The sequence below is a fragment of the Tomitella fengzijianii genome, from assembly GCF_007559025.1.
Classification (GTDB): Bacteria; Actinomycetota; Actinomycetes; order Mycobacteriales; family Mycobacteriaceae; genus Tomitella; species Tomitella fengzijianii.
The window spans coordinates 1,487,109-1,717,794 of sequence record NZ_CP041765.1; the positions used below are offsets into that span (position 1 = coordinate 1,487,109).

Annotated in this window: 200 protein-coding genes, 1 tRNA gene, 4 pseudogenes and 1 riboswitch (1 of these 206 running past the window's edge); of the genes and pseudogenes, 122 read left to right on the forward strand and 83 right to left on the reverse strand. The window is 70.5% G+C overall.

All coding sequences use genetic code 11. From position 1 onward, the window contains the following. The first annotated feature begins 179 nt into the window (after positions 1–179). Positions 180–253, forward strand: a tRNA-Leu gene (locus FO059_RS06820). Positions 254–298: 45 nt separating this feature from the next. Here the strand turns inward: FO059_RS06820 and FO059_RS06825 are convergent. Beyond that, positions 299–1,009 (reverse strand): SOS response-associated peptidase, encoded by a 711-nt coding sequence (locus tag FO059_RS06825; RefSeq protein WP_143907446.1) that lies wholly within the window; start codon positions 1,007–1,009, stop codon positions 299–301. Between the two features lie 273 nt (positions 1,010–1,282). Between FO059_RS06825 and FO059_RS06830 the strand changes: the two genes are divergently transcribed. Then, positions 1,283–2,179, forward strand: a complete 897-nt coding sequence (locus tag FO059_RS06830) for a Bax inhibitor-1/YccA family protein (RefSeq protein ID WP_143907448.1) — start codon at positions 1,283–1,285, stop codon at positions 2,177–2,179. A 438-nt stretch (positions 2,180–2,617) separates the two neighbouring features. On the opposite strand, the gene FO059_RS06835 is transcribed toward FO059_RS06830, so the two are convergent. Next, positions 2,618–3,835, reverse strand: a complete 1,218-nt coding sequence (locus FO059_RS06835) for an acetyl-CoA C-acetyltransferase (RefSeq protein WP_143907450.1) — start codon at positions 3,833–3,835, stop codon at positions 2,618–2,620. 153 nt (positions 3,836–3,988) lie between these two features. Continuing rightward, positions 3,989–4,957 carry an SGNH/GDSL hydrolase family protein gene (locus tag FO059_RS06840; protein WP_372497946.1) on the reverse strand — a complete coding sequence of 323 codons (969 nt, stop codon included), beginning with the start codon at positions 4,955–4,957 and terminating at the stop codon, positions 3,989–3,991. A 200-nt stretch (positions 4,958–5,157) separates the two neighbouring features. Here FO059_RS06840 and FO059_RS06845 point away from each other — a divergent pair, with 200 nt between their 5' ends. After that, positions 5,158–7,776 (forward strand): helix-turn-helix transcriptional regulator, encoded by a 2,619-nt coding sequence (locus FO059_RS06845; protein WP_143907452.1) that lies wholly within the window; start codon positions 5,158–5,160, stop codon positions 7,774–7,776. A 39-nt stretch (positions 7,777–7,815) separates the two neighbouring features. Here the strand turns inward: FO059_RS06845 and FO059_RS06850 are convergent, their stop codons facing one another. Beyond that, entirely contained in the window at positions 7,816–8,274 is a 459-nt protein-coding gene (locus tag FO059_RS06850; protein ID WP_143907454.1) for an Ig-like domain repeat protein, read from the reverse strand. A gap of 252 nt (positions 8,275–8,526) precedes the next feature. Between FO059_RS06850 and FO059_RS06855 the strand changes: the two genes are divergently transcribed. Together FO059_RS06855 and FO059_RS06860 are read left to right on the forward strand one after the other, a co-directional pair. Then, positions 8,527–9,909, forward strand: coding sequence for a cystathionine beta-synthase (locus FO059_RS06855; RefSeq protein WP_143907456.1), 1,383 nt, complete (start codon positions 8,527–8,529; stop codon positions 9,907–9,909). 67 nt (positions 9,910–9,976) lie between these two features. Continuing rightward, positions 9,977–11,155, forward strand: a complete 1,179-nt coding sequence (locus tag FO059_RS06860; protein ID WP_143907458.1) for a cystathionine gamma-synthase — start codon at positions 9,977–9,979, stop codon at positions 11,153–11,155. A 45-nt stretch (positions 11,156–11,200) separates the two neighbouring features. On the opposite strand, the gene FO059_RS06865 is transcribed toward FO059_RS06860, so the two are convergent. Continuing rightward, a complete protein-coding gene (locus FO059_RS06865; protein ID WP_143907460.1) occupies positions 11,201–13,060 on the reverse strand; it encodes a hypothetical protein in 1,860 nt (619 codons plus the stop codon). A 307-nt stretch (positions 13,061–13,367) separates the two neighbouring features. Here FO059_RS06865 and FO059_RS06870 point away from each other — a divergent pair, with 307 nt between their 5' ends. Next, entirely contained in the window at positions 13,368–14,903 is a 1,536-nt protein-coding gene (locus FO059_RS06870; protein WP_143907462.1) for a flavin-containing monooxygenase, read from the forward strand. Here FO059_RS06870 and FO059_RS06875 read toward each other — a convergent pair. After that, complete coding sequence (locus tag FO059_RS06875; RefSeq protein WP_143907464.1) at positions 14,900–15,418, reverse strand: GbsR/MarR family transcriptional regulator; 519 nt, start codon at positions 15,416–15,418, stop codon at positions 14,900–14,902. The two genes, FO059_RS06870 and FO059_RS06875, sit on opposite strands and share 4 nt — an antisense overlap. Before the next feature lie 127 nt (positions 15,419–15,545). Between FO059_RS06875 and FO059_RS06880 the strand changes: the two genes are divergently transcribed. Genes FO059_RS06880 through FO059_RS06890 form a run of 3 tightly spaced genes read left to right on the forward strand, consistent with a single transcriptional unit; the run spans position 15,546 to position 19,582 of the window. Further along, positions 15,546–16,514 (forward strand): ABC transporter ATP-binding protein, encoded by a 969-nt coding sequence (locus FO059_RS06880; RefSeq protein WP_143907465.1) that lies wholly within the window; start codon positions 15,546–15,548, stop codon positions 16,512–16,514. Next, positions 16,511–18,172, forward strand: coding sequence for an ABC transporter permease (locus tag FO059_RS06885; RefSeq protein ID WP_143907467.1), 1,662 nt, complete (start codon positions 16,511–16,513; stop codon positions 18,170–18,172). The genes FO059_RS06880 and FO059_RS06885 overlap by 4 nt, the downstream gene beginning before the upstream one ends. Positions 18,173–18,232: 60 nt before the next feature. Further along, positions 18,233–19,582 carry an outer membrane protein assembly factor BamB family protein gene (locus tag FO059_RS06890; protein ID WP_143907469.1) on the forward strand — a complete coding sequence of 450 codons (1,350 nt, stop codon included), beginning with the start codon at positions 18,233–18,235 and terminating at the stop codon, positions 19,580–19,582. Here FO059_RS06890 and FO059_RS06895 read toward each other — a convergent pair. Both FO059_RS06895 and FO059_RS06900 read right to left on the reverse strand, forming a co-directional pair. Then, positions 19,540–20,880, reverse strand: a complete 1,341-nt coding sequence (locus tag FO059_RS06895) for an MFS transporter (protein ID WP_143907471.1) — start codon at positions 20,878–20,880, stop codon at positions 19,540–19,542. The two genes, FO059_RS06890 and FO059_RS06895, sit on opposite strands and share 43 nt — an antisense overlap. Next, on the reverse strand, positions 20,877–21,578 hold the full coding sequence (locus FO059_RS06900; RefSeq protein ID WP_143907473.1) for a GntR family transcriptional regulator: 702 nt from the start codon (positions 21,576–21,578) through the stop codon (positions 20,877–20,879). The genes FO059_RS06895 and FO059_RS06900 overlap by 4 nt, the downstream gene beginning before the upstream one ends. 200 nt (positions 21,579–21,778) lie before the next feature. Here FO059_RS06900 and FO059_RS06905 point away from each other — a divergent pair, with 200 nt between their 5' ends. Then, a complete protein-coding gene (locus FO059_RS06905) occupies positions 21,779–23,464 on the forward strand; it encodes an AMP-binding protein (protein WP_143907475.1) in 1,686 nt (561 codons plus the stop codon). Between the two features lie 13 nt (positions 23,465–23,477). Here the strand turns inward: FO059_RS06905 and FO059_RS06910 are convergent, their stop codons facing one another. From FO059_RS06910 to FO059_RS06930, 5 genes are all read right to left on the reverse strand, one after another. Continuing rightward, entirely contained in the window at positions 23,478–23,912 is a 435-nt protein-coding gene (locus tag FO059_RS06910) for a type II toxin-antitoxin system VapC family toxin (RefSeq protein ID WP_143907477.1), read from the reverse strand. Positions 23,913–23,914: 2 nt separating this feature from the next. Then, positions 23,915–24,154, reverse strand: a complete 240-nt coding sequence (locus tag FO059_RS06915) for a type II toxin-antitoxin system VapB family antitoxin (protein ID WP_143907479.1) — start codon at positions 24,152–24,154, stop codon at positions 23,915–23,917. Positions 24,155–24,243: 89 nt separating this feature from the next. After that, complete coding sequence (locus FO059_RS06920) at positions 24,244–26,127, reverse strand: coiled-coil domain-containing protein (protein ID WP_143907481.1); 1,884 nt, start codon at positions 26,125–26,127, stop codon at positions 24,244–24,246. Positions 26,128–26,129: 2 nt separating this feature from the next. Then, positions 26,130–29,528 (reverse strand): DUF499 domain-containing protein, encoded by a 3,399-nt coding sequence (locus FO059_RS06925; protein WP_143907483.1) that lies wholly within the window; start codon positions 29,526–29,528, stop codon positions 26,130–26,132. 136 nt (positions 29,529–29,664) lie between these two features. Beyond that, positions 29,665–30,051 (reverse strand): ArsI/CadI family heavy metal resistance metalloenzyme, encoded by a 387-nt coding sequence (locus tag FO059_RS06930; RefSeq protein WP_143907485.1) that lies wholly within the window; start codon positions 30,049–30,051, stop codon positions 29,665–29,667. A gap of 79 nt (positions 30,052–30,130) precedes the next feature. Here FO059_RS06930 and FO059_RS06935 point away from each other — a divergent pair, with 79 nt between their 5' ends. From FO059_RS06935 to erm, 3 genes are all read left to right on the forward strand, one after another. After that, positions 30,131–30,499, forward strand: a complete 369-nt coding sequence (locus tag FO059_RS06935; protein WP_143907487.1) for an ArsR/SmtB family transcription factor — start codon at positions 30,131–30,133, stop codon at positions 30,497–30,499. An 8-nt stretch (positions 30,500–30,507) separates the two neighbouring features. Next, complete coding sequence (arsB, locus tag FO059_RS06940) at positions 30,508–31,608, forward strand: ACR3 family arsenite efflux transporter (protein WP_268892853.1); 1,101 nt, start codon at positions 30,508–30,510, stop codon at positions 31,606–31,608. 400 nt (positions 31,609–32,008) lie between these two features. Beyond that, positions 32,009–32,791, forward strand: coding sequence for a 23S ribosomal RNA methyltransferase Erm (gene erm / locus FO059_RS06945; protein ID WP_143907491.1), 783 nt, complete (start codon positions 32,009–32,011; stop codon positions 32,789–32,791). 26 nt (positions 32,792–32,817) lie between these two features. On the opposite strand, the gene FO059_RS06950 is transcribed toward erm, so the two are convergent. Together FO059_RS06950 and FO059_RS06955 are read right to left on the reverse strand one after the other, a co-directional pair. Continuing rightward, positions 32,818–33,156 carry a hypothetical protein gene (locus tag FO059_RS06950; protein WP_143907493.1) on the reverse strand — a complete coding sequence of 113 codons (339 nt, stop codon included), beginning with the start codon at positions 33,154–33,156 and terminating at the stop codon, positions 32,818–32,820. A 496-nt stretch (positions 33,157–33,652) separates the two neighbouring features. Next, the gene (locus FO059_RS06955; protein ID WP_143907495.1) at positions 33,653–36,439 is read right to left on the reverse strand and encodes a DUF1156 domain-containing protein; all 2,787 of its coding nucleotides are present in this window, start codon (positions 36,437–36,439) and stop codon (positions 33,653–33,655) included. A gap of 145 nt (positions 36,440–36,584) precedes the next feature. Between FO059_RS06955 and FO059_RS06960 the strand changes: the two genes are divergently transcribed. The 3 genes from FO059_RS06960 (at position 36,585) to FO059_RS06970 (ending at position 38,560) form a co-directional block, all read left to right on the forward strand. Then, complete coding sequence (locus tag FO059_RS06960) at positions 36,585–37,754, forward strand: hypothetical protein (RefSeq protein ID WP_143907497.1); 1,170 nt, start codon at positions 36,585–36,587, stop codon at positions 37,752–37,754. A gap of 257 nt (positions 37,755–38,011) precedes the next feature. Further along, a complete protein-coding gene (locus tag FO059_RS06965) occupies positions 38,012–38,308 on the forward strand; it encodes a hypothetical protein (RefSeq protein WP_143907499.1) in 297 nt (98 codons plus the stop codon). A 30-nt stretch (positions 38,309–38,338) separates the two neighbouring features. Further along, the gene (locus FO059_RS06970; RefSeq protein ID WP_143907502.1) at positions 38,339–38,560 is read left to right on the forward strand and encodes an antitoxin Xre/MbcA/ParS toxin-binding domain-containing protein; all 222 of its coding nucleotides are present in this window, start codon (positions 38,339–38,341) and stop codon (positions 38,558–38,560) included. A gap of 149 nt (positions 38,561–38,709) precedes the next feature. Here FO059_RS06970 and FO059_RS06975 read toward each other — a convergent pair whose 3' ends face one another. After that, entirely contained in the window at positions 38,710–39,537 is an 828-nt protein-coding gene (locus FO059_RS06975; RefSeq protein ID WP_143907504.1) for a mycofactocin-coupled SDR family oxidoreductase, read from the reverse strand. A gap of 125 nt (positions 39,538–39,662) precedes the next feature. On the opposite strand from FO059_RS06975, the gene FO059_RS06980 reads away from it, so the two are divergent. Next, a complete protein-coding gene (locus tag FO059_RS06980) occupies positions 39,663–40,295 on the forward strand; it encodes an acyl-CoA-like ligand-binding transcription factor (RefSeq protein WP_233266804.1) in 633 nt (210 codons plus the stop codon). Positions 40,296–40,475: 180 nt separating this feature from the next. Here the strand turns inward: FO059_RS06980 and FO059_RS06985 are convergent, their stop codons facing one another. Beyond that, the gene (locus FO059_RS06985) at positions 40,476–40,769 is read right to left on the reverse strand and encodes a YrhK family protein (RefSeq protein WP_143907506.1); all 294 of its coding nucleotides are present in this window, start codon (positions 40,767–40,769) and stop codon (positions 40,476–40,478) included. 169 nt (positions 40,770–40,938) lie between these two features. Continuing rightward, a complete protein-coding gene (locus tag FO059_RS06990) occupies positions 40,939–44,379 on the reverse strand; it encodes a helicase-related protein (protein ID WP_233266803.1) in 3,441 nt (1,146 codons plus the stop codon). Between the two features lie 159 nt (positions 44,380–44,538). Here FO059_RS06990 and FO059_RS06995 point away from each other — a divergent pair, with 159 nt between their 5' ends. Beyond that, complete coding sequence (locus FO059_RS06995) at positions 44,539–44,940, forward strand: helix-turn-helix transcriptional regulator (RefSeq protein ID WP_143907508.1); 402 nt, start codon at positions 44,539–44,541, stop codon at positions 44,938–44,940. Positions 44,941–44,964: 24 nt separating this feature from the next. Further along, positions 44,965–45,135 (forward strand): hypothetical protein, encoded by a 171-nt coding sequence (locus FO059_RS18330; RefSeq protein ID WP_158726542.1) that lies wholly within the window; start codon positions 44,965–44,967, stop codon positions 45,133–45,135. Here FO059_RS18330 and FO059_RS07000 read toward each other — a convergent pair. Continuing rightward, positions 45,111–45,314, reverse strand: coding sequence for a hypothetical protein (locus tag FO059_RS07000; RefSeq protein WP_143907510.1), 204 nt, complete (start codon positions 45,312–45,314; stop codon positions 45,111–45,113). The genes FO059_RS18330 and FO059_RS07000 overlap by 25 nt on opposite strands. 277 nt (positions 45,315–45,591) lie before the next feature. On the opposite strand from FO059_RS07000, the gene FO059_RS07005 reads away from it, so the two are divergent. After that, entirely contained in the window at positions 45,592–46,062 is a 471-nt protein-coding gene (locus FO059_RS07005; RefSeq protein WP_143907512.1) for a cupin domain-containing protein, read from the forward strand. Positions 46,063–46,172: 110 nt separating this feature from the next. Here the strand turns inward: FO059_RS07005 and greA are convergent, their stop codons facing one another. Next, on the reverse strand, positions 46,173–46,667 hold the full coding sequence (greA, locus tag FO059_RS07010; RefSeq protein ID WP_143907514.1) for a transcription elongation factor GreA: 495 nt from the start codon (positions 46,665–46,667) through the stop codon (positions 46,173–46,175). A gap of 341 nt (positions 46,668–47,008) precedes the next feature. Further along, the gene (locus tag FO059_RS07015; protein ID WP_143907516.1) at positions 47,009–47,548 is read right to left on the reverse strand and encodes a DUF4307 domain-containing protein; all 540 of its coding nucleotides are present in this window, start codon (positions 47,546–47,548) and stop codon (positions 47,009–47,011) included. Positions 47,549–47,819: 271 nt separating this feature from the next. Here FO059_RS07015 and mca point away from each other — a divergent pair, with 271 nt between their 5' ends. From mca to FO059_RS07030, 3 genes are read left to right on the forward strand one after another with little or no spacing between them, the layout of a single operon-like run. Continuing rightward, positions 47,820–48,698, forward strand: a complete 879-nt coding sequence (mca, locus tag FO059_RS07020; protein ID WP_143910524.1) for a mycothiol conjugate amidase Mca — start codon at positions 47,820–47,822, stop codon at positions 48,696–48,698. Beyond that, on the forward strand, positions 48,695–49,048 hold the full coding sequence (locus FO059_RS07025; protein WP_143907518.1) for a hypothetical protein: 354 nt from the start codon (positions 48,695–48,697) through the stop codon (positions 49,046–49,048). The genes mca and FO059_RS07025 overlap by 4 nt, the downstream gene beginning before the upstream one ends. Before the next feature lie 56 nt (positions 49,049–49,104). Continuing rightward, complete coding sequence (locus FO059_RS07030; RefSeq protein WP_143907520.1) at positions 49,105–51,288, forward strand: thioredoxin domain-containing protein; 2,184 nt, start codon at positions 49,105–49,107, stop codon at positions 51,286–51,288. On the opposite strand, the gene FO059_RS07035 is transcribed toward FO059_RS07030, so the two are convergent. Further along, the gene (locus FO059_RS07035) at positions 51,273–52,403 is read right to left on the reverse strand and encodes a 3-deoxy-7-phosphoheptulonate synthase (protein ID WP_143907522.1); all 1,131 of its coding nucleotides are present in this window, start codon (positions 52,401–52,403) and stop codon (positions 51,273–51,275) included. The two genes, FO059_RS07030 and FO059_RS07035, sit on opposite strands and share 16 nt — an antisense overlap. A 390-nt stretch (positions 52,404–52,793) precedes the next feature. Here FO059_RS07035 and FO059_RS07040 point away from each other — a divergent pair, with 390 nt between their 5' ends. Next, complete coding sequence (locus FO059_RS07040) at positions 52,794–53,561, forward strand: isoprenyl transferase (protein WP_143907524.1); 768 nt, start codon at positions 52,794–52,796, stop codon at positions 53,559–53,561. Between the two features lie 28 nt (positions 53,562–53,589). On the opposite strand, the gene FO059_RS07045 is transcribed toward FO059_RS07040, so the two are convergent. From FO059_RS07045 to FO059_RS07055, 3 genes are read right to left on the reverse strand one after another with little or no spacing between them, the layout of a single operon-like run. After that, positions 53,590–54,648, reverse strand: coding sequence for an NAD(P)-dependent alcohol dehydrogenase (locus tag FO059_RS07045; RefSeq protein ID WP_143910525.1), 1,059 nt, complete (start codon positions 54,646–54,648; stop codon positions 53,590–53,592). Positions 54,649–54,707: 59 nt separating this feature from the next. Beyond that, entirely contained in the window at positions 54,708–55,901 is a 1,194-nt protein-coding gene (locus FO059_RS07050) for a serine hydrolase domain-containing protein (protein ID WP_372497934.1), read from the reverse strand. Further along, positions 55,898–57,265, reverse strand: coding sequence for a flavin-containing monooxygenase (locus tag FO059_RS07055; protein ID WP_199257030.1), 1,368 nt, complete (start codon positions 57,263–57,265; stop codon positions 55,898–55,900). Before FO059_RS07055 ends, FO059_RS07050 begins: the two co-directional genes overlap by 4 nt. Positions 57,266–57,530: 265 nt before the next feature. On the opposite strand from FO059_RS07055, the gene FO059_RS07060 reads away from it, so the two are divergent. Further along, positions 57,531–58,178, forward strand: coding sequence for a TetR/AcrR family transcriptional regulator (locus FO059_RS07060; protein ID WP_233266802.1), 648 nt, complete (start codon positions 57,531–57,533; stop codon positions 58,176–58,178). A gap of 3 nt (positions 58,179–58,181) precedes the next feature. Here the strand turns inward: FO059_RS07060 and coaA are convergent, their stop codons facing one another. Continuing rightward, on the reverse strand, positions 58,182–59,114 hold the full coding sequence (gene coaA / locus FO059_RS07065) for a type I pantothenate kinase (protein WP_143907527.1): 933 nt from the start codon (positions 59,112–59,114) through the stop codon (positions 58,182–58,184). Positions 59,115–59,310: 196 nt separating this feature from the next. On the opposite strand from coaA, the gene FO059_RS07070 reads away from it, so the two are divergent. Further along, positions 59,311–60,522, forward strand: a complete 1,212-nt coding sequence (locus FO059_RS07070) for a DUF885 domain-containing protein (RefSeq protein WP_143907529.1) — start codon at positions 59,311–59,313, stop codon at positions 60,520–60,522. A 65-nt stretch (positions 60,523–60,587) separates the two neighbouring features. Then, positions 60,588–61,910, forward strand: a complete 1,323-nt coding sequence (glyA, locus tag FO059_RS07075) for a serine hydroxymethyltransferase (RefSeq protein ID WP_143907531.1) — start codon at positions 60,588–60,590, stop codon at positions 61,908–61,910. A gap of 119 nt (positions 61,911–62,029) precedes the next feature. Here glyA and FO059_RS07080 read toward each other — a convergent pair whose 3' ends face one another. After that, the gene (locus FO059_RS07080; protein ID WP_143907533.1) at positions 62,030–62,737 is read right to left on the reverse strand and encodes a TetR/AcrR family transcriptional regulator; all 708 of its coding nucleotides are present in this window, start codon (positions 62,735–62,737) and stop codon (positions 62,030–62,032) included. Between the two features lie 157 nt (positions 62,738–62,894). On the opposite strand from FO059_RS07080, the gene FO059_RS07085 reads away from it, so the two are divergent. Beyond that, positions 62,895–63,839 (forward strand): NAD-dependent epimerase/dehydratase family protein, encoded by a 945-nt coding sequence (locus FO059_RS07085; RefSeq protein ID WP_143907535.1) that lies wholly within the window; start codon positions 62,895–62,897, stop codon positions 63,837–63,839. Positions 63,840–63,908: 69 nt separating this feature from the next. Here the strand turns inward: FO059_RS07085 and FO059_RS07090 are convergent, their stop codons facing one another. Then, a complete protein-coding gene (locus FO059_RS07090) occupies positions 63,909–67,202 on the reverse strand; it encodes a DEAD/DEAH box helicase (protein WP_143907537.1) in 3,294 nt (1,097 codons plus the stop codon). 290 nt (positions 67,203–67,492) lie between these two features. Between FO059_RS07090 and FO059_RS07095 the strand changes: the two genes are divergently transcribed. Further along, entirely contained in the window at positions 67,493–68,803 is a 1,311-nt protein-coding gene (locus FO059_RS07095; RefSeq protein WP_143907539.1) for a PhoH family protein, read from the forward strand. Positions 68,804–68,911: 108 nt separating this feature from the next. Here FO059_RS07095 and FO059_RS07100 read toward each other — a convergent pair whose 3' ends face one another. Further along, the gene (locus tag FO059_RS07100; protein WP_143907541.1) at positions 68,912–70,861 is read right to left on the reverse strand and encodes a cutinase family protein; all 1,950 of its coding nucleotides are present in this window, start codon (positions 70,859–70,861) and stop codon (positions 68,912–68,914) included. Between the two features lie 837 nt (positions 70,862–71,698). On the opposite strand from FO059_RS07100, the gene FO059_RS07105 reads away from it, so the two are divergent. Together FO059_RS07105 and FO059_RS07110 are read left to right on the forward strand one after the other, a co-directional pair. Further along, positions 71,699–71,935, forward strand: a complete 237-nt coding sequence (locus FO059_RS07105) for a type II toxin-antitoxin system Phd/YefM family antitoxin (protein ID WP_143907543.1) — start codon at positions 71,699–71,701, stop codon at positions 71,933–71,935. Then, complete coding sequence (locus FO059_RS07110; RefSeq protein ID WP_143907545.1) at positions 71,932–72,330, forward strand: type II toxin-antitoxin system VapC family toxin; 399 nt, start codon at positions 71,932–71,934, stop codon at positions 72,328–72,330. The genes FO059_RS07105 and FO059_RS07110 overlap by 4 nt, the downstream gene beginning before the upstream one ends. 39 nt (positions 72,331–72,369) lie before the next feature. Here FO059_RS07110 and FO059_RS07115 read toward each other — a convergent pair whose 3' ends face one another. From FO059_RS07115 to FO059_RS07135, 5 genes are all read right to left on the reverse strand, one after another. After that, positions 72,370–73,128 (reverse strand): 3'(2'),5'-bisphosphate nucleotidase CysQ, encoded by a 759-nt coding sequence (locus FO059_RS07115; RefSeq protein ID WP_143907547.1) that lies wholly within the window; start codon positions 73,126–73,128, stop codon positions 72,370–72,372. 108 nt (positions 73,129–73,236) lie between these two features. Further along, positions 73,237–74,910, reverse strand: coding sequence for a hypothetical protein (locus FO059_RS07120; RefSeq protein WP_233266819.1), 1,674 nt, complete (start codon positions 74,908–74,910; stop codon positions 73,237–73,239). 168 nt (positions 74,911–75,078) lie between these two features. Beyond that, positions 75,079–76,797, reverse strand: a complete 1,719-nt coding sequence (locus tag FO059_RS07125; protein ID WP_143907554.1) for a serine hydrolase domain-containing protein — start codon at positions 76,795–76,797, stop codon at positions 75,079–75,081. Beyond that, entirely contained in the window at positions 76,773–77,810 is a 1,038-nt protein-coding gene (locus FO059_RS07130; protein WP_143907556.1) for a carbon-nitrogen hydrolase family protein, read from the reverse strand. The genes FO059_RS07125 and FO059_RS07130 overlap by 25 nt, the downstream gene beginning before the upstream one ends. Next, entirely contained in the window at positions 77,807–79,228 is a 1,422-nt protein-coding gene (locus FO059_RS07135; protein ID WP_143907558.1) for a class II fumarate hydratase, read from the reverse strand. The genes FO059_RS07130 and FO059_RS07135 overlap by 4 nt, the downstream gene beginning before the upstream one ends. Before the next feature lie 127 nt (positions 79,229–79,355). On the opposite strand from FO059_RS07135, the gene FO059_RS07140 reads away from it, so the two are divergent. After that, positions 79,356–80,114 carry an LppP/LprE family lipoprotein gene (locus tag FO059_RS07140; protein ID WP_143907560.1) on the forward strand — a complete coding sequence of 253 codons (759 nt, stop codon included), beginning with the start codon at positions 79,356–79,358 and terminating at the stop codon, positions 80,112–80,114. Here FO059_RS07140 and FO059_RS07145 read toward each other — a convergent pair. Then, complete coding sequence (locus tag FO059_RS07145; protein ID WP_199257029.1) at positions 80,104–80,745, reverse strand: TetR family transcriptional regulator; 642 nt, start codon at positions 80,743–80,745, stop codon at positions 80,104–80,106. The genes FO059_RS07140 and FO059_RS07145 overlap by 11 nt on opposite strands. A gap of 52 nt (positions 80,746–80,797) precedes the next feature. On the opposite strand from FO059_RS07145, the gene FO059_RS07150 reads away from it, so the two are divergent. Both FO059_RS07150 and FO059_RS07155 read left to right on the forward strand, forming a co-directional pair. Beyond that, positions 80,798–82,015 (forward strand): cytochrome P450, encoded by a 1,218-nt coding sequence (locus FO059_RS07150; RefSeq protein WP_143907562.1) that lies wholly within the window; start codon positions 80,798–80,800, stop codon positions 82,013–82,015. Positions 82,016–82,142: 127 nt separating this feature from the next. After that, positions 82,143–82,664, forward strand: coding sequence for a hypothetical protein (locus FO059_RS07155; RefSeq protein ID WP_143907564.1), 522 nt, complete (start codon positions 82,143–82,145; stop codon positions 82,662–82,664). A gap of 88 nt (positions 82,665–82,752) precedes the next feature. Here FO059_RS07155 and glpX read toward each other — a convergent pair whose 3' ends face one another. Further along, positions 82,753–83,766: a class II fructose-bisphosphatase gene (gene glpX / locus FO059_RS07160; RefSeq protein WP_143907566.1), complete on the reverse strand. Its 1,014-nt coding sequence runs from the start codon at positions 83,764–83,766 to the stop codon at positions 82,753–82,755. A 104-nt stretch (positions 83,767–83,870) separates the two neighbouring features. Here glpX and FO059_RS07165 point away from each other — a divergent pair, with 104 nt between their 5' ends. Further along, positions 83,871–84,443, forward strand: a complete 573-nt coding sequence (locus tag FO059_RS07165; RefSeq protein WP_158726540.1) for a DUF4245 domain-containing protein — start codon at positions 83,871–83,873, stop codon at positions 84,441–84,443. A gap of 138 nt (positions 84,444–84,581) precedes the next feature. On the opposite strand, the gene FO059_RS07170 is transcribed toward FO059_RS07165, so the two are convergent. From FO059_RS07170 to FO059_RS07180, 3 genes are all read right to left on the reverse strand, one after another. Continuing rightward, positions 84,582–84,821, reverse strand: a complete 240-nt coding sequence (locus FO059_RS07170) for an exodeoxyribonuclease VII small subunit (RefSeq protein WP_143907570.1) — start codon at positions 84,819–84,821, stop codon at positions 84,582–84,584. A gap of 78 nt (positions 84,822–84,899) precedes the next feature. Next, a complete protein-coding gene (gene xseA, locus FO059_RS07175) occupies positions 84,900–86,156 on the reverse strand; it encodes an exodeoxyribonuclease VII large subunit (protein WP_233266818.1) in 1,257 nt (418 codons plus the stop codon). A 26-nt stretch (positions 86,157–86,182) separates the two neighbouring features. Then, on the reverse strand, positions 86,183–86,809 hold the full coding sequence (locus FO059_RS07180) for a lipid droplet-associated protein (RefSeq protein ID WP_143907574.1): 627 nt from the start codon (positions 86,807–86,809) through the stop codon (positions 86,183–86,185). A 77-nt stretch (positions 86,810–86,886) separates the two neighbouring features. Here FO059_RS07180 and FO059_RS07185 point away from each other — a divergent pair, with 77 nt between their 5' ends. Further along, positions 86,887–87,897: a 4-hydroxy-3-methylbut-2-enyl diphosphate reductase gene (locus FO059_RS07185; protein ID WP_143907576.1), complete on the forward strand. Its 1,011-nt coding sequence runs from the start codon at positions 86,887–86,889 to the stop codon at positions 87,895–87,897. Positions 87,898–88,006: 109 nt separating this feature from the next. Here the strand turns inward: FO059_RS07185 and FO059_RS07190 are convergent, their stop codons facing one another. Continuing rightward, entirely contained in the window at positions 88,007–89,038 is a 1,032-nt protein-coding gene (locus FO059_RS07190; RefSeq protein WP_143907578.1) for a DUF6542 domain-containing protein, read from the reverse strand. Between the two features lie 17 nt (positions 89,039–89,055). After that, the gene (locus FO059_RS07195) at positions 89,056–90,249 is read right to left on the reverse strand and encodes a DNA recombination protein RmuC (RefSeq protein WP_143910531.1); all 1,194 of its coding nucleotides are present in this window, start codon (positions 90,247–90,249) and stop codon (positions 89,056–89,058) included. A gap of 118 nt (positions 90,250–90,367) precedes the next feature. Between FO059_RS07195 and FO059_RS07200 the strand changes: the two genes are divergently transcribed. Both FO059_RS07200 and FO059_RS07205 read left to right on the forward strand, forming a co-directional pair. Beyond that, positions 90,368–91,522: an exonuclease SbcCD subunit D gene (locus FO059_RS07200; protein ID WP_143907580.1), complete on the forward strand. Its 1,155-nt coding sequence runs from the start codon at positions 90,368–90,370 to the stop codon at positions 91,520–91,522. Beyond that, positions 91,519–94,614 (forward strand): AAA family ATPase, encoded by a 3,096-nt coding sequence (locus tag FO059_RS07205; protein ID WP_143907582.1) that lies wholly within the window; start codon positions 91,519–91,521, stop codon positions 94,612–94,614. Before FO059_RS07200 ends, FO059_RS07205 begins: the two co-directional genes overlap by 4 nt. Positions 94,615–94,643: 29 nt before the next feature. Here FO059_RS07205 and FO059_RS07210 read toward each other — a convergent pair whose 3' ends face one another. After that, positions 94,644–95,882: an AI-2E family transporter gene (locus FO059_RS07210; protein WP_143907584.1), complete on the reverse strand. Its 1,239-nt coding sequence runs from the start codon at positions 95,880–95,882 to the stop codon at positions 94,644–94,646. A gap of 239 nt (positions 95,883–96,121) precedes the next feature. Between FO059_RS07210 and FO059_RS07215 the strand changes: the two are divergent. The 10 genes and pseudogenes from FO059_RS07215 to FO059_RS18705 form a co-directional block, all read left to right on the forward strand. After that, positions 96,122–97,534, forward strand: a pseudogene (locus FO059_RS07215) (chloride channel protein); the annotation flags it as partial. A 57-nt stretch (positions 97,535–97,591) separates the two neighbouring features. Then, the gene (locus tag FO059_RS18690) at positions 97,592–98,239 is read left to right on the forward strand and encodes a CBS domain-containing protein (RefSeq protein ID WP_235671142.1); all 648 of its coding nucleotides are present in this window, start codon (positions 97,592–97,594) and stop codon (positions 98,237–98,239) included. Between the two features lie 12 nt (positions 98,240–98,251). Continuing rightward, complete coding sequence (gene ychF, locus FO059_RS07220) at positions 98,252–99,331, forward strand: redox-regulated ATPase YchF (RefSeq protein ID WP_143907588.1); 1,080 nt, start codon at positions 98,252–98,254, stop codon at positions 99,329–99,331. A gap of 46 nt (positions 99,332–99,377) precedes the next feature. Beyond that, positions 99,378–99,746 (forward strand): Cd(II)/Pb(II)-sensing metalloregulatory transcriptional regulator CmtR, encoded by a 369-nt coding sequence (gene cmtR, locus FO059_RS07225; RefSeq protein ID WP_143907590.1) that lies wholly within the window; start codon positions 99,378–99,380, stop codon positions 99,744–99,746. Then, entirely contained in the window at positions 99,743–101,713 is a 1,971-nt protein-coding gene (locus tag FO059_RS07230; RefSeq protein WP_143910532.1) for a heavy metal translocating P-type ATPase, read from the forward strand. Before cmtR ends, FO059_RS07230 begins: the two co-directional genes overlap by 4 nt. A gap of 2 nt (positions 101,714–101,715) precedes the next feature. Continuing rightward, a complete protein-coding gene (locus FO059_RS18695) occupies positions 101,716–102,345 on the forward strand; it encodes a hypothetical protein (RefSeq protein ID WP_235671118.1) in 630 nt (209 codons plus the stop codon). A gap of 89 nt (positions 102,346–102,434) precedes the next feature. Beyond that, entirely contained in the window at positions 102,435–103,529 is a 1,095-nt protein-coding gene (arsB, locus tag FO059_RS07240) for an ACR3 family arsenite efflux transporter (RefSeq protein ID WP_143907592.1), read from the forward strand. Next, complete coding sequence (locus tag FO059_RS07245) at positions 103,526–104,527, forward strand: metalloregulator ArsR/SmtB family transcription factor (protein WP_143907594.1); 1,002 nt, start codon at positions 103,526–103,528, stop codon at positions 104,525–104,527. The genes arsB (FO059_RS07240) and FO059_RS07245 overlap by 4 nt, the downstream gene beginning before the upstream one ends. A 15-nt stretch (positions 104,528–104,542) precedes the next feature. After that, a pseudogene (locus FO059_RS18700) lies at positions 104,543–104,965 on the forward strand (arsenate reductase ArsC); the annotation flags it as partial. A gap of 45 nt (positions 104,966–105,010) precedes the next feature. After that, positions 105,011–105,409: pseudogene (locus FO059_RS18705) on the forward strand (arsenate-mycothiol transferase ArsC); the annotation flags it as partial. A gap of 7 nt (positions 105,410–105,416) precedes the next feature. On the opposite strand, the gene FO059_RS07255 reads toward FO059_RS18705, so the two are convergent. The 3 genes from FO059_RS07255 to FO059_RS07265 are packed head-to-tail and all read right to left on the reverse strand — an operon-like array spanning position 105,417 to position 109,028. Then, positions 105,417–106,646 (reverse strand): MFS transporter, encoded by a 1,230-nt coding sequence (locus FO059_RS07255; protein WP_235671119.1) that lies wholly within the window; start codon positions 106,644–106,646, stop codon positions 105,417–105,419. After that, complete coding sequence (locus tag FO059_RS07260; RefSeq protein WP_143907598.1) at positions 106,639–107,703, reverse strand: flavin-containing monooxygenase; 1,065 nt, start codon at positions 107,701–107,703, stop codon at positions 106,639–106,641. Before FO059_RS07260 ends, FO059_RS07255 begins: the two co-directional genes overlap by 8 nt. Next, positions 107,700–109,028, reverse strand: a complete 1,329-nt coding sequence (locus FO059_RS07265; RefSeq protein ID WP_143907600.1) for an NAD(P)-binding domain-containing protein — start codon at positions 109,026–109,028, stop codon at positions 107,700–107,702. Before FO059_RS07265 ends, FO059_RS07260 begins: the two co-directional genes overlap by 4 nt. Positions 109,029–109,102: 74 nt before the next feature. Between FO059_RS07265 and FO059_RS07270 the strand changes: the two genes are divergently transcribed. Together FO059_RS07270 and FO059_RS07275 are read left to right on the forward strand one after the other, a co-directional pair. Next, positions 109,103–109,447, forward strand: coding sequence for an ArsR/SmtB family transcription factor (locus FO059_RS07270; protein ID WP_143907602.1), 345 nt, complete (start codon positions 109,103–109,105; stop codon positions 109,445–109,447). Between the two features lie 23 nt (positions 109,448–109,470). After that, entirely contained in the window at positions 109,471–109,968 is a 498-nt protein-coding gene (locus FO059_RS07275; RefSeq protein ID WP_143907604.1) for a GNAT family N-acetyltransferase, read from the forward strand. A 259-nt stretch (positions 109,969–110,227) separates the two neighbouring features. Here the strand turns inward: FO059_RS07275 and FO059_RS07280 are convergent, their stop codons facing one another. Beyond that, positions 110,228–111,190, reverse strand: coding sequence for an arsenic resistance protein (locus tag FO059_RS07280; RefSeq protein WP_210416609.1), 963 nt, complete (start codon positions 111,188–111,190; stop codon positions 110,228–110,230). A 122-nt stretch (positions 111,191–111,312) separates the two neighbouring features. Between FO059_RS07280 and FO059_RS07285 the strand changes: the two genes are divergently transcribed. The 6 genes from FO059_RS07285 (at position 111,313) to FO059_RS07310 (ending at position 116,171) form a co-directional block, all read left to right on the forward strand. Further along, entirely contained in the window at positions 111,313–111,735 is a 423-nt protein-coding gene (locus tag FO059_RS07285; RefSeq protein WP_143907608.1) for a MerR family transcriptional regulator, read from the forward strand. Between the two features lie 145 nt (positions 111,736–111,880). Continuing rightward, positions 111,881–112,162, forward strand: coding sequence for a type II toxin-antitoxin system RelE/ParE family toxin (locus FO059_RS07290; protein ID WP_143907610.1), 282 nt, complete (start codon positions 111,881–111,883; stop codon positions 112,160–112,162). After that, complete coding sequence (locus FO059_RS07295) at positions 112,137–112,457, forward strand: HigA family addiction module antitoxin (RefSeq protein WP_143907612.1); 321 nt, start codon at positions 112,137–112,139, stop codon at positions 112,455–112,457. Before FO059_RS07290 ends, FO059_RS07295 begins: the two co-directional genes overlap by 26 nt. Next, positions 112,454–112,975 (forward strand): AAA family ATPase, encoded by a 522-nt coding sequence (locus FO059_RS07300; RefSeq protein ID WP_143907613.1) that lies wholly within the window; start codon positions 112,454–112,456, stop codon positions 112,973–112,975. The genes FO059_RS07295 and FO059_RS07300 overlap by 4 nt, the downstream gene beginning before the upstream one ends. 203 nt (positions 112,976–113,178) lie before the next feature. Next, positions 113,179–114,345, forward strand: a complete 1,167-nt coding sequence (locus tag FO059_RS07305) for a hypothetical protein (RefSeq protein WP_143907615.1) — start codon at positions 113,179–113,181, stop codon at positions 114,343–114,345. Between the two features lie 590 nt (positions 114,346–114,935). Next, positions 114,936–116,171, forward strand: coding sequence for an ISL3 family transposase (locus FO059_RS07310; RefSeq protein ID WP_143907616.1), 1,236 nt, complete (start codon positions 114,936–114,938; stop codon positions 116,169–116,171). A 149-nt stretch (positions 116,172–116,320) separates the two neighbouring features. Here the strand turns inward: FO059_RS07310 and relB are convergent, their stop codons facing one another. Continuing rightward, the gene (gene relB, locus FO059_RS07320; protein ID WP_143907618.1) at positions 116,321–116,533 is read right to left on the reverse strand and encodes a type II toxin-antitoxin system RelB family antitoxin; all 213 of its coding nucleotides are present in this window, start codon (positions 116,531–116,533) and stop codon (positions 116,321–116,323) included. A 198-nt stretch (positions 116,534–116,731) separates the two neighbouring features. Between relB and FO059_RS07325 the strand changes: the two genes are divergently transcribed. The 3 genes from FO059_RS07325 to FO059_RS07335 all read left to right on the forward strand — a co-directional run bounded on the left by FO059_RS07325 (position 116,732) and on the right by FO059_RS07335 (position 118,041). Further along, the gene (locus tag FO059_RS07325; protein WP_268968813.1) at positions 116,732–117,175 is read left to right on the forward strand and encodes a type II toxin-antitoxin system VapC family toxin; all 444 of its coding nucleotides are present in this window, start codon (positions 116,732–116,734) and stop codon (positions 117,173–117,175) included. Positions 117,176–117,292: 117 nt separating this feature from the next. Next, entirely contained in the window at positions 117,293–117,493 is a 201-nt protein-coding gene (locus FO059_RS07330) for a hypothetical protein (protein WP_143907622.1), read from the forward strand. Between the two features lie 41 nt (positions 117,494–117,534). Beyond that, positions 117,535–118,041 carry a GNAT family N-acetyltransferase gene (locus FO059_RS07335; protein WP_210416610.1) on the forward strand — a complete coding sequence of 169 codons (507 nt, stop codon included), beginning with the start codon at positions 117,535–117,537 and terminating at the stop codon, positions 118,039–118,041. A gap of 396 nt (positions 118,042–118,437) precedes the next feature. On the opposite strand, the gene FO059_RS07340 is transcribed toward FO059_RS07335, so the two are convergent. Then, entirely contained in the window at positions 118,438–119,019 is a 582-nt protein-coding gene (locus FO059_RS07340) for a dihydrofolate reductase family protein (protein WP_210416611.1), read from the reverse strand. A gap of 307 nt (positions 119,020–119,326) precedes the next feature. Between FO059_RS07340 and FO059_RS07345 the strand changes: the two genes are divergently transcribed. Continuing rightward, entirely contained in the window at positions 119,327–119,935 is a 609-nt protein-coding gene (locus tag FO059_RS07345) for a class I SAM-dependent DNA methyltransferase (protein WP_235671121.1), read from the forward strand. Here FO059_RS07345 and FO059_RS07350 read toward each other — a convergent pair. Continuing rightward, positions 119,913–121,208: an MFS transporter gene (locus tag FO059_RS07350; protein WP_143907624.1), complete on the reverse strand. Its 1,296-nt coding sequence runs from the start codon at positions 121,206–121,208 to the stop codon at positions 119,913–119,915. The two genes, FO059_RS07345 and FO059_RS07350, sit on opposite strands and share 23 nt — an antisense overlap. Positions 121,209–121,304: 96 nt before the next feature. Beyond that, the gene (locus tag FO059_RS07355; protein ID WP_143907627.1) at positions 121,305–121,649 is read right to left on the reverse strand and encodes a VOC family protein; all 345 of its coding nucleotides are present in this window, start codon (positions 121,647–121,649) and stop codon (positions 121,305–121,307) included. An 87-nt stretch (positions 121,650–121,736) separates the two neighbouring features. On the opposite strand from FO059_RS07355, the gene FO059_RS07360 reads away from it, so the two are divergent. Together FO059_RS07360 and FO059_RS07365 are read left to right on the forward strand one after the other, a co-directional pair. After that, positions 121,737–122,273, forward strand: coding sequence for an acetyltransferase (locus FO059_RS07360; RefSeq protein WP_372497939.1), 537 nt, complete (start codon positions 121,737–121,739; stop codon positions 122,271–122,273). Between the two features lie 56 nt (positions 122,274–122,329). After that, positions 122,330–122,893, forward strand: coding sequence for a dihydrofolate reductase family protein (locus FO059_RS07365; RefSeq protein WP_143907631.1), 564 nt, complete (start codon positions 122,330–122,332; stop codon positions 122,891–122,893). Between the two features lie 27 nt (positions 122,894–122,920). On the opposite strand, the gene FO059_RS07370 is transcribed toward FO059_RS07365, so the two are convergent. The 4 genes from FO059_RS07370 to FO059_RS07385 form a co-directional block, all read right to left on the reverse strand. Further along, positions 122,921–123,307 (reverse strand): hypothetical protein, encoded by a 387-nt coding sequence (locus FO059_RS07370; RefSeq protein ID WP_143907634.1) that lies wholly within the window; start codon positions 123,305–123,307, stop codon positions 122,921–122,923. Positions 123,308–123,350: 43 nt separating this feature from the next. Continuing rightward, positions 123,351–123,761, reverse strand: a complete 411-nt coding sequence (locus FO059_RS07375; protein WP_143907636.1) for an NUDIX hydrolase — start codon at positions 123,759–123,761, stop codon at positions 123,351–123,353. 114 nt (positions 123,762–123,875) lie between these two features. Further along, entirely contained in the window at positions 123,876–124,292 is a 417-nt protein-coding gene (locus FO059_RS07380) for a VOC family protein (protein WP_143907638.1), read from the reverse strand. Positions 124,293–124,384: 92 nt separating this feature from the next. Beyond that, positions 124,385–125,377, reverse strand: a complete 993-nt coding sequence (locus FO059_RS07385) for a pseudouridine synthase (protein WP_143907640.1) — start codon at positions 125,375–125,377, stop codon at positions 124,385–124,387. Positions 125,378–125,468: 91 nt separating this feature from the next. Here FO059_RS07385 and FO059_RS07390 point away from each other — a divergent pair, with 91 nt between their 5' ends. After that, a complete protein-coding gene (locus FO059_RS07390) occupies positions 125,469–125,768 on the forward strand; it encodes a thiamine-binding protein (protein WP_143907642.1) in 300 nt (99 codons plus the stop codon). Between the two features lie 110 nt (positions 125,769–125,878). After that, a complete protein-coding gene (locus FO059_RS07395; RefSeq protein ID WP_143907645.1) occupies positions 125,879–127,024 on the forward strand; it encodes an IS30 family transposase in 1,146 nt (381 codons plus the stop codon). Here FO059_RS07395 and FO059_RS07400 read toward each other — a convergent pair. From FO059_RS07400 to FO059_RS07410, 3 genes are all read right to left on the reverse strand, one after another. Continuing rightward, entirely contained in the window at positions 126,992–128,026 is a 1,035-nt protein-coding gene (locus FO059_RS07400; RefSeq protein WP_143905932.1) for an IS30 family transposase, read from the reverse strand. The genes FO059_RS07395 and FO059_RS07400 overlap by 33 nt on opposite strands. Positions 128,027–128,259: 233 nt before the next feature. Then, positions 128,260–128,994, reverse strand: a complete 735-nt coding sequence (locus FO059_RS07405) for a PIG-L deacetylase family protein (RefSeq protein WP_143907647.1) — start codon at positions 128,992–128,994, stop codon at positions 128,260–128,262. 39 nt (positions 128,995–129,033) lie between these two features. Beyond that, entirely contained in the window at positions 129,034–129,627 is a 594-nt protein-coding gene (locus FO059_RS07410; protein ID WP_143907649.1) for a histone deacetylase, read from the reverse strand. 109 nt (positions 129,628–129,736) lie between these two features. Between FO059_RS07410 and FO059_RS07415 the strand changes: the two genes are divergently transcribed. The 21 genes from FO059_RS07415 to FO059_RS07515 all read left to right on the forward strand — a co-directional run bounded on the left by FO059_RS07415 (position 129,737) and on the right by FO059_RS07515 (position 156,255). Continuing rightward, entirely contained in the window at positions 129,737–131,734 is a 1,998-nt protein-coding gene (locus FO059_RS07415) for an ATP-binding cassette domain-containing protein (RefSeq protein ID WP_143907651.1), read from the forward strand. Positions 131,735–131,821: 87 nt separating this feature from the next. Beyond that, positions 131,822–133,174: a glutaminase gene (locus FO059_RS07420; protein ID WP_143907653.1), complete on the forward strand. Its 1,353-nt coding sequence runs from the start codon at positions 131,822–131,824 to the stop codon at positions 133,172–133,174. Between the two features lie 174 nt (positions 133,175–133,348). After that, positions 133,349–133,735 carry a hypothetical protein gene (locus tag FO059_RS07425; protein ID WP_143910537.1) on the forward strand — a complete coding sequence of 129 codons (387 nt, stop codon included), beginning with the start codon at positions 133,349–133,351 and terminating at the stop codon, positions 133,733–133,735. A 236-nt stretch (positions 133,736–133,971) separates the two neighbouring features. After that, positions 133,972–134,349, forward strand: coding sequence for an NADH-quinone oxidoreductase subunit A (locus tag FO059_RS07430; RefSeq protein WP_143907655.1), 378 nt, complete (start codon positions 133,972–133,974; stop codon positions 134,347–134,349). Between the two features lie 79 nt (positions 134,350–134,428). Further along, positions 134,429–134,983: a NuoB/complex I 20 kDa subunit family protein gene (locus FO059_RS07435; protein ID WP_143907657.1), complete on the forward strand. Its 555-nt coding sequence runs from the start codon at positions 134,429–134,431 to the stop codon at positions 134,981–134,983. After that, a complete protein-coding gene (locus tag FO059_RS07440; protein WP_143907659.1) occupies positions 134,980–135,675 on the forward strand; it encodes an NADH-quinone oxidoreductase subunit C in 696 nt (231 codons plus the stop codon). The genes FO059_RS07435 and FO059_RS07440 overlap by 4 nt, the downstream gene beginning before the upstream one ends. Next, positions 135,675–136,985, forward strand: a complete 1,311-nt coding sequence (gene nuoD / locus FO059_RS07445) for an NADH dehydrogenase (quinone) subunit D (protein ID WP_143907661.1) — start codon at positions 135,675–135,677, stop codon at positions 136,983–136,985. The genes FO059_RS07440 and nuoD overlap by 1 nt, the downstream gene beginning before the upstream one ends. Next, the gene (gene nuoF, locus FO059_RS07450; RefSeq protein ID WP_143907663.1) at positions 136,982–139,171 is read left to right on the forward strand and encodes an NADH-quinone oxidoreductase subunit NuoF; all 2,190 of its coding nucleotides are present in this window, start codon (positions 136,982–136,984) and stop codon (positions 139,169–139,171) included. The genes nuoD and nuoF overlap by 4 nt, the downstream gene beginning before the upstream one ends. Continuing rightward, positions 139,168–141,630, forward strand: a complete 2,463-nt coding sequence (locus FO059_RS07455) for an NADH-quinone oxidoreductase subunit G (RefSeq protein ID WP_143907665.1) — start codon at positions 139,168–139,170, stop codon at positions 141,628–141,630. The genes nuoF and FO059_RS07455 overlap by 4 nt, the downstream gene beginning before the upstream one ends. Further along, positions 141,630–142,994, forward strand: a complete 1,365-nt coding sequence (nuoH, locus tag FO059_RS07460) for an NADH-quinone oxidoreductase subunit NuoH (protein ID WP_143907667.1) — start codon at positions 141,630–141,632, stop codon at positions 142,992–142,994. Before FO059_RS07455 ends, nuoH begins: the two co-directional genes overlap by 1 nt. Then, positions 142,987–143,517, forward strand: coding sequence for an NADH-quinone oxidoreductase subunit NuoI (nuoI, locus tag FO059_RS07465; RefSeq protein ID WP_143907669.1), 531 nt, complete (start codon positions 142,987–142,989; stop codon positions 143,515–143,517). Before nuoH ends, nuoI begins: the two co-directional genes overlap by 8 nt. Positions 143,518–143,534: 17 nt before the next feature. Continuing rightward, positions 143,535–144,449 carry an NADH-quinone oxidoreductase subunit J gene (locus FO059_RS07470; protein ID WP_143910538.1) on the forward strand — a complete coding sequence of 305 codons (915 nt, stop codon included), beginning with the start codon at positions 143,535–143,537 and terminating at the stop codon, positions 144,447–144,449. Beyond that, positions 144,446–144,745, forward strand: coding sequence for an NADH-quinone oxidoreductase subunit NuoK (nuoK, locus tag FO059_RS07475; RefSeq protein ID WP_143907671.1), 300 nt, complete (start codon positions 144,446–144,448; stop codon positions 144,743–144,745). Before FO059_RS07470 ends, nuoK begins: the two co-directional genes overlap by 4 nt. Positions 144,746–144,800: 55 nt before the next feature. Next, positions 144,801–146,759 (forward strand): NADH-quinone oxidoreductase subunit L, encoded by a 1,959-nt coding sequence (gene nuoL / locus FO059_RS07480; RefSeq protein WP_143910539.1) that lies wholly within the window; start codon positions 144,801–144,803, stop codon positions 146,757–146,759. Continuing rightward, a complete protein-coding gene (locus tag FO059_RS07485; RefSeq protein WP_143907673.1) occupies positions 146,756–148,378 on the forward strand; it encodes an NADH-quinone oxidoreductase subunit M in 1,623 nt (540 codons plus the stop codon). The genes nuoL and FO059_RS07485 overlap by 4 nt, the downstream gene beginning before the upstream one ends. 11 nt (positions 148,379–148,389) lie before the next feature. Then, positions 148,390–150,012: an NADH-quinone oxidoreductase subunit NuoN gene (gene nuoN, locus FO059_RS07490; RefSeq protein WP_143910540.1), complete on the forward strand. Its 1,623-nt coding sequence runs from the start codon at positions 148,390–148,392 to the stop codon at positions 150,010–150,012. Between the two features lie 233 nt (positions 150,013–150,245). After that, positions 150,246–151,541 carry a hypothetical protein gene (locus FO059_RS07495; RefSeq protein WP_282451573.1) on the forward strand — a complete coding sequence of 432 codons (1,296 nt, stop codon included), beginning with the start codon at positions 150,246–150,248 and terminating at the stop codon, positions 151,539–151,541. Next, positions 151,538–152,944: a lipase family protein gene (locus FO059_RS07500; protein WP_143907674.1), complete on the forward strand. Its 1,407-nt coding sequence runs from the start codon at positions 151,538–151,540 to the stop codon at positions 152,942–152,944. The genes FO059_RS07495 and FO059_RS07500 overlap by 4 nt, the downstream gene beginning before the upstream one ends. A gap of 46 nt (positions 152,945–152,990) precedes the next feature. After that, a complete protein-coding gene (locus tag FO059_RS07505; RefSeq protein WP_210416612.1) occupies positions 152,991–154,313 on the forward strand; it encodes an NAD(P)/FAD-dependent oxidoreductase in 1,323 nt (440 codons plus the stop codon). Between the two features lie 527 nt (positions 154,314–154,840). Next, a complete protein-coding gene (locus FO059_RS07510) occupies positions 154,841–155,836 on the forward strand; it encodes an MFS transporter (protein WP_143907678.1) in 996 nt (331 codons plus the stop codon). Next, on the forward strand, positions 155,833–156,255 hold the full coding sequence (locus FO059_RS07515) for a GNAT family N-acetyltransferase (protein ID WP_143907680.1): 423 nt from the start codon (positions 155,833–155,835) through the stop codon (positions 156,253–156,255). Before FO059_RS07510 ends, FO059_RS07515 begins: the two co-directional genes overlap by 4 nt. A gap of 249 nt (positions 156,256–156,504) precedes the next feature. Here FO059_RS07515 and FO059_RS07520 read toward each other — a convergent pair whose 3' ends face one another. Continuing rightward, a complete protein-coding gene (locus FO059_RS07520) occupies positions 156,505–158,202 on the reverse strand; it encodes a fumarate hydratase (RefSeq protein ID WP_143907682.1) in 1,698 nt (565 codons plus the stop codon). Positions 158,203–158,497: 295 nt separating this feature from the next. Between FO059_RS07520 and FO059_RS07525 the strand changes: the two genes are divergently transcribed. Continuing rightward, positions 158,498–159,211, forward strand: coding sequence for a CPBP family intramembrane glutamic endopeptidase (locus FO059_RS07525; RefSeq protein ID WP_235671124.1), 714 nt, complete (start codon positions 158,498–158,500; stop codon positions 159,209–159,211). Between the two features lie 25 nt (positions 159,212–159,236). Here the strand turns inward: FO059_RS07525 and FO059_RS07530 are convergent, their stop codons facing one another. From FO059_RS07530 to FO059_RS07555, 6 genes are all read right to left on the reverse strand, one after another. Then, positions 159,237–160,622 (reverse strand): lipase family protein, encoded by a 1,386-nt coding sequence (locus FO059_RS07530; protein WP_143907684.1) that lies wholly within the window; start codon positions 160,620–160,622, stop codon positions 159,237–159,239. A 92-nt stretch (positions 160,623–160,714) separates the two neighbouring features. Further along, complete coding sequence (locus FO059_RS07535; protein WP_235671125.1) at positions 160,715–163,387, reverse strand: multicopper oxidase domain-containing protein; 2,673 nt, start codon at positions 163,385–163,387, stop codon at positions 160,715–160,717. Between the two features lie 111 nt (positions 163,388–163,498). Next, on the reverse strand, positions 163,499–164,944 hold the full coding sequence (locus tag FO059_RS07540) for an MFS transporter (protein ID WP_143907686.1): 1,446 nt from the start codon (positions 164,942–164,944) through the stop codon (positions 163,499–163,501). A 102-nt stretch (positions 164,945–165,046) separates the two neighbouring features. Beyond that, positions 165,047–166,318 carry a fatty acid desaturase family protein gene (locus FO059_RS07545; RefSeq protein WP_143907688.1) on the reverse strand — a complete coding sequence of 424 codons (1,272 nt, stop codon included), beginning with the start codon at positions 166,316–166,318 and terminating at the stop codon, positions 165,047–165,049. Between the two features lie 83 nt (positions 166,319–166,401). Continuing rightward, positions 166,402–167,412, reverse strand: coding sequence for a GmrSD restriction endonuclease domain-containing protein (locus tag FO059_RS07550; protein ID WP_235671126.1), 1,011 nt, complete (start codon positions 167,410–167,412; stop codon positions 166,402–166,404). A gap of 104 nt (positions 167,413–167,516) precedes the next feature. Beyond that, a complete protein-coding gene (locus tag FO059_RS07555; RefSeq protein WP_143907691.1) occupies positions 167,517–168,302 on the reverse strand; it encodes an Rv1157c family protein in 786 nt (261 codons plus the stop codon). 503 nt (positions 168,303–168,805) lie between these two features. Here FO059_RS07555 and FO059_RS07560 point away from each other — a divergent pair. After that, positions 168,806–170,074 (forward strand): mannosyltransferase, encoded by a 1,269-nt coding sequence (locus FO059_RS07560; protein WP_235671127.1) that lies wholly within the window; start codon positions 168,806–168,808, stop codon positions 170,072–170,074. Here the strand turns inward: FO059_RS07560 and FO059_RS07565 are convergent. Beyond that, on the reverse strand, positions 170,052–170,345 hold the full coding sequence (locus FO059_RS07565; RefSeq protein ID WP_143907693.1) for a 4a-hydroxytetrahydrobiopterin dehydratase: 294 nt from the start codon (positions 170,343–170,345) through the stop codon (positions 170,052–170,054). The genes FO059_RS07560 and FO059_RS07565 overlap by 23 nt on opposite strands. Positions 170,346–170,415: 70 nt before the next feature. After that, positions 170,416–170,526, forward strand: a riboswitch (TPP riboswitch). On the opposite strand from FO059_RS07565, the gene FO059_RS07570 reads away from it, so the two are divergent. The 8 genes from FO059_RS07570 to FO059_RS07600 all read left to right on the forward strand — a co-directional run bounded on the left by FO059_RS07570 (position 170,515) and on the right by FO059_RS07600 (position 180,875). Then, complete coding sequence (locus FO059_RS07570) at positions 170,515–171,645, forward strand: thiamine ABC transporter substrate-binding protein (RefSeq protein WP_143907695.1); 1,131 nt, start codon at positions 170,515–170,517, stop codon at positions 171,643–171,645. It overlaps the preceding riboswitch by 12 nt. Further along, positions 171,642–173,327 (forward strand): ABC transporter permease, encoded by a 1,686-nt coding sequence (locus tag FO059_RS07575; RefSeq protein ID WP_308339576.1) that lies wholly within the window; start codon positions 171,642–171,644, stop codon positions 173,325–173,327. The genes FO059_RS07570 and FO059_RS07575 overlap by 4 nt, the downstream gene beginning before the upstream one ends. Beyond that, complete coding sequence (locus FO059_RS19005) at positions 173,311–174,894, forward strand: ATP-binding cassette domain-containing protein (protein ID WP_143907697.1); 1,584 nt, start codon at positions 173,311–173,313, stop codon at positions 174,892–174,894. The genes FO059_RS07575 and FO059_RS19005 overlap by 17 nt, the downstream gene beginning before the upstream one ends. Before the next feature lie 288 nt (positions 174,895–175,182). Then, positions 175,183–177,084 (forward strand): translational GTPase TypA, encoded by a 1,902-nt coding sequence (typA, locus tag FO059_RS07585; RefSeq protein ID WP_143907699.1) that lies wholly within the window; start codon positions 175,183–175,185, stop codon positions 177,082–177,084. A 149-nt stretch (positions 177,085–177,233) separates the two neighbouring features. Beyond that, complete coding sequence (locus FO059_RS07590) at positions 177,234–179,129, forward strand: ABC transporter family substrate-binding protein (protein WP_210416613.1); 1,896 nt, start codon at positions 177,234–177,236, stop codon at positions 179,127–179,129. A 73-nt stretch (positions 179,130–179,202) separates the two neighbouring features. Further along, complete coding sequence (gene mshB / locus FO059_RS07595; protein WP_235671128.1) at positions 179,203–180,102, forward strand: N-acetyl-1-D-myo-inositol-2-amino-2-deoxy-alpha-D-glucopyranoside deacetylase; 900 nt, start codon at positions 179,203–179,205, stop codon at positions 180,100–180,102. 183 nt (positions 180,103–180,285) lie between these two features. After that, positions 180,286–180,450, forward strand: a complete 165-nt coding sequence (locus FO059_RS18335) for a hypothetical protein (RefSeq protein WP_168226591.1) — start codon at positions 180,286–180,288, stop codon at positions 180,448–180,450. After that, a complete protein-coding gene (locus FO059_RS07600; protein ID WP_143907701.1) occupies positions 180,447–180,875 on the forward strand; it encodes a hypothetical protein in 429 nt (142 codons plus the stop codon). Before FO059_RS18335 ends, FO059_RS07600 begins: the two co-directional genes overlap by 4 nt. Before the next feature lie 48 nt (positions 180,876–180,923). Here the strand turns inward: FO059_RS07600 and FO059_RS18340 are convergent, their stop codons facing one another. Next, on the reverse strand, positions 180,924–181,079 hold the full coding sequence (locus tag FO059_RS18340; protein ID WP_168226592.1) for a hypothetical protein: 156 nt from the start codon (positions 181,077–181,079) through the stop codon (positions 180,924–180,926). Between the two features lie 101 nt (positions 181,080–181,180). On the opposite strand from FO059_RS18340, the gene FO059_RS07605 reads away from it, so the two are divergent. The 4 genes from FO059_RS07605 to FO059_RS07620 all read left to right on the forward strand — a co-directional run bounded on the left by FO059_RS07605 (position 181,181) and on the right by FO059_RS07620 (position 186,090). Next, positions 181,181–183,814 (forward strand): bifunctional FO biosynthesis protein CofGH, encoded by a 2,634-nt coding sequence (locus FO059_RS07605; protein ID WP_143910549.1) that lies wholly within the window; start codon positions 181,181–181,183, stop codon positions 183,812–183,814. Positions 183,815–183,904: 90 nt separating this feature from the next. Beyond that, positions 183,905–184,228 (forward strand): ferredoxin, encoded by a 324-nt coding sequence (fdxA, locus tag FO059_RS07610; protein ID WP_143907703.1) that lies wholly within the window; start codon positions 183,905–183,907, stop codon positions 184,226–184,228. A gap of 118 nt (positions 184,229–184,346) precedes the next feature. Further along, on the forward strand, positions 184,347–185,462 hold the full coding sequence (dapC, locus tag FO059_RS07615) for a succinyldiaminopimelate transaminase (protein ID WP_235671130.1): 1,116 nt from the start codon (positions 184,347–184,349) through the stop codon (positions 185,460–185,462). A gap of 10 nt (positions 185,463–185,472) precedes the next feature. Beyond that, a complete protein-coding gene (locus FO059_RS07620) occupies positions 185,473–186,090 on the forward strand; it encodes a suppressor of fused domain protein (RefSeq protein WP_143907705.1) in 618 nt (205 codons plus the stop codon). Positions 186,091–186,093: 3 nt separating this feature from the next. On the opposite strand, the gene FO059_RS07625 is transcribed toward FO059_RS07620, so the two are convergent. Continuing rightward, a complete protein-coding gene (locus tag FO059_RS07625) occupies positions 186,094–187,053 on the reverse strand; it encodes a cyclase family protein (protein ID WP_143907707.1) in 960 nt (319 codons plus the stop codon). A 324-nt stretch (positions 187,054–187,377) separates the two neighbouring features. Here FO059_RS07625 and FO059_RS07630 point away from each other — a divergent pair, with 324 nt between their 5' ends. Both FO059_RS07630 and FO059_RS07635 read left to right on the forward strand, forming a co-directional pair. Next, positions 187,378–188,787 (forward strand): acyl-CoA synthetase, encoded by a 1,410-nt coding sequence (locus FO059_RS07630; RefSeq protein WP_248475075.1) that lies wholly within the window; start codon positions 187,378–187,380, stop codon positions 188,785–188,787. Between the two features lie 75 nt (positions 188,788–188,862). Beyond that, positions 188,863–189,297, forward strand: coding sequence for a PPOX class F420-dependent oxidoreductase (locus FO059_RS07635; protein WP_143907709.1), 435 nt, complete (start codon positions 188,863–188,865; stop codon positions 189,295–189,297). Positions 189,298–189,678: 381 nt separating this feature from the next. Here the strand turns inward: FO059_RS07635 and FO059_RS07640 are convergent, their stop codons facing one another. Beyond that, positions 189,679–190,155: a hypothetical protein gene (locus FO059_RS07640; protein WP_143907711.1), complete on the reverse strand. Its 477-nt coding sequence runs from the start codon at positions 190,153–190,155 to the stop codon at positions 189,679–189,681. 236 nt (positions 190,156–190,391) lie between these two features. Here FO059_RS07640 and FO059_RS07645 point away from each other — a divergent pair, with 236 nt between their 5' ends. Continuing rightward, entirely contained in the window at positions 190,392–191,600 is a 1,209-nt protein-coding gene (locus tag FO059_RS07645) for a VanZ family protein (protein WP_168226593.1), read from the forward strand. Positions 191,601–191,619: 19 nt separating this feature from the next. Here the strand turns inward: FO059_RS07645 and FO059_RS07650 are convergent, their stop codons facing one another. From FO059_RS07650 to dapD, 3 genes are all read right to left on the reverse strand, one after another. Beyond that, complete coding sequence (locus FO059_RS07650; protein ID WP_143907715.1) at positions 191,620–192,090, reverse strand: nitroreductase family deazaflavin-dependent oxidoreductase; 471 nt, start codon at positions 192,088–192,090, stop codon at positions 191,620–191,622. 104 nt (positions 192,091–192,194) lie between these two features. Beyond that, the gene (locus FO059_RS07655) at positions 192,195–193,751 is read right to left on the reverse strand and encodes an amino acid permease (protein WP_143907717.1); all 1,557 of its coding nucleotides are present in this window, start codon (positions 193,749–193,751) and stop codon (positions 192,195–192,197) included. A 22-nt stretch (positions 193,752–193,773) separates the two neighbouring features. Next, positions 193,774–194,784, reverse strand: a complete 1,011-nt coding sequence (gene dapD, locus FO059_RS07660; protein ID WP_210416620.1) for a 2,3,4,5-tetrahydropyridine-2,6-dicarboxylate N-succinyltransferase — start codon at positions 194,782–194,784, stop codon at positions 193,774–193,776. Positions 194,785–194,867: 83 nt separating this feature from the next. Between dapD and dapE the strand changes: the two genes are divergently transcribed. The 8 genes and pseudogenes from dapE (at position 194,868) to FO059_RS07700 (ending at position 201,140) form a co-directional block, all read left to right on the forward strand. Continuing rightward, positions 194,868–196,049 (forward strand): succinyl-diaminopimelate desuccinylase, encoded by a 1,182-nt coding sequence (dapE, locus tag FO059_RS07665; protein WP_143907721.1) that lies wholly within the window; start codon positions 194,868–194,870, stop codon positions 196,047–196,049. A gap of 27 nt (positions 196,050–196,076) precedes the next feature. After that, positions 196,077–196,886: an LOG family protein gene (locus FO059_RS07670; RefSeq protein ID WP_143907723.1), complete on the forward strand. Its 810-nt coding sequence runs from the start codon at positions 196,077–196,079 to the stop codon at positions 196,884–196,886. Then, positions 196,883–197,452 (forward strand): annotated as a pseudogene (locus FO059_RS07675) (LOG family protein); the annotation flags it as partial. The gene FO059_RS07670 and the pseudogene FO059_RS07675, both read left to right, overlap by 4 nt. Before the next feature lie 185 nt (positions 197,453–197,637). After that, positions 197,638–198,450, forward strand: coding sequence for a dihydropteroate synthase (gene folP, locus FO059_RS07680; protein ID WP_143910552.1), 813 nt, complete (start codon positions 197,638–197,640; stop codon positions 198,448–198,450). Beyond that, complete coding sequence (locus FO059_RS07685; protein WP_143907727.1) at positions 198,447–199,403, forward strand: glucosyl-3-phosphoglycerate synthase; 957 nt, start codon at positions 198,447–198,449, stop codon at positions 199,401–199,403. The genes folP and FO059_RS07685 overlap by 4 nt, the downstream gene beginning before the upstream one ends. After that, positions 199,397–199,822, forward strand: coding sequence for a DivIVA domain-containing protein (locus tag FO059_RS07690; protein ID WP_143907729.1), 426 nt, complete (start codon positions 199,397–199,399; stop codon positions 199,820–199,822). Before FO059_RS07685 ends, FO059_RS07690 begins: the two co-directional genes overlap by 7 nt. Before the next feature lie 85 nt (positions 199,823–199,907). After that, positions 199,908–200,075, forward strand: coding sequence for a DUF3117 domain-containing protein (locus FO059_RS07695; protein WP_143907731.1), 168 nt, complete (start codon positions 199,908–199,910; stop codon positions 200,073–200,075). Positions 200,076–200,210: 135 nt separating this feature from the next. Beyond that, positions 200,211–201,140, forward strand: coding sequence for a methyltransferase domain-containing protein (locus FO059_RS07700; protein ID WP_143907733.1), 930 nt, complete (start codon positions 200,211–200,213; stop codon positions 201,138–201,140). Positions 201,141–201,215: 75 nt separating this feature from the next. Here the strand turns inward: FO059_RS07700 and FO059_RS07705 are convergent, their stop codons facing one another. Then, a complete protein-coding gene (locus FO059_RS07705) occupies positions 201,216–201,884 on the reverse strand; it encodes an O-methyltransferase (protein WP_372497921.1) in 669 nt (222 codons plus the stop codon). A gap of 297 nt (positions 201,885–202,181) precedes the next feature. Between FO059_RS07705 and sigE the strand changes: the two genes are divergently transcribed. From sigE to tatB, 4 genes are all read left to right on the forward strand, one after another. Continuing rightward, on the forward strand, positions 202,182–202,829 hold the full coding sequence (gene sigE, locus FO059_RS07710) for an RNA polymerase sigma factor SigE (protein WP_143907735.1): 648 nt from the start codon (positions 202,182–202,184) through the stop codon (positions 202,827–202,829). A gap of 71 nt (positions 202,830–202,900) precedes the next feature. Next, complete coding sequence (locus FO059_RS07715; protein ID WP_143907737.1) at positions 202,901–203,257, forward strand: anti-sigma factor; 357 nt, start codon at positions 202,901–202,903, stop codon at positions 203,255–203,257. Between the two features lie 135 nt (positions 203,258–203,392). Continuing rightward, on the forward strand, positions 203,393–204,985 hold the full coding sequence (locus tag FO059_RS07720) for a S1C family serine protease (protein WP_308339574.1): 1,593 nt from the start codon (positions 203,393–203,395) through the stop codon (positions 204,983–204,985). Positions 204,986–205,084: 99 nt separating this feature from the next. Continuing rightward, positions 205,085–205,585 carry a Sec-independent protein translocase protein TatB gene (gene tatB / locus FO059_RS07725; RefSeq protein ID WP_143907739.1) on the forward strand — a complete coding sequence of 167 codons (501 nt, stop codon included), beginning with the start codon at positions 205,085–205,087 and terminating at the stop codon, positions 205,583–205,585. Positions 205,586–205,661: 76 nt separating this feature from the next. On the opposite strand, the gene FO059_RS07730 is transcribed toward tatB, so the two are convergent. From FO059_RS07730 to FO059_RS07745, 4 genes are all read right to left on the reverse strand, one after another. After that, on the reverse strand, positions 205,662–206,795 hold the full coding sequence (locus FO059_RS07730) for an Mrp/NBP35 family ATP-binding protein (protein ID WP_143907741.1): 1,134 nt from the start codon (positions 206,793–206,795) through the stop codon (positions 205,662–205,664). Positions 206,796–206,981: 186 nt separating this feature from the next. Beyond that, a complete protein-coding gene (locus FO059_RS07735; protein ID WP_235671132.1) occupies positions 206,982–208,157 on the reverse strand; it encodes a lytic transglycosylase domain-containing protein in 1,176 nt (391 codons plus the stop codon). Positions 208,158–208,386: 229 nt separating this feature from the next. Beyond that, positions 208,387–208,986 (reverse strand): DUF1003 domain-containing protein, encoded by a 600-nt coding sequence (locus FO059_RS07740; RefSeq protein WP_143907745.1) that lies wholly within the window; start codon positions 208,984–208,986, stop codon positions 208,387–208,389. After that, positions 208,979–210,364 carry a magnesium transporter MgtE N-terminal domain-containing protein gene (locus FO059_RS07745; RefSeq protein ID WP_143907747.1) on the reverse strand — a complete coding sequence of 462 codons (1,386 nt, stop codon included), beginning with the start codon at positions 210,362–210,364 and terminating at the stop codon, positions 208,979–208,981. The genes FO059_RS07740 and FO059_RS07745 overlap by 8 nt, the downstream gene beginning before the upstream one ends. Positions 210,365–210,436: 72 nt before the next feature. Here FO059_RS07745 and FO059_RS07750 point away from each other — a divergent pair, with 72 nt between their 5' ends. Continuing rightward, positions 210,437–210,940 (forward strand): general stress protein, encoded by a 504-nt coding sequence (locus tag FO059_RS07750; protein ID WP_143907749.1) that lies wholly within the window; start codon positions 210,437–210,439, stop codon positions 210,938–210,940. 43 nt (positions 210,941–210,983) lie between these two features. Then, the gene (locus tag FO059_RS07755) at positions 210,984–211,418 is read left to right on the forward strand and encodes a hypothetical protein (RefSeq protein WP_233267039.1); all 435 of its coding nucleotides are present in this window, start codon (positions 210,984–210,986) and stop codon (positions 211,416–211,418) included. A gap of 251 nt (positions 211,419–211,669) precedes the next feature. Here the strand turns inward: FO059_RS07755 and FO059_RS07760 are convergent, their stop codons facing one another. Together FO059_RS07760 and FO059_RS07765 are read right to left on the reverse strand one after the other, a co-directional pair. Beyond that, positions 211,670–213,106, reverse strand: coding sequence for an HNH endonuclease signature motif containing protein (locus FO059_RS07760; protein ID WP_143907751.1), 1,437 nt, complete (start codon positions 213,104–213,106; stop codon positions 211,670–211,672). Positions 213,107–213,325: 219 nt separating this feature from the next. After that, entirely contained in the window at positions 213,326–214,696 is a 1,371-nt protein-coding gene (locus FO059_RS07765; protein WP_143910556.1) for a dipeptidase, read from the reverse strand. 121 nt (positions 214,697–214,817) lie between these two features. On the opposite strand from FO059_RS07765, the gene FO059_RS07770 reads away from it, so the two are divergent. From FO059_RS07770 to FO059_RS07790, 5 genes are all read left to right on the forward strand, one after another. Further along, positions 214,818–215,429 (forward strand): suppressor of fused domain protein, encoded by a 612-nt coding sequence (locus FO059_RS07770; protein WP_372497918.1) that lies wholly within the window; start codon positions 214,818–214,820, stop codon positions 215,427–215,429. A 92-nt stretch (positions 215,430–215,521) separates the two neighbouring features. Then, positions 215,522–216,448, forward strand: coding sequence for a PHP domain-containing protein (locus FO059_RS07775; RefSeq protein ID WP_143907755.1), 927 nt, complete (start codon positions 215,522–215,524; stop codon positions 216,446–216,448). After that, positions 216,449–216,940, forward strand: a complete 492-nt coding sequence (locus FO059_RS18720; protein ID WP_233267040.1) for a hypothetical protein — start codon at positions 216,449–216,451, stop codon at positions 216,938–216,940. 89 nt (positions 216,941–217,029) lie between these two features. Beyond that, complete coding sequence (locus FO059_RS07785) at positions 217,030–218,286, forward strand: NAD(P)-dependent malic enzyme (RefSeq protein ID WP_168226594.1); 1,257 nt, start codon at positions 217,030–217,032, stop codon at positions 218,284–218,286. Beyond that, positions 218,283–219,251 carry a glycine betaine ABC transporter substrate-binding protein gene (locus tag FO059_RS07790; RefSeq protein ID WP_143907757.1) on the forward strand — a complete coding sequence of 323 codons (969 nt, stop codon included), beginning with the start codon at positions 218,283–218,285 and terminating at the stop codon, positions 219,249–219,251. The genes FO059_RS07785 and FO059_RS07790 overlap by 4 nt, the downstream gene beginning before the upstream one ends. A 16-nt stretch (positions 219,252–219,267) precedes the next feature. Here the strand turns inward: FO059_RS07790 and FO059_RS07795 are convergent, their stop codons facing one another. The 3 genes from FO059_RS07795 to FO059_RS07805 are packed head-to-tail and all read right to left on the reverse strand — an operon-like array spanning position 219,268 to position 222,637. Beyond that, complete coding sequence (locus FO059_RS07795) at positions 219,268–220,203, reverse strand: alpha/beta hydrolase (protein ID WP_143907759.1); 936 nt, start codon at positions 220,201–220,203, stop codon at positions 219,268–219,270. Positions 220,204–220,232: 29 nt separating this feature from the next. After that, complete coding sequence (locus tag FO059_RS07800; protein WP_143907761.1) at positions 220,233–221,090, reverse strand: SDR family NAD(P)-dependent oxidoreductase; 858 nt, start codon at positions 221,088–221,090, stop codon at positions 220,233–220,235. Continuing rightward, a complete protein-coding gene (locus FO059_RS07805) occupies positions 221,087–222,637 on the reverse strand; it encodes a flavin-containing monooxygenase (RefSeq protein ID WP_143907763.1) in 1,551 nt (516 codons plus the stop codon). Before FO059_RS07805 ends, FO059_RS07800 begins: the two co-directional genes overlap by 4 nt. A gap of 71 nt (positions 222,638–222,708) precedes the next feature. Between FO059_RS07805 and FO059_RS07810 the strand changes: the two genes are divergently transcribed. Beyond that, on the forward strand, positions 222,709–223,335 hold the full coding sequence (locus tag FO059_RS07810) for a TetR/AcrR family transcriptional regulator (RefSeq protein ID WP_143907765.1): 627 nt from the start codon (positions 222,709–222,711) through the stop codon (positions 223,333–223,335). 113 nt (positions 223,336–223,448) lie between these two features. On the opposite strand, the gene FO059_RS07815 is transcribed toward FO059_RS07810, so the two are convergent. Beyond that, entirely contained in the window at positions 223,449–227,246 is a 3,798-nt protein-coding gene (locus FO059_RS07815; protein ID WP_143907767.1) for a multifunctional oxoglutarate decarboxylase/oxoglutarate dehydrogenase thiamine pyrophosphate-binding subunit/dihydrolipoyllysine-residue succinyltransferase subunit, read from the reverse strand. Between the two features lie 163 nt (positions 227,247–227,409). Then, positions 227,410–230,686, reverse strand: partial view of an ABC transporter ATP-binding protein gene (locus FO059_RS07820; protein ID WP_143907769.1) — the 3' portion only. The gene runs 410 nt beyond the window's last position; 3,277 of the gene's 3,687 nt are visible here — the last part of the coding sequence; its start codon lies beyond the right edge, outside the window — the gene reads right to left on this strand; the stop codon is at positions 227,410–227,412.

The window sequence follows — 230,686 nt, forward strand, 5'->3', positions numbered from 1 at the left end:
CACGATGGGTTGTGCGGTCCCGGCCGCTTCCCTCGACCGGGACCGACCCAATGATAGAACATGCATTCGGATGAGCGCTATAGCGGCCGACGTCGGGCTGTATGGATCGAGACCGCATCGGCGCGCGATAGTGTGCAGATGCCAAGGCCTCGGGGACGATCGATGTCCGCTGCGGCCGCGCCCCCATAGCCCAATTGGCAGAGGCAGCCGACTTAAAATCGGCACAGTGTCGGTTCGAGTCCGACTGGGGGCACCGAGATCGTCCTGGAAGCCGGCTCCAGGACGGTTCGGCGTCGCGTCACACCGGTGAGAGCAGGTCCGGGCTGTTGTTGCGGGGGCTGTTCACTGCGGTGGAGACCTCGTAGGCGTCGAGGCGCGGGTCGGGCACCGAGCGGATCAGCGCCTCGACGTCCTCACGCACGTCCAGCCCGCGATCGAGCCACGGCCCGTGGAACTCCGGCGGCAGCACCAGCGGGCACCGGTCGTGGATGCGGCCCAGCTCGTCGGTGGCCGGCCGGGTGAGGATCGTCGCCGTCCACAGCCAGCGGTCCGGGTCGTCGTCCGACTTGTCCGGGTCGCGCCACATCTCGTAGAGCCCCGCCATCGCCAGCGCACCGTCGCCGGGGTGCAGGAAGTGCGGCACTTTTCTCCCGTCGCGCTTCTCCCACTCGTAGTAGCCGTCGGCGGGTATGACCGCACGACGCGAGCGCGCCGCCGACCGGAACGACGGCTTGGTCGTGACGGTCTCCGAACGCGCATTGATGAGCTTGTTGCCGATGGAGCGGTCCTTGGCCCACGAGGGCACCAGCCCCCAGCGTGCGGTGCGAACCTGCCGGACCGGCTCGCCCTCCTCGTCGGCGGGCGGCCGCTCGAGGACCATCCGCATTGGCTGGGTGGGCGCGACGTTGTACGAGGCGGGCAGCTCCTCGCCCACGACCTCCGCCTCGTCCACGTCGAACATCGACCGCATCTCCCGGTCCGTGATCGTGGTGGCGAACCGTCCGCACATCGTGCCCTCCCGCGGTTTTCGATCTTGACGGTCACCTCAATTGAACAGCACATCGGCGCCTGCGGGGGATTCACCACCGCGCAACCGCCTGCGGCGCGGGCGAGCGCGAGAGTGCGGGTTGATCCGGACGTCCGGGTAGGTAGGCTCACACCACACCTGCCCGACATCCGGGAACTGTCCGCAGACCGCGCTCGTTGAGCAGGTGAGAGGCCGGAAATCCCCGGCACGGCGCCGCGTGCAGCGCGGTGAACCACCACAGGAGGGACCAACGCGGTGCGTCAAAGCAGCAACCCCGTGTTCAAGGACCTGAACAAGGAGTACGGCCGCTACGCCACGTTCGGAGGCAACGCGGCCGGCGGTGCGCCCCAGGTAGGCCGCGCGGCAACGGGCCAGTACCCGCAGGGGCAGCACCCGCAGGCCGGTCAGTACCCGGGCCAGCCCGCCCCCGAGCAGTACCGTGCGGAGCCCAGCGGCCGCGCGATGACCATCGACGACATCGTCACCAAGACCGCGATGACCCTGGGCGTGCTCACCATCGCGGCGGTCATCTCGTTCGTGCTGGTCAATGGCAACGAATCGCTCGCGATGCCGCTCACGTTCGGCGGCATGATCGTGGGCCTGGGCTTGTCGCTGTTCGCGATCTTCACCCGTCGCACGGACAAGCCGGCATTGGTGCTGGCCTATGCGGCGGCCGAGGGCGTGTTCCTCGGCGCGATCTCCTATCTGTTCGCCAACATCGCCATCGGTGAGGGCGGCCCGCCCGGGAACACGATCATCGTCCAGGCGGTCGTCGGCACGTTCGGCGTCTTTTTCGGCATGCTCGTCGTCTACAAGACCGGCGCCATCCGCGTCACGCCCAAGTTCACCAAGATGATCGTGGGCGCACTGTTCGGCGTCCTCGCGCTGATGGTCGTCAACCTCATCGCGAGCTTCTTCATCGACGGCGGCCTGGGCCTGCGCGACGGCGGCCCCATCGCCATCATCTTCAGCCTGGTGTGCATCGGGCTGGCGGCCATGAGCTTCCTCATCGACTTCGACGAGGCCGACAAGCTCATCCGCATGGGCGCGCCGGAGAAGACCGCCTGGTCGGTGTCCTTCGGGCTCACGGTCACGCTGGTGTGGCTGTATCTGGAGATCCTGCGTCTGCTCAGCTACTTCAGCAGCGACTAGTACCCGCGCCGGCCGCGTCGGGTCCCGGTGGGGCCGGATGCGTGAGCCGAGTGCGTGCAAGCATGGGCCCCGCCCGCGGATACCGCGGGCGGGGCCTTTGCTGCGTCGGGGCGGTCACGGGATACGTCCGCGCAAGTCCGCGCGCCGCGCGCCGGTTCTCGCGCCGCGCGCGCATCGTCCTCTCGCGCGCCTGCTCCCCGGCGTGTCGCGGCAACCGGCGCGCGGCCCGGCAACAAGCGCGCGGCATGTGGCGCGGCCCGGCAACAAGCGCGCGGCATGTGGCGCGGCCCGGCAACAGGCGCGCAGCGCGCAAACAGCCGCGCCGAACCCTCCGCCGGGCCACGAAAAGGCGGGCGCCGCGCGACAGGTGATCCCATCGCGCGGCGCCCGCCCATCGAGCTCCGATGCCCGGCAGCACATGGCCGCCCGGGCCGGCAATCAGCTGAGGCGCTCGAGCACCATGGCCATGCCCTGGCCGCCGCCGACGCACATCGTCTCGACGCCGAACGTCTTGTCCTGCTCGCGCAGGTTGTTCAGCAGCGTGTTCGTGATGCGGGCGCCGGTCATGCCGAACGGGTGGCCCAGCGCGATCGCGCCGCCGGAGATGTTGAGCTTGTCCTCGTCGATGCCGAGCTCACGCTGCGAGCCGATCACCTGCACCGCGAAGGCCTCGTTGATCTCGAACAGGTCGATGTCGGAGACGGACATGCCCGTGGTCTTGAGAACCTTGCGGGTCGCCTCGATGGGGCCCAGGCCCATGATCTCCGGCGACAGGCCGGTGGCTGCGGTGCCCACGACGCGGGCGAGCGGGGTGAGGCCCAGCGCCTTGGCCTTGGTGTCGGACATGATCACCAGCGCCGACGCGCCGTCGTTGAGCGGGCAGGCGTTGCCGGCGGTGACGGTGCCGTCGGGGCGGAACACCGGCTTGAGCTGGGAGACCTTCTCGTAGCTGGTGCCGGGGCGCGGGCCGTCGTCGGTGGAGACCACGGTGCCGTCGGGCAGGGTCACCGGGGTGATCTCACGCGCGAAGAAGCCGCGGTTGATGGCCTCCTCGGCGCGGTTCTGGCTGCGCACGCCCCAGCGGTCCTGGTCCTCGCGGGAGATGCCGGTCAGCGACGCGACGTTCTCGGCGGTCTGGCCCATGGAGACGTAGATGTCGGGCAGCTGGCCCTGCTCGCGGGGATCCGACCATGCGATGCCGCCCTCGGCGAGCTTCGCGGTGCGGGCTTCGGCGTCGGCGAACAGCGGGTTGTGGGTGTTCGGCCAGCCGTCGGCGTTGCCGGTGGCGAAGCTGGAGACCGACTCGACGCCGGCCGAGATGAACACGTCGCCCTCTCCCGCGCGGATCGCGTGCATGGCCATGCGGGTGGTCTGCAGCGACGAGGAGCAGTAGCGGTTGACGGTGACGCCGGGCAGGTGGTCGAACCCGAGCTCGGTGGCCACCACGCGGGCGATGTTGAAGCCCGACTGGCCGCCGGGCTGGCCGCAGCCCATGTGCAGGTCTTCGATGTCGGCGGGATCCAGCTCGGGGATCTTGTCCAGGGCGGCGCGCACCATCTGGGTGGCGAGGTCGTCCGGGCGCACGTCCTTGAGTGAACCCTTGCCGGCGCGGCCGATGGGCGAACGGGTCGCGGAGACGATGACAGCCTCAGGCATGAGGACTCCTTTGCAGGTGACGGACCCCGATCAGACCGGGGCCGGTGTGTGATCGACGCCTAGGTGCCGTCGAGGTGCAACCGCGTAGCCGGCCGGCGGCGACGCGACTCGGCTCCTACATTACGTGGCCGGAAATCGGAGCTCATTCCGCGCTCATAACGCCGCGGTGCGGCGCCCGAGACGGTCGAGGCCGCGGCGGATCCGGGCCACCGGCCGCCGCGATTCGACGGCCGCGGACACGGTGGGCAACTCCGCGAGCGGTCCGCCGTGCCATTCGCCCAGCTCCGAGCACAGCGCCGGCAGGAGCTGCTCGGCGGCGAGCGTGTAGCCGGCGGCGGACGGGTGGAATCGGTCCGGGGACAACAGCTTCTCGGGCGTCGCCAGGAACTCGGGGGCGAGCAGGTCGGCCAGCGGCACCGGCCGGCCCCCGGCGGTGCGGGTGGCGGAGGCCTGCAGGTGCGCCAGCCGCAGCCCCCATCGGCGGGTGACGGCACGCAATGGCTGGGGGATGGCGGTGATCACCCCCAGGTCGGGGCAGGTGCCGACGACCACGGCCGCTCCGCTGTCATGCAGACGCTGCACCGCATCGCCGAGCCGCGCGGCCGCCTTGTAGGGGGCCTGCGCCGTGGTGACGTCGTTCGCTCCGACCAGGATCACCGCGGCGTCCGGCGGCGGGCCGGCGATGAACATGGCGTCGACCTGGCTGGCGAGCCCCCGCGAGGTGGCGCCGACGATGGCCTTCGTGCTCAGTCGTACGCGCTTGCCGGTCTCGTCCGCGAGCCCGCGGGCGAGCAGCACCCCCGGAACCTCGTCCGGCACCGTGCACCCCAGGCCGGCGGCCGTGGAGTCGCCGAAGATCATCAGGCTCAGATCGGACGGGCCGAAGCGCTCCGGAGGCTGGAGTTCCCCGTCGGTGTCGGCCGGCGGGTAGACGCCGTCGGCGCGCGGCGGGCGCCCCCGGGGGCGCCCGATCACGGTGCGCGCCTCCTGCGCCTGGCCTTGCAGGTAGTTGTAGCTCACCCAGGTGGCGGCTCCGACGCCGGCGCCGGAGCCGAGGGCCGCGGCCCCGACCTTGGCGCCGGTGATGAGCGTGCCGTGACGCCGTGCGGCGGGCGTCGGGATCCGCGCGGCCACGACGGCCGGCCCGGCGAGGCGCAGGTGCGGCAGGGGGATGTCGATGGGGACCACCTCCCTCGGACTGCGCGGCGTTCCGGAACGACGGCTTCAAATCTATCCTGCGCCTCGGCGGCGCGGCGCTGTACGCGGGCGCCGCGCGTCGCCGGGGGATGGAATCCGCCGGGACAGGGCAGTACTATTTCAAGATGGATAGCGCGTGGCCGCTGACGGGCCGCGGGGCGGAGATGCGCCGGATCGCGCGGACGGTCCGTGGCGGCAATGGCGGCGCGGTTCTGGTGGGTGAGGTCGGCGCGGGCAAGACGCGGCTGGCCGCCGAAGCCCTGGACCGCGCCGAGCGCGACGGCCTGCGCACCTGCCGGCTCGTCGCATCGCCGGCGTCCAGGGCCGTGCCGCTCGGAGTGCTCGACCAGATCGCGGGGGACGCCGGCGGCGACCCGACGCAGCGCATGCACCGGATCTTCGACTGGCTCGCGCGGCCCGGCGCGCCGCCCGCCGTCGTCGGGATCGACGACGCGCACGACCTCGACGAGGCATCGGCCTTCGTGGTGCAGCAGATCGTGGCCCGCCGCGTCGCCCCCGTGCTCATCACGGTGCGCACCGGCGCGCGCACACCGAACTCGATCACCTCGCTCTGGGCCGACGACCGTCTGCGGCGCATCGACGTCACCCCACTGTCGTTCGAGCAGACGCGCGCATTGCTGGAGGTGGTGCTGCACGCTCCGCTGGAGGCCGGCAGCGCGCGGCGACTGCACACGTTGACCCGCGGGAACGTGCTCTACCTGCGTCAGCTCCTGGACGACGAGGTGGCGTGCGGCCGGATGGTGAAGTACGCGGGCGTGTGGGTGTGGAGCGGCGCGCCGACGTTCACGCCCAGGCTGTACGACCTGATCGCGGCGAAGATGGGCCGTGTCCCCGACGACGTCGCCGACGTGGTGGACCTGCTCGCGGTGGGCGGCCCGCTGCCCGTCTCGGCGCTGGCGCGCATCGCGACGCCCGAGGCCGTCGAGTCGGCGGAGGAGTCGGGGCTCGTCGCCGTCGACGGCGGGGCGCATCCCGCGGCGCGGCTGGCGCACCCGCTGTTCGGCGAGGTGCGCCGTGCCCACTGCGGCACGCTCCGGATGCGGAGGATGAGCGGTGTGGTGGCGCGCGAGCTCGCGGCCAAGGGGCGGCGGGACGCGCGCACGGTGGTGCGGCGCGCCGAGCTGATGCTGGCCTCGGACGGCGAGGCGTCGCCGGGGCTGCTCGCGGTGGCGGCCCGCTGCGCCATGCATCTGGGCGATTTCGAGCTGGCCGACAGGATGCTCGCGGAGGTCGAGGCCCGCGACGCGGAGGTCGACGTCCTATTGCCTCGCATCGCCTGCCTGGTGGCGCTCGGCCGAGCCGAGGAGGCGGTCGCCGTGTGCGAACGGTTCGAGCGCTCCGGCGGCGCGGGGGACCGGCAGGCGGTGGTGCGCACCATCCACGCGTCGATCCTGGTGTGGATCCTCGCCCGGCCCGACCGGGCGCGACGGGTGCTCGACGACGCGCGGGCGCTGTGTCGGCGGACCGGGCGGATCGCGGAGCATCACGCGGTCTCTGCGGCGCTGCTCGCCGTGCTGGGCCACCCGCGCGAGGCCGCAGCGGAGGCGGCGACGGCGATGGCGGCGCCCCGGCTGGCGCGGATCCACGCGCAGATCGCGGCCAGCGCGCAGGTCAGCGCACTCGGCAGCCTTGGGCTGGGCGACGGGGCCGTGCGCGCGGCACGGAGCCTGGGCGATGCCCGGCCGCGGACCGGTGAGGCCGCGGGGCTCCGGTGCAGCCTGGGCGTGAACCTCGCGATCGCGCTGCGGCTCGCCGGCGAGCTCGGTGCGGTCCCGGAGATCGCGGGGGAGTTCTTCCCCCACGACGCCGCGCGGCCGTTGCGCGGGTGGCGGTTCGCCGCGGAGACGGCGCTGCGCGGGGTGATCCGGCTCGACGCCGGCGCGGTGGCCGACGCGGTGCGGCTGCTGCGGGAGGCGGTGGCCCAGACTGCGGTGTCGGCGGAGTGCACGACGATGCACCGCTACTGCTCGATGCTCCTCGCCGAAGCGCTGGGCAGATCGGGAGCGGCCGGCGACGGCCGGGTGGCGCTGCAGCGCATCGACGCGGCGCGCCCGGCGGGCTTCGTGTGGGCGGACAGCCAGCTGTCGGTCGCCCGGGCGTGGGTGTTCGCCGCGGAGGGCGCGGCGACCGAGGCCGTGGCGGCCGCGCGCGCTGCCGCGGCGCGCGCGGCGGACCGCGGCCAGATCGCGGACCAGGTGTTCTGCCTGCAGGCCGCGGTGCAGTTCGGCGACGCGACGGCGGCCGCGGACCTCGCACCGGTGGCGGGCCGGGTCCACGGACCGCGCGCGGCCGCGGCGCTCTCGCATGCGACCGCTTTGGCGGGCTCCGACGGCGACGCACTGCTGTCGGCGTCCGCCGCGTACGAGGCGTACGGCGACGTGATCGCCGCGGCCGACGCGGCGGCGCAGGCGGCGGTCGTGTTCCGTGCGCAGGGCAGGCGCGGCTCCGCCCTGACGGCGCGGGCCGTGGCCGACCGTGTGACGGCCGACTGCCCCGGGGCGGACACGCCCGCGCTGCGGGCGATGGCGGCGCCGTCGGGGCTCACCCCGCGGCAGCGGGAGATCGCGGGGCTCGTGGCGCGGGGTCTGAGCAACCGCGAGGTGGCCGACCGCCTGCACCTGTCGGTGCGCACCGTGGAGGGCCACCTGTACCGGGCCTGCCTTGCCGCGGACGTGGACAGCAGGGACGGGCTCGCGGCGGTTCTGGGCGGCGCCGCCGAGTGATCGGCGGCCCCGCCCGACCGGGCGCTCACTTGCGCGCCGTCACGGCAACACGAGGCAGACGCTCCCCAGGTTGATGCCGTTGCCCACTTCGACCGTCTGCGAGGCGCTCTGGAAGCCGTCGTCGGCCACGAGAACGTGCGTGCCGGCGCTGGCGGGCGTCCAGGAGATCGTGATCGGACCGAGGGAACCCGGCGCCCATGCGGACCCGATGTAGACGCCGTTGTCGTAGAAGTCCACCTCGTTGCCGTGTTCGGCCTGGGCGGTCACGTCGTACGCGCAGCCGGTCCCGTACGGTCCGGCGCCGAGGCTGCCGAAACCCATACCGGGGGCGACGGAGAGCGATTGGACGTGCGCCGACGCATTGGGCGCGGCGAGCACCAGCGCCGTCGCCGTGGCGCCGAGGGCCGTGATGCCGACCTGCAGCCCGCGCCGGACGCGGTGTGTAGGCGGGGCGCCGTGGGCGCGGGTGCTGGTGCGGGTCTTCCGGGGCGAGTTCATGATCATCGGCTCCTCGTTGCGCTGGATGCTGGCACAGCCATCGTCGGACCGGCCCGACGGCAGGGAGCGAGTAGTCGACTACCCGAATCCTCCGGGGTCGCCCTCCGGCTACTCGTGCGTAGCGTCGTGCGGCGGCCGTGCCCCTGCGGGCGGGGGCGCGCCGGACGCGCCGCGGACCTGCCGCCCGACCGGTCCGGGCACGGCCGGGGGAGCGGCATCACGGCGCGCGGCGCGATCTGGGACCATGGGGGCATGCGCATTGCTGATCACGTGGTCGATCTCATCGGCGACACCCCGCTGGTCCGTCTCAACAAGGTGACCGAGGGGACGCCGGGCATCGTCGCCGCGAAGGTGGAGTACTTCAACCCCGGTGCCAGCTCCAAGGACCGGATCGCGGTGAAGATGATCGACGAGGCGGAGAAGGCGGGGCTGCTGAAGCCCGGCGGCACCATCGTCGAGCCCACCTCAGGAAACACCGGCGTGGGCCTGGCTCTGGTGGCGCAGCAGCGCGGCTACCGGTGCGTCTTCGTCTGCCCGGACAAGGTCAGCGAGGACAAGCGTGACGTGCTCAAGGCGTACGGCGCCGAGGTCGTGGTGTGCCCCACGTCGGTCCCGCCGGAGCACCCGGACAGCTACTACAACGTCTCCGACCGGCTGGCCGAGGAGATCCCCGGCGGGTGGAAGCCGGACCAGTACTCGAACATGGCCGGGCCGGCCAGCCACTACGAGACCACCGGCCCGGAGATCTGGCGTGACACCGACGGCAAGGTCACGCACTTCGTCGCCGGCGTCGGCACCGGCGGCACCATCACCGGAACCGGCCGGTACCTCAAAGAGGTCTCCGACGGCGCGGTGAAGGTCGTCGGGGTGGACCCGGAGGGGTCGGTCTACTCGGGCGGATCCGGGCGCCCCTACCTGGTGGAGGGCGTGGGCGAGGACTTCTGGCCCAAGGCGTACGACCCGGCGATCCCGGACGAGATCATCGCGGTGTCCGACGCGGACTCGTTCGAGATGACGCGCCGCCTGGCCCGCGAGGAGGGCCTGCTGGTCGGCGGCAGCTGCGGCATGGTGATCGTCGCGGCGCTCGAGGTGGCCGAGCGCGAGGGGCCCGACGCCGTCATCGTCGCCCTGCTTCCCGACGGGGGCCGCGGCTATCTGTCGAAGATCTTCAACGACAAGTGGATGGCCTCCTACGGTTTCCTGCGCACCCCGCTCGACGGCAAGGAGAAGCAGTCCACCGTGGGCGATGTGCTCCGCGGCAAGTCCGGCGAGCTGCCCGACCTGGTGCACACGCACCCCTCGGAGACCGTGCGCGACGCCGTCGAGATCCTGCGCGAGTACGGGGTCTCGCAGATGCCCGTCGTAGGTGCCGAGCCGCCGATCATGGCCGGCGAGGTGGCGGGCAGCGTGTCGGAGCGCGAACTGCTCAGCGCCGTGTTCGAGGGCCGCGCCCAGCTCGCCGACTCGGTGGCCAAGCACATGGAGCAGGCGCTTCCGCTGATCGGCTCGGGCGAGCCGGTGGACGCGGCCACCAAGGCGCTCGGCGAGACGGACGCGCTCATGGTGATCGAGGGCGGAAAGCCGGTGGGCGTCATCACCCGCCACGACGTGCTCGGATTCATCAGCAAGGCGTGAGGGGCGCCGGCCCCGGGCCCGCCGCCCGGAATGGGAGGCGGCGGTCCCGATCGGTAGTGTGTGCCGCATGAGCGAGCAGCGCAGCCAGGCCGATGCAGCATCGTGGCAGGGGTTCTCCACCCGGGCCATCCACGCGGGTTACGAGCCGGATCCGCAGACCGGCGCGGTGAACGTCCCCATTTACGCCTCGTCCACTTTCGCGCAGGACGGCGTGGGCGGGATGCGCGACGGTTTCGAGTACGCGCGCACCGGCAATCCCACCCGTCGGCCGCTGGAAGCGAACCTCGCCGCCATCGAGGCGGGCGCCTTCGGCCGGGCGTTCGGCTCGGGCATGGCCGCGACGGACACGATGATCCGGGCGGCGCTGCGCCCGGGCGATCACCTCGTCATCCCCAACGACGCCTACGGCGGCACGTTCCGGCTGATCGACAAGGTCTTCACGCAGTGGGGGATCGAGTACACCCCCGCGGCGGTCAACGACGTCGACGCCATCCGCGCGGCCATGCGCCCCAATACCAAGCTGGTGTGGCTGGAGACGCCCACGAACCCGCTGCTCAACGTGGGCGACATCGCCGCACTCGCGCAGGTGGCGCACGAGGGTGGGGCGAAGCTGGTGGTGGACAACACCTTCGCGTCGCCGTACCTGCAGAACCCGCTGACGCTGGGGGCCGACGTCGTCCTGCACTCCACCACCAAGTACATCGGCGGCCACTCGGACGTGGTCGGCGGCGCGCTGGTGACCGACGACGAGGAGCTCGACGCGGCGTTCGCGTTCCTGCAGAACGGCGCCGGTGCGGTGCCCGGACCGTTCGACGCGTTCCTCACGCTGCGCGGTATCAAGACGCTCGAGGTGCGGATGGAGCGGCACTGCGACAACGCGGAAAAGCTCGTCCAGTTCTTCACAGGGCATCCGGCCGTGGAGAAGGTCCTCTACCCGGGGCTCGCCGAGCACCCCGGGCACCAGGTGGCCGCCACGCAGATGCGGCGTTTCGGCGGAATGGTCTCCGTGCAGCTGGCGGGCGGTAAGCAGGCGGCGCTCGACTTCTGCTCGCGCACCGAGATCTTCACGCTGGCCGAGTCGCTGGGCGGCGTCGAGTCGCTCATCGAGCACCCTGGCGCGATGACCCACGCCTCCACGGCCGGGTCGCTGCTGGAGGTGCCGGAGAACCTGGTGCGCCTGTCCGTGGGCATCGAGGACGGCGGCGACCTGCTCGGCGACGTCGAGCAGGCGCTCGAAGGGCTCTGACCTTCCCGGCCGGCCCAGGCATGGGCCGGTCGGCTGGTGGACCGGTCAGTTGGTCGACTGGTTCGGCAGATGCGCGCCGATGTAGCCGACGTAGATGTCGCCGGAGCTCCCGGTGTCGTCGTAGTAATGCAGGCGCGGGCTGACGGTGCTCCCGCCTCCGACGCGGAAATGCCCGCCCATGAACACCGCGCCGTCGGGGTGCACGGACTCCGGCACCGGCAGCACACGCGGTTCCCGGAACGCCGCTGCGCGCGTTGTCGTGTCGCTTTCCACTGCGGCATGGTCGTGGACGGAGAATCCGCGACAGCCTGGCGGCGTGTGCGTGAGGTAGTTGTGCACTCCCGGCGGCCCGCAGTCGGAGCTGCGTGCCTCCGCGTAGTCGGATAGCGCGAGCAGCGCCTTCCACGTTTTGTGCACGTATCCGCGTGAGTTCGACTGCCGGTCCAGGCGCAGTGCGGGCTGCGGGTCGCCGGTGAACTGCACGCGCGGGACCTCTGCGAGGCGGTCCAGGAGTTCGGCGAAGGTGTCCGGCGCGTGGTCGTGTCCACGCTGAGGCCGGTGCGCCTGCGCGGGCCGGGTGTCCTGAGCAGGGGAGTTCCGCCGGATCGGTGCAGGATCGGGTGCTGCCGGATCCTGCTCTGTGCGCAAGGAATCGATGGTGCGGTGCGCGGCGGCGAGCTCGTGGCGCAGCCGCCGGATCTCGCCGCGATCGCGGCGGTGCTCGCGTGTCCGGCGGTTGCCGCGCCGGGCCACGACGCGCAGGTTCTCCAGCGAGTCCGTGTCGATGGTGCGATCCCCGAGCACGTCCTCGAGGATGTCGCCGAGAAGCGACCCGAGCGGTCCGAGCGGTCCGCCGGGCTGTGCGCCGGCCGGGGCGTGCGGGGTCTTTTCGGCGGGCGCCACGTGGGCGCCGGGTTTCGGAGGGGCGGGGGTGGCGGGTTCGGGCGCGGGCTGCGCCTCCCGGCAGCGGTCGGTGAGCCTGCCCAGACGCGCGTCGGCCTCCTCGACGGCGGTGGGCAGGGGATTGGCTCGGGCGTAGTGGAGTGCGAGGTGCCACAGTTCGCGGCGCAAGCCGTATTCGTCGGACACCATCCTGTCCGCGCCGATGACGCTGTGGCGCGCCGGGAACCCGCCCTCGACGGCCTCCGGCGCGGCATGGCCTTCAGACGCAAGGGATTCGGGCGGGGGGAACACCGCACCAGTGCCAGGTCCGACCCGCAGCGCGTCCGGCACCGCCTGATTGAACTGCGCGGTGGCCGGCGCGTCGAGGACCCGTGCGACGAGGAGGGCCTCCGCGTCGGCCGCGAGTGCCGCGACCAGGTCGGCGAGCTTGCGCACCGGGAACCCGTGATCGGTGCCGACGACCAGCAGGGGCCGCGTACGGCCGGGATCGCACAGCAATCCGATGAGGTCCGGGACGTCCGGCGTCTGCACGATGGGGGCGCCCTGCGTCAGCGGGTGCGCACCGTCGCGGGCGCCGAGCGCCGAGGCCAGCGCGGCCGCGATGCGGGGCGTGCGGGTGGGCGGCGCCTCTGTCTCCTCGCGCACCAGCACCCAGCCGCGGCGGCCGAAGCGGTCGACGTCGAGGGTGATCGTCGTCGTACGGGGGCCGCTGTCGGTGTTGCCGGTACGCGGCCCGCCGCCGGGGGCGGGGCCGGGCTTGCGGTCGGCTTGCCGGTCGCCGCCGCGGCAAGCGAGCGTAAACCGCCTGCTGCGGCGGCCGGTGCCGCGATCGACGCGTGCAACATGCACAGCGTGCGTGGATGCGTCGAGGGTGATGCGTTCGCCCGGCGCCGGAACGCGGTCTCCCCAGCCGAGCTCCGTGAACCAGGCGCCGATGGTCCGGTCGACGACGGCGAGGGCGCCGGGGACGTCGAAGCGGAAGAAGATCGGGCACTGGTGCACGGGTCAGCTCCTCGGTTCTCGGACGTCGCGGTTTTCGGTCGTCACAGATTCTCTGCCGACACGCATTGTCACACGAGGCCGCTGCCCGCGAGCCCGGGTGCGGACCTCCGTGGTCCGATTGTGATCGGTGGCGGAGCGACTCGTGCGCAGGTGAAGCAGGTGAAAGTCCACGGGGGTGACGGGGGCGGAGCTCTGTGACACACTTAACGGTGAACGCGAGGTTACAGTTAAAACACCGCGCGCCGGCCGCGGCTCCCGCACGCAGGCGGCACGGCGGCGGGGTGCCGAAGGCGAGGGGAGCGGCCTGATGACGGATGCGGACACGCCGGGAAGGGCCGATCGGCCGCAATACGAGGCCGTGATCGTCGGCGCCGGCTTCGGGGGCATGGGCGCGGCCATCGCGCTGCAGCGCCTCGGGATCGACGACGTGCTCATCCTCGAGCGCGAGGACGACCTGGGCGGCACCTGGCACGTCAACCACTACCCGGGCCTGGCGGTGGACATCGCCTCGGTCACGTACTCGTTCTCGTTCGAGCCCAATCCGTACTGGTCGCGCCTGTTCGCCCCCGGGGCCGAGCTGAAGAAGTACGCCGAGCACGTGGCCGACAAGTACCACCTGCGCAGTCAGATGCGCTTCGGGCAGGTCGTCGAGGGCGCGCGATGGGACGAGGACGGGCGCTGCTGGTCGGTGGCGATCCGCGGTGGCCAGGCCGTCACCGCGCGTTACCTGCTCACCGCCACCGGGTTCCTCTCGCAGCCGCAAATGCCCGCCATCGACGGCATCGAGGAGTTCGCCGGGACAGTGCTGCACACCACCGCGTGGGACGACGACGTGGATCTGCGCGGCCGGCGCGTCGGGATCATCGGGACCGGCGCCACCGCCGTGCAGCTCGTCCCCGAGCTCGCCGACACCGCATCCGCACTCACCGTCTACCAGCGCACGCCCATCTGGGTGGTGCCCAAGGTCGATTTCCCCATCCCGCGCCCCGTGCAGCGCCTGTTCGCGCGCGTGCCGCTGACGCAGAAGGCGGCGCGGCTGGCCAACACCGCGCTGCTCGAGGCGATGATGGTCAGCGCGGTGCTGCACTACCGGCAGAGCCGCTTCCTCAACGCCGGAGCGGCGCTGCTGGCCAAGGGGCACCTGCGCCGTCAGGTGCGCGACAGCGATCTGCGCCGCAAACTCACCCCCGCCTACGACTTCGGCTGCAAGAGGCCGACGTTCTCCAACCACTACTTCCGTGCGTTTACCCGTCCGAACGTGGAGTTGGAGACCGAGTCGATCGCGCGCATCGACGCAGACGGCATCGTCACCGCGGACGGGCGCCGCACCGACATCGACACCCTCGTGCTGGCCACAGGGTTCAACCTGTGGGACGTGAACTTCCCCGCCATCGAGGTGATCGGCCGCGGCGGCAGGAACCTGGGCGCATGGTGGCGGGACAACCGGTTCCAGGCATACGAGGGCGTGTCGGTGCCGCGTTTCCCGAACTTCCTCACGCTCTCGAGCCCCTACTCGTACAGCGGCCTGTCGTACTTCACCACCATCGAGGCGCAGATGAAGCACCTCACCCGCCTGTTCCGAGGCATGCGCGACGCTGGGGCCGACACGTTCGAGGTCACCGAGCGGGCCAACGCCGAGTTCCTGGACCAGGTCACCCGGCTGCTCGGCGATTCGGTGTTCTACCGCGGCTCCTGCGACGGGTCGCGCAGTTACTACTTCAACCAGCATGGGGAGGCGGCGATCCTGCGGCCCACCTCGACGGCCAACGCACTGTGGGAGGCGGGGCGGTTCCCGTTGCAGGACTACGCGTTCCGCGCGTCGCCGGTGCCCGCCGCGTCCTAGCCCGTCCCGTCCCGGCCGGCCCCGTCCCGACCTTCGCGGCGGCGCCGCCGGAGCTCCTGCCACCGATCGAGCATCCCCGGCAGCTCGCCCTCGAGGAACTCGAAGAACTCCAGCGCCTCCGCCATGCGCCGCCCGGCCGGCGAGTCGGCACCGAGCGCGGCGACGCCGTCGCGCAGATCGTTGCGCCACGACCGCAGCGCGCGAATGTCCTGCACCATGAGGTTGACGAACGAGTCCGATTCGGCGATGTAGAGGTCCTGCCGGGTGCCGGCGACCGTGCTGCGCGTGATGAAGCCGACCTGCGCCAGCCAGCGGACCGCGCCGGAGACCGCGCCCGCACTCACGCCCAACGTGTCTTTGAGCTGCGCCGCCGTCAGACCCCGTGACGGCGCCGCCATGAGAGTGGCGAAGACCCGCGAGGCCATCCGCGGCAGCCCGGACGCGGCCATCGACGATGCGAAGCGCTCGACGAACTCGGCGACGGCCGGCTCCGCGGCGGTTCCTCCGTCCAGCATGGGTGGCTCCAGGGTCGGGCAGTCGGATCTGGTCGTCGGGGAGGGGATCTCGCGGCCCCACCGGCCTCCAGTATTTCATAGCATTCTTAGTGTTCACTAAATACTGAATTATATGTACGCTGAGGGCATGGACGCGGTGATCGAGGTCCGGGAGCTCCGCAAGACGTTCGGAGCGGTGCGGGCCCTGGACGGGCTGGAACTGCGGGTACGGCCGGGGGAGGTGCACGGATTCCTCGGGCCCAACGGCGCCGGGAAGTCCACCACCATCCGGGTGCTGCTGGGACTGCTGCGTGCGGACCCGGGCGGCACCGTCCGGCTGCTCGGCGGCGACCCGTGGGCGGACGCCACCGCGCTGCACCGGCGGCTGGCCTACGTGCCCGGGGATGTGGCCCTGTGGCCCAACCTCAGCGGCGGCGAGGTCATCGACCTGCTCGGGCGGCTGCGCGGCGGTGTGGACCCGGGGCGGCGGGCGGAGCTGCTGGCGCGGTTCGACCTGGACCCGCGCAAGAAGGCCCGCACCTACTCCAAGGGCAACCGGCAGAAGGTGGCGCTGGTCGCCGCGCTGGCTGCGGACGTGGAGTTGCTCATTCTCGACGAGCCCACATCCGGCCTGGACCCCCTGATGGAGGAGGTGTTCCAGGACTGCATCCGCGAGGCGCGCGCGGCCGGGCGCACCGTGCTGCTGTCCAGCCACATCCTCGCCGAGGTGGAATCTCTGTGCGACACGGTGAGCATCATCCGGGCCGGCCGCACCGTGGAGAGCGGCACGTTGGCGGACCTGCGGCACCTCACCCGCACCACGGTGACGGTGGAGACCGCGCGTCCGCTCGGCGCGCTGGCCGGCCATCCGGCGGTGGTGGGCCTGAAGACCGACGGGCTGCGCGCCGCGTTCGAGGTCGAGTCGGATCGGCTCGACGTGGTGATGCGCACCGTCGCCGAGGCCGGTATCCGCTCGCTGGTCAGCCACCCGCCCACGCTGGAGGAACTGTTCCTGCGGCATTACAACGATCAAGCCGACGATCGAGCCGACGATCAGGCGGACGGCCGGTCGGCGGGAACCGGCCGGGCAGCGGCCGGCAGCGCGGTGCGGTCATGAGCACCGCACCCGCCGCCCGCATGCCGCGCGCTCCCGGCGGGATGCGGGCCGCCCGCCCTGCCGGGGGAGCCGCGGCCGCCGCCGTGACCGGCACCGCCGCGTTGGTGCGGCTGCACCTGCGGCGCGACCGCCTCCGCCTGGGGGTGTGGATCGCGGGGCTCATCGCGGTGACGGGTGCGTCGGCCAATGCGGTCCAGGGCGTCTACGGGGACGCCGCCGAGCGTGCCACCTACGCGGCGACGATGGATTCCAGCCCGGCCACCATCGCGATGGGCGGCCCGCCCGTGGCGCTGGAAACGGCGGGCGGCATCACTGTGTTCGAGACCAACTCGATATCGCTCGTCGGCGTCGCGCTCATGGTCGTGTTTCTGACTGTGCGCTACACGCGCGGCGAGGAGGAGACCGGCCGTACGGAACTGCTGCGGGCCGGGGTGCTGGGGCCGCGGGCGCCGCTGACGGCGGCAGGTCTGCTGGCCGCGGCGGCGTCGGTGCTGGTGGGCGCGGGTATCGCGGCGGTGTTCCTGGCGCTGGGACTTCCGGCGGCAGGCTCGGTGCTGTTCGGCGCGGAGGTGGCTGTCACCGGCATCGCGTTCACCGCGGTGTCGCTGGTGTGCGCGCAGGTGCTCTCGCACGCCCGCGCCGCGACGGGGCTGGGCGCGGCGCTGGTCGGGGCGGCGTTCGCCGTGCGCGCGGTCGGCGACGTCGGCGGTGGCACGCTGTCGTGGTTCTCGCCCATCGGCTGGGCGCAGGCCGCCCACCCGTTCGGCGGCGACCGCTGGTGGCCCCTCGCCCTTCCGCTGATCCTCGCGGTGGCGGCGGCGGGCACGGCGTGGCGACTGGACGGCATCCGCGACGTCGGCGGATCCCTCGTAGCACCGCGCCTGGGCCCGGCGGCCGCACCGCACAGCCTGGCGAGCGCACCTGCGTGGGCCTTCCGGATTCAACGCGCGGCCATCGCCGGCTGGGCCGCCGGCATGGTGCTCGCGGGCGCGGCGCTCGGTTCGGTGGGCAGCCAGGTCGCGGACATGGTGCGCGGCAACGAGCAGATGGAGAAGGTGTTCGGCGGGGCAGGCGGGATCGTCGACCAGTACTTCGCCATGGTGGCGCTGCTGCTGGGGCTGCTCACGGCGGGCTTCGCCGCGTCGACGGTCCTGCGGCTGCGCGGCGAGGAGACGTCCGGGCGGGCGGAGCTGCTCGTGGTCGCGGGGGTGTCGCGGCGACGCTGGATCGGCGGCTGGCTCGCCGTGACGGCCGCCGCCGCGGTGGTCCTGGCGGTGTGCGGCGCGGCCGGCGCCGCAGTGGCCGACGCGCTGGCCACCGGCGACGCGTCGCAGCTGGCCCGGATCTTCGGCGCGATGCTCGTGCCGCTCGCCGCCGTCGCGGTGGTCGGCGGTCTCGCCGCCGCGCTCGTGGGCCTCGCACCGCGGGTGCAGCACGTTACGTGGGTGGTGGTGGCCTGGGCGTACATCGCCGGCTGGTTCGGCGACCTGCTGGGGCTGCCGGGCTGGGCTGTCGATCTGTCGCCGTTCTCGTGGGCCGCGCAGGCCCCCGCCGAGACTATGGGATGGAGCGCGTGGCTGGTCACCCTCGCCGTCGGCGCCGCGTTGGCGTGGGGCGGCGTCGAAGGGCTGCGCCGACGGGACCTGCAGGCGCAGTGACGAACCGGCGATTCTCTCCGGTTGTGGGCCGGGGAGCCCGATCCGCTAAGCTCGCGTCCCATGCGTCTGATCCGCCCCGCGGCGAGTCTCGTGACGGCCGCCGCCATCGCCGTCACCCTGTCCCACGCCCCGGCCTCGGCGGCCGGGCAGGGTGAGTGGACCCAGTACCGTTACGCGCCCACCAAGAACGCGAACGTGCAAGCGGGGCAGGCGGTCTTCACCGGGGCGATTCCCACGGCCGGTGAGGTGCGCGCGACGCCGGTGGTGGCCGACGGAACGATCTTCGTCGGCAGCCATGGCTCCGGGGAACTGCAGGCGTTCGACCTCGCCACCGGTGAGCTGCGCTGGCAGTCGCAGGCCCCCAACTGGGTGCATTCGGAGATGATCCACTCCGGAGGGCGGGTGTTCGTGGGCTTCGGCAATCGGTTCGCCGGCGAGGACGGAAACCGCGGCACCGGCGAGAGCGGCGTGCTCGCCCTGGACGCGGACACGGGGGAGACCCTGTGGCGCTTCGACACCCCCGGCGAGGTCATGCCCACGCCGGTGCTGGTGGGCGGCGCGCTGTATGCGGTGACGGGGGACAAGCACCTGTACAAGCTCGACCCGGCAACCGGTACCGAGGGGAAGAAGGTGCCGCTGGGGCACGTGGTCAGCATGTCCTCGCCCGCTGAGGAATCCGGGATCCTCTACTTCGGCAGCGGGACGCCGGAGCCGTACACGTTCTTCGCCTACGACACCGCGGCAGACGATTTCGCCTGGACGCGGCACTTCGGCGAGTTCAACCGCGGCCTCGACGACGTGCCGCCCGCCGTGGCCGAGGGCATCGTCGTCACCACCGCCAACACCGCGCTGCCGCCGGACGTCTTCGGTACCCCGATGGAGGAGCACACCATCGTCGCGATGGACGCCGCCACCGGCGAGGTCCTGTGGCGCGACCGGCTCGGTGCGGGCCCGGCGCCGGTGAACAACCGCTCCGGGGCGCCGATGATCCACGACGGCAAGGTCTTCGTGGGCAGCCCCACCACCGGCACCTCCTACGCTTACGACCTGCACTCCGGCCAGCGGCTGTGGAACAAGTACACCGGGCCGGTCAAGGCGGCCCCGGCGGCGAGCGGCGGCACGGTCTTCTTCACCACGACCGCCGGCGAGGTCCTCGCGATGGACGCCGGTACCGGCGAGCTCACCGGTCGGCTCAGCCTCGACGGGGTCCTCGCGCCGGCCGGTCCCGTGATCGTCGACGACACCTACCTGGTGATCCCCAGCCAGAGCCGCGAGGTGGTGATCACGCGGATCGACCAGATCCCGCCGGCCTCCTGGGGTGCGACGGGAAGCCTGGGGTCGGCCGGGTCGCTCGACAACATCGGCGGCTACCTGGGGTCCGCGGAGGGGCTGGTCGGCTCCTCGTCGTGACCCCGCCCGCGTGGAGGTGGCGCGGCCGCCTGTCCGTCCACTGCGAACGTGCGGCCCTCGGGGATGTGCTTGCGCGACGAGACCGTCAGCGCCGCCCAGCTCACCGCGGCCAGGGCGGTGAGCACCAGGAAGATCATGCCCAGCGGGACCGGGCCCGCCACCGCAGAGATCAGCGCCGGGGTGAGGAAACCAACGTAGGCGGCGGCGTAGAAGACGCCGGTGAGCCCCGCCAGGTCTTTGTCGCCCGCGATGCACTGCACCTCGATGAGCCCGGAGACCAGGCCGATGCCGATGCCGGCGCCGACCACCACGTTGGATGCGAGGCCAACGGTCACCGACTGCAGGTCGATCGCCAGCCACACCAGCCCGATGCCGGCGGCCATGATCGCCAGGGCTGCCGACAGCCCGCGGGCCGACGACATCGAGTGCACGCGCTTGGCGACGGGCTGGATCGCCGAGGACACCCCGAGGGCGATGACGGTGGCCGCGGTGGCGAACACCAGGCCCTGGTCGCCAGTGGCGTCGCGCAGCTTCGTCGGCAGATAGCCGTAGGCGATGGCGGCCGAGCCGAAGATCCACGGCGCCGCCACCAGCACCACGCGCAGGAACCGCGGATGCCGCGCGCTGTCGATGCGCAGTCGGCGCCGCAGCGACGACGAGGTGTCGGGCGCGTGGGTCTCGGGGGTGCGCAGCACGACGACGGCGAACGGGACCGCGACGACGATGTGCACCAGGAACGGCAGGACGTCGGGGAGCGGCCCCCACTGGGCCAGCACCCCTGCAACCAGCGCCCCGCCCGCGGAGCCCAGCGTGAACGCCAGCGAGGCGCGGCGGGCACCTGCGGTGAGTCCCGCGCGCGGGTCGTGCGGGGCCTGCGAGAGCTCCTTGATCCAGCTGTTGCCCACCGCCATGGCGATGCCGATGGTGAACCCGGAGAACAGTCGTCCCGCGGCGATGAACCCGGGGCCGTAATGGCCCAGCGCCAGCAGTGCGCTGCCGAGCACCGCGGTGCCCACCCCGGCGAGCATGAGCGGCCTGCGCCCGTGCCGGTCGGACAGCGGCCCGGCCACCAGCAGAGCGGGCGCGAGGCCCAGGACGTAGACGCCGAGCAACAGGTTCACCAGGAACGACGAATAGTCCTGCCGGTCCTCGTACATCACGAGCAGAGGGCTGAACTGGTTGCCCGCCCACGAGGCGACGAACACCACGCCCCAGATCGCCAGCCAGTGCGGGACGGCGCCGCGCGGGGAGGAACGCCGGGAGGGCGCGGTGCGGTCGTCGGTGAGCGCTGTGGTCACAGGATCCCTTGGTGCATGGCGATGTGCTCGGACAGAACGGCGGCGTACACTTCGGCGTCGCCCGCGGCGAGGGCGGAGGCCAGGCGCCGGTGCTGGTCCAGCGCGGGCCGCAGCTGGTCGGGGTGCACGCGCAGGAGCTGGTGACGCAGGCGCTGCTGGCGGTCGCGCAGCAGCCCGGCGAAGTGCAGCGCGATCGGGTTGTGCGACGCGGCGACGACGGCCGTGTGGAAGTCGTCGTCGGCGGCGATGAACCGCGCGATCGCGGCGGCATCTGGTAGACCCGCAGAGTGGGAGAGTTCGGCGGCCAGTGCCTGTTCCTGGCGCCGTAGGGCCTCTTCGAGCGCGGGCGCGGCCTCGGCGGCCCGGCCGTCGGCGATGGCGCGGCGGGCGGCGGACGCCTCGACGGCCTCGCGCATCTCGAGGACGTCCGCGGCCTCGCTGGGCGGCATGGGGCGGACCAGGGCGCCCTTGCGGGAGGCGAGCGTGAGCAGGTCCTCGGCGGCCAGGCGCAGGAACGCCTCGTGCACCGGGGTGCGGCTGAGGCCGAGTTCCGTGCACACCGTGACCTCGCTGAGGGCGGTGCCGCCGGGCAGGTCGCCGCGGATGATCGCGTCCTTGGTGTGCTGGTAGGCGCGGTCGGCGGCGGATTGCGCCGGCGGCTTCGAGAGTGCCGCCGCGGCGTGCTGGGGGAAGGTCACCCGCACGACGATAGTCTTGCATGCATCAATGCATGCAAGTGGGTGATGTCCAGATTCCGCACACCCGTTGGCTGCAAGGTCGGGCGATCATCGGTGCACGCCGGGCAAGTCTGCGAACATCGCCTCTGTGACCCCGGCCGGCGCCATGCGGGCGGTCCGGGTCCGGCCGGTCTCCATACCGCGGAACACGAGGAGGGCCCATGCCAACCGAGTCGACGGAGCAGTTCCGCGTCGCGCGGGACTTCCTGCTGGACCACGGCGACGACTACGCGGCCGCCTGCGCGGAGTTCGAGTGGCCCCGGCCGGCGGAGTTCAACTGGGCGCTCGACTGGTTCGACCGGATCGCCGACGGCAACGAGCGGCCGGCGCTGTGGATCGTCGAGGAGGACGGCAGCGAGGGCAGATGGTCGTTCGCGGAGATGAAGCGGCGCTCCGACCAGGTGGCCGTCTGGTTGCGCGGGCTCGGCGTGGGCCGCGGCGACCGGATCCTGCTGATGCTCGCCAATCAGGTGGAGCTGTGGGAGACGATGCTCGCCGCGATGAAGCTGGGGGCGGTCATCATTCCGGCGACCACGCTGCTGGTGGAGGCGGATCTGCGGGACCGGATCGAGCGGGGCGGCGCCGGGTTCGTCGTCGCCCGCGCGGGCGACGCGGACAAGTTCGCCGAACTCGCCGGGGTCACCCGCATCGCCGTCGGGGCCACGCCCGCGCCGGACGGCTGGAGCGACTACGCCGACTCGGCGGCAGCGCCGGACGACTTCGCACCGGACGGGCCCACCCGCGCCGACGACACGCTGCTGCTGTATTTCACCTCCGGCACCACCTCCCGGCCCAAGCTGGTCGAGCACACGCACATCTCGTACCCCGTCGGCCACCTGTCGACGATGTACTGGATCGGCATGCGGCCGGGGGACGTGCACCTCAACATCTCCTCACCTGGCTGGGCCAAGCACGCCTGGAGCAACGTCTTCGCCCCGTGGAATGCCGAGGCCACCGTGTTCCTGTTCAACTACGAACGGTTCGACGCCGTGCGGCTGATGCGACAGATGGACCGTTGCGGGGTGACGAGCTTCTGCGCGCCGCCGACGGTGTGGCGGATGCTCATCCAGGCCGACCTGGGACAGCTGCGCACCCCGCCCCGCACCGTCGTCGGCGCCGGCGAGCCGCTCAACCCCGAGGTCATCGCGCGGGTGCAGCAGGCGTGGGGCGTGCAGATCCGTGACGGGTACGGGCAGACCGAGACGACGGTGCAGGTGGCGAACACGCCCGGCCAGCCGGTGAAGGCCGGGTCGATGGGCAGGCCGTCGCCCGGGTTCCGGATCGTGCTCGTCGACCCCGCGACGGGCGAGCACGGCGACGACGGGGAGATCTGCATCGACCTCGCCGAACGGCCAGTGGGGCTCATGGCCGGCTATCACGGCGACGAGGAGCGCACCGCGGCGGCGATGGCGGGCGGGGTCTACCACACCGGCGACGTCGGTTCGCGTGACGAGAACGGCTACATCACCTACGTGGGCCGCACCGACGACGTGTTCAAGTCCTCCGACTACCGGATCTCGCCGTTCGAGCTGGAGAGCGTGCTCATCGAGCACGAGGCGGTGGCGGAGGCCGCGGTGATCCCGGCGGCCGACCCGGTGCGGCTCGCGGTGCCGAAGGCGTACGTGGTGCTCGCCGGCGGCTGGGCGGCGGACGAGGACACCGCCGCAGCGTTGTTCGCGCACTGTCGCGAGCACCTGTCGCCATACAAGAGGATCCGCCGCATCCAGTTCGCGGAGCTGCCGAAGACGATCTCGGGCAAGATCCGGCGCGTGGAGCTGCGCGCGGCCGAACGCGACGCGCCGCGGCGCGGCGTCGACGAATTCTGGGAGGAGGACCTGCGGGGCTGAGGGTCCGCAGAACTCAGCCGATTTCGAGGTTGTGGACGCGGAGGTCTGGGAATCGAGAGAAGTCCCGGTCGAGCGTGATGAGAGCGTCGACGCCTTGTGCAATGCATATGGCGGCAATGCGTGCGTCGTGCACCGCGGGGCCGGTGACTGACGATCTGCTGATCACGTCGGCTGTTACGCGCCATCCGCCGATTGGCTCGCCGAGCAGTACAGCCTTTGGCGAGTCGATCCATGCCTGAAGCTGGTCGAGGGCCTCGGCAGTGGTACTCGGGGGTGAGTAGATGCGGGGATGCGTGACTACCGAGTAGAACTCAAACACGCACGGCCAGGGGATCGCCCATTGGGCCGGTCCTTCGGTGAGCTTGCGCATCAATGCGTGTGCCGCATCATGAAACGGGGAGTCGCGACGATGCGCATATACGAGGACATTTGTATCGACAGCGCGCATTCTCAGGCCGACTGCCCGTACGCCGCATCCCGGATCGAGTCCCAGCCCCGTGAGAACTCAGGCTGCAGACCGCGTCCGGAAACACTGCAGTCCGGAAGTGTGTACATATCGGCAGAAGTTTGCCTGTCGATCAGGTCCCGTAGTGCTTCCTCCACGAGGGACTTGGTGGTCGTTCCCCGCAGACGGGCGATCTCCTGGACTCTCCTCAAGACTGGCTCCGGCAGGTCGAAGGTGGTCTTCATGCCCTCACTCTACCCCTACGACAGTTCGATGGTTTGTAAAATACTGCCAGCAGTATCGACATCGACTGTGCGAGTGATACCGAAGAACGTCAGTTGGTCCGGGTGTTCGGCAGGTGGGGTCCGATGTAGCCGACGTAGATCTTCCCGGTGCCGGCCGCGTCGTCGTAGTAGTGCATCCGCGGGCTGATGGTGCCGTAGCGGCTGATCCGGAAGTGAGCGCCCATGAACACCGTTCCAGACGGGGCGACGCCTGTCGGTACCGGAAGCGTGCGCGGCGCGCTGTATTTGCTGTCGTTCTGAATGGTTCCGCTTTCGACGGGCACATGAGCTCCTGCGGGGAACCCGTGACAGGTGCCCGGAGTGTCCATCAGATAGTGGTGGACGCCGCCGGTCGGTTCGCCGTTGCGGGTCAGCCGGCAGTAGTCGTTCAGAGCCAGCAGAGCGTCCCAGGATTTGCCTGCCCAGGTGCCCAGGGGATCGTGCTTGTCGAGGTCGTGCGTCTTGTCCTCGTCACCGGTGAACTCGACGTACTCGAGTTCGTCGAATCGCCGCAGAAGGTCGTCGTGGCTTTCGGGGCGGACGTCCAGCGGGTCGTCGTCAGGCTGCGACCATGCGGCCTCGGCCTCGCCGATTCTCGCGAGCTCGGTCCGCACGTGCCGGAGCTGGCGTTCCGCTTCGGCGCGTTCGTTCTCCGCTTGGACGCGTTCGAGCTGTTCGTCCTCGAGCAGCAATCGGTGCAACTCGGCCTCGTCGTGCGCTTCCGCGCGTTCCGCCTCGATCCGCAGCATGCGTTCCTGGAGATCCTCGCGTGCCTTGGCGGTGGTTCGCGCCCGGCCGGCGAGTGCGCCGAGCGACCGGACGGTGGCCGCGTCGACGGTGGTGGTGCCGAAAAGGTCGCGCAGCACGTCGGTGAGTGCGGAGAGCGCGGACAATGCCGGCCCGTCCGCAAGGCCGGCCGGGTAGGGCGCGTCCGTGGATACCGGAGGTACCTGCACCTCGACGGCAGCCTCCAGGCTGCCCTCGCCGGTCGTAGCCGCGGTGAGGTTCTGTGGCGGTGTCGCGTCCTCGAGCAGGGCCGTGTCCAGTCGCGAGCGCAGGCGCGTATCGACGTCCGCCGCATCCCGGGGCAGGGGCGCGCTGGTGGACAGCGCCCGCGCCTGGTGCGCGAGCAGGCCGCGGAGAGCGTGACGGTTGGCGCGGATGATGCGGTCGGTGGTGAGGTAGCGGTGCCGGACCCCGTCGAGGGGATCGTCGAGGTCCACGCCGGGGCGGAACGTGCGCACGGTGCCGGGGGCGATGCGGTGCGTGGCGGGGAGCCACGAGTTGACGAGTTCGGTGGTCTCGGCGTCGAGGACGTGGGCGGAGGCCAGACCGACGGTGTCGCGCAGGATGCCGCGGACGTAGTTGGCCCACTTGTCCAGCGGCAAATTGTCGTTCGTCCCCGCGAGGAACAGTAGGCCGCGCCGCCGCGGGTCCTCGATCGCCTGGAGGATCTCGGTGGCCCGGGTGCGCCGTGCGATGCGTGCCTGTCCGGTGAGAACGTGGTCGCCGTCGCGCCCGGTGACCGAGCGCAGCAATTCCCCGGCGATGCGCGGCGGCTTGGGTTGTGGTCCGCCCTCGGGACTGTCGATGTCGAACCACACCCAGCCGGATTCGCCGCCGGCGTCCAGGTGCAGCGTGACCGTGGTGGTCCAGGTGCCGCTGTGCTGGTGCTGATCGAAGACGAACCGCGAGCTCCGCGCGCCGTCTCCGCCACCGACACCATCGCGGTCGCCGCCACCATCGTCGCCGCTGTCGCCGCCGACGTGGACGAGGGTGCCGGTGACGTTTGCCGCGATCTGTTGTGCGCTGCCCTCGACGAGCTTCGTCGCGTCCCACGACTTGCTGCTGAGCCATTGGAACAGCTTGCCGTGCAGTATCTCCTGGGCGTTCGGCTCGTCGCGGAACCGGAAGAACGAACGGTATCCGAGCACGCTCAGTCCTCCTCGAACCCGGACTGGTCGAACTTGAGCGTGTTCGCGTTCTCGCCGACGGTGCGCACGGTGGACTCGTCGAACCCGCCGGGGGCGGTGGCGGTGATCTCCAGGCGCACCTCCAGGTGCACGCCGTCGACGGCGGCGAGGTTCTGGATCACCTCGTCGGTGATGGTGGAGAAGTCCTTGCCGTAGAGCGCGCCGAGCGTGGCGGAGCCGAAGAAGCGGGTCTTCGGGCAGGGTCCGGGCGGCGTGGTCGCCCCGGCGCTCGAACCGCCGGACAGGCCGCCGGCGGCTCCTCCGCTTCCCTGGTCCGTTACGCCGCCGGAGCCGCCGTCGGTCCAGTCCTTATCGCCTGCTCCTCCCTCGATGCGCTTGCGTTCCTTGTCGCGCTCGATGATCTCCTGGGCGCGCTGTTTCTCTGCGCGGCCCGGCTCGACGATGAGCAGCGCATCGGTCACCTGGGGAGGCGTGGGGTCGCCGGGGATGACCAGGCCGACGTAGCGCTGGCCGTCCCATTCCTGCGCCACGGCGAAGCCCGATTGCGTCCACACCATCTCGTCGAGCGCGCTGAGCACCCCGGCCTCCAGCACCGTGCGGTCGCGCAGCCGCGGCATGTAGGGGTAGCGGGTGTAATAGTTCCACAGGTCGCCGACGCTCATGTGGCCGTCGCGATCCCAGACGGTGCGCAGGAACCGGTCGATGTCCATGCGCACCAGGCTGCCGTTGCGCTGTGTGGACAGGGCGCTCTGGTTGCGCATGCGCGCGGCCGCCCGGTCGACGAGATTCTGGCCGGTGGTGTCCTTCTCGCTCACGATGGCGAGGGGACGGTCGGCCAGCGGCTGCTCCGGGTAGAGCACGTGGATGTAGGTCTCCAGCAGGCGCGCGTCCACCGTGGTGTCGAGCTTCTCGCGGCGCTCGCCGGCCTGCTCGCGTTGGGCGGCGGTGAGGTTGAGCTCCTTGTCGGCATTGACATGCACGTAGGTCCAGGCGAGGTATTCGCGCACCACGTCGGACAGCTCGCTGTAGCGTGCTTCGTCGGCGGCGAGGAACGCGATCATGTTGCGGCACTGGCGGGCCGCGCTGCCGCGGTGTTCGGTGGCGTCCAGGGCCCAGTCCTTGGCGGTGGAGGCAGTCTTGGAGTGCGTGTGCGCGGGCGGCACGATGATCAGACGCACCTCGGCCGAGTCGGGGATGTCGGCAGTGGACTCGGGCGCCACGTGCACGGCGGCGAACCCGTCCGCCGCGATCTTCCGGTGCTTCTCGAGGCGCGCCGTCACCTCGGCCCACACGTCCTCGGGGTGCAGGCGTTCGGCGTAGTCGCGGGCAGTGCGGGTGGTGTTGGCCTGGGTGTCGTACCAGTACATCGCGCCGGAGCTGTAGAAGTACGTGGCCGTGTTGGCCAGGCGGTTGAGCGCCGAGTGGAAGTTGCCGGGCTGGTCACCGGGCAGTGCCGTGCCCAGGAACACGCGCTGCTGGTCGATGCCCTTGTGTGCCGAAGTAAGGGTGGGGGCGGCGCCCATGAACACGGTGCGGGCGAGGCGCTGGGTGACCCGCCGTTGCCCCAGTGCCTTGTTGGCGGCGTCCACGCGGGCGGGCGCGGCGTGCTCGCCGTCCACGTCGGTGTCGATGAGCGCCTTCCACTCGTCGCCCAGGTACTGGGTGAGCTCGGTGAGCACGGCGTCGGCGCGCAGGGGCACCGAGCCGGGCATGATGAGCGGCGCCGCGTCGTCGCTTCGCCACAGGTGCCCCACGATAGTGTTCATCAGCCGCAGCACGCCGCGGGTGCGCTGGAACCGCTCGAGGGTGGACCAGTCCTGGTAGAGCCGGTCGAACAGTTCCGGGTGCACCGGGTAGCTGCGGCGGATGCGCTCCTCGTAGTCGTTCTCGCGCACCTCACGGGGGAAGTCGGCGCTGTTCTTGCGGTAAAACTCCACCATTGCGTTGGCGGTGGCCCGGATCTGGGCGAGGGCCTGGGCGTCGGGCGTCTCGAACAGGCGCCGGCGCACGATCTCGAACGCCTCCTCGGAGCCTGCGGCCCGCCACTGGTCCGCGACGCGGCCGATCGCGTTGCGCAGCATGCGCAGTGCGGCGCGGCCGTTCTCGCCGCCGACCTCCTCCTCGTCGCCCACGTATTCGCCGTCCTTCATCTCCGCGGACGCGGGGATGGAGATGAGCACGAGCACGCCGGGGACCGCCTTGGCGGCCTCGGTGAGGGTCTGGGCGAAGGTGAACTGGGCGTCGAACGTGCCGTCCACCAGGTCGTCCCGGCCGTGGAGCATGCGGGCGTAGGCCACCCACTCGTCGATGAGGATCACCGCGGGGCCGAACCGCTCGAACAGGGTGCGCAGCGCCTCGCCGGGGTTGGTGCCGGCGCGGTCGGACTCCTCGACGATGGCGTACCCCTCGGCGCCTCCCAGGTGCCAGGCGAGCAGTCCCCAGATAGTGTGCACGCCGGTGCCGTCGGGCATGGGCTTGACCGCCCCGGCCTGGATCTGCGTGCCCACCAATGCGACACGGCGCACCGACTCCGGCAGGGAGAGCCCCGAGAGCACGTCCTGTACGTCCTGCGGGTAGTCGATGGCGGGGGTGCCGGAGGCCAGGTGCCACACCGCGAGCATCGAGTGCGTCTTGCCGCCGCCAAAGTTGGTCTGCAGGTTGATGACCGGGGACGCGTTGTCGTCCCCGCCGAGGCGGCGCACCGCGCGCACGATGAGGTCGCGCAGGCCCTCGGTGAGGTAGGTGCGCTGGAAGAACGGGACGGGATCGGTGTATTCCGGGTCGCCGTCGCCGCGGGCGACCATCGCCAGGTCGGCCGCGAACTCGGCGGCGTGGAAGTTGCCGCTGGCCACGTCCGCATGCGGGCGCAGCACTTCCCGCCACGGGGTGACGCCCGACGAGCCGACCTCCGCGGTGCCGGAGGAGACCACCTTGCGGTCCGCCTGGTCGGCCGAGATGCGCATGATCTCCACGCGCCACTTGCGCACCTCGCCGGCCTGATCGGGCTGAACGGCGGCGGTGAGCAGACGCTCCATCGTGTCCAGCGCCCGGTAGGCGTCGTCGCCGGTGAACGAGCCGTTGTGCGCCCACGTGTTGCGGGTGTCGATGAGCTCGCTGGCCAGCGACATCTGAGAGCGGGAGAGGAAGTCGTTGAGCGGGAACCAGCCCTTTTGGATCTGACCGGTGACGTTGGTGGCGATGATCCGCAGGCTGCACTGGGGATCGGTGCGCTGGTAAGTCTTGCCGGAGATGCCGTTCTGCTTGTCCCGCAGCTGCAGCAGCGCAGTCCAGTCGGCGTCGCCGGTGATCTCGCCGGCGAACACGCGGGTGAGGAACGAGTCCAGGCCCGTGCCCAATTGCTCGAAGGCGCGCCCCACTCGGTCGCGATTGCTCAAGGCCATGGGTGCGCCCCCTGTTCCCGCATGCGCGCGTCACCGGCGCACTGAACGAATACCAACGTGTTGTGCATAGCACTCTAGTCGGGCGCTGCGACAGGATTCACCGGCGTGGCGGGATCGGCGCGGGGGCGCGGGTGGCTCAGGCGGTGTCAACTGCCGGGGCGTCGCCCTTCACCACGTACACCTCCCACGGTTCGTCGCCGGGGCCGTGCACCCACACCTTGTCCTGGAGTGCGTAGCAGCAGGTGGTGTCGTTCTCGTCGACGGTCGCCAGCCCTGCGGCGGCGAGTCGGTCGGCCGCGGCGCGGACCTCGTCGCCGGATTCGACCTCCACGCCCAGGTGGTCGAGTCGCGTGACCTGCCCGGGCTCGCCCTCGATAAGTACGAGCTTGAGCGGGGGATCGGCGATGGCGAAGTTGGCGTAGCCCGGGCGTCTCTTGGCCGGCTCCACGCCGAACAACTCGGAGTAGAAGCGGATCGACGCCTCGAGGTCGGTGACGTTGAGGGCGAGCTGGGCACGTGACATGGAGAGCCTCCTGTCGTTTTGGATCGATGAATGTCTATCCAGTGTTGCGCGCTGAATTGAGAGATGTCAATATAGATGCATGTCGAAGCAAACGTTGGCGGACTGCTGCCCGGGGCTGCTCTCCGCGCCCCTGAATGAGCAGGACGCGGGGGAGTTGGCGCGGGTGTTCAAGGCGCTCGGCGATCCGGTCCGCCTGCGGCTGCTGTCGCTGATCGCCTCGCGCGACGGGGGAGAGGTGTGCGTCTGCGACCTCACCCCGGCGTTCGCGCTGTCCCAGCCGACGATCTCGCACCACCTCAAGCTGCTGCGCGAGGCCGGGCTCATCGGCTCGGAGCGGCGCGGCACCTGGGTGTACTACTGGCTGCTGCCGGAGACCACCGACCGACTGGCCGCGATCCTCACCCGCCCGGCGGATCTCGCCGAGACCGCCCCGGCCGCCACTGCATGACCGCGCGCGTGGACACGGGGGAGACCGGACGGGCGGCCGAACCTGCGCGGCTGTCCTTCCTCGACCGGTTCCTGGCGGTATGGATCCTGCTCGCCATGGCGGTGGGGCTCGGCCTGGGGCGTGCCATCCCGGACCTGGACGTCGCCCTCGACCGGATCCAGGTCGACGGGGTCTCAGTGCCGATCGCGCTCGGCCTTTTGGTGATGATGTACCCGGTGCTGGCAAAGGTGCGCTACGACCGCATGGGCGCCGTCACCCGCGACCGCCGGCTGATGGCGATCTCCCTGGTGCTCAACTGGGTGGTGGGCCCCGCGCTCATGTTCACCCTCGCGTGGACGTTCCTGCCGGACCTGCCGGAGTACCGCACCGGGCTCATCATCGTCGGTCTCGCGCGCTGCATCGCCATGGTGGTGGTGTGGAACGACCTGGCCTGCGGGGACCGCGAGGCCACGGCCGTGCTGGTGACGATCAATTCGGTCTTCCAGGTGCTCATGTTCGCCGGCCTCGGCTGGTTCTACCTGTCGGTCCTGCCCGGGTGGCTGGGGCTGGAGCAGACGACTATCGACGTCTCGCCGTGGCAGATCGCGAAGTCGGTGCTGATCTTCCTCGGCATCCCTCTGGTCGCGGGGTTCGCCACGCGCCGCTGGGGCGAGCGTGCCAAGGGCCGCGACTGGTACGAGCAGCGGTTCCTGCCGAAGATCGGCCCGTGGGCGCTGTACGGGCTGCTGTTCACCGTGGTGGTGCTGTTCGCGATGCAGGGCGAGCAGATCACCTCGCACCCGGTCGACGTAGTCCGCATCGCGTTGCCGCTGCTGCTGTACTTCGCGATCATGTGGGCCGTCGGCTTCGGCACGGGCGCGGCCGCCGGGCTCGGGTACCGGCGCACCGTGGCGATGGCGATGACGGCGGCGGGGAACAACTTCGAGCTCGCCATCGCCGTGGCGATCGGCACCTACGGCGTCGCCTCCGGCCAGGCGCTGGCCGGCGTGGTGGGGCCACTCATCGAGGTGCCGATCCTCGTGGGGCTGGCGTACCTGTCGCTGCGGCTGCGGCGGCGGTTCGCGCCGGCCGGTGGGGTGACGTCCCGGACGGTGCAATCCGGCGGGTAGGGGACGGGAAGCCTCGTAGGCTCCGTAGATCGGCTGCGGCTTGGAACACGAGCTGATCGATCGGCCGCTGCCGCGAGATTGCGAAGCATTCCGGGAGCCGCTCGGCAGCGTGCGCTGGACCTTCCGTGCTGCTGACCGGTATCCTCAGCCGCATGGGCACATTGACACAGGCATCCCTGGCGGGGTGCTCCGTTTTCTTCCGGGATCGCCGCCGCTGAGGCGGCGCGGTTCCCCTCTTCACCGAGCGATACTCCGCTGAGCGCTGCACAGCGTGATCGAGCGCGCCGTCATACCCGGGATGCCCTGCACCTCGGGCGGATTCGCGGATCCTCACTCCTGACGTAGTCGTCATGACGGTCCGGCGCGCCCAGGTGCTCCCTTCTCTTCACGGAGCGCCACCATGCCTCGTTCCCTTTCCGGCGGCCGGCACGAACTCGGCCAGAACTTCCTCATCCACAAGCCCACCGTGTCCCGCATCGTCGGGCTCGTCGACGCCACCTCCGGCCCGATCCTGGAGATCGGGGCCGGTGACGGCGCGCTGACCCGGCCGCTCTCGCGGCTGGGCAGGCCGCTGACCGCGGTGGAGATCGACGAGCACCGCGCCGCGCGCCTGGCCCGCAGGCTGCCAGAGGTGTGCGTCGAGAACGCCGACGCACTGCGCCACCGGCTCGACGGCCCGGTAGTGGTGGGCAACATCCCCTTCCACGTCACCACGCCGATAATGCGGCGGCTGCTGGAGCGGCCCGCCTGGAGCACTGCGGTGCTGCTTACCCAGTGGGAGGTGGCGCGCAAGCGTGCGGGCGTGGGCGGCGCGACCATGATGACCGCCCAGGCCGCGCCGTGGTTCCGATTCCAGCTGGAGACGCGCGTGCCCGCCACGGCGTTCGCGCCGATGCCCAGTGTCGATGCGGGGCTGCTCGTCATCGAGCGACGGCCGACGCCGCTCGTGCCACCGAGGCAGCGGCGCGAGTACGAGCGCTTCGTCCGTGCGGTGTTCACCGGACGGGGGCGAGGACTCGCGCAGATCGTCGGCCGCGCAGCCGGTCTGGGACAGCGCCGCGCGCATCGGACAATCGCGGCAGCCGGCATCCGGGACCGCAGTCTGCCGCGGGACCTCTCGCCTCAACAGTGGGCGCGGCTGTGGACGGAGGTGGGTTGTGCGAGTTTGCACGAGGGCGCATGAGATTCGGTCGGCTTGCGCCCGCCTTCTCAACTCGGGAGGGCGAGGCTGCGTCCGCGCCACAGCACACGTTCGTCGGGGTCCGTCACGCCGCGTCCGGGTGACACGGTGCCGGACAGCCAGTCCTGCGGTAGCCAAAGTTCCTCTGGATTCTCGAATCCAGCCGTCCGGCACACTGCCTGGATCGTCTGGTCGGCGAGTTGCAGGAACAGGGTGAACGCCATCCTCGCGGTCGTGGTGTTGATGGTCTTGCCGTCGCTCGCGTCGGTCTGCACTTTCCAGTCCCGGAGTTGAGGAAATGCCTGGTGAGAAACAGAATTGCGGACCTTTATCCAAAAACTGACCAGGTTGACCAACTCGTCAGTCAACCCATTTTCCGGTTGTCCGAATCTAAGCGACTTTCCACTGCCTGACGTAGCGATTCGTATTCGCCAATCGCCAGGAAGCTGACCGTTGCTGCACTTCGCGAGTGTTGATTCGTCGGTTGAATATTCGCTCGTTTTATATCGTGAAAGAGAAGCGTGCCCCCTGCTGTGGGCTTTCCCTGGGACTATCGGTGAAGCAGAATCACGTTCTGCGAGGGACTCAAGATCTGCAACCAGCCTCTCCCACGTCACGACGCTAAGGTTTGCGATTAGCGGGTTCAGTGTTCTTCGGGGTTGATTACCGCTTACGGGTTTCTCGTTATGGATAATTATCAAGTCGACGATTTCACCGAATCCCGCCCGAGTGTTCGTGCAAACTTTTGCGAAAGATTCCCGCTTTTCTTTCGTGAAGGCTGAAGTCGGTTCCATCTTGGGCCTTTCGGTGTCGTTTTCTCGTTTCAGCTGTAACTCAAGCTGTAGATTCTTCGGAAAGTTGGAATTACATCTCCATGGCGAGCTGGCCGGGCCCGTTCTTGGCCTCGGTGACGATGTCATTCCACGCGGTGCCGAGCGCGTTGAACTCCTGTGCCACCTGGCTGGTCTTGCGGTCCTCGGCGATGGCGAACAGCAGGAAGGCGAGCTCCTTGCACAGGTCGCGGTCGATGTGGTCGGGCACGGCGGCGAGCAGCGCGCCAGCGCCGCGGATGCCGTCGGCGGCGAGCGCGCGGGTGAGGTGCATGACCACTTCCCACTCGCTGATGAGTTCGTCCGCGCTCGGGTCGTAGGTCTTGTCGGCGTAGATTTTGGCGAGTGCGATGGGGGAGAGCAGAGTGACCTTGCCGGCGCGGCTGGTGAGGATGCCGGAGCGGTCGAGGTGCTCGATGGAGGCGTTGCGCGCGCGGGCGAGGTTGTCGGCGTCGCCGAACGCGCCCGCATCGAACCCGTGCTGGCGGAACCAGGCGAGGGAGAAGCGGGTTTCCGAGTCGAAGTCGCCCTCTTGCTCAGCGAGTACCTCGTCGAGGATCTCGTTGATGCGGGCGAGCGCGGCGCGCACCGTCATCTTCGAGCCGTCGTCGTTGAGCACGCCCGAGTACCGCGAGAACACCGCCATGCCCGGGCCGATCGCCGCCTGCGGCAGGTCGACCGGGGCAATGGCGCCCTGCTGGAGTTCCTTGAGCTTGGACGGCAGCTCGTCCTTGAGAACGGCGAGGAAGCCGCGGCGGTCGATAGACGGCGCGGTATCCGGGCGGGGCCGGAGCGACAGGACGATGGAGGAGGCGAGTGAGTTTGTCCCCTGCGAATGAAGTCGTGTGACTCGCTCGCTCCTAACCGGCCAGGTTGCAGTAATCGACCACCCGGCGCGAATCATGCCTTCAAGCAGGGACTCCCAACCCGTTGACGCTTCACCACCTTCTTTCGCATTTTGTTGTTTGAATGCATAATAGACGGTGTATGGAAGATCGACGTTAACTAGCTTGCGTGCGTTGCGAAATACTTCGCGGAATCCTTCTTCAAAAAATCTGTGAGCTCCTTCCTTACCATCATGGCGGTAAGGATTTGCGACGAGCTCATCCGATTTTGGAACCAACATTGTTCCAAACAAACGTGGGTGCACTGGCCGGAGTGAACTGCGAAGCCAAACATAGAAAAAGTCAGAAAGGTCTGAATAGCCAATATTGTCATAGTAAGGCGGGTCTGTAGATAGCGTGTGACTACCATATTGTACGGATTTTGCATCGACGCAACTAGCGAATCCCAAGGTAGATGCTGGTGATTTGTCCAGAGATGTTGTTATTCCGTGTAGGCTAGTGGTGAGCGATCCCGCGTGAGTGGCGAGTGGGGGTGTCTCGCAGTAATCCCAGATCATTGGTATGGCTTGACCGGTAAATAAGTGGCCGGCCTTGTTCATTGATGGCTGCCATGCGTTTAGAGAATTATTTATGTTTGCGATTTTGCTAAGCCCAAGTGAGAGGTACGTCGCCACAGCATCGGCGTAGGCGGCAGCGTCGGTCCCGCCCTGCTCGAGACGGTTCTCCTCGGGCATGCCGGAGGCGATCGCGTCGGCAAGTACGCGCTCGCGAGCCTCACCGACGAGGTCGCTGAACGTGGTGAGTGCGGTGAGCTGGCGCGCGGTGAAGAGGTCTGAGTACGCCGTCATTCCGTAGGCCTGAACTCGGAAACCGAGAGCCTCGGCAGGCAGATCGCCTGCGGGCGCATGGCCAGGTCTCGGAACCTCCGCCGCTGCCTCGTGCTCTGGAGTTGGTGCGAGATAGATCCGCGTCCGCTTGCCCTCGGCCACCGTCGCCATGAGCTGCGCGCCCATCCGTCCGGCCTGCCCCTCTGCGCGGATGTACTTGAACTCCACCGGAGTTCCGCACCCGATGCACGTGGCTCCCTGACGGTTGACCGTCCCGTCGGTCTCCTTCGCCGGCGCGAGCGCCGGGTCGCGCCCGATCTCATACCTCACCTTCCCGTCCACCACCGACGGGACGACGTACGCCTCCTTGCCCTTCTTCTTGCCCAACCACCACTTGCTGGTCAGCGGCATCGCGATCCCGCACGCCGGGTTCGGGCAGGCGACGATGCGCGCCCAGATCCACGCTATGACGGTCGCCTCGGTGCCGTCGTCGAGCTTCGCCTTCGGGTACAGGTGCCCGATGCGCTTCTCGGCCTCGTCGCGCATCCGCTGCCCGTAGCGGCGCACGTCCTCGGCCAGGCCGGTCGCCCGCGGCCAGGTCGAGATCTGCTCGTCGGCGGCGCCGGGGAACACGGGCTTGCGGCCGGCGAACTTCGGCGGGATCTCGATCAGCGCCTTGTTGATGAGCACCGCCACCGGGTTGAGGTCCGACGCGTGCGCCTCGAGCCCCAGCCGCTGCGCCTCGAGGGGGATCGAACCGCCGCCGGCGAACGGGTCGAGGATCGGCGGCGGATTGCCGTCGGTGGAGTCGAGGATCTCCTGGTGCGCGCGCTGCAGCAGGTCCTCGTTGTTCGAGTTCTCCCACAACACCAGCTGCTCGATCAGCTCGTGCAGCCGCCGGCGCTCGGCCGCGACGGCCTCCTCGGTGGGGAAGCGATCGGGGTGTGACGACGGGTCGTCCACCAGCTGTGCGAAGAGCACTGCGCGCGCAGTGGCCAGCGGCTTGCGCGACCACCACAGGTGCAGCGTCGACGGGTGCCCGTGCCGGATCGACTTCTCCCGCGCCGACGCCTCGTTGATCTTCTCCAGCGGCAGCGCCACCTCGATCAGCTTGCGCGTGGGGACAACGCGTTGTGCATCGCTGGACATGGCTGGGCGGCTCCTTGGGCATGCGGGGCTCCGCGTTGACGGAATGCACAACGCGTTATGCGGCCAACCTTAAGGCCTGGGCGGCGGTCGGGGACGCGAAGGCGCATGTTCGCGACCTGCCGCGCTCGCCCGGTACCGTCGCGGCGTGACGGAATTCCAGGGCCGCCCGGATGCAGATGACGCCGTCGACCTGCTGCGCGCGCACGAGCCCATCACCGGCGAAGAGTGGACCGAGCTCCTCGTGAACGCAGGTTGGGGGCGCGCCGACGCGCAGGCTTTCGTCCGCAACGGGCCGGAGCCGTACATCGTCGAGTTCCCCGACGGTCGCACGGTCGTGATGGACCGGATCGCGGACGCCACGGTCGTCACCCGCCGCGTCACCGCCGCGGAGATCGCGGCCGACATTCTGGCAGACGGCCCGGACCTGGCGGTCCTCACGATCCTGCGTCCGAACGCGTCTGTCGAACTGCCGGTGCTAGGCGATTACGCGGTGTTCGAGGAGCGCGGCGCGGAGGAGCTCGCCGAGTCGATCGAGGCCGGCCTGATCCTCAAACGGGGAACGCTCGCCCGGTACCGGCCGGGAGACCTCGTCGGAGTGCGCATCGGCGAGGGCGGCGCGGTGTCGGTGGAGCCGGTGCAGACGCCAGTGGAGGCGGATCTGGGCGTGGTCCTCACTGTCGCCATTGCTGCGGGAGAGTCGGTGTACGTGGACGACATCCTGCACCAGGAGGCGTGGGACCACGGGCTGCTGTGCACGCCCAGGCTGCCGGTGTCCGAGCTGGTTGAGAATGCGGGATACGGACTGGACAACGGACATGTCGCCCGCTCGCACGCGGATCTCGAAACTTCCCGCCGCAAGCTGCGTGAGAGCATGCTTGCAGGCGTGTGTTCGGATGGTGGGGTGGGTCTGCGGCTGATCATGTTCGGCCGTATCGACCCCGCGAAGCGGGAGGAGGCGCTGCGGGCCGCGTTGTCGCGCAACCCGCACGCCTTCGACGCCCTCGGCGATTACGACGAGGTCGCCGATTTGCTCGCGACCATTCGCCCGGATGAGCCAGTTCGGCCTCGTCCTCGACGCGCTCGACGAGGCGCGGGCGACGAGCGTGGCCGAGGAAGTCGTGCCCCAGTTGGCCGACGATCCGCTTGCCGCCGATGTCGCCCTGGTCGAGGGCCGGCTGCTGGAGGCGTTCCTCGACTACTGCGGGCCGCTGCTGACCGACGAGGACAAGATGCTCGCGGCGCAGTGGATGCTGCTCGAACGGTCGGTGTACGAGGTGCTCGAATCGCGTCCCGGCGAGGGCTTCACGCTCCGTGACGCGCGCACCGGCGACCGGGTGGAGGTGACGGAACGGATAGGGTCGCGGGAGATCGACACCGGCGGGTTCCTGTGCCTGCGCATCGTCCCCGAGGGCGGCGAGAACATCATCTACGGGGGCATAGAACCCGTCGACCCGGCACTGCGCGGCGAGCTGATCGACATCCTCGACGAGCCGGTGGACCCGTTCGCGCTCATCGAGCTGCTCAGCCGCCGCCTCGCCCCGTTGCGGATGCGCACTGCCACCGGCCGAGGAGATGGTCGTCTGCACGGGCACGTTCGTTATCCCCGACGCGACCGGCGTCGCCCGCAAGCTCAGCCGTCGCTACGGCAAACGCGACGGCGACGAGTGGACCTGGCTGGACGGGACGCGCGTCCTCGGCACGATCGGGCAGATCTTCTCGGACGACGGGGAGATGGCGCTGACCGTCGACGCGATGAGCGAGGAACGCTACGAGGCGATGACCGACCACCTGCTGTCCATCGCCCCGGGCGCCGAACTGGTCGTCGAATCCCGCAGCACCGCCGCCGAGCTGGTGGACCACGCAATGTAAGGCGGCGGTGCCCCGGCGCCCGCACCTGAGATGCCACCCGAAGCGGCGACAGCGCTGGAGGAGTTCATCCGCGACTACGAACGCAAGTGGATCGACGAGCCGGTGCCCGCGTTGCAGGGCCGCACCCCGCGCGAGGCGGCCGAGGACCCCGCGACGAGGGACGATGTGATCCGCCTGATCGACACGTTCCCGGAGGCCACGCAGCCCGGCGCCATGAGCCCCGCCCGGCTCCGGGAGTTGCTGGGGCTGTAGCTGTGCAGGTTCTCGCTTCGTGACCAGTGAACGCATGCCTACGGCTTTGCACTGCGGACCGTAGATTGGCGCTCACTGGTCGGGGTGGAAGACGCCGGGGATTCAACGATAGCGTTGGCTGGCTGTTGTTGCCCCCGGAGAGCGCCCCGCTAGAGTCGCCCGCCCGCGTCGATCACGTGGGTGGTGCCGGTGATGTAACGCCCGGAGTCGGACACCAGGTAGACGATGGCCTCGGTGACGTCCGACGCCTCGACCATGGACACCGGAAGCTTGTTGAGTTCGCGGGCTGCCTCCTCGAAATCCTCCCGCCCGGGGTTCTCGAGGTCGGGCCGGAAGAGCCGGTAGGTGGCGTCGTTGAGGATCATCTCTGTGGCCACGGTGGTGGGGTGCACCGAGTTGACGCGGATGCTCTGCGGCGCGAGCTCCTTGGCCAGCACCTTCATCAGGCCGATCAGCCCCGTCTTGGCCGCGCTGTAGTGCGCGATGTTCTCGTTGACCGACAGCGCGGCCAACGAACTGGTGAGCACCACCGAGCCGCCCCGGCCGCCTGCGACGATGTGCGGCACCGCGGCGCGCACCGTTTTCCACACGCCGGTGAGGTTGATGTCGATCATCGTCTGCCAGGTGTCCTCGCTCATCTCGAGCGTCGGCGCCATGGTGCTGATGCCCGCGTTGGCCAGGACGATGTCGAGGCGACCCAGCTCGGTGGCGCCCTCCTCGGCGATCTTGGTCAGGCCGGCGAGGTCCCGCACGTCCACGTCGGCGGCCAGGATCCGGCGGTCGAGCGCCTCGACCTGCCGGACCGTCTCCGTCAGGTCATCCGCACGCGCCGTGTCGTAGGGGACCGTCTCCACCTGCGTGGAGGTGTCGACGGCGATGATGTCCGCTCCCTCCTGCGCCAGACGCACCGCGTGGCTGCGGCCCTGCCCGCGCGCAGCCCCGGTGATGAACGCGACCTTGCCCTCAAGCGTGCCCATGTCCGCTGCTTTCCGCGGGCCCGGCGCGCGGCCGTACCGTGGGGCACCGGGTGCCCGCTGTCTCCACAAAATGTGATGCGTGTCTCTGACGCCGAGAATATGGCATTGTGTGACAAAATTCCAGGGTGCGCAGACGGACACCCGGCTCGGATACCGACGAGGTGACGTTCGCCGTGACGGATTCACAACGGCCGGTGCGCGTGGGGCGGCCGGCCAGCACCACCGCGCACGCACTTGCCGCGCACGCCCAGCGGCTGTTCGTCGAGCGCGGATTCGATCACGTGGGCGTGGACGACATCGCCGCGTCCGCGGGGATCAGCCGTCGCACGTTCTTCCGCTACTTCGGGTCGAAAGCGGACGTGGTGTGGGTGGAGTCGGACGCCGAGCTGGCGGCTTTCCGGGCGGGACTCGCGGCGGCGGGCGAGAAGGACCCGGTCGACGCCATCGCCGAGGCCTTCGTCGCCGCACTTGACCACGGCAGCGGTGAGGATGAGTGGGCCCGGCATCGCGCACAACTCATCCTCGCCGCGCCGGCCGTGCAGGCGCACGCCACCGAGGTGTACGGGCAATGGCGGGCCGTCGTCCGCGACTACGTCACGGCGCGGTGCGGCGCACAACGGGACGGGTCGTATCCGATCGCCGTGGCGCACGCGGTGATCGCGGCGTCGACCGCGGCGCACGAACTCTGGCTGACGCGGCCGGAGACGAGTCTCGCCGAGTGCATGCGGTTGATGTTCGCGCAGATGCTGCCGCGCTGAACCGCTGCCGGAAGGTGTGGTTGCGCCCTACCGCCCGGCGGGGTGACCGGTGTGCGCAAAGCTACGGTTTTGCGCCTCAGACCGTAGTTTGGCGCACACTGGTCACCCACACGGCGCGGTCAGAGCGCGCCGTACCCCGCCGGCGCCACCATCCGCCGTTTCGCCCTTGCCTGCCGGCGGTCAAAAGTCGTATCCCGTCTCTGTGGCACCGCCTGAGCCGGTCGCCTGGTAGCGACGCAAGTGCACGCTGCGGGCCAGGCGGATGACCGGGCGGATGAGCATTTCGACGCTGCCGATCACGAACAGGCACGTGCCGGCGAAGGTGAGGGTCTCGGAGAAGAAGAAAAAGCTGCCGATGACGAACCAGATGCCGATCAGGATGTCGTTGGCGATGCTGAGGACCTCGTACCGGTGGCGGATCACCAGCTCTTCCGGGCCCATGTGAATGATGACGGGGCCCGGCCCGGATTCCATACCGGCAGGTTCACGCGGTGTTGCGGGCATGGGTGTCTCCGTTCGGGTGCTGATCGGGTCTGGCTTCAGAGTCGATCGTTCCCGCCGTGTCCGCGTAGCGCAGGCCGGGGTCGCTCGACTCCAGCCTGCCGCCGTCACAGCGTCCGGCCCCGTCACGCACGTCCGCGCTTCACACCGGCGCGCCGCCGGCCTCCCACACGTCGCGCCACTTGGCCTCGATGCCGGTGGCGGCGAATGAGCCGAAGTTCCAGTGCCGGAACGCGTCCACCACGTATCGGAGCTGATCGTGCTCGGGCCCATCCGGGCTCACCGCCACCAGCGCCAGCCGGTGCTGCAAACCTGTGTTCCGCCCGATCGTCACCTCGTTGCGCGTGACGAAGAACGTGTCCGCACCCATCACCCGGCCCTTCACCTCGATGAGAAGCGTCCGGCCGTCGGCGGTGGTGGAGCGGATGTCGAAGCCCGGATTGTTGTGCGGCATCTCCTCCGGCGTCCGGCCCAGCGCGCGCTCGGCGGCCAGCACCATGGCCACCGCACGGCGGTCCGAGGTGACCGTGTCGACGGCATGACGCGGCGGCGGTGCAGCGGACTCCGGAACCCGGCGCGGTTCCGCGGAACCGTCCGGGACTGCGGGCGAGCCCGGTTCCGCGGAACCGTCAGGTGGCGTATCAGTCGGTGAGGGCAGCGCCCCTGCCGTCGGAGCAGAACTCGCGGATGCCGCCGTCGATGCCGGCGCCAGGATCGCCGCCCCGATGATCTCCGGCGGCCGGGCCGTCAGCCGCCCGCGCGCGTCCAACTGTGCGCGTCGGGCCTGCATCCGCTGTTCCAGCGCCTCGGCCCGCGAACGCAGCCGCGCCGGCGGCGTCCGCACCGTCCGCGTCGATCCGGCCTCCTCCGCTTGCTTGACCCGTGTCGCCTCGGCGTGCAGGAAGTTGATCTGCTGGGTGAGCCGCTTCGTCACCGCCGTGCGCGTGCGCTCCACGATCGGCTCCACCCGCCCGCGCGCCTCGTCGAGCTGGCCCGGCTGGAACTCGCTCGCCGCCCAGTGCAGCGCCATCGATCGGGCCGCGGACGCGCCACCGAGCCGCGCCGCCGCCGCATCCACGTCCAACCCGGCAGGCGGCGGCCCCGCGTCCAGGTACGGAGCCATGCCCAGGTCGTGCCCGTGGCCCTGGGAATCCAGAGCGACGAACGCGAAGCGCTTGTCCACCACGGACCCGTCCCCGTCGACCACTTCGCTGGTCAGCGCCACCAGCAGGCGCACGCCGCCGTCGACGTCGGTGCCACCGTCACCGTGCTCGGCATCCCCGGCGACGCACAGCACCGCGCCCCGGCGCAGCGCGTCGGCGTTGTGCTCGATCGTCGCGTCGAGCACCGCGTCCACCAGCGGATGACCGGGGGCGAGCAGCTCGGCACGCGGCGCGCCCGCCCGGTCGATGTCCTCCGGATCGAACGTCACCCGGTGATAGCGGGTGGTCACCGGGCGAGCCCCCGGATCGTCGGCCCCGGCGCGGCGCAGCGCCGCGGGGACGTGCGTGATCTCGCGGCGCGTGCCCTCGCGCGGCGACATGGCGCCGCCGAGCCGCCGGAACGCCTCGGTGAACAGCGACTCCACGTAGTGCGGCTGCAGGCGCCGCGCCCGCGCCTCGTCCATGGTGCGGCGCATGCGCTCGAGCTCGACGGGGCCGATGGTCTCGCGCGCCAGGGCCCGCTCGTGCACCAGCGACGTGAGCCCGTCGGACACCTCCGAATCGACCACAGATTGCAGCTCGCGCATCCGCGCCGGGTCGTCGCCGTAACGGACGGCGCGCACCAGCAGGTCGCGCAGCGGCTGTTCGGAGAACGCCTCGCCGAGCACGTCGAACAGCCGCCCGCCGTAGGCCTTGCGCTGGGCGTCCATCTTCTCCAGCAGCCGGTTGAACACCTGGCCCTCGCGGGTGTCGTCGGCCACCAGGTTCCACAACCGGCACACGTGCTCCTGGCCGATACGGTGGATACGCCCGAACCGCTGCTCGATGCGGTTGGGGTTCCACGGCAGGTCGTAGTTGATCATCAGGTGTGCGGCCTGCAGGTTGAGGCCCTCGCCTGCGGCGTCGGTGGCGACGAGCACCTGCGCGGTGGGGTCGTGGGTGAACCGCTCACGGATCGCGTGCCGCCGGGCGCGCGGGGTGCCGCCGTGAATGGTGAGCACCGCGTCGGGCCGCCCCAGCAGCCCCTCGATCTGGGTGGCCAGGTGGTCGAGCGTGTCGCGGTGCTCGGTGAACACGATGAGCTTGCGCGGCGCGCCGTCCGCGGTCCGCAGCAGCGCCCGGTCCAGCAGCAGCGTGCGCAGCTCGGCCCACTTTCGGTCCTGGCCGCCGTCGCGCACCCAGGTGGCCAGCTCGACGAGCTGGTCGAGGCGCGCGATCTCCACGCGCAGCTCGGCGGCCGTCTCCGCGGCGGTGGCGGCGTCGGCCACCTGCTCCTCGAGCAGCTCCGCCTCCGCGGCGTCGAGGTCGTCGAGCTCTGGGATGCGGTGCGGCAGGTGCGCGGGCGGCTGTGCGGCGGCGGTGCGCCCGGCCTCCATGTCGTCCAGCCGGGTGCGGAGCCGGTCGCGGCGGCGGGTCAGCGACCGCGCGATGGCGTGCGCGCTGGAGGCGAGCCGCCGCTGCAGCACGGTGAGCGCGAAACCCACGGTGCGCGTGCGGGAACCGTCGAGCGCCTCGGCCCGGTTCATCTCCGTGCGCACGTAGTCTGTGACCGCCTCGTAGAGTTCACGCTCGGCGGGGGAGAGGCTGTAGGGCACGGTCTCGGCGACGCGCTCGGGGAACAGCGGCGTGCCCTCGAAGGTGAGCAGCTCCTCCTTGACCATCCGCCGCATGATTCCGGTGGTGTCGAGGGTGTGCGCGCCCTCGCGGTACCGGCCGGCGAAGCGGTCGGGGTCCAGCAGCGCCAGGAACGCCTGGTAGTCCTCCTCGCTGCCGCTGTGCGGGGTGGCGGTCATGAGCAGCAGGTGGCGGGTGACGGCGTCGAGCGAGCGGCCCAGCTCGTAGCGGCGGGTGGTCTTGAGTTCGCCGCCCCACCAGCGCGCGGACATGCGGTGCGCCTCGTCCACCACGATGAGGTCCCATTCGGTGGCGGCCAGGTGCTCCTGCAACTGTTCGTCGCGGGCCAGCTGGTCCATGCGCGCGATCATCAGCGGATGGGCGGGGAACGGGTCGCCGCCCGGCGAGCGCTCGATGAGCGGACGGTCCAGCGTGCGGGCGTGGATGTCGAAGCGCACGGCCAACTCCTCGCGCCACTGCTCCACCAGCGAACCCGGCGCGATCACGAGCATCCGGGTGAGGTCGCCGCGCAGCATCAGCTCCTTGGCGTACAGCCCGGCCATGATCGTTTTACCCGCGCCCGGGTCGTCCGCCAGCAGGAACCGCAGCGGGGTGCGGGGGAGCAGCTCGCCGTAGACGGCGCGGATCTGGTGGGGCAGTGGGCGCACCTCACTGGAGGTCACCGCCACCATAGGGTCGTGCAGCCCCGCCATGCGGATGCGCAGCGCCTCTGCGGCCAGCCGGAACCGGGCCGGGTCGGCGTCGAACGGCCATGCGTCGGGTCCCGCGGTGCCCGCGGCGCTCACGGTGCCAACGGTATTCGCGTCGGTCGTACCGGCGTTCAAGGCGGTGCCCGGCCGCTCGTCGTCCAACAGTGCTCCCCTCGTCGCTGCGACCGCAAACGTCACACTCGATGCACAACGTACTGTGCAGACTTTACGGGTGGGCTGCGACACCGTAATCGCGTGGCGAGAACCGATGATGAGCTGGAGTGGCCGAGTTACGGCTTCTCGTTCAGCCGTCGGCTCCGCTACATCCGCCGCCACCGCAATCTCACCCAGGAGCAGCTGGCGCACCTGAGCGGAATGCACCGCAACCAGGTGTCCAATCTGGAGCGCAACACCAGCCGCGACGGCGGGTCGGCCGACCCGCACCTGTCCACGGTCTATAGCCTGGCACGCGTGCTGCGCGTGCCGCCGGAGATGCTCATGCCGGACGCCGCCGTGGCGGTGACGCTGCGCTCGCGGGAGACCGCCGACGACACGGCGTGGGGCGCCGTCGAGGTGGAACTGAGCCGCCAGCTCATCACCGAGCTGCCGCGCGAAGAGGCGGCACCGCGGTCACTCGGGGCGCGGCCGCGCGACTGACCGGGGGCGGGGGGAGAGAAATTGATGCGGTATCTCCGGGGCGGCGTCGTGATCCCGACGGTCCTGGCCATCGCGATCTTCGCGATGACGAGCGTGGCCGTTATCGAGTTCGATACGGCCGGTGCGGATCGCCGGGATCCGGACACCGCCTCAGAGGCGCGGTGGGCCGCCTACACCGCCCGCACCACGATGTAGATGATGGCGGCCAGGATCAGCAGGTAGCTGATCACCATGACCACCCTGGTGGCGAGCTCACTGGTGGGAGGGAACATCCCCTTCATCGGGTGATCCGTCAGGTACTCCGCCATGGTCCGCGTACGCACCCGGTTGCCTGAACGGGCGTCGAACTCGTCTTCCCGCACTGTCGAATCCATGTCGATACCACCCTTTCCATGTGAAGCCGCTGTTCGCGCTGGGCGCTTCCGGGAGCGGATTTGCACACCGGGGCCCTGCCGAGTGTTGGGCTCACCACGATTGTAACGCCGTCGACGCCGGCAGGTGAGGGCCGTCACAGAGCTGTGACGTGATTGCCGCCGTGGCGCGACGGCAGCCGCGGCGCTGGGACTCCATCGGGCGGGGCGGGCGCAGGGGTGGAGGCGGGGATCCGACCCGCTTGTGCATCCGTGCCCCGGATGCTGTGTGATCGGATGTATGGACGGCCGAAACGACGCGACATCGATCCCGCTGCCGGACTGGGCCGGCGGGCTCGGGCTGGAGCAGCACCCGGAGGGCGGATGGTTCCGCGAAACCTGGCGCAGCGGGACGACGCTGCCCGTCGAGTCGCTCCCGCCCGGATACCCCGGATCACGCTCGGCGGGCACGTCCATCCTTTTCCTGCTGGCGCCCGGGCAGCGGTCGACGTGGCACCGCGTGCCGGGAGCGGAGCTGTGGCTGCACCACCGGGGCGGAGCCATCGCCCTGGAGCTCGGGGGTACGGGGGACGCGCCGCGCGATTCCGTCGTCCGCATCGTCGGTACGGACGTGGAATGCGGCGAGTCGCCGCAGGTCGTCGTGCCCGAGTGGTGCTGGCAGCGCGCGGCGCCGCTCGCCGACGAGGCCGGCCTCGTCGGCTGCGTGGTCGTGCCGGGCTTCGATTTCGCGGACTTCCGCATGCTCGAATGACCGGTCCCGTCATTCCGGCGCGAGTGCCGCACTCGCGCCGGAACGCTTGAGGATCGCCGAAACGACGGCCGCCCGCACCACGTGGTGCGGGCGGCCGTCGGAAACTCGGGTCAGCCCCTGTAGGGCTCCGCGCTCACCAGCGTGACCTTCATCGTCTTCCCGCTGGGTACGAGGTACTCGCGGGTCTCGCCGACCTTGGCGTCGATGAGGGCGCCGCCCAGCGGGGAGCTGGGGGAGTAGATCTGCATCTCGTCCTCTGCGGAGGCCTCCTCGCGGGTGGCGATGAGGAACTTCTCCGTATCGGAATCGTCGTCGCCGTAGTAGACCTCGACGACGGAGCCGGGGAGCGCGACACCCGACTTGGTGGGGGCCACCCCCACGTTGGCGTTGCCGAGCAGCTCCTGCAGCTGGCGGATGCGCGCCTCCTGCTGGCCCTGCTCCTCGCGGGCCGCGTGGTAGCCGCCGTTCTCCTTGAGGTCGCCTTCTTCACGGCGTTCGTTGATCTCGGCGGCGATCACGGGACGATTCGCGACGAGGCCATCCAGTTCCGCCTTGAGCCGGTCGTACGACTCCTGGGTGAGCCAGGTCTCCTGCGTATCAGTCATGTCGGTCGCTCCATGGTCGTTCGTGGCCGTGGACGGGGCGGCCGTATCGCCGGTCGCCCGAACGGCCTCGACCCGTGGCGGCCGGAGTCCGCCACGGGGATCGGTTCGGTGTCGGGGAAGGCGCCGTCTCGTACGGCGCCGCCCCGGCAGCCGCATCGCGTGCAGCTGCCAATGCAGCAGTACACGACTCGCCTGGAGCCGTGTACGCAATCAATGTACCACCGAAACAGGCGGCGTAAACGAATCCGCCGGTACGCCGGGCCGCCGCGTCGTCGTACGGGCGGTCCGGATAGGGGCCTGGCGTCCGCACCGGCGCGGACGGCCACGTCATCGCCTGCGCATCAACTCCCCGGCGGCGTGTCCGTGCCCAGGTAGGCGGGCACTTCGTAGGTGCAGCCGTACACGTCCACCACGCCTCCCAGCGAGGAGGTGCGCAGCTTGGTGGTGACGACGGTCGAGTCGAACCCGGTGGGAGGGAAGTAGACCTCGCGGCGCGCCACCTCGAAGCCCTCCCGGTCGCGCGCGCGGATCACGCACATGGCAGCTTCGGAGGGGTCGTCGCGGGTCAGCGAGATGTCGGCGGCCATCTCCGTGTCGTCCAACGCCTCGTACCGGATGGCCTGACCTTCCAGGTCGGTGCTGCCGAGCGACTTGTAATAGGAGTACGCGGCACCCGCGCCCAGCAGGACCACGATCGCCACGAGTATGACTAGTACGGCCTTGCGCCCCTTGGGGGAAAGCCGGTTGGTCTCATAGCGGGCGGAACCCGGCGCAGCGCCGGTCGCGTTCTCGCCGGTCGCGTTCCCGTGGGTCGCGTTCTCGCCGGTCGCGTTCCCGTGGGTCGAGTTCCCGTGGGTCGAGTTCCCATCGGTCGAGTTCATGGCCCCGTCCTCAGCATTCATGTCAGACCGTTCTTACCATGATCCCGGATGGGGGAGCCGCCGCAGGGCGGCCGAGGTAGACGCGGGTCACAGGGGGTGGGCCGGTGGCGGGCGCCCCGGTGGGGATGGGACCATGGAGAGGGTGCATGTGGTATTCGCGGGAGTGGATGCCGATGCCGCGGGGCCGCCACCGGAAACGGCCCCCGGGCGCGTGCGTGCATTCCGTCCGACCAACGTTCCGGTCCGCACAGATTTCGAGGTGAAGATTCCAGTGAGCTCCTACCGGCTCATGGCGGTGCATGCCCACCCCGACGACGAGTCGAGCAAAGGCGCGGCGACCATGGCGAAGTACGCCGCCGAGGGCAACGACGTCCTGGTGGTCACCCTGACCGGCGGTGAACGCGGCGACATCCTCAACCCCGCCATGGACGTGGAGGGGGTCCGCGACCGGATGCCGGAGGTACGGCGCGAGGAGATGGCCGCTGCAGCCGCAACCCTGGGCGTGCGGCAGACGTGGCTGGGCTTCGTCGACTCGGGGCTGCCGCAGGGCGACCCGCTCCCGCCGCTGCCGGAGGGGTGCTTCGCGGTCGAACCGCTCGAGGTCCCCACCGAGGCCCTGGTCCGGGAGATCCGCGCCTTCCGGCCGCACGTGATGATCACCTACGACGAGAACGGGGGCTACCCGCATCCGGATCACATCCGGTGCCACGAGGTGTCGATGGCGGCCTTCGAGGCGGCCGCCGACCCCGAGGCGTTCCCGGACGCCGGTGAGCCCTGGCAGATCAGCAAGGTCTATTACACCCACGGGTTCATCCGCAAACGCCTGGAGCTGTTCAGCGAGGCCATGGAAGCGGCCGGCAAGACCAACCCGTTCGCGGCGTGGCTGGACCGGTGGAAGACCGAGCAGGGCGATCTGATGGCCCGCGTCACCACGCAGGTCGAGTGCGCCGAGTACTTCCCGCACCGCGACAAGGCACTGATCGCGCACGCCACCCAGATCGACCCCAACGGCAACTTCTTCGCTGTGCCGCTGGAGATGCAGCAGCGGGTGTGGCCCACCGAGGAGTTCGAGCTGGCCAAGACCACCGTGCGGACGAAAATCCCCGAGAGCGACCTGTTCGCCGGGCTGGACGGGGAGGTCGAGCTGTGACCGGCGTGGTCTCCCTGGCCGCGGCGCAGGGCGCCGTCATTCTGGCGGACTGGGGAAACAAGGATCTGACCGGTGGCCGGGGCGCGGAGTTCGGCAAGGCGTCGCCGCTGGGCCTGCTGCTCATCCTGGCGCTGCTGGTGGGCATCGTCTTTCTCGTCCGGTCGATGAACCGTCACCTCAAGAAGGTGCCGGAGTCGTTCGACACCGACGACGGGGGCGACGCGGGGAACAGCGACGGCGGCGACTCCGCTGCAGGCGGTCCCGACGACGACGGCTCGGTGGGACCGGACGGGAAGCCGGCCGGCGACGGGTCCGTGCCGACCGACGGCCCCGGAAAACAGGGGTCGTAGCCCGGCGGCGGTCCGATCCCGCCCCCGCGTCTGGCCACGCGGCCTAGCGTGGAGGCATGACCAACGAACTGGCCGACGCCACCTCCCCGTATCTGCGTCAGCACGCCGGCAACCCGGTGCACTGGCGGCAGTGGGGTGACGCCCCGTTCGCCGAGGCCCGCGAACGCGACGTCCCCGTACTGCTGTCCATCGGGTACTCGTCGTGTCACTGGTGCCATGTGATGGCGCATGAGTCCTTCGAGGACCCGGCGGTGGCGCAGGTGATGAACGAGAACTTTGTGTGCATCAAGGTGGACCGCGAGGAGCGCCCCGACCTGGACGCGGTGTACATGAACGCCACCGTCGCCCTGACGGGGCAGGGCGGCTGGCCCATGACGTGCTTCCTCACCCCCGACGACGCTGCGCCGTTCTACGCGGGCACCTACTACCCGCCGGCGCCGCGCGGCGGCATGCCCGGTTTCGTGCAGCTTCTCACCGCCATCAGCGACACGTGGGCCACCCGCCGCGACGACGTGCGCACCGCGGCCGCCTCGGTGGTGGAGCACCTGCAGGCGGCGGCGCAGGTGCTGCCCGACGGCACCAGGCCGGTGGACGCGGCGCTGCTCGACGACGCGGTGGCCGCGGTCCTGGAGGACGAGGACACCGTGCACGGGGCGTTCGGCGGCGCGCCCAAGTTCCCGCCCAGCGCCCTGATGGAGGGGTTGCTGCGCCACCACGAGCGCACGGGCGCGGCGCAGGCGCTGCACGCGGTGCGCCGCGCGGCCGACGCCATGGCGCGCGGCGGCATCCACGACCAGCTCGCCGGCGGCTTCGCGCGGTACTCGGTGGACCCGGCATGGGTGGTGCCGCACTTCGAGAAGATGCTCTACGACAACGCGCTGCTGCTGCGCGTGTACGCGCACCTTGCCCGGCGGACGGCGTCGGCGGCGGCCGGGCGCGTGGCGGTCCAGTGCGCGGAGTTCCTGCTACGCGACCTACGTACGGAGAACGGCGGGTTCGCCTCGGCGCTGGACGCCGACACCGACGGGGTCGAGGGCGCCACCTACGTCTGGACGCCCGACGAGCTTGCGGCCGCAGTGGGGGACGACGACGGGGCGTGGGCGGCCAAGCTGCTGGGCGTCACCGAGTCCGGAACCTTCGACGCGGGCGCCTCGGTGCTGCAGCTGCGCGACGACCCGGACGACGCGGCGCGTTGGGCCGGCGTGCGCGAAGCTCTGCTGCGCGCCCGCGACGGCCGGCCGCAGCCGGGCCGCGACGACAAGGTGGTCACGGCGTGGAACGGCATGGCGATCCTGGCGCTCGTCGAAGCATGGATGTGGCGCGCAAACGAGGTGCCGGGCATCGACGGCGTCGAGGCGGACCCGGTGGCTTCGGCCGGGGACTCCGCGGAGGACGCGTGGTTGACGGCGGCGGAGGACTGCGCCCGGCTGCTGTTGGGCACGCACAAGGTGGACGGCCGGTTGCGCCGGTCGTCGCTGGGCGGCCGTGTGGGGGAGGCCGACGCGGTGCTGGAGGACTATGCGTACCTGGCGTCGGGGCTGTTGGCGCTGCACTGCGCCACGGGCGCGCAAGAATGGCTCACCGAGGCGCAGGACCTCATCGACACCGCCGTGGACCTGTTCGTCGACTCGGAATCGCCGGGCAGCTGGTTCGACACCGCCGCCGACGCGGAGACGCTGGTGCACCGGCCGCGCGACCCGGTGGACGGCGCCACCCCGTCGGGCGCCTCGGCCATCACCGACGCGCTGCTGACGGCCTCCGCCCTGGCCGATGCGGGCTCCGCCGCGGGGTACCGGACGGCCGCGGAGGCATCGATCAACAGGGCCGGTGTGCTGCTCGAACGGGCGCCGCGGTCGGCGGGGAACTGGTTGGCCGTGGCCGAAGCCGCCGAGCACGGGCCGCTGCAGGTGGCCATCGCGCACGCGCCGGGAGACGGCGCGCTGGTGCGGCTGGCCCGGCGTCTCGCCCCCGGCGGCGCCGTGGTGGTGGGCGGCCCGCGTGACTCCACGCCCCTTCTGGCCGACCGCCCGCTGCTGCGCGACCAGGCGACGGCGTACGTGTGCCGTCACTTCGTGTGCGACAGGCCGTCCACGTCGGAGGCGGAGCTGCGGGGCCTGCTCGAGTCATCGCTGCGCGGCCCGGCCCTCGACCGCGACGCCGCCGCACACCGGGCCGACGCGGGGGTGGACCGCATGCTGTTCCCGCCGCCGGGCACCGACCCCGGTCAGACGTTCATCTGACCGGCGGACGGGGCGCCGTCGGCGGTGGCACCGCGGAGCTCCCGCGCGGCGCGCACTGCTGCGGCGAACTCGCGGAGCAGGTCGGCCGTGTCGCCCCACGCCATGCACTTGTCGGTGACCGACTTGCCGTAGACGAGCGGATCGGCGTCGAGGCCCTGGTTGCCGGCCTCGATGAAACTCTCGAGCATGACGGCGGCGATCGCGTCCTCGCCGGCCGCGATCCGGCCGGCGATCTCGCGGGCCACCGCCACCTGGCGCACGTCGTCCTTGCCGCTGTTGGCGTGGCTCGCGTCGATCATGACCCGCTCGGCGAGCCCGGCGGCCCGCAACCGCTCGACCGCCCCCGACACGTCGGCCGGAGCGAAGTTGCTGCCGCCGCGCCCGCCGCGCAGGATCACGTGGCCCTCGGCGTTGCCGCGGGTGCGGACGATCGCGGTGCGGCCCTCCTCGGTGCTGCCGAAGAACACGTGCGGCGCGCGGGCGGCGCCGCAGCCGTCGACGGCCACCTGCACGTTGCCGTCGGTGGCGTTCTTGAACCCGATGGGCATCGACAACCCCGACGCGAGCTGGCGGTGCACCTGGCTCTCGGTGGTCCGGGCGCCGATGGCGCCCCACGAGACGGCGTCGGCGATGTACTGGGGGCTGATGGGCTCGAGGAACTCGCAGCCCACCGGCAGCCCCTCGTCGAGCACGTCCAGAAGCAGATCGCGTGCCACGCGCAGGCCGCGCGGCACGTCGAACGTCTCGTCCAGGCCGGGGTCGTTGATCAGACCCTTCCACCCGGTGGTGGTGCGCGGCTTCTCGAAGTACACGCGCATCACCACGAGGACGTCGTCGCGGACCTCGCGGGCCACCGCGGCGAGCCGGGCGGCGTAGTCGCGGGCCGCGTCGGGGTCGTGCACGGAGCACGGACCGACGACGAGCAGGACGCGGTCGTCGGTGCCGTCGAGCACGCGGGCGATCTCGTCGCGGCTGCGCTCCACCAGGCGGGCCCGGTCCGCGCCCAGGGGCTGCGCGCCCACGAGCTCGCGCGGCGTGGGCAGGTGGTCGAAGCCGGCCACGTTGCGGTCGGTGGTGCTCGCGGCGCCGGCGGGGGTGTCGAGGATCGTGGTCACGGTCAGGGCCTTTCGGTGTGGTGAGGGAACTGCTCTGCGGAGCGGGCCCCGTCCGCGATCCGGTCCGGAAGCCCGTCTTTCACGACGAAAGGCAGAGACCTCGAGGTCTCTGCCTTGGGCTCCGGATGCGGAAGTTGATCAGCGTGCGCGACCAACGGCCCCATCCGGAGCCGTGGTAAAGCGCCAATAGGCGCGTGCGCTGAGTCGACTGATCACGCCGACGACGGTACCAGAAGCGCAGATCGCGGCGTCGGCCCGTGGTGCCGCCGCGCGGAGAACCCGCGTACGCCGCCCCGTGTCCAGGTACGGCGTCACGCACGGCGGGGCGTAGGCTCAGCGCGGGCGGACCGGGCCCGCGGACAGCCCGGCCGGTGCATCGACGAATAGGCGGTGAACGTGCGCAACCCGCTGTACCGGCTCTATGAGCAGCATCTGCGCCGAGGGCTCGAGGGCAGGCCACGGCCGCGGCATGTCGGAGTGGTGTGCGACGGCAATCGCCGGTGGGCCCGCGAGAACGGCTTCGACGACATCAGCCACGGGCACCGCATGGGGGCGCGCAAGATCGCCGAGATGCTCGGCTGGTGCGACCTGGCGGGCATCGACATGGCCACCATCTACCTGCTCTCCACCGAGAACCTCAACCGTGACCCGGCCGAGCTCGAGGTGCTCTTCGAGATCATCACCGACGTGGTGGACGAGCTCTCCGGTCCGGATCGCAACTGGCGGGTGTGCATCGTCGGGGCCCTCGAGCTGCTGCCGGACGACCGCGCCAAGCAGCTGCGGGCGGCGTCGGAGCGCACGGAGGGCCGAACGGGCACGCAGGTGAACATCGCCGTGGGATACGGCGGCCGGCAGGAGATCTGCTATGCCGTGAAGTCGTTGCTGCGCAAGGAGCTCGCGGACGGCGCGAGCGGCGAGCAGCTGGTGGATTCGATCACCCCGGACGCCATCGGCGCCCACCTCTACACCTCCGGCCAGCCGGACCCCGACCTGCTGATCCGCACCTCGGGGGAGCAGCGCCTATCCGGTTTCCTGCTGTGGCAGAGCGCGTATTCGGAGATCTGGTTCACCGAGGTGTACTGGCCGGAGTTCCGCCGCGTCGACTTCCTGCGCGCCCTGCGCGACTATTCCGCGCGCCACCGCCGGTACGGGGTCTGACGACGGCCGCCGGGCGGGCGGTGCGTCCTCACGGGATCAGTACCGCCCGGCCCAGGATCCCGCCGCGTTCCAGGCGCTCGAACACCGCGGGACCCTCGGCGAGCGGGAACGTCTCGACCTCCGCGTGGATGGTGCCCGCCGCGGCGAGCGCCAGCGAGTCGACGAGATCATTGCGGGTCCCGGCGTAGGACTTCTTGATGCTCGCGCCCCATGGCCAGGCGTCACCGATCGCGCCGTCGGCGGCGATGCCGGGGACGCCGCCGCCGAGCCCCACCATCCGGTAGGCGCCGCCCGGCGCCACCGCACGCACCGACAGCTGCGCGGTCGCGTCGACGCCGACGAAGTCGAACACCGCGTCCGCGCCGCGGCCGCCGGTGAGCCGCAGGATCTTCTCCGCCGCGGCGTCGTCGGCCGTGAGCACGACCTCCGCGCCGAGCCGCGCCGCGGCGTCGAGCTTGTCCCGGGCGACGTCGACGGCGATCACGCGCACCGGGCTGACCGCGCGCAGGATCTGCACTGCGATGTGTCCGAGGCCGCCGACGCCGATCACCACCGCGGTGCCGCCCGGGCGCAGGTGCTCGCGGGCGCCGTCGATGGCGTGGTAGCTCGTCAGGGCCGCGTCGGCCAGCGGAGCGGCCTGCGCGGGCTCGATGTCCGTGGGGACGAACGCCGCCGTCGGCACCACCACGTACTCGGCCATACCGCCGTCGTGTCCCATCAGCCCCGGGCACGGCGGCATGGCGAAGCGGCCGGCGGCCAGGCACAGGTTCTGCCGGCCGGCGGTGCACTCGCGGCACGTCCCGCACGACCAACACAGGTACACGACCCCCGCAGTGCCGACCGGTGCGGTGCCGGGCGCCGCGGAACCGGCCTCGGTATCCGTGCCCACGGCGGCGACGGTGCCGGCGATCTCGTGGCCGAGGGTCATCGGCTCCGGTCGTTGCCAATCCGCGTGCAGCACGTGCAGATCCGAGTGGCAGATGCCTGCGGCCGAGACCCGCACCAGCAGTTCGCCCGGGCCGGGGGCCGGCAGCGGGACCTCGCGCAGCTCGAGCGTGCCCGGCGCCGTCACCTGCAATGCGCGCATCGTCGGGCCGGGCGCCGTGGCGTTGTTCGTCATGGGTTCTCCGTTCACAGGGGTGCCGTTCACAGCGACTCGTAGACGGCGTCGAGGTAGGCGTTGGGGCGCGGCGCGCCGATGAGGCCGGGGCCCATCCGGTTCATGACGTAGGCGACGGTGATGCCGCGGTCGGCGTCGGCGGAGACGACCGAACCGCCGAAGCCGGTCCACCAGCACACCCGCCCGGGACGCACGCCGGGCATCGACGGGCTCGGCAGCCCCCAGCCCAGGCCGAAGCGCACGGGGACGCCCAGGACCCTGTCGGGCCCGTCTGCCTGGACCTCGAAGATCCGGTCGAGGGTCTCCGGCGCGAGGAACCGGCGCCCGCGCGTCGTTCCGCCGCAGGCCACGACCGACTGCAGGAGCGCCACCGACCGCGCGTTGCCCTGACCGTTTGCGCCGCCGAGCTCGGCGGCCAGGAAGGCGTCGTCGGTGGTCAGTGCCGGACTGAAAGCGGGGTTCGTCAGGGTGCGCCGCAGGATGCTGTCCGCAGGGAAGGAGGCGTAGTCGAACCCGCTCGGCGGGGGCGCCACCATCGACGCGACGCGTGCGGGGTCGTCGCGGAGCTCGCGGGGCGCGCCGATCCAGTAGTCGGCGCCGAGAGGGCCGGCGACCTCGGCGGCGAGGAACTCGCCGAGCGACCGGCCGGTGATGCGGCGGACCAGCTCTCCGACGAGAGTGCCGAACGACATGGCGTGGTATCCCGACCCGTCGCCCGGCGTCCACCACGGCTCCTGCCTGGCCAGCAGATCGGCGGCGGACGGGCCGTCGTAGAGATCGTCCACCGCCATCGCCCGGTCCCAGCCGGACATGCCGCTGGTATGCCCCAGGACGTGGCGGACCAGCACGGTGTCCGGCCCGGACGGGCCTTTGCCGGCGGCGGCGAACTCCGGCCAGTAATCGGCCACCGGAGCGTCCGGGTCGAGCAGGCCGCGATCGACCAGCAGCAGCGCGCACAGCGCCGTCGCTGTCTTCGTCAGCGAGTAGGTGTTGACGACGGTGTCCCGCGTCCAGGGCCTGCCGGTCGCGGCGTCGGCGGTGCCGCCCCACAGGTCGACGACCACCTCCTCGCCGCGCATCACGCAGAGCGAGGCGCCCAGCTCCACGCCCGTCGCCAGGTTGTGCCCCAGCAGCTCGCGCACGCCCTCGAACCCCCGGGCGCACGTCCCCGCCAGCACCGGGCTCCCGGGCTGCCGGGCGGTCCGCGCGGCGCCGCTCACCGTGCCTCCGCCAGTGCGCCGGCCCGCTGCTCGCCGGACTCGATCTCGGCGTGCAGGTCGCGCGCGTACCGCGCGAAGTCGATCTGGATGGTGTGCCGGGGCGCGTCGTAGTACTGGCCCAGGTGCTTGTGCTCGTCGTGGACGATCAGCTCGTGCATCTTCGCCTCGGACGGCAGCCGGTACATGCCCTTGAGGTGTTTGGCGATGAGCTTGCTCTGCTGTTCGGCCAGGTTGACGATCGTGGGCGACGACTGGGCCAGGCCCGCGTAGTACAGGTCGTCCACGCCCGGCTTCATGATGCGCTTGAACAGCGGATACCGGTGTTCGGAATCCGGCTGCAGGTCCGGCGTGTCGAAGAACGGGAACGTCATCTGATAGCCGGTGGCGCAGACGATGACGTCGGCCTCGATGCGCTGACCATCGGTGAGGACCACCGCATCGCCGTCGAGTCGCTCGATGGCGGTTACGCAGGTGAGGTCGCCCGAGCCGGACTTCTCCAGGAAGTCGATGCTCACGGACGGGTGCGCGGAAAGCGGTTCGTGGTCGGGGGCGGGCAGCCCGTAGTCCTCCATGTTGCCGACGATCTTGCGAATGGCGCGCCGGGAGATTTTGAGCCCCAGCTTTTTCGGCATCCACGGCGGCATCATCATCTTGTCGGCCGGCTTGCCGGCGCGGTACTTCGACAGCACCCACACGCCGCGCCGCGCGGAGACCCACACGTGCTCCGCGACGGTGCGGTTGGACAGCTCGGAGGCCACGTCCAGCCCGGAGTTGCCCATGCCCACCACGATGACGCGCTTGCCGTGCATGTCCACCGGTTCGAACGGGCTGCGGTAGTCGTGGCTGTGGATGATGGTGCCGTCGAAGGTGCCGGGGTAGTCGGGGAACCGGGGGTTCCAGTGGTGGCCGTTGGCGACCACGAGCGAGTCGTAGGTGCGCGTCTCTCCGGTGCTCAGGCGGACGTCCCAGCCGCCGCCGGGGCGGCGCGCGGCATGTTCGACGGCCGTGTTGAACGTGATGGTCTCGCGAAGCCCGAAGTGGTCGACGTAGTCGCGGAAGTACTGGTGCATCAAGGAGTGGTGCGGGAAGTCCGGCCAGTCCGGGTCGGCGGGGAACTCCTCGAACTCCAGCCGGGTGGTGGAGGTGTCGATGTGCAGCGACTGGTAGCAGGCCGACTTGCCGTTGGGGTTGTTGTAGTACCAGTTGCCGCCCACGTCGTCGGACATCTCGAAGCAGTCGTAGGCGATGCCGTAGTCCTTGAGCCGCTTGGCCGTGGTGAACCCGGAGCACCCCGCTCCGATGATGCACACGGTGCGATCCGATGCCGCGTTGCCGGGGAATGCCGGCCGGAAGTCCGTCGTCACTGATCCGTCCTCTCTCGTCGCTCCCGCGGAAGTGCGCGCCGAGCGTCTATGACCCAGTTCACATATACTGCTTCACTGACGCCGTGTCTAGTGACTGGTCGGTTTGTAGAGTCGGCGCACGGGTGCTCGGTGCCGTGCGGGTCGGGATCGTGCGGCGGTGCGCCCCCGGCGTTTGGTGGACTTTTGGCTGGAACTCGGCGGAAAATCGACCAAATGTCCACCCAACGCGGCGCAAGAACAACGACAGGCGAGCGGAGGTGGTGGCGTGCCGGAACAGGCGGGCGCCGTACGACAACACGGGAACGAGGGCGGCAGGCCGCGCACGCTGCGTGAGGAGCAGAAGCTGCGCACCCGCATGGCCCTGCTCGCGGCGGCGCGGGAGCTGTTCGTGGCGCGCGGCTACACCACCGTCACGGTGGACGACATCACCCGCGCGGTCGGGTGCAGCCGTGCCACCTTCTACCTGCACTTCACCAACAAGATGGACGTGCTCGCCAGGATCAGCGCGGAGACCATGCAGGAGCGCGCGGCCGGCGTCTACCGCGAGCTCGACGCGGTGCTCGAGACCGGCTCGCGCGCCGAATTCGTCGGGTGGGTGGTGCGGGCGCTCGACTGGTTCGACCGCAACCGTGAGATCTTGCCCGCCTGGGACGAGGCGCTGGCCGCGGAGCCCGGGTTCCAGGCCATCGGGCGCCGGTCCATCGTGGAACTCACCGCCGCCATGCCGCGCTACCTCGCCCGGTGGCCGGAGGGCAGGCGGGACGAGGCGCGGTTCCGCGTGGAGCTGCTGGTGACCCAGCTCGAGCGGTACTTCACCCGCTCCGCGGTGCAGGGGACCATCGAGTTCACCGGGCACGCCGCCGCGGAGATCCTCGCGGACATCTGGTTTCCCGCACTTCGGGCCCCCGGCTGAGCGTCAGAGCTTGCGCAGGCGCACCCTGTTGATCGAGTGGTCGGCGTCCTTGCGCAGCACCAGCGTGGCGCGTGGGCGGGTCGGCAGGATGTTCTCCACCAGGTTCGGCCGGTTGGTGGTGTGCCAGATCTCCTGGGCGGCGATCGTCGCGTGCTCGTCGGACAGCTGCGAGTAGTGGTGGAAGTGCGCCTCCGGGTCGGCGAAGGCGGTGCCGCGCAGTGCCAGGAAGCGCTTGACGTACCAGTTCTCGATGTTCTCGATGCGCGCGTCCACGTAGATCGAGAAGTCGAACAGGTCGGAGACCATCAGCCGCGGCCCGGTCTGGAGCACGTTGAGGCCCTCGAGGATCAGGATGTCCGGCTGGCGGACCACCTGCTTCTCGCCGGGGACGATGTCGTAGGAGATGTGCGAGTACACGGGCGCCGCAACCTCGCGCGCACCCGACTTGACCTCGGTGACGAACCGCAGCAGCGCCCTGCGGTCGTAGCTTTCGGGAAAGCCCTTGCGGTGCATGATGCCCCGCCGCACCAGCTCCCTTGTGGAGTGCAGGAACCCGTCCGTGGTCACCAGGTCCACGCGCGGATGGGTGTCCCAGCGTGCCAGCAGCGCCTGCAGCACGCGGGCGGTGGTGGACTTGCCGACGGCGACGCTGCCGGCGACGCCGATGATGAACGGCACCTGGCGCTCCGGGTGTTTCTCGCCGAGGAACGTCGCCGTCGCGGCGAACAGTCGCTGGCGCGCCGCCACCTGCAGGTGGATCAGACGCGACAGCGGCAGATAGACCTCCGCGACCTCCTTGAGGTCGATCTGCTCGCCCAGGCCGCGCAGCTTGTAGAGGTCGTCCTCGGTGAGCACCTGGGGCGTCGACATTCGCAGCGCGCGCCAGCTGCGGCGGTCGAACTCGATGTACGGGCTGGGCTCGGTCATCCGCGACACGGGAGCACCCCCAGGGCGCACGCGGCCGCGGCATCCGCGCGCGGTTCCGGCGCGGGCCCGCCACGGTAGGGGGCCCGGGGCGATGGCAGACGGTGGCTAGTCGAGTCGCCGTACATGCGGGTAAGTCAACACCCTTCGGCGGGGCGTGCGCGATCCGGGTCGCGCCCGCGGCGGGTGCGACTAGGCTCCAGCGACTGTGGACACCTTCGACCTGATCCGCCGGTATCAACTGCTGGGCCTGCGCTTCGACCGCATCGAAGAGGGCTTCGTCGACGCCTTCACCGGCGACCCCGCACTGCGGGCGGCGGTGGACGACGAGCCGGCGCCGCACCCCGCCGAACTGGCGCGTACCGCGGCGGCGTTGCGCGCCGAGGTGCTCGCGGCCACCGACCTGGCGGAGCGCCGCCGCGACTTCATCGCCGCGCACCTGCGGGCGCTCGAATGCTCGGCGCGCAAGTTCGCGGGCGAGGAGATCGGGTTCGTCGACGAGGTCGAGGCGTACTTCGACGTTCGGATCGGGCTGGGCGACCAGGACCGCTACCGGGAGGCGCACCGCACGCTCGACGAGGTGCTCGACGGGCACGGCAGCGTCGAACAGCGTTTGCAGGCGTTCCGCGCGGCCGACGAGATCCCGCCGGAGCGCCTGGACGAGTGCGTCCAGGCGTTCTCGTCCGCGCTGCGCGACAGGGTGCGCAAGGTGTATCCGCTGCCGGAGCAGGAGACCGTCGACTACCGGATCGTCACCGACAAGCCCTGGTCCGGGTTCAACTACTACCTGGGTGAATTCAAGTCCACAGTCGCCATCAACGCGGACCTCAAGCAGCGCATGGCCAACCTGCCGCATCTCATCGCCCACGAGGCCTACCCGGGCCACCACACCGAGCACTGCCGCAAGGAGGGCGGACTGGTGGCGGCGGGCGAGGACGAGCAGACGCTGTTCCTGGTCAACACCCCCCAATGCCTCATGGCGGAGGGGCTCGCAGACCTGGCCTTGGAGGCGATCGTCGGTCCCGGCTGGGGTGCGTGGGCCCGTGAGATCTTCGCTGACCTGGGGCTGCGCTTCGCCGGTGAACAGGCCGAGAGGATCGCCGACGCCTCCGCGCAGCTGATCGGGGTGCGCCAGGACGCGGCGCTGATGCTGCACGACCGCGGCCGCTCCGAGGACGATGTGGCGGCGTTCCTGCAGCGGTGGACCCTGGTGACCCCCGACCGGGCGCGACAGCAGTTGCGATTCCTCACCTCGCCGCTGTGGCGCGCCTACATCAGCACCTATGTGGAGGGCTACCGACTGCTGGGCGAGTGGCTGGCGGACCGCCCCGAGGGGGTCGGCGGGGCTGAGCGGTTCGGCCGCCTGCTGGACGAGCCGTTGCTGCCCTCGCACCTGCGCGCCGAGCTCGCCGCCGTGTGACGAGGGCAACCTCGTAGAATGATCGTCGACCCATGCCGCATGACCCACATCAGGGAGCACATTCGATGACGACTGCTGCGTCCAGCTCAGCTTCGCCCGCCACCGCCTCGAGCATGACAGCCCCGCTCGCCGAGCTCGATCCCGAGGTGGCGCAGGCGATGGGCGGTGAGCTGGCCCGCCAGCGCGACACGCTCGAGATGATCGCGTCGGAGAACTTCGTGCCCCGCGCGGTGCTGCAGGCGCAGGGCTCCGTGCTCACCAACAAGTACGCGGAGGGCTACCCGGGGCGCCGGTACTACGGCGGCTGCGAGAACGTCGACATCGTCGAGAACCTCGCGCGCGAGCGGGCAAAGGAGCTGTTCGGCGCCGAGTTCGCGAACGTGCAGCCGCACGCCGGCGCGCAGGCCAACGCGGCCGTGCTCATGGCGCTGATGAACCCGGGCGAGAAGCTGCTGGGCATGAACCTGGCCCACGGCGGCCACCTCACCCACGGGATGAAGCTCAACTTCTCCGGCAAGCTCTACCAGGTCGCCGCCTACGGGGTGGACGAGGCGACGCACCGGGTGGACATGGACCAGGTGCGCAAGGTGGCCCTGGAGGAGCGTCCGCAGGTCATCGTGGCCGGCTGGTCCGCGTACCCGCGCCAGCTCGATTTCGCCGCGTTCCGCGAGATCGCGAACGAGGTGGGTGCCAAGCTGTGGGTGGACATGGCGCACTTCGCGGGCCTCGTCGCCACGGGGCTGCACCCGTCGCCGGTGCCGCACGCCGACGTCGTCTCCAGCACAGTGCACAAGACGCTCGGCGGTCCGCGGTCCGGCCTGATCGTGGCCAAGAAGGAGTGGGCGAAGAAGCTCAACTCGGCCGTGTTCCCCGGCCAGCAGGGCGGGCCGCTGATGCACGCGATCGCCGCCAAGGCCGTGGCGCTGAAAATCGCCGCCACCGAGGAGTTCGCCGAGCGTCAGCAGCGGGTGCTCGCCGGCTCGAAGATCCTGGCCGAGCGCCTGGGCGCCGCCGACGTGGCCGGCAACGGCATCTCGGTGCTCACCGGCGGCACCGACGTGCACCTGGTCCTGGTGGACCTGCGCAACTCCGAGCTCGACGGGCAGCAGGGCGAGGACCTGCTGCACGAGGTCGGCATCACCGTCAACCGCAATGCCGTGCCGTTCGACCCGCGCCCGCCGATGAACCCCTCGGGCCTGCGCATCGGCACGCCCGCGCTCGCCTCGCGCGGTTTCGACGAGGCCGCCTTCACCGAGGTCGCCGACATCATCGGCACGGCCCTCGCCGCCGGTAAGGGCGCCGACGTGGCGGCCCTGCGCGCCCGGGTGAGCAAGCTGGCCCAGGACTACCCGCTCTACGAGGGGCTCGAGGACTGGACGATCGTGTAACCGAAGCGGCGGCCGCATGGAGTCGGCAACCGCGTTCGAACCCGCGGCCCGCACCCGTTTCCAGGGTGCGGGCCGCGGTGCGTCGCAGGGGTGTTGTGGGGGTGGCGGGCCGCCGCCCCTCAGAGCCCGGCCATCTGCGCCAGGTGCGCCAGGTGCCGCTCGAAGAGTGCCCCGGGGTCCGTGAACGTGTCGGAGCCGTACTGGTCGAACACCTCGAAGCTGACGGCCCCGAACAGCGCCGCCCACGTGAGTACTCCTCGCGCGAGTGCGTCGTCGGTGAGCGTGAGGCCGAACTCGTCCCGGATCCGGGCGAAGTCGGCGGCGAGGGCGCCCGCGCGTGCAGAGCCGGAATCCGCCGGCGCCGCGATGGGAGTCGATCCGCCCGCGCCCGTGGAGTGGGCCCGTTCGAGGATCGTCGTGAGCGCGACGATCACGCGGGTGCCGGGCGCGGTGGTCTGTTCGCCGGGCGCCTCGTAGCCGGGGACGGGCGTGCCGTACAGCAGCGCATAGCGGGCGGGTTCGCGCAGCGCCCACTCCCGCACTGCGCGTCCGAGCTGCCGGAACTGCGCGAGCGGCTCCGCGGCCCCGTCCACTGCGGCATCCACCGCGTCGCCGAGCTCGTCGTAGGCGTCGACCACCAGCAGCGTCAGCAGCTCGTCGCGGTTGCGCACGTAGCGGTACACCGCCGAGGAGACGACGCCCAGGTCGCGTGCCACCGCGCGCAGCGACAGCGCCGTCGGGCCGGTGGCGACGAGGTGTTCTCGCCCGATCCGGACGATGTCGCGCATCGTCTGCTCGCGCGCCCGGGTGCGTGGTGTCGACGTCATGCGCCCAGGATCCCCGATTTCAAGAGCACCGTCAACTGAAGAGAGCAGTGCTCTTGACGCGTATCCGATTCGGGTGCATCCTGAATGAGAGAGCAGTGCTCTCGAATGTGGCGGGGCCGGATCCGCCGGGCCGCCACCCGTCAGGAGAGGAATCGTCATGACCGAAACGCATGCCGTCGTCACCGGCGCCGGTCCCGTCGGCACGAACATCGCGCTGCAGCTGGCCGAACAGGGTAGGCCGGTCCGCCTGCTGACTCGTTCCGGAAGCGGCCCCGAGCACCCGTTGATCGAGCGGCTCCGCGCAGACGTCTCCAAGCCCGGGGAGCTGGCCCGGCATCTGGAGGGCGCCGACGCGCTCTTCCACTGCATCCACGGCAGCGCCTACAGCGCCAAGGCGTGGGCGCGCGAGCTCCCGCAGGCAGACCAGGTCGCCATGGACGCCGCGGCCACGGCATCGGTGCCCGTCGTGTTCCCGGAGAGCCTGTACTCCTACGACCTGTCGGCGATGCCGATGACCGAGGAGAACCGGCGCGACGCGGTGCGCGGGAAGGGCGGGGTCCGCGCCCGGCTGCTGCGCGCCCGGGCGGAGCACGAGGCCGCGACCGTCAGCGTCGTCGCCTCCGACTTCTACGGGCCGCATGTGCGCATGGCCCACGCCGGCGATCGGATGGTCCCGCTGGTGCTGGAGGGCAAGAAGATCACGGTGATGGGGTCGGCCGACGTGCCGCACTCGTTCACCTACGTACCCGACCTGGCGGCGGCGATGATCGCGGCCGCCGGCGAGCGCTCCGCCTGGAACCGGGTGCTGCACGCGCCGACCGCCCCGGCCGTGACCCAGCGCCGGATGGTCGAGGAATTCGCCGCGGCCGCCGGGGTGCCGGCCCCCAAGGTCGCGGTGCTGCCCGCCTGGGCGCTGCAGGCGGTCGGCGTCGTGATGCCGTCCGTGCGCGAGCTGGCGGAGACGATGCCGCAGCTGACCGCGGAGTTCGTCGTCGACTCGGCGGCCACAGAACGGCTGCTGGGGCTCGCCCCGACGCCGCTCGCCGACGGGGCTGCGGAGACGGTGCGGTGGTGGCGTGCAGCGGAGCGGCTCGCGGCGTGAGCGTTCGCGCGGGCCGGCGCCGGGACGTGCCGGGGAGTCCTGGCGCACGCTCAAGGTGCGGGAGCCCGGTCACTCAAGCAGCGCGCGGATGTCCTCTGCGTCGAGGGCCTTCGCCATCCCGGCGCCCTCGTCGAGCACGCCGGATACCAGTGCTGCCTTGCGCTCCTTGAGCGCCATCACCTTCTCTTCGATGGTGTCGCTGGAGATCAGCCGGTAGACCATGACGTTGCGGGTCTGGCCGATCCGGTGCGCCCGGTCCACCGCCTGCTGTTCGGTGGCCGGGTTCCACCACGGGTCGAGGATGAAGCAGTAGTCGGCCTCGGTGAGGTTGAGGCCGAAGCCGCCGGCCTTGAGGCTGATGAGGAACACCGGCGTGGAGCCCGAGGTGAACTGTTCGATCACGGCGCCGCGGTTGCGGGTCCTGCCGTCGAGATAGACGGACTCGATGCCGGCGGCGTCGAGCCGCTCGCGCACCCGGCCGAGGAACGAGGTGAACTGGCTGAACACCAGGGCCTTGTGCCCGCCGGCCACCAGTTCTTCGAGGTGCTCCAGGAGCAGGTCGATCTTGGCGGACGGCGCGGTGGACTCCGGCTCCACCAGGGCCGCGTCGAGGCTGAGCCGGCGCAGCATGGTCAGCGAGCGGAATATCTCGAACCGGTTCTTGCCCACGTCGCCGAGCAGTCCCAGCACCTTCTGCTGCTCGCGCTTGAGGTGCGTGTCGTAGAGTCGCCGGTGCTTGGGCGACAGGGGAACCTGCAGCACCTGTTCCTGCTTCTCCGGCAGGTCCCGGACCACCTGGTCCTTGGTGCGGCGGAGCATGAGCGGTCGGACGCGGCGGCGCAGGCGGGCCAGCAGCTCCGCGTCGCCGCCGCGCTCGATCGGGTTGCGGTAGACCTCGGTGAACCGGGTGGGGCTGGGGAACAGTCCCGGCGCGCTGATCGACAGCAGCGACCACAGTTCCATGAGGTTGTTCTCCATCGGCGTGCCCGTGACGGCGATCTTGACGGGGGCGCCGAGCCGCCGCGCGCAGTGGTAGAGCTTGGACTGGTGGTTCTTCGCGAACTGGGCCTCGTCCATGAGCACGATCGACCAGTCGAGGGTGTCGTACTCGTCGAAGTCGAGCCGGAACAGCGTGTGCGAGGTGACGACGACGTCGGCCCCCGCGACGGCGTCGGCCAGTGACGTGCCGCGCTTGCGGCTGGTCCGGTCCACTACGGCGACGGACAGGTGCGGGGTGAACCGCGCGGCCTCGGCCGCCCAGCCCGGCACGACGCTCGACGGCGCGAGGATGAGGGCGGGCGGCGAGTCCGGCTCGGCCTCGCGGGCATGGCAGAGCAGCGCCAGCGACTGGACGGTCTTGCCCAGGCCCATGTCGTCGGCGAGGATTCCGCCCAGCCGATTGCGCCACAGGAACTCCAGCCAGCGGTAGCCGTCGAGCTGGTACGGGCGCAGGTCGGCCAGCAGCGCCGGCGGGGCCTCCGCCTGCACGTCGTCCAGGTCCAGGAGCCCCTGCACCTGGCGCTTCCACGCGTCGGCCTGCCGTTCCACCACGCCCAGCGCGGCGAGGTCCTCCCACAGTCCCGCCTGGAACCGGCTGATGGTGAGCGTGTCGGACGGCCTCTCCTGCAGCGAGCGGGCCTCGGTGATGAGCTCCTTGAGGCTCTGCAACTCCGGCTTGTCCAGGGTGATGTACCGGCCGTCGTCGAGCATGAGGTGGGAGTCGCCCCGCGCGAGCGCGGAGATCAGGGTGGCCAGTGGCACCTCCGACCCTTCGACGGTCACCCGCACCGTGAGGTCGAACCAGTCGGTGCGATCCTCGTCGGACTGGTCGGCGGAGACACCGATGGACAGCGCGTCGTTGACTTCGCGGTAGTCGATCACTTCGCCCTCGAAGACCACCGTGACGTCGTCGCCGGCGTCGAGCAGGGGAAGCAGCTCGGTCATGGCGCGCAGCGTGTCGGTGCCGCGCAGCGTCGCCCGCGGATGCAGTGATTCCGTGGGGCCGTCCCGCAGCCCGTACCGCTCGAACGGGATGCCCCGCATGCGGACCAGCGTGGCCAGCTCGGCGTCGGCGTCGCGGAATCCCCGGCCGTCGAGGTCGGAGATGCTCACGCGCTGTTCGCGCGGGCCGACGCGGTAGCACCACATCCACGACAGGTGCAGGACATGCGCGTCCTCCATCCGCGCATGCAACTCGAGCGCGGGCGGTTCGACGGGGTCGACGGTGAAGCTGTCGTCGGTGGAGACCACCGGTGCCAGGCGCTCGAGCCGCGGCGCGAACTCGGCGGCGAATCGCGCGGCGTCCTCGGCGGGCACCACCAGGCCGCCCGAGTCCGCCGCGAGCGACTGCAACCCGCCAGGCATCGGCGCGTCCAGCCGCACCAGCCGGGCGACCCCGCGCGTCGTGCCCTCATCGAGCCGGTACGCCCGGGACAGCGGGGTGTCGGCCGGGACGGACGCGGGGGTGAACATGTACAGCCCGTGCGCGGGGCTGCCGATGTGGCCGAACCCGTCGAGCGGCACGATGTCCTCGTCGATCGACAGCACGGGCGCCACGTGCTGCGTTCCGTCGTCGTCCGTGGTGACGTCGAGGACGATACGGCCCGCCTCGGGGCGCGCGAACTGCATCGTGCGGGCGCCGTCGTGGATGATCCGGACGCCGCTGTCGACGATCGCGTCCAGCGTCGACCACAGCGCGGGCGAATCGATCTCCGCGAGAGGAAGGTCCTTCTCGCCGGCGGGCCTGCCGAAGCGGGATGCGGCCGCATACAGCTGGTGAAGCCGTGTCAGCGCCTGCACCTGGCCGAGCGCGAACGACGCATCCTGATACGCGAAGTTGTGCCAGCTGAGCGAGCCGTTGATCCAGCCGCCCTTCTTTCCCGGGCGCACCAGCCGGGCGTAGAGCCCGGGGGTCATCGTGCCGTACCCGTTCTGCGCCCCGCTCTTGATCAGCAGCCCCAGTGGGACGGTGGCAGAGGCGGGCACTGCGTCCAGGAGGGCGTCGAGGACATGATCCCAGCGGGGCTGTGCGGACGTCGAGGAGGCGCCGCTCTGCGTGAGAAGGTAGGAGGTCGCCTGCACGGCGAGGGCCACCGTGTGCTTGCAGTCGAACCCGACCGGGCAGGAGCAATCCCCGCCCTCATAGCAGACGCCGGTCGCGTCGAGCGCGATGTAGGTGTTCGTGGAGTACACCCGGCCGCCGCTGCCGCGCACCGTGCCGATGAGGATCTGGTCCTCGGGGGACCACTCCAGCTCGGCGACGTTGCCGCCCTTGGCGTAGCGCCGCCCACGACCGAACACCGGCGCGCCGACCATGTCGATGATGGAGTCCTCGAACTCGGCGATCCGGTGGTCGATCTGCATGGGCCACACGGTACCGGCGGTGGGTGACAAGACCGGTCGGTGCGGCGTTCACCCGTCGTTGCCCGGGCTGTGCGTGTCGGTTCACCGGAAAGTGGTGCAGGTCACGTAGCGTTCGGGGCATCGGGCAGCGGGGAAGCTGTCCGTCCGGGAGGTCCGAACCGTGGCTGACGCGCACGCCGGGAGAGGGCCGGGACCCGGCCTCGCGGCGAGCACCCTGTCCGCTGCGGAACGGTCGCCCCGGTCCTGCAACCGATGCCCATCCGGCTGCCGGGTGGGTGTAGGAGTCCGACGTGACCGGTACAAACGTCCGCTGCACCTACGTCCTCGACACGTCTGTGCTGTTGTCCGACCCGTGGGCGGTGACGCGGTTCGCCGAGCATGAGGTGGTCTTGCCGCTGGTGGTGATCGGCGAGCTCGAAGGCAAGCGGCACCACCACGAGCTCGGCTGGTTCGCCCGCGAGGCGCTGCGGCTGCTCGACGACCTCCGCATGGAGCACGGTCGGCTCGACGTCCCCATCCTCATCGGGGAGGACGGCGGCACGCTGCGCGTGGAGCTCAACCACAGCGATCAGAGTGTGCTGCCCTCGGGTTTCCGCGCCGATACCAACGACGCCCGCATCCTCGCGTGCGCGCTGAACCTGCAGGCGGAGGGGTGCAGGGTCACTCTGGTCACCAAGGACACGCCGCTGCGCGTCAAGGCCGGGGCGGTGGGGTTGGCCGCGGACGAGTTCCACGCGCACGACGTCGCCGCGAGCGGATGGACGGGAATGGTCGACGCGGAGGTGCCGTCGGCGGAGATCGACACCCTCTTCGCCGAGGGGATGCTCGACGCCGACGAGTTTCGCGACCTGCCCTGCCACACCGGGGTGCGGCTCGTGGGGGAGTCGTCGAGCGCCCTCGGGCGGGTGACAGCGGATAAGCAGCTGCGGTTGGTGCGCGGCGACCGCGAGGCCTTCGGTATCCGGGGCCGGTCCGCGGAGCAGCGCATCGCCCTGGACCTGCTCATGGACGAGTCGGTGGGGATCGTGTCGCTCGGCGGGCGCGCCGGCACGGGCAAGTCGGCGCTGGCGCTGTGCGCGGGCCTGGAGGCCGTGCTGGAGCGGCGGCGGCACCGCAAGGTGGTGGTCTTCCGGCCGCTGTACGCGGTGGGCGGCCAGAACCTCGGCTACCTGCCGGGCAGCGAGTCGGAGAAGATGGGGCCCTGGGCGCAGGCCGTGTTCGACACCCTCGAGGGCCTGGCCGAGCCGCACACCATCGAGGAGATCGTGGCGCGCGGAATGCTCGAGGTGCTGCCGCTGACGCACATCCGCGGCCGGTCGCTGCACGACGCGTTCGTCATCGTCGACGAGGCGCAGTCGCTCGAGCGCAACGTGCTGCTCACGGTGCTCTCGCGGCTGGGCACCGGCTCGCGCGTGGTGCTCACGCACGACGTCGCGCAGCGCGACAACCTGCGGGTGGGCCGGCACGACGGGGTGTCCGCGGTGATCGAGAAGCTCAAGGGGCATCCTCTGTTCGCGCACATCACCCTGCACCGCAGCGAACGCTCCGAGATCGCAGAGCTGGTCACCGAGATGCTCGAGGAGTTCACGCCGGGGGCATGAGCGACGGGGCGGGACTCGACATCCAGATGGAAAGTGCGCACGCAGTCCGCTGCCCTGACGCCGAAGGTGGCGTCAGGGCAGCGGACGTGCTGTCAGGCGGTGCAACGGTCAGCTGCCGACGCTGCCAAACAGGCTCCCCAGGCTGCCCCCGCCGGCGGGGCTGTCATCGCCGGCGTCGTCTCCGTCGTCACCGGGGGTGTCGCCCGGGTCTCCGGGGTCGTCAGGGTTCTCGTCGCCAGGATCCTCCCCGCCGGAATCCGCGGTCTGGTCTGTGGACAGGCCGATGACGAGGGGGGCAGTCTCACCGTCACCAGCGACGGTCAGCTTGATGGATGCCGAGTAGCCGTCCTCGGTGTCGATGAGGATGTGGTGTGTGCCATCGGCAACGTCCTGCGGGATTGCGAAAGCGACCTGAGCATCGCCTTCGTCACCGACGATGAAGTCGCCCACATGTACTGGGGTGGAGGCGAGTCGTGCGGTGCCGGCGACACCCGGTTCGAGACCGGTCATGGTGAGCACAATCGGACGGCCACGCGAAACGGACCAGCCTGTGTCCGCACCGCTGCTTGTCGACCACCCGAGACTCCTTTCGATCAGCATTGCCCCGCAGTCACGGACGGCGATGCGCGATCGCGTGACCGGGCAGTAGTCGATCGCGGAGTCGTACGACGTGTGGAAGAGGGTGCCGAGGTTCACGACCTTAATTCCTAGCGACTCGTCGAGGACTGCTCCGGTGTAGAGGCTCATCGGCGTGGGATTGCAGACGATGTCGCTACTGAGGCACTCTGACTGCAGAACAGCGGGATGAGCATTCACGAAATCCGTGATGTCGACGTGGGCCACAGACATGGCCGCATTCCCGTTCACAGAGCCGCCGAGCGGTTCATCGCCGGCGCTTCCGATATTTCCAGGCACGTCCGTCTGCCTATTGGGGTTGCCGACGAGATACACGGATGCCAGGTTCGCAAGGCGTTGTGGAGCATCGTTCTGAGTGCGGGCCAACCACTTATTGATGACGTTGGCACCTTGCGAGTAGCCAGCAAGGACCACCGCCGGATCGGCACCGGCACACTTCATCTCGATCGCCCGGTACACTCCATCGATCTTGTCCACCCCGGCGATCACGGATTCTGCGTACCCGGAGAAGTGGTATTCGGGATCCATAAGATCTACGGGGACTCCAGGGTAAGCGACACCCACCACGTTCATCGCACCAGGGTAGTCGCGGTCCAAGGAGTGGAAAACGGAACCTACCTTCGGGCCCATACCGTGATCCGGATATGCATACGGGTAGGAGTACGTGCTCGAGCCGACTTCGCCCTGCGGAAGCTCGCCGGACCCGCGAACTCCGACGAAGAACGGCTTGCGGCAATCAATTGCCTCATCTGCAGGGAAGTACGAGTCCCACTCAGAGGACATGTCGAATTGCACATCAACCGGCGCATTTCGGGATTCAGTCGTGCCATCTCCCAATTGGCCGTGCGCATTATCGCCCCAGCACTTCGTCACCATGTTCGGCATCGCCGCGCATGCGAAATCAATGCCCCCGGCGATCGCGTACGCATCAGTTACGCCAAGCACTCGCGTGGTATCGAGCGTGGGGTCGTCGTACCGAACGTCGGTGGTTCCGTCTCCGCGTTGCCGGCCGAACGGGATAATGCACGTCACTTGGTCTGATTCGAGCAGCACGCAAGGGCCGCCTAGATTGATCAGAGCGACGGCCTCGGCTGGCAGGGCGGTTGGCACCCAGCGTTCCGCTGAATTGGTATCGCTCCAACATTGAACTCCGGACGAATTGAGGGCAGCACACACCCAATTGTCGACATACATCGAACGGATATTCTTCACCGGCGCGGTGTACGTCATCACCCGCGGATTCCCCGGTGGCATTTTTGGTCCGTCTGGGTAGATCGTCCAGATCCTGCACTGAACATCGCCATCGCGTGCCTCGACGCAAAGGCCGTTGATGCCGACGGCCGCGTAGATGCCATCTCCGAGTCCGATTTCGACGGCGGTGCTGCTGAACCAACCGATGCTCTCAGGGGATCCACCGCTCATGCCCCCGTATGGGAATGCGCCAATGCAGAGCACCTTTCCGTCGGTTTTGACTCCGCAGAGGCTGGTGCCTGCAGCTGAAATCTGTGTTATATTGAATAGCCCTGGAATAACTGTAGGTGTGGAATACGAAACTACTGTACCAGCGTTATCCCTTGCGATCTCGCCCCAGCATTTGACGGTGAAGTCGGACAAGAGTGCGCATGTGAATGTTAGGCCGGACGCGAGTTGCGTCGCATCGGTGATGCCGGGAATGGATCGGGCCGCTTTTGATGGGGTTGACGAGTCGTCGTTCGACACGGCTGGCAATTGCTCGCCCCAGCACTGAACCTCACCGCCTCGGACGATCTGGCATGCGTGCCAGCCGGATGCTGTCAAGGAGCCCATTCCTGTGGCGGCTTGGGCGGATACGGCCGGAGCGGCCTCGGACGTGAATCCGGGAATTGCCACGATGAAAGCGAGTGTCGATGCTATCGCTGCGATGAGACTCGCGCAGCGTCGCATGACGGCTGACAATATTGGACGGCCCGTGCGAAAGTGCGGCTCCATGCATCCTCCAACTCGTGCGTGGCATGATTCAGGTTGGGAACCCGCCAGGTTGCCCGATTGTACAATGCAGTTAATATGGTGTCTGTCCCCCAAATGGAATACTTCCGGTCATCGTGCCGCCGCCGCTATGGCCTCCCGGGCCAGCTGCGGCCGGCAGATGAGAAGGTCGGACGGCCAGGGATTCTCCGTGTTGCAGTGCAGCGGGGTGGTGCCAGATCGGAAGCGCGTAGCGGCCGGCGCCCATGGCCCATCGGACCAGTAGGACTGGTCCGATGGGGCTAACCTGGCGGTATGAAGGCGATCAGCAGCACCAAGGCCAAGGCGCGGCTCAACGCGCTGCTCGCGGAGGTGGAGATGACCGGCCGCCCGGTGATGATCACCAGCCGCGGTCGGCCCGTGGCGGTGTTGTCGCCGGCGGCGGAGCGGTCCCGCACGTTCGGTGCGCTGAGCGGCATGAAGATTCCTGCCAGGTTCGACGACCCGCTCACCGACGCCGAGCTGGCACAGTGGGAGGGCGCTGCCGGGTGACGTCGATCCTGCTCGACACGAACGCGCTACTGTGGCTCGCCGCCGCGCCCGATCGCCTGGGGCCGGTGGCGCACGCCGTGCTGTCCGACTGCCGCCACGAGGTGTTCGTCTCGGCCGTGTCCGGGTGGGAGATCTCCATCAGGACAGCGTCGGGGCGGCTCAACGGTGACCGGCTGCTGGCGTCGTGGGCGGAGACGATGAGCGCCATGGGTATCGACGACATCGCGGTGGAGTGGGCCGACGGCGCCATGGCTGGGCGATTGCCATGGGAGCACCGTGATCCATTCGACCGGATGATCGTGGCGCAGGCCGCACGGCGCGGCTGGACGATCGCCACGAGCGACCGCGTAATGCACGCCGGCGCACTCGCACCCATGCTCGACACACGGATCTGAGGCGGACAAGCCGGAGGTGCGGCGGCGGGGCGCAGCCCGTCAGACCCTCGCTGCCGCGATCGCCTTCTCCGCGAGTTCCGGCCGGCAGATGAGCAGGTCCGGCAGCCACGGGTCCTCGGCGTTGTACCGGATGGGGGAGCCGTCGATGCGCGAGGTGTGCAGCCCCGCCGCTTGCGCCACGGCCACCGGTGCGCACGAGTCCCACTCGTACATCCCGCCGGCGTGCGCGTAGATGTCGGCGTCGCCGCGCACCACCGCCATCGCCTTGGCGCCGGCCGAGCCCTTCCTCAGCACCTCGGCGCCGAGCGCGTCGGCTATCCGTGTGACCCGGTCGTTGCGCCGATTCCGGCTGATGATCATGCGCGGCTTGTCGCCCAGCATGGGCGGCACGGGCGATACGGTGCCGCTGCTGTACGTCACCCCCAGCGCGGGCACGGCGACGGCGCCGAGTACGGCACGGTGGCCCACGACGAGCGCGATGTGCACCGCCCAGTCGTTGTGATCGAGCAGCCCGTACTCGTTGGTGCCGTCGAGCGGGTCGACGATCCACGTGCGTTCGGCCGTCAGCCGCGCGCCGGAGTCCGTGCCCTCCTCGGACAGGACTGCGTCATCGGGGAAGTGCTCTGCCAGACGCCCCATGATGTACTCGTGCGCTTCGCGGTCGCCGCTGTCGCGCAGCACGTAGGGGTCGATGGCCGACGAGTCGGAGCGCAGTTCCAGCAGCAGCTTTCCGGTGCTCTCCGCGATATCCGCGGCGAGCGCCGCGTCGGCGACCGGATCGTTGGTGTGCGCGCTCATCGTCTGCTCCCTCGCCCGGTGCCGTGTCGTCAGAATCGACCCTAACGGCACGCGGGTCCGGGCAGGCGCCGATCCGCCGGTAAACCGGGCGACGGCGGGCGGCCGCGGTCAGCTTCCGGGGAGCCCGGCGAGCAGGCCCGGGCCCTCGGACCGCGTGATCGCCATCGTCGTGTCGGTGACGGTGAGGTCGATGGGCGCCCGGCGCTGCCCGCCCAGCCACGCGTCGGCGAACGTGCGCACGGCCGGCGACTGCGCGTCCCGGGTGTCCCACAGGTCCTGGGTCAGGCCGATCGCGCCGGACATCGCGCGGGGCACGGAGTCCAGCCCCGGCCCTCGGGGCGTCATGCGCATGCCGTCGACGGTGTGCAGCTCCACGGGGAAGCGGGTGCCGTCCGGGGCGATCACTGTGGCGGTGCGTTCGGAGGTCGCCCACGCGAACTCCGCGACCTCCAGCCGGTAGCCGCGGGCCGCGCCGCGGTCCGGCAGCGGCACCGTGTAGTCGTACGGTGCGGGCGGCGCGAGCGTGTCCAGTGACCGGTCCTGCGGGGAGTTCTCCACCGGATCCCCTGTCAGCGCCGCGCCGGTGGGGGTGAACGCCCACGCGTCATCGGCGAGCATCTTGTGCCAGAAGCCGGTGCGGCCGTGCGCGTCGACGCCCTCCACTCGCAGCTCCCGCGCGTCCGATCCGGGTGCGCCGGTGGCGTGGATAGAGATCGTCGACGTGATGGTCCCGGGGACCTTCGGCTGCTGCACCCACTCCGGTGCGGGCAGCTGGATGCGGGCGACGCGCGGGTCGAGCGCCGCGGCGAACTGGTCGGCGGGCGGGAGCTTGCCCGACTGGTCCTGCCACGAGTACTTGAAGAACACGGTGTCGGCGCCGGAGATGTCGAAGTCGAACAGCCGGGTGTACATGTCGCCGTACCGGTTCATCACGAACGTCACCGACGCGGCCGTGGACATCGACTCCGCCTGGAAGCGTCCGCCCAGCGGCGAGCCGATCTCATAGCTGTAGTCGTTCGGCAGCCACGGGTCCAGGTAGACGATCCGGCTGCCGTCGCCCACGAGCACGGTGACCATCGTGCACTTGGCGCTGCCGACGAACTGCTGGTGGCCCGCGGTGTCGGTGTACGTGCGCTGGACCTGCGGCGCGTGGACGCTGAGCGCCCAATCGCCGTGGCCGCCCGGCATCCGCTGCCCGCGGTCCATCCACAGCGGCGCGCCGAACGACGACGTCCAGTTCCACAGGATCGGCGGGTGCGCCGCGTTGTCCATCGTATACAGCCACCCGTTGTCGTCGATGGCGGTGAGCTCGTCGTCGTCCACCGAGATTCCGACGAGGCGTCCCACCAGGCACCCGGGCAGCGGCACGGTGCGCCAGGGTTCCGCGGAACCGTGCGGACGGGTGAACAGCACGCGGTCCACCAGGGCGAACTCCCAGAACCGGCTGAAGCTCGTGGTGGCCGTGCGCAGGTCGACGCGTGCGGGCAGCGCGTCCTGATTCGGCGCCACGGCGAACGCGTCGATGCCCAGGTGCGACGGATTCGGCGGCGGACCGGGCGAGAGCTGCGCGGTGCCCACCGGCACGCAGCCCGCGGGCCCGGAGCCCGACGGGCCGGATGGGCCCGCGCCGGGAGCCGCGCCGGGGGCGAGCACGCCCAACGAGCCGGCGCCGGTGTAGGCGTCGTCCGCGACGGCCGGCACTGCCGCGAGGGCGGCCAGCAGCATCGCCGCCGCGGCGGCCGCCGTCCATCGGGCCCGCGGGCGAGTGCCAGGCGGGAGCATCACGCGTGCCGCACGGGACCCTGCCCCGTGCCCGGCGCCTGCCGTGTGCCAGGACAGTGCCGCATTCCGTCCGTGCCCCATCGACTCGGCCCTCCCGCGTGTCGGCCTACCGCTGATCGACACTAGCGGAACAGGACGGCCGATCAGGACGGAATTGCTTTGGCCGGGTCAGCGGCGGAAGGCGCCCGCCTGGTCCAAGAAGCCGATCGTCAGCGCGTCCCCGTCGAACGACACCGCCGCATCCGGGTGCGCGCGGAGGAAGACCTCGGCCCTGGGTGCTGCAGGGTCGGCCGGGGTGACGGCGAATGCGGTGTCGCCGGTGCGCGTCAATCGGTACGTCTCCGGTGCCGTACCCACGGTGAGCGTCGTGGTGTCGTTGCTCGTGCGGACGGTGGCCTCGCCGTAGAAGGGGTTGGTGTAGACGCCGTCGAACGCGGGCAGCGGTGCATTTTCCTGGGACCCGCTGATTCTCCCCGGCGCCGGACTGCCGCCGGAGGGCCCCGCAGTGCTGGTCGACGGGGCTCCTGCACCCGCGGACGGGGTCCCGGTGAACCATGCCTTCCAGTCGCGTTGCACGTCGCCGAACTGGACCAGGTCCGTGAACTCGGCGTTGACCACCTGCGCCGCCGCGACGGGCCGGGCGGGAGTCGACACGGCGTCGGTCAGCGTGACGATGCCGATGCCGGCCGACGGGATCAGGGTCATGGCGGAATCCGGGCCGCCCGCCGCGTCGGGGCCCGCGGCTCCGCCGCCGGTGATGACGACCCTGCCGGCGGCCGAGTCGGTCACGTTGAATCCGAATCCGCGCGCGACGCCGCGCGCGTCCACGGCGTTCGCGGGTTCCGTGTCCGGTGCTACCGCCTGCGGCGAGAGCGCGGCGGACAGCGGCTCCGCGGGGATGACGGGGAGGCCCTGGCTCATTCCGCCGGCGAGGACGACCCTCATCCAGGCCGCCATGTCGTGCACCGATGACGTCAGGCCCCGCGCGGGTGCGACGGCGTCCGCCCAGGCGCGGTCCACCGGGGTGACGGTGCCGTCCGCGGCGACGAGGGCAGATGCGGAACTGTCGGTGTCGGCGGCGAAGTCGCGTGACCGGTAGCTGGTCGACTCCATGCCGAGCCGGTGGAACAGGCTCCTATCGGAGAGCGTCGCCCAGTCCGTGCCGGCAGCGCGCGCCGCGGCCTCGCCCGCGATCGTCGGGCCCAGGGCTCCGGGCCGGGCCGACGTGCGGAATCCGGCCAGCGGCAGCGCATCCAGGCGGCCCAGGAACGACTGCCGGTCCACACCGATGCGCGCCGCCCCGGTGCCGGCGTCCTCGGGCAGCCCGGACGTCCCCGCGAACATGTCGCCCACGGTGGCGTGCTCGGACACGTACGGATCGGCTACCGCGAACTGCGGCATCAGCTCGCGGACGGGGGTCGACCAGGACCGGCCCCCGGTCAACTGGGTGGCGACGACGGTGGCGGACACCGGAGCGGACAGGGCGCCCACCGGGAACACCGTGTCCTTGTCCACCTCCGACCCGCCCGCGCCCGACGATCCGGCGTCCGGCGCAGGCGCGCCCGCGGGCGCGGTGGTCGTGCCGTAACCCCGCTCGAACACGACTGCACCGTCGTGCACCACGGCGATCGCCATCCCCGTCACATCCGGCGCTGCCATGGCGTCGGCGGCGATGGCGTCGAGCCTGCCCACGGCGTGGTCGATGCGGCCGTCGGGGATCGGCACGCCCGCGACCTGCCCGGGTGCCGGCTCCGGCGTGGACGACGGCCCGGTGACGGTGGGCGCGGCCCCGGGGATCGGCTGGGGGGTGGTGGTGCACGCGCCCGCCGCCGCGGCGACCGCGGCCAGCACCGCGACCGTCGTCAGCGCACGGCGGTGCGCGGCCATTCGCGATCCTCCTCCGCCGGCGTTCTGGTGTGCGCGGCGTAGTACCCGCGGCCGTGCGCACGTTGATAGTGCCAGGCGGCCGTGGGCAGGGGCCCGCGCCGGTGCAGCCAGTAGCGCCGGGGAAGCGACTCGCCCGGGCGGGTCCGCCCCACCGTGATCGGGGCGGTCACCACGCCCGGGCCCTCGTCGCGAGTGCGCTCGGCCAGTACGTGCCCGTGGGAGTCGGCGATGAGCGTTGCCCCCTCGAGCCGCCCGCGGTACCGCAGCGGGGTCCACGGCATTCGGCAGTCGACGGGTCCGCAGTGGGCCGCATGCACCAACGGCGCGCCGACGTAGCGGGAGAAGTCGGCGGCGGCGCGGCGGGCCGTGGCCTCGTTGCGCGCCTCCCAACGCTCGAACAGGCCGCGGGGACGCCACTGCGGCACCGTCCACCATCCCGAGCCCGTCATCATCAGGTCCACCCGCCCGCGCAGCCGCCGGGCGGTGCCGGTGCGCATCAACTCCCAGCACACCGCCGCCCCTGCCGTCGGAGCGGCGGACATGCCGCCGAAGGCATCCGGCGGAAGGCCGATGAGCCCCGGGTCGCCGCCGCCGATGTAGAAGGAGTTCTCCCACATCGTGGGCAGGTCCTTGTCGTGCCGGCCGAGCAGCGCGCCGTCCGGGCCTGCGAGGAAATACGCGTTGCGCACCTCGCCGTCGTCGTCGCGGCACAAGAAGGAGCCGCCCACCAGCGCGTGATGCCGGACCGCGAGCCGTTGCAGCAGCGCGGTGGCGGACCCGCCGGGCGGCAGCGCGGCATGCGAGAGCGCGGGTTCGAACGCGATGCCGGTGGTGAAGAACTCGGGCAGCGCGATGATGCGTGCGCCCCGGGCGCCCGCGTCGTCGGCGAGTTCCTCGCAGCGACGCAGATTGTGGTCCACGTCCGCGATGCGCGCGTCCAATTGCACGGCCGCCGCCAGGACCGTCTCGCTCCGTGCAGGACCCGGCGCGGATGCCCGCTCGCCCCCCGTCATTCGCCGTGGGCGGACTCGCCCAGCTCGGCGCGGGTCATCGCGAGCACGTCCAGCCGGCGGTCGAGTTCCTCCTCGCTGATCCGATCCGGGACCAGGCCGCTGTCGATGACGGCCTGCCGGATCGTCGTCTTGTCGGCGAGCGCCTTCTTGGCGACCTTGGCGGCGCTCTCGTAGCCGATGGCGGAGTTCAGCGGGGTGACGATGGACGGGGAGCTCTCCGCCTGTTCGCGCAGGTGCTCCTCGTCGGCCTCGAGTCCTGCAATGCACCTGTCGGCGAACAGCCGTGACACGTTCGAGAGCAGCCGGAGAGATTCGAGGACGTTGCGGGCCATCACGGGGATGTACACGTTGATCTCGAAGGCCCCGCCCGCGCCGGCCCATGCGACGGCGGCGTCGTTGCCGACCACCTGCGCCGCCACCTGCGTGACCGCCTCCGGCAGGACCGGGTTGACCTTGCCGGGCATGATCGAGCTGCCGGGCTGCAGATCCGGCAGGCGGATCTCCGCGAGCCCGGTCAGAGGCCCAGACCCCATCCACCGGACGTCGTTGGCGATCTTGGTCAACGACACCGCGACGGCGCGCAGCGCGCCGGACACCTCCACCAGGCCGTCACGGGCGGCCTGCGCCTCGAACGAGTTGACCGCGGTGGACAGGACGTCGAGCTCAGCGGTGCGGCGGAGATCCTCGACGACGCGGACGCCGAAATCGTCGGGCGCATTGAGCCCGGTGCCCACCGCAGTGCCGCCGATGGGGAGTTCACCGAGGCGGGGGAGCGCGGCGCGGACCCGCTCGATGCCCGCCTGCACCTGGCGTGCGTAGCCGCTGAACTCCTGGCCCAGCGTGACCGGCACGGCGTCCATCAGGTGCGTGCGGCCGGACTTGACGACGGTCCACCACTCGGTGGCCTTGTCGGCGAGCGCCCCCTCGAGGTGCTCGAGAGCGGGGATGAGGGTGTGCACGGCCGTCTCCGCCGCAGCGACGTGGACGGCGGTGGGGAAGGTGTCGTTGGACGACTGCGACATGTTGACGTGGTCGTTGGGGTGCACGGTCACCCCGGCTGCGGCGGCGAGGGAGGCGATGACCTCGTTGGTATTCATGTTGGAACTGGTGCCGGAGCCGGTCTGGAACACGTCGATGGGGAACTGGTCGTCATGGCGCCCCGCCGCGATCTCCTCGGCGGCCGCGATGATGGCGTCCGCCTGGGGCGGGTCCAGCAGGCCCAGCTCTTTGTTGACCCGGGCGCAGGCCGCTTTGAGCAGGCCCAGGGCACGGATCTGCGAGCGCTCGAGGCCGCGCCCGCTGATGGGGAAGTTCTCGACTGCGCGCTGGGTCTGCGCCCGCCACAATGCGTCGATGGGCACCTGCACCTCGCCCATGGTGTCGTGCTCGATCCGGAACCCGGCCGCGTCGTCGCTCATGGCCTCCACCATGCCACCGACCGTCGGGGGGCGTGTACGGGATGCGGTGAGGGCGGTGGAAACCCGCGTAACGGGAATGGTGGTGTTTGTGATGTAGAACACGAGTATGGATTGCGAGGTGGCGGGTATGCGTACTTCGGACGATCACCGGCCCGCGGTGCGGGAGCGCCGCGGGCCATCGGCGGCGGCCGCCGCGGTCCGGCACCCGGTTGCCGTCGCGTCGGCGCTGGCGCTGGCCGGGCTGCTGGCGGGCTGCGGTTCGGGCGGTGGCGGCCCGGCGGAGGGGACGGCATCCCCGGTCGCCTCGGGCGTGCAGGCCACCGAGACCGCGGCGGGGACGACGCTGCAGTCGTCCCCGACGCCGGCAGTCACGGACGGGAGTGGAGCGCACGCAGGTTCCTCGCCGGGCGAGGCGGCGCCGGCACCCGTTGCGGGCCCGTCCGCCGCGCCGGCGGGCGGCGGATCCGGCGGCGGGCCGCAGTGCGGCGTGGACCCCTCGGCGCCGGCGATCGCGCAGGCCGTCCAGACGCTCTCGCAGAATCAGCCGTCGCGCTACGGCTGGACCTATGTGGGGGAGTCGAACTACGACCCGTGCGTCGACCTCAGCTATGCGATGGCCGAAACCCCCGGGGCCACCGCGTCCTCGCCGATGCAGCTGATGCTGTTCCACCAGGGCGCGTACGTGGGGACCGGGACGCTGTGCGCGATGCCATACACGTCGGTGATCGGAACGGCCGACGATGAGGTCGACGTCCGATACCGGTGGCTCCGGGGCGACGAGGCCTCGGCGGATCCGTCCGGCGAAGCGACCACGAGTTACGTCTGGACCGGCGACGGCGTCCGCATGACGCGGCCGCTTCCGGAGGAGGCGCAGGTCAGCTGCTGACCTGCGGCACAGTGGCGACGTCCGGTCGCAGCGGCGCCTGGACGGCGGCGGCGAGCATCGCCACTGCGGTGTCGACGAAGTCCTCGTGCGGGAGCAGTACCGCCGCATCCTCGTCGATGCGGCGCGCGCGGTCGGCCAGCACCGCGGTGAGCATGCCGATGAGCATGGCCAGCCGCTCGCGCACCATCGGCTCGGGAAGTGCGCGGAGAAGGACGTCGGCGAGCGCATCGAGCTGGGTGCCGACGGAGCTGTACCGCAGCGGCTGCGGCATCCGCCGGGTCGCGACCCCGGAATCGCCGGCAAGCTGCGCGGTGATGCGGAGGAAGTCCCTGCCGGACGGCGACTGCAGCTCGCCGGAGACCGGGCGGACGATGACGTCCACCAGGCCGCCGGAGTCGCGCGGCAGGGCGCCGGGCGGCTGGCGGGCCTCGATGGCATCCATGTGCCGGGCGATGATCGCCTGCAGCAGTCCGTGCCGGGAACCGAAGTGGTAATTGACCGCGGAATCGTTGCCCTGCCCGGCGGCCGCGACGATCTGCCGGGTCAACGTGCCGTCGATGCCGTGGCGTGCGAAGAGGTGCTCGCCGGCCGTGAGCAGTCTGTCGCGCGTGCTTTCGGGGCGAGACGTCATGGGCGTAGTCTAACAGTCACTGTTAGTAACAGAACCTGTTAGAGGAGCCGCCATGACAGCAGCCGCCCGCCCCCGCATCTACGATCCGTTCGACGCGGGCTTCCAAGCGGACCCGTATCCCGCCTACCGCGTGCTGCGGGACGACGATCCCGTGCACCGGCACGACGACCCTCCGTTCTGGGCGCTCTCGCGCTTCGAGGACATCTGGCGCGCGGTCCGCGACAACGCGTCGTTCTCGTCGGAGCAGGGGCTGACGTTCTATCCGGACGAGATCGGCACTCTGGGTCTGGCCCCGACCATCGTCATGCTCGATCCGCCCCGGCACACGCGCCTGCGCAGTCTCATCGCCAAGGGGTTCACGCCGCACCGGGTCATGTCCATGGAGCCGGACATCCGCGCCTTCGTTCGCGCGCGGCTGGACGCGATCACCGAACGTGCGGCGGGGGGCGAGCCGGTGGACCTGCACCGCGAGTTCTCCTCGCCCATACCGACGTTCGTGCTCGCGGAGCTGTTCGACCTGCCCGGCGGCGACCGCGGGCGGTTCGACCCGTGGGTGCGCGCGCTCACCGCCATCCAGGACGGGGGCTTCGATCTGGAGGCGATGGACGCCAAGGACGCGGTGGCGGAGATGTTCGGGTACTTCTCCGAGCTGATCACGGCGCGGCGTGCGAACCCGGGCGACGACATGATCAGCGTGCTCACGCAGGCGGAGCTGGACGGCGAGAGACTCACCGACTGGGACATCCTGGGCTTCTGCTTCGTGCTGGTGGCCGGCGGCAACGACACCACGGGCAATCTCATCAGCCACGGGGTGATGCTGCTCGACTCGGACCACCGCCAGCGCGAGATGGTCGCGGCGGACAAGGACCTCATCCCCGGGGCGTTGCTGGAGTTCCTGCGCTTGGAGGGCTCGGTGCAGGGGCTCGCCCGCACCACCCTCAAGCCCGTCCGCATCCACGGCGTCGAGATCCCGGAGGGGCAGAAGGTGATGATGCTCTACGGGTCGGCCAACCGCGACGAGCGGGAGTTCGGGCCCGACGCGGACCTGCTCGACGTGACCAGGACGATCTCGCGGCATCTGGGGTTCAGCAGCGGCGTGCACTTCTGCATCGGGTCGCACCTGGCGAGATTGCAGGCGCGCATCGCCTTCGAGGAACTGCTGGCCCGGCACCCCCACGTGGGAGTGGACCTGGACCGCTCGGAACGCCTGCGCTCGGCCTTCACCCGCGGCTGGGTCCATCTGCCCGCCACCGGACTCGACGGGGCGTGACGGCGGGGCCGTACGGCGGGGTCGACGGTGCGCGGCGCGCCGCCGGCGATTATCCTCGCGCCGGCCGGGTGATCGTGCCTGTGCGGTGGACGGACGGTGGCCCGCAGCGGCCGGAAAGAGGGGACGAGTGCACGTCTCGAGCTGGAACAGGAATGCCGGGCTCATCGCCGGGGCGGTGGCGGCCGTGGCGCTGACGGTGACGGGATGTTCGTCGGGCGACGGGGGCGACGCCGCTGCCGCGAGCGTCACGTCTGCACCCGCCGCGCCGTCGGAGTCCGGTACGCCGGAGCCCCCGGCCACCTGGACCCCGGCCACGGTTCCGTCCGGTCCGCCGGCGCCGGCGCCCGCACCGGGAGGCGGAGGACAGGCCGGGGGTGCCCCGGGCGGCGGCGAACAGGGCGACGGGGGACAGGACGGCGGTGCGGAGCTCACGCGCGATCAGGCCACCGAGCAGCTCAAGCGGCTGCTGGGCGACCCGAAGGATGCGCAATGGGAAGGCGACACCCTGCGCGTCACGATGAGCTGGGGCTCGGCGGACATCGAGGGGATGGACGGCGTCTGCCAGGGCGCCCAGATGATCCTCCAGCAGTACACGGGGACACTCACCATGGACTTCCCCGACGGCACTACGCGCACGTGCACGCCGTGAACCGCTCCGGTTGACCGACCTGCAGACGGCGATCCCCGAGGGCCGGTGACCCGGCCCTCGGGGATCGCTGCGCAGGCGCTAGGTCGCGTCAGTGCTGGAAGTCCGGGGTGGTGTACTCGCGCAGCTTGGCGAGCCGGTGCTGCGCGTCGATCATCCGCACCGTGCCGGACTTGGACCGCATGACGATGGACTGCGTGGTGGCCCCGCCCGCGCGGTAGCGCACCCCGCGCAGCAGATCGCCGTCGGTGACGCCGGTGGCGCAGAAGAAGATGTTCTCGCCCGTCACCAGCTCTTCGGTGGTGAGGACCCGCGACACGTCGTGCCCGGCGTCGATTGCCTTCTGGCGCTCGGCGTCGTCGGTGGGTGCCAGGCGGCCGTGCAGCGCGCCGCCCATGCAGCGCAGCGCCGCCGCGGCGATGATGCCCTCAGGCGTGCCACCGATGCCCACCAGCATGTCCACCCCGGAGTCCGGGCGCGCGGCGGCGATGGCGCCGGCCACGTCGCCGTCGGAGATCAGGCGGATGCGCGCACCCGTGTCGCGGACGTCCTGGATGAGCTGCGCGTGCCGGGGCCGATCCAGGATGCACACCGTGACATCCGAGACATCCGAATGCTTGGTCTTGGCCACCCGGCGAATGTTCTCGGCGGTCGGCGCGGTGATGTCGATGACATCAGCGGCGTCGGGCCCCACGGCGATCTTCTCCATGTAGAACACGGCGGACGGGTCGAACATCGCGCCGCGCTCGGCGCACGCCAGGACGGCGATGGAGTTCGGCATGCCCTTGGCCATGAGGGTGGTCCCGTCGATGGGGTCCACCGCCACGTCGCAGTCCGGTCCGTCGCCGTTGCCGACCTCTTCGCCGTTGAACAGCATGGGGGCTTCGTCCTTCTCGCCCTCGCCGATGACGACCACGCCGTGCATGGACACGGAGCTGATCATGTGCCGCATCGCGTCGACCGCGGCGCCGTCGCCGCCCTCCTTGTCGCCGCGTCCCACCCAGCGACCTGCGGCCATCGCCGCGGACTCCGTCACCCGGACCAGTTCCATGGCGAGGTTGCGGTCCGGGGCCTCACGGTGGGTGGGCTGCGCGCTGGTCGTCATCGGGCGATACCTCCTGGAAGCGTGTGGGATGGATTCTCGCAGAGTGTGCCACGAGGTGCGGCACCGGACTCGGTGTGCGGAACCGGGGCTGCGATACTGGGGATGTGGCAGCCGACAAGCCGAGACTCTTCCATAGCAACCGCGACCTGGCGCTGTCGCTCATCCCCCTGGTCATCATCTGTCTGGTGGTCGCGGGGCTGGCGGGGCAGTGCTCGTTCAGCCCCGGCGGGCCGTCCCAGGGGCAGATTCCCCAGTACGACGCGGGTCCGGTACTGCGGACCGACGCGACGACCTACCAGTTCCCCATCCGGTTGCCGGACACCCCGGAGGGGTGGCACACGAACTCCGGCGGAAACGACCCGATCGACGGCAACGACGGCGGCATCGCCATCCGGGTGGGGTACATCACCGGCACCGGCGACTACCTCGAGATGGTGCAGACCAACGCCCGACCCGCGGCGGTCGTCCGCTTCATGGTGGACGAGAACCGCCCGGCGACCGGAAGCGAACAGGTCGCCGGCGTCGACTGGACCGTGTACGCCCGGGAGGATGCCGAGACCGTCTGGGTGGCGGACCGCGGCGACGTCCGCTGGGCGATGACGGGCCGGGCAGGCGAGGCCGACCTGCGCCGGATGGCGACTGCACTCGCGCAGGCGCCGCCGCTGCCGTCCGAATGATCGCGTCGCTGCAGCCTCGGCCCGGCAACGCCGCGGCTCAGGGTCGGCGCGGGGCGCGGCCGAAGAATCCCGGGAGCCGCTCGTAGGCGATGGCACCGGTCGCCGCGTCCACCGGATCGGCGAACACCCGGCGGCTTCCTACTCCGAGTCCTGGCCGGGTTCGTCCGGGGCGTCCCCCTGCAGCGCCGTCTCGATGCGCCGCCGTGCGCCGTCGAGATGGAACTCGCAGCGCTTCGCCAGTTTTTCGCCCCGCTCCCACAAAGCGAGCGAGGCGTCGAGGTCCAGGCCGCCCTGTTCCAGCACGCGCACCACGTCGACCAGCTCGTCGCGTGCCTGTTCGTAGCCGAGATCTTCCACGGGCGTCTCAGATGCGTTCACTTGCCGGTTCCCCTGTCATCGGACTGTTCGGAATCTGCGGGCCGGTGCGGTCCCGGTCGCGGCGGGCGTGTCCCGCCGTCAGGTGTCACGGTTGATCACCGCGGCGCGCACCGCACCGTCGGCCACCCGCACCCGCAGCTGGGCACCCGGCGGTGCGTCCTCGACGGTGCGCAGGACCTCGGCCGTGCCATCGGTGCGGATGTGCTGGACCACGGCGTACCCGCGGTCGAGGGTGGCCGACGGGCCCAGCGTGGTCAGGCGGGCGCGCAGATGGTCCACCGACTGCTGCTCCGCTTGGACCGCGCGCCGCACGTCCCGGCGTACGGCCTCGCGCAGTCGCAGCACCTCGTCGTCCATCCGTGCTATCGCCCCGAGCGGGTCGGCCAGGACGGGGCGGCTGCGGATCTGCTCGAGTCCGCGGACCTCCCTGTCCACCCAGCCGCGCAGGGCCCCCGCGCTGCGGGCGCGGAGCTCGGCCAGCAGTGCGCGTTCGGCCGCGACGTCGGGCACCACCCGTTTCGCGGCGTCGGTGGGCGTGGCGGCGCGGAGGTCGGCGACGAGATCGAGCAGCGGGTTGTCTGGCTCGTGTCCGATCGCGCTGACCACCGGCGTGGTGACGGCGGCCACCGCGCGGCACAGCGCCTCGTCGGAGAACGGCAGCAGGTCCTCCACGCTGCCGCCGCCGCGGGCGATGATGATGACCTCGACGGCGGGGTCGGCGTCGAGTTCGCGGAGCGCCTCGACCACCTGGGGCACGGCGGAGGTGCCCTGGACGGCGGTGTTGCGCACGGTGAATTGCACGTCGGCCCAGCGCTGCTGCGCGACGGAGAGGACGTCCCGTTCGGCGGCGCTGGCCCGGCCGGTGATCAACCCGATCCCCCCGGGGAGGAACGGCAGGGGTCGCTTGAGCCGCGGATCGAACATGCCCTCGGCGGCGAGCAGCTTGCGCAGCCGCTCGATGCGCGCGAGCAGCTCGCCGATGCCCACCGCCCGGATCTCCGTGACACGCAGCGACAGCGTCCCCCGGCCGGTGTAGAAGGTGGGCTTGCCGTAGACGACCACGCGACTGCCCTCGGTGAGCGGGACGGGCGCGTCACGCAGCAAAGCGGGGGAGCAGGTGACCTGCAGGGACATGTTGGCGGACGGGTCGCGCAGGACGACGAACGCCATCCGCGTGCCCGGCCGGGCGTTGATCTGGGTGATCTCGCCCTCCACCCAGATCGAACCCAGTCGGTTGATCCACTCGGAGATCTTCGTCGCGACGACGCGCACCGGCCACGGCTGCTCCGCGCTGCTCGACTGTGCGGAACCCTGCCGGCCGCCGGCTCCGCCCACCGGTGCGGATCGCCGGTCCGTGCCGGTCACTTGCCCGCGACGCTGGCGAGCCGGTTCTCCAGCATCGTCAGGTAGGGCGCACGGGCCGTTCCGGCGCGTTCGTAATCCAGCAGCGCCGACAAGTCTTCGGCTCCCATGGCGCGCAGACGCGTACGCAGCTGCGCCAGTGTCAGGTCGTCGTAACCGATTTCCTCCGCGACCGCCGGCGCCTCCGCGGTGGCGACGTCCGTGGCCGCGTTCTCCAGGGCGCGGCCGCGCGTCGCCGCGTTCGGGGTGGAATAGAGCGCGAACCTGCCCAGTGAACCGTGGCCGTCGGCAGACGGGCCGCGCTGTCCCGGAGCGGCCGCGGGGGCCGACCCGTCGCGGGCCGTGCCGGGGCCGGTCCCGGACTCGGGGCCGCCGTCGCCGGCCTCGTCCTCGTCGAACACCGCCCACGAAGGCTTCTCCGTGGCCGGATACAGGAACGCGAACGCCTCGTCGCCCCTGATCGCCAGGCTGGTCATGGTCTGCTGCAGGCGCATGCTGGTCTGCAGCAGCAGGCTCACCGAGGTCATCGGCAGTGCAATGGCGGTCGTCGGCAACTGACGGACCTCATCGGCCACGGTGAGCGCGACTCCGGCGGCGACTCGCGCCATGAACGGGGGACGGATCATGCCTCCAGGGTGCACTATGCGCGCCGCACCGGAAAGCGCAAGGTGTGTTCTGCGGTGTCGATACGTACCCTGGGGGCATGTCTGCTTCTGTTGATGCTGCTGGTGGGAGTTCTGTTGACGTTCCCGGTGGCAGGCGCGTGCTCCTTGCTGAGCCGCGCGGGTACTGCGCCGGGGTTGATCGGGCCGTGGAGACGGTCGAGCGGGCACTGGAAAAGCACGGTGCCCCCGTGTACGTGCGCAAGCAGATCGTGCACAACCGCCACGTCGTGGACACGCTGACCGAACGCGGCGTGGTGTTCGTCGATGAGACGGACGAAGTGCCCGAGGGCGCCATCCTCGTGTTCTCCGCGCACGGTGTATCCCCGGCGGTGCGGGATTCCGCGGACCAGCGCAAGCTGCACACCATCGACGCCACCTGCCCGCTGGTCACCAAGGTGCACCAGGAAGCGAAGCGCTTTGCGCGCGGCGACTACGACATCCTCCTGATCGGTCATGACGGCCACGAAGAGGTCGAAGGCACTGCGGGCGAGGCGCCGGAGCACGTGCAACTGGTCAGCGGGCCGGAGGCCGTGGATTCGGTCACCGTGCGCGACGAGGACAAGGTCATCTGGGTCTCGCAGACGACGCTCAGCGTGGACGAGACGATGGAGACCGTCCGCAAGCTGCGTGAGCGTTTCCCCAAGCTGCAGGATCCGCCGTCGGACGACATCTGCTACGCGACGCAGAACCGGCAGGTGGCGGTGAAGGAGATGGCGCCGCGCTGCGACTTGGTGATCGTCGTCGGTTCGCGCAACTCGTCCAACTCGGTACGGCTCGTGGAGGTCGCTCTGCAGGCGGGCGCCAAGTCGGCGCACCTGGTCGACTACGCGCGCGAGGTGGACCCGTCCTGGCTTGAGGGCGTGACGACGGTGGGGGTCACCTCCGGCGCCTCCGTTCCCGAGGTGCTCGTTCGCGGCGTGCTGGACCTCCTGGACGAGCACGGCTTCGGCGATGTCGAGTCCGTCCGCACCGCGCAGGAGTCGTTGGTGTTCTCGCTTCCGCGGGAGCTCCGGCCGAGCCGGGTGCTGAAGGTTGCGGACGTCAGCTAGCACCGATCCCGGTCGGTTTCACCGAGTGCTGAACTGAGAGTCAAGCGGCCCACGCGGGGAACGCGTGGGCCGCTCTCATGTCGAGTCCGCTTTCGCGGTGCAGGTGAGGTCAATCGCCGCGGTAGCGGACGTTGGGGATGGGGTGCGCGGGATCGCCGTGCATTGGTTCGCTTCCCCGGCCGCCGCCGTCGGCGGCGTATCCGACGGCGAGCCTGCGGGCCGTTCTCCGTCCGTCGTCCTCGGGCGCGGTTCTCGGCGTGTGGCGGAACTCCACCTGCGCCGCCGCGGCGGCCTCGGCTGCGGTTTTCCGGCGGGGCGTCGTGCCGTTCATATGCGGTGGGTGACTCGATTGTTGCGCGCGGCCGGGGTTGCGCGGCGCGTCGGAGTCGAACGTGGAACCCGGTCCCGCTGCCCTACGGCGGCCGGGGCGGGCGGGCGCATCCGCCGGCACGGCGCGGCCGCTGTCCTGGTTGCGTGACCGGGTCTGACGGCTGTCGGATGCTGCTGATGCCGCGCGTGCGGGCCGGCCCCGACCCGCACGGCGTGCGCCCCGCGTGGAACCCGAGCGGCTCCGGGCACGAGCGTCGGCGTTGCCCCGGTTCGGCGCTCCGGCGCCTGCCGCGGCCGTGGCGGCCGTGCCATCCGTTGTTCTTCGCGTCGGGTTCTTGGCAGACCCGTGGGTGGCGACCCGCCGTTCCTGTACGAAGAGCGTCAGCCGGAAAGCTCCGATGACGACGACTATGACTGTGGTCACGACCATCGTCGGAAACCTGTCCACCAGCGGTAACGCAATGTCGAACAGGATGCCTTTGAGTCCGGCGGCGGGGTTTTCGGCGAAGCTCCGGTATGCCAAGGGGACCGCGATGAGCAGGATCAGCGGTGGTTGCGCCATCGCGGTGAAAAGCGATCGGTTGCGCACCATCAGCACCGCGGCGATGCACCCGAGAAAGTAGAGGACGGTGAAGACCCATGTCAGTTGGTCTCCGCGTGCCGAGTCGATGAGGAACCCGACGAGCGTCGCCGCGACGGCGCAGGCCAGCGCGCCCCACCAGGGCACGCCTGGCGTCGTGGCCAGGACTGAGCGTTGGTCCAGGGGTACCCGGCCGCGGCGTCGCGGCGAGGTGCGCGGTGAATCGGTCACCTACCGAGGTTAACCGTTCATCCGCCCACGGCGCCGTCGGCCGCACCTCCACGCGTGGGCGTGTCTGTCCACGCGACGACCCGCGGAACCGACTCGACCTGGCGAATCGGCGGCAGATTCGCGTCGGTCATCTGCAGTTCGCTGAGGCGCCGTGCGGTGACCATCACTCGTGACTCGTAGGACGCGGCAGTGGCGTTGAAGGATTCGACGGCCTTGCCGAGTCGGTCGCCGACGCGGTCGAAGTGCTGCGACATCGTCTCGAGTCTGCGCGCCAGTTCGGTACCGAGGGTATGGATGGTCTGCGCCTCCTGGGACAGAGCCTCGTGCCGCCAGCCCAGTGCCACCGTGCGCAGCAGCGCGACGAGCGTGGTGGGGGTCGCGAGGACGACGTTCTTCGCCATCGCGTACTCGAACAGCCCTTTGTCGGTGGATACGGCGGCGTCGAGGAACGGGTCGCCGGGGACGAACAGTACGACGAACTCCGGGGTGGGGTCGAACGCGCGCCAGTATGCCTTGGCCGCGAGCTTGTCCACGTGCGCGCGAAGCTGCGAGGCGTGCGAGAACATCAGCTTCTGGCGTTCCTGCTCGCGGGTGGCGGAAAGGGCGTCGAGATAGGCCGACAGTGGAACCTTCGCGTCCACGACGATGCGGCGGCCGCCGGAGAGCCGGATGATCATGTCCGGACGCACGCGCGCGGCGGGGCCGTCCGTCGCGGACTCGGCGGTGACCTGCGTGTCGAAATCACAGTGCCGGGCCATTCCGGCGAGTTCCACCACCCGCTCGAGCTGGAGCTCGCCCCATCGGCCGCGGACCTGCGGGGCACGCAGCGCGGAGACCAGTTGCGTGGTTTGAGTGGAGAGCTCGCGGTTGGAATGGTGCATGGCGGCCACCTGCTCGCTGATGCCCGCGTATGCGCCGACGCGATCGTGTTCGAGTAACCGCAACTGCTCGCTGAGCGCGCCGAGAGCATCCCTCAGGGGAGCCACCACCTGCCCCATGCGCTCGCCGACCTCACCGGCATTGCGGCGCGCCGCCGCGTCATTGACAGAGCCGAGCGAAGCCTCCCAGGTCTGCCGGCCCTCCTCCCGGGCGTCCATCGTGGCCTCGGCGCGGGCGAGCCGGTCCCCGACGCGTGCCGCATGCGCCAGCCAACCGACGACGGCGCCGAGCACCAGTGCCGCGACCAGCATGACGGCCGTGATCCCATCCATGGCCACGATCCTGCACCACGGGTCCGACAGAATCGTGGAGCCCGTGCGGCCCGCGCGGCTCGGGCGATCGTGATCGCCGGACGCGGTCTTGTCGGTGCGGTGCTCTACCGTCGGCGTCATGAGGATCCTGCACACTTCAGACTGGCACATCGGCCGGACCTTCCACGGCGTGGACCTGCTGGCGGACCAGGAGAGCGTCCTTGCGGAGATCGCCGGCATCGTCAGCCGGGAACAGGTCGACGCAGTGGTCCTGGCCGGGGACGTCTACGACCGTTCGGTGCCTGGCGCGGAGGCCGTCCGGGCGTGCAATCGCGCGCTGGTCGCCTTGCGGGAGGCGGGCGCGAGGATCATCGCGACCTCGGGCAACCATGATTCGCCGGCGCGACTGGGGGCGGGTGCGGATTTCGCGGCCGCCGGAGGACTGCATCTGTTCACCACGGTCGCCGGCGTCGGGCACCCCGTCGTATTGGAGGATGCGCACGGTCCGGTCCGCTTCTACGGCGTCCCGTACCTGGAGCCGGACGTGTGCCGCAGGGAACTCGGCGTCCCCGCCGCCCGTACGCATGAAGAAGTGCTGGCGGCCGCGATGGAGTTGGTGCGTGCCGACCTCGCCGCGGCGGCCGGCGACGGCGGAACCAGATCCGTGGTCCTCGCGCATGCCTTCGTCGTCGGCGGCGATCCCACCGGCTCGGAGCGCACCATCTCAGTGGGGGGAGTGGAGACCGTGCCGGCGGCGGCTTTCGAGGGGGTGGACTATGCGGCGCTCGGTCATTTGCACTCACCGCAGGCGATCCGCCCTTGGCTGCGCTATTCGGGAAGCCCACTGCCGTACTCGTTCGGCGAGCGCAGCGACGCGAAGGGCGTCTGGATCGTGGACCTCGGTGCGGACGGTCTGGAGTCGGTGCGTCAGGTCCCGCTGACATCGGTGCGGGGATTGAGCCGCCTCACCGGGACGCTGCAGGAGCTGCTCGAAGGTGAGCAGTACGCGGAGGCTGAGCAGGACTATGTTTCGGCGATCCTGGTCGATGAGAGGCGACCGCAGGACCCGATGCGCAGGCTGCGTGAGCGTTTCCCGCACACGGTGCACTTGGAATGGGAGCGGCCCGGCGGCAACCCGGAACTGCGCTACCGCGAGCGTGTCCGCGGCCGCGACGACGCACAGATCATCCGCTCGTTCATCGACGATGTGCGCGGCGAGCCGACGGACGACGAGATGGCGCTGGTCGCGCAGGCACTGTCCGCGGCCACCGCAGAAGCCGAGGGGGAGCGTTGAGACTGCATTCGCTCGAAATGACCGGGTTCGGGCCTTTCGCGGATACACAGTGCGTGGACTTCGACAGCCTCGGCGCGGACGGCTTGTTCCTGCTGCACGGACAGACTGGTGCGGGTAAGACCACTGTGCTCGACGCCGTCGCCTTCGCCCTGTACGGCACCGTGCCGGGCGCGCGCCAGGACGGGCGGCGACTGCGCTCGGATCACGCCGCCCCCGGCCTCTCCACCGAGGTCGTTCTCCAGGCGACGATCGGTGGCCGGCATCTGCGGATCCGGCGCAGCCCCGAGTACATGCGGCCGAAGAAGCGGGGCGAGGGCACGACCAAGGAGAACGCGAAGGCGACTCTGGAATGGCTCGACGGCAGCGGTGAGAACCTCAGTCGCATCGATGAGATCGGGCGGGTGGTCGCCGCGCTGCTCGGCATGAGCGCCGAGCAGTTCTTCCAAGTGGTGCTGCTGCCCCAGGGCGAGTTCGCGAAGTTCCTCAAGGCGGAGACCAACACCCGCGCGTCGCTGCTGGAACGTCTCTTCGACACCGCTCGGTTCAGCGACGTCGAGCATTGGTTCGCAGAGCGCCGGCGTGAAGCGTCCGCGGCGTTCGAGTACGGCCGGCAGGCGGTCGCCGTCGCCGTCGACGGTCTTACGACTGCGGCCGGCGAGCTGGTGGAGGCGATTCCGCAGCCCGCGGCGGAAGAGGCCGACGTGTCAGACGACGACGGCGGCAACGGTGTGGAGGCCGATGAGTCGAGTGCCGTGACGAGGGAAGAGCACCCCGTCGCATGGGCGGAGTCCCTTCGGGAAACGGCCGCGCGCGAGGCCGCGCGCGAGGCCGCGCGCACGGCAGACGAGCTGCACAGCCGACGTGCCGTCGCGGTGGAGGCCCGTTCGCTGGCGGATCGTCAAAGGGAACGCGCGAACGCCCAGCGTCGACGTGCTGACGCGTGCGCCGCGGTCGAGGTGTTCGACCAGGGACGTGAAGCCAGGACGCGCGCGGCGGCCGAACTCGATGCAGCCCGCCGCGCAGAGCAGGCGGGGTGGGCGGAGCGGTCACGGGTCGAGGCCGAATCGGACCGGGTTGCGGCCGTTGCGCGTCGCGATTCGCTGTCCGCCGGTTTCGCTGCGCATGGTTCGGACTCCGCCGAGATCCTGGACGCCGCGACGGCCGAGAACGGCGATATCGACTCGGCAGCGTTGGAGTCGCGTGTGCGGCGGCTGGACGACGAGCTCGTCCGCCTCGACGCCGCCGCTGAGGATGAGGACGAATTGGCGCGGCTCGTCTCGGAGCAGTCGGAGCTCGCGGAGCGGATCGACCGGGCCGAGTCGAAATTGCGTGGTGTTTCTGAGCGGGCAGAGGCATTGCCCGAGGCGATCAAGCGTGCGCGCGAGGACCGCGAACAGGCGTCGCAGGCGGCGACAGTGCTGCCGGCACAGTCGGCGGCGTTGGACGCCGCGAAATCGATCGAGGCGGCGGCGCTGGCGATCCCGGGCACACAGGCTGACCGCGAAGACAGGGCGGTCGCCGTCACCGAGGCGCGGTCCCGGTACAACGGTGCCCGGGAGCGTGCACTGGATTTGCGCGAGCGCAGGCTCAATGGAATGGCGGCGGAGCTCGCCGGCGAACTCCGGGACGGTGAGCCATGCTCAGTGTGCGGCGCCGAAACGCACCCCCGCCCTGCGACGGCGGCAGACGGGCCGGTGACCCAGCAGGACGAGGACTCCGCGACGCGCGAAGTCGACGCGCTCGCAACGCGATTGGATGAAGTGCGGCGCCTGCTGCAGGATGCCGACACGGAACTCGCAGTTCAGGTGCAGAAGGCGAACGGCGTCGACGCCGACGAGGCCGCGCGGTGTCGTGAGGCGGCCGGAGAGGCGCACTCGGAGTGCGCACGCCTCGCCGACGGACTCGCGGCAGCGACAGACTTGCTCGAATCGCTGGAGAAGCAGCGCGACGGGATGCAGGCGGAACTGGAGCACACACAGCAGAAGAAGAACGAGCTGGACACGCGCGCAACCGGATTGCGGGCGCGGATCGACGGGATCCAGATCCGTCTGCAATCCGCGGTGGGGCAGTACAGCGGTGTGCGCGAGCGCGCCGCGCAGGTTCGCGGGATCCGCACCAGGGCGGAAGAACTGCGCATTTCCGTCGTGGAAACCGATGCCGCCGCCTCGGCCCTGAGCAAAGCGGAGAAGATCGTTGCCGACGCGGCGCACGCCGCAGGCTTCGACAGTGTCGACGTTGCTCTCGCCGCGGTGCGTCCTGCCTCCCGATGCGCCGAGATCGAAGCCGAGCTCGCGGCAGCTCAGGAAGCGGTCGCCAGCGCGCGATCGGTGCTCGCAGAACCGGACATCGTCGCGGTCGCCGGGTTACCACCCGCCGATGTCGAGTCGGCCGCCGCGGCGTCGGCAGACGCCGACAGCCGCCTCGAGGCCGCCGTGCGAGCCCAGGACCAGGCGCGCACGCGATTGACGACGGTGACGGAGCAGGCGGAGCGCGTCGGCAAGTCAGTGGCCGCGCTCGACCCGTTGCGGGAGGAGCACGAGTGGCTTTCCGCGCTGGCTGATGTCATGAAGGGCGACGGCGAGAACTCGCGCCGAATGTCCCTGCGGTCCTACGTCCTCGCTGCGAGGCTCGAAGAGGTCGCCATGGTGGCATCGCAACGACTGCGTGTGATGTCCGGCGGGCGCTACGAATTCGTGCACACGGAGGCGACCGTCAAGCGTGAACGCCGCGGGGGGCTGGGGCTCGATATCCTCGACGCCAACACAGGTGCCGTACGCCCCACGTCCACCCTCTCCGGCGGGGAGACCTTCATGGCGTCACTGTCGCTCGCACTCGGGCTTGCCGACGTGGTCTCCGAAGAATCCGGCGGAATCCACCTGGAAACCTTGTTCATCGACGAGGGCTTCGGGACGCTCGACGCTGAGACCCTCGACGTGGTGATGGGCGTGCTCGACGAGCTGCGGGACGGCGGCCGGGCGGTGGGCATCGTCAGCCACGTGGCTGAGATGCGGCACCGCATTCCGAGCAGGCTGCATGTCATCAAGGGAGAGGCCGGCTCATCGTTGCAGGCGTCGAGTACGCGGGCCGGCTGAGATCGGCTGCGGACGGGGTGCGATCCGGATCAGCGGCGCCGGCGGCGGAACCAGCGTGTGAGCGGTGAACCGGCATCCGACGGCTCTGCGACATCGGATTCGCCGGAGGGGAGCTCGGCGGCAGGATTCCCGGCGTCTCCCGTCCCGGACGCATCCGGGAGGCTCACGCCGCTCCCGGCCGGAATCGGCGTCACCTGTGCGTCGACATGCTCGCTTATGTACCGGACGAATACTGCCACGACGGCGGCGACGGGCACCGCGAGGAAGGCGCCCACGATCCCCCAGAGGCTGCCGCCGGCGGTCACCGCCAGCAGCACTACCACCGGGTGCAGATCCATAGACCTGCTCTGCAGCATGGGGCTGAGCACGTTGCCCTCGAGCTGCTGCACGGCGACGATGAGCGCCAGCACGATCAGCGCGGTGGTCCAGCCGTTGGCCACCAATGCCACCAGCACAGCCAGTGCGCCCGCGACGAAGGCGCCGACGATCGGAATGAAACCGCCGAAGAACGTGATCACCGCGAGCACGCCGGCCAACGGCACTCCGATGATCACCAGCCCGACCCCGATGAACAGCGCGTCGATGAACGCGACCACGGCCTGGGTACGGATGAACCCGCCCAGCGTCGACCACATCCGCTGGAGCACTTCTTCCACATGATGCGAGGCGGGGCCGCCGGTGGACCGGTGCATCCAGGGAAGGAACTTGGGCCCGTCCTTGATGAAGAAGAACACCAGCACCACGATCAACAGCAACGTCACCACCACAGAGCCTGCGGTGCTGACACCGGAGAACACGCCCTGTGCGATCGTCGCCGCACTGGACTGCACCTTGCTGGTGATGGCGTGGACCGCCTCGTTCATCTGCTCGGGGCGGACGTTGAACGGTGAACCCGTCAACCATTCCTGAACCTTGGTGACGCCTTCGACGGTCCTGTCGGCGAGGGGGCCGATCTGGTCCATGACCGACGGCACGATTCCGGCGATCACGCCGGCCAGCACGACCACACCGCCCACCATCGTCGTCAACGCGGCCACTGCGGGAGGAACCTTGTGCCGCTGCATCCATCCGCTGATCGGCCACAGCACTGTGGCCATGATGGTTGCGATGAGCACCGGGAGTACGACCACCCAGATCTTGCCGAGCAGGTAGTCGATCAGCCACAGCGCCCCGAAGATGAGGATGATGCGCAGGCTCCACTCGGCGAGCCAACGGCCGCCTCGTCCGATCACCTCGCCGCGCGTGCGTGCAGGGGTGTGCTGGGACATCGATCCTCACTTCACTATCGGGGTCCTGCGGGCGACACCGCACCCCGGCGGAGCGTGCGCCGCCGTTCGACTCCCATCATCGCCGACGACCAGCCGTGGAGGCGCGATCCGACGCGCGTGTCTTGGAACTCAATGGTGCGCGGGGCCCGGCGCACATCCCGTCGACCGGCGCCCACACGATCGATTCCGAGTTCGCCGACGTCCGTTCCAAGTCCATGAACTCCGGTTACGGTGGGCCAATGACCGTTCCGGGAGGCGGCGGCCGCCTGTCTGCTGCGGCAGGGAATGCCCGCCGCAGCGTGACCCGCGCGCTGGGTGCGGCGACCTATCTGCAGAAGTGGATCATCCTCGGCGTCCTGATCGGGGTCGTCGCGGGGCTCGGCGCCATCGTGTTCTATTGGCTCCTCAGCCGGGCCACCGGCTTGCTGCTCGTCGACCTCGGTGGATACACGCCGCCGAAGCCGGTCGGGGAGGGCGGCGGGGCGGCCGGCGGGATCGGGTTCTCCGATTTCTCGCGGCCATGGGCGATTCCGCTGGTCGTCGGGGGCGGCGCGTTGGCATCGGCGCTGCTCGTCTTCACGTTCGCGCCGGAGGCCGAGGGGCACGGCACGGATGCGGCGATCGCGGCGATCCACAAGAATCCGCGGCAGATCAAGGTGCGCACAGTGGTCGTCAAGATCATCGCCTCGGCGCTCACCATCGGATCGGGCGGTTCCGGCGGGCGCGAGGGTCCGACGGCGCAGATATCGGCGGGGTTCGCCTCGGTGCTCACGCGATTTCTGGACCTGCGGCCGGCGGATGGCAGGATCGCGGTGGGCGTGGGGATCGGCTCCGGCATCGGCGCCATCTTCGGGGCGCCGCTGGGCGGAGCCGTACTGTCCGCGTCGATCGCCTACAAGAACGATTTCGACGCCCGCGTGCTCATCCCCGGTTTCATCACGTCGATCACGGCGTACGCGGTGTTCGGCAGCGTCGAGGGCTACACGCCGCTGTTCGGGGATGCGGTCAGCGGGTACGTTTTCGACAATCCGACGCACCTGGTGTGGTTCGCCATCATCGGCGTCCTGGCGGGCGCGATCGGAATCGCCTACAGCCGCACCTTCTATGCGACTGCCCGGCTGACGAAGCGGCTGCCGGGCGCCGGCCGCCCGGCGCGCATCGCCAAGGCGACCGTCGGCGGCCTCCTGGTGGGTCTGCTCGCGCTTGCCGTTCCACAGGTGCTTGGCAGCGGGTACGGGTGGGCGCAGATGGCCCTGGACCGCTCCGGGCTGATGTCCCTGCCGCTGTGGTTGGTGCTCGTCCTCCCGCTCGCGAAGATCCTGGCCACTGCGCTGTCGATCGGGTCGGGCGGGTCCGGTGGCATCTTCGGTCCCGGCATGGTGATCGGCGCATTCGTCGGCGGCGCGGTGTGGCGGGTGTTGGAGGCGCTGGACGGTCCATCCGTGCCGGACACCCCCGCGGTGTTCGTCATCGTCGGCATGATGGCGTGCTTCGGCAGCGTCGCCAGGGTGCCGCTCGCAGTGATGCTGATGGTGGGGGAGATGACCGGCGGCTACACGGTGCTCGTGCCCGCGATGCTCGCTGTTGCGATCGCGTATCTCATCGTGCGGCAGGCGGGCGACACCATCTACAGCGAGCAGGTGGCCAGTCGCGAGACCGAGTACGCCGCGCGCGTCGGCTCCGCGTTGCCGCTGCTGGGCCGGGTGCCGGTGAGCAGCGTCGTATCCGCCGCGCCTGTCGCGTTGACGACGCGCGATACCTGGGGCGAGGCAGGACAGGCGCTGCGGTCGGCCGGCGTTCGCAGTGCGCCTGTCGCCGACTCCGACGGACGGTTCGTCGGCGTGCTCAGCGCCGACCGGGGAGCCGGCATCGCGGAAGGCTCCGCCATCGGGTCTGCCATCGACCGCGCCGCTGCGGCCGTGCGGATAGACGACAGTCTCGACGACGCGCTCGCCGTGCTGCCGCCGGGGGGCGAAGCGGATCGGCGGTGGGTGGCGGTGGTGGACGGCGACCGGGTGCTATGCGGAGTCGTCACCGTGCACGGCATCGTGCGCGGCTACCAGGCTGCGCTGCACATGGACGCCACGCGCTTTCATGGCGTCTCCAGGAACGCCGATGTGGTGGACGTCCCGATAGCCGCGGGCTCGACGATGGTGGGAGCCGGTGTGGCCGGTCCGGCCGTACCGGACGAGGTGATCGTGCTGTCCGTCCTGCGTGGCGGGGCGATCCTTCAGGGCACGGACGGGGTCGTCTTCCAGGAGGAGGACGTAGTGACCGCGCTCGGGCCTCCGCGCAGGCTGGCCGAGTTCCGTGACCGTGCCTTCGGCGCCGACGAGGTGCGAACGGCCACAACGTAGACTCTGGAGACCGTGAGTCTGACCCTCGGTATCGTCGGCCTGCCCAACGTCGGCAAGTCCACGCTGTTCAACGCCCTTACCCGTAACGACGTGCTCGCTGCGAACTACCCGTTCGCCACCATCGAGCCCAACGTCGGCGTCGTCGAGCTTCCGGATGCGCGGCTGCTCCGGCTCGCGGAGATCTTCTCGTCCGAGCGGATCCTGCCTGCCACCGTGTCGTTCGTCGACATCGCCGGCATCGTCAAGGGCGCCTCTGAAGGGGAGGGGATGGGCAACCAGTTCCTGGCCAACATCCGCGAGGCCGACGCCATCTGCCAGGTGGTGCGCGTGTTCGACGACGGCGACGTGGTGCACGTGGACGGGCGCATCGACCCGCTCGCCGACGTCCAGGTGATCGAGACCGAGCTGATCCTGGCCGACATCCAGACCATCGAGAAGGCCCTGCCGCGTCTGGAGAAGGAGGCGCGCAAGAACAAGGACGTCGCCGAGACCGTCGCCGCGGCCAAACAGGCGCAGGAGATCCTCGACGCGGGGCGCACCCTGTTCTCGGCGCAGGACGAGATCGACGGGCCTGCACTGCGCGAACTGCACCTGATGACGACGAAGCCGTTCCTGTACGTTTTCAACGCGGACGAGGGCGTGCTCACCGACGAGGACCGTAAGGCCGAGTTGCGCAAGGCGGTCGCCCCCGCCGACGCGGTGTTCCTCGACGCCAAGGTGGAGGCCGAGCTGCTCGAGCTCGACCGAGAGGACGCGATGGAACTGCTCGAATCGGTGGGGCAGACCGAGCCGGGCCTGGACTCGCTGGCGCGCGCCGGCTTCCACACCCTGGGCTTGCAGACCTACCTCACCGCGGGGCCCAAGGAATCGCGGGCGTGGACCATCCGCAAGGGCGATACCGCACCCAAGGCCGCCGGCGTCATCCACACGGATTTCGAGAAGGGCTTCATCAAGGCCGAGATCGTCTCGTTCTCCGACCTGGACGCAGCCGGTTCGATGGCCGCCGCGAAGGCCGCCGGCAAGGTACGCATGGAGGGCAAAGACTACGTGATGGCCGACGGCGACGTGGTGGAATGGAGATTTTCGCTTTAACATCTGCGGGTGCAGATAGGTCAGTCACTGCTGTATGGTTCAGTGCATGCTGACCATTGCTTCACGCCTCGACGTCATGAACAGGCTTGGCCGGGCCATGGCGGACCCGACACGCTCCCGGATCCTGATGACCCTGCTCGACGGCCCGAGTTATCCCGCCGTGCTCTCGCGCGAGCTGGAACTCACGCGCTCGAACGTCTCGAACCACCTGACCTGCTTGCGCGACTGCGGGATCGTCGTCGCCGAACCCGAGGGCCGCCAGACCCGCTACGAGATCGCCGATCCGCATCTTGCGGCGGCGCTGACGGCGTTGGTCGACGTGACGCTTGCCGTGGACGAGAGCGCGCCGTGCATCGATCCGCAGTGCTCGGTGCCCGGGTGCTGCGGCGCGAGCGGCTCGGGGGACGCCTCGTGAGCGCGGCGTGCGACTGCGACGGGCCGACCACGAGCTTGGGCGATGAGGCCGTGGAGATGGAGCGTCCTTGGTGGCGGGATCCCGCCCTGCTGATTCCCATCGCTTCCGGCGTGGCGTTCGGCACCGGCCTGGTCCTGGAGTGGTCGGGACTGCACATCGCGGCGCTGGTCGCGTTCTGGGCGGGCCTGCTGCTGGGCGCGTACACGTTTGTGCCCGGCGCGATCCGGAACCTCGTCACGAAGCGGAAGCTGGGGATCGCGCTGCTGATGACGATCAGCGCCGTCGGCGCGGTCATCCTCGGCTACGTCGAGGAGGCCGCCGCGCTGGCCTTCCTCTACTCCATCGCCGAGGCCCTGGAGGACAAGGCGATGGACCGCGCCCGCGGCGGCCTGCGCGCGCTGCTCAAGCTCGTGCCGGAGACCGCGACCGTCCTGCGCGACGGGACCTCCGCCGAGGTCCCGGCCAAGGAGATCGCCGTCGGCGACGTGCTGCTGGTCCGCCCGGGCGAGCGGGTCGCGACCGACGGCCTGGTCCGCGTTGGCCGCTCCAGTCTGGACACCTCGGCGATCACCGGCGAGTCGATCCCGGTCGAGGTCGCCCCCGATGACGCAGTGTCGGCCGGTGCGATCAACACCGCGGGTGTGCTGGAGGTCGAGGCGACCGCGGCGGGAACCGACAACTCGCTGACCACCATCGTGGAGCTGGTCGAGCAGGCCCAGGCTGAGAAAGGCGACCGGGCCCGCATCGCCGACCGGATCGCCCGCCCGCTGGTGCCCGGGGTGATGGTCCTCGCTGTCCTGGTCGGCGTGCTCGGGTCGCTGTTCGGCGACCCGGAGACATGGATCACCCGCGCCCTGGTCGTCCTCGTCGCCGCCAGCCCGTGCGCGCTGGCGATCGCGGTGCCCGTCACCGTGGTCTCCGCGATCGGGGCGGCGACGAAGTTCGGCGTCGTCATCAAGAGTGGTGCCGCGTTCGAGCGCCTCGGCGGCATCCGCCACCTGGCCGTGGACAAGACCGGCACCCTGACCCGCAACCAGCCCGAGGTCACCGCCGTCGTCGCCGCCGACGGGTTCGACGACGCCCAGGTGCTCGCATGGGCCGCAGCCGTGGAGCAGCACTCGACGCACCCTCTCGCTGCCGCCATCGCCGCCGCGGGCCAGGGAGCCCCGGCCGCGCAGGACGTCGCCGAGGCAGCCGGGCACGGCATCGGCGGCATGGTGGATGGCCGTCGGGTGACGGTGGGCAGCCCCCGCTGGATCGACGCGGGCCCGCTCAAGGTCCGGGTCGAGGGCCTGGAGGCCGAGGGCCAGACCTGCGTGCTCGTCACGGTCGACGGCCATCTGGCCGGGGCGATCGGCGTCCGCGACGAGCTCCGCCCCGAGGTCCCCGAGGTCGTGCGCGCGTTGCGGGGACAGGGAATCGAGGTGAGCATGCTCACCGGCGACAACGCCCGCACCGCCCACGCACTGGCGCAGCTGGCCGGGATCAGTGACGTTCATGCCGAGCTGAGGCCCGAGGACAAGGCTCGCATCGTCGCCCAGCTCTCCGCCCGGACACCGACCGCCATGATCGGCGACGGCATCAATGACGCCCCCGCCCTGGCGGGGGCCACCGTGGGCATCGCGATGGGCGCGACCGGATCCGACGCCGCGATCGAGTCCGCCGACGTCGCCTTCACCGGCCACGACTTCGCCCTCATCCCCCAGGCGCTGCGGCACGCACGGCGAGGAGGGGGGATCATCAACCAGAACATCGTGCTGTCGCTGGCGATCATCGCGGTGCTGCTGCCGCTGGCGGTCACCGGCGTGCTCGGCCTGGCCGCGGTCGTCCTCGTCCACGAGGTCGCCGAGGTCGTCGTCATCGCCAACGGACTGCGCGCCGCCCATGCCAAGCGCCCTGCGACGGCTGTATCGCCTGAGACGACGTCACTGGCCGCGGTCCGCGGGTCAGAGATGGAGAGGACTTGATAATGGAGATCACGTTGCAGTACTTCGACGGGTGCCCGAACTGGGAGGTGCTCGACCGGCGGCTCGCGGAGGCCGTCGGTGGCCGATCGAGCGTCCGCGTCATCCATCAGCGGGTCGAGACCGCCGAAGACGCCCAGCGCCTCGGATTCCACGGGTCTCCGTCGCTGCTCATCGACGGCGTGGATCCCTTCGCTGGCGATCATGCGCCTGTCGGGCTCGCGTGCAGGGTGTTCCGAACCCCGGATGGCGTCGCGGGGTCGCCGACCGTCGACCAGCTACGCGCCGCCATCGGTGGAGTGGCAACGTCAGTGGCGATGCCAGTCGAGTCACAGGTCGGTCCACTGGACCGGGTGCCGATCGCCTGCGCGCTCACGCCGGGCGCGGGCAAGGAGCAGCTCGCGAGGTGGCGGTCCTTCGACGACGAGCACCTCCTCGAGGTCGAGCGCGCAGACGCCCGGCTGGTCGTGCACTACGCCAAGACCGACGACTCCGCGCAGCGGCTGCGCGATCTCGTCGCGATCGAGAACGACTGCTGCTCGTTCGTGGAGTGGGAGATCGACGACGGACCCACCGGCCTGCGCCTCATCGTCACCGGTACCGCGGATCAGCTCGCAGCGCTCAGCATCGGATAGTCCTCGCTGCGGCATCCAAAGCTCGTCCTGCACCAGCGGAGCATCCTCGCCTGTTGTGCCTTTGTATCGAATAGTGTCAATATAGAGGCATGTCTAATCAAGCGGCGAACGTTGCGCCTCCGGCGACCCGACGGCTCTCGACCTTGGACCGGTGGCTGCCCGCCTGGATCGGCCTGGCGATGGTCGCCGGCCTGCTCCTCGGCCGCATCGTCCCCGGCCTGTCCGGCCTGCTGTCCCAGCTGGAGGTCGGTGGGATCTCGGTGCCGATCGCGCTGGGACTGCTGGTGATGATGTACCCGGTGCTCGCGAAGGTCCGCTACAACCGGGTCGCCGCGGTCGCCGGCGACAAGAAGCTGCTGATCTCCTCGCTGGTGCTGAACTGGCTCGCCGGCCCGGCGGTGATGTTCGCACTCGCCTGGATCTTCCTGCCCGACCTGCCCGAGTACCGCACGGGCCTGATCATCGTCGGCCTCGCCCGGTGCATCGCGATGGTCGTGATCTGGAACGACCTGGCCTGCGGAGACCGCGAGGCGACCGCGGTGCTGGTCGCGATCAACTCGGTGTTCCAGGTCGTGATGTTCTCGGTGCTGGGCTGGTTCTACCTCACCGTGCTGCCGGGATGGCTGGGCCTGGACACCCAGGGCCTGGACGTGTCGGTCTGGCAGATCGCGCTCAACGTCCTGGTCTTCCTCGGCGTCCCGCTCGTCGCCGGCTTCGCGTCCCGGTGGATCGGCGAGAAGCGCAGGGGCCGGGAATGGTACGAGGACACGTTCCTGCCCCGGATCGGGCCGTGGGCGCTGTACGGGCTGCTGTTCACGATCGTGCTGCTCTTCGCCCTCCAGGGCGAAGCGATCACCTCGAACCCGCTCGACGTCGCCAGGATCGCGCTGCCGCTGCTGGTCTATTTCGCGATCATGTGGCTGGCCGGGATACTGCTCGGCCGAGGCCTCGGACTCGGCTACGCCCGGTCGACAACGCTCGCGTTCACCGCGGCGGGCAACAACTTCGAGCTCGCCATCGCCGTCGCCATCGGCACCTTCGGTGCCGCGTCCGGTCAGGCGCTGGCGGGCGTCGTCGGCCCGCTCATCGAGGTGCCGGTGCTCGTCGGCCTCGTCTACGTCTCCCTCTGGGCCGCCCGCGCCTGGTTCCGCACCGACCCCTACGCCGAATCGAGTGCATCATGACCACTGCCGAGATCCTCACCGATACCGAGGCCTGCGCGCCGTCCGTCACGCACGCGATCGGCCAGGACGCCGCCGTGACGGTGGCGGCCGCGCTGAAGGCGCTCGCGGAGCCGCTCCGGCTGCGGATGCTCTCGGCGATCGCGACCGACCCCCGCGGCGAGTCGTGCGTGTGCGACCTCGCCGAGCTCGCCGATGTGTCCCAGCCCACAGTCTCCCATCACCTGAAGGTTCTCAAGGAGACCGGGCTGCTGCTGTCCGAACGCCGCGGCACCTGGGTCTGGTATCGGATCGCCCCGGCGAGGCAGCGCGCCGTCTCCGCACTGCTCGACGCGTTCGCCCCCGCCGCAGTCGCCGACGCACCCGAGCAGGCCGACCCCCGCGCCCAGGCGCTGCCGGACCTGGACGGCCGGGTCACCCGCCTCGGCGAGGAGCTGGCCGCCGAGGTCAACGGCCTCAATCGCGACCTCGTGATCGCGATCGTGCGCGAGTCCTACGCGGGCCTCGCGCGCTCGGCCAAGCTGACCCAGCACATGATCCCGCTCACCGAGCGCTTCGCCAGGCAGCGCCTCGCCGACCTCGCCCGGGACCGGGAGACCGGAGTGCCGCAGGTGCTGTTCGTGTGCATCCAGAACGCCGGCCGGTCCCAGCTCGCCGCCGCACTCGTCAACCAGCTCGCCGACGGCCGCGTGATCGCGCGCTCGGCCGGGTCGATGCCGGCGGCCGACGTCCAGCCGCACGTGCGTTCCCTGCTCGCCGGGATCGAGGGCGAGGACGAGGCCGCGACTGCGTTCCCGAAGCCGCTCACCGATGACGCGGTTCGCGCCGCCGATGTGGTGGTCACGATGGGCTGTGGCGACGTGTGTCCGATCATCCCCGGCGTCCGCTACGAGGACTGGTCCGTCGGAGACCCGGCGCTGGCCTCGCGCGAAGGCGTCGATGCGATCCGCGACGACATCGAGCGCCGCGTCCGCACACTCATCGCTGCCCTCACCGACTGAAGGAACAGAACCCTCATGCCTGAACAGACTCCCTCCGCACCGAAGCCTTCCGTGCTCTTCGTGTGCGTCCACAACGCCGGCCGCTCCCAGATGGCGGCAGGTTTCCTGCGCCATCTGGCCGGTGACCGCATCGACGTCCGTTCCGCGGGCTCGACGCCCGCCGACCAGATCAATCCGGTCGCCGTCCAAGCGATGCTCGAGGAGGGCATCGACATCGCCGCCGAGCAGCCCAAGATCCTCACGACCGAAGCGGTGCAGGACTCCGACGTCGTGATCACCATGGGATGCGGCGACACCTGCCCCTTCTACCCCGGCAAGCGCTACGAGGACTGGACCCTCGACGACCCCGCCGGCCAGGGAATCGACGCCGTACGCCCCATCCGCGACGAGATCCGCGACCGCATCGAGAGGCTGGTCGACGAACTGCTCGCGCCCGCCGACGCCGAACTGGCGTCCGACCATGCGCCGTCGGTGCTGTTCGTCTGTGTCAAGAACGGAGGGAAGTCGCAGATGGCCGCCGCCCTCATGCGGCAGATCGCCGGTGACTCCGTCGAGGTCTACTCCGCGGGCACGGCCCCGGGGTCGTCGCTCAATGCGCAGTCTGTTGCCTCGGTCGCGGAGGTCGGGGCGAGCATGGCCGGCGAGCACCCCAAGCCGATCGACCCGGCCCTGCTGCGCACCGTGGACCGCGTCGTCGTCATCGGCGACGAGGCCGTCGTCGAGCCCACGCCGGGGATGGCCGGGACCATCGAGACCTGGAACATCGACGAGCCGTCAGACCGCGGGATCGAGGGCGAGGAGCGGATGCGGCTGATTCGCGACGAACTCGCCGAGAAGGCCCGCGGCCTCCTCTCAGAGCTGGTCGTCTCGTCGAAGGCCTGAACCCGGGTCACGCCGTCCGCTCGGCCGTGGCCGCCGCCCGGCGGGGAGCCTGGGTGCGTGCACTGGCGATCATGAGCACCGTCCCGACCGCCGCCAGGGCCGCGAGGACGACGAACGCGTGCGCGTAGCCGCCGGTCGTCTCGGCCAGCACCGCGCCGGCGAACGGGGCGAGGGCAGTGGCCAGCAGCACCGGCAGGCCCAGGACGCCGGAGAGGTGGCCGTATGCGCGCGGGCCCCAGCGGTCGGTGATCGCGGTCGCCTGCAGCAGGGTCGCGATCCCGCGCCCGATCCCGGCAGTCATTGACGCCGCGACCAGCAGGCCGACCGGACCCGGCACGACGGCCAGGGCGAGCGTGCTCGCCGACACCAGCACGAACACCGTCGCGGTGCGCGCGGTCAGCGGGACGCGGCGCGCCAGACCGGTGTAGACGAGGCGGCCGGCGACCTGCCCGATGCCGCCGAGGCCGAGCACCCACGCCGCGGCCTGGGCGTCGAGACCGCGCTCGAGCATGAGCGGGACCAGGGCGAGCAGACCTGCGTACATCGCCAGCGACACCGCGGTCAGCCCGGCCGCGAGCAGCCGGAACTGGGCGCTGCGCAGGACCTCCGATGCGTAGGCGCGGTCGACGGCGGGTTCCTCGGGCCGCTGCTTCGCGGGCCAGGGCCGACGCAGGAGGAACCAATGCGCCGGGACCGTGAGGACGGCGAGGACTACCGCCGCCCACAGGTAGGTCGCCCGCCAGCCCGCGTGCGCGCCGACGGTCGCGGTCAGCGGAGCGAACACCGTGCTGGCCAGTCCGGCGACCAGGGTGAGCGTCGCCAGCGCACCCAGCTGACGAGGAGCGAACCAGCCGGTGATCGCGGCGAAAGCCGGCGGGTAGAGCACCCCGGCCATCGCGACCCCGGCGAGCACCCAGCCACCGACGAAGACCGGCAGTTCCGGCGAGACGGCGATCACGACGAGGGCGAGGACGCCGAGGATCGAGCCGGCGGTCATGACCAGACGCGGCCCGCGCTGGTCGATGATCCGGCCGACCGGCACCCCGGCCAGCGCGGAGACGACCAGCGCGGCCGAGAACGCCGAGGCGACGACGATCGGCGACCAGCCGGTGTCGGCGCTGATCCGCGGGGCTAGGACGGGGAAGGCGTAGTAGAGCAGGCCCCAGGAGACGATCTCGGTCACGCACAGCGCCACCAGCACCGTCCCCAGCGCTGGGCGTGTCGCCGGCTCAGGCAACGGCGGCACCCCGCGGCTGCCGAGCGAGAGCCGTGACCACGTAGTCGGCGTCGCGGTGGACCCCGCGCAGCGTGTTGGAGGAGAACGAGCGCTGGAACTCCAGACCGAGGAAACCCACACCCGGCAGCCCGGTCGCGACCCCACGGTCATGTCTCGGCATGCCGGCTTCGTCGAGGACGCCGACGGAGCGCAGGTACGGCAGATGCGGCCGGTAACCGGTCGCGAAGACCACCGCGTCGACCTGCTCCCGCGAGCCATCCGGCCACACCACACCGTCGGAGGTGAACTCGGCGAACATGGGCCGCTGGTCGGGACGTCCCGCCTCCAGCGCCTTCCGGTACTTGTCCGTCCCGATCACCGGGGTGCCGGTGACGATCCGGGCGAGGACAGACGGTGGCAGGAGGTCGGCGCGGGTGACCTTCAGCCACCAGTGCAGATCCTTCCCGGCGATGACCTGCGGCGCGAACCGGACCCGGTCCCGGACCGCCAGCGACGTCTTGGCGTGGTCGGCGAGCTCGTGGGCGACCTGGACGGCGGAGTTGCCCGCGCCGACGACCACGACCCGCCGGCCCGAGAACTCCTCCGGGGACCGGTAGTCGGCCACGTGCAGGACCCGGCCGCCGAAGGCCTCTCGCCCGGGGATCGTCGGCACGTGCGGGTTGCCGAACGAGCCCGAGGCAGCGACCAGCGCATCCCCGACCAGGCCGGAGCCGTCGGCGAGCTCGACCGCGAACGACGGACCATCCGCGGCCACGCCGACGACCCGAGCCCCGATTCGGATCTCGACATCAAGACTGCGGGCATAGCCGCGGAGGTAGTCGACGACCTCGTCGCGGCCCGGGTATCCGTCGGGGTCGCCGGGGAACGGGTGGCCCGGGAATGCGCTGTAGCGGCGCGGGGAGAACAGACGCAGGCTGTCGTAGTAGCGCGGCCAGGACCCGACCGGCTCCGGACCGACCTCAAGGACCACCGGCTCCCAGCCCTTCTCCCGCCCGGCACGGGCAGCGGCGAGCCCGGACTGGCCGCCGCCGACGACGATCAGGCGGCCGCGGCTCATCCCGCCGTCCTCGTGCCGAGCTGGATCAGCTGCGGCGCGGGCGTGCAGCAGCCGCCCGACGACGCCTCTTCCGGTGCGTCGAACAGCCCTGACCCGCCGCACACACCGGTGTCGGGCAGCTCCAGCTCGACCCGCGACGCGGCCTCGTGGTCACCGGCGAGCTCGGCGACCACGCTGCGGACCTGCTCGTACCCGGTCATCGCCAGGAACGTCGGAGCGCGGCCGTAGGACTTCGCCCCGACGATGTAGAAGCCGGGCTCCGGGTGGGCGAGGTCGGCCGCGCCCGTGGCGCGCACCGAGCCGCAGGAGTGGACGTTCGGGTCGACCTCGGCGGCGAGCTTCGCCGGGGCCTGCAGCCGCACGTCCAGGTCCAGGCGCACCTCGGACAGGAACGACAGGTCCGGGCGGAACCCGGTCGCGACGACCACCCGGTCCGCGGGAGCGAGCCGACGGCCATCCTCGGCGACCAGGACCGCCCGGCCGTCCTCGACGACGACTTCTTCGGTGCGGAAGCCGGTGACCAGGTCGACGAGGCCGTCCTCGACGGCCTTCTTCGCCCGCTGCCCCAGGGCTCCACGCTCGGGCAGCTCGTCGGCGACTCCGCCGCCGAAGGCGTTGCCGACGGAGCCGCGGCGCAGCGCCCAGGTCACCCGGGTGGCTGGTACACGGCGCACGAACGTCGCGAGGTCGCCGATGGCGGTCGCCGCCGAGTGGCCGCTGCCGACGACCACGACGTGCTTGCCCGTCAGCGCTGCCGCCTCTTCGCGGCTCGGCGTGCGGTGTCCGAGCAGACCGGCCTCGACCGCGGCGAGCTCGCCCAAGGCAGGCAGCCCGTCCGCGCCCGCCGGGCTCGGGGCCCGCCAGGTGCCCGAGGCATCGATCACCGCACGCGCCTCGAACCGCTCCTCGCACCCGTCGGCGCGCCGGACGTGGACCACGAAGGGCTGCTCGGCTCGACCGGCGTCGACCGAGAGATCGCGCCCCTTGCGGCCGACGCCGACCACGCGCGAGCCGTACCGGACGCGGTCGCCCAGCGCCTCGGCGAGCGGCGCGAGGTAGCCCTCGACCCACTGCGCGCCCGTCGGGTAGCCCTTCTCCGGCGTGCTCCAGCCGGTCGGCTCGAGCAGTCGGCGGGCCGCGGGGTCCGTGAGCTCGGGCCACGGCGAGAAGAGGCGCACGTGGCCCCACTCCGTGACGGCCGACGCCGGGGTGTCGCCCGATTCCAGGACGAGCGGCTCCAGTCCGCGCTCGAGCAGGTGGGCGGCGGCGGCCAGGCCCTGCGGACCGGCTCCGATGACGATGACGGGATTCACTGCAACCTCCACGTATTGACGTTCTTCGATGAGTCGAGCCTGCCTCACGTATCGACAGATGTCAATACGTGAGGCAGAATGGAGGCATGAGCGCCACTCCCGCCATCGAGGCCACCGCCGACATCGCGCCCTGCTGCGTCCTCGGCGAAACGATCGACGACGCGGTCGCCCACGACCTGGCCAAGGTGTTCAAGGCCCTCGGCGACCCCACCCGGGTCAAGCTCATGTCCCTCATCGCCGGCAGCAGCGACGGCGAGATGTGCGTATGCGACCTCACCGAGCCCGTCGGCCTCTCCCAGCCCACCGTCTCCCACCACATGAAACTGCTCGTCGAGGCCGGGCTCGTCGCCCGCGAGCAGCGCGGCCGCTGGGCCTACTACCGACCCACCATCGACACCCTCGCCGCCGCCGCCAGGGCACTCATCGCCTGATGGAGCCGCCAGCCACTAGGCCGATGACGCCGGCCGACTGGCCCGCCGTCGAGGCCATCTACCGCGCAGGCATCGCGACCGGGCACGCCACCTTCGAAGCGGAGCCACCGCCAGACTGGGAAGCGTTCGCCGCCGGCAAGCGCCCGGACCTCATGATCGTCGCCGTCGATGGCGACGACCGCGTGCTCGGCTGGGCCGCCGCCGGTCCCGTCTCCATGCGCGCCGTCTACTGCGGCGTGGTCGAGCACTCGGTCTACGTCGGCCCTGATGCCGCCCGTCGCGGAGTCGGATCGCGGCTCCTCTCTAACCTCCTCGAACTCGCTGACCGCTCAGGCGTCTGGACCGTCCAGTCCTCGATCTTCCCCGAGAACGCCGCCAGCCTGAGGCTTCACCGGCGCGCGGGTTTTAGGGTTGTCGGATGCCGCGAGCGCATCGGTCTGATGCCGTGCGGGCCGATGGCCGGGCAATGGCGCGACACCGTACTGATTGAACGCACTTCGCCAGTACGCCAGAGCTGGTAGGGATGGCCGTGCACGCGATGTTCTATGGAGCTAACCGGGTTTGGCTGTTGCTGCGATCGATCGGGCGCTTGACCGATGCCATGGGGGTCCGGGCATGAGGGCGACGATCCTGCAAGCGCGTGCTGGCCGGGATTGAATGCCAGATAGTCCTTCGTGTCGGCGACGTGTGCGAGTGGCGGCGCTCCTAGGCCATGTGTCCTCGATGACCTCGCTGGCACGTTCCTGAGTGTGGCGACGTGGTCGAGTTTCGTTTTGCGCTTTAACCTCTGCGAGCTCGAACTGCTGATGCAGGCACCATTCGTGGCACGAGCCGTACGAACACCACCATGGCGACAAGCTCGACCAGGGTCTGCGTGACCACGACGAGCGGGGCCAGGTCGAACGCCGCGGGAAGGGCGAGGACCAGCGGCAGCACAACGAGGGAGTTCCGAGTCGCACCGCTGAACACGACTGCACGCCTCCCAGGTACGTCCAGCCCGGCGGCCCTGCCGGCCAACATGCCGACCGGCACCATAACGGCGGCGAAGAGGACGTAGACCGGCAGCGCCAGAAGCAGTGAGTCGATCCTCGCCCCGACTCCCGCGACCTGCGAGGCGACGACGACCGCGAGCGTCGTGACCATCAGCGGCACCATGGCCCCCATGACGGTCCGTTCGATCCTCTGCCCGGCACGAGACCGGACGGCGGCGAGCTGCGTCAGCGCCGCGGCGACCAGCGGCAGCGCGATGATGAGGACGAACGCCTCGACGAAGGGCCCGAACTCGACCGAGTCGACGAACTCCGCCCCGACGAACAGCCAGAGGTACACCGGAAGCAGGAGCATCTGGGCGAGCATCAGCAACGGGGTGGCCGCCAGGAGCTTCTCCTCGTCGCCGCCAGCGAGCCCGGCAAAGACGATGACGTAGTCGATGCATGGGGTCAGCAGCACGAACAGCACGCCGACGAGGAGCACTTGGTCGTGGGCGACGATCCGCGACAGTAGCCACACGATGGCGGGCACCAGGACGAAGTTGACGATGAGGATGGTGGAGAGGAACCGCCAGTCACGGAAAGCGTGCCCGATCCTGGCGAAGGGGATGCCGAGGAACGTGGCGTAGAGCAGTAGCGCCAGCACGGGGTGGATCGCAAGCTCGGCGGGGTGGGCGACCGCGGGCCACGCCAGCCCGACGACGGCCCCGAGTGCCAGCCCCGCGACGTAGAGCGCGACCTGGTGCCGCTCCATCCATTCGATGCTCTTCCGCACTGTTCTCCAACCTCATGCTCAAGGACGACCGACGCCATCTCCAAAACGTTAGACCTTGAACCCGGGTTGAAGGTCAAGTCGGCGGACCTTAAGATCGGAGCATGAAGATCTCCGAGGTCGCGGAGCGCAGTGGGGTGCCGGCGAGCACGCTGCGCTACTACGAGCGCCTCGGAATTCTCGCAGCCCACCGCAGCCCCAACGGATACCGGGACTTCGACAATGACCATCTCGAACGCCTCGACTTCATCGCCTCGGCCAAGCGCCTCGGCCTCGAGCTGCCCGAGATCCGCCGACTCCTCGACCTCGCCGACGACGGCACCTGCACCGGAGTGAAGGCCGCACTCCAGCCGCTGTTGGCCGAGCAGGTTGCCGCCGTCGAGCAGCAGCTCAGTATCCTGGTCCGGCTTCAGGAGCAGCTGCACTCTGCGCAAGTCCATGTTGACGGTTGCCCCGACAGCGACGACCCCTGCCGGTCAGAGTGCGCGTTCAAGGTCTTCGCCGGCACGGTAGCAACCGAGGGATGATCAGAGGTGGTTGCCGTTCGGCCAGGTTGCGCCGCGGATGACGGCGATCGGCCTGTCGAACCCAGAGGTTGGTATGCGCGGCGACGTGGTGGAGTTCCGGTTTAACGTCTAGCGTTAATGACGGTCCGCGTTATATGCTGGTCTCGTGATCAGGTCGTTCGGCAGCAAGGATACCGAGCGCATCTGGCATGAGCAGTACGTCAAGCGTGACGACCGGACGGTGCAGCGGGCGACCCTGCGGAAGCTCGAGCTGATCCATGCGGCTAAGGATGTCGAGGACCTCCGGGTCCCGCCAGGCAACCGACTCGAGCGTCTGGTCGGCGACCGACGCGGACAGCACAGCATCCGCGTAAACGCGCAATGGCGTCTCTGCTTCGTCTGGAGAGAGGAAGGTGCGGAAGATGTCGAACTCGTCGACTACCACTGAGACCGACCTGATCGAGCCAATCCATCCGGGAGAGATCCTGATGGAGGACTTCATCGAGGGCTTCGGGATCACGCAGAACAAGCTTGCCGTGTCCATCGGTGTGCCGCCGCGGCGGATCAACGAGATCGTGCACGGAAAGCGTGGGATCACCGCTGATACGGCGATCCGTCTGGCGCGCTACTTTGGAACGTCCGATGAGCTCTGGATGAATCTGCAGTCGAACTACGAGCTCAGGCTCGAGCGCCGTGCACTGCGCGATAAGGTTGCCGCGATCAAGCCGTTGCATGTCGCATGACCGGGCATCTCATCTTGATCTCCGGCCTTCCCGGCGTCGGAAAGACAAGCCTTGCTGAGATCGTCGCCGCGCGCACAGGCTCGGTGCACCTGTCCATCGATGCCGTCGAGGAGTCAATCCTCGCCTGCGGTTTGCCGCCAGGATGGCAAGTCGGTGTCGCCGCGTACGAAGCGGCTCGCGCGATGGCGGAACTGAACCTTCGCCTCGGTCGCAGCGTCATCATCGATGCGGTGAACGACAGCGAGGATGCCAGGCAGACCTGGCGTGCTGCGGCCGCGCGCACCAGTTCTCGCATCGACTTCGTACACCTGGTAGTCGCGGATTCGCAAGAGCATGAACGGAGGCTGAGCGGCAGGGATCGCGGTCTCGCCTATGTCGGCGAGCCGACCTGGGCGGAAGTGCAGCGCCGTCGAGTTGGCTACGCCGCGTGGTCCGATGAGGTCTTGGAGTTCGACACGGCAGCGCGGACTGCGGATGAGGTCGCAGACGCTCTTACCGCGCGCCTCAGCGCGAGATGAGGCCACGTCGTCGCTGATGGTTCGCCGTGCCGCAACTCGGTCGAGTTCCGGTTCTCGAACTAAACCTTTGGCGTGTCAGCAGTGAAGCATCACGTGGACTTCTGACTCATCTTCGCATCGCGCGTCGACCTGGAGACCCGTACACTAAGGACGGGTTCCGCCGGCGGCGGAGGCCGTCGTCGCGAGAGAATGGTCCGACCACAATGAAGCGCGTCGCAGGGGCCTCGGTAGTACTCCTCTCGTCGCTCGCCCTCCTCACTGGATGCGGGAGCTCGGCAGACCTAGGCCCGATTCCGCAGCAACTGGGCGGCGCGTCGTATGCGCTGTACTTCAGCGCGCAGAGCGCAGACATCGATGGAGCGCATCACCGCGGGAGGCTGGTCCTTGTCGATGCAGATGGCTCAGTGTCTGTGTTGCCCACATGGGGGATGGATCATGGTCGACCCGTCTGGACCGACGAAGGCCTGTTCTTTAGTGATTTGAAGAACGACTATCGCCTTGATGAGACCCGGCTGACCACCATCGCGAGCCCGAAGACGGACAGCCAGTACGCGATGCTCGCGACCTCGCCGTCGACTGTGTTGGGCCTCTATAATCTGGGGTTCTCAGATGCAGGTGGCTACACGAGCCAAGTGGTCGTCACAACTGGCGACACCAGTACGCTCAGCGAGGTCGAAGGCGGCTACTACACCACTGCGAACTGTGAAGGCACGGTCTATGGCATCGGTTTGGCAACTGGGCCGTACTCGTCGACGGGCGACCCTGACACCGAGCCGGTGATGCTCAACCAGCTCACAGACACCGCTGACGGTGACGAGGAGAACGTGGGGCTGAGCGCGCAGGCCCGCGACAACGCGCTCCCCGCTAGCGCGCCGTGCCAGGGCGGGACGATCTTCTACATCTCCGATTCCATCAGCGGAGGGCTCGATTCTCCGGTCAGGCCGGTCATCTCGATGTGGGATATCGCTTCCGGGGAGTATCGCGAGGTTGCGATGGATGCTGGCCCGTTAACAGAGCGACTCATGCGCAGCGACGGCATCGGATACCCGCAGGTGAGTGCGGATTCGATTCGAGACGGACGGCTCCAATGGTTCGGTGTGAGCAACTCCATCATGTCCACCGATCTGGCGACAGGTCGGACGGAGAAGCAGTTCGACGTAGCTGGGGTCACGGACGAAGTGCTCTCATCGCAGGCATCCTTTCAAGGCGATGAAGTCGTCGTGATGGTCGACAGCGACGGATCCAATCCGTATGAGATCGTTCGATACCACCGTGATTCCGGAGTCGTGTTGTCGCGGACCGTCGTCAACTTTGCGCCGGAGGACCTCGCGGCGGGGCTGTTCCTTCGAGGATTCGCTGTCCGGCCGTAGGGTTCTTTCCGCCGCCGGATGTCTGCTCATTTATCGTGAAGACACGCCAGAGGTTGTTATCTGCGGCGACGTGGTGGAATTCCGATTCAATGTCTAAAAAAGGCTTCTGACCAGGGGTTTTGTATTCTCAGCCTCTGGGTGGGCTCGATGGACAAGTTCCGGTCGACCAACAGCTACTAGACGTTAGTCCCGTTGACCTGCGCTTTTGACTGACCCTGCGGAGCTTCCACAGGGGTTGACACTCGTCTCCGCGGTGCGGGAGCGTCGCGGGCAAGCATCCTCGGATGGTCAGTTCTGGGGCGAGTTCGAGTCGTTCGGCGGGCGATTTCTCGGCGCGAGGGCTGACTCAAAAATCAGGCTGACTCAAAACTCGGAACCCGACGGGGATCGCTCGTTGCAGGTGCTCGCTTCGCCGGTCGCCTAACTACCGGCATTTCGCCGCTCGAACGCGATCAATGAGCTCACCGAGGCCCAGACTTGGGCTCTCCTGAGGTAGTCGTGGGTGGTTGAGGCCCCGGAGAGAGCGCAAGGCCGTGGCTCCCATAGGTTTTGGACTGTCTAGGTTCAGAACTCACGGGAGGGGCACGGCCTTGCGCTCTGCCAGCATATTCACTCGCCTGCTCGCCGTCGACGAGGTGGTCGTCGAAGACGTCGCGTTCGACCAGGACAGCCGGGGCCCGCTGCTGGTCATCGACGTGCGCCCCTACGCCCGTGCCGCCGGCCGGTGCTCGCGGTGCCACGCCGCGTGTCCGGGCTACGACCAGGGCGGCGGGCTGCGCCGGTGGCGACACACCGACATGGGCCAGACCCGCTGTTACCTGCAGGCCCGCGCCCCACGCGTGCGGTGCGCCGAGCACGGGGTCGTCGTCGCCGCGGTTCCCTGGGCCCGGCCCGGCGCGAAACACACCCACGCGTTCGAGGACACCTGCGCCTGGCTCGCCGCCCACACCGCGTTCACCGTGCTCACGGGGTTGCTGCGCGTGGCGTGGCGCACCGTCGCCGACATCGTGGCGCGCGTCGTCACCGACCGTACCGACGGGGTCGACCGGCTTGCCGGGCTGCGGCGGATCGGGATCGATGAGATCGCCTACCGCAAAGGCCACCGGTACCTGACCGTCATCGTCGATCACGACACCGGCCGGCTCGTCTGGGCTCGCGAGGGACGCGACACCGCCACGCTCGACGCGTTCTTCGACGACCTCGGACCGCAGCGCTCAGCGCAGCTCACCCATGTCAGCGCGGACGGGGCCGTGTGGATCCACACGGCCGTCGCCGCCCGGGCCCCGCAGGCCATCCGGTGCCTCGACCCGTTCCACCTGGCCCAATGGTGTCTGGGTGCGGTCGACAAGGTGCGCCGGCGCACCCTGGCCCGACAGCAGGGCCTGGCCCCGCGGGCCGGGCGGCACGTGATGTGGGCGGTCCGGAAGAACCCCGAACACCTCTCACCTGATCAGCGCGGCACCCTCGCCGGGCTCGAGGAGTCCAACCGGGAGCTGTACCGGGCGTACCTGCTCAAGGAGCAGCTCCGCGCCGTCATCCACGCCGAACCCGGGAAGGTCAAGGCCCTGCTGGCCGGATGGCTCCACTGGGCGCGCGGGGCCGGTGTCCCCGAGATGGCGCGTCTCGCGGACACCGTCGAGCACTACCGGCCGCTGATCATCAACGCCGTCACCGAGAAGACCACCAACGCCCGGGTCGAAGCAACGAACACGCACCTGCGGGCCCTGACCAAACGGGCCTACGGCTTCCACAGCCCCGAAGCGCTGATCGCCATGGCCACCCTCACCCGCGGCGGCGCATGCCCGCCGCTCCCCGGACGAAACTAACCCACGACTACCTCAGGAGAGCCTACATCCGTCCAGATTGTTCTTGATCCAGGTGGCGAGGATCCTGGCGTCGAACCGGTCCGTCTTCTTCAGCTGCTTGCGAGCTCGTGCGGTCAGCTCGACGCTATACAGCCTGGCCTGTGCGGGCATCAGTCGAGTTCGGTGAGGACTTCGTCGATGCTGAAGCGCTCGCCGGAGTCCTGCGCGATCGCCTCGCGCAGCTCCTGAAGATCGTAGGAGTCCTCGATCTTCTCCAGAATGGCGGTGCGAGCGAAGTCGGAGATGGTGACGCCCTCGAACTGAGCGAACTTGCGGACGAGCTCGGCGTCCTGTTCGTTCATGCGCACGGTCATCGTGCTCATGGTTCCTCCTTGCGGTTCTGAATACAGTGTATTCAGGCTTCTGGCTGGAGGCAAGGTGCGGCACCGCTCTGGGGCGTGGCCTGCTCAAGCTCGGCGCATGATGGCTCTATCCATCGAGATTCGATGGAGTTCCGGTTCAACGTTTGATCCCGGGGGTTATCTGCGGCGTCGAGCGGGGCATCCCGTCATGCGGGTCCAGTGGCCGTTCGGTCCCGCGCATGCTTGCCGTTGCGGCCATCGCGCAGTCTACGCAAGCCCGAACGCAGGGCCGATGTCGGCGTCCGCGCCTGGGTCGCCGCACGGGCTCCCTCGGATCTCTACCTCTCGGCTGTCACCGTGCTGGAGATCGAGGTCGGTATCGGGCGGATCGCCCGGCGCGGCCCGGCGCAGGGGGCTCGTATGCAGGCTTGGCTCGACGAGGAACTTCTCGACGCCTTCGCGGGCCGGATCCTGTCCGTGGACGTGCCCGTCGCCCGTCGCGCTGCCCGGTTGCACGTCCCCGACCCCCGGCCAGAGCGTGATGCCCTGATCGCGGCCACGGCATCCGTCCACGGGCTTGCCGTCGTCACTCGCAATGCCAAGGATTTCGAGCCCCTCGACGTCGCCGTCATCAATCCGTGGGGCGACGCGGTCGGTTCCTGAGCAGGGGGCCCGAGATGCGGAACGTGACCGGCGACTCACGCAGATTCTGAGCGCGCTCCCGCCCATGTCCGCTCATCGTCACGGTCGTGGTGTGATCATGCCGAATATGCTCACTGCATGGCGTCGATCCAGACCTTGAGCGATTCGGACCGGCGGGTGCTGGCGCGCTGGGCGCTGTCATGCGCTGAGCGAGTGCTTCCGCGCTTAGGGAGGACCGAGGTGTTCTGGATGTACCTGCAGTCGAACTACGAACTGGGGCTCGAACGTCGGGTGTTGCGCGCCAAGATCGCGACGATCCGGCCGGGGCGCTCGGCGTGAGCCGACGAGACGGCGTAGGCGGCCGCTCCCTTCCTGCGGGCGTGGCGATCCGCCACGCACTCGAGGCCGATGTGGCCGCCTTGCCGGCTCTCGAAGTCGCGGCCGGCGAACTTTTTCGAGTGCTCGGCATGGACGCTGTGGCCGACGACGATCCTCTGGCCTCCACCGTGTTCGCGGACGCCAGGCGCCGGAAGCGATTGCTCGTTGCTGCGGCCGATGGCGGGGTGGTCGTCGGGTTCGTCCTGCTACGCGACCTCGACGGCGCGATGCACATCGAACAACTCGCGGTGGCGCCGGAATGGGGACGACAGGGCATCGGGCGGGGCTTGATGTCGGCGGCCGCGGACCTCGCCCGAGACAGTGGTGCGGCCACGATGACCTTGACGACGTTTCGCGATGTCCCGTTCAATGGCCCCTTCTATGCCGCACTCGGGTGGCGGGTGATCCCGGAACACGCGCTTTCACCCGGCCTGGCACGCGTGCGCGACGACGAGCGCGCCGTGGGCCTGGATCGTTGGCCCCGCCAGGCGATGTGGTCGAACACCTGACAGCGGACCCGTCCTCGGATCCATCCTCGGTCCCGACGCCACGGCAGGCGAGGAGCAAGCCGTGGGCTCTCGATCCTGAAGAGCCTCTGCGCCGTCCCCGCTCGGTCCGCGTTGCTGCGCACCTCGCCGGCGACCTGGGCCACCGCATCTTCGGGCGTGTGGTTATCGCCCATGCTGCCGGCGAGAGCGGCGGAGGGGTTCGATGCGGAAGTGTCGGACATGCGGGTGTCCTCGTCCGCCACCGAGGGCGGGTGTGGAATCTCGATTCCAGGTGCAGCGCGGGCGCTACTCCCGTGTCATGAGCATGGGGGAGCCGCTGCTCGAGAGCCTGTCGCAGCGTGGGGTGCGCAACGAGTCCGGGCGCTCACCGACGTCTCGTGCGAGCTTCCCGGCGCATCAGGCCCGCTGCACGGAGTACCTGAGCAGCTCGCCGCCGGTGTCGGTCGCGCGTGACTGCACGAGTGTGAGCGGCCGCGGTGCGGAACCGTTCTTGAACAGCGGCGTGCCCTCGCCGAGGAGCACGGGGGCCACGCCGATGAGGAGCTCGTCGACAAGACCTGCGCGCAACAGGGTTTCTGTGAGCATTGCGCTGCCGAACACGTAGATCGGCCGGTCGAGCGCCTCCTTGCGCCCGGCGATCTCCCCGACCGGATCGGCGGTGACCTCCGTGTTGTTCCAGGTCGCTTCGGCGAGTGTCCGGGACGCGACCAGTTTCGGTGCGGCGTTCATGTAGGCGGCGATCGCGGGCTCTTCGGAGGTGGAGGTCCAGTGCGCAGCCATCCCTTCGTAGGTGACGCGGCCGAAGACGAGAAGGCAGAGATCGTCACCGAAACTCAGGCTGAGCCGTCGGAGGTCGTCGCCCCAGATGTGTTCGTGCAGCCGGAGATCCCACTTCTGCGGTCCCTCGAAGAAGCCGTCGAGGGAAATGATGTTCCATACGATCAGCTTTGCCATGACGTCGTCCTCCAGTTCGCGCATTCGGTCGTCAGTGCTGACCGCTGAGGCGCGGTGAACTCATCGCCGAGGCGGTCGAGGCATAGGCGCTCTCGCCGTAGGGACCCCATCCGTGCGGGCGCGCGGGTCACGTTCGGCTTCTGCCGGGGCACGCGAGTGCCCGCGATGACACAATGCGACCGCAACTCGGGGGTGGGATGGCCGGATCCGGCCGTCCCACCCCCGAGTTGCGGTAGTCACGTGTCAGGCTGAGCTGCGGCGGCGGAAGGACCGAGCGGTGGAGCAGTAGTCGGTACTGCGCACCGCGGTCGCCGCACGTGAGGGGACCGGAGTGGCGAAGGACGACGATGCGGTGCGCACCGCCTACGGGGCACGGGCGCAGGAATACACGGACCTGCTCGGTTCGGTGGAGTCGATGTCGCCTAGCGACGTGGCGGCGATCGGCGGCTGGGCCCGCCGCGTCGACGGCCCGATCCTCGATGCCGGATGCGGCCCCGGGCACTGGACGAAGCACCTGCAGGATCTGGGCGCCGAAGTCGCCGGCGTGGACATGGTCGCGGAGTTCGTCGACACCGCGGGAGCGAGATTCTCCGGGGTGCCGTTCAGCGTCGGCCGGCTCGACGCGTTGCCGGTTCACGCCGGGGCGCTGTCCGGGGTGCTCGCGTGGTATTCGGTGATCCACAGCCCGCCAGGAAGTGTCCAGGCGATCCTCACCGAGTTCGCCCGGTGCCTCGAGCCAGGAGGATCCTTGCTCCTCGGGTTCTTCGCTGGCCGGCGGCTCGAGGCGTTTGATCACGCGGTGGCCACCGCGTACTTCTGGCCGGTCGATGAAATGGTCCGGCTGCTGCGCCGTACCGGATTCGACGTGGTGGGCGTGCAGACCCGGGAGGGTCCCGGCGTGCGACCGCACGCGGCCATCACCGCTGTGCTGCGCGGCTGATCGACCGGTCAGGCCCCGGCCTGCGCACCAGCAAGACGGGGATGAGTAGTAGTGCGAGTAAGCCTCCGCCCAGCGATAGGGCCTGGTAACTGGACGAGGACATGACGATCCCGGACATGGTGCCGCCGCCCGCCCCGGCCAGTGCGATCAGGACGTCGATCGTGCCCTGGGTCCTGGGGCGGTTCTGCGGAACCGTGGCGTCGACCACGAGCGCGGTCCCCGAGACCAGGCCGAAGTTCCAACCGAGGCCCAGCAGTATGAGCGCGAGGATCAACAGGCCCAGCGAATCGCCCGGGGCGGCGGCCGCGACGATCCCGGCCAGCAGCAGCGTGACCCCGGAGGCGACGACGATCGGTGTGCGGCCGAGCTTGTCGACGAGGATGCCGGTGACGAGCGAGGGCAGCCACATCGCCCCGATGTGCATGCCGATGACGAGCCCGACGGCCGCCAGGTCGAAGTCGTGTGCGCGCATGTGCACGGGCGTCATCGTCATGATTGCGACCATGACGAGCTGGGTCAGCACCATCACCGTCGCGCCCACATACGCCCCGGAACCGACCCGGGGCGTCGACACCGTGGATGGTGCGCCCGCGTCGTCGCCGACCTCGGTGATTTCGGCTATGCGCCGCGCGAGCAGGTACGGGTCGGGGCGCAGGAATGCGAAGAGCACCAGCCCGGCGGCGACGTAGGCGATGGCGGCCAGGATGAACGGCCCGGCGAGCGTCGGCACGCCCAAGGTGTCGGCGAGGCTGCCGAGCGGGTCGATGAGGTTCGGCCCCGCGACGGCGCCGACGGTGGTGGCGACCATGGCCACGCTGCTGCCGAAACCGCGCCTGTCGGCGGGGGCGAGATCCGCACCCGCGTAGCGCGCCTGCAGGTTCGTCGCCGTTCCCGCGCCGTAGACGAACAGTGCGACGAACAGCAGCGGCACGCTTCCGGCCAGTGCGGCGATCACCACGCCCACCGCGCCGAGACCGCCGGCTATGAACCCGAATGCCAGGCCGAGGCGGCGGCCGAAGCGTTGCGTGGAACGCCCGACAAGGAACGCGGCCAGGGCGGACCCGAGGGTGAACAGCCCCGTCGGCAGCCCCGAGAGCGCGTCCGAGCCGAGCATGTTCTCCGCCAGCAGCGCGCCCACCGAGATGCCCGCGGCCAGGCCGGCTCCGCCGAGGATCTGGCTGATGACGACGACGGTGAGCGTCCGCTTGTGCACCCGCGCGCGCTGGTCATCGGCCGCAACGGCCCGCTCGCCGGAAAGGGGATCGGTTTGCACCGGAATCGGTCTCCTTGCTCGCACGTCGGCGGGATGAGCGCGATGGCAACGTCGACGGTAACGCAGCGGGCCGACGGCAGCGCGGTTCGGAACCGTTCAGACGTGGGTCCCGACGTTGACCACGCGCCCCGACGCATCGCGGTAGAAGAACCGGCGCACGCCCCACGGCTCTGTGGACAGGGGATGGACGATCTGCAGTTCGGCTGCCACGGCGGCCGCATGGGCAGCCTCGACGTCGTCGACGAAGACGGAGACGTCAGGGTTGACGGGGGCGGTCGCATCGGTGGTCATCAGACCGAGCTGCTTGCCGTCGTCATCGGCGAGGAACGCGATCCACCCCATGTTCATCACCACCCGCATCCCGAGGACAGATGAGTGCTCGACGATTGCGGCGTCGACGTCGTCGACGGTGAGGATGGGTGCGATCCGTTCGAGCTTCATGTACGCAACAGGAGCATGCCGAATGCTCCCGGTCAAGGATCCAGCATTTCGCCGGTGGGGCGGCAGGATTCGATAGAGTCGGCCCGCGTGAGCATCGAACGTGCATCCGTACCGGATTCGAAGCCGCGCCATGGCGCGTTCGGCATCAGCATCCGCAGCGCGCTCGGTCCGGAGGAGTATCCGCGCCTCGTGGCGGTGTGGCGCAGCGCGGTGGACGCCACACACGACTTTCTCGCAGCGGAGCACCGCGAGGAGATCGAATCCCACCTGGCCTCGGACTATTTTCCGCAGGTCGCGCTGTTCGTGGCGGTGCGCGGGGGAGTGCCCGTCGGGTTCGCGGGTGTCGCGGAGGGGAACCTGGAGATGCTGTTCGTCGACGCGGCAGCCCGTGGCACAGGGGTCGGGAGCGCGCTCCTGTCGTTCGTCATCGCCGGGCACGGTGTGCGTACCGTCGACGTCAACGAGCAGAACGCGCAGGCGGTCGGCTTCTATCGCAGCCGCGGGTTCCGCGTGACCTGCCGGAGCGAGCTCGACGACCAGGGGCGCCCGTACCCGCTGGTACACATGGCGGTGCCCGGCGCCGCTGCTACCGTGGATGCTGGAGCGCCCCGCACCCGGGTGTGAGGGCGCTGCCCGAGTCTCTGCCGACGGGCGGCCCGGGCGAGGAGGTCGGATCCGTCATGGGAACCCTCAGCTACGCGACGACGGTGTCCATCGACGGCTACGTCGCGGACTCCGACGGTGACTTCCAGTGGACCGCCCCGGACGACGCAGTTTTCGACGCCCATCTCGATCGTATGGCAGGCGTGTCCACCGAGGTGCTCGGGCGGAAGACCTACGAGTTGATGGGCTACTGGGACACCTACCCGGATTCTGCGGACCGCCCCGCGGCTGAACTGGAGTTCGCCCGGCGATGGCGTGCGATCGACAAGGTCGTGGTGTCGTCGACCATGACGCCCGAGGGGCTCACTTCGGACCGGGCACGCGTCGCCGCGGAACTGAGCCTGGTCGATCTGCAGCGGATCGTGGAAAGGGCGCAGGGTGCGGTCGAGATCTTCGGGCCCACCACAGCGGCGGAAGCGATCCGCGCGGGCCTCGTCGACGACTTCCACCTTTTCGTGGTGCCCAAGATCGTCGGTGGCGGTTTGCGCGCCCTGCCCGCCGGCGTGCGACTCGATCTGACGCTCGCCGAGCACTGGGTATTCGACGGCGGCATCACGTACTCGCGGTACAGGCGCCGCTGAGCCGGCCCGGGCCCGCTCACAGGTCGATCACGACTGCTGAGCGAGTCCGCGGCGCACCGCGTCGAGCGTCGTCTCCGGCGAGTCGTTGAAACAGAACGGGACGCCCGGTTGGAGCGCGGCCACGGTGTTGACGGCCCGTTCGAAAACGAGCGTGTACTCGTGCGAGGTCCGCAAACCGGATCCGATCTCGACCACGTCGAATTGCCCGGAGGTGAAGACCTCCCGCACAGTCGATTCAGCGGCGTCGGCGTCGTCGGTGAGCAGGCATTGCGTCACATCGACACCGGCGTCACGGAGTGCTGCCTCTGCCTCGCCGATGCGGGCGCGCAGCGCGGCGGCATCCTGACCCGGCCAGGGCGAGAAGTCGATCACCTCGGGGTCCATCCCGATCTGCAGCACGCGGGGAGCGGTCATATTCTCACCGTAAGGGCTGGGACTACGCGATTCCAGGGGCGTATCAGCAGTGGCGACCGGTTGGGAGGTCCAGTGCCGGGAACACCGTGTCGCGTAGGAGCGGTGCGAGACGCCCGTCCGGCACGCACGGATCGAGCCATTCGATCTGCGCGATCTCGGCCCGCGGAGAGGAGGCGGCGACGAGGGGGTGCTCGAACACGGTGGCGAGGACGGTGCAGCCGGGCTCGTTGGCGGCCGGTGCCGTGAAGGTGCCGATCTCTCGTAACGCGTTCTGGCGCAGCGCGACCCCGAGTTCCTCCGCTGCCTCGCGCACCGCGGTCTGCTCCGGTGATTCGCCCGGCTCAGGCTTGCCGCCGGGGAGCATTAGCCGCGTGGTCCCACGCTTGCGCACCGTGAGCACCTCGCCGGCGTCGTTTCTGATGACGACTGCGCTGACCGTGATCCGCCCTGGCATGGTGGCTCCTTCCGCCGTGACCTGGTCGAGTATGCACGGCGCGCCGGGTGGGTGGTTGTTCGGTGCTCCGCGCCGCTTCGACCACCGAACAACCACCGACTCGTGGAGCTGCGGCTACGCCGGTGCCACCACGGCCCACTTGACGCCGAACCGGTCGACCACCTGGCCGTAGGTGTCGCCCCACGGCGCGATCTCGAACGGCATCGCGACCTCTCCGCCCGCCGCCGTCACCTTGTCGATGAACGCCCGACCGTCGGAGGCGGAATCCATCTCCAGCAGGAACGAGTACACATCCGAACGCGGGGGAGGATCGTCCGAGCCCATCGCGTCCCCGCCGCTGATCGCGATGCCCGGGGCCGTGAGCTTGGCGTGGGCGACGGCATCCGGCGGCGGCGTGAACGGCAGGCCGTCGAGATCGGCGTCCCCGTAGGTGAGCAGTTCGAGCTCGCCACCGAAGAGTTCGCGGTAGTAGGGGAAGGCCTCCGCCGCGTTGCCGGGGAAGCTGATGTAGGTGCTGCTGGAAAGCGACATGGCATGCCCTTCGTCAAGACGTCCGAATAGAACTGTTCTCCTGTCGGATGCTGACCGGCGTGCGCCCCCGAACTCATCGGCGCGTGGACGGTTCAGCCGGCCCGTCCCCGGCGGACCGGCGCTTCGGCGAGCGTCCGGCGGGTGACGAACCGCCGCGCCCGCCCCGACAGCGGGTCGGTGAACTCCAGGCTGCGGGCGAGCAGCTGCAACGGCAAGGCGTGGTCGTCGGGTGCGTCGGGCAGCAGTTCGGGGTAGCGGCGGTCGCCCAGGATCCCGGCGCCCAGCACCGCCAGGTGCACTCGCAATTGATGCTGGCGCCCCGTGCGCGGTCTCAGCAGCGTGTGCAGCACCGGGCGTCCCGCGGCGCTGACGCCGCTGCCGAGCAGCGTGATGGTGGTCTCGGCGTTCGGCGCGCCGGACCGGTCGGTGCGCACCCGCAGTTCTCCGCGGCGCGAGACGATGCGGCTGCGGTGCACGTGCGGCAACGGGTGCCCCGCGAGGACGGGGGCGGCCGGGTCCCACCCCGGCGGCAGCGCCGACACGGCTTCGTAGACCTTGCGCACCGCCCGCTGCTCGAACATCGACTGGTATGCGCCGCGAGTGGTGGGCCGCGCGGAGAACAGCACCAGGCCCGCGGTGGGGCGGTCGAGGCGGTGGATGGGCGTGAGGTGCGGGTTGCCCAGGCGCACCCGCAGGCGCACGAGCGCGGTTTCGCGCAGGAACCGGCCGGACGGGGTGGTGGGCAGGAAGTGGGGTTTGTCCACCACGACGAGGTCGTCGTCGGCGTGCAGGATCTCCTCGCGGAACGGCAGCGGCGCCTCGTCGGGCAGCTCACGCCGGTACCAGACGCACCGGTGCGCGGTCAGTGGTGCGTGGTGCGGCACGGGGACGCCGTCGTCGTCCACGAATCCGCCGTCGGCGAACCGGCGGCGCACCTCGCGGGGATCGAGGTGGGCGAATCGCCGAGCCACGTAATCGCCGACCGTCGCCGAAGCACACGGCCCGGAGCCGGGGAGGCGCAGCCGCGTGGGCCCGACGCCGTCGACGACGGGGAGGGGCGGGGGAATCGACACGTTCCACATCATCGCGTCCGCGCGGTGCGGCGGTCCAGCCCGATCGGACGGGGACCGCCGGAGCCGGCGGCAGGGGCGGCGCCCCGCGGCCTACGCTGGGCCCATGTTGTTCGCATTCTCCGTGGCCCCCACCGTCAGCGCCGCCGAGGACGGCTCGGTGAGCGAAGCGGTGGCCGCCGCGATACAGGTGGTCCGCGCCTCCGGCATCCCGCACCGCACCGATTCCATGTTCACCACGCTCGAGGGCGAATGGGACGAGTGCATGGCCGTGGTCAAGCGGGCGTGCGAGGTGGTGGGCGAGCACAGTCCGCGGGTGAGCCTCGTGCTCAAGGCGGACCTGCGCCCCGGCCGCACCGGCGAGCTCGACGGTAAGGTGGAGAGGGTCGAGCGGCTGCTGGGATGAATACTCGGCCCACGGCCCCATGAGTGTCCGTGTGACACACGATCACCATTCTGTGCGGGGCGGAGTCATACGGTCAGAGCAACATTTGCCTGACTGGAAGGACCCATCGGATGGCTTCGTCGTTGAGGAAGCATCGGAAAGTGTTGCGGCTGATCTGTTCCGGGATGTTCCTGAATCATGCGGCGCACGAGACCGGAATGTCATGGAACGGCGTCAGGCACGTGTACCGGCGCTACGGGGGTCCGCCGTTGCAGGTCGGCCGGAGCCGCGGCAGCCTGGCAACCACGCCGGACTTCACGCGTCCGGCCGGACCCCATCGGGGGCTGTCGTACACCGAGAGGGTGCGGATCATGATCGGCTTGGATTTCGGGGTATCCAAAGCCGAGATGGCCCGCAGGATCGGCCGGCACCGCTCGATCATCACCCGTGAGCTGGCACGCAACACAGGCCCGAACGGCGACTACAACGCAGACATCGCGCATGCATGGGCGGCGCACCGGGCTCGCCGGCCGAGGACATTCAAATTGAAAGACCATCCCTTGTGCCGGCAGATCTCGGACTGGATCGAAGATGGCTGGTCTCCGAAGCTGATCTCGCGGATGCTCAAGTTCATGTACCCCGACGATCCGAGTAGACAGGTCTCACACGAGACGATCTACCAGTGTCTTTACGTTCAGACACGTGGAAGTCTGCGCGCTGACCTGGCTCGCCGTTTGTCGACGCGACGCACGAAGCGAAAGCCGCGCAACCGGGTCGAGCGTCGCGGTAAGCCGTACGAGGACGCCTTCAAAATCAGCGAGAGGCCGGCTGAGGCCGCCGATCGTGCGGTGCCCGGTTACTGGGAGGGAGACCTCATCGTGGGCGCCAAATGCGGCAGCGCAATCGGCACGCTGGTCGAGCGCGCGACACGGTTCACGATCTTGCTGCACCTTCCTGACGACCACGGTGCCGATGCGGTCGCATCAGCGATGATCACGGCGATGAGTGAGCTGCCCGAGCATCTGCGGCGCACGGTCACCTGGGACCGCGGGGTTGAGATGGCCTCGCACGAGCGGATCAGGATGGCACTCGGTTCGCCTGTGTACTTCTGCGACCCGCATAAGCCTTGGCAGCGAGGCACCAACGAGAACACCAACCGGCTGCTACGGCACTGGTTCGAAAAGGGCACCGATCTGAGCGTGCATGACGCGGCCGAGCTCAAGCGCGTCCAAGACCTGGCAGTGTCAACTCGTGGAAGCAATCGGCTCGGCCAGTAGCTTCGTGAACACCTCCCGCGGGGTGAGGAAGCCGAGTACCGCGCGTGGCCGGTCGTTGAGCTCGTCGGCGATCGTGTCCAGGTAGGGCTGGTGGTCGGTGATCTCGATGCCCTTCGGCAGGTACTCGCGGATCAGCCCGTTCGTGTTCTCGTTGGTGCCGCGCTCCCACGGCGAGTGCGGATGAGCGAAGTACACCTTCAGGTCCGTGGCCGTGGTCAGCGCGGCATGCCGGGCCATCTCGGTCCCCTGATCCCAGGTCAGGGAACCGAGGATGTGCCGGGGCATGCCGCTGACCGTATCGATGAGCACATCTGCGAGGCCGTCGGCGTTCTTACCTGCGGGAAGACCGCAGATCAGGGTGAACCTGCTGGTGCGCTCGACCAAGGTGGCGGCCGCGGACTTGCCGCCCTTCCCGATGATCAGATCGCCTTCCCACGATCCAGGAACCCTGCGGTCGGAGGCCTGCTCGGGCCGGTCGTCGATCGAGACCATGCCGACGATCTTCGCGCCGGTGCGCTCGCCGAGCGCCTTACGGGGCTTGCGGCGGGTGCGCTTGGAGCGCAACAGGATCCCGGACTTGGCGAGCTCGCCCTTGGGCAGCGCGTAGATCCACTGGTAGATGGCCTCGTGTGAGATGGTTCGGCCTCCGGCGTCAGGGGAATGCACCATGGTGTCCACGCTGTCGTCGGTAGCTTCACGGTGCAACCTGCCGGCGATCTGGCGGGGCGTGCGTGAGTGGCGCAGATCGGTGCGGACCCGCAGCTCAAGCTGCGGGTCCGCGTCGATCTTGCGGGTCTGTGGTCTGCTACGGCGCCCTCGTGCTGCGCGGTCGGCGGCCACTGGCCGGTAGCCGCCGGCCGCGCTGGCGTTGCGTTTGCGTTCGCGCCAGATCACCGTCGGGTTCCGGCCGATGTCCTCACCGATCTCCGCGTCGGACAGACCGGCCTTGATCCCGACCGCGATCTGCACTCTGTCGTCCAGCGTCAGCTGCCGCCGCCCCAACCCACCACTCCTACCGTGTCACCAGCATCATTGCTACGACGCTATGACACCGCCCCTGCTCAACACTCGACCGCGCCCGACGCTCGACTACGACACCCCCGCGCAGCGGATGGCGGCGCTCATGGCTTGATTACGACACTGTTGCCCGCACGACTTGACTCCACCCGGGGTGAATGCGGGAAAACCACCATCCGAGGGCCTCAGAATGTGAAGTTCGTGTCATCCCGCCCGGATCACCCCATCCGGATCGCGCGCACCGGCAGGGCACGCTCGACGCCGGCCGCGGCACCGCCGTCGGCGGTGATCTGATTGATCATCTCGCCAGGCGCCATGTGGTCGGGCAACGCGGCCAGGTAAACCTTGTGCGCCTCCAGCGAGGCGATCCCCTTCTTCACCGAGGCCTCGCTGAGCGGAACCGCGTGGGTGCCGGCGGGCCCGGTGACGAGCAGCCACTTGGTGGCCCATGCCTCGAGTCCGTCCTCGGTGGTCTGCTCACGGAACACCCAGGGGTTGTCGGCGTCGCGCAGCGCGTCGACGGTGGCGATGCCGGTGTGCCGGTGGTCCACGTGGTTGAGTCCCCAGCGGGCCTCCAGCTCCCATGTCTGGGCGACGACGGCATCCGGCCGGAACTCGCGGATGCGGCGGGCGATGGCTTCGCGTACGGAGATGTCCGCCGGTACGAGTCCGTCCGGGAAGTCCAGGATGGTCAGCTGGTCCACGCCCACGATGGCGCAGGCATCGCGCTGCTCCTCGGCGCGCAGGGGGCCGACCTCTTCCGGCGCGCGGTCGCGGATTCCGGCCTCGCCCGCGGTGAGCAGCAGGTAGGCGACCTCCACTCCTCGGGACGTCCACTCCGCGACGGCGGCGGAGCCTCCGTATTCCATGTCGTCAGGGTGGGCGACGACGCACAGGACGCGGTGGATGCCGGTGTCGTCGAAGATCTCCAGGGGCGCGTGGGGTGCAGTCATGGCATCAACCTACCGGCGGCGCCGCGGACGCGACGACGATCAGCGGCCCTGCCTGCAGACTCGCTGGAAGTACTCGTCGCAGCGCGCACGGTCCCAGCCGCGCGACTCGCGCAGGCCTTCGGCGAGCATGGCCAGGTACGGCTCGCCGGGTGGTGAGTGCGGAACCGCCGCGGCGGCATGCGGTGCGGTGATGGTGAGCATCCGCAGGCCATCGAGGCGGCCGACGTCGACGATGGTCTCGTAGTGTCCGGTCCCGATGACGTGGCGTCCCCCGTGCAGGCCGGCGAGCACGACCGCCTCGAGTGGATCGTCCGGCTGCGGCACCCGGTGCATCTCCTGGGCCGCGATGTCGACGAACTGACCGACGGTGACCAGGTAGGCCCGGGCGGGCGTGGGGCCCGCGGTCTCGTGGTCGTAGAAGGCCATGCCGCCGCCCCAGGTCTGCGATTCGCCGGCGAAGTAGATGCGGCCCGGGAGCGTGACGGCGGTGTCGCGTGCCGGTGGGGTGCGGTCGCGGGCGCCCACGTGGTGCACCTGGCCGCCGACGGGCCGGCCGCCCTCGAGGTAGCACCGCAGCCGTGCGGCGCTCATGTTCGAGCCGTAGCCGACGTACCAGATCGGATTCCGTGCCATCGCCGCCATTGTGCCCGCAGGCGGCTGTCGCGGGCGCACGGCCGGGCGCTTTGCTGCGCGTCCTGCGCATCCACCCCGGGTGCAGTGCGGCCGGGCGTAAGGTTCGACCATGGAACCTGGCTCGGGCGACGGGCCGTCCGGTCCCGAGCGGGTGATCGTGCTCGGCGGGGATCGGGTGCGGATCGGCCGCGGTGCGGACAACGACGTGGTGATGGACGATCTGACCGTCTCCCACCGGCACGCCGAGCTGCGGCCGCGCCCCGGGGGCGGGTCGCGAATCCGCTACGAGATCGTCGACCTGCACACCGACGGCGGCACCTACCTCAACGGGGGTCCGGTGGAGAGGGCCGACGTCCGCGACGGCGACGTCATCGGCATCGGGCATGCCACGTTCGTACTCGACGGCACACGTCTGACGGAGTTCGACGACGCGGCCGGGGTGTGGCTGGAGGTCGAGGGCCTGGTGGTCACCGCCGCCGATGACGGTCACCGCCTGCTGGACTCCGTGTCGTTCCCCGTTCCCGAACGCTGCCTCGTGGGGGTGATCGGGCCCAGCGGCGCGGGCAAGTCGACGCTGCTCAGCGCCCTCACCGGGCAGTTGGACGCGGACGAGGGGCGCGTGCTGTACGACGGCCGCGACCTGCACCGCGACTATGCGGAGCTGCGCCAGCGGATCGGTGTGGTGCCGCAGCAGGACATTCTGCACGTGCACCTGCCGTTGCGCCGGGCGCTGGGTTTCGCCGCGCGCCTGCGATTCTCCCGGGACACCACCGCCGACGAGCGTGACGCCCGGGTGGATGCGGTGATCGCCGCGCTGGGCATTGCCGGACGGGAGGATCAGCGCATCGTCACGCTCTCCGGCGGCCAGCGCAAGCGCGTCAGCGTCGCGTTGGAGCTGCTCACCAAGCCGTCGCTGCTGCTGCTGGACGAGCCCACCTCGGGGCTGGACCCGGGCATGGACCGCTCGATGATGATGCTGCTGGCCGGTCTGGCGCACGAGGGGCGCACGGTCATCGTGGTGACGCACAGCGTGCTGAACCTGCAGTTCTGCGACAGGCTTCTGGTGATGGCGCCGGGCGGCAGGGTGGCGTACTACGGGCCGCCCGAGCAGACCCTGCGTTTCCTCGGCTTCGACTCGTGGCCGGAGGCGTTCGACGCGTTCCAGAACGACGGCGTGCGCGATTGGGCGGGGGAGTACCGCGCCTCGGAGCTGCACGCCGGCTATGTGAGCGGCCCCGGGGGGCGTGGCGAGGGGGACGCGATGAGCGCGCCGGCGCGCAGGCTCACGGTGCGTCGGTGGATCGGGCTGGCGCGCACCCTGGTGGCCAGGTACGTGGCGGCGATCGCCTCGGATCGGATGTTCCTCGCGATCATGGCGGCACTGCCGATAGTGCTCGGCGCGATGGCGCGGGCGCTGGCGGGACAGGCGCTCGACGCCGAGCACACGGTGAACACGGTGCTGATCATCTGCGTCGGCGCGGTGCTGACCGGGACGGCCAATTCGGTGCGCGAGCTGGTCAAGGAGAGACCGATCTACCGCCGCGAACGCGCAGTGGGGCTGCCGCGGTCCGCCTATCTGACCTCCAAGGTGCTGGTGCTGGGGACGATCAGCGTGGTCCAGGCTCTGGTGCTCACCGCGGTGGCGGTGGCCGGAGTGCACGTGGATCCGCTGGGGTTCGGCGGCGTGTGGGGGCAGGTGCACCTGGAGTTGCTGATCATCGCGGCGGCGTTGGCGTTCACCGCGATGATGGGCGGGCTCGTGGTGTCGGCGCTCGTGGGCCGCGAGGAGGTGACGATGCCGCTGCTGGTGCTCATCGCCATCGTGCAGGTGATCTTCTGCGGCGCGCTGCTGCCGCTGTACTCGATACCCGGGCTGGCGGAGATCTCCTGGTTCGTCCCGGCACGGTGGGCGCTGGGCGCCATGGCCGGCACGCTGCACCTGCAGGAACTGCTGCCCGGAAAGTTCGGCGACGACCCGCTGTTCGCGTCCGACGTGGGTTCGTGGGTGATGGACCTCGGCATCCTCGCCGCGTTGTCGGTGACGGCCGGGGGCGTGGTGTATTGGTTGCTGCGCAGGCAGGAGCCGGCGGTGATGCGGCGCCGATGACGGCGCGTATCCGGGGGCCACCGAGGGGCGGGGGTGAATGTGATCGTGACGCCGCTGCAACGGGGCGCAGGGCGATAGGCTCGGCACATGCGATCGCCGATCCACGAGTACCTCACCGAATTGCTGCAATCGTGCGAGGTCGTCCAGGGCGGCGCGCCCGCGTCCTACATCCCGGAGCTCGCCGAGGCGGACCCGTCGCAGTTCGCGATCGGCCTGTCGGCGGTGGACGGCGCCGTGTACTGCGCCGGCGACGCGGAGGTGGAGTTCACCATCCAGTCGATCTCCAAGCCGTTCGTCTACGGGTTCGCGCTCGAGGACCTCGGCCCGGAGAAGGTATGGGACGCGGTGGACGTGGAGCCCTCGGGGGACGCGTTCAACGAGCTGTCGCTGGAACCGGAGACCGGCCGTCCGATGAACCCGATGATCAATGCCGGCGCGCTGGCCACCCACGCGCTGCTGCTCCCCGGGGGCGGGGTGGACGCGCGCGTGGAGCGGATCCGTTCCGGATTGTCGGCGCTGGCGGGGCGCGAGCTCGAGATCGACGAGCAGGTCTACCACTCCGAGATGGAGACCGCGTACCGCAATCGGGCGCTGGCGAACATGCTGCGCAGCGCGGGCAACGTGGACCTGGAGCCGCTGCAGCTGGTTCGCGGCTACACCCGGCAGTGCGCGGTGCGCGTGACCACCCGCGACCTCGCCATCATGGCCGCCACGCTGTCCAACGGCGGGGTGCAGCCCTGGACGGGCGAGCGGGTGTTCTCGGCGCGCGTGGTGCGCCAGGTGCTCACCGTCATGACCACTTGCGGCATGTACGACTCGGCGGGCGACTGGCTCTCCACCGTGGGCATCCCGGCGAAGAGCGGCGTGGGCGGCGGCATCATCGGCGTGCTGCCCGGCCAGGCGGGGATCGCGACGTTCTCGCCGCCGCTGGACACGCACGGCAACAGCGTGCGCGGGGTCGGCGTGTTCGAGCGGATGACGGAGGACATGGGCCTGCACCTGATGTCGGTCCCGCCGCCTGCGCGCTCGGTGCTCCGCGACGACGGCGAGATCACGACGGCCGACGGCGGCAGGGTGGGCATCTACGCGCTCCAGGGCGCCATCCAGTTCGCGGGCGCCGAATGGATCGCGCGGCACCTCGAGCAGTTCCCGCCGGAGTCGCCCACCGTGGCCTGGGACCTCTCGCGCACCTACTCCGTCAACAAGGTGGCGCGCAGGCTGCTGCTGGAGATCGCGCGCGGGCTCGAGGACGACGGCCGCACCGTCGTGCTGATCGATCCGGACGGGGTGATCGCGGACCCGGTGATCGGCGACGGGCGGCGGCTGCGCGTGGTGGATTCGCTCGCCGGGATCGTCGGCGAGGAGGCGCTGCGCGTGCCTGCCTATTACACGAGCCCCAGCGTGGACACCCCGACGCCCGACGTCACCACGGTCGAATAGCGGGGAATGGCGAGGGCCTCGGCGGTTTTCGGCAATCGGGCCGGCCGGGCGTGCGCCGTGGGTAGCATCGGCGGCGTGAAGTGGAAGCGCGCCGCGAGGTCCTCTGCCGGCGGTGGACCGCGGCCGGGCCCGGGGGCCGGAGCCGATGGGGCGGGCACCGCGCGCCGCGCCCGCGTGCTGGTCTACAGCAGCGACCACACGACGCGCGCCGCGGTCGTGGACGCCATCGGCACCCGGCCGTCGCCCGATCTGCCCGAGGTCTCGTTCCTCGAGGTGGCCACGGCGCCGATGGTGCTCCGGCACATGGACGCGGGGGGCATCGACGTGGTGGTCCTCGACGGCGAGGCGTCGCCGGCGGGCGGACTGGGGCTCGCGCGTCAGCTCAAGGACGAGATCGACGAGTGTCCGCCGGTGCTGGTCCTCCTCGGCCGGCGCGCGGACGCGTGGCTGGCGGAATGGTCGCACGCCGAGGCCGCGGTGGTGCACCCGCTGGACCCGTTCGACGTCGCCGATGCAGCGGTGCGTCTGCTGCGCTCGATGGTCGGTTCCGCCGCCGGTTGAGTTCCGCGGTCGCGCTCGTCCGACCTCCTCACACGCCGTGCCGTGGAAAACGAAACACCTCGGCGGAGTTCGTGAGTAGGGTGAGTCCCAGGTCACACATGAGTCCTGGATCACTCGGCCGATCCGCCCTCCGCGCAACCCGATGCATGCGGATGCGGATCCGGCGATGATGCGGATCGGGTTGCGGCCCAGGGTTTTCCGGTGCGCCGCGGCGGAGCGAGAGGAGGTGCCGTGCGATGAACGCATACGTGCCGATCCTCGTGATCGGGGCCATCGCGCTCGCCTTCGCCGTGTTCTCGGTGGGGGTCGCGTCCTTCATCGGCCCGCGGCGCTACAACCGGGCCAAGCTCGAGGCCTACGAGTGCGGCATCGACCCCATCTCGCACCAGTCGGGCGAGCCGGGCGCGGCGGCCGGCCAGCGCGTGTCGGTGAAGTTCTACCTCACGGCGATGCTCTTCATCATCTTCGATATCGAGATCGTGTTCCTCTACCCGTGGGCTGTGCACTTCGACGCGCTCGGGTACTTCGGGCTTGCCGCGATGGCGTTGTTCATCGTCAACGTCTCGGTGGCGTACGCGTACGAGTGGCGACGCGGGGGTCTGAGATGGGCGTGATCGGAGCGGCGGGGACGTCGCGCAGCATCCCGCGGTCGCGGAATGGTATCGGATCGGGCACGGACGGAGGCGTCGGCTGATGGGACTCGAGGAACAGGTGCCCAGCGGGATCCTGCTGTCGACCGTCGAGGCGGTGGCGGGCTATGCGCGCAAGGGTTCGCTGTGGCCGGCGACGTTCGGGCTTGCGTGCTGCGCCATCGAGATGATGGGCACCGCCGCCGGCCGTTTCGACATCGCACGCTTCGGAATGGAGCCGTTCCGCGCGTCGCCCCGGCAGGCGGACCTGATGATCGTCGCCGGGCGGGTCAGCCAGAAGATGGCCCCGGTGCTCCGGCAGGTGTACGACCAGATGCCCGAGCCCAAGTGGGTGCTGTCGATGGGCGTGTGCGCCTCGTCGGGCGGGATGTTCAACAACTATGCGATCGTGCAGGGCGTCGACCACGTGGTTCCCGTCGACATCTACCTGCCGGGTTGCCCGCCGCGCCCCGAGATGCTGCTCAACGCCATCATCACGCTGCACGAGCAGATCGGCCGGATGCCCTTGGGCGTCAACCGCGAGCAGGCGGTGCGGGCCGCGGAGGAGGCGGCGCTCGCCTCACCCACCACGCTCGAGCTCAAGGGGATGCTGCGTTGACCGGCGGCCGGCTGCCGGGCGGCGCCACCGGCGGGGGGATCGGGGCGGAGCGGCGCGGCCTGTTCGGCGTGCGCGGCTCCGGCGACACCTCCGGCTACGGGCGGCTGGTGCGCAGGGTGCCGGCCCCGCCTGCGGCGGAGCGTCCGTACGGCCGGTGGTTCGACGACGCGGCCGGCGCGCTGGCGGAGGGGCTGGAGCGACTGGGCGGCGCGTTCGACGACGCGGTGGAGGCCGTGACGACGGAGTTCGGCGAACTGACGCTGTATGTGCGCCGCGACCACCTGCCCCTGGTGGCGCAACTGCTGCGCGACGACACGGCCCTGCGCTTCGAGCTGTGCCTGGGGGTGTCGGGCGTGCATCACCCGGAGCAGGCGGGGCGCGAGCTGCACGCGGTCTACCACCTCCAGTCGATCACGCTGGGCCGGCGGGTGCGCCTGGAGGTGGAGGCGCCGGACGCCGACCCGCACATCCCCACGCTGACGGGCGTGTACCCGACCACCGACTGGCACGAACGCGAGACCTACGACTTCTTCGGTCTGATCTTCGACGGGCATCCTGCTCTCACCCGGATCGAGATGCCCGACGACTGGGAGGGGCACCCGCAGCGCAAGGACTACCCCCTGGGCGGGATCCCCGTCGAGTACCACGGCGCGCAGATTCCGCCGCCCGAGTCGAGGAGGTCCTACAACTGATGGCCGACGGGGCGACCACGCACAGGTCCGGTTCCTTCACCTCCGCGGGCGGGGACTGGGACGAGGTGGCGGACGCGATCCGCGATTCCGGCGACGAGCACATCGTGGTGAACATGGGCCCGCAGCACCCGTCCACGCACGGCGTGCTGCGGCTGATCCTCGAGCTCGACGGGGAGACGGTCGTGGAGGCCCGGTGCGGCGTCGGATATCTGCATACCGGGATCGAGAAGAACCTCGAGTTCCGGAACTGGACGCAGGGCGTCACCTTCGTCACCCGCATGGACTACCTGGCGCCGTTGTTCAACGAGGCCGCCTACTGCCTGGGGGTGGAGAAGCTCCTCGGCGTCACCGGCGACATCCCGGAGCGCGCGAACGTGCTGCGGGTGCTGCTCATGGAGCTCAACCGGATCTCCTCGCACATGGTGGCGCTGGGCACCGCGGGCATGGAGATGGGCGCGGTGACGGTGATGATCTTCGGCTTCCGCGAACGCGAGCTGGTCATGGACGTCTTCGAGGAGATCACCGGGCTGCGGATGAACCACAACTACATCCGTCCCGGCGGCGTCAGCCGCGACATGCCGGAGTCCGCCGTTCCGCTGATCCGCCGGCTTATCGAGATCCTGCCCGGGAGGATCGACCAGCTGGAGAAGCTGCTCACCGACAACCCCATCTGGCGGGGCCGCAACGAAGGCATCGGATACCTGGACCTGTCCGGGTGCATGGCGCTCGGTATCACCGGGCCGGTGCTGCGGGCCACGGGGCTGCCGCACGATCTCCGCCGTAGCGAGCCGTATTGCGGGTACCAGGACTACGAGTTCGAGACGGTCACCGACCGCGGCTGCGACTGCTTCGGCCGGTACCTGATCCGCATCGGCGAGATGCGCGAGTCGCTCAGGATCATCGAGCAGTGCCTGGACAGGCTGCGGCCGGGGCCGGTGATGATCGAGGACAGGAAGCTGGCCTGGCCCGCCGACCTGCAGGTGGGCGACGACGGCATCGGCCAGTCCCGCGAGCACGTGCGGCACATCATGGAGTCGTCGATGGAAGGCTTGATCCACCACTTCAAGCTGGTGACGGAGGGGTTCCGGGTCCCCGCGGGGCAGGTGTACACGGCGGTGGAATCGCCGCGCGGCGAGCTGGGCGTGCACATGGTCTCCGACGGTGGCACCCGCCCGTACCGGGTGCACTTCCGCGACCCGTCGTTCACCAATCTGCAAGCGGTGGCGGCGATGTGCGAGGGCGGCATGGTCTCCGACGTCATCGCGTCCGTCGCCAGCATCGACCCGGTGATGGGGGGAGTGGACCGATGACGATCCAGCACCGGTCCTACGTGGACCGTTCCGGGGCCGCGGGTTCCGCCCGCGGCGCACCCCCGGGGCGGAGCTCCTACGCCAGCGGCTCCGCGCCGATCGGGGGGCCGGTGCCCGTCCGCATCGGGCGTGCCGCCACCGAGGACGGCCGGTTGGTCAAGCCGGGCGCGCGCGCGAGCTACGACGCGGAGACGCTGCGACGCCTGGACGCGGACGCCGCGACGATCATCGCCCGCTACGCCGACCCGGCCGCCGCGGATCCGGACGGCGGCATCGTGCCCGAGCGGTCGGCGCTGATCCCGCTGCTGCACCTGGTCCAGTCCGAGGACGGTCACCTCACCCCGGCGGGCATCGAGTTCTGCGCCCGGCACCTGGACCTCGCCACCGCGGAGGTCACCGCCGTGGCCAGCTTCTACTCGATGTACCGCCGCAATCCCACCGGCACCCACCTCGTGGGTGTGTGCACCAACGCGCTGTGCGCCACGCTCGGCGGCGACGAGATCCTCGCGGCGCTGCGGCGGCACCTCGGCGTGGGCGCGGGCCCCGGTGACACCACGGACGACGGCGCCGTCACCGTGGAACCCATCGAATGCAACGCCGCCTGCGACTTCGCCCCGGTGGTGATGGTCGATTGGGAGTTCTTCGACGATCAGACGCCCCGGTCGGCCGTGGACCTGGTCGACCGGCTGCGTGCGGGCGAGACGGTGACGCCGTCGCGCGGGGCCCCGTTGAGCGGGTTCCGCGCCACCTGCCGCACGCTCGCGGGGTTCGCCGACGAACGTCCCGGCGCGCTCGAGGCGGGCGGCGCCGCGGGGCACGCGTCCGTTGCGGGACTCAGGCTGACCCGCGACGGAGCAGAGCCGGTTACGACGGGACTGGTCCCCGTGCTCAGCGAGGGGTGGGACGACGACGCCCCCTGGACTCTGGACGGCTACCGGGAGCGCGGAGGGTACGAGGGCCTGCGCGCCGCGCTGGCCATGACGCCGGACGAGGTCGTCACCGCCGTGAGCGACTCGGGCCTCCGGGGGCGCGGCGGCGCGGGATTCCCCACCGGCCGCAAGTGGTCGTTCATCCCGCAGGGGCCCGGTCCCGACGGCCGGACCAAGCCGCACTACCTGGTGGTCAACGCCGACGAGTCCGAGCCGGGCACGTGCAAGGACATCCCGATGATGCTCGCCAACCCGCATGCGCTGGTGGAGGGCGCCGTCATCTCCTGCTACGCGTTCCGGGCACAGCGCGCGATCATCTACCTGCGCGGCGAGGTGGTGCCGGTGCTGCGCCGCCTGCGCGCGGCCGTGGACGAGGCCTACGCGGCCGGGTATCTGGGCCGGGACATCCTCGGCAGCGGTTTCGACCTGGAACTGATGGTGCATGCCGGCGCGGGCGCCTACATCTGCGGCGAGGAGACGGCCCTGCTCGACTCGCTCGAGGGCAAGCGCGGCCAGCCGCGGCTGCGCCCGCCGTTCCCCGCGGTGGAGGGGCTGTACGCGTGCCCCACCGTGGTCAACAACGCCGAGTCCATCGCGTCGGTGCCCTCGATCCTGCGCCGCGGCGTCGACTGGTTCCGCTCCATGGGCAGTGAGAAGTCGCCCGGCTTCACGCTGTACTCGCTGTCCGGCCACGTGGTGCGCCCCGGCCAGTACGAGGCGCCGATGGGGATCACGCTGCGCGAGCTGCTCGACTACGCGGGCGGCGTCCGCGCGGGGCACCGGCTCAAGTTCTTCACCCCCGGCGGCTCCTCCACGCCCATCCTCACCGCCGAGCACCTGGACCTGCCGCTGGACTACGAGGGCATGGCGGAGGCCGGCTCGATGCTGGGCACCAAGGCGCTGCAGATCTTCGACGACACCACCTGCGTTCTGCGGACCGTTCTGCGCTGGTCCGAGTTCTACAAGCACGAGTCCTGCGGCAAGTGCACGCCGTGCCGGGAGGGCACCTATTGGCTGGTGCAGCTGATGGAGCGGCTCGAGGACGGGCGCGGCACCGAGGATGATCTGGACAAGCTGCTGGACCTGTCCGACAACATCCTCGGCCGTGCGTTCTGCGCGCTCGGCGACGGCGCCACCAGTCCCATCACCTCGTCCATCCAGTACTTCCGGGACGAGTACATCGCCCACCTCACGCACGGCGGGTGCCCGTTCGACCCGGCCGACGCGACGGTGTTCAGGGGAGGCGATCGCGCATGACGGCACCACAGGGCGCCGCCCCGCAGCCCACGGTGACCTTCACCATCGACGGCCGCGAGCTGACGGTGCCGAAGGGCACGCTGGTGATCCGGGCGGCCGAGAGCATCGGCATCGAGATCCCGCGGTTCTGCGACCACCCGCTGCTCGATCCGGTGGGGGCGTGCCGCCAGTGCCTCGTCGACGTCGAGGGACAGCGTAAGCCGCTCGCGTCGTGCACCACCGTCGCCGCCGACGGCATGGTGGTGCGCACGCAGGAGACGTCGCCGGTGGCGGACAAGGCGCAGCGCGGGGTGATCGAGTTCCTGCTGATCAACCACCCGCTGGACTGCCCGGTGTGCGACAAGGGCGGCGAGTGCCCGCTGCAGAACCAGGCGCTGGAACACGGCGATCCGGAGACGCGTTTCGGCCTGCTCAAGCGCGAGTACCCGAAGCCGATCAACCTGTCCGCACAGATCCTCCTGGACCGCGAACGCTGCGTGCTGTGTGCGCGGTGCACGCGGTTCTCCGAGCAGATCGCGGGCGACCCGTTCATCGACATGCTCGAGCGGGGCGCCCTGCAGCAGGTGGGGGTCTATGGCAAACAGCCGCTGGACTCGTACTTCTCCGGGAACACCGTGCAGATCTGCCCCGTGGGGGCGCTCACCGACGTGGATTACCGCTTCCGGTCGCGCCCGTTCGACCTGGTCTCCACGCCGTCGGTGTGCGAACACTGCGCCTCGGGCTGCGCGCAGCGCACCGACCACCGGCGCGGCACGGTCCTGCGCAGGTATGCGGGCGAGGACCCGGAGGTCAACGAGGAGTGGAACTGCGACAAGGGCCGGTTCGCGTTCGCCTACACGTCGGAACCCGACAGGATCACCGGCCCGCTGGTGCGTGGCGACGACGGCGAACTGGCCCCTGCCTCGTGGCCGGCGGCGGTACGCGCCGCGGCGAAGGGCCTCGCCGATGCGGCGGCCGCGGGCGTGCTCGTCGGCGGGCGCAGCACGTGGGAGGACGCCTACGCCTACGCCAAGTTCGCGCGGGTGGTCCTGGGCACCGACGACATCGACCACAGGGTGCGTGCGCACAGCGACGAGGAACTGGATTTCCTGGCGCAGCGCGTCGCCGGGCGGCGCCTCCAGGTCACCTACGCAGACCTGGAGTCCGCGCCCGTGGTGGTGCTCGCGGGCTTCGAACCTGAAGAGGAATCGCCCATCGTCTACCTGCGGCTGCGTAAGGCCGCCCGCACGCGGCGCATGCCCGTCTACTCGCTCGCCCCGTTCGCCTCGGCGGGGCTGCGGCGGATGAACGGGCGCCTGCTCGAGACGGCCCCCGGACGCGAGCACATCGTGCTCGACGGCATCGCCGCGGGCGCCTACGACGACGTCGGCACGCTGCTGCGCAGCCCCGGAGCGGTGATCCTCGGCGGCGAGCGGCTGGCGTCGGCGCCGGGTGCGCTCACCGCCGCGTGCCGCCTGGCCGACGCCACCGGCGCACGTCTCGCGTGGATTCCGCGGCGCGCGGGCGAACGCGGCGCCGTCGAGGCGGGCACCCTGCCGGGTCTCCTCCCCGGCGGCCGCCGGCTGGCCGAGCCGGACCACCGCCGACAGGTGGCCGCGTACTGGGGGATCGACGCACTGCCCACCGGGCCCGGCCGCGACACGGCGGGAATCCTCGCTGCCGCGCGCGACGGCGAGGTCGACGCGCTGCTGGTGGGCGGCGTGGACCCCGACGACCTGCCCGACGCCCACGGCGCGCGCGAGGCGCTGGAGCGGTGCGGATTCGTGGTCAGCCTGGAGATGCGGCGCAGCGCGGTGACCGATGCGGCCGACGTGGTCCTGCCCGTCGCGCCCGCGCAGAACAAGGCGGGGACGTTCCTCGACTGGGAGGGCCGGGGCCGGCTCTTCGACGTGTCGCTAACGGAGCCCGGCCTGCTGCCCGATTTGCGGATCCTGCACATCCTTGCCGGCCGGATGGGCGCGGACCTGGGACTGCCGCATGTGGGGGCCGCGCGCGCCGAGCTCGCTGCGCTGGGCACCGCGGCACCGGGCGCTGCGGAGCCGCGCTCAGGGGCGGGCGTTGCCAGTGCCCGCGCTGCGGCGCCGGACCTCGGGACTCGTGCGACCGGGGGCTCGGGCGGGGGAGGCGGCGCCCCGGAGCCGGGGCAGGCGGTGCTGTCCACCTGGCGGATGCTGCTCGACCAGGGGCGCATGCAGGACGGGCGGCCGAACCTGGCCGCGACCGCGCGCCGTCCGGTGGTCCGGCTTTCGGCCGGCACGGCCCGGCAGATCGACGCGTCCGAGGGAGACCAGGTCACCGTGTCGACGTCGCGCGGCGCGGTGACGCTGCCGTTGGCGATCACCGCGATGCCGGACGGGACGGTGTGGCTGCCGATGAACTCGCCCGGCAGCGCCGTCTACCCGGTGCTGGGGGCGGCGCCCGGCAGCATGGTCGGGATCCGTGGCGGAGGTGCGTCGTGATGGTCGTGGGGAAGGCACCGGATTCCGTGCGCGTGCACGCGGCGGACAAGTTCACCGACCTGTCCGACTTCGGCCGTGACCCCTGGTGGCTGATCCTCGCCAAGGCGATCATCATCTTCGCGTTCCTGGTGCTCACCGTGCTGGTGGCCATCCTGATCGAGCGCAAGATCATGGCCTACATGCAGAACCGGGTGGGCCCCAACCGGTGGGGGCCGTGGGGGTCGTTGCAGAGCCTGGCGGACGGTATCAAGCTGGCGCTCAAGGAGGGCATCGTCCCCGCCATGGTCGACCGGCCGGTGTACTTCCTGGCGCCGGTCATCGCGGTGGTGCCGGCCATCATGGCCTTCGCGGTGATCCCCTTCGGGCCCGAGGTCTCGGTGTTCGGCCACCACACCCCGCTGCAGCTCACCGACCTTCCGGTGGCGGTCCTCTACATCCTCGCCGTCACCTCGGTGGGCGTGTACGGGATCGTCCTGGCCGGGTGGTCGTCGGGGTCCACCTACCCGCTGCTGGGCGGGCTGCGGTCGACAGCGCAGGTCATCTCCTACGAGATCGCGATGGGCCTCACCTTCGCGGCCGTCTTCCTCGCGGCGGGGACGCTGTCGACGTCCGGGATCATCGCCGCGCAGGGCCGGTTCTGGTACATCCTCCTGCTGTTCCCGTCGTTCGTCATCTACCTGGTGTCCATGGTGGGGGAGACCAACCGTGCCCCGTTCGACCTGCCCGAGGCCGAGGGCGAGCTGGTGGGCGGATTCCACACCGAGTACTCGTCGCTGCGTTTCGCCATGTTCATGCTGGCCGAGTACGTCAACATGACCACCGTCTCCGCGCTGGCGGTCACGATGTTCCTGGGCGGCTGGCAGGCGCCGTGGCCGCTGAGCCTGTGGGCCGGAGCCAACAGCGGCTGGTGGCCGGTGCTCTGGTTCGTCATCAAGATCTGGCTGCTGCTGTTCCTGTTCATCTGGCTGCGGTCGACGCTCCCGCGGTTCCGCTACGACCAGTTCATGAACCTGGGCTGGAAGGTGCTCATCCCGGCCGCGCTGCTGTGGGTGATGCTCGTCGCCGCCTACCGCGCACTGCGCGAGGACGGCAGGGACGGGGCGGCGATCGTGCTGATCGTGTGCGGGATCGTCATCGCGATCGCCGTCGCCGTCGCCGTGCATCGGCATTTTTCGGCCGCGCGCGCGGTGGTGCGGGCAGGCGGGCCGGCGCCGACGGGCGTCGAGCCGGCGGCGGGCGGGTTCCCGGTGCCGCCGCTGCCCGAAAGGCGGGCGGACCGGGCACTGCAGGGTCGCGCGCCGGGCGGGGACGCGCCCGGCGGCGGCCCGGGATCGGAGAGCCGGAAGGAGAGCAGCGATGTCTGACCTGGGTGGGATGTTCGAGGGCCTCGGAGTCACCTTCGCGACGATGTTCGCGGAGCCGAACACCGAGTTCTATCCGGAGGAGAAGCGCACCCTGGCGGCCGGATACCACGGCCGCCACCAGCTCAACAGGTACGCCGACGGCCTGGAGAAGTGCATCGGGTGCGAGCTGTGCGCGTGGGCGTGCCCGGCCGACGCGATCTACGTCGAAGGCTCCGACAACACCGACGACGAGCGCTACTCGCCGGGTGAGCGGTACGGCAGCGTCTACCAGATCAACTACCTGCGCTGCATCGGGTGCGGCCTGTGCGTGGAGGCGTGCCCCACCCGCGCGCTGACGATGATCCCCGACTACGAGATGGCCGATACCGACCGCGGCGCGCTCATCTACGGCAAGGACCGTCTGCTGGCGCCGCTCGAGGAGGGCATGGAGCCGCCGCCGCACCCGATGGCCCCCGGGTCGACGGACGAGGACTACTACCGGGGGGCGATCGGTCCCGTCGACGGGCCGGAGGCGGCGCGGTGACGCCCGTGCAGGCCGCGGTGTTCGCCGCCGGTGCGGGGGGCGCCGACTCTTCCGCGGTCGACGTTTCGGGCACCACCTCGACGGGCGAGGCTGTTCTGTTCTGGATCCTCGCCACCGTCGCGGTGATCGCGGCCCTGGGCGTGGTGGCATCCGCGCGCGCCGTCTACTCGGCGCTGTTCCTGGCGCTGACGATGATCATCATGGCCGTCTTCTACATCGCGCAGGGTGCGCTGTTCCTGGGCGTCGTCCAGGTGGTCGTGTACACGGGCGCGGTCATGATGCTGTTCCTGTTCGTACTCATGCTCGTCGGCATCTCCTCCGAGGAGTCGCTGGTGGAGACGATCAGAGGCCAGCGGGCGGCGTCGATCCTGGTGGGGATCGGCTTCGGGGCGCTGCTGGTCGGCGGCATCGGCCACGCGGTCGCGGCCATGGGCCCCGGGGGCACGGGTGCGCCGGGGCCCGGCGGCGAGCGGCACATCGACGCCCTCGCCGACCTGATCTTCGACCGCTACCTGTGGGCGTTCGAACTCACCGGGGCGCTGCTGATCACCGCGACGGTGGGCGCGATGATCCTGGCGCACCGCGAGCAGCTGGGGCCCGTGCGCACGCAGCGCGAGCGTTCACGCGAGCGGTTCCGCACCGGGCGGCACATGACCCCGCTGCCGCCGCCGGGCGTCTACGCGCGCGACAACGCCGTCGACTCGCCGGCGCGGCTCCCCGACGGGACCTACTCGGAGCTCTCGGTCAGCTCCGTCCTGCGCGCCGGGCACACGATCGTCGGCCCGCGCCGCGGCGGCCGGACCGGTGACGCGGTGGATTCCGGCGGGTCCACCGACGAGCCGCAGGCCGTGGGCGACACGGCGCACGGCGCCATCGGCCCCGGCCACGGCCCCGGTTCCGCGGCCGGCGGAGGGGAGGTGCCGGCGTCATGAACCCCGACAACTACCTGTATCTGGCCGCCATCCTGTTCACGATCGGCGCGGTGGGAGTGCTGGTGCGGCGCAACGCGCTGGTGGTGTTCATGTGCGTCGAGCTCATGCTCAACTCCGCGAACCTCGCGTTCGTGACGTTCTCGCGCAGGCTGGGGAACCTCGACGGGCAAGTGCTCGCCTTCTTCACCATGGTCGTCGCGGCGGCCGAGGTGGTGGTGGGGCTGGCGATCATCATGACCGTGTTCCGGACGCGCCGCAGCACGTCCGTCGACGAGACCGACGAGCTGAGGGGGTGACGGCGCGATGACGGTGATGGACTCCGCGGCCGGCGGCGCGGCGATGGCGGGGGGGATGACCGGCGGCGCCGCGTCGGTGCTGTGGCTCGTGCCCGCGCTGCCGGCGGCGGGCGCGCTGCTGCTGTTGGTGGTCGGGCGGCGCAGCGACCGTTGGGGGCATGTGCTCGGGTGCGTCACGGCGCTGGCGTCGTTCGGGCTCGGCCTCGCGTTGTGGGCGCAGATGCTGGGCCAGGACCAGTCGTCCCGCGGGGCGGACCAGGATCTGTTCAGCTGGGTTCCGGTGGCGTCCTTCCACGTCGACTTCGGCCTGCTTCTTGACCCGCTGTCGCTGTGCTTCGTCCTGCTGATCACCGGGGTCGGCTCGCTGATCCACATCTACTCGATCGGCTACATGGCGCACGGCCCCGACCCGGCCGGACGGTTCGCCGGGAACGCGCCCGGCCGGCGGCTGTTCTTCGCCTATCTCAACCTGTTCCTGGCCGCGATGCTCGTGCTCGTGCTCTCCGACAACTACCTCGGGCTGTACCTGGGCTGGGAGGGCGTGGGCCTGGCCTCCTACCTGCTCATCGGGTTCTGGCAGTACCGGCCCACCGCGGCCACCGCGGCCAAGAAGGCGTTCGTGGTCAACCGCGTCGGCGACATGGGGATGGTCATCGCCATGATGATCATGTTCGCCACCGTCGGATCGGTCGGCTTCGGCGACGTGTTCGGGGCGGCCGGCGCCATGGGGGAGGGCACGCTCAACGCGATCGGCCTGATGCTCGTGCTCGCGGCCTGCGCGAAGTCGGCCCAGGTGCCGCTGCAGTCCTGGCTGGGCGACGCGATGGAGGGCCCCACGCCCGTCTCGGCGCTGATCCACGCGGCGACGATGGTCACGGCCGGCGTCTACCTCATCGTGCGCTCCGGGCCCGTCTTCGACCTCGCAGAGGGTGCGCGTACCGCGGTGCTCGTCGTGGGGACGGTGACGGTGCTGTTCGGCGCGATCATCGGCTGCGCCAAGGACGACATCAAGAAGGCGCTCGCCGCGTCGACGATGAGCCAGATCGGATACATGGTGCTGGCCGCGGGGCTGGGGCCGGCCGGTTACGCGTTCGCCATCCTGCACCTGCTCACCCACGGCTTCTTCAAGGCGGGACTGTTCATGGGCGCCGGCTCGGTGATGCACGGGATGCACGACGAGGTGGACATGCGCCGGCTCGGCGGGCTGCGCACGGTCATGCCGATCACGTTCATCACCTTCGGCCTCGGGTACCTGGCGATCATCGGGATACCCCCGCTGTCCGGGTTCTTCTCGAAGGACAAGATCATCGAGGCCGCCTTCGCACACGGCGGTGCGGCGGGCACGGCTCTCGGCGCCGCGGCCATCGTCGGCGCCGGGCTCACCGCCTTCTACATGACGCGCGCGATGCTCATGACGTTCTTCGGCGAGCGGCGCTGGCAGCCCACGCTCAAGGAGTCGACCGGCGAGGTGAGCATGCCGGAGCCGGAGGAGGCGCCGTCGTCGATGACCGTGCCGATGATCGTGCTGGCGCTCGGGTCGATCTTCGCGGGCGGGCTGCTCACCATCGGCGACCGGCTGGAGCACTGGCTCGAGCCGGTGGTGGGCACGGCGCACAGCGAGCCGCCGATCCCCGTCTGGGCGATCACGGTCATCACGCTGGCCGTGGTGCTCGTCGGCGTCGGCGCCGCCTACCGCGCCTACGCGCTGAGGCCGGTCCCCGCGACGGCGCCCGGCGACGTCTCCGTGCTGACGACGGCAGCGCGCAAGGACCTCTACGGCGACGCGTTCAACGAGGGCGTGTTCATGCGTCCCGGCGCGGCGCTGACCGGATCGCTCACCGTGGTCGAGCGCGGCGGTATCGACAGGATCGTCGACGGCGCCGCGGCTGCCGCGATGGCGTTGTCCCGTGCGGCCCGGCGGGTGCAGACGGGGTTCGTGCGCAGCTACGCGCTGACGATGTTCGCGGGGGTGGCGATAGTGCTGGCCATCGTCGTTCTGGGGAGGGCGTGGTGAACGGATTCCCCTGGCTCACGGTGCTGTGGGCGCTGCCCGCGGCCGGCGCGTTCGGCGTGTTCGCGGTGCCCCGCGGGCGGCCGGCTGTCGCCAAGGCGGTCGCACTGGGCGTCGCGGTGGTGACACTCGCCGTGGCGGTGGGCCTGGCGGTGGGCTTCGACACCGGGGGCGCCCGATACCAGTTCGTCGAACAGCACCAATGGATCCGTTCGCTCGGCGTGGGCTACCACCTGGGTCTCGACGGCATCGGCCTGGCGTTGGTGCTGCTCACCGCGGTGCTGGTGCCGCTAGTGCTGCTGGCCGGCTGGCACGACCCGGGCGACGACGGCCGGCGGGCGCACACGTATGTGGCGCTGGTACTGGCGACCATGGCCATGGTGATGATCTCGTTCACCGCCCTGGACGTGTTCCTGTTCTACGTGGTGTTCGAGGCGATGCTCGTGCCGCTGTACTTCCTGATCGGCGGCTACGGCCAGGACGCGCGCGAGGCCGGTGCACGGTCGCGGGCCGCGGTGAAGTTCCTGCTGTACAACCTGCTCGGCGGGCTGATCATGCTCGCCGCCGTGATCGGGCTGTACGTGGCCACGGCGGGCGAGGACAGCCCGTTCAGCAGCGGGACCTTCGACCTGCCCGCCATCGCGCAGGCAGTCTCCTCGGGGGAACTGGCGATCTCCGCGCCCGTCGCCAACGCGCTGTTCCTGGGCTTCATGTTCGCCTTCGCGGTCAAGGCGCCGTTGTGGCCGTTGCACACCTGGCTGCCGGACGCGGCCGTGTACACCACGCCCACGGTCGCGGTGCTCATGATGGCGGTGGTCGACAAGGTCGGCACCTTCGCGATGCTCCGCTTCGCCATCGAGCTGTTCCCGGACGCGGCGCGGACCTTCGCGCCGTGGATCGTCGGACTCTCGGTGGTGGCGGTGGTCTACGGCGCCATGCTCGCCATCGGGCAGCGCGACGTGATGCGCTTGATCGCATACACGTCGATCTCCCACTTCGGGTTCATCATCCTGGGCATCTTCGCACTCACCAGCCAGGGGCAGTCCGGTTCCACGCTCTACATGGTCAACCACGGAATCTCGACGGCCGCGCTGTTCCTGATCGCCGGGTTCCTGGTCACGCGGCGCGGCACGCGCGCCATAGCAGCGTACGGCGGCATTCAGCGGGTGGCGCCGGTACTCGCGGGGACCTTCCTCGTGGCCGGGATGGCGACGCTGTCGCTGCCGGGACTGGCGCCGTTCATCAGCGAGTTCCTGGTGCTCATCGGCACGTACACGCGCTACGGCGCCGCGGCGATCATCGCGACGGCGGCACTGGTCCTGTCCGCCGTCTACATACTGTGGCTCTATCAGCGAGTCATGGGCGGCAGGACGGACGAGGGCAACAGGCACATCCGTGACCTGCGGCCCAGGGAGATCGTCGTGGTCGCGCCGCTGATCGTGCTGCTGCTGGTGCTGGGGCTCTACCCCAAGCCGATCCTCGACGTGATCGATCCGGCGGTCGAATCCACGCTGACGTCGGTGCACTCGTCCGATCCGCCGCCGACGGTGCCCGGAGGAGTTCCCGCGGTGGCCGAGGGGCCGGGCGACGGTCCCGCCGACCGGGAAGGTGCGCACCCGTGAACCCAGTGCGAATGCTCGCGGCGGCAGCGCCGGCGCCGGACATCGACTATGCGGCGCTCTCGCCGATGATCGTGGTGTTCGCCGCCGCGGTCGTCGGTGTGCTGGTCGAGGCATTCGCGCCGCGTCGCGGAAGGTTCACGGCCCAGGTCGTACTCAGCGGCGCGGGGCTGATCGGCGCGTTCGCAGCGGTGATCGCCCTGGCGGGGACCGAGCGCACCGTCATGGCCGGTTCGGTGACGATCGACGGTGCCGCCTTGTACCTCCAGGGAACGATCCTGGTCGTCGGGTTCCTGTCTCTCATGCTCTTCGCCGACAGGCGCCTGGCGGTGCGTGGCCGGTCGCGGGAACCCGCCGCGGCGGGGGCGGGAGCACCGTTCTTCGCTCCGCAGGCGTCCGCGATCCCCGGGGGCGCGGACGAGGCGCTCGCGCGGCGGGCGGGGATCGTCCAATCGGAGATCTTCCCGCTCGCGATGTTCTCCGTCGGCGGCATGATGCTGTTTCCCGCATCGGCCGACCTGATCACGATGTTCATCGCCCTCGAGGTGCTTTCGCTGCCGCTGTACCTGCTCTGCGGGCTCGCGCGGCACCGGCGCCTGATCTCGCAGGAGGCGGCGCTCAAGTACTTCCTGCTGGGCGCGTATTCCTCGGCGTTCTTCATCTTCGGGGCGGCGCTTCTCTACGGCTACGCCGGCACCGTGTCGCTCGACGGCATCGCCGAAGCCGCGCGGGTGGGCGTCGGCACCGGCGGCCCGGGCGGCGCGACGGTGCTGGCGCTCGTCGGCGCGGGACTGCTCGGCATGGGGTTGCTGTTCAAGGTGGGCGCGGTGCCGTTCCACTCGTGGATTCCGGACGTGTACCAAGGGGCGCCCACCCCGGTGACCGCATTCATGGCGTCGGCGACGAAGATCGCGGCCTTCGGCGCGCTGCTGCGGGTGTTCCTGGTGGCGTTGCCCGCGCTCCACGACCAGTGGCGTCCGGTCCTGTGGGCGGTGGCGATCGCGACGATGATCTTCGGTTCCGTCGTGGCGCTCACGCAGACCGACATCAAGCGGATGCTGGCGTACTCGTCGGTGTCGCACATCGGGTTCATGCTCACGGCGGTGGTGCCCGCTTCCGACGCGGGGCTCTCGGCGGTGCTGTTCTATCTGGCCGCCTACGGTGTGAGCGCGGTCGGGGCCTTCGCGTTGGCGGGGTTGGTGCGGGGTCCTGCGCCGGACGGTTCCGGGGACGGACTCGCGCCCGAAGCGCCGGACACCGCGAAGTGGGCCGGCCTGGGAAGGCGCCACCCGGTGTTCGGCTCGGCCTTCGCGCTGCTGCTGCTGGCCTTCGCCGGCATACCGCTCACCAGCGGTTTCGTGGCGAAGTTCGACGTGTTCGCCGCGGCACTCAGCGGTGGCGCGACGGCCCTCGTGATCGTGGGCGTGGTCTGCAGCGCCATCGCGGCGTTCTTCTACGTCCGGGTCATCGTCCTGATGTTCTTCGGCGAGCCCGACGGCGACACCCCGGTCGTGGCAACGCCCGGCGCGCTCACCGCGGCCGCAGTATCGGTCAGCGTCGTCGTGACGATCGTGCTCGGAGTGGCGCCGCAGCCGCTTCTGGACCTCGCGGACAGGGCGGCGCCGTTCTTCGGCTGACGGCGTCGGGAGGCGGGCGGTCTTCGTCGCGATCGCCGTCGCCGTCGGTATGCGGGGTTACGGTGTTCCTGCGACGGCGCGTTACGGTATTGCTGCGCGTGCCGCCGCGGCAGGAGCAGAGCGGTCCACGGTGACCGCGCCACCGGAGGCCGGTGCAGGGGCGCGCGATGACTGGAGGGGCGAGGGTGAACTCGATTACAGGGGCGACGTCTGTGGTGGGCGCGCGTATGGCGATGGGGCGAACGGCGCGTGCATTGGCAGCGCCGTCGGCGGCGCTTCTGCTGGTGACGGGGGTTTCGACGTCCGCGGCGGTGGCAGTGGGCCTGCCCGGAGTGGCGTCGGCGGACCCCGCCGCCGGGGCGGTGTCCCAGGATCTGCAGCAGTACCTGGACCTGCCGCTGGTGAATCGGGACGCCGCGCACGGTCCGGGCGGGGTCAACCCGGCCCTGCCCTACGACGAGGCCGAGCTGGGCGCGCTGCTCGACCAGGCCCGCAGCGCGGGCATCGCACCCACCCGGTACGCGGCGCTGCTCTACCAGTACCGGCTGGTCGACGTGAGCAACGCCGCCGGGATCGACCTGGCGCAGTGGGATCCGCGCGCCGGCGCGCAGGCGAACCGCCAGAACCTCATCGATTCCTACAAGTACTACGAGGACCTGCAGCTGCAGCATCGGGAGCTGCAGTGGGCCGGCATGGGCGGCCTGGTCGGCGGCGACTTCGGCGGCGGCCTGCTGGACTTCGAACTGCTCACCGACGTCTACCAGTATCCCGGCCTCTCGCAGGCGGCCAACACGGTGGTCTCCCGCGTGCTGGAGGCCGGCGGACGCGAGGCCGCGGCGCAGCTTCCGGAGGGGCTGCGTGCCCTGGCGGAGGTGGGCGCCACCGTGACGCCCGAGGACCTGCACTGGGTGCTGGGCATGATCCTGGTGATGCAGAAGAACATCTTCTCCGACCTCATGCCGATGCACCAGGCGTACGTCACCGAGGGGCTGCCGGCGCTCGAGGAGATGGAACGCGCCGGGCTGTTCGGCGCGGACATCATGCAGGCGTGGCGGGACATCGCCTCCGGCGACCCCGATCGCGTCTCCGACGGCAACGGGGTGCTGCTGCGACGCGAGCAGTACACCGTGATCGGCGACCAGTGGGACCAGGTGCGCGGGTACAAGGGCGCGGTCGGCGCGGCGATCACGTACGCGACCACGATCGCGGCGACGCCGTCGGTGGCCGGGGTCGTGCCGCCGCGCGAGTTCCACCCCATCGAGATCACCCGGCCGCTGCCGGACGGGCGCACCGCCACGATCACCACGCCGTTGCCCGACTGGAACTGGTCGGTGTTCGACGAGCGCTGGGAGTACATCAACGCTCAGCTGCTGCCCAAGTACAAGGCGATGGTCGTCGACGACTGGCCGGGGCTCGCAGCCCAGTTGAGCCGGCCGTACGCTGAGCAGTTGCAGCGCGGACGCCCTCTCCAACACATCCCCGAGCTGCTGTTCTCCGCGGCCGCGGCGACGAAAGTGACGGTCTCATGACGACACCTGGAAAGATCATGCGGACCCGGCACGGTGCCGCCCCGGGCGCGGCACGTGCGCGCCGGTGGCTGGCCGTCGCGGGATCCGGGCTGGTGCTGGCAGGAACCGCCGCGCTCGGCGGCGCGGCGATGGGGGTGGGCGCCACCGCCGCCGCCGAACCCGAGGTGCGCACCCCGGGGCTCGACGAGGTCTTGACGCCGTACGTGCAGAGCACTTTCACCGACGGCCGGATGGCCACGCCCGGTGAGGTGATCGACGGTCTGCGCGCAACTGATGCTTTTTACGCCGAGCCGCCCCTCACCGGCACCGAGGCGCCGGGCACGCTGCTCAAGTGGAAACCGGTGCAGGTGCAGTTCGGCGGCGTGCGCCCGGGCAACCTCGACGCCTACAAGATCATGTACGTCACCCGCGGCGTGCAGGAGCAGCCGGTGATCAGCACCGGCATCGTCATGATCCCCGCGGGGGAGTCCGGCGCGGCGGACCCGAGTGCGCTCATCGGCTACCAGGAGGCCAACGACAGCGTCGGCGCCGGATGCCACCCGAGCACGCAGTGGACGGGGGGCGACCAGATTGATCCGGCCGCCCATTCGGCGCTGGGACCGCTCGCCCAGATGTTCAGCAAATCGATGGCGGTGGTGATCAGCGACGTCGGAAACGACGCCGATCCGTCGCCGCACGGCGTGTTCGCCGGGCAGTTCAGCGGCCGGGCGAACCTCGACGGCATCCGGGCGGCGCTGCAGGTGCCCGACGCCGACCTGCCGGCCGACATCCCGATCGGTTTGTTCGGCATCGCCGGCGGCGGCGTCGGCGCGGCCACGGCGGCCGAGATCCAGCCCCGGTACGCGCCCGAGCTCGACGTGCGCGCCGCAGTGCTCGAGGGGATGGTCGTGGACCAGCGCAACTTCATGCGCGTCGCCGACGGCTCGGTGGGATCGGGATTCGCCTTCGCCAACCTGCTGGGACTCGAGCCCTGGTACCCGGAGATGAAGATCGACGAGAAGCTCACGCCGCTCGGCAGGCAGATCGCCGATTTCTACCGCACGCAGTGCCAGCTTTCCTACTTCTCGATGCCGTTCGTGCCGCTGCACCTGCTGTTCACGTCGGGTCTTGACCCGGCGGACATCCCCGACTTCCAGCACGCCTACGACGACAACGTCCTCGGGCGCTCGGCGCCGGACGCGAAGGTGCTCATCACCTCGTGCGGCGCCGACGATTCGCCGATGTCGCTGGTGCCGGCGAAGGACTCCCGCGAGCTCGCGGAAAAGTACCGGGCCGGCGGGACCGACGTGACCTATGCGCCCAGCGACTGCTCGATGGAGAAGCTGCTCAGCGATCCCTACGGCTGGGGCACGGATCTGTTCGGCATGCAGACGGTCGACTGGCTGGCCGCGACGGTGGAGTAGGCGATTCAGCAGGCTGAGCGTCGGCGTATCCATTACGGTCGGATTCGTGGTGGACGACGTGCAGACCGATGACGGCTCCTCGGACGGTAGCGGCACCGCGCGGGTGTCGCGCTGGGACGTGGTGGTGGTGGGCGGCGGGTTCGCGGGCGTCGCCGCGGCGACGCGACTCGGCCAGGCTGGCGTGGACGTATTGCTGATCGACGCCAACGACTACCACCAGTTCCAGCCGCTGCTCTACCAGGTGGCCACATCACAGATCGGCATCTCCGAGGTGGCGCGCCCATTGCGGTCGATGTTCCGGCGTCAGGAGACGGTGCGCGTGGCCATCTCGGCGGTCACCGGCATCGATGCCGGGGGCCGCACGGTGACGCTCGACGACGGCACCGTGTGCGCCGGGCGGGCGCTGGTGATCGCGACGGGCGCCCAGGCGAACTTCTTCGGCATCGACGGCGCCGCCGAGTATTCGTACCCGCTGTACTCGCTCGACGACGCGGTGCGGCTGGCAGGGGGCATGCTCAGCGCGCTCGACGAGGCGGACAGGCTCTCCGCGCCGCGCGACCCCATCGACCTGGTGGTGGTGGGCGGCGGCGCCACGGGAGTCGAGTTCGCGGGGGCGGCGGCGGAGAGCCTCGCCTCCGCCGTCGCGGCGGTCTTCCCCGGCGATTTGGCGGCGCGCACGACGGTGCATCTGGTCGACATGGTGCCCACGGTGTTGGGCCCGTTCTCGGAGAAGTCCCAGAAGTACGCCCGTAGTGTGCTGGAGCGCGCGGGCGTGCGGTTGCATCTGGGCAAGGGCGTCACGGCGGTGCGCGGGGACGGCGTCACCCTGGAGGACGGCACGCGCGTGCCTGCGCGGATGGTGGTGTGGGCCGGCGGGCTCAAGGGACGCGACGTGCTCGCGGGCGCCGGCCTGCCCCTGGGCCGGGGAGGCCGCGTGGACGTCGCCGCCGACCTGACCGTCGACGGCCTCGACGGCGTGTACGCGCTGGGCGACTCTGCGAACATCACCGACGCCAAGGGGCGCGCGCTACCGCAGCTCGGGTCCGTGGCGCAACAATCGGGCAAGTGGGCCGCCCGGAACATCCTGGCCGACTTCTCCGGCCGGCATCGCGAGCCTTTCGCCTACCGCGACAAGGGGATCATGGCGATGATCGGCCGCGGGGCCGCGGTGGCCGAGGTCGGTCCGCGCCGCTGGAAGTTCAGGGGTCCGGCCGCGTTCGTCGCATGGCTCGGCGTTCACGCGGCGCTGCTCTCCGGGGTGTGGCAGCGGGTGGGCGCTGTCGCGTCGTGGAGCGTCGGGTACTTCACCAAGTACCGTCCCCAGGCCATGGTGGCGCACGTGGCCCAGGACCTGCGGCGGGGGAACTGAGGGCCGGCTCGGGGCGGAATCGCGGGCGGTTACACCACGTGCGAGTCCGCTTTGACGGGGTCCGCAGGCCGGTCTGTCGGAAGTCCCTGCGCGACCGGCTCTCATTCTGCAGTTTGACCCGCGGCTATGACAGCCTGGAGTGGCTCCACCGGGACGGAGAAAGTCGGACTCAGCCGACCCTAACCTCGAGGTGTCCGTGACCGCTTGACTTCAGGTCGCCTCGAGGTTGCGGGGTGATTGTGGGCGGCGTGCCTGCCCGGCGGTTGCCGGGGAGGGCGGGACGATGAGCGCGACAAGCCGCCCGACAGCGATTGGGGTCCGGGGCGGTTCACACTGCATCCGTCAATGACGCGGTGTCACAGACGAACTCGGCCACCGAGTTACACCACTGTATGGGGCACTACCTGAGCGTGAGAACGTCGGCGTGGTGGACGATGAACCGTCTGTCAGTGTTTGGGGTGGCCGGCCCAACCCGCCACTCCTACCGTGTCACCAGCATAATTGCTTCGACGCTATGACACCGCCGTTTGCTGTTCACGGCTGTCGTCCCCGCTCTCCTTACTGTCGCCCTGGCACTGAATCTGTCAAACTTGTGGGTCGCGCTGGCGACCATGCTGGTGGTGGGAGTCGGCGGAGCCATCTATTTCGGGCTGCGAGCGGCGATACTTCCGGAAGTCCTTCCACAGGAAGACATGTACATCGCCGGTCGAGCCCTGCTACGCGTGTCCTCCCAGGCCACACAGGTCATCGGATCGATCTCCGGTGGCGCCTTCGTACTCACCTTGGGGGCGAGCGGCGCGCTGTGGTTCAACGCTGCCTCATTCCTGCTGCTTGCTGCGCTGGTCTTCATCGGGATCCCGCGAGCGCTTTCGTTCTCTGAGCACGACGAGCCGGAGGCTGCAAAGCCGGGGATGCGAGCGGTGGCCGCCACGGTGTTACGCACTCCAGGACTGGTTGGTGTTCTGCTGATCGGATGGCTCGCTCCCTGTTTCGCTATCAGCGTAGAAACGCTTGCAGCCCCATACGTTTCGTCGATCGGACGCGATCCTGCGCTTCTCTCGCTGATACTCGCCGCGAGCGGCGCCGGCATGGTTGTAGGCGATGTGATCGCTTCCCGCATGCTCTCCGCAAGTGCGCGTACGCGGCTGATCCTCCCGGCCGCAGTGCTGTTCGTCGGCAGCTCAGTCGTGTTCCTGGCCGAACCGAACCTCGAAATCACTCTGGGCATTGTGTTCATCGCGGGACTGGGGATCATGTGCCTGCCCGGACTTGACTCCGCGACGATCAGGCTCACACCGAAGTCGGTGCGTGGGACCGTTCTGAGCGTTCAGTTCCTGATCTTCCTCGGAATCCAGGGTGTAGCAGCGCTTCTGTGGGGCGTGTTGGGCTCGACGATGGCTCCGAACATGGCGTTGGCGTTGATCGGGGCGCTGGGCATTGTCACCATCGTGGTTCTATACCTCGCCACCCACCGAGCCGTCGAAAGTGTCAAGGCCAATCAGGAGGAGGCAGTCGAATCGTGAGTGTTGTCATCGACTATCAGTTGTCCGTAGACGAGTTGAACCGCACCCTAGACTTCCTAATGGAGGACGCCTACTGGAACAGGTGGCGCAGTCGCGACCAGATCCGACAGCAGTTCGAGACCGCTTGGAAGGTATACGCGGTGCGCTCTTCTGAGACCGGAGAACTCCTCGGTACGGTACGCGTGTCCTCCGACGGCGTCAGCTACGGTTATATCGCGGACGGCTTCGTCTTCCCTGGACACCGCGGAGACGGCGTAGGCAGCACCGTACTTGAGGTACTGCTAGCGGACCCGGAGGCAGCAGACTTCCGTTGGATGCTCCACACGGCTGACGCGCAACCCCTATACTCCCGCTTTGGCTTCATCTCCTACGGCCCCACCTACATGGAACGCCCTAGTCGGCACAGCGCATCCCATTAGGGCTGAATCCCCTCCGGAATGTCGGGGGGATTCATGTTGCTGAGAGCTGTCCTGGCGAGTGAGAGGTTAGGGACGGCTGGGTCCGAATTTCTCCGTCGCGGTTGGGCCGAGTTGGGTTGACATGGCCAGGCCCGCGGCACGGGGATGGGCGCGCGGCAGAGACGGCCAGCGCACCCCCGAACCGCGCAGTGCTGCCGCCACCCCTCGGCGGCAGCAGCCATGGCGGCGCGGGGACCGGGGTGAGGGTCCCTACAGCCCCGGCCGCTTGCCAATGGTCAGCGTGACCTCGCCGCTGTGCGCGAAAAAGTCGTTGCCCTTGTCGTCCACAACGATGAACGCGGGGAAGTTCTCCACGTCGATCTTCCAGATGGCCTCCATGCCGAGCTCCGGGTACTCGAGCACCTCGACCTTCTTGATGCAGTCCTGGGCCAGGCGTGCCGCGGGGCCGCCGATGGAACCCAGGTAGAAGCCGCCGTGCTGCTCGCAGGCGTCGGTGACCTGCTTGGACCGGTTGCCCTTGGCGAGCATCACCATCGACCCGCCGGCGCCCTGGAACGATCCGACGTACGAGTCCATGCGGCCCGCGGTGGTGGGGCCGAAGGAGCCGGAGGCCATCCCGTCCGGCGTCTTGGCCGGGCCCGCGTAGTAGACCGGGTGGTCCTTGAGGTACCCGGGCATCTCCTCGCCGGCGTCCAGGCGCTCCTGGATCTTGGCGTGCGCGATGTCGCGTGCCACCACCAGCGGCCCGGTCAACGACAGCCGGGTGCTCACCTTGTGCTTGCTCAGCTCGGCGAGGATCTCCGGCATCGGGCGGGTCAGGTCGATCTGGACGGCGGCGTTCTTGCCGGTGCTGGCGACCCCGTCGGTGTCGGCATCGAGCTGCTCGTCGGTGACCTCGGGCAGGAACCGGCCGGGGTCGGTGACGAGCTGCTCGAGGAACACGCCCTCCGAGGTGATCTTGGCCTTGGCCTGACGGTCGGCCGAGCACGACACCGCGATGGCCACGGGCAGCGACGCGCCGTGGCGGGGCAGGCGCACCACGCGCACGTCGTGGCAGAAGTACTTGCCGCCGAACTGTGCGCCGATCCCGATCTTCTGGGTGAGCTCGAAGACGTCCTTCTCCAGCTCGGTGTCGCGGAACCCGCGCCCGGTGATGGCGCCTTCGGTGGGCATCTCGTCGAGGTAGTGGGCCGAGGCGTACTTGGCGGTCTTGAGCGCGAACTCGGCCGACGTGCCGCCGATCACGATCGCCAGGTGGTACGGGGGGCAGGCGGCGGTCCCGATGGAGCGGATCTTCTCCTCCAGGAACTGCATCATCTTGTCCGGATTGAGGATCGCCTTGGTCTGCTGGTACAGGAAGGACTTGTTGGCACTGCCGCCGCCCTTGGCCATGAACAGGAACTTGTAGGCGTCCTCGTGGCCGACGGCCGTGTCCGCGTACAGCTCGATCTGCGCCGGCAGGTTGGAGCCGGTGTTCTTCTCCTCCCACATCGTCAGCGGAGCGTTCTGCGAGTACCGCAGGTTCAGCTTGGTGTAGGCGTCGAACACGCCGCGGGAGATATGACGCTCATCGTCCCCCTCTGTGAGCACATGCTGACCGCGCTTGCCCATGACGATCGCGGTGCCGGTGTCCTGGCACATCGGCAGCACCCCGGCCGCGGCGATGTTGGCGTTCTTGAGCAGGTCCAGAGCCACGAACTTGTCGTTGTTCGATGCCTCGGGGTCGTCGAGGATCTTGGTGAGCTGGGCCAGGTGATCGGCGCGCAGGTAGTGCGAGATGTCGTGCAGCGCGGTCTCGGTGAGCAGGCGCAGCGCCTCGGGGCTGACGGTGAGGAAAGTGCGGCCGTCGGGGCCGGTGGCGGTGGCGACCCCTTCCTTGGTCAGCAGCCGGTACTCGGTGCGGTCCTCACCGGTCGGCAGCAGGTCCTCGTAGCGGAAATCGGCCATTATCACTCCAGGTCCGAAGAAGTCTATGTTTTCGACTCCAGGTTAACGGCCGCCGATCCACGGTCCTCCCGCGGGAACCCGTGATGCACCGCACGGACCACGGCGCGGGCGGTGCGGCCCCGCTACCCTGGAACAGGTGACAGCGACGGACGCGGGTTCCCAGGGTCTTGCGGCCCAGGGTCTCGCGGGCCGGGGATTTGCTGTGCCGGCTTCTGCCGCGCATGGCACCGGCCCGCGGCAGGGCGTCGGAGAACAGCAAGGTCCGGACGCGAGGACGATCGAGGAGCCGCCGGTCGTGAGTGGCGTGCGGGCCATCCGGGCATGGGTGGACGTCGCGATCGTCGTCGTCGTGCTGGTGGCCACGAATCTCGTCGCGCATTTCACCACCGTGTGGGCGTCGATCGCCGCCGTACCGGTGGCGGCGGTCGTCCTGTTGGGCATGATGCGCGCGCGGGGCATGGCGTGGTCGGAACTCGGGCTTTCTCCGCGGCACTGGAAACGCAGCACCGTCTACGCGTTGGCCTGCGTGATCACGGTCGCCACCGTGGTGGTCGTCGGCGCCGTGCTGCCCGTGACGCGCGAGTTCTTCATGGTGGACCGTTATGCCACCGTGTCGGGCGCGTTGATCGCGGCGATGGTGGTGATCCCGTTGCAGACGGCCATCCCGGAGGAGCTCGCGTTCCGAGGTGTCCTGCACGGCACGCTCAGCAGGGCATCCGGGGTGCGGGGCGTATTCGTTTTCGGGTCGATGCTCTTCGGCCTATGGCATGTGGCCTCCTCTCTGGGGCTCACAGCGGGCAACGAAGGACTGTCCGCGATCTTCGGTTCCGGCGTGCTGGGGCAGGTTCTCGGCATCGCGGGGGCCGTGGTGGCCACTGCGGCGGCCGGCGCGGTGTTCACGTGGCTGCGCCGTCGCAGCGGGAGCCTCCTGGCGCCGATCGCGCTGCACTGGTCGCTCAACGGGGCCGGTGCGCTCGCGGCCGCGCTGGCGTGGCATCTCGTGGCCTGACGCGTCGTGCGGGGCCCCGGCGCGGTCAGCTCCCGGTCCACTGCTGCGTGCTGCAGCCCGGCGCCTGCGGAACGCCCTCCAGTCGGTCGGAAAGGTACTGGACCACCATCGGGAAGGACGTGAATCCGCCCGAGAGGTGCTCGCCCGGAATCGGCGCGTAGATGACGTCCGCGCCCTGGCCGCACCATTCGTCGAAGAGCTGGGTGACCCCGGATTCGGGGATCCATTCGTCGCCGAGGAATACCGAGTCGGAGGCCTGGAAGAGCATCACGGGAGCCTTCGGCGGCATGCCGCCGAGCCTGTTCTCCGCCATCACCGCACGTGCGTCGGGCGAGTCCAGCACGCCCGGGTAGGTGAACGTCTCGATCTTCTGCATCGCGATACCCGACGCCATCAGGGGCTTCGCGCACAGGTCCTTGGCGGGGGAGCGCGCCATGGACTGGCCGAAGTCGTTGAGGCTGGTGAGCAGCCGCGGGTACTCGCGGGCCAGGCCGAAGGAGGCGGCGATGAACAGCCCGCTGCCCAGGGTGCCGTTCATCGTCTCCGGCAGCAAAGCGAAATCTGCGGGCACTCCGCCGATGGCTGCGCCGGCGAACTCCACGTCGGGCGCATACACCGGCTGCAGCTGGGCGGCCCACCCGGCGGCGATGGCGCCGCCGCTGTACCCGGTGAGGGCCAACCGTGAATCCGCGCCGACGCCGGTGTGCGGCAGCGCCGGCAACCGCCGCATCGCGCGGACGGAGTCGAGGATGATCCGTCCCGCCAGGATCCCGGCGGCGTAGGCCATGTCCGGACCTTCGTGGTCGGGGACGAGCACCGCGTACCCGCGGTCGAGGACTGTCGCGGTGAACGGGGGGATCTCGAACTCGAACGGCTTGTGCACCAGGGCGTAGCTCGGTGTGCACGTGGCGCCGAGGCTGTCTATGGCAGCGGCGTTGACGATGACGGGACGCGGGCCGGGGCCGTGCCAGGGGCGGTCGGGGACCAGGAGGCTGGCCGTCGCCGCGATCGGGTCGCCGTGCGAGTTCTCGGAGCGGAACATGAACTGGTGCAGTCGGTTGCCCGGCAGGCCGATCTGGACTGTCCCGGCGCGACGGTGGCGGATCAGTTCACCGTCGGCGCGTGCTGCCAGCCGGTCGGGATCATCGGGGTAGGCGAAGAACGGGTCATCGCGGATGGGCGTGGGCATCACGTCGTCCGCCCACAACGGCGGGGTGTCGCCGGGCTGCGCACCTGTGGACGCTAATCCGGCCTCCGCCGATCCGCCGGCACCGAATCCGGTGTTCTCCGCGACCGACCCCGCGCCGGCAGGCGCTCCGGTGGCGGCCGCGGGTGCCACCGCCACGAGTGCGAACAGGATGACAACGGCGATGGTCCCGGCAATCCCGGAACGGAAACGAACCGGACGCATGAGCCGATCATGCGCCCCGGCACGTCCGGGCACGCGGAGGCGCGCCGGGGCGTCACCACGTCGATGCGGCGCAGGCACACCGCCGCGCGCCGTCACTCCGATACGACGATGCGGCCTCGCGCGCCCTTCTCCGCATCGCTCATGACGTGGTCGATGAAGCTGTAGGTGCCGGGTTCGGCGAACGTCATCTCGACGAATCCGCCCTGCGCCGGGCTCAGGTCGAGCACCTGCGCGCCGCCGTGCAGCGCATTGTCCGGACGCAGAAGGTAGGAGCCTTCCTTGTAGACGGTGTCGAACTGGGTGCCCACCACGTGGAACGCGGACGGCAGGTTGGGGCCGGCGTCCACCACCCAGATGCGGATGCGGTCGCCCACCCGCGCGTGCAGGGGGCGGGCCAGGTACTGGTCGGCGAAGCCGTTGAACACCACGAGATCCGGGGTCTTGGCCGCGACCTTGCCGTGGTCCACCTCGCCGCCCTCGGGTCCCAGATAGACCTCGGACTGTTCCAGCAGGTACTCGGCGTCGACGGGGGCTAGGCCCGGCGGGTCGACGATGACGGCGCCGAACATGCCGGCGGCGATGTGGTCGGACATCGGCGCCGTCGAGCAGTGGTACAGCCATGCCCCGGTGTGCTCGGCGGTGAACCGGTAGACCAGGGATTCGCCCGGGTTGATCGTGCGCATGGCGGCGTCGGGGGAGACCATTCCGGCGTGGAAGTCGATCGAATGCCCCATCGTGCCGTGGTTGACCAGGGTGATCTCGAACGTGTCGCCCAGCCGTCCGCGCAGCGTCGGCCCGCCGACGGTCCCGTTGTAGGTCCACAGCATCTGGGAGATGCCCGGGGCGACCCCGCCCGGCTGTTCCGTGATGTCGAAGGTGTAGCGGTGCACGGTGCCGGGCGGCGCGGGGGCCACCGCGGGGTCAGCGGCGCGGAAGTCGGCCGACACGGGCGTGTGGAGGGATCGGGCGGCGTCGCCGGGGGTCAGCGAGCCGCCGCCCCCGTGACCCATGGCGGAGTGCTCGGCGGCGCCGGAATCCCCGGTGTCGGATCCGCCGGTGGGCGTGATGGTGAGCGTCATGCCCTGCTGCCGGTGGCCCACTATCGAACACCAGCCGTCGACGGTGCTGCCCACGACGCCCGCGTCGATGGTGGCGGTCTCGCCCGGGCCGAGTCTCCCGGACGAGGCGCCGGTGCTCAGGACCAGGTCGTGCACCACATCGTCGGTGTTGGTGAGCGTGATGACCAGCGAGTCGCCCGCGGGGACCGCGATGTTCGACGGGGTGAATCGCATGTCCTGCGCGGAGACGTCGACCCGCGTGACGTTCCCGGTGGGCGTGACCCCGGCCGCCGCGGAGGTGGCCGGGGCGCTCCCTGTGGTCCCGGTGATCGCTGTGCCGACGGCGACGACCAGCCCCAGGCAGGCGAGTGCCGCGGTGATCTGCGACCCGCTGGAGTGTCGCGCCATGGGGCCGGACGCCATGGGCGCGGTGGGCCTGCTCCCCGCGGCCATCGTCCGGCGTGCGGACATCGCACGCCGCGCACTGACGATCATGATGGGCAGGAACAGCACGAACGCGAGCATGACCAGGGCGGACAGTGCGACCCGGGCCCAGCTGGGCAACGGCAGCAGCCACAACAGCAACCCGCCGTTGATGACGACGATGCGCCATACGGCCCAGCGGTTCATCGCCTGCACGCCGATGTCGGTGACGACCCCGCCGGAACCCATGAGGCTCGGCAACAGCCGGCTCATCACGCCCAGCAGAAGCTGGGCGGCGAACCCCGCGACCATCGGGATCGTCAGCGGCGCCAGCCGGTCCGGATCCAGCGGACCGGTCGCGACGATCACGGCGAGCGCGATCAGCGAACCGCACAGCCAGAGCAGGGCCGCGGACACCGACAGCGCGTCGTACCACGGCTGCAGCCGCACGCCGGGGGAGCGGATCGCGCGAAGCACGGTCGGCGCGGCCACCGCCACCCAACCGGCCAGGTAGAGCACCGTGCCCGCGGTTGCGAGCGGCGCGATCCCCGCCAGCGCCCCGGCGACGATCGCCGCCAGCCCGCAGAGCAGGGCCGCGAGTGTGGGGACCGTGCGGCGGAGCGTGCCGCCGGAGTTCGCGTCGTCGTCGATCCCCAGCATCCGCGGATAGACGACGATGAGCGTGCCGGCCGCGGCGAGGCCCAGGAACCCGAGCAGGTTCGTCGCCTCGTGGGCGAGCACGAACCGCGCGTGCCAGGCGTCGGAGAGTCCGTGTGCGAGGGCGGCGCCGAACCCCGCGCCGGCGGGCAGCAGCAGCGCCGAGCAGATGTAGTACCAGACCCCGTCCGCGTGCCAGGCGGTGCGGCCGGCGCGGGCCGCGCGCAGCTGCCAGAGGAGCCCGACGGCGTGCCAGGCGACTACCGCGCCGATGATCACGGCGCCGACGAGGGTGGCCGGCCACACGCCGCCGGCCACCCCCACCACGGTGATCACGACGGCGATGTTGAGCGCGTAGATGCGCCCCAGCTGGAACCTGCGGGTGCGCTCCGGGGCCTCGCCGCGCAGGAAGCGCTCGGTGAAGTGCTGCGACCACACGAGGATGGAGTTGGTGACGACGCCCAGGGTGAACATGTGCACGAGCAGCCAGCGGGACTCCGGCAGGAACCGGTGGAGGATGCCCGCGAGCACCAGCAGGATCATCCAGACCCGCACCGGCATGCCCGCGCGCTGGTGCCAACTGCGAGGACGCCGTGTGCGGCCCTCCGGCGCATCAGTGGTGGTCACGCAGAAATCGTATGCCGCAGAATATTTTCACGCATCATGCGCCGTGAAATGAGACGGACTTCATCATCGCGTGCAAGCGACGGCGTGCGGAGGGGTGCGGACGGGGTCCGCTCACGCGCTCTCGGCGGCGGAGCGGCGTGCGGCGCGGGGCCGGGGCGTCCGCGGCACGCACGCGGTCAGTGCGGTCGATGCGAGGGCGGCGGCGAGGCAGACGGCGGCGGCGATCGTGAACGCGCCGGCCGTCGGCGCGGCGAGCTGCTGCGCACCGGCGGGGGAGTCCGCCACCGCCACCGTCACCGTCATCGTGGCCAGTACGGCGCTGATCACGGCCGACGACGACGAGGTGCCGATCGATCGCATGAGCGCGTTGAGCCCGTTGGCGGCTGCGGTCTCGCCGACGGGCACCGCGGCGATGATCAGCGCGGGCATGGCGGCATAGGCGATGCCGATCCCGCCGTTGACGATGATGCTGGCGATGAGGATCTGCACTGCGCCGAAGGGGGTCGCGAGCACCACGAGATATCCCACAGCGATGACGACGGTGCCGCTCATGAGGGTGACGCGGGGCCCGAATCGATTGCTGATCCGCGCCGACAGCGGCGAGCAGAAGAACATCACGATGCCGCTGGGTGCGATCAACAGCGCTGTCTGCGTCATCGTCAGGCCCAGGCCGTAGCCCGTCTCCTCGGGCGCCATGAGCAGCTGCGGCGGAATGAGCGCCATGCCGAACATGGCGAAGCCGACCGCGACGGAGGCGAGGTTGGTGAACAGCACTTGCGGGCGGGAGCTCACGCGCAGGTCCACGAGCGGACCCCGCACTCGCAACTGGTGCACCGACCACAGAGCGAAGACCACGGCAGAGGCCCCGAAGGCCCCCAGCGTGCGGGCCGACGACCAGCCCCACACGGAGCCCTCGGTGACGGCGAGCAGGAACGCGGCCAGGCCCGCCGCGAGCCCGGCGGCCCCGACCGCGTCGAATCGGCCGCCGCTGCGCACCGGCGATTCGGGGACCAGGCGCAGTACGGCCACCAGCGCGGCCGCCGCGAGCAGACCGGTGGCGGCGAAGACCACGTGCCAATCGGCGCGTTCGGCGACGACCGCCGCGGCCGGCATGCCGATGGCCCCGCCGATGCCGATCGTCGCGCTCATCATCGCGATGCCGCCGCCCACCCGCTCCTCGGGCAGCTCGTCGCGCATGATGCTGATGCCCAGGGCGATCACGCCCATCGACACCCCCTGCAGCCCGCGGCCGATGGTCACCGTGACGAGCGAGGAGGTCGATGCGCACAGCACCGAGCCGACGATCAGAGAGAGCAGGCACAGCGCCAGCACCCGGCGCTTGCCGTACATGTCTCCCAGGCGCCCGGCGATGGGCGTCATGATGGCGCCGACGAGGAGCGTGGCGGTGACCGCCCAGGAGGCGTCGGCGGGGCCCGCATCCAGCAGCTCCGGCAGGCGCGGCACGAGCGGGATGATAATGGTCTGCACCAGGGAAGCGAGGATGCCCGTGGTGCACAAGACCGTCACCACCACTGCGGGGCGGCTCTGCGGGTGCATCGGGGCGGTCTCATTCCGTCGTCGGCGTCGCGCTGCGCGAAAGGGCGCGGCCCGTCCCGGCGGTGCCGGGACGGGCCGCTTCGCCCGCAGTCTAAGGAAACATCAGGCCGCGGCGAGTCCGTGATCCCGCCGACTGCGACCGCGCGTGATCCGGCGCACGATCCCGCGCCGGGAACCCTTCAGCGCCGAGGCCAGGCCCCGCCGACGCCCGGTGGCGGGGTCGATGAGCGACGTGGTGCGACCGTCGAAGCGGTGCTCGGAGTTGGTCTCCGGCGCCGCGTCCACGGTGTCGCGCAGGTACTTGTTCGGCAGCGACAGCTTGGCGATGGTGCGCCAGGACTGTCCGTACTGCACCAGCAGGGGCCCGGTGGTGTAGGGCAGGTCGTACTTGTCCGCCAGCTCGCGCACGCGCACCGCGACCTCGGCGTAGCGGTTGCTGGGAAGGTCGGGGAACAGGTGGTGCTCGATCTGGTAGCTCAGGTTGCCGGTCATGAAGTCCATGGCGCGACCGCCGGAGATGTTCGCGCTGCCGAGCATCTGGCGCAGGTACCACTCCGCGTGGGTCTCGGTGTCGACGTCGCGCTTGGTGAACTTCTCGGCTCCGTCGGGGAAGTGCCCGCAGAAGATCACCGCGTTGGTCCAGACGTTGCGGATCGCGTTGGCGGTGAGGTTGGCGGTGAGGGTGCTCTTCCACCGGCGCCCGGACAGGGCCGGGAAAAGGACGTAGTCCTTGAGGACCTGCTTGCCGATCTTGCGCAGCGCGGGCGTCAACTGGGCGCGGAACTTCTCCTTGGGCACCCGGCCCTTGGCCACCTTGCCCAGCTCCAGGGCCTGGATGGCCACGCCGTACTCGAACAGCAGCTGCAGGATCGCGTTGTAGGCGACGTTGCCCGCGTAGAAGGGGGACCAGCGCTGGTCGCGGGTCACGCGCAGCAGGCCGTAGCCGATGTCGTCGTCGATGCCGAGCACGTTGGTGTACTTGTGGTGGATGTGATTGTGGGTGTACTTCCAGTTGTCGGAGGTGCCGACTATGTCCCATTCCCACGTGGACGAGTGGATCTCGGGATCGTTCATCCAGTCCCACTGGCCGTGCATGACGTTGTGGCCGATCTCCATGTTCTCGATGATCTTGGCCGTGCCCAGGATGGCGGTGCCGGCGAGCCACCCGGCTTTGCGGTCGCTGCCGAGTGCGAGCGTCAGCCTGCCCGCGAAGTCGAGGGCGCGCTGGGCCCGGATGGTGGTGCGGATGTAGCGCGCATCGCTCTCGCCGCGGGACTCCTCCACATCCCGCCGGATCGCGTCGAACTCGCGCCCCAGCGCTTCGACGTCCTCATCGGTGAGGTGTGCGTACTCGAGTACGTCCGTGATTGCCATACGGCTACGTTACCGTAAGTTACGGCGCCGTAGGTAGGGGTTCGCGGGTGAGTCCTATGTCACATTGCGCGCGAACGGCGGCGTCATTCACACGCGATGCCGTCCCCGTCCCCGTCGAGGCCGGGCCGGTAGCCGGGGTCCCCGGCGTGGAGGGGGGCGGCGCCTGCCTCCCGCGCCCGGGCGCAGCTGCGGAAGGGCACCCCCGTTCCGGGGTCCGCCTCGGACTTCGGCGCCGCCGTCCCGGCGGCGGGCGCGGTGCCGGCGGCATCGGCGGGGGGAGGGACGGCGGGCGGTGGCGCGGTGCCGCCCCCGCAGCCGTCGAGGACCCGGCTGATCGCGTCCCGTTCGGCCGCGGTCACCCACAGGTCGTAGCGGTCCTTCACCCGTACCTGGCGGCTGACGTATGTGCAGCGGTACGGCTTCGCGGGCGGCAACCATGTCGCCGCGTCGCCCGCGCCCTTCCGCTGGTTGGCCGGGCCGTCCACCGCCTGCAGGTTGAGCGGATCGTTGGCCAGGTTCCGGCGGCGTTCGGGGGACAGCTGCTGTGCCCCCTTCTGCCACGCGTCGGACAGCGCGACCACGTGGTCGATCTGCACGTCGCGTGAGGTGCCCCGCCCGCGCGTGAACTCGATGCTCTTGCCCGTGTACGCGTCGTCGAGCACGCCGGTGAGCACGGTGCAGCCGTGGGACCCCGGCCGGTAGGTCACCGAGGCGAGGTCGCGGCGGAGGATGTCGTTGCGGGTGTCGCAGCCGTTGTGGCCGCCGTCGACGGTCACGTCGTCCGTCCACGCCTGCCCGAACAGGTCGCGGCTGTATCCGGTCTTCGGCGCGCGGCCCTTGACCGGAAGGCCGGCGAGCAGCGCGCGGACTTCGGCCACGTCCGGGGTGGTGCCGACGTCGGTGGCGGGAGCGGTGGACGGGTTCGGCGCGGGGGACGGGACGGCGGGGGTTCCCGCCGGCGTCGTCGCGTCCGGACCGGCGGACTCCGCGGCGTTGGTCGCGGGGACGTCCGAGGGCCCGGTGCCCACGGCCGGTGCGCAGCCGGTCGCCAGCATCGCCGCGCCGACGGCGAGGGTCAGGGCTCTCTGCCGCATCGACGACGACCCGCGGGTATGCCGCAGCGCCGCATCAGAGACCGGCGCGCCGACGGGAGGAGGCCCCGCGGCGGCCGTTGCGCCGCGGAGTCTCCGTGAACGCATCAGACGACGCCGAGGCCTATCGTCGGCAACACCGTGCACTGGATCGGCGGCGCGCCGTCCTCGCCCTTGCTGACCACCGAGCCGTAGATGGTGGAGACGACACGCCCGGTGCCCGTGTCCGCGATGGTGGTGAGCGTGGTGGGGCCGTCCTGGTTGATGCCGGACTCGTTGGTCAGCGGCTGGGTGCCCTGCTTGCCGGTGTCGACGTTGATCCACGACACCATGAGCTGCTGCGCCGGGGCCGGCTGCGCGCCCGAGGTGCCCAGGGCGGTGAACACGAAGCCGGCCTGGCCCGGGCCCGGGCCGGGGGCGGGAGCGGGCTGCGGCCCCGCCGTCATCAGCGCCATGCCGACGGAGTCCTGGCCGCCGGCGATGCAGCCCTGGCCCACGGTGGGGAAGAGGAACTGCTGGATGACGGGCTTGTCGCCGTCGGTGGGGATGTCCGGGCCGCCGCCCTTGCTGCCGTCGAGGAAGGCGATGGCGGAGGCGAGCTTGTCCTTCACGTCCTGCGGCAGCGGGGACTGGTCCACAAGGGCCTTGGCCTGCGCCAGCATCGCGTTGTTCGGCGTGCCGGAAGCGGGCTCGAGGAGTGTGCCGATGAACGCGGGGAACAGGGCCTGCACGGCGGCGAGCTCGTCCGCCGTGGGCATCCGGGCGTCCTCGGGGAACATCGCGGCGATGTCGGAGAGGGCCTGCGGATCGCTGATCGGTGCCACCGGGGACGCGTCCTCGGCGGCTGCGCCGGTCGGCAGGACGAGCGCAGCCGCGGCGACGGCCGCCAGCACTGCGAAAGGCCTTCGCGTTCGACGAATCAGTAGCACCGTCACATCCGTTCTCTCGGGTGGCATCTTCGTGCGCCGTGGCGGGGTGGTCCGCCGCATCGTGCCGCTTGCGCCGCAAGTCGGTCTGCTCGTCTGCAAGTTACTCGACAGTCCGCCGTCCTGGCCAACCGTGCGCGGTCGGGGTACCGGTCCGTGCGCGATGGGGGCCGTCCGGGCGCGACCCGGTGTGACGACGCACTGTAACAGTTGTGATTGATGTTCTTATTGTTGCAAGTGTTACCAAAGGGGAGTCCCGTGGTCAATCGAAACGGGAAAACCCGGCCGGCGCCGAGGGCGACATCAGGGGAGGCGATGCGAGGGCGCCGGTGGCGCAACCGGCCCGCCGGGCTCGTCGGCGCGGTGCGGAGCGGCCACCCTGATAGTCTCCTCCGGGTCCTTCGGACGGGGCAGGCGCATGTGTCGACGGCGCCATGCGCAGCCGAGTCGGCATCGAGAGAATCGGGGGCATGGGTCGGATGGCGCAGTCTGCGTCCCGCGGTTGCGGGACGGCGGGGCCGGAAACCGGCCGCATCCGCCGTGCGCTGGCGGCGGCGGCCCCGTGGGCGTGGCCGCTGCTGGCGCTGTCGGTCCTGGTCCGCGTGGGGGCCACGCTCTCGGGCGGCTCGCTGGGGCGGCTTCTGGACCTGCATGTCTACGTCGACGGCGCGGCGACCACCTTCTCCGGCAACCTGTACGGCTTCGTCCTCCAGGACGGCGCCGACGGCGCGGCACTGCCGTTCACCTATCCGCCGTTCGCGGCAGTGCTGTTCTATCCGCTGCACCTGATCCCGTTCACAGTGCTCGGCGTGGCCTGGCAGGTGCTGTCCGTAGCCGCGTTGTACGCCGTGGTCCGCATCGCGCTGCGGATGGCGCTGGGCGACGGTGCGGACGCTCCGCACATCCGCACGGCGGCGGTGCTGTGGACGCTGATCGGCATGTGGCTCGAGCCGATGCGGGTGACCATCAACTTCGGTCAGATCAACATCTTCCTGGTGCTGCTGGTGATGGTGGCGGTGCAGTCGCGCAGGTCGTGGTGCGCGGGCCTGCTGGTCGGCATCGCGGCGGGGATCAAGCTCACGCCGGCCGTGACGGGCCTGTACTTTCTCGCGCGGCGACGCTGGGCCGCGGCGGCCTGGTCGGCGGTGGCGTTCGCGGCGACGGTGGCGGTCAGCTTCGCGCTGATCGGCGACGAGACGCGCCGGTACTTCGAGGACCTGCTGGGCGACGCCGACAGGATCGGCCCGGTGGGCGCTCCCATCAACCAGTCGCTGCGCGGCGCGCTGAGCCGCATCGCGGGCCACGACCTCGGCGACCATTGGATCGTCGTCGGCGCGATCGTGGTGTTCGCGGTGTTGTGCTTCGTGGCCTGGCGGGCGCTCGGCCGGGACGACCGCCTGGGCACGCTGATCCTCGTACAGCTGCTGGGACTGCTGGCCTCGCCCATCTCCTGGAACCACCACTGGGTCTGGGTGCTGCCGCTGATCATCTGGCTGGTCCACGGATCCGTCTCCAGTCTCCCGGGCGCCCGTGTCCTCGCGGTCGTATGGACGGCGGTGATGCTCGTGGGGGTGTCGTCGGTCCTGCTCAATCCGCGGACGGCGGCGGGCGAGGTGATCGGCGGGTCGGCCGCGGAGGTGGTGCTGGGAACCGTCGACGTGGCCCTGACCGTCGTCACCGTCGCCTGGGCCGCCTGGGCTGCTCGGCGCAGGCGGGTCAGCCCGGCGCCAGCCGACTGATCTCGCCCGCCAGCGCCACGTCCTTGTCCGTGACGGCGCCGTCGGAATGCGTGGAGCAACGGAACGTGATCGTCCGCCATCGGATATCGATGTCCGGGTGGTGATCGACGCTCTCCGCGTGTTCCGCGACCCGGCGCACCCACTCGATCCCGTCCGGGAAGGTCGGGGCCTTCTTCTCCAGGACGAGTGCTGGCGGGCCCGGGTCGTAGGTCCAGCCGGGCAGGTCCTGCAACGCGGACGCGACGGCGTCCGCGGTCATTGCGGTACTCATGCCATCGATGCTCCGCGCGTCCAGCCGATGCCGCCACCCCGCCGCCCTGCGGACGGCCGATAGGATGCACGGTGCAAGGCCGGGGTGCCCGCTGCGGGGCCAGGAGACCGCAGGGCTGAGAACACACCCGAAGAACCTGATCCGGATCATGCCGGCGCGAGGGAGCCAGATGGATATTCATGCGATCACGAAGTCCCGGGTGGGCCGGTCGGCCCGGCGGGCGGGCCGGCCGCTGGCGGCGTTGGCGATGGTGGTGACGCTGGCCGCGGCGGCGGGGTGTTCGCTCTCCGGCGGCGGGTCGGACGGCGCCGACGTTCCGCTGGTGCTGGTCACCCACGATTCCTTCTCCCTCTCGGACGGCGTGCTCGACGGCTTCACCGAGCAGACCGGCGTGGCGGTGGAGGTACGCAGCAGCGGCGACGCGGGCAAACTCGCCAGCGAGCTCGTCCTCACCAAGGACGACCCGCTGGGCGACGTCGCCTTCGGGATCGACAACACCTTCGCCTCCCGGGTGATCGGTCAGGGTGTGTTCGCGCCGTACGTGTCGCCGGCGGCGCAGGGCGGTGCGCAGGACTACGCCGTGCCCGGCTCGGACGAACTCACCGCCGTCGACTACGGCGACGTGTGCCTCAACATCGACACGGGCTGGTTCGATCGGCACGGGGTCGCCCCGCCTGCGACGATCACGGACCTGACCAGGCCGGAATACCGGGACCTGACCGTGGTGGAGAACCCGGCGACCTCGTCGCCCGGCCTGGCGTTCCTGCTGGCCACGATCGTCACGCAGAACGGCGGCCCGGGGCGGCCCGATGCTCCGGCGCAGGCCGAGGGCTGGCAGGACTACTGGCGCGCGCTGCGCGACAACGGCGTCAAAGTCGTCGACGGCTGGACCCAGGCATACACCGTCGAGTTCTCGGGGTCGAGCGGCCATGGGCCGCGGCCCATCGTCGTCTCCTACGCGTCCTCGCCGCCGGTGGAGGCCGGGGCCGACGGGTCGGCGCCGGACACGCGGGCGGTGGTGGACAGTTGCTTCCGGCAGGTCGAGTACGCGGGCGTGCTCAGTGGCACCGACCGCCCGGATGCGGCCCGTGAGCTGGTCGACTTCCTGCTGTCTCCGGCGGTCCAGCAGGACCTTCCCGGCCAGATGTACGTGTTCCCCGTGCAGCGCGACACGCCGCTTCCGCAGGTGTTCGCCGAGTACGCCGCCCAGCCCGCCCACCCCCTGTCGATGGATCCGGCCCGGATCGGCGAGAACCGTGACGCCTGGATCCGGCAGTGGCGGGACATAGTCCTGGGGTGAGTGCGGATCCAGGGGCCGAGCGGCGCCGCGGCATGAGCCGTCCGGCGGGGTCCGGCGGTGCCCGGTGGCGCGTGTCCTGGCCGCTGGTCCTCGGCGCGGTCCCCGTCGGGTTCACCGCCGTGTTCTTCGCGTGGCCGGTCGTGGCCATCGTGCACCGCGGCCTCGTCGACGACGCCGGCCGTTTCGACCCGGCCGCGATCCTGGGGCTGTGGTGGACGCCAGAGGTGGGCCGGCTCGTGGCGTTCACGCTGGGTCAGGCGGCGGCGTCGACAGCGCTCACTCTGGCACTGGGCCTGCCGGTGGCATGGCTTCTGGCCCGCGTGCGCCTGCCCGGCAAGATGCTGGTGCGCGTGGTCGTGACGGTGCCATTCGTCCTGCCGACGGTCGTCGTCGGCGTCGCATTCCGGATGCTGCTGGGCGAAGGGCACCTGCTGGGGTGGACGGGGCTCGACGGCACCGTATGGGCGATCATCCTGGCGCACGCGTTCTTCAACATCGCGATCGTGGCGCGCACGGTCGGCGGCGTGTGGGCGCGGATGGACCCGCGCCCCGAGCAGGCCGCGCGGGCTCTCGGGGCGGGACCGGTCCGCGCCTTCGCGACGGTGACCGCGCCGCGGCTGCTGCCCGCCGTGGCCTCCGCATCGGCGGTGGTGTTCCTGTTCTGCGCCACCAGCTTCGGGGTGGTCCTGGTGCTGGGCGGAACGCGGTTCCGCACCTTGGAGACGGAGATCTACCTGCAGACCGTGCAGGTGTTCGACCTCAGGATGGCGGCGGCGTTGTCCATCCTGCAGCTTCTGGCGGTGACAGCGGCGCTCGCCGTGGCGGCACTCGCCCGCCGGGGAGCGCGCGGCACCACGTCCGCGCCCGCGGCGTCGCCCGTGGCGCGTCCCGCACGGGGGCTGCGGCGCCTCGCGGCCGCGGCGGCGCTGGCGATCGTGTTGGTCGTGCTGGTCATCCCGCCCGCGAGCCTGGTGGTGCGGTCGCTGCGCGTCGACGGCGGGTGGAGCCTGCACGCCTACCGGATCCTCGGCACCGAGGTCGCCGGCATCCGTCCCCTCGACGCGGTCGCCACCTCGCTGCGCACGGCCTTCGACGCGGCGCTGCTGGCGCTCGCGCTGGGCCTGCTCGCCGCGGTGGCGCTGAACCGGGGCCGCGGACGGGGCAAGGAACTGGCGGACGGTTTCATGATGCTGCCCCTGGGCGTGAGCGCGGTGACCGTCGGCTTCGGCCTGCTCATCACCATGGGGGCGTTGCCCGGCGACTTGCGCCGCTCGCAATTGCTGGTGGCGATCGCGCAGGCGATGATCGCCATGCCGCTGGTGGTGCGCACGCTCCTGCCCGCGATGCAGGGGATCGACGATCGGCTTCGGCACGCTGCGGGCGTGCTGGGGGCGGCGCCGCCGCGCGTCTGGTGGAGCGTGGATCTGCCGTTGGTGGCACGGTCGCTGGCCGCGGCTGTGGGCTTCGCGTTCGTGGTGGCGCTGGGCGAGTTCGGGGCCACGTCGTTCCTGGCCCGCGCCGACCAGCCCACGCTGCCGGTGCTCATCGGCAAGCTGATTTCGCGGCCGGGCGCGGACAACCTCGCGGCGGCGTTGGCGAGCTCCGTGCTGCTGGCCGTGGTGACGGGAGTGATCGTAGCGGTGATCGAGGCGGTGAGGGTGGCGGATGTCGGCGAGTTCTGATGCACGCCTGCAGGTTCGCGGGCTGACAGTGGATTACGGGGACGTGCGCGCCGTCGACACGGTGGACCTGGGCGTGGGCGGACCCGGCCGCAGCGTGGTGGCGCTGCTGGGGCCCTCAGGGTGCGGCAAGTCGACTCTGCTGCGCGCGGTGGCAGGCATCGAGCCGCTCACCGGCGGCTCCGTGGTGTTCGACGGCGAGGACGTGACCCGGCTGCCGGCGCACCGGCGCGGCTTCGGGCTGCTCTTCCAGGACGGACAGCTGTTCCCGCACCGCAGCGTGGCCGGGAACATCGGCTACGGGCTGCGCGGCGCCTGGGGGCGGCCGCGGGGAACGCGTGCCGCCCGTGCCGAGCGGATCGAGGAGTTGCTGGAGCTGGTGGGGCTCGAGGGCTACGGCGGCAGGCGTGTGGGCGAGCTGTCCGGCGGACAGGCGCAGCGGGTGGCGCTCGCCAGGGCGCTGGCGCCGCGGCCGCGGCTGCTGCTGCTGGACGAGCCGCTCTCCGCCCTCGACAGGGAGCTGCGCGACAGGCTCGCGGTGGACATCTCGCGGATCCTCGCCGCCACCGGGACGCCCGCGCTGGTGGTCACGCACGACCATGGCGAGGCATCGACGCTGGCGGAGACGATCGCGGTGATGCGCGACGGAAAGCTGGTCCAGGAGGCGGCGCCCCGGCTGCTGTGGCGTCACCCGCGGGACGACGCGACGGCCCGCTTCCTGGGGTATCCGCTGGTGGTGGACGGGCTGGTACGCGACGGTGTCGCGACGTGCGCGCTGGGCGGAGTGCCGGTCGCATACCCCGACGGGCCGGTGCGTCTGGGCCTGCGCGCGGAATCGGTGCACGCCCGCCCCGCGGCATGCGCCGGGAGCGGTGTCGGACCGCATGCCGTGACCGGGACCGTCGAGTCGGTGACGGTGCTGCCGTCCCGCACGCTCGTGTCCGTGGCCACCGGCGGCCCCGGCACCGGGGCGGACGGCGCCGGTGCCGTCGTCGCCACCTGGCGAGGCGATGCCGGGTCCGGGGGCCCGGATCCGGCCCGAAATGCGGTGCCGGATCAGCCGGTGCCGGACGGGGGCTCGCCGGGGCGGGACCCGGTGATCGGCGAGTCGGTGGCGCTGCGCCCGGTACCGGGGATGGTCGCGGTGATCGTGGAGGGATCGGTGCGCGAGGTGGCGGCGGGCGTCGTCATCCGCGGCGGCCGGGTGCTGATCGCCCAGCGCGCGCATCCGCCGTCGCTGGACGGGCTGTGGGAGTTCCCGGGCGGGAAGGCCGAGGCGGGGGAGTCCGGTCCGGTGGCGTTGCGCCGCGAGTTGCACGAGGAGCTCGGCGTGACGGTGCGCGTGGGCGACAGGCTGGACGGCGAGGTGGAGCTGGATCCGCCCGGCCGGGCCCAGGGTGCGGGGCCGACGTTGTTGCGTGCGTATCCGGCGACGATCGAAGCCGGCGAGCCGCGGGCCACCGAACACCGCGCGCTCCACTGGGCGAGCGCCGAGGACCTGGCGCGGATGCCGCTCGTGGACAATGACCGCCTGTGGATACCGGCGCTGCAGGCGCTGCTGCGGGAGTGAGGGCGGGGCCGCAGTGGTCGGCGGGCGGTGGCAGGCGCGGGTGATATCCCCCACAGGTGGCGCGCATTACCAGCAGCCGTCTCGGAAATCAACCGTCGGCCGAGTACTCTGACTCAGGTTGTGTGGCTCCGCAGGCGCCGAAAGATGCCTCGACACGCCTCCGACAACGCAGCGGCCCTTGCCGCCGGACCCCCGGCGGCGGGCAGGCGGCGCCGCCGCCGAAACGCACACCCATCCCGGACCGTTCAGCACATCCGGCCCGACCGATAAGCCAGGAGTACGCCCCGCGTGAGCACGCCCCGCACCGATTTCCGCAATGTCGCCATCGTCGCGCACGTCGACCACGGCAAGACCACCCTCGTCGACGCGATGCTGCGTCAGTCCGGGGCGTTCGCGGAGCGCGCGGAGCCGATAGACCGGGTCATGGACTCGGGCGACCTCGAGCGCGAGAAGGGCATCACCATTCTCGCCAAGAACACGGCCGTCCACCGTCACCACGAGGACGGCACGATGACGATCATCAACGTCATCGACACCCCCGGGCACGCCGACTTCGGCGGCGAGGTCGAGCGCGGCCTGTCGATGGTCGACGCAGTGGTCCTGCTGGTCGACGCCGCCGAGGGGCCGCTGCCGCAGACGCGCTTCGTCCTGCGCAAGGCCCTGGCCGCGGAACTGCCGGTGATCCTCGTCGTCAACAAGACCGACCGGCCGGATGCGCGCATCGCCGAGGTGGTCGAGCAGTCGCACGACCTGCTGCTGGATCTTGCCGCGGACCTTCCCGACGAGTCGGCCGCGGCGGCCGAGCTGGCGCTGGAGATGCCGGTGCTCTACGCGTCCGGCAGGGAGGGCAGGGCGTCGTCCGTGCGCCCCGCCGACGGCCACGCGCCGGATGCCGAGAACCTCGACGAGCTCTTCGATCTGCTGCTGAACCAGGTGCCCGCGCCCAAGGGCGACCCGGAGGGCACGCTGCAGGCGCACGTGACCAACCTCGACGCGTCGGCCTTCCTGGGCCGGCTGGCGCTGGTGCGCGTCCACCAGGGCACGCTGCGCAAGGGTCAGCAGGTGGCCTGGATGCACGACGGCGGCGTGAAGACCGTGAAGATCACCGAGCTGCTGCGGACGGTGGGCGTCGAGCGCGAGCCCGCCGAGTACGTGGAGGCCGGCGACATCTGCGCGGTGGCGGGCATCGCGGAGATCATGATCGGCGACACCCTCGCCGACGTGGACGAGCCGGTGGCGCTGCCCCGCATCGAGATCGACGAGCCGGCCATCTCGGTGACGATCGGCACCAATACCTCGCCGCTGGCCGGCCGCGTGCAGGGCCACAAGCTCACCGCGCGCATGGTCAAGTCGCGCCTGGACCAGGAGCTGATCGGCAACGTCTCGCTGCGTGTCCTCGACATCGGACGTCCGGACGCCTGGGAGGTGCAGGGCCGCGGCGAGCTCGCGCTGGCGGTGCTGGTGGAGCAGATGCGCCGCGAGGGCTTCGAACTGACCGTGGGCAAGCCGCAGGTGGTCACCAAGCAGGTCGACGGCAAGCTGCACGAGCCGTTCGAGGATCTCACCGTGGACAGCCCCGAGGAGCACATGGGCGCCATCACGCAGCTGCTCGCGGCGCGCAAGGGCCGCATGGAGGAGATGAGCAACAACGGCTCCGGGTGGATCCGCATCCAGTTCCATGTGCCGTCGCGCGGCCTGATCGGATTCCGCAACGACTTCCTCACCGAGACCCGCGGAGCGGGCATCGCCAACGCGGTGTTCGCGGGGTACGGGCCGTGGGCGGGCGAGATCCGCGCCCGGCACACCGGCTCGCTGGTCTCGGATCGCGCGGGACAGGTCACCCCGTACGCGATGATCCAGCTGGCGGACCGCGGCACGTTCTTCGTCGAGCCGGGGACCGACGCCTACGAGGGCATGGTCGTCGGCATCAACCCGCGCGCCGAGGATCTCGACATCAACGTCACCAAAGAGAAGAAGCTGACCAACATGCGCGCGGCCAGCGCGGATTCGACGGAGACGCTGGCGCGCCCCATCACCCTCGATCTCGAGGCTGCGATGGAGTTCTGCGCCACGGACGAGTGCGTCGAGGTCACGCCCGAGATCACCCGGGTGCGTAAGGTCGTCCTGAGCGGCACCGACCGCGCCCGGCAGCGTTCGCGCAACAAGGCGCGGGACAAGGCGGCCGGCTGAGCGGTCCCCCGTCGGGCGGCGGGCGGAGCGGACCGAGGGGAGTGGAGTTGTCGGTAGGTGGCGGAACGCACCGCGACGGGTCGTCACGTGCGCCACGGCGGCGCGCTGTGGACGGCGCCGGGGTCAGGCGTCGCGGCACGGTGGGCGCCGTGGCGCTGGCCGCTTCGGTATCGCTGCTGGCGGGCTGCACCGCGTCGCCGGACCCGGCGGTGGAGAGCCCCAGCGAGACCGTGCCCGCCCCCATCCAGACCACGGAGCTTTCCGTCACCGTCGCCATGGACGGGATCGGTCACGGATTCAATCCGCACCTGCTGGCGGACCAGTCGCCGGCCACCGATGCTGTCGCGGACCTGGTGCTGCCGAGCATGTTCCGACTTGCGCCGGACCCCGAGGACCCCGCCAGGCTGACGTTGCAGCCGGATTCCTCGGTGCTCGATGCGGCCGTGGTGGTGAACCAGGATCCGTTCACCGTGGAGTACCGGCTGAGCACCGAGGCGCAATGGTCCGACAGCGCGCCCATCGCGGTCGAAGACTTCCAGTACCTGTGGCAGCAGATGGTGACCGCGCCGGGGGCGGTCGCGCCGTCGGGTTACCGGCAGATCACCGACATCCGCGCCGTCGGCGGCGGCGGCAAGACGGTGCAGGTGGTGTTCGCGCGGCCCTACGATTCCTGGCGCGACCTGTTCCGCGCACTCGTCCCGGCACACCTGCTCAAGGACATGCCGGGCGGTTTCGAGACGGGGCTCGACGACGGCGTACCCGTGTCCGGTTCGCGCTTCAAGGTCTCCACGGTGGACAGGGGCCGCGGCCAGATCCTGCTGGAGCGCAACGACCGCTTCTGGGGGCCCCCTGCCACGCCCGACCGCGTGGTGATCCGCCGGGCCGGCAGCACCGCGCAGTTGTCCGAGGCGCTCCGCGGCGGCGACGTGCAGGTGTTCGACGTACGGGCCGGTGAGGCCGCGCTGAGCCAGTTGTCGGCCGTCGGCGGCGTGCAGGCACGGCGCGCGGACCGTGCCCGCTCGCTGTCGCTGACGCTCAACGCCCGCGCGCCGCACCTGCGGGACGTGCAGCTGCGTCGGGCGTTGCTGGACCTGCTGGACCCGCAGCGGCTGGCGTTGATCGGGGCGGACAGCGAGGCCGGGGCCCGGTGGGTCGGTTCCGCCACGGCGGTGCCTTCGGACCCCGCGTACCGCGTCACGGCACCGCCGCGGATGCCGCGCGAGGCCGCCCAGGACATCCTGCGGGCCGCCGGTTACGGGCTCGCCGCGCCCGACGGCGAAACCTCGGACGATCCTGTGCTGCAGATCAAGATCGGCGTTCCCCGCGGCGACACCAAGGCATCGGAGGTCGCCAGCACGGTCGCCGACGTGTGGACCGCCGCCGGGGTGGACGCGTCGGTCGCGGAGATCGACCCGGAGACGCTGTACGGCGACGCGCTGACCACCGGCGCCGTCGACGCCGTCGTCGGGTGGGAGGACGTGGACGTCGACCTGGCGGCGCGGGTCGCCGCGCGGTACGGCTGCGACGGGTCGGCGGTGTCCGTCCACGCCCCCGTGCCGCCCGCGGAAGCGCCGGCCGCCCCGAAGACGGTGGAGCCCACCGCACCCCCCGCGGCCTCCGCCTCGGCTGCACCCACCGCTTCGCCTGCGGCGCCCACCGGGACCGCCACGCCGGCTCCCCGACCGGTGCCGCCGCTCGCACCCGGCGACCCGGCGCGCAAGAACTTCGCGCAGCCGCAGGCGGCGCCGAGCAATATCGGCGGGGTCTGCGACGAGGAGCTGCAGCCGGTGATCGCCCGCGCACTGCAAGGCGAGATCGACGATGACCGGCTCGTCGAGGAGGTCGACCCGGCCGCGTGGTCGTTGGCCACGGTACTGCCGATCATGCAGGACACCGGCGTGGTGGGCTCGACGAGCGCGATCGAGGGCACCATGCTGGGGGATGGGCTGCTGGCCTCGGCGCTGTTCGTCAACGCCGCCGGCTGGCATCGCACGCCGGGGCGGGCAGAGCCGGAGCACCCCACGACGACGACGCCCCCGAAGTGAGGCGGCCCGAAGAGGAGCGGTGCGAAGTGCCACGGCCCCGGTCGGCGACCGCGAAGTGCGATGGGAGGACGCGATGACCGACGGCGAAGACGGCGGGTCCGCGGCAGGTGTGCACGCCGGCCAGCGGATGCTGCTGGTGCATGCGCATCCCGACGACGAGACGATCACCACCGGCGGCACGATCGCCCGCTACCTCGAGGAGGGAGCCGAGGTCACCATCGTCACCTGCACGCTGGGCGAGCAGGGCGAGGTGATCGGCGACGAGTGGGCGCAGCTCGTGGCGGAGGAGTCGGATCAGCTGGGCGGCTACCGGATCATGGAGCTCTCCGCGGCGCTGGCGGCGTTGGGCGGCCCGGGCCACCGGTTCCTCGGCGGTGCGGGCCGGTGGCGTGACTCCGGCATGGCCGGCACGCCGGCGGCGGAGCATCCGCGGGCCTTCGTCCGCGCAGACGAGTCGGAGACGGTGGGGGAGCTGGCCGCCGTGATCGCCGAACTGCGTCCGCACGTGGTGATCACCTACGGCCCGGACGGCGGCTACGGGCACCCGGACCACATCCGCGCGCACACGGTCACGATGGCGGCGGTGGAACGTGCACGCGAAAGCTGGGACACCGCCAAGGTGTATTGGACGGTGTCCGAGGACGAGGCCGTCGCAGCCGGGCTCGCGGACCTGGGCCCGGTGCCCGGAACCTGGTCGGTGCCGCAGGCGGGCGCGCTGCCCGCGGTCCCGGCGTCTTCGGTCACCGCCGAGGTGGACATTTCGGGGTACCTCGAAGCCAAGCGGGCGGCGCTGTCCGCCCATGCGACCCAGGTGCAGGTGGCGGACGGCGGGCGGGCGTACGCGCTGTCCAACGACATCGCGCAGCCCGTCGTCGCACGCGAGTTCTTCATCCTGGCGCGCGGCGGCGCGGGCCGGTCGGGGCGGGCGGGGCGCGAAACCGACCTGCTGGCGGGTGTCGACGCCGGCTCCTGAACCCGTTGCCGGCGGGCCGGGCCGGGTGCGGGCGGCGCGGAGTCCGCTTGAGGCGCGCGCCGGCCGAAGCCGCTAGCATGTGAGGTCACGTGGGTCGGGGAGGCGTTTCGGGCCGGTCGGGGCCGGTACGGGGGTTCGGGGCCTTCACGGACGATGGGAACAGTCGAGAACCGGAGGTATCCGATGCACACGGCCACGTCGCTGGACCTGGTGCCGCCCTTCATATCGCCCGAGCAACTGCACGGGTCGTACACGGGGTCCATCCTCAATCTGGCGCAGAGCCAGGCGCACGAGCTGCCGATGCTCGAGCGCGTCATGTCGATCCTCGCGGGGATCGTCGGCGTATGAGCGCTCCGGCCGCCGTTCCGGTGCGCCCGGAGGACCCGATCGATTCGTCGTGGGGCCGCGCGGCGCTGGCCGTCCTGCTGTTGGCCGACGGGCTGGCGGTGGGCCTGATCTCGGTGTTCTTCCTCCCGCTGTGGGTGGGGAGCGTGCCGGTGCCGTTGGTGATCCTCGGTGCCGCATTCGCGAACCTGGGGCTGGTCATGCTCGCCGCGCGGTTCACCGACCGGACCTTGCTTATCGCGACGCCGCTGATCGGGTGGCTGGTGGTGTACCTGCTGGCCGCGGCGGGTGGTCCGGGCGGTGACGGCGTGCTGCCGTCGGACTGGCGCGCGTTGCTGCTGCTGTTCGTCGGCCTCGTCCCGGCCGGCATCCATCTGGGCAACCGCGCGCTCGCGCGGTCCTTCGCAAAGGGTGCCGCGGGCCGGTGAGCTGCGCGGGGTGAGCTGCGCGGGGTGACCTGCGCGGGGCGCGGGGGATCAATCCGAGGGGAGGGCGCTCTCACAGCGCGGGCAGGCCACGGCTGAACGGTCCTCGATGAACAGCCCGCATTCGGGGCAGACCCGGTTGAGCCAGCAGGCGGGGTCGCCGCCGAGATCCTCGTCGTAGTCGGGACGTGCGTTCTCGTCAGGCATACCTCCATCATGTGCCCGCCGGCGATACCGCGCACGGCGCGCGTGCGGGGAAGCCGTGGCGGGACGGCATGGTGGGAGGGCGTTGGCGTGTGCCGCGGCCGATGGAGCATCATCGGGGAGTGACTTCCACCGGTTCCGGCGATCGAACGAGCACACCGCTTTCCCATCCGACGACTCCCGCGGCCCCGCCGTCGCCGGCGGCGATGAGACGGGCGCTGCGGCGCGCCGACGACGGCGTGGCGCTGAACGTCGCGGAATCCGCCGTTCTTCTGGGTGCGCGCGGCGCGGATCTCGACCGGCTCTGCGCGGCGGCGGCGCGGGTGCGCGACGCAGGCCTGCGCGCCGAGGGCCGCATCGGGGCCGACGGGCGCGGCATCATCACCTACTCCCGCAAGGTGTTCATCCCGCTCACCCGGTTGTGCCGGGACCGCTGCCACTACTGCACCTTCGTCACCGTGCCGGGAAAGCTGCGCGCGGCGGGCCAGGGCGCGTTCCTGGAGCCGGACGAGGTGCTGCAGATCGCGCGCGAGGGCGCGGCGCTCGGCTGCAAGGAGGCGCTGTTCACGCTGGGCGACAGGCCCGAGGACCGCTGGCCCGAGGCGCGCACCTGGCTGGAGGAGCGCGGCTACGAATCCACGCTGGACTACGTCCGTGCCATGTCGATCCGGGTGCTGGAGGAGACCGGGCTGCTTCCGCACCTGAATCCCGGGGTGATGTCCTGGGCGGAACTGTCGCGGCTCAAGCCGGTCGCGCCCTCGATGGGCATGATGCTCGAGACCACCTCCGAGCGGTTGTTCACCGACCAGGGCGAGGCGCATTACGGCAGCCCGGACAAGGATCCGGCAGTGCGGGTCCGGACGCTCACCGACGCGGGGCGGCTGACGATCCCGTTCACCACGGGCATCCTCGTCGGGATCGGCGAGGACGTACGCGAACGCGCGGAGTCAGTCCACGAACTCCGCCGCCTGCACAAGGCTTTCGGGCACATCCAGGAGGTGATCGTCCAGAATTTCCGGGCCAAGGGCGACACCGCCATGCGGCTGGCCGCCGACGCGGACATCGAGACCTACCGTGCCGCCATCGCCGTCACCCGGCTCGTGATGGGGCCGTCCATGCGGATCCAGGCGCCGCCGAACCTCGTCTCGCCGGAGGAATGCGCCATGCTCCTCGAGGCGGGCGTGGACGACTGGGGAGGGGTCTCGCCGCTCACGCCCGACCACGTCAATCCGGAGCGGCCGTGGCCGGAGATCGCATCGCTCGCCGGGATCACCGCGGCGGGGGGCTTCGAATTGGGGGAGCGGCTGGCCGCGCAGCCGAAGTACATCGCCGCCGGCCAGCCGTGGATCGACCCGCGGATCGCCGCGCACGTGGCCGCGCTTGCGGATCCGGCGACGGGCCTCGCCAGTACGGACGCGTCGCCGCGGGGGCTGCCCTGGCAGGAGCCGGACCCGCAGTGGGAATCGAGCGGCCGGGTGGACCTGGAGACCGCTATCGACGTCGAGGGCCGGCGTAGTGAGACGCGCAGCGACCTCGGCAGCGCGTTCGGCGACTGGGACACCGTGCGCGAGCAGGTCCTGGCCATCGAACATCAGCGCGACGGCGCGCCTGAGCGGCTGGATTCGGAGGTCCTCGCGGCGCTGCGGCACGCTGAGGCGGACCCGGCGGGATGCAGCCGCGAGGAGTACGTGGCGCTCGCGGAGGCGGATGGCGCCGGCCTGGAAGCCGTGGTGTCGCTGGCGGATTCGCTGCGCCGCGACGTGGTCGGCGACGACGTCACCTACATCGTCAACCGGAACATCAACTTCACCAACATCTGCTACACGGGCTGCCGCTTCTGCGCCTTCGCGCAGCGCAAGGGGGACGCGGACGCGTTCACGTTGTCGGCGCGGGAGGTGGCGGACCGCGCGTGGGAGGCGCACGTCGCGGGCGCCACCGAGGTGTGCATGCAGGGCGGCATCGACCCGGAGCTGCCCGTCACCGGCTACGCCGACCTGGTGCGCGCGGTCAAGGCACGCGTCCCGTCGATGCACGTGCACGCGTTCAGCCCGATGGAGATCGTCAACGGCGCGTCACGCGGGGGCGAGAGCGTGCGCGAATGGCTGACCGCGCTCAAGGAGGCGGGGCTCGACACCATCCCGGGCACCGCCGCGGAGATCCTCGACGACGAGGTGCGCTGGGTGCTGACCAAGGGCAAGCTGCCCACCGCGGAGTGGGTGGACGTGATCACGACCGCGCACGAGGTGGGTCTGCCGTCGAGCTCGACGATGATGTACGGCCACGTGGACGCCCCGCACCATTGGGTGGGGCACCTGGAGGTGATCCGGGGGATCCAGGACCGCACCGGCGGTTTCACCGAGTTCGTGCTGCTGCCGTTCGTGCACCAGTCGTCGCCGCTCTACCTGGCGGGCGCGTCGCGGCCGGGGCCCACCATGCGTGAGAACAGGGCGGCGCACGCGTTGGCCCGGATCATGCTGCACGGCCGGATCGCCAACATCCAGACCAGCTGGGTCAAGCTCGGCGTCGAGGGCACGCAGGCGATGCTGCAGGGCGGGGCCAACGACCTGGGCGGCACGCTGATGGAAGAGACGATCTCGCGCATGGCGGGCTCCACGAACGGGTCGGAGAAATCCGTGGCCGAGTTGCATGACATGGCTGCGGGCATCGGCAGGCCGGCGCGGCAGCGGACCACGCTGTACGCGCCCGTGGACTCCCCGGTGACCGTGAGTGCACCCTGAGCGGCGGCGCCGGACGCGACGGCGTCATAATCGACGGTGGTCGCCCACGCTTCTGCGGCGGCCGCTCGATGAAAGGGAGGGCTCACGGCAGTGACCTACGTGATCGCAGAACCATGTGTCGATGTGTTGGATCGTGCGTGCGTCGAGGAATGCCCCGTGGACTGTATCTACGAGGGCAAACGCATGCTGTACATCCAGCCCGATGAATGCGTCGACTGCGGAGCGTGTGAGCCGGTGTGTCCGGTGGAGGCGATCTTCTACGAGGACGACGTCCCCGACGAGTGGGAGCGCTACACGGCGGCCAACGTCGACTTCTTCGACACGTTGGGGTCCCCGGGGGGCGCATCGAAGGTGGGCGTGACCGACCACGACCCGGAGTGGATCATGAAGCTTCCGCCCATGGGCGAGGAATGACCCGTCCACGATGATGACCCGTTTCCACTGATGACAGAGTGTTGACGGCACACGCGCGCCCCGCCGGCCGGCGGGGCGCGCGTGTGCCGTCAACACCCACGATGTGAGGAATTCTTCTGTGCGCACACCGCTGACGGGCACGCTGCCCGGGTTCCCGTGGGATACGCTCGCCGCCGCCAAGGCGGAGGCCGGGGCGCACCCGGACGGCATCGCGGACCTGTCCGTGGGCACCCCGGTGGATCCCGTCGCCCCGGTGATCCGCGAGGCGCTCGCGTCGGTCGCGGACGCACCCGGCTACCCGACGACGGCGGGCACTCCCGCGCTGCAGGAGGCCGCGCTCGCGGCGCTGGGCCGGCGCTTCGGGATCGGGTCCGGGCACGGGGCGCCGCGACTCGGCATGGTCCCGGCCATCGGCACCAAGGAGATGATCGCGTCGCTGCCGTCGCACCTCGGCCTGGGGGCGCAGGACACGGTCGTCATCCCCGAGTTGGCCTACCCGACATACGAGGTGGGTGCGCTTCTTGCCGGGGCGCGCCCCGTCCGCGCGGACGGCACCGCGCAGCTGGGCCCGGCCCCCGTGACGATGATCTTCATCAATTCGCCCGCGAACCCCAGTGGGAGGATCCTCGGCGTGGACCACCTGCGCAAGGTGGTCGACTGGGCGCGTCAGCGCGGCGCCATCGTCGTATCCGACGAGTGCTACCTGGGCCTGGCCTGGGACGCGGAGGCGGTGTCGATCCTCGACGAGCGGGTGCACGGCGGCGACGTGACGGGGCTGATCGCGATCCACTCGCTGTCGAAGACGTCGAGCCTGGCCAGTTACCGCGCGGGGTTCGCGGCGGGCGATCCGGCGTTGCTGGGCGAGCTCCTCGAGGTGCGCAAGCATGCGGGGCTCATGCTGCCGCTGCCGGTGCAGGCGGCGATGGTGGCCGCGCTCACCGACGACGCGCACGAGGCCGAGCAGCGTGAGCGTTACCGGCGCCGCCGTGCGGTCCTGCGTCCGGCGGTGCTGAAGGCGGGCTTCCGGATCGATGACTCCGACGGCGGGCTGTACCTGTGGGCCACGCGGGACGAGCCGTGCCGCGACACCGTCGACCGGCTGGCGGCGCTGGGCATCCTCGTCGCTCCCGGGGACTTCTACGGCCCCCGGGGCGCGCGGCACGTCCGGATGGCGCTCACCGCGTCGGACGACCGCATCGCCGCCGCCGCCGATCGGCTCGCCGACGCAGCATAGGCTGGCGGCCATGGATGTTCAGGAGACCACGCGGCGGGTCCAGGAGGGGGTCGCCGCCGGGGCGAAGGTCGTGCGGTTCCGCGATGGCGTTCGCGACGACCAGCCGGAGGGGACGCCGCCCGAGGAGGTGTCGGTGCTCGTCGCCGACGGCTCGCCGGGTACCGGATTCACCTCGTACAGCACGGTCGACATGGCGCGGTTCCCGACCAACGTCGCCGACGACGCGGGCAGGCGGGTGGCCAGTGAACTCATCACCGTCGGACGCAGTGGTCAGCGGGAATTCTCCGACGTGCTGGCCGCGTGCGCATTCGCCGTGGCCGGCGGTTCCCTGCACGTGACTCCGCTGGCGATGATCCCGGACGCGGTGGCGGCCTCCGCGCCCGGGCACGCCACGCGGCATGTCCTTCTGGTGCCGCCGTTCATCTGGCCCGACCTGCAGATCGTGGTGGAAGAGGACGAGGACGCCGACGCCGGGCTGCCGGCCCAGGTCACCACGTGGCTGCAGGCGGTGCCGATCTCGGACGACGAGTTCCGGTACGCCACCGATCACGGCGCGCAGTCGCTGTTCGACCGGCTCGAGCGTGCCGGGGCGGACGTGTCGGACCTGGACCGCGCCTCGGTGATCTGAGGGTCACTTGACGGCCACCGGGTTCACCGGAGAGCCTGCGCCCCCCACGATCCGCAGGGCCTGCGCTGCCAGGAAGAACTCGTACACGCCGTCGTCCGCGCAATCGTCGGCGAGGTCCTCGAGCCACCAGAGTTCGCCCAGATGCATGCCCATGTCGCGGATCATGACCATGTGCAGCGGGCTGGCGACACCCGGAAGGGGGCTCGGCCCCTCGACCGCGAGGGTGTCCGCGGCGACGGCGGCCACGCGATGGCGCTCGAACCATTCGGCGGTGCGATAGTCGAGGCCCGCGGCCGTCGTACCGAACCGCGACCAATCGTCCCCGTCGACGACGGTCATCGCGCCGGTGCGGATCAGGACGATGTCGCCCGGCCGCACCTCGACACCTTCGGCGGCGGCGACGGCATCGAGGTCGTCGGCGCTGATGGAACGATCCGCCGGAAGAATCTCCAATCCGTGCCAACGGGCCACATCCAGGAGGATCCCGCGCCCGACGAAGTCGCCGTGCACTTTGTCGATTCCGTTCTTCGCGGCACCGTGCACGCTCACCGAAGCCGCGGGGACACCGTTGTAGAGCATGTCGCCGTAGTACATGTGGCAGAGCGCGTCCCACTGCGTCGACCCCTGGGTCGGCATGATCAGCATGTCGTCGGTGGGCTCCGCGCCGCCGCCGAGTGGCAGGCCGGCCGATTCGTTGCCCGTGTGCGTCATGACGTGAATCGGGTTGAACCTGCCCATCATTCCGTTCTGCGGGCCGACTCCCGACTTGAGGGGCAGCCCCAGGGGGAACACCTGGCCGGTGCGGATCATCGCCGCGGCGGCGACGCGGCGCTCGGGCGTCAGGTGGTTGAGAGTGCCCTTCTCGTCGTCGTCCCCCCACCTGCCCCACGCCCGCCGCGCTTCGCCGTACGCGAAGATCGCGGCCTCCGAACGCCGTCGGATCTCGCCGGGTACTCGCCGCATCAATTTCCTCCAGCCCGCGCACCGGTGCGCTCCGTTGTCGTGTCCGGGTGTGAAGCGGTATGCCGTTCAGCAACCCGTGCCGATCGTCGACACGGGTGAGTGTCGTGCGTCTCAGTCGGGCCGCGCATGCCCGCGTCCCGGTATTCGGGCACGGGATAGCGTGGTGCTGTCGGGCGCGGAGGCGAGAGGATCGGTGCGACTGTGGACGCGATAGGGGACGGCGCTGCAACGGCAGGGATCGGAGCGGGGAGTCCCGGGAGGAACGCATCCGGGCCGGGGGCATCGGGGGCGGCTCGTCGCGCCTGGCTTCCCCTCGGCACCGCCGTGGGGGGAGACGATCCCGACACCCTCGTCATCGGCGACGTCCGGATGTCCAGACACGACCTCTACGCGGCGGCGACGGCGGCGGCCGAACGGATCGCGGGCGCCGGGCGGGTGGCAGTGTTCGCGCGGCCGACCGCGCAGACGGTGCTGGCCGTGCTCGGCGGCCTGATCGCCGGAGTCACCGTCGTGCCGGTGCCGCCGGACTTCGGGCCGGGGGAGATCGCGCACATCCTGCGGGATTCCGGCGCGCAGGCGTGGCTGGGCGACGGCCCTGATCCGGCGGTCGCGACGGGGGCGCCGACTCTTCCGCGCATACCGGTCCGTCTGCACGCACGGTCGTGGCATTCGCTGCCGCAGCCGGCCCCGGAATCGGCCGCTCTCGTCATCTACACGTCGGGCACCACCGGCGCGCCCAAAGGCGTCGTGCTGAGCCATTGCGCCATCGCGGCCGATCTCGACGGGCTTGCCCGGGCGTGGCAGTGGACCTCCGGCGACGTCCTGGTGCACGGGCTGCCGTTGTTCCACGTGCACGGACTGGTGCTCGGCATCCTCGGCCCTCTGCGCCGGGGCGGGCGCGTCATCCACACGGTGCGTCCCACGCCGGAGCGCTACGCGGCGCACCGCGGGACCATGTACTTCGGAGTGCCGACGGTGTGGAGTCGCGTGGCCGCCGAGCCGGATGCGGCTCGTGCACTGGCGCATGCGCGCCTGCTGATCTCCGGAAGCGCGCCGCTGCCCGTGCCTGTGTTCGACCGGCTGCGCACGCTCACCGGCCTCGCGCCGATCGAACGCTACGGGATGTCGGAGACGCTCATCACGCTCTCCACCCGCGCTGACGGCGAACGGCGGCCGGGCTGGGTGGGGATGCCGGTCGAGGGCGTCGAGACCCGGCTGCGCGACGAGCACGGAGAGCCGGTGCCGCACGACGGCGAGTCGATCGGCGGGCTGCAGGTGCGGGGCGCGACGCTGTTCGACGGCTACCTGAACAAGCCGGACGTCACGGCGGCGGAGTTCACTGCCGACGGGTGGTTCCGCACCGGCGACGTCGCCTGCATCGATGACGGCGGATTCCACCGCATCGTCGGCCGGGAGTCGACAGACCTGATCAAGTCCGGCGGATACCGGGTGGGGGCGGGCGAGGTGGAGACGGCCGTGGCGGCCCACCCGGACGTCGCGGAGGTCGCGGTGGTCGGCGTGGCCGACGACGACCTGGGCCAGCGGATCGTCGCGTTCGTCGTGGCGCGCGACCGGGCGGGGGCACAGCGGCTGCGCGCGGACGGCGGCGCATCGGTGGTCGAAACCGTTTCCGCTGCGTTGTCGGCGCACAAGCGCCCCCGCGAGGTGCGGGTGGTCGATGCGCTGCCCCGCAACGCGATGGGCAAGATTCAGAAGAAGCAGCTGCTCCGGTAGCGGTGGCGCCCCGGTCTTCGGGGCCGGGTGCCCGGACTCGCTGTGACCCGCGACACTCGGCGGTATCCTTGTGGAATGAGTGAGGGAGCCCAGCAGCATCTAGAAGCCTTGTTCTCCGATCACGGAGTGGGGGCGCTCGTCACCCTCAAGACGGACGGCCGCCCGCAGATCTCCAACGTGATGTACTCCTTCGAACGCGGTCGGCAGATGTTCGAGGTCTCGGTGACGGACACCCGCGCCAAGACCACCAATCTGCGCCGCGACCCGAGGGTGAGCCTTCACGTCAGCTCGTCCGACGGCTGGTCGTACGCGGTCGCGGAGGGCCGCGCCGAGCTGAGCCCCCCGGCGTCGGATCCGCACGATGCGACGGTCACCGGCCTGGCGTTGCTGTACGAGAAGCTGCAGGGCGAGCATCCGGACTGGGACGAGTTCCGCATGGCGATGATCCACGAGCGCCGTCTGCTTCTGACCATCCACGTGGAACGCGTGTACGGGGTCACCCGGGACTGATCGTTCGTCGGAGCCGAGCAAGGCGACGACGATGCGGACCTCCGGACGCCGCGCGGTACGCGTGCGCGCAGCGCCGGCACCGCAGGCGGGACGCGGTCGGGATCCGGGTGCAGACCCGGCGCTTCCGTACGGCGTGGTCATGGCCACCGGCGCCGGCTCGCACGTGGCCGACGCCGCCGGCCTTCCCTGGCTGCGGCTCCCGCTTCTGTGGATTGCCGTCGCCCTGGCGGTCGTCATCGCCGTCGCGGGGGCCGCCCGGATCCTCACCGGCCGTCTCGCCCCGCGTGACGGCATGCGGGCCGTGCGGTTCGGTGCGCTGTCGATACCGATAGGGCTCGCGGTCATCGCCGGCGGCCTGGCAGGCGTCGGCGGCATCGCGGTCTACCCCGCGGCGGCGGTGGCCGTTCTGTCCTGGGTGACGATGGCCGTTCTCGCGCCATGGTCCGCCGTGGCGGCGTCCAGGCACCTCCCGGAGCCGGGCCGCGTCGACGGGACCTGGTTCCTGCTGCCCGCGGCGCCGCTGGCCGGGGCGGTCGCCGCCGTCGACGTCGCCGCCGCGGTTCCGGACGGGCTGCGTGCTGCGCTCGACTGGTTCGCGCTGGGCGCCGCCGCAGCAGGAACCGCCGCGTACGTGGTGGTCGCCGTCGCAGCGGTGGCGTCCATGACGACGCGCAAAGCGGCCTTCCGTCCCGCGGTGGCATGGTGGATCGCCGCCGGATGCGCAGGGCTGGCCGCGGCCGCGGTGGGACGGGCGGCGGCAGCCCCGGTGATCGCGGCCGCGGTGGACGGAACGTGGGCGGTGCAGTGGTCCGTGTGGATGCTCGTCGCCGCGGCGAGCATCCTGCTGGTGCCGATCATCGCCTTGTCCGCCGCGTACCTGGCGCGCCGCCGGGCGGTTTCCGCGCGGGCGCCGTGGCCGCCGACGTTCTCGACGGGCGTCTACGCCCTGGGTCTGGGGCAGGCGGACAGACTGGCGCACGGCGCGGCGGTGCACGGGTGGTACCGGACCGCCGCGCCGTGGCCACGCTCGTCCTGTGGGTCTGCACCTCGGCGGCGCACGTTTACGGCCGTCCGGGCCCTGGCACACTGTCCGCGTGGATCAATGGGTGTGGCCGGCGTACATCGGGGTGATCGGCGGCGTCGTACTGTTCGCGCTCGTCTTCGTGCCGGCGTTGATCGTCCAGGTGCGGCGCTACGGCTCCCTGAGCCTGGCCCGCCTGCTCGGCACCGCCGCGCTCGCCGTGTACGCGGTGGCGCTCGTCGCCTACACGCTCCTGCCGCTGCCCACCGGCGACCTCTCCGTGTGGTGCGTGGAGCACGGGGTGTCCGGGGCACAGCTGAATCCCCTGCAGTTCATCGACGACATCCGGTCGCAGACCGCCGGCATGGGCATCACCGCCGCCGCGGCCAGCCGGGTGGTGCTGCAAGTGGTCTTCAACGTCCTCCTCTTCATTCCGTTCGGCCTGTTCACGCGCCGTTTCGTCGGGCGCGGGGTCGTCTTCGCCACGGTGGCCGCGTTCGCCGTATCGGCGGCGATCGAAGCGACGCAGTACACGGGCATCTGGGGCCTGATCGGCTGCTCTTACCGCGTGGCGGACGTCGACGACCTCATCGCGAACACGCTCGGCGGCCTGCTGGGCGCGCTCATCGCCCCGCTGGTGCTGGCGTGGATGCCGCAGAGTCGTGACCTCGCGCGCAGGCGGCTCACACCGCGGCCGGTGACGGCGCGGCGCCGCTGGGCCGGGATGCTCATCGACGCGTTCGGCTTCCTGGTATCCGGCGCGGTCCTCGTCATCGGCTGGCGGATGGTGATGCTGGGCCTGGGCCGCGACCTTGGCGAGACGCACGAGTGGACCGAGTGGGCGTTGCAGTTCGCGGTGCCTTTGTCGGTGGTCTTCGCGCTGCCGCCGGCGATGGGCGGCGGCGCGTCGTGGGGACAGCGCGCGGTGTGGCTGGTTCCCGTGCGTCGGGACGGCCGTGGCCTGGGCCCGGTGCAGCGCTTCGGGCGCGCGTGGATCGTCGGCGGGCTCTGGGCCGCGCTGCAGTGCGTGCAGGCGGCTCCGCCGGTCTCGGAGGGATGGTCCGACCGGGCCTCGATCGCCGCTGTGTTGATCGGAGCCGCCGCCGTGGTCGCGGTCGTCTGCACCCGGGACCGGCGCGGCCTGTCCGGCATGATGAGCGGTGCGCGCATAGTCGACGCGCGCGCAGCGGAAGACGACGACGATTGCGGGCAGGACGCCGGAAGTGCGATCGGTGCCCCGCCCGCCGACCGTCGGCCCGCCGACTGTCCGGCCGACTGCTGAACGCCGTACGGCGGTCCGGTCAGTCTGTCGCCGATTCCAGCACGAAGACGGGGATGAGCCGCGTCGTCTTCTCCTGGTACTCCGCGTAAGGGGGGTAGGCGGCGACGGCGCGTTCCCACCACGCCGCGCGCTCGTCACCGTGCACCTCGCGGGCGACGAATGCGCCCTTGGTCCGGCCGTCGCGGACCTGTACGCGCGGATTCTCGGTGAGGTTCCGGTACCAGACGGGGTTCTCGGGGGCGCCGCCCTTGGACGCCACGGCCGCGTAGTCCCCGTCGTGCTCCACCCGCATCACCGGGGTCTTGCGGAGCTTGCCGGATCTGGCGCCGATGTTGTCCACGATGACGACCGGCATTCCGGCCATCTCGGTGCCCTCGGTCCCCCCGGACCCCTCGTAGAGCTCCACCTGATCGCGGACCCACCGGGCGGGGCTGGGTGCGTACTCGGGGGTTCCGCCGGTGGGGGAGTCGCCGTCAATGCCGTGTGCCATGCCAGACCCTTCCTGTCCCGTTTCGACGTGGAACGTCTGCCTCAACGTCGATCCACGCGGTTTCCACGCCGATTCATGCGGTTTCCACGCCGAACCGTGCAGCTTCAATGCCGATCCGTGCCGTCGGCGAGCCGATCCGTCTCATCGGGCCGCTCGACGGTGACCTCCGTGGGCCTGGAGGTCGCGTCGGATGACCGTTCCCCAGCGTAGGCGTCGACGGCGGGGTCGGGTTGCGCTTCGCCGCCCGGCCCGGTCGGACCGGCGTCCGGGAAGGCGACGGCGTCGGGGTGTTTGCGCCACCACCGCGAGTTCAGCACTGAAAGCGCCACGAGCACCGCGAAGAACACCGCGGTGGCGATGAGCTGGTTGCGGGCCGTGGTGTCGGTGCACATCAGCACCACCAGTGCGACGAGTCCTGCGAGGGTGAACCAGCTCAGATACGGGTGCAGCCACATGCGCAGCCGCAGCGTGCCTTCCCGCTCGAAGCGGGACCGCAGCCGCAGCTGCGAGATCGCGATCATCGCCCACATCACGAGCAGCACGGCGCCGACGGCGTTGAACAGGATCTCCAACAGCTTGTCCGGCAGCAGCCAGTTCAGTACCACCGTGACGAACGAGAAGAACACCGACAGCAGCACTGCGGCCCGGGGCGCACCGTTGCCGGCCACGGACCCGAACACCCGCGGGGCCTCGCCGTTGCGGGCGAGCGAGAACACCATGCGCGCGGTGCCGTAGATCTGCGCGTTGAACGAGGACAGCAGCGCCACCACCACGACGAGCTCCATGAAACCGGAGGCCAGCGGGATCTGCGCCACGTCGAGCACGGCGACGAACGGGCTGGAGGCCAGTGCGCCGTCGGTCCACGGCAGCACCAGCACCATGATGGCGATCGAACCGAGGTAGAACGCCCCGATCCGCCAGACGACGTTGCGTACGGCGATGCCGATGGAACGCTCCGGATCCTCCGACTCGGCGGAGGCAATGGCCACCAGTTCGATGCCGCCGAAGGCGAACGCCACCACCAGGAGCCCGCTGGCCACGCCGGACCAGCCGTTGGGCATGAAGCCGCCGTCCCCGAGGAAGTGCGTGAAGCCCACCGGATCGGTGCCGGGCAGCAGGCCGAACACCAGCAGTACGCCCAGCACCAGGAATGCGATGATCACGCCGACCTTGAGGGCCGCGAACCAGAACTCGAACTCGCCGAAGTTGCTCACCTTGCTGAGGTTGACGACGGCGAAGAAGATCACGAACACCAGCGCGATCACCCACTGGGAGACCCCTGGTATCCAGGTGTGCACGATCTCGGAGGCGCCGGTGATCTCGGCGCCGAGCACCATGATCAGCATCGCCCAGTACAGCCAGCCCATGGAGAACCCGGCCCACTGGCCGATGCCCAGACGGGCGTACTCGGCGAACGAACCGCTGGAGGGCCTGGCCGCGCCCATCTCGCCGAGCATGCGCATCACCAGGACGACGATCACCCCGGCGAACACGTACGACAGCAGGACCGCCGGTCCGGCCTTGGCGATGCCCTCTCCGCTGCCGAGGAACAGGCCGGCGCCGATCGCCGAACCCAGCCCCATCATCGTGATGTGCCGGGTCTTCAGCCCGTGGCCCAGCGCGCCGGTGCCGGCGGCGGGCGTGGTGTCGTGGGTGCTCATCGTGGGGTGATCCTCCGCCCGCTCAGTTCTTGTGCAGGGCGCTGTTGAGCTCGATGCCGGACCCCGTGCGCGAGACGGCTTCGACGCTGCCCGTCTGGGAGTTGCGGCGGTAGAGCAGACCGGAGGTCCCGGACAGGGCGGCGGCCTTGACGACGGCGCCGCTGGGATTCGCGTCCGCATCGGTCGCGTCCGCGGCGTCGAGGAGGGTGACCTTGGTTCCGGCGGTCAGGTACAGCCCCGCCTCCACCACGCAGTCGTCGCCCAGCGAAATGCCGACGCCGGCGTTGGCCCCCAGCAGGCAGCTGCGGCCGACGGTGATGACCTCCTTGCCGCCGCCGGAGAGCGTGCCCATGATCGACGCGCCGCCGCCGACGTCGCTGCCGTCGCCCACGACCACGCCGGCGGAGATGCGGCCCTCGACCATCGAGGCGCCGAGCGTGCCCGCGTTGAAGTTCACGAAGCCCTCGTGCATCACCGTCGTGCCCTCGGCCAGGTGGGCTCCCAGGCGTACGCGGTCGGCGTCGGCGATGCGGACCCCGGCGGGCACGACGTAGTCGACCATCCGCGGGAACTTGTCCACCGAATAGACGGTGACGGGCCCGTCCGCCGCGAGCGCGGCGCGGACCGATTCGAATCCCTGCGGCGAGCACGGCCCGTGGTTGGTCCACACCACGTTGGCGAGCAGCCCGAACAGCCCGTCCAGGTTGAGCCGGTGCGGGGCGACCAGCCGGTGGGAGAGCAGGTGCAGGCGCAGGAAGGCGTCATGGGTGTCGACGGGCGGGGCGTCCAGCGAGGCGATGGTGGTCCGGACGGCGACGCGCTGCGTGCCGCGGCGGTCGTCCGCCCCGGTGAGCCGCGCAAGGCCGGCGGGGACGGCGTCGGCCTCCAGGCGGGTCGTGCCCGCCGCGGTGCCGGACGACTCCGCGTCGAGCCGCGGATCCGGATACCAGGTGTCCAGGACGGTGCCGTCCCGGGTGATGGTGGCGACTCCGGTTCCGGTGGCGCCGTCTCGGCGCGTCTTCGCTGCGGGTATCACGGGGGATCAGCCTACAACCGGTCCGCCGGGGTCGCCGGGTCGCGGGCGTCGTCGGCGGCGACCATCGATACGCTGGGCTGATGACGAGCCGAGACGCAACACACACGGACAGCCCGGGAGCCGGCGCCGCGGAACGGCCCGTGCTCGACCTGGCCGGGGATGTCGCGGAACTCGCGGCGGCGCTGGTGGACATACCCAGCGTCTCGCGTGACGAGGCGCTGATCGCGGACACCGTGGAGGCGGCTCTCCGTGCACAGGCCCCGCACCTGGAGGTGGTGCGCTCGGGCAACGCGGTGCTCGCGCGCACCACGCTCGGCCGGGCGCGCCGGGTGATGCTGGCAGGACATCTCGACACGGTCCCCATCGCCGGCAACGTGCCGTCGCGGCGGGTGGTGGGAGCGGGGGACGCCGCGGGGGCGCCGGGGGAGGCGCCTGAAGCGGACCTGCTCTACGGCTGCGGCACGGTGGACATGAAATCGGGGGACGCGGTCTTCCTCCACCTCGCCGCCACGCTGACGGAGCCTGCGCACGACATCACCGTGGTCCTCTACGACTGCGAGGAGATCGCCGCCGAGTTCAACGGCCTCGGCCGCATCGAACGCGACCTGCCCGAGTGGCTGCGTGCCGACGTCGCCGTCCTGGGCGAGCCGTCCGACGGGGTCATCGAGGCGGGATGCCAGGGCACGCTGCGGGTGCGCCTGACCACGGCAGGGGTCCGGTCGCATTCGGCGCGGTCGTGGCTGGGGGTCAACGCCGTGCACGGGCTCGCGCCCGTCCTGCAGCGGCTGGCGGGCTACGCGCCGCGGCAGGTGGACATCGACGGCTGCGTCTATCGGGAGGGCCTGCAGGCCGTGCGGATCAGCGGAGGCGTGGCGGGCAACGTGGTCCCGGATGCGGCATCGGTGGACGTGAACTTCAGGTTCGCACCCGACCGCACCGCGGACGAGGCGCTCGAGCACGTGCGGGAGGTGTTCGCCGGGGTGGACGCGGACATGGAGGTCACCGACCTGTCGCCGGGCGCCCTTCCCGGCCTCGGCGCCCCCGCGGCCGTCGAACTCGTCGCGGCGGCCGGCGGCCGGTTCCGCGCGAAGTACGGCTGGACGGATGTCTCGCGCTTCGCCGCGGCGGGCGTCCCCGCCGTCAACTACGGGCCCGGGGATCCCAACCTCGCGCACACGCGCGGCGAGTTCGTCGACACCGCGCAGATCCACCAGGTCGAGCGGGTGCTGCGCTCCTACCTGACCACCGGCGTTCCGGAGTGACGTGGCGGTGCGGATAACCTCGGACCCATGAGCCCCGACAGAGACTCCGACGTATCCGCACGCCCGCGGGGCGTATTCGGCCCGCGCGACCGTCGCGATTCCACGTCGACGCCCGAGCAGCGTCTGCTGGACCATCGGGGCCCCGGAGACTGGGTGCACACCGACCCGTGGCGGGTGCTGCGGATCCACAGCGAGTTCATCGAGGGTTTCGGGGCGCTCGCCGAGCTTCCGCGGGCGGTGTCGATCTTCGGATCGGCGCGCGTGGGGGAGACGTCGGACACCTACCGGGACACGCGGCGGCTGGCCGGCAAGTTCGTCGACGCCGGGTACGCGGTGATCACGGGCGGCGGCCCCGGCGTGATGGAGGCGGGCAACCGCGGCGCCGTGGACGCCGACGGGCTCTCGGTGGGGCTCGGTATCGAACTTCCGCATGAGCAGGGCATGAACCGCTGGGTGGAGACGGGACTGAACTTCCGGTACTTCTTCACCCGCAAGACCATGTTCGTCAAGTATTCGCAGGCCTTCGTGTGCATGCCGGGGGGCTTCGGCACGCTCGACGAGCTCTCCGAGGCGCTCACGCTGGTGCAGACCGGCAAGATCACGCGGTTCCCCATCGTCCTCGTCGGCTCGGCGTTCTGGGACGGGCTGGTGCGCTGGCTGCGCGACACCCTCGTCGCCGAGGGCATGATCGACGCGGCCGACGTGGACCTGATCCATGTCACGGATTCCCTCGACGACGCGGTGCGCTTCGTCGTCGAGGCGCACCAGGAGCTCGACGGGGATGTGCAGGCGGTCGACGGGCCCACCGGTCCGGCCGGCGAGGTGGGGCCGCAGTGACGGGGACGGCGGACGGCGGGGCCGGCAGCGCCCCGGCCGGCGCGGTCTCGGTGTGCGTCTTCTGCGCGTCGGGCCCGGTTCCCGCGCGGTACGAGGAGTTGGCGGCGGATGTGGGAACGGCGCTCGCCGCGCGCGGCTGGACCCTCGTCTCGGGAGGGGGACGGGTGTCGATGATGGGCGCGGTGGCGCGGTCGGCCAGGGCCGGCGGCGCCCGGACCGTCGGCGTGATCCCCCGCGGACTCGTCGACATGGAGGTGATGGATTCCGACGCCGACGAGCTTCTGGTGACCGAGACGATGCGGGAGCGCAAGACGCTGATGGACGCGCACGCCGACGCTTTCCTGGCGCTGCCGGGCGGCCTGGGAACCGTCGAGGAGCTCAGCGAGGTGTGGACGGCGTCGACTCTGGGCATGCACGACAAGCCGGTCGTGGTACTGGATCCGGACGGTCATTACGCGGGCCTGATGGCGTGGCTGCGGGAGATCGCCGGCGAAGGCTTCGTGCGGCACGAGGCGCTCGACAGGCTGCCGGTCGCGGCGACGATCGCCGAGGCGCTCGACCTGTGCGCGGGCGCCGCCCACACCAGCGGCACTGCGGTCCGGCAGGTCGGCCGTTCCGCGGTGGCTGGCGCAGCCGGGCACGGGCCCGGTGCCGGGCGCGCGGGAGGGCGGCCGTGATCGCCGCTGCGGCGACCGCCGCCGTGCCCGGCACGCTGTGCGGGCGCACTGTGCGGACCGATCGCGCATTGATCATGGCGATCGTCAACCGGACGCCGGACTCCTTCTACGACAAGGGTGCGGCATTCGCGGACGGCGACGCGCAGGCGGCGGTGTCGCGCGCGGTGGACGAGGGCGCCGACATCATCGATATCGGCGGTGTGAAGGCGGGCCCCGGGGACGAGGTCGACGAAGCGGAGGAGACCCTGCGTGTGGTTCCGTTCGTCGCGTGGGTCCGCCGGCACTACCCCGAGCACCTGATCAGCGTCGACACCTGGCGCGGAACCGTCGCGCGGCACGCACGCGAGGCCGGGGCCGACCTGATCAACGACACCTGGGCCGGTGCGGACCCCGCCCTCGCCGGGGTCGCAGCGGACACGGGCGCCGGTCTGGTCTGCTCGCACACAGGCGGTGCGATCCCGCGTACGCGCCCGCACCGGGTGCGGTACGAGGACGTCGTCGCCGACGTGGTGGCGGAGGTGACGTCTGCGGCGCAGCGCGCTGTGGACGCCGGGGTACGCCGTGACGGCATACTCATCGACCCGACGCACGACTTCGGCAAGAACACCTACCACGGGCTGACGCTGCTGCGTCACGTCGACACCCTCGTGGAGACCGGGTTCCCGGTGCTGATGGCATTGAGCAACAAGGATTTCGTGGGCGAGACGCTCGGCGCCGCGCTCGGCGAGAGGATCGAGGGGACGCTCGCAGCCACGGCCCTCGCGGCCGCGGCCGGGGCCCGGGTGTTCCGGGTGCACGAAGTGGCGGCGACCCGCCGCGCACTCGAGATGGTCGCCTCCATCGCCGGAACCCGGCCGCCCGCACGCACAGTGCGGGGGCTCGCGTGAGCGCGGTCGGCGCCGGGGTGCGCACCTGGCACGATCCGGCGTGGACGGTCGCGGAGCTCATCGCGGCGAAAAAGGGCCGGACGGTGTCGGTGGTGCTGCCCGCGCTCGACGAGGAGGCCACGGTGGCCAGCGTGGTGGGGTCGATCCTGCCTCTGGTGGGCGGCCTGGTCGACGACCTGGTGGTGCTGGACTCCGGCTCGCGGGACGGGACCGCGCAACGGGCGCGGGCGGCGGGTGCCCGCGTGGTCACCCGGGAGGAGGCGATTCCGCGGGTGCCGCCCGTCCCGGGCAAGGGCGAGGCCCTGTGGCGCGGCGTGGCCGCCACCCGCGGCGACGTGGTCGTCTTCATCGACTCGGACCTGATCGAGCCCGACCCGCGTTACGTGCCGAATCTCGTCGGTCCCATCCTCACCGCCGACGGTGTCCACCATGTGAAGGGCTTCTACCGGCGGCCGTTGCGGATCAACGAGAGTGAGGACCCGCGCGGAGGCGGCCGCGTGACCGAGCTCGTGGCGCGCCCGATGCTGGCCGCGCTGCGCCCGGATCTCGCCGCGATCCTGCAGCCGCTCGGCGGGGAGTACGCGGCCACCCGCGAGCTGCTCGAGTCCGTCCCGTTCGCGCCCGGGTACGGCGTGGAGATCGGCCTGCTGCTGGACACCTACAGCCGCTACGGCACCTCCGGCCTGGCACAGGTGAATCTGGCCGTGCGCAAACACCGCAACCGCGACCTGATGGAACTGGGAGTGATGAGTCGCCAGATAATCGGAACGATGCTCCGGCGCTGCGGTATCGCTGATTCCGGCGTCCCGCTCACGCAGTACTTCGCGCACGGCGACTCCTTCGTGCCGCGCACCGCGGATCTCGAGCTGGAAGACCGGCCGCCGCTGGGAAGCCTGACCGCGGCAGGCTTTTCTGCTGCCGGCACCCCGGGGGAAGGGGCGGGCCGATGCTGACCGCGATCCTGTACGTGGTGCTGATCGCTCTGGTGGCGGGTCTGCTGTTCGTCGTGGCGGCGTTGGTGTTCGGCCGCGGCGAGGAAATGGCGCCGCTGCCTCCCGGCGTCTCGCCGGCCTGGCTCCCCGACCACGCGATCGACGGCGACGACGTACGCGCGCTGCGATTCCAGCAGGCCTTCCGCGGATATAAAGCGTCCGAAGTCGATTGGGCCCTGCAACGGCTGGCCAACGAGGTCGAGCGGTTGCGGGCCGTCGTCGCGGCGCAGGACGGCGCCCTGGGCGTGCACGCCGGCGACGTGGAGGGCCCCGGCGCGGGCGGCGGACACGCCGATACATCGGCGGTCGGGGAGGTTCCGGCGGACCCGGACGGCGGTCCGGGGCGGTGTGGGGCTGCGGACGACGGTAGGGAAGAATAGTCGTCGTCGGCACTCACCTGCCGCGCAACACTCATGCGGTCACGGGTCGGCACATCGGCCCGAGCACATCTGGAGGGAGCACACGATGGCGGCCATGAAGCCCCGGACCGGGGACGGTCCCCTCGAAGCGGCCAAAGAGGGACGCGGAATAGTCATGCGGGTCCCGCTCGAGGGCGGAGGCCGCCTGGTCGTCGAGCTGACCCCGGACGAGGCCGCCGCGCTGGGTGAGGAGCTCCGCGGCGTCACCGGCTGACAGCGGAGCCACGGCGTGATGCTGTGCAGACAACCCCGTCGGGCCGTGTCCGGCGGGGTTGTCGCATGAGCGGGGGCCGTCGGTTGCGGATGGGCGATGAGGACTCGTGTGGCATGAGCGGAGGTGACGGAGCGGATGTCCGGTGCTGATGCTGCGCGGGACCTGAGCGCGGACGCGCTCGTCGGCGTGGCGGACATCCTCCGGTGCCCGGTGTGCGGCGGCGCAGTGGAGGCGGATCGGCGGGCGGTGCGGTGCGGGTCGGGGCACGTGTTCGACCGTGCGCGGCAGGGCTACGTGAGCATGCTGTCCCGGCCCCTGAAGTTCCACGGGGACGATGCGGTGATGGTCGGCGCGCGGGGCGCCGTGCTGGACTCCGGGCTGTACGACCCGCTGCTTCGGGCCGTCGCGGCGGCGGGGGCGGAGGCGCTGGCGGCTGTGGACGTCGACGCCGGACCGGCCCCGGGCGCACCCCTCGCAGTGGATTTGGGCTGCGGGACAGGGCGATACCTCGCAGGGGTCCTGGAGCTGGCCGGCGAGGCGCGCGGCATCGGGATCGATGCGTCGAAAGCAGCGGTGCGCGCCGCAGCTCGTGCACATCCGCGTGCCGCGGCGCTGCTCGGCGACGCGTGGGCGGAGCTGCCCCTGGCGGACTCCTCCGCAGGGCTGATCATGTCGGTGTTCGCCCCCCGGAACAGCGCCGCATATCGGCGGGTGCTCGCGCCGGGCGGCGCGGTCATGGTCGTGGCTCCGGAGCCCGGACACCTGGCGGAACTGGTCGAGGGTGTGGGGCTTCTCCGGGTGGACGAGCGCAAGCAGGAGCGGCTGGCCGCCGCGCTGGACGGCTTCGGCGAGGTCCGGGCGGAGACCGTCCGCTGGTCGATGCGGACGACACGGGAGCAGCTCGCCGCCATCGTCGGGATGGGTCCGTCCGCGCGGCACCTCGACGCCGCCGAGGTGCAGGCGCGGATCGCGCGGCTGCCCGCGGATCAGGCGGTCACCGGCGCGGTCACCGTACGCGTGTTCCGGCGCGGCGCTCCGGCCGTCCGGTCCGCCCCGCCCCCATAGCGGCGGCGGCGCCACGGTCGAGGTGGCGGGTGCCGGCGCCCAGGCGTCCGGTGCGGCCGCACACGGCACGGTCCGTCACACGCGGGCCGCGCACAGGAGTCCGCCGCCCAGCGGCAGCAACGATGGCAGCAGCAGGTCGTTCTCGGCGGCGGTGCGCAGCGCCTCGCGGGCGTCGACCGCGGCCGGGTCCCGGCGCGCAGCGTCTCCCGGGTTGCCGGCCGCGCTCAGACCGTGCATGACGACGACACCGCCGGGGCGGAGGAGACGGACGGCCTCGGACAAGTAGCGCGCATGGTCGGCGCCGCCGCAGTCCACGAACATCATCTCGTAGGCGTCGTCGGCCAGCCGCGGCAGCACCTCCACTCCGCGGCCTCCGATCAACCGGGTGCGGGCCGAGGCGACGCCCGCGCCGGACAGGGCCGTGCGGGCGGTGCGCTGGTGTTCCGGCTCGATGTCGATGGTAGTGAGCACCCCGTCGTGGCGCATGCCGCTGAGCAGCCATTGCGCGCTGACACCGGCTCCGGTGCCCACCTCGACCGCGGTGCGGGCGTCGACCATGCGCGAGAGCATCGACAGCGCTGCGCCGACGGCGTCGGATACCGCCCCCACTCCCAGATCGGCCGCGCGCTCCCGCGCGTCGGCCAGCGCCGCAGGATCCGGAACCGGCGCGGCGGCGCCGGCGGCGCGGGCGGCCATGCGGTCGCCGGCGAACGTTTCGGCGGCGGAGATTGCGGCGGAGTCCACAGTGCGGTCGTCATCGGTCACGCCAGTGAGCGTATCGCGGCGCCCGGGGCGTAGGGGCGGTGCACGCGCATCGGGCGTGCCGCGATTCTCAGGCGACCCTCAGGTTGTTCCCAGCGTCGGCACACGCCGGGGCGAGAGGGTTGTCCCAGACGCGGAACCGGCCACGCGACGGGGCGGGGACGCCGGAACAAAATGATGGGCAGGGGTGTTGTGACGGATGCGGAGACAGCGCTCGCACACGGGGCGCAATCGCGGGACGCCACGGCGACAGGAGGCGACAGCGTGCACCGAGCCACGATGACCGGCCGTGATGGGGCCGCGGCCGCCTCGATCGCGGCGACGCCGGAAGCGGCGGAGGACGAGGCCGATCAGGGCACTGCGGTGTTCGACGCGACCGGCGACCCGGCGGCCATGCCGAGTTGGGATGAACTGGTCCGCCAGCATGCCGACCGGGTCTATCGGCTTGCCTACCGGCTCTCCGGAAACGTGCATGACGCCGAGGACCTCACCCAGGAGACGTTCATCCGCGTCTTCCGCTCGCTGTCGAGTTACCGGGCAGGCACCTTCGAGGGGTGGCTGCACCGGATCACGACCAACCTCTTCCTGGACATGGTGCGGCGACGCAACCGGATCCGGATGGAGGCGTTGCCCGAGGACTACGACCGGGTGCCGTCGGACCGGCCGGACCCGGAGCAGATCTACCACGACTCCCGCCTGGCCCCCGATCTCCAGCAGGCGCTGGCCTCGTTGGCCCCGGAGTTCCGCGCGGCGGTGGTGCTCTGCGACGTGGAGGGCCTGTCCTACGAAGAGATCGCGGCCACGCTCGGCGTGAAATTGGGTACGGTGCGAAGCAGGATCCATCGCGGGCGTCAGGCCATCCGCGACCACCTCGCCGCACCCGGCGCCGCCACGGTGCCGGCCACGGACGGCGGTGCTGTGCGGTGAGCCCTCGGGTGCGCGGGGCCCGGACGCGGACCGGCGGAGGTCCGGTGAACGATGACGGGAAAGGACGGCGGATGTTCGAATCGGCGCGACGTGGTCGCCCTTCCGGTTCGCAGTTCTCCCTGGGTACGGGTACCGGGGACACCGGTCATCTGGCGACGGAGGCGGTGGCGGCCTACGTCGACGGGGAACTGCGGATGAGCGCCCATCTGCGCGCGTCGGGGCACATCGCGGACTGCCCGCTGTGCGCGGCGGAGGTGGACGCACAGATGCATGCCCGTTCGATGCTGCAGTCGTCCGCGGTGCCGCGGCTTCCGGAGAACCTCCTGGGAGACCTGCGATCCATTCCGGACAAGGCGATGCCCGGCTTCGACGACGCGCGGCACCTGCATCAGAGCGGGCCGCCGCAGCGCAAGCGTCGTTTCTTCTGAGCCGCCCCCGGCGGTGGCCTCCGGCCGGGCGTGACGGCTCCCGGTGCGGTGCGTCCCCGGGCGATGGCCAATACTGTGGGCCGCGGGTTCGAAGCGACGTGGACATCGACGGCCGGAGTGCCGGAGGGGACGTAGGTGAAAAGCGAATCGGAAGGCAACTCCGTTCCGGGGCGGAACGACGACGCGCGCGCGGACGATGCGGCGCCGGCCGGGGACGCAGTGGACCCGCAGCGCACACGGGGCGCCGACGGTGCCGGTTCGACGGGGTTCGACGTGCCTGGGCCCGAGAGGCTGCAGCCGTCGCCTCTGCGCAAGCCCGATGTGGGGCCTGAACAACAACGGGCGTTCAGCCGGCCGGACGGTGCCGCCGCCCTGGGGACACCGTCGCGTCCCGGCAGCGGGCGACGACCGATCGGGCGCCCGGTCGATCCGGTCCTGTCCGAGGCGTACGGGCGCCCGCCGGGCGAGTTGGCCGGAGTCCAGCGTGACCCCGCGGACGCGGAGCGGGTGGACGCCCCACGCGCTCGCCGGCGCCAGGACCCCTGGCGCGACCCCGCTTCCGCGGCGTCCGCGGAGGACCCGCAGGCCGGCGACGGCAGTGCCCCGCGTGCACCGGCCGGACGACTGGGCGTTCGTGACGTGCTTTTCGGCAAGCGGGTGGCGCCGCGCGCACTGGCAGTCATCGGGGTTCTCGCGCTCGCGATCGGAGTTCTCGGCGGACTGATCGGCCGCTACACGGCCGAGGTGTCGAGTTCACTCACCAGCTCATCGGTGCAACTGGTGCAGCCGGAGGACGAGAGCGCGGAACCGCCCGCCAACCGGACGGTGGCGATCGCGTCGGCGGTCGTACCGTCCGTCGTGTCGATCCAGGTCACATCGCCTCAGGCGGTCGGTTCGGGCTCGGGCGTGGTGATCGACGGCGGGGGCTACATCGTCACCAACAACCACGTGATCTCGAAGGCGGCCACCGAGCCGGACACCACCGAACTGAAGGTGGTCTTCTCCGACGGGCAGTCCGTTCCGGGCCGTATCGTCGGCCGCGACACCAAGACCGACCTCGCCGTCGTCAAAGTCGACGACGTCGACGATCTCACCGTCGCCCGACTGGGCGATTCGGACAGGATCCAAGTGGGTTCGGACGTGGTGGCGGTCGGCTCGCCGCTGGGCCTCAACAGGACCGTCACCGAGGGAATCGTGAGCGCGCTGGACCGTCCCGTGCCGCTCGCCGGCGACGGCACCGACACGGACGCGGTCATCGACGCGATCCAGACGGACGCTGCGATCAACCCGGGCAATTCCGGCGGGCCGCTGGTGGATGCACAGGGGAGGGTCATCGGCCTCAACACGGCGATCCGCACGCTCGGAGCGGACAGCAGCGGGTCGATCGGGCTCGGATTCGCCATCCCGGTGAACACTGTGGCCGCCGTGGCCCAGGAACTGATCCACAACGGCGTCATGCACCATCCCGAGATCGGCGTCAACGCCCGCACCGTGTCCAACGACCGGGTCACCGGCGCCGAGGTGGCCAACGTGCAGGCCGACAGTCCCGCGCAGAAGGCGGGGATCCTCGAGGGCGATGTGATCGTCAAAGTAGGGGACCGGACGATCGCCGGTTCCGACGAGTTGACCGTGGCCGTGCACGAGCTGGCCATCGGTGAACCCGAGACCGTCACACTGGTGCGCGACGGGCATTCGGTCACCGTCGACGTCACTCCGCAAAGCGATTGACCGGCGGGGCGTCGCCGTCGGCGGCCGGGCCGCAAGTACCGGCAGGGCATTTCCGGTGTCGGAGCGGCGCGCCCGCAGGCGACCACGTACTCTGAGCATGTGTTCGGCAATATCGGTTGGGCTGAGATGGTGATCATCGTGATCGCCGGTCTCGTCATCCTGGGACCGGAGCGACTGCCCGGCGCCATGTCCTGGCTGGCGCGCACGGTCAAGCAGGTCCGCTCCTACGCCACCGGTGCGCAGTCACAGTTGCGCGAGGAGCTGGGCCCCGAGTTCGAAGACTTGCGTAAGCCGCTCTCGGAGCTGCAGCAACTGCGGGGCATGACCCCGCGCGCCGCCATCACCAAGCACCTCCTCGACGGAGATGATTCGCTGTTCACCGGCGAGTTCGATACCGACGGCGGCACGGGGAGGCCGCGAAACGGTGCGTCTGCGCGAGGTGGCGCTGCGCACGGCGCCGCCTCCGATCCTGGTGCCGAGAATGCAGCACCGCCTGCACCTGCCGCACCGCCTGCACCGCGGACTCCCGCCCAGGACGGGGCGGCACTGCCGCCGACGGCCTCGGGCGGGGGATCGGCCTACGACGTGGACGCCACCTAGACCGCATCCGAGCGCCGGGACCCTCGCGCTACGGGCGTGGTCGGGCCGATAGTCCGGCGCCCGGATGGGCGGTGGATCAGCGTCCGGCGGGGTCGATGCTCAACGACATTCCGGCGAGTCCGCGTTTACGGATGCTCAGCTTCTCGGCGATGGCGTTCAGCGCCGTCCCTGCCGGTGTGTCCGGCCCCGAGAGAACGATCGGCGTGCCCTCGTCGCCCGCCTCGCGTACAGCGGTGTCCAGCGGCACCTGCCCCAGCAGGGGGACGTCGGCGCCCATCGCGCGGGTGAGGTTGGCCGCGACGGCCTCGCCGCCCCCGGCGCCGAAGATCTCCATCCGGGTGCCGTCCGGCAGCTCCAGCCACGACATGTTCTCGATGACGCCGGTGATGCGCTGCCGCGTCTGCAGGGCGATGGCCCCCGCGCGCTCGGCAACCTCGGCGGCCGCCTGTTGGGGCGTGGTGACCACCAGGATCTCCGCACCCGGAATCAGCTGGGCGACCGAGATGGCGATGTCACCGGTGCCAGGGGGCAGGTCGAGCAAGAGCACGTCGAGGTCGCCCCAGAACACGTCTGCCAGGAACTGCTGGAGCGCGCGGTGCAGCATGGGGCCGCGCCATACCACAGGCGCGTTGTTGTTGGTGAACATCGCGATCGAGATCAGCCGCACATCGTGGGAGATGGGGGGCATGATCATCTTCTCCACCTGGGTGGGACGCGCGTCGGTGCCCATCATGCGCGGCACCGAATGGCCGTAGATGTCCGCGTCGAGCACGCCGACCGACAGCCCGCGTGCGGCCATGGAGGCGGCGAGGTTGACGGTGACGCTGGACTTTCCGACGCCGCCCTTGCCCGAGGCCACGGCGTAGACGCGGGTCATCGAGCCGGGCTGCGCGAACGGGATCACCGGGTCGGCGGAGTCGCCGCGCAGGCTCCGGCGGAGCTCGGTGCGTTGCTCGTCGCTCATCACGTCGAGTTCCACGCGCACGGCCGCCACCCCTGGCACGTCGGCGGCGGCGCGGGTGACTCGATCGCTGATCTCGCTGCGCATGGGGCAGCCGGCGACCGTCAAGTAGATGCCGATGTCTACGGTGCCGTCGTCGGCGATGGTGATGTTGCGGACCATCCCCAGCTCGGTGATGGGTTTACGGATCTCCGGGTCGTCGACGCGCGCCAGTGCCGCGCGGACTGCGGATTCGGTGAGCTCGGTCATCGCTTCCGATCATAGGACGCGTGGCGGCGCGACGGACAATCCCGCCGTCCGGTTGCAATCCAGGTCACCTGCCAGGGCGCGGCGGGGGTGCGTTCGCCGTCACTTGAACGAATGTTCCTTTTAAACGAACATACACGGTGAAAACGGGAGTGGCAGATGCCGCGGCGGTGCCCGGCCGGGTCGGACTCACGGCGCCGGCGTCTCCGGGGCGGGTTGCGGCGCCGGACTCTGCGTTCCCTCCGCTGCCGGTGCGGGTTCCGGAGGCGGAGGCGGCGGACAGTTGAACAGGCACGGCAGCTCGATCTTCGGCAGCTCGATCTTGGGCAACTGCACCGGAGGCAGTCCGGGCACCTCGACGGTGGTCGCGGGGATGTCGGTGCCGGGGAGGGTTTCCGGGGCCGGTGCCTTCGGCGGCGCCGGCGGATCCGGGAGGACCTCCGGTGTGGGCGCCGGATCCGCGCCGTCGGGCGCGTCGATGGCCGTTTCGTCCGGCGAGATCGGCGGGAGCTCGCTGGGCGTGGGGTAGGCGCCCGTGGCGTAGGCATGCGCCCAGGCCTGCACGTTCTTCACGTATGCCATCGAGTGGTTGTACGTGAGGATGGCGCCGGTCGTTGCGGCGGGGTCGGACAGGTTGCCGCCGGACGCACACAGTAGACGCCCGGCGGCGAAGGTGGCGTCGTAGACGTTGTTGGGGTCCGCCACGCCGTCGTTGTTGCCGTCCGCGCCGTAGTGGCTCCACGTCCCCGGCATGAACTGCATCGGGCCGACGGCGCGGTCATATGAGGCGTGGCCGTCGACGGCGCCTCCGTCCGTGTCGGTGATGACCGCGTTGCCGGCGAGGTGGCCGTCGAGCACCGGACCGAGAATCTTTGTCGTGGTGTTGCCCCGGGAATCCGCCGCACCTCCGGAGGCGTGGCCCGACTCGATCTTGCCGATGCCTGCCAACAGGTTCCAGGGCAGCCCGCATGACGGCTGGATCTGCGCCATGAGGTCGGCTGCGTGCTTGTAGGCGTTGAGCATGATCCCGGGGATCCCCAGCGGACCCGGGGCGAACTGCACCACGTCGCCCACCAGTGCCGCCGGGTTCACGGGCGCGTTGCCGGAGCCCGCGGCGGATGACGAGGCGTCGGGCTCCGGGGCGGTGTGGTAGCCCGGAATCGGCCGCATAGCGGAGGCGACCACGCCTACGGGCGTGGGCTGGACTGTCTCCTGCGCGGCGATGCGGACCTGCATGGAGCGTTCTGCGGGGGCCGCATGCGACCCGGGCAGAACGCCGCCGGGCCCGGCGGCGGCAAGCGCTGCGAATCCCAGGGGGAGCAGTGCGATGAGCGCGACCCGTGCGCGCCGGCCATGCGACGCCACCGACCGTGACGATGATGTGCGCCTGCGGCGAATCGACGCCGTCCTCCACGAACCGCTCAACTGAACGACCCCCATCCAGACCGAAACCCGAATGTGACCAAGGCTACAGAACGCCGGATCCTCGCGCAGCGCGAATCGTGAACGCGTGGCGCCGCGTTGCGGGAGCACGGGTAGGCCGCGCAAGTGCCGATGGTCACATTGAGGTCATCGCCGGGGAGGGGAGCAGGCGTTACCCGTCCCGAGGGCGGTCCAGCGGCCGGCGCGCGGACTGCGAGTCGACGTCCGCGCCGGAACCGCGCGGTCCGCGTGCGGAGTCGGACCCGTCGTCCGTGTGCCCGTCCTCCGGGGTCTGTTCGAGGAGTTCACGGATATCGTCGAGTTCGCGTCGCAGGTAGTCGCGTGTGGCGACCTCGCCGACCGCGATCCGCAGCGACGCCAGCTCCCGTGCCAGAAACTCGGTGTCGGCCTTCGTCTGCGTCGCGCGGGCCCTGTCCTCCTCCATCGAGATCCGGTCCCGGTTCTCCTGCCTGTTCTGCGCCAGCAGGATCAGCGGTGCGGCGTAAGCGGCCTGCGTGGAGAACGCGAGATTGAGCAGGATGAACGGGTAGGGGTCCCAGCGCAACTTGACGGCGGCGACGTTGAGGATGATCCACACGATCACTACGACAGTCTGGATGGCCAGATAGCGGACCGTGCCGAAGAACCGGGCGATCTGCTCACTGATCCGCCCCGCGGCCTCCGGGTCGACGTGCAGGTGGAGCCGGCGGCGGTCGCGGGGCGTGTCGAGCCGCTGCGATCCCGTTGCTCGGCGTGTGCGGGAATCAGACATCGTCGGCCCCTCCCTGCTGTGCGGCGCCGCCCGTCGCCGTGCGGGTGGCCCCGACCCGGAGCCGCGCGTGCGGCGGAATCGGGTGGTCGACCACGATCTCGGAATCGACCAGATCACCGTCGCGTTCCCGCCAGTCGTCGGGCAGCAGGTGGTCGAGCAGATCGTCGACGCTCACCGCGCCCAGCAGGTGGCCCTCGTCGTCCACGACCGGACCACAGACGAGGTTGTAGGTGGCGAAGTAGCGGGTGACGCGGGCCAGGCTGTCGGCGGGGTCCAGGCGCGGCAGGTCGTTGTCGACCACCCCGCCGACCATCGCCGCCGGTGGCTCGCGCAGCAGCGCCTGCATGTGCACGCAGCCCATGTACCGGCCCGTGGGCGTCACGGTGGGCGGGCGGGTGACCAGCACCATGCTGGAGAGGGCCGGGGTGAGGTCGGGGTGGCGCAGGCGCGCCAACGCCTCGGCGACCGTGGTGTCCGGCGTCAACACGACCGGCTTCGGGGTCATCAACCCGCCTGCGGTGTCCGGCGAATGTTCCAGCAGGCGTCGCACCGGGGCGGAATCCTCCGGGTCCATCAACTGCAGGAACGACTCGGCCTCCGGCTCGGCGAGTTCACCCAGCAGGTCTGCCGCGTCGTCGGGGTCCATGGCCTCGAGAACGTCGACCGCGCGGCTCTCGCCCAGGTGGGTGAGCAGGTCGGTCTGGTCGTCGGTGGGCAGCTCCTGGACGACGTCCGCAAGGCGTTCGTCGTCGAGCGCCGCTGCCAGTTCGTGGCGCCGCTTGTCCGGAAGCTCGCGCATCGCGATCGCCAGGTCCGCGGGGCGCATTCCCTCGAACTGGGTGAGCAGTTCGGTGGCGCCTTGCCCGGGCAGCGTCAGCGCGTACTGATCGAGGCCGTCGACGTACTTCCAGTCGGTCACGCGGATCCCGGAACGGCGGCCGAGCCGGGGTCGACGCTTGCGCACCGCGACGCGGTTCACCACCCAGTCTCGTGAACGGGTGCGCTCGAGTCCCAGATCCACCACCACGGAATCGCCGTCGGCGAGGTCCTCGAGCTCCGGATCCGTCACCCGCACTCGGGAATCCAGGACTTCGCCGAAAACCAAGGTCTCAGTGGGCCTCCGCGTGAACCTGCGCAGAGAGACAGTACCGGTGGTCAGCGTGATCGAGGTGGGCTCGACGGAGGTGACGCGGAGCATCGGGACGAAGATGCGGCGGCGGGTGGCGAGCTCCACCACGAGCCCGAGCACACGCGGGGGTTGCCGCCCGAGCCGCAGGGCGATGACAAGGTCGCGGACTCTGCCTATCGACTCGCCATCCGGGCCCAGGACCAGAAGTCCCGTGAGCCGGGCGGCGTACAACTTGTTCACCGGAGCCATGGGGCAAGGCTAAAGCGTGCGGGTCGGTTGCGTCGCTTGCCCACACCGGCCGGGGCTGTAAGGCTTGCCGGTATGACCAATTCCATGCCGGGCGGGTCCGTTCCGGGGGGACCGCAGCGCGGTCGCGGACTGCCCACGCCGCCCACAGGGTGGCCCATCGCCTCGTACGGCACCTATGCGGACGCCCAGCGTGCCGTCGACCACCTCGCAGACAGCCAATTCCCGGTGGAGAAGGTCACGATCGTCGGCGTCGACCTCATGCAGGTCGAACGCGTGCTTGGCCGGCTCACGTGGGCGAAGGTGCTCGCGGGCGGGCTCGTCTCCGGGGCGTGGCTCGGCGTGTTCTTCGGACTTCTGCTGGGGATCGTCACCGGCGGATTCCTGGGACCGCTGCTGCTCGGCCTCGTCGGCGGCGTCATATTCGGCCTGATCTCGACGTCGGTGCCGTACGCGGCCTCGCGCGGCCAGCGGGACTTCGCCTCCACGATGCAGCTCGTCGCCGGCCGGTATGACGTGCTTTGCGACCCCAGCCGCGCCGAGGAGGGCCGCGACATCCTCGCACGGCTGGGGCTGTGAGTACGGCTATGGACTCGGCGGTGGCGATCCGCCTTCAGGACGCGTGATCCGGGTCTTTCCTGAATACGGGAATCCCAGTTCGCTCTGGCCCTCGAAGGAGCTAGAGCTCCTGCAATCGGACCGGCCGTATGTCCTCCCCGGCGACATCGGGATCGACGATGCGCTCGGGGACGAGATACTCGCGTGGACGGACATCTTTCAGAAGTACTTGGTCGAGGAGTACGAGGATTTCGATAGAAGACCACGCTGGGCCCCGGACATCAGCGCTTTCGACTGGTACGACGAAGGACGGCGGATAGTCTCGCAGCTCCGCGCGAAGTTCCCCGACGTGCAGGTTCTGGCGCAATTCGGAAAATACGTGCTCTCTGTGAACGAGATGAGGGAGAACGTCGGCCGACTGCCGATCAGCATGCCCGGCGAATGCAGGACCGGGTACATCGGCATCCGCGACTTCGTCGGGCAGAATTCGCACCGCTGACGACGGCGACCGTTCGGAGAGGCCGTCCTCGGGTGGAGTCCCGTGCCATGGCTGCCTGCCGCCAGCGTGGGCCGGCCGCCGAAGTCTCAAGTGGGGAAGACGCATACCCGTGGAATCCCGCGTCCAGCGTGGACCGGTAGGAGCACGCACCTCCACCCCCGCGTCGCAGTGCGGCGCGGGGGTGTCACGGGGCGATGGTGGCTGTGGTCGTGGCGGTGTTTGGCGGTTCGTGCGGCGCTGTACGGCCGGTGTCAGGGCGGGCCGGGGCCGTCAGTCGCGTTCGTGCGGCAGGCCGCCGGGCGGTCCGGAGCCGACGAAGGGGCTGCGCGGGGCGCGTCGGTGTGGAGTCCGTGGCCGTTGAGCCAGCGGCCGTGGGGGTCGATGGTGGCGGGCGGCCGGAATACGGGGATGCCGGCAGCGCTCATGGCGGCGGTCCAGCCGTCGTGGTGGACGGCCCGGTGGTAGGCCGCGCAGAGCAGGACGAGGTTGTCCAGGTCGGTGGGGCCTCCATCAGCCCAATGGACGATGTGGTGGGCCTGGGTCCAGGCGGGAGGGCGGTCGCAGGCAGGAAAGGCGCAACCTCGGTCGCGGGCGGCGAGGGCGCGGCGTTGGGCCCTGCCGGCAAGGCGGGTGGTGCGGCCGAGGTGCAGGGGGACGTCGCCGGGGCCGGTGATGATGGGAGTGATGGTCGCGTCGCAGGCGAGGCGGCGCACGGTGTGCGCGGAGAGAGTGCCGGTGTGGTCCGCCCAGCCGGTGCGCAGGGCTGCGAACATGTCGCCGTAGCGGCCCTGGTCGAGGTACTTGCGCATGCGGAGCCGGCGTTCTTCCGGGGCGGCGAGGTCTGCAGCGCCGATGTGGATATGAATGTGCGGCCGGCCGTCGCCAGTATCGGTCGCGGCCGCCTGGTAGCGGCGGAGGATCTCCGTGAGCGCGTCGGCGCGGCGCTGGGAGGCGCGGCGGCGGTCGGGGGAGCCGTCGGCTTCGGGCCTGGGCGCGGAGAGCGGCGACAGCGCGGAAAGGAGATGTTCTCCGGTGACTGCGTCGAGGTCGCCTTTGACGACGACGCGGCCGGCGAGGGTCTTGGAAGCGTGGAATTCGTTGCGGTCGGTGTCCTCGCCGGGCGGTGTGTCGTCCGGGGCGAACATCTGCCGGAGTCCTTCGCGAGCGTCCTGGAGGCAGCGCAGGTCGCCGCTCGTGGCCGCCTTGAGGAGCAGGTCACGGCAGGACGGCGCCGCGGCAGCGGGCATTCCGGCGGGCGGGTGGGCGAGGAAGCCGACGATGAGCTTGGCTTGTGCGGTGGTCATCTCGCCTGCCGCGTAGGCGGCGAGGACGTCGGGTTCGTCGTCGAGCGCGATTGCGAGCGTGGTGACCGCCCGGGCACGACCGGGCGTGGCGGTACTGGTGGCGGCGAGGTGGTCGACGATTGCCCCGCGGGAGCCGCGGGTGTCGGCGCGGCGGCGCGCGAGCTCGCCGATGATGCGCATGCCGGCGATCTCGCATCGGAACATCAGGGTGCTGACGTGGTCCAGCCAGCCGGTCAGCTGGCAGTCGGCGTGCTGCCAGAGTCCGTCGGAAAGAGGGGCGTCGAGGAGTTCACCAATGGACGCGACGAAGTCGTATGCGCGCGCCGCGCTGTCGTCGCGGGTGGTCCCCTTCGTCTCCGCGGTCCTCGTGATCTCCCTGGACATCGTCCCCCCTGCCGATTTCCCCCATCTGCGGCTTCCACGGTAAGCGCACAAATATTCGTTCGCAAGGGTGTTCTATGATCTGCGCGCCAATTCCCGAAACGCGCGCCAAATCCCGAAAACCGCACGATGGATCGCGCCGCCCATTGGACCGCGCATGCAGAACCACGGCTCCGCCCGGTGAACCCGCTCGGCTCCCGCGCGGAGCCGGGGCGGCCTGCGTCAGCCCCGCCCCAATCTCCGGAGCAGCATGGCCTCCGCCAGCGCGCACCGTTCGATCTCGCCGGGGTCGACGCTCTCGTTCGGAGCGTGGATGTTGCACTGCGGCTCCTCCACGCCGAACAGGGCGATCTCCGCCTCCGGGTGCTGCTCGGCAAGCGCGGTGCACAGCGGGATGGCGCCGCCCTGCCCGCTGTACTCGACCTCCGCGCCGAAGGCCTCGCGCAGCGCGTCGGACAGCGCCGCATAGCCGGGGCCGTCCGTGCGCGCGAGAAAGGGCCGCCCCACGGCCTCCCGCTCGACCCGCACCCGCGCTCCCCATGGGGCGTGCGTGTGCAGGTGTGCCACCAGCGCATCCTGGGCGGCGACGGGGTCGGTGCCGGGCGGCACGCGCAGATTGATGCGGGCCGACGCGCGGGGCTGCATCGCCGCGGCCGAGCCGACGACAGGAGGACAGTCGATACCGAGCACGGTTGCCGTGGGCCGCGCCCAGACGGAATCGGCGATGGCCCCGCTGCCAACGAGGTCGACGCCCTCGAGAACGCCGGCATCGCCGCGGAACCGCTCCTCCGGGTATTCGGCGCCCTGCCACACGCCGGAGGCGTCGAGGCCGTCGACCGTCGTGTCGCCATTGTCGGAACGGAGGCTCGCCAGCATCGCGATAAGCGCGGCCAGCGCGTCGGGTGCAGGCCCGCCGAACATGCCCGAGTGCACCTCGCCGGCGAGCGTTTCCGCCTCCACGTCCACGTTGGCGTTGCCGCGAAGGCTGGTCGTCAGCGTGGGCCGTCCCGCCGCCACGTTGCCGGAATCGGCGATGATGATCAGGTCGGCCGCGAACAGCTCAGGGCGCTCGACCACGAGTTGCTCCAGGCCGCCGGTCCCCATCTCTTCAGAGCCCTCGGCGATCACCCGCACGCCGACGCCCCCGAGGCCGTCGTCGCCGAGCGCCCGCAGCGCCGTGAGGTGCATGACGAGGTTGCCCTTGCAGTCGGCGGCGCCGCGCCCGTACCAGCGGCCGTCGCGCTCGGTAAGGGTGAACGGGTCCGAGCCCCACGCGGCATGGTCGCCGGCCGGCTGTATGTCGTAGTGGCTGTAGAGGAGCACCGTCGGCATGCCCGGCGCCGGCGGGCGGTGGCCCACGACGGCGACTGAGCCGTCGGCGGTCTCGACGAGGTCCGTTCGGGGGATCCCTGCGGCGGCGAACGCGTCCCGTGCCCACTGCGCGCCGCGCAGGCACTCCTGCGGGTCGACCTGGCGTGCGTCGGCCAGGGTGGGGATCGCGACCAGCTCGGCCAGGTCGGCGCGTGCCCGAGCCATGAGCCGGCGTACGCGCTCGCTCAACTCCTCGGTGACTGCGGATGCCGACTCTGCCATGGTGTGGTTCCCCTCGGTGAAGTACGCGGCCGCGCAATGGACGGTGGACGCCGTCTTCGACCACTGTGCCATCACGGACTGCGGTCCGTCCGGTTAGATGGCGGGTGTGGCGGACAACGTGGTGGAACAAGTCGAAGCGCATCTCGTGAAGCAGTTCGGCGGGCCTCCTGCGGGGGCCGCGTCGGTGACATTCCTGGGGCTCGAGCCGATCGTCGTGCAGGCGTTCGTGGCGGCTCCTCCCGGCCCGCGTGAGCCGGCCGCGGCGGGGGGCGGTGACACGCTGCTGCACCTCGTCTCGGTCGGGTGTTCACGCGCGCCTATGGCAGACCCGACGGAGATGGTCGCCGATCCGCAGCGCGGCCCGCGCGCCGAGATCGTCGTCGCGTTGCGCCCCACGGGCGGCGGCGTTCCCGCAGGACTGCACCGCTCGGTGGCGGTCCTGGCGGCGGCGCCCGCGGTGGAGGGCGTCGTGTTGGCCGCGGACGGGATCATCGACCTGGCCGAGCCGATGTGGCAGGGGTCCGCCTTCACCGCCGTGCTCCTCGGCGGGTCGGCCGTGCCCGATCTCGATCTGGCGCCGCCGCGTGATCCGGTGCGGTTCCTCGAGGCCGTCCCCCTCACCGCCACCGAGGCCGCCTGGGTCCGTGTTCGCGGTGCTGATGAGCTGCGCGCGGCGTGGGCCGAGGCGCAGGTCGATCCCCGCGATCCGGCGCGCCGAGCAGTAGCGCTCTGACCGGCGGCGATTCTCCGAGGTGCGGTCGTGTGCGGATCCCGGAACGCGGGCGCGTGCGGCGCGAACGCTGCGGCGCTGACAGACTGGAGTCCGTGCGAATCGACCTGCATGCCCACACCACCGCCTCCGACGGCACCACGGAGCCGCGCGCCCTCGTCGCCGAGGCCGTGACCGCCGGGCTGGACGTGGTCGCGATCACGGATCACGACACCACGGCCGGGTGGGCGGCGGCGACGGAGGCGGAGGCGGCGCTGGCCGCACCGCGGCCGTTGTCGCTGGTGCGGGGGATGGAGTGGTCGTGCGTGGCGCGGGCCGAGCCGGCCGGGACCGAAAAGGACGGGCGGGTCTCGGTGCACCTGCTGTGCTATCTGTTCGATCCGGATGATCCGGCGATCCTCGCGGAAACAGCGCGCCTCCGGGGCGAGCGTGGACGCCGGCTTCGCGTGATGGCCGAGCGGATGGCGGCGGACGGCCTCCCCGTGGACGCGGACGAACTGTTCTCGGATACGGAGCAGGTGCCGGGGCGCCCGCACCTGGCGCGAGTGCTGGTCGATCACGGGGTCGCGGAGTCGATGCAGGCCGCGTTCGCCGGTCCGCTGAGCAAGGATTCGCCGTACTACGAGCGCAAACGTGACACGCCCGTGGAGGACGCGGTGCGCGCGGTGACAGCCGCCGGCGGCGTCACCGTCATCGCCCACCCGCGTGCGCGCAGCCGCGGGGCGCTCATGGACATGGCCCAGATCGTGGAACTGGCGGAGTCCGGCCTGGCAGGCGTCGAGGCCGACCACCTCGACCATGACGCGGACGACCGGGCCTACCTGCGGGACCTCGCCACAGGCGCGGGCCTGGTGGTGACCGGTTCGTCGGACTTCCACGGCGGGAACAAAACGGTCCGGCTGGGCGCGGAGCTGACCGCGCCCGATCAGTATGCTGCGTTGGTGGAACGGGCGTTCGGGGTCGACGTGGTGGGCGGCGGGAGTGCGGCCGCGCAGGCGACGACATCCGGCGAGGGGGCGTAGGTGGTGCGGGGGAGTGCGGACTGGGGCACCGGCGGACGGGGCGGCGCGATGCAGCGTCCCGGGAACGACTATCAGGACTACCGCGGATCGGACGACGGGGCACCTGCCGACGACTACGCCGACGGCGGATACGCCCACGGCGGATATGCCCACGGCGGATATGCGGAGGCCTCCGGCTACGGCGCGGATGCGGCGATGACCGCGCCGGAGGAACCCGGCCGTCCTGTGCGGGCGCTGCGGGCGCTCGGCGGTTCCGTCGTGGCGGGGCTGGTGCTGCTGACGATCGGGATCATCGTGGTGTCCATCCTCGGCGGCAGGCGGGGCATCCCGGGGCCGGGCGGGGAATCGCTGATCGTGCACCTGCTGGGGAGCGGCGTCGCCCTGGTCGCCCAGCGGTACGCGGACCGCACGCGCGGCTTTGCGGCCGCCGCCTGTGCGCTGGTGGTGTTCTGCGCGGCGGGGGCCGTCCTGTGGACCCAGTGGTGGGGGTAATACGCGGAGACGCTGGCTGTAGTGTTGTGCGGGTAACAGGCCCGGGTGGGCCGGGTGAGCCGGCCTGCAGCGAACACGCAGGAGAGTCCGTGTCCACTGATTTCGATGCCGTCCACGCGAACCAGCAGACGCTCTCCGCGTTGACCTCCGAGGAGATCTTCGACGGCCACATCGGCGGGAAGCTCTCGGTGGAGACCACCACGTCGCTGGACAATCAGCGGGCGCTGTCGATCGCCTACACGCCGGGCGTCGCCCAGGTCAGCCGGGCCATCGCGGAGGACGATTCGCTGGCTCGGCGATTCACCTGGACGGACCGGCTGGTGGCCGTCGTCTCGGACGGCACCGCAGTCCTGGGATTGGGGGACATCGGCCCGCGCGCGTCGCTGCCCGTCATGGAGGGCAAGGCCGCGTTGTTCAAGTCGTTCGCCGGGCTGGACGCCATCCCGATCGTGCTGGATACGCAGGATCCGGACGAGATCGTCGAGACCCTGGTGCGGATGCGGATGAGCTTCGGCGCCGTCAACCTGGAGGACATCTCGGCCCCACGCTGCTTCGAGATCGAGCGGCGCGTCGTCGAGGCCCTCGACTGCCCGGTGATGCACGACGACCAGCACGGCACCGCCATCGTGGTGCTCGCCGCACTCACAGCGGCGGCCAGGGCCGTGCGGCGTGATCTGACCGGGCTGCGCGTGGTCATCTCGGGAGCGGGGGCGGCGGGAGTGGCGTGTGCCAACATCCTGCTCGCCGTCGGGGTGCGCGACCTCACCGTGCTCGACTCGCGCGGCATCATCTCCGCGGATCGCACCGACCTGACTGCGAGCAAGGCGGATCTCGCCGCTCGGACCAACGCCGTGGGGCGCACCGGCGGAGTCGCCGACGCGCTCGACGGTGCCGACGTCTATCTCGGCGTGTCCACCGGCACAGTCCCGGAGGAGATCGTGGCCACGATGGCGCCGGAGGCGATCATCTTCGCGCTGTCCAACCCCGACCCGGAAGTGCACCCGGACGTCGCGCACAAGTACGCGGCGGTCGTCGCCACGGGCCGCAGCGACTTCCCCAACCAGATCAACAACGTGCTGGCGTTCCCGGGCGTGTTCCGAGGCGCACTGGATGTGGGCGCCACAGAGATCACCGAGAACATGAAGGTGGCCGCCGCGCACGCGCTGGTGGACCTTGTCGGCGACGACCTGGCGCCGGGGCACATAGTCCCGTCTGCGCTAGATCCGCGGGTGGCCCCGGCCGTCGCACAGGCCGTGGCGGCCGCGGCGGTGTCCGACGGTGTGGCGACGCGGGCCGCCGAGGACCCGGCGGTCGGCTCCGTGCGGAAGGGCGGCGCTGCGGGGTGAGGTATCGCAGGTCCGCCGCGGCAGCAGCGGCGGTGTTGACGGTCGCGGTGGCGCTGACGGGATGCGAATCCACCACGGCACTGGAACAGGAATACTCCTCCACGCAATTGGTGGTGGGCTCCGGTGCATCGGCGGAGAGCCGGATCGTCGCCACCATTTATGCGGAGGCCCTGCGGGGCACCGGCATCGAGGTTTCGACCGATCTCGGGGTCGGTGACCGCTTCGACTATGTGCGGGCGCTGGAATCCGGGCGGGTCAGCGTCGTGCCGGACGACACCGCTTCGCTCCTCGCCTTCTTCGAGCGGTCGAACGCGGAGAACGTCCGCAATGCGGCGCCCGACGCGGAGAAGTCCGGTGGCGACACCGCGGCCACATCGGACGAGCCGGGCGCGGTCGGCGCTGTCGAGGAGGCGCTGAGCCGCGCGCTGCCGCAGTACCTCCGGGTCTCGGACGCGGCGCTGGCCGAACGCGGCCAGCGGTTGATCGTCGACGACTCCACGGCTTCGAAATGGGGTCTGCACAGCGTGTCCGACCTGGCCGCACACTGTGCGGACACCGACGCGAGCCTGGTGGCCGGGCTCGTATCTGACGCGCAGGTACGCGCGGCGCTGGCCGATTCGTATCGATGCACCTTCGCAGCGGTCGACGTCGTCGGCGATCCCGCGGATGCGGCGGACGCGGTGTCGCAGGGCCGGTCGGCGGTCGGCGGTGTGACAACCCTGTCGCCCGCGGCGTCGATGGACGGTTTCACCACCCTGGAGGACGACCGCGAGACGCTGCCTACCGGCAATATCGTGCCGCTGTACCGCGCGGGGAGCATAGGCGACCGTCAGGTCGAAGCGCTCAACAATGTGGCCGGCGAGCTGACCACCGACGACCTGGCCGCCATGGTGCGCCGGGTCGAGGTCGACGGTCGGCCGGTGGCGGACGTGGTGGGCGACTGGCGCGCCCAGCACGGCGTCTGACCGTCCGCAAGCTCCGTCAGCGCGGAAGCCGTTCGCGGAGGAACGCGGCGATCGCGTCCACCGACTCGGCGGCCTCGCGGACCAGGCCGGACTGCAGCTGGGCCACATGCCATAGCGTGGGCGAGACGTCGAAGGTGACGTCCACGCCGTCGTCCCGCAGCAGCCGGACGTACCGGGCGGCGTGCTCGTGCAGCATCTCCCGGGATCCCACCTGCACGTACGTGGGAGGGAAGCCGCGAGTGTCGGCGTGCAGGGGAGCGAAGCCCGGATCGTCCGCCGGCGTTGCGCCCCGGTAGGCCGCGCAGGCGAACCGGATCCAGCCGCGCCGCAGCACGGCGTCCTCCGTCATCGTCCCCGCGTCGGCTCCGGGGTCGACTGCGGGCGCGATGAGCACGAGCGCGGCGGGGCGGTGGCCATGGTCCAGCAGCCTGCGGGTCAGCGCCGCGGCTATGCCACCGCCGGCGGAATCGCCGGCCACCGCAATGGAAGCCGCGTGGTCCCCGTGCCGGCGGGCCAGGTCGGTGAACGCGGCCTCGGCGTCGTCGACGGCCGCCGGATACGGATTCTCCGGTGCGAGGCGGTAGTCGAGCGAATAGACCTCCGCGCCGGTGTCCCGTGCCAGCCGGGCGGTGAGGGGACGGTGGGTCCGCGGCGATCCGGTGACGAAGCCGCCGCCGTGCAGGTACAGCACCGTGCGGGGCGGCCTCGCTGCGGCGGAGCGGCCGGCCGTCGCGCGGGCGGCGGCAGGCGGGACCGCGACGAACCGTTCCGCCGGACGGCCGCCGAGGACGACGGAGTCGCGGCGGACGCCGCGGACCACCGGCTGCACGACGGACGCGAAGTCGAGGAGGCGGCGTTGCCCGGCCACGGGCATGCGGTCGTTGAGGATCGTCCGGTAGACGGGCCGCAGCGCGCTCTCGACGAGACGCGGCGGCAGCGTGAAGGTAGGCACGGCGGTCGATCGTTCCGTTCCGGCCGGCCTCAGCCGGCCTTGGACGAGGAGGCGGGGGCCTGGGGTTTGGGCATCAGCATCCCCGTGACCGTGGAGACGACGCGCTGGTAGCCGGACCCCGTGAGTCGGACGAACAGATCCAGGGCGCGGGCATCGAGTCCGATGAGGACGCGTCCCCGGTCCGCGTCGACGCCCTTGAGGATGCGGCGCGCGGCGGCCTCGGGGCTGGTGTGGGCCAGGTAGCGGTCGAAGAACTGCGAGAAGTCGCGCTGCTGGTAGCCCTCCGCGGTAGTGCTGTTGCGGGCGATCGCGGTCTTGATGCCGCCGGGATGCACACAGGTGACCCTGACCGGGCGTCCGGCCGCGAGCATCTCCTGGCGCAGCGACTCGGTGAAGCCGCGCACCGCGAACTTGGCCGCGTTGTAGGCGCTCTGGCCGGGCACGGCGAGCAGTCCGAACAGGCTCGAGGTGTTGATGATGTGTCCGTCGCCGGATTCGATGAGGTACGGCAGGAACGCCTTGGTGCCGTTGACGACGCCCCAGAAGTCCACGTCCATGACGCGCTCGATGTCTTTGAACTCGGAGATCTCCACCTCGCCGGTGAAGGCGATGCCCGCATTGTTGAAGACCAGGTTGACGGTGCCGAAATGTGCGTTGACCGCGGCGGCGTAGTCGATGACGGACTCGCGCTGGGTGACGTCGAGGGGCGACGAGTGGACGTCCGCGCCGAGTTGCTCGGCTTGCCGGACCGTCTCGGTCAGGCCCAGGGTGTCCATGTCGGACAGCGCCAGCCGTGCGCCGCCTTTCGCCAGCTGAAGTGCGAGTGCCCGTCCGATGCCGGAGCCCGCTCCGGTGACCACTGCCACTTTGCCTGCGATATCGGTCATGATGCGTTCTCCTCGAGGGTCGCCCCGGCGCGGTCGTGGCCGGTCCGGCGGGTGGTCAGGTGATAGGCGTCCAAGTCGAACCGCCTGGTGCGGCGACGGAAGTCGAAGGTGAAGCCGGGCCACAGGGTCGTGTTGTTGCCGTGGCTGTCCAGATACCAGCTGGCGCAGCCGCCGGTCATCCACACCGACGGGCCCAGTTGGTGCTGGAGGTCGCGGTTGTAGCCGTCCTGGACGTCGCCGCGCACCTCCACCGTCGCGAGGCCACGCCGGTGCATCGTGGAGACCGCGTCGACGACGTAGTTGATCTGCGATTCGATCATGTAGACCATCGAGCTGTGCCCGAGGCCGGTGTTGGGTCCCACCATGAAGAACATGTTGGGGAAGCCCGCCACGGTCGTGCCCTTGTAGGCTTGCATGCCGATGCGTCGCCAGGTCTCGGCGAGCGAGTCCCCGGAACGGCCGCGGATCACCTCGAAGGTGGGCGAGTCGGTCACGTGGAAACCGGTGGCCACGATCAGTGCGTCGACGGCGCGCTCCGAGCCGTCCTCGGTGATGATCGAGTGCGCGGTGACCTCGCGGATCCGGTCGGTGACCACGTCGACGTCGTCCCGGTCGAGGGCGGGATAGTAATCGTTGGAGATCAGCATCCGCTTGCAGCCGATCGTGAAGTCCGGCGTGACCTTGGTGCGGAGGGCGCGGCTTTTGATGCCGCGCCGCAGATGCAATCGCGCGGCGAGTTGCAGCGGCTTGAGCAGTGCGGGCACGCGGGCAAGGCCCACCACCTGCGTCTCGCGCATCGCGTAGACGCCCGCGCGGGCCAGCCGCTGGAAGCCGGGGACGTGCCGGAAGGCGAACCTCTCGGCGGGGGAGTAGCGGCGGTCTGCGCGCGGCATGACCCAGGGCGCGGTGCGCTGGTAGACGTCCAGGTGCGCGACGTCGGCGGCGATGGAGGGGACTATCTGGATGGCGGAGGCGCCGGTGCCGATGATGGCCACCCGCTTGCCGGTGAGATCCGCGTCGTGGTTCCACTGCGAGGAATGGAACAGCTCGCCCTGGAAGCCGGAGATCCCCTTGATGTCCGGCAGTGCGGGCTCGCACAGCGCGCCGACCGCGGCGATCACCGCGTCCGCCGTGTAGTCGCCGTCGGTGGTCTGCACACGCCAGTGCGCGGCGTCGCCGTCCCAGTCTGCGCCGAGCACCTCGACGCCGAACCGGTGCCGGCCGAGCACGCCGGAGCGTTCCGCGATGGTGCGGATGTAGTCCTGGATCTCGCCTTGCCGCGAGAACGACCGCGACCAGTCCGGGTTGAGCGCGAAGGAGTACGAGTACAGCTGCGACGGCACATCGCAGGCGGCGCCGGGATAGGTGTTGTCCCGCCAGGTGCCGCCCACATCGGCGCCGCGCTCGAGGACGAGGAAGTCGCCCTGGCCCGCCTCGTCGAGTTTGATGGCGGCGCCGAGCCCGGCGAACCCGCTGCCGATGATGAGCGTGCGGACATGCCGGGGCGCGGCGGACCGGTCCGCCTCGTCCTTGGTCGCTGTGGTCATGCCTCGAATGTAGAACGCTATTGAACGTGAGTCAATAGATGTGCGCTTGCAATTGACTGTCAGTCAGTAGAATGACCTCCGTGGAAGAGAAGCGCACCAGGCTCAGCCCGCAGGCCCGCCGACGGCAGCTCGTCACACTCGGCGTCGAGATGCTCAGCGGCCGTTCCATCGACGCAGTGTCCGTCGAGGAACTGGCGGAGAGGGCGGGCGTGTCACGCGGGCTGATCTTCCACTACTTCGGCTCCAAGCAGGGCTACCTGCTGGCGGTGGTGAAGCACCTGAGCGAGGAGATGATCGCGTTCACCGACCCGGACCCGTCGCTTCCCCCGCTCGAGCAGCTCAGCGGGTCTTTGTCCGCGTACCTGGACTACGTCACCGAGAACCGCGACGGGTACGTGTCGCTGCTGCGCGGGACGACGAGCAGCGATCCGGAGATGCGCGCGGTGTTCGACTACACCCGCGGGGTGCTCGCGCAACGGGTCCTCGAGCGCGTGCCGTTGATCGGGGTCGAGGTGACGCCGCGCGTGGAGTTGGCCGCGCGCGGGTGGGTCGCGTTCGTCGAAGAGACGGTGATCAGCTGGCTGCGCGAGCCGGGAGTTTCCCGCGAGGAGCTGCTGGAGCTGCTCAATCAGGCGCTGCCGGCGGTGGCGATGCGCCCTGAGCAGGCGCTGGCGTTGCTCGCGGCCGCCGACGTGTGACGCGCGGCGAGTCCGGCGTGCGAGCGCCGGCCGGAGCACGGCGAGGGCCCCGCCCCGGATGGATTCCGGAGCGGGGCCCTCGAGTCTGTGCACCGCCGGGTGGCGGGTGCGGCTCAGGCGAACGCCGCCTCGATTACCTCGTGCTGCTCCACGGCGTGCACCTTGTTGGACCCGGAGGACGGCGCCGACATGGGCCGCCGCGAGATCCGCTCCAGGTTGCCGAGCAGGTCCGGCAGCATGTCCGGCAGCGTCAGGCCGATCGTCGGCCATGCGCCCTGGTTGCCCGGCTCCTCCTGAACCCACCGGAAGACGGTGGCGTTGGGGAAGGCTTCCAGCGCCTGCCGGATCCGCCGCCGCGGCAGCGGGTAGAGCTGCTCGAGCCGGACGATCGCGGTGTCGGTGATGTTCTCCTTGTCGCGCTTGGCCGCGAGCTCGTAGTAGAGCTTGCCGCTGACCATGATCACCTTGGTCACCGCGTCGCGATCGCCGCCGCCGGCGGCGAAGTGCGGATCCTGCATCACCGAACGGAACTTGTTGTCGGTGAAGTCGGAAACCGGGCTGACCGCGGCCTTGTTGCGCAGCATCGACTTGGGCGTGAACACCACCAGCGGGCGGTGGATGCCGTCGTACGCGTGCCGCCGCAGCAGGTGGAAGTAGTTCGCCGGAGTCGACGGCACGGCCACGGTCATCGAGCCCTCGGCGCACAGCTGCAGGAACCGTTCGATCCGCCCGGAGGTGTGATCGGGTCCCTGGCCCTCGTGCCCGTGCGGCAGCAGCATGATCAGGTTGGAGCGCTGCCCCCACTTGGCCTCGCCGGACGAGATGAACTCGTCGATGATCGACTGGGCGCCGTTGACGAAGTCGCCGAACTGCGCCTCCCACAGCACCAGGGCGTCGGGGTTGCCGACGGAATAGCCGTACTCGAAGCCCAGACCGGCGAACTCCGTGAGCGCGGAGTCGTAGGCCAGGAACTTGCCGCCCTTGTCCCCGCCGAGGTTGGACAGCGGGGTGTACTCGGTCTCGTCCTGCCGGTCGATGAGCACCGAATGCCGCTGGCTGAAGGTGCCGCGCCGGGAGTCCTGGCCGGACAGCCGCACGAAGCGGCCCTCGTAGACCAGCGAGCCGAAGGCGAGGAGCTCGGCGAAGGCCCAGTCGATCTTGCCTTCACGGGTCATCTTGCGCCGGCGCTCGAGCACCGGCTTGACGCGCGGGTGCACGGTGAACGACTCGGGGAAGTTCAGGTGGGCGTCGCCGATGCGCTCGACCAGGGCGGGATCGACGGCGGTCACCAGGCTGGTGCGCAGCGTCTGGTCCTCCAGGACCGAGGGGCTGGGCTCGGCGGTGTACTTCTCGAGTTCGCGCACCTCGTTGAAGACGCGCTCCAACTGGCCCTGGTAGTCGCGCAAGGCGGCTTCGGCCTCGTCCAGCGAGATGTCGCCGCGGCCGATGAGAGCCTCGGTGTAGCTCTTGCGGACGCTGCGCTTGCTGTCGATGACGTCGTACATCTGCGGCTGGGTCATCGACGGGTCGTCGCCCTCGTTGTGTCCGCGGCGGCGGTAGCAGATCATGTCGATGACGACGTCCTTGCCGAACTGCTGCCGGAAGTCGACCGCGAGCTTGGCGACGCGCACGCACGCCTCCGGGTCGTCGCCGTTGACGTGGAAGATCGGTGCGTCGATCATCTTCGCCACGTCGGTGCAGTACTCGGACGAGCGCGAGTACTCGGGCGCGGTGGTGAATCCCACCTGGTTGTTGACGATGATGTGCACGGTGCCGCCGGTGCGGTACCCGCGCAGCTGCGCCAGGTTGAGGGTCTCCGCCACGACGCCCTGGCCCGCGAAGGCCGCGTCGCCGTGCAGGAGCATCGGCAGCACGGTGAACCCGTCCTGCCCCTTGTCGAGCAGGTCCTGCTTGGCGCGCACCAGCCCTTCCAGGACCGGGTCGACGGCCTCGAGGTGGGAGGGGTTGGCGGTCAGCGACACGGTGATGTCGTTGTCGCCGAACATCTGGATGTACGTGCCCGAAGAGCCGAGGTGGTACTTCACGTCACCCGAGCCGTGGGAGGCCTTCGGGTTCATGTTGCCTTCGAACTCGGTGAAGATCTGCTTGTAGGGCTTGCCGACGATGTTCGCGAGCACGTTGAGGCGCCCACGGTGCGGCATGCCGATGACGACCTCGTCGAGTGCGAACTCGGCGGCCTGGTCGATGACGGCGTCCATCATGGGGATGACGGTCTCCGCGCCCTCGAGCGAAAACCGCTTCTGGCCGACGTACTTGGTCTGCAGGAACGTCTCGAACGCCTCGGCGGCGTTGAGCTTGCTCAGGATGTACTTCTGCTCGGCCACGGCGGGCTTGGTGTGCGGCACCTCGATCAGGTGTTGCAGCCATTCGCGCTGTTCGGGGTCGAGGATGTGCGTGTACTCGATGCCCATCGTGCGGCAGTAGGCGTTGCGGAGGACGCCCAGCACGTCGCGCAGCTTCATCCTGTCGTGGCCGGCGAACCCGCCCACGTTGAACTCGCGGTCGAGGTCCCACAGCGTCAGATGGTGGCTGAGGACGTCGAGGTCGGGGTGGCTGTGGAACCGTGCCGGGTCCAGGCGCAGCGGATCGGTGTCGGCCATGAGGTGGCCGCGGTTGCGGTAGGCGGCGATGAGCTCGAGCACCCGGGTGTTCTTGTCGATGACGCCTTCGGCGATGTCCTGCCGCCAGCGCACCGGCTCGTAGGGGACCCGCATGTCCGTGAACAGCTCGTCCCAGAACTCGTCGGAGAGCAGCAGGTTGTGGATGCGCCGCAGGAAGTCGCCGGACTCGGCGCCCTGGATGATGCGGTGGTCGTAGGTGGAGGTCAGCGTGAGCAGTTTGCCCACGCCCACCTCGGCGAGGCGTTCGTCGCTGGAGCCCTGGAACTCGGCGGGGTATTCCATGGCGCCGACACCGATGATGGCGCCCTGCCCCTGCATGAGCCGGGGGACGGAGTGGACGGTGCCGATGGTGCCCGGGTTGGTGAGCGAGATCGTGACGCCGCTGAAGTCCGCGATGGTGAGCTTGCCGTCGCGCGCGCGGCGGACGATGTCCTCGTAGGCGTTCCAGAAGCGCGAGAAGCTCATCGTCTCGCAGTTCTTGATCGCCGCCACCACGAGCGAACGGTTGCCGTCCTTGCCGGGCAGATCGATTGCCAGGCCCAGGTTCACGTGCTCGGGGGTGACGATGTGGGGCTTGCCGTCCACCTCGGCGAAGTGGCGGTTCATTCCCGGGAAGTCCGCGATCGCGCGCACCAGCGCGTAGCCGAGGATGTGGGTGAACGAAACCTTGCCGCCGCGGGTGCGCTGCAGGTGGTTGTTCGCCACCGTGCGGTTGTCGATCATCAGCTTCGCGGGGACCGCGCGGACCGATGTGGCCGTGGGGATCGACAGCGAGGCGGCCATGTTCCGGGCGACTGCGGCGGCGGGCCCGCGCAGTACCTTGCTTTCGGGTCCGTCGCCTGCCTCGCCCTTCGCGGGGGCCGACTTGGCCGGTGCCGGCTTCGCGGGGGCCGACTTTGCCGGAGCGCCCTTCGCGGGGGCCGACTTGGCCGGTGCCGGCTTCGCGGGGGCCGCATTCTGCGCGGCAGGAGCCGTCCGGGCCGGCGCCGGCTTCGCGGACGGCGACTTCGCGGGCGCTGCCTTGGCGGGTGCCGGGGTGGCTGCGGCGGGTTTCGCCGCGCTCCGGTCGGCGGGGGGCGCGGTGGTGGACGTCGTCACGGAGGGCGGCTTGTCCGCGGATCGGCCGTTCTCACCCGTGCCGGGCTGGTAATCGGCGAGGAAATCGTGCCAACTCGCGTCCACGGAGGACGGGTCCTCCTGGAAGCGCTGGTACATCTCCTCGACCAACCACTGGTTTTGGCCGAACTGCGACGTCGAGCTGCTGGTCACGGCAGAAATTCGCCTCGTTTCGTTCTTTGCTCATCGATCAGCGTGCATGCCCGTACAGGCTATCGTGTCCGCGCCCGCGGGGTGCTGCCGTGATCCCGTTTCGCGGTTGCGCCTGGCGCCGTCGCCCAGGTGCGGGCGCAAAGGCCCCTCGGACAGGGGTGGCTCATGTCCGGGCGGGCACGGCGGTCCCCGAGGCGGCGAGCAGGCGTGCGTAGTGCCCACCTGAGGTGCGAAGGTGCTGCGGGGCGCCGCGTTCCACGATCCTGCCGTCGTCGATGACCAGGATCTCGTCGGCCTGTTCGGCGGTGGCCAGCCGGTGGGCGACGAGCACGGCGGTGCGATCGCGGCGCACTTTGCGCCCCGCGGCCAGCACTGTGAATTCAGTCACGGGGTCCAGTGTGGCGGTCGCCTCGTCGAGCAGTAGGACGTCGGGGTCGACGAGCTCCGCCCGGGCGAGCGCGACGAGCTGCCGCTGCCCGGCGGACAACCCCTGCCCGCGCTCGCCGACGGGATGGAGCATTCCGCCGTCGAGACCGGCGATGACATGCAGGGCGCCCACGGCCCGCGCGGCCTCCTCGATCCGGTCCCGGGTGGCGTCCGGCATGCCGAACGCGATGTTGTCGGCCACAGTCCCGGTGAACAGGTGCGCTTCCTGGGGGACGACGCCGAGTCGACCGCGGTATTCGTGCAGGGGGAAACGGCGGATATCGGTGCCGCCGACGCGCACCGTGCCGGACGTGGCGTCGTAGAAGCGCGCGATGAGCTTGACGATGGTCGACTTGCCCGCCCCCGTACGACCCACGAGCGCCACCGTCGATCCCGGGGTGATGGTCAGATCGACTCCTGTCAGGGCCGGCGGAGATTCCGGCGCGTACCGGAAGTCCACTCCGTCGAGCGCGACGGCCCCGTCGAGCCGGTGCACGGGAACGGCCTCCGGGGTGCCGGTGGGGTCGAGGATGGAGGTGGGCGTCCGCAGCAGCTCGCCGATCCGGCGCAGCCCCACCCGCGCCTGCTGGTATCCGTCGAACACCTGCGAGAGTTGTTGGACGGGGCCGAACAGCAGCCCCAGATACAGCACGAAGGCGGCGAGCGTGCCGGCCGACGTGGTGCCGGCGGCCACCTGCTTGGCGCCTACGAACACGATGGCCGCCAGCACGAGGTCGGAGATCAGCGTGATCAACGGGAAGTACACCGAGATCGCCACCTGGGCGCGCATGCGCGAGCTCCGGTACGACTCGGCCAGGCCGGTGAACCGCGCCGCGGCCGCCTGCTCGCGCCGGTGGGACTGTGTGGTGCGCAGCCCGGTGATGTTCTCCTGGAAGTCGGCGTTGACGGCGGAGACCCGCTCGCGCGAGGTGGTGTAGGCGGCCGAGGAGATGCGCCGGAACACCACAGTGGCGGCGATGAGCGGGGGGAGTGCGCACAGTGCGACGAGCCCCAGCGTCAGATCCGTCGCCAGCAGCGCTGAGAGCACGCCGATGATCGTCAGCACTGCGACGATCGCCGTCGACAGCCCGGTCTGCAGGAACGACGAGAGCGCGTCGACGTCGGTGGTCATCCTGGTCATGATCCGGCCCGAGAGCGTCTTCTCGTAGTAGTCGAGTCCCAGGCGCTGCAGGTGGCTGTAGCTGCGCACCCGCAGCTCGTAGAGGAGGCGTTCGCCGGCACGGGCGGTGAGCACCGTCATCCGGGAGACGATCACCCAGTTGACGGCGACGATGGCGGCGGCGCCGGCGGCGGTCAGATAGAGCACGTGTGGTCGGTGCGGGACCACGCCATGATCGATGGCGTATCGGACGATGATCGGGAAGGACAACCCGACCGCAGTGTCGAGGGCGACCAGCAGCGCCACCAATGCCAGCAACGGCGCCACGGGGGCGAGCATGCGCCGCAGGCGGAAGCGGAGGTCCGGCGCGCGCAGGTCGCGGTCGTCCATGCGCGGATCCTCTGTGGCAGGGGGAAGCGCAGCGAGCGCCGCACGCAGCTCCGGCGTGACGGCCATGGTTCCCAGCGCGTCGTCGCCGGGCTCCTCCGCCAGGGGCTCCCCGGCGGCGGATTCGCGTTCCCGGGGCCACAGCCGGGCGGAATCGGGTGGGCTGTCCGCGGCGCCGTCGACCGCGTCGCGTGGTTCCGCGGCGGTGCCGTCGTCCAAAGCGCGGTGGACCAGTTCCGGGCGGATGAGCTCGCGGAACAGGCCGCTCCGCGCCAACAGCTCGGCCTCGGTTCCGGCGTCGACGATGCGGCCGCCGTCGAGCACCGCTATGCGGTCGGCCAAGGCGAGGGTGGACCGGCGGTGCGCGATGACGATCGTGGTGCGGTCGGCCCGCCCCGCGCGCAGCGCCGCGAAGATACGCGCCTCGGTCTCGGCGTCCACGGCGGACGTCGCGTCATCGAGCACCAGCAGGCGAGGGTCCTGCAGGATCGCCCGGGCGAGCGCGATCCGCTGACGCTGGCCGCCGGACAGGGTGAGGCCGCGTTCGCCCACCGTCGTGGCGTAGCCGTCGGGGAGCGCGGCGATGAACTCGTCGGCGTCCGCGGCGACCGCGGCCGCCCGGATCTCCTCGTCGGAGGCGGCGGGCCGGCCCAGCGCGATGTTCGCCGCGATCGAATCGGAGAACAGGAAGGGCTCATCGAAGACGACCGCCGCGGTTTCGCGCACCCGATGCAGGGCGAGGTTGCGCAGGTCCGCCCGGGCGGTACCGGAGGTGAACGCGACCGTGCCCGAATCGGGGTCGTAGAAGCGGTCGAGCAGCTGGGCGAGCGCGGACTTCCCCGACCCGGTGGGGCCGACGAGGACGAGGGTCTGGCCGGGCTGCACGGTCAGATCGAGGCCGTCGAACACCGGACGGCCCGGCGTGTACGCGAAATCGACCCCCCGCACCTCGACGCCCACCGGCCCGTCCGGCAGATCCGCGGGGGCGTCGGGCTCGCTGATCGTCGGGCGGGCGTCGATCACCCCGAACACCCGCTCCGCGGCGGCACGCGAGAGCTGCACCATGACGAGCATCCCCGCCATGATCCGGGCGATCGCCGACAGTCGCGTGATGTAAGTGGCGAACGCCAGGAACGTGCCGATGCTGAGCGATCCCTGCAGCGCCAGCCACCCGCCGAGGGCGATGACGGCGACGAGCCCGAGCTGGGGGAGTGCGGCCAGGGCGGGGGCGAAACGCGCGTTGACCCGGGCGGCGCGCATCCGGCGGGCGTAGAGCGTGCGGCCCAGCCCCTCGATGCGCGCGGTCATGCGCGATTCCTGCCCGAACCCCTTGACCACGCGGACGCCGGTGACCGTCTCTTCGACGTGCTGAGCGAGATCCGCGGCCCCCTGCTGGGCGGACCAGGTGGCAGCGTGCATGGACTTGCGGCTCACGTAGGCCACCGCCGTGATGCACGGAGCCACCGCGAGCGCGACGACGGTCAGCAGCGGCGACAGGTAGGCCATG

Bases quoted from the DNA above. Each gene is read 5' to 3' on its own strand.
- FO059_RS06825 (WP_143907446.1), bottom strand. From the start codon at position 1,009: ATGTGCGGACGGTTCGCCACCACGATCACGGACCGGGAGATGCGGTCG.
- FO059_RS06835 (WP_143907450.1), bottom strand. From the start codon at position 3,835: ATGCCTGAGGCTGTCATCGTCTCCGCGACCCGTTCGCCCATCGGCCGC.
- FO059_RS06845 (WP_143907452.1), top strand. From the start codon at position 5,158: ATGGATAGCGCGTGGCCGCTGACGGGCCGCGGGGCGGAGATGCGCCGG.
- FO059_RS06850 (WP_143907454.1), bottom strand. From the start codon at position 8,274: ATGAACTCGCCCCGGAAGACCCGCACCAGCACCCGCGCCCACGGCGCC.
- FO059_RS06855 (WP_143907456.1), top strand. From the start codon at position 8,527: ATGCGCATTGCTGATCACGTGGTCGATCTCATCGGCGACACCCCGCTG.
- FO059_RS06860 (WP_143907458.1), top strand. From the start codon at position 9,977: ATGAGCGAGCAGCGCAGCCAGGCCGATGCAGCATCGTGGCAGGGGTTC.
- FO059_RS06870 (WP_143907462.1), top strand. From the start codon at position 13,368: ATGACGGATGCGGACACGCCGGGAAGGGCCGATCGGCCGCAATACGAG.
- FO059_RS06875 (WP_143907464.1), bottom strand. From the start codon at position 15,418: ATGCTGGACGGAGGAACCGCCGCGGAGCCGGCCGTCGCCGAGTTCGTC.
- FO059_RS06880 (WP_143907465.1), top strand. From the start codon at position 15,546: ATGGACGCGGTGATCGAGGTCCGGGAGCTCCGCAAGACGTTCGGAGCG.
- FO059_RS06885 (WP_143907467.1), top strand. From the start codon at position 16,511: ATGAGCACCGCACCCGCCGCCCGCATGCCGCGCGCTCCCGGCGGGATG.
- FO059_RS06890 (WP_143907469.1), top strand. From the start codon at position 18,233: ATGCGTCTGATCCGCCCCGCGGCGAGTCTCGTGACGGCCGCCGCCATC.
- FO059_RS06905 (WP_143907475.1), top strand. From the start codon at position 21,779: ATGCCAACCGAGTCGACGGAGCAGTTCCGCGTCGCGCGGGACTTCCTG.
- FO059_RS06910 (WP_143907477.1), bottom strand. From the start codon at position 23,912: ATGCGCGCTGTCGATACAAATGTCCTCGTATATGCGCATCGTCGCGAC.
- FO059_RS06915 (WP_143907479.1), bottom strand. From the start codon at position 24,154: ATGAAGACCACCTTCGACCTGCCGGAGCCAGTCTTGAGGAGAGTCCAG.
- FO059_RS06925 (WP_143907483.1), bottom strand. From the start codon at position 29,528: ATGGCCTTGAGCAATCGCGACCGAGTGGGGCGCGCCTTCGAGCAATTG.
- FO059_RS06930 (WP_143907485.1), bottom strand. From the start codon at position 30,051: ATGTCACGTGCCCAGCTCGCCCTCAACGTCACCGACCTCGAGGCGTCG.
- FO059_RS06935 (WP_143907487.1), top strand. From the start codon at position 30,131: ATGTCGAAGCAAACGTTGGCGGACTGCTGCCCGGGGCTGCTCTCCGCG.
- erm (WP_143907491.1), top strand. From the start codon at position 32,009: ATGCCTCGTTCCCTTTCCGGCGGCCGGCACGAACTCGGCCAGAACTTC.
- FO059_RS06955 (WP_143907495.1), bottom strand. From the start codon at position 36,439: ATGTCCAGCGATGCACAACGCGTTGTCCCCACGCGCAAGCTGATCGAG.
- FO059_RS06965 (WP_143907499.1), top strand. From the start codon at position 38,012: ATGGTCGTCTGCACGGGCACGTTCGTTATCCCCGACGCGACCGGCGTC.
- FO059_RS06970 (WP_143907502.1), top strand. From the start codon at position 38,339: ATGCCACCCGAAGCGGCGACAGCGCTGGAGGAGTTCATCCGCGACTAC.
- FO059_RS06975 (WP_143907504.1), bottom strand. From the start codon at position 39,537: ATGGGCACGCTTGAGGGCAAGGTCGCGTTCATCACCGGGGCTGCGCGC.
- FO059_RS06985 (WP_143907506.1), bottom strand. From the start codon at position 40,769: ATGGAATCCGGGCCGGGCCCCGTCATCATTCACATGGGCCCGGAAGAG.
- FO059_RS18330 (WP_158726542.1), top strand. From the start codon at position 44,965: ATGCGGTATCTCCGGGGCGGCGTCGTGATCCCGACGGTCCTGGCCATC.
- FO059_RS07000 (WP_143907510.1), bottom strand. From the start codon at position 45,314: ATGGATTCGACAGTGCGGGAAGACGAGTTCGACGCCCGTTCAGGCAAC.
- FO059_RS07005 (WP_143907512.1), top strand. From the start codon at position 45,592: ATGGACGGCCGAAACGACGCGACATCGATCCCGCTGCCGGACTGGGCC.
- greA (WP_143907514.1), bottom strand. From the start codon at position 46,667: ATGACTGATACGCAGGAGACCTGGCTCACCCAGGAGTCGTACGACCGG.
- FO059_RS07015 (WP_143907516.1), bottom strand. From the start codon at position 47,548: ATGAACTCGACCGATGGGAACTCGACCCACGGGAACTCGACCCACGGG.
- FO059_RS07030 (WP_143907520.1), top strand. From the start codon at position 49,105: ATGACCAACGAACTGGCCGACGCCACCTCCCCGTATCTGCGTCAGCAC.
- FO059_RS07045 (WP_143910525.1), bottom strand. From the start codon at position 54,648: ATGCGCGCATTGCAGGTGACGGCGCCGGGCACGCTCGAGCTGCGCGAG.
- glyA (WP_143907531.1), top strand. From the start codon at position 60,588: ATGACGACTGCTGCGTCCAGCTCAGCTTCGCCCGCCACCGCCTCGAGC.
- FO059_RS07080 (WP_143907533.1), bottom strand. From the start codon at position 62,737: ATGACGTCGACACCACGCACCCGGGCGCGCGAGCAGACGATGCGCGAC.
- FO059_RS07085 (WP_143907535.1), top strand. From the start codon at position 62,895: ATGACCGAAACGCATGCCGTCGTCACCGGCGCCGGTCCCGTCGGCACG.
- FO059_RS07090 (WP_143907537.1), bottom strand. From the start codon at position 67,202: ATGCAGATCGACCACCGGATCGCCGAGTTCGAGGACTCCATCATCGAC.
- FO059_RS07100 (WP_143907541.1), bottom strand. From the start codon at position 70,861: ATGAGCGGTGGATCCCCTGAGAGCATCGGTTGGTTCAGCAGCACCGCC.
- FO059_RS07105 (WP_143907543.1), top strand. From the start codon at position 71,699: ATGAAGGCGATCAGCAGCACCAAGGCCAAGGCGCGGCTCAACGCGCTG.
- FO059_RS07115 (WP_143907547.1), bottom strand. From the start codon at position 73,128: ATGAGCGCGCACACCAACGATCCGGTCGCCGACGCGGCGCTCGCCGCG.
- FO059_RS07120 (WP_233266819.1), bottom strand. From the start codon at position 74,910: ATGCTCCCGCCTGGCACTCGCCCGCGGGCCCGATGGACGGCGGCCGCC.
- FO059_RS07125 (WP_143907554.1), bottom strand. From the start codon at position 76,797: ATGGCCGCGCACCGCCGTGCGCTGACGACGGTCGCGGTGCTGGCCGCG.
- FO059_RS07130 (WP_143907556.1), bottom strand. From the start codon at position 77,810: ATGACGGGGGGCGAGCGGGCATCCGCGCCGGGTCCTGCACGGAGCGAG.
- FO059_RS07135 (WP_143907558.1), bottom strand. From the start codon at position 79,228: ATGAGCGACGACGCGGCCGGGTTCCGGATCGAGCACGACACCATGGGC.
- FO059_RS07140 (WP_143907560.1), top strand. From the start codon at position 79,356: ATGCGTACTTCGGACGATCACCGGCCCGCGGTGCGGGAGCGCCGCGGG.
- FO059_RS07145 (WP_199257029.1), bottom strand. From the start codon at position 80,745: ATGACGTCTCGCCCCGAAAGCACGCGCGACAGACTGCTCACGGCCGGC.
- FO059_RS07150 (WP_143907562.1), top strand. From the start codon at position 80,798: ATGACAGCAGCCGCCCGCCCCCGCATCTACGATCCGTTCGACGCGGGC.
- glpX (WP_143907566.1), bottom strand. From the start codon at position 83,766: ATGACGACCAGCGCGCAGCCCACCCACCGTGAGGCCCCGGACCGCAAC.
- FO059_RS07180 (WP_143907574.1), bottom strand. From the start codon at position 86,809: ATGATCCGTCCCCCGTTCATGGCGCGAGTCGCCGCCGGAGTCGCGCTC.
- FO059_RS07185 (WP_143907576.1), top strand. From the start codon at position 86,887: ATGTCTGCTTCTGTTGATGCTGCTGGTGGGAGTTCTGTTGACGTTCCC.
- FO059_RS07195 (WP_143910531.1), bottom strand. From the start codon at position 90,249: ATGGATGGGATCACGGCCGTCATGCTGGTCGCGGCACTGGTGCTCGGC.
- FO059_RS07200 (WP_143907580.1), top strand. From the start codon at position 90,368: ATGAGGATCCTGCACACTTCAGACTGGCACATCGGCCGGACCTTCCAC.
- FO059_RS07210 (WP_143907584.1), bottom strand. From the start codon at position 95,882: ATGTCCCAGCACACCCCTGCACGCACGCGCGGCGAGGTGATCGGACGA.
- cmtR (WP_143907590.1), top strand. From the start codon at position 99,378: ATGCTGACCATTGCTTCACGCCTCGACGTCATGAACAGGCTTGGCCGG.
- FO059_RS18695 (WP_235671118.1), top strand. From the start codon at position 101,716: ATGGAGATCACGTTGCAGTACTTCGACGGGTGCCCGAACTGGGAGGTG.
- arsB (WP_143907592.1), top strand. From the start codon at position 102,435: ATGTCTAATCAAGCGGCGAACGTTGCGCCTCCGGCGACCCGACGGCTC.
- FO059_RS07245 (WP_143907594.1), top strand. From the start codon at position 103,526: ATGACCACTGCCGAGATCCTCACCGATACCGAGGCCTGCGCGCCGTCC.
- FO059_RS07260 (WP_143907598.1), bottom strand. From the start codon at position 107,703: ATGAGCCGCGGCCGCCTGATCGTCGTCGGCGGCGGCCAGTCCGGGCTC.
- FO059_RS07270 (WP_143907602.1), top strand. From the start codon at position 109,103: ATGAGCGCCACTCCCGCCATCGAGGCCACCGCCGACATCGCGCCCTGC.
- FO059_RS07275 (WP_143907604.1), top strand. From the start codon at position 109,471: ATGACGCCGGCCGACTGGCCCGCCGTCGAGGCCATCTACCGCGCAGGC.
- FO059_RS07280 (WP_210416609.1), bottom strand. From the start codon at position 111,190: ATGGAGCGGCACCAGGTCGCGCTCTACGTCGCGGGGCTGGCACTCGGG.
- FO059_RS07285 (WP_143907608.1), top strand. From the start codon at position 111,313: ATGAAGATCTCCGAGGTCGCGGAGCGCAGTGGGGTGCCGGCGAGCACG.
- FO059_RS07295 (WP_143907612.1), top strand. From the start codon at position 112,137: ATGTCGAACTCGTCGACTACCACTGAGACCGACCTGATCGAGCCAATC.
- FO059_RS07300 (WP_143907613.1), top strand. From the start codon at position 112,454: ATGACCGGGCATCTCATCTTGATCTCCGGCCTTCCCGGCGTCGGAAAG.
- FO059_RS07305 (WP_143907615.1), top strand. From the start codon at position 113,179: ATGAAGCGCGTCGCAGGGGCCTCGGTAGTACTCCTCTCGTCGCTCGCC.
- relB (WP_143907618.1), bottom strand. From the start codon at position 116,533: ATGAGCACGATGACCGTGCGCATGAACGAACAGGACGCCGAGCTCGTC.
- FO059_RS07330 (WP_143907622.1), top strand. From the start codon at position 117,293: ATGGCGTCGATCCAGACCTTGAGCGATTCGGACCGGCGGGTGCTGGCG.
- FO059_RS07340 (WP_210416611.1), bottom strand. From the start codon at position 119,019: ATGCGCGAACTGGAGGACGACGTCATGGCAAAGCTGATCGTATGGAAC.
- FO059_RS07355 (WP_143907627.1), bottom strand. From the start codon at position 121,649: ATGAAGCTCGAACGGATCGCACCCATCCTCACCGTCGACGACGTCGAC.
- FO059_RS07365 (WP_143907631.1), top strand. From the start codon at position 122,330: ATGGGAACCCTCAGCTACGCGACGACGGTGTCCATCGACGGCTACGTC.
- FO059_RS07370 (WP_143907634.1), bottom strand. From the start codon at position 123,307: ATGACCGCTCCCCGCGTGCTGCAGATCGGGATGGACCCCGAGGTGATC.
- FO059_RS07375 (WP_143907636.1), bottom strand. From the start codon at position 123,761: ATGCCAGGGCGGATCACGGTCAGCGCAGTCGTCATCAGAAACGACGCC.
- FO059_RS07380 (WP_143907638.1), bottom strand. From the start codon at position 124,292: ATGTCGCTTTCCAGCAGCACCTACATCAGCTTCCCCGGCAACGCGGCG.
- FO059_RS07385 (WP_143907640.1), bottom strand. From the start codon at position 125,377: ATGATGTGGAACGTGTCGATTCCCCCGCCCCTCCCCGTCGTCGACGGC.
- FO059_RS07390 (WP_143907642.1), top strand. From the start codon at position 125,469: ATGTTGTTCGCATTCTCCGTGGCCCCCACCGTCAGCGCCGCCGAGGAC.
- FO059_RS07395 (WP_143907645.1), top strand. From the start codon at position 125,879: ATGGCTTCGTCGTTGAGGAAGCATCGGAAAGTGTTGCGGCTGATCTGT.
- FO059_RS07405 (WP_143907647.1), bottom strand. From the start codon at position 128,994: ATGACTGCACCCCACGCGCCCCTGGAGATCTTCGACGACACCGGCATC.
- FO059_RS07410 (WP_143907649.1), bottom strand. From the start codon at position 129,627: ATGGCACGGAATCCGATCTGGTACGTCGGCTACGGCTCGAACATGAGC.
- FO059_RS07415 (WP_143907651.1), top strand. From the start codon at position 129,737: ATGGAACCTGGCTCGGGCGACGGGCCGTCCGGTCCCGAGCGGGTGATC.
- FO059_RS07420 (WP_143907653.1), top strand. From the start codon at position 131,822: ATGCGATCGCCGATCCACGAGTACCTCACCGAATTGCTGCAATCGTGC.
- FO059_RS07430 (WP_143907655.1), top strand. From the start codon at position 133,972: ATGAACGCATACGTGCCGATCCTCGTGATCGGGGCCATCGCGCTCGCC.
- FO059_RS07435 (WP_143907657.1), top strand. From the start codon at position 134,429: ATGGGACTCGAGGAACAGGTGCCCAGCGGGATCCTGCTGTCGACCGTC.
- nuoD (WP_143907661.1), top strand. From the start codon at position 135,675: ATGGCCGACGGGGCGACCACGCACAGGTCCGGTTCCTTCACCTCCGCG.
- nuoF (WP_143907663.1), top strand. From the start codon at position 136,982: ATGACGATCCAGCACCGGTCCTACGTGGACCGTTCCGGGGCCGCGGGT.
- FO059_RS07455 (WP_143907665.1), top strand. From the start codon at position 139,168: ATGACGGCACCACAGGGCGCCGCCCCGCAGCCCACGGTGACCTTCACC.
- nuoH (WP_143907667.1), top strand. From the start codon at position 141,630: ATGGTCGTGGGGAAGGCACCGGATTCCGTGCGCGTGCACGCGGCGGAC.
- nuoI (WP_143907669.1), top strand. From the start codon at position 142,987: ATGTCTGACCTGGGTGGGATGTTCGAGGGCCTCGGAGTCACCTTCGCG.
- nuoK (WP_143907671.1), top strand. From the start codon at position 144,446: ATGAACCCCGACAACTACCTGTATCTGGCCGCCATCCTGTTCACGATC.
- nuoL (WP_143910539.1), top strand. From the start codon at position 144,801: ATGACCGGCGGCGCCGCGTCGGTGCTGTGGCTCGTGCCCGCGCTGCCG.
- nuoN (WP_143910540.1), top strand. From the start codon at position 148,390: ATGCTCGCGGCGGCAGCGCCGGCGCCGGACATCGACTATGCGGCGCTC.
- FO059_RS07495 (WP_282451573.1), top strand. From the start codon at position 150,246: ATGGGGCGAACGGCGCGTGCATTGGCAGCGCCGTCGGCGGCGCTTCTG.
- FO059_RS07500 (WP_143907674.1), top strand. From the start codon at position 151,538: ATGACGACACCTGGAAAGATCATGCGGACCCGGCACGGTGCCGCCCCG.
- FO059_RS07520 (WP_143907682.1), bottom strand. From the start codon at position 158,202: ATGGCCGATTTCCGCTACGAGGACCTGCTGCCGACCGGTGAGGACCGC.
- FO059_RS07530 (WP_143907684.1), bottom strand. From the start codon at position 160,622: ATGCGTCCGGTTCGTTTCCGTTCCGGGATTGCCGGGACCATCGCCGTT.
- FO059_RS07540 (WP_143907686.1), bottom strand. From the start codon at position 164,944: ATGCACCCGCAGAGCCGCCCCGCAGTGGTGGTGACGGTCTTGTGCACC.
- FO059_RS07545 (WP_143907688.1), bottom strand. From the start codon at position 166,318: ATGGCAATCACGGACGTACTCGAGTACGCACACCTCACCGATGAGGAC.
- FO059_RS07550 (WP_235671126.1), bottom strand. From the start codon at position 167,412: ATGCGGCAGAGAGCCCTGACCCTCGCCGTCGGCGCGGCGATGCTGGCG.
- FO059_RS07560 (WP_235671127.1), top strand. From the start codon at position 168,806: ATGGGTCGGATGGCGCAGTCTGCGTCCCGCGGTTGCGGGACGGCGGGG.
- FO059_RS07565 (WP_143907693.1), bottom strand. From the start codon at position 170,345: ATGAGTACCGCAATGACCGCGGACGCCGTCGCGTCCGCGTTGCAGGAC.
- FO059_RS07570 (WP_143907695.1), top strand. From the start codon at position 170,515: ATGGATATTCATGCGATCACGAAGTCCCGGGTGGGCCGGTCGGCCCGG.
- FO059_RS19005 (WP_143907697.1), top strand. From the start codon at position 173,311: ATGTCGGCGAGTTCTGATGCACGCCTGCAGGTTCGCGGGCTGACAGTG.
- mshB (WP_235671128.1), top strand. From the start codon at position 179,203: ATGACCGACGGCGAAGACGGCGGGTCCGCGGCAGGTGTGCACGCCGGC.
- FO059_RS18335 (WP_168226591.1), top strand. From the start codon at position 180,286: ATGCACACGGCCACGTCGCTGGACCTGGTGCCGCCCTTCATATCGCCC.
- FO059_RS07600 (WP_143907701.1), top strand. From the start codon at position 180,447: ATGAGCGCTCCGGCCGCCGTTCCGGTGCGCCCGGAGGACCCGATCGAT.
- FO059_RS18340 (WP_168226592.1), bottom strand. From the start codon at position 181,079: ATGCCTGACGAGAACGCACGTCCCGACTACGACGAGGATCTCGGCGGC.
- FO059_RS07605 (WP_143910549.1), top strand. From the start codon at position 181,181: ATGGAGCATCATCGGGGAGTGACTTCCACCGGTTCCGGCGATCGAACG.
- FO059_RS07620 (WP_143907705.1), top strand. From the start codon at position 185,473: ATGGATGTTCAGGAGACCACGCGGCGGGTCCAGGAGGGGGTCGCCGCC.
- FO059_RS07625 (WP_143907707.1), bottom strand. From the start codon at position 187,053: ATGCGGCGAGTACCCGGCGAGATCCGACGGCGTTCGGAGGCCGCGATC.
- FO059_RS07635 (WP_143907709.1), top strand. From the start codon at position 188,863: ATGAGTGAGGGAGCCCAGCAGCATCTAGAAGCCTTGTTCTCCGATCAC.
- FO059_RS07640 (WP_143907711.1), bottom strand. From the start codon at position 190,155: ATGATCGGCACCAGCAGGATGCTCGCCGCGGCGACGAGCATCCACACG.
- FO059_RS07650 (WP_143907715.1), bottom strand. From the start codon at position 192,090: ATGGCACACGGCATTGACGGCGACTCCCCCACCGGCGGAACCCCCGAG.
- FO059_RS07655 (WP_143907717.1), bottom strand. From the start codon at position 193,751: ATGAGCACCCACGACACCACGCCCGCCGCCGGCACCGGCGCGCTGGGC.
- dapE (WP_143907721.1), top strand. From the start codon at position 194,868: ATGACGAGCCGAGACGCAACACACACGGACAGCCCGGGAGCCGGCGCC.
- FO059_RS07670 (WP_143907723.1), top strand. From the start codon at position 196,077: ATGAGCCCCGACAGAGACTCCGACGTATCCGCACGCCCGCGGGGCGTA.
- folP (WP_143910552.1), top strand. From the start codon at position 197,638: ATGGCGATCGTCAACCGGACGCCGGACTCCTTCTACGACAAGGGTGCG.
- FO059_RS07690 (WP_143907729.1), top strand. From the start codon at position 199,397: ATGCTGACCGCGATCCTGTACGTGGTGCTGATCGCTCTGGTGGCGGGT.
- FO059_RS07695 (WP_143907731.1), top strand. From the start codon at position 199,908: ATGGCGGCCATGAAGCCCCGGACCGGGGACGGTCCCCTCGAAGCGGCC.
- FO059_RS07700 (WP_143907733.1), top strand. From the start codon at position 200,211: ATGTCCGGTGCTGATGCTGCGCGGGACCTGAGCGCGGACGCGCTCGTC.
- sigE (WP_143907735.1), top strand. From the start codon at position 202,182: ATGACCGGCCGTGATGGGGCCGCGGCCGCCTCGATCGCGGCGACGCCG.
- FO059_RS07715 (WP_143907737.1), top strand. From the start codon at position 202,901: ATGTTCGAATCGGCGCGACGTGGTCGCCCTTCCGGTTCGCAGTTCTCC.
- FO059_RS07730 (WP_143907741.1), bottom strand. From the start codon at position 206,795: ATGACCGAGCTCACCGAATCCGCAGTCCGCGCGGCACTGGCGCGCGTC.
- FO059_RS07740 (WP_143907745.1), bottom strand. From the start codon at position 208,986: ATGTCTGATTCCCGCACACGCCGAGCAACGGGATCGCAGCGGCTCGAC.
- FO059_RS07745 (WP_143907747.1), bottom strand. From the start codon at position 210,364: ATGGCTCCGGTGAACAAGTTGTACGCCGCCCGGCTCACGGGACTTCTG.
- FO059_RS07750 (WP_143907749.1), top strand. From the start codon at position 210,437: ATGACCAATTCCATGCCGGGCGGGTCCGTTCCGGGGGGACCGCAGCGC.
- FO059_RS07760 (WP_143907751.1), bottom strand. From the start codon at position 213,106: ATGTCCAGGGAGATCACGAGGACCGCGGAGACGAAGGGGACCACCCGC.
- FO059_RS07765 (WP_143910556.1), bottom strand. From the start codon at position 214,696: ATGGCAGAGTCGGCATCCGCAGTCACCGAGGAGTTGAGCGAGCGCGTA.
- FO059_RS07800 (WP_143907761.1), bottom strand. From the start codon at position 221,090: ATGACCGATATCGCAGGCAAAGTGGCAGTGGTCACCGGAGCGGGCTCC.
- FO059_RS07805 (WP_143907763.1), bottom strand. From the start codon at position 222,637: ATGACCACAGCGACCAAGGACGAGGCGGACCGGTCCGCCGCGCCCCGG.
- FO059_RS07810 (WP_143907765.1), top strand. From the start codon at position 222,709: ATGACCTCCGTGGAAGAGAAGCGCACCAGGCTCAGCCCGCAGGCCCGC.